The sequence below is a fragment of the Methylotuvimicrobium sp. KM1 genome, from assembly GCF_044788715.1.
GTDB lineage: Bacteria > Pseudomonadota > Gammaproteobacteria > Methylococcales > Methylomonadaceae > Methylotuvimicrobium.
Window position 1 is genome coordinate 57,672 of sequence record NZ_CP173170.1, and the last position, 230,686, is coordinate 288,357.

General features: G+C 47.9%; 196 protein-coding genes, 4 tRNA genes, 3 rRNA genes and 2 pseudogenes (1 of these 205 running past the window's edge). 154 read left to right on the forward strand and 51 right to left on the reverse strand.

Going from position 1 to position 230,686, the window contains the following annotated elements:
* Positions 1–228, reverse strand: the 5' end (the start) of a protein-coding gene (locus ACINK7_RS00275; protein ID WP_404358990.1) for a Crp/Fnr family transcriptional regulator. The gene continues 438 nt to the left of window position 1, outside the view; only the first 228 of its 666 coding nucleotides appear in the window; its start codon is at positions 226–228; its stop codon lies off the left edge, out of view.
* A 654-nt stretch (positions 229–882) separates the two neighbouring features.
* Between ACINK7_RS00275 and ACINK7_RS00280 the strand changes: the two genes are divergently transcribed.
* The 3 genes from ACINK7_RS00280 to ACINK7_RS00290 are packed head-to-tail and all read left to right on the forward strand — an operon-like array spanning position 883 to position 5,430.
* Complete coding sequence (locus ACINK7_RS00280; RefSeq protein ID WP_404358992.1) at positions 883–1,611, forward strand: hypothetical protein; 729 nt, start codon at positions 883–885, stop codon at positions 1,609–1,611.
* Positions 1,611–3,749: an adenylate/guanylate cyclase domain-containing protein gene (locus ACINK7_RS00285; RefSeq protein ID WP_404358994.1), complete on the forward strand. Its 2,139-nt coding sequence runs from the start codon at positions 1,611–1,613 to the stop codon at positions 3,747–3,749. Before ACINK7_RS00280 ends, ACINK7_RS00285 begins: the two co-directional genes overlap by 1 nt.
* A gap of 46 nt (positions 3,750–3,795) precedes the next feature.
* Entirely contained in the window at positions 3,796–5,430 is a 1,635-nt protein-coding gene (locus ACINK7_RS00290) for a protein kinase (protein WP_404358996.1), read from the forward strand.
* Positions 5,431–5,435: 5 nt separating this feature from the next.
* Here the strand turns inward: ACINK7_RS00290 and ACINK7_RS00295 are convergent, their stop codons facing one another.
* Positions 5,436–5,918, reverse strand: coding sequence for a hypothetical protein (locus ACINK7_RS00295; RefSeq protein ID WP_404358998.1), 483 nt, complete (start codon positions 5,916–5,918; stop codon positions 5,436–5,438).
* A gap of 587 nt (positions 5,919–6,505) precedes the next feature.
* Between ACINK7_RS00295 and ACINK7_RS00300 the strand changes: the two genes are divergently transcribed.
* The 3 genes from ACINK7_RS00300 to ACINK7_RS00310 are packed head-to-tail and all read left to right on the forward strand — an operon-like array spanning position 6,506 to position 14,179.
* On the forward strand, positions 6,506–11,626 hold the full coding sequence (locus ACINK7_RS00300; protein ID WP_404359000.1) for an AAA family ATPase: 5,121 nt from the start codon (positions 6,506–6,508) through the stop codon (positions 11,624–11,626).
* Complete coding sequence (locus tag ACINK7_RS00305; protein ID WP_404359002.1) at positions 11,619–12,023, forward strand: response regulator; 405 nt, start codon at positions 11,619–11,621, stop codon at positions 12,021–12,023. The genes ACINK7_RS00300 and ACINK7_RS00305 overlap by 8 nt, the downstream gene beginning before the upstream one ends.
* Positions 12,020–14,179, forward strand: a complete 2,160-nt coding sequence (locus ACINK7_RS00310; RefSeq protein WP_404359004.1) for an EAL domain-containing protein — start codon at positions 12,020–12,022, stop codon at positions 14,177–14,179. Before ACINK7_RS00305 ends, ACINK7_RS00310 begins: the two co-directional genes overlap by 4 nt.
* Positions 14,180–14,213: 34 nt before the next feature.
* Here ACINK7_RS00310 and ACINK7_RS00315 read toward each other — a convergent pair whose 3' ends face one another.
* The gene (locus tag ACINK7_RS00315; protein ID WP_404359006.1) at positions 14,214–14,804 is read right to left on the reverse strand and encodes a lysostaphin resistance A-like protein; all 591 of its coding nucleotides are present in this window, start codon (positions 14,802–14,804) and stop codon (positions 14,214–14,216) included.
* 86 nt (positions 14,805–14,890) lie between these two features.
* Here ACINK7_RS00315 and ACINK7_RS00320 point away from each other — a divergent pair, with 86 nt between their 5' ends.
* The 50 genes from ACINK7_RS00320 (at position 14,891) to tatC (ending at position 66,061) form a co-directional block, all read left to right on the forward strand.
* Complete coding sequence (locus ACINK7_RS00320; RefSeq protein ID WP_404359008.1) at positions 14,891–15,148, forward strand: YcgL domain-containing protein; 258 nt, start codon at positions 14,891–14,893, stop codon at positions 15,146–15,148.
* 535 nt (positions 15,149–15,683) lie between these two features.
* Positions 15,684–16,061, forward strand: coding sequence for a MarR family EPS-associated transcriptional regulator (locus ACINK7_RS00325; protein WP_404359010.1), 378 nt, complete (start codon positions 15,684–15,686; stop codon positions 16,059–16,061).
* Between the two features lie 35 nt (positions 16,062–16,096).
* Entirely contained in the window at positions 16,097–16,558 is a 462-nt protein-coding gene (locus ACINK7_RS00330) for a hypothetical protein (protein WP_404359012.1), read from the forward strand.
* Positions 16,559–16,978: 420 nt separating this feature from the next.
* A complete protein-coding gene (locus tag ACINK7_RS00335) occupies positions 16,979–17,398 on the forward strand; it encodes a nucleotidyltransferase domain-containing protein (protein WP_404359014.1) in 420 nt (139 codons plus the stop codon).
* Complete coding sequence (locus ACINK7_RS00340) at positions 17,391–17,816, forward strand: DUF86 domain-containing protein (RefSeq protein ID WP_404359016.1); 426 nt, start codon at positions 17,391–17,393, stop codon at positions 17,814–17,816. Before ACINK7_RS00335 ends, ACINK7_RS00340 begins: the two co-directional genes overlap by 8 nt.
* Before the next feature lie 969 nt (positions 17,817–18,785).
* The gene (locus ACINK7_RS00345) at positions 18,786–19,712 is read left to right on the forward strand and encodes a hypothetical protein (RefSeq protein ID WP_404359018.1); all 927 of its coding nucleotides are present in this window, start codon (positions 18,786–18,788) and stop codon (positions 19,710–19,712) included.
* Positions 19,713–20,131: 419 nt separating this feature from the next.
* Positions 20,132–20,440: a hypothetical protein gene (locus ACINK7_RS00350; RefSeq protein ID WP_404359020.1), complete on the forward strand. Its 309-nt coding sequence runs from the start codon at positions 20,132–20,134 to the stop codon at positions 20,438–20,440.
* An 82-nt stretch (positions 20,441–20,522) separates the two neighbouring features.
* Positions 20,523–21,122 carry a hypothetical protein gene (locus ACINK7_RS00355; protein ID WP_404359022.1) on the forward strand — a complete coding sequence of 200 codons (600 nt, stop codon included), beginning with the start codon at positions 20,523–20,525 and terminating at the stop codon, positions 21,120–21,122.
* 220 nt (positions 21,123–21,342) lie between these two features.
* Entirely contained in the window at positions 21,343–21,591 is a 249-nt protein-coding gene (locus ACINK7_RS00360; RefSeq protein ID WP_404359024.1) for a hypothetical protein, read from the forward strand.
* Positions 21,592–21,618: 27 nt separating this feature from the next.
* A complete protein-coding gene (rfbF, locus tag ACINK7_RS00365; protein ID WP_404359026.1) occupies positions 21,619–22,398 on the forward strand; it encodes a glucose-1-phosphate cytidylyltransferase in 780 nt (259 codons plus the stop codon).
* On the forward strand, positions 22,388–23,452 hold the full coding sequence (gene rfbG, locus ACINK7_RS00370; RefSeq protein WP_404359028.1) for a CDP-glucose 4,6-dehydratase: 1,065 nt from the start codon (positions 22,388–22,390) through the stop codon (positions 23,450–23,452). Before rfbF ends, rfbG begins: the two co-directional genes overlap by 11 nt.
* A gap of 2 nt (positions 23,453–23,454) precedes the next feature.
* On the forward strand, positions 23,455–24,015 hold the full coding sequence (gene rfbC / locus ACINK7_RS00375; protein WP_404359030.1) for a dTDP-4-dehydrorhamnose 3,5-epimerase: 561 nt from the start codon (positions 23,455–23,457) through the stop codon (positions 24,013–24,015).
* The gene (locus ACINK7_RS00380; RefSeq protein WP_404359031.1) at positions 24,012–25,238 is read left to right on the forward strand and encodes a methyltransferase domain-containing protein; all 1,227 of its coding nucleotides are present in this window, start codon (positions 24,012–24,014) and stop codon (positions 25,236–25,238) included. Before rfbC ends, ACINK7_RS00380 begins: the two co-directional genes overlap by 4 nt.
* Entirely contained in the window at positions 25,235–26,338 is a 1,104-nt protein-coding gene (locus tag ACINK7_RS00385) for a DegT/DnrJ/EryC1/StrS family aminotransferase (protein ID WP_404359033.1), read from the forward strand. Before ACINK7_RS00380 ends, ACINK7_RS00385 begins: the two co-directional genes overlap by 4 nt.
* Positions 26,338–27,015, forward strand: a complete 678-nt coding sequence (locus tag ACINK7_RS00390) for an acetyltransferase (RefSeq protein ID WP_404359035.1) — start codon at positions 26,338–26,340, stop codon at positions 27,013–27,015. The genes ACINK7_RS00385 and ACINK7_RS00390 overlap by 1 nt, the downstream gene beginning before the upstream one ends.
* Entirely contained in the window at positions 27,008–27,763 is a 756-nt protein-coding gene (locus tag ACINK7_RS00395; RefSeq protein ID WP_404359037.1) for a cephalosporin hydroxylase family protein, read from the forward strand. The genes ACINK7_RS00390 and ACINK7_RS00395 overlap by 8 nt, the downstream gene beginning before the upstream one ends.
* A gap of 10 nt (positions 27,764–27,773) precedes the next feature.
* Positions 27,774–29,276: an oligosaccharide flippase family protein gene (locus tag ACINK7_RS00400; protein ID WP_404359039.1), complete on the forward strand. Its 1,503-nt coding sequence runs from the start codon at positions 27,774–27,776 to the stop codon at positions 29,274–29,276.
* Between the two features lies 1 nt (position 29,277).
* Complete coding sequence (locus ACINK7_RS00405; protein ID WP_404359041.1) at positions 29,278–30,426, forward strand: glycosyltransferase family A protein; 1,149 nt, start codon at positions 29,278–29,280, stop codon at positions 30,424–30,426.
* A gap of 5 nt (positions 30,427–30,431) precedes the next feature.
* The gene (locus ACINK7_RS00410; protein WP_404359042.1) at positions 30,432–31,559 is read left to right on the forward strand and encodes a glycosyltransferase family 4 protein; all 1,128 of its coding nucleotides are present in this window, start codon (positions 30,432–30,434) and stop codon (positions 31,557–31,559) included.
* A 37-nt stretch (positions 31,560–31,596) separates the two neighbouring features.
* Positions 31,597–32,607 carry a glycosyltransferase gene (locus tag ACINK7_RS00415; protein WP_404359044.1) on the forward strand — a complete coding sequence of 337 codons (1,011 nt, stop codon included), beginning with the start codon at positions 31,597–31,599 and terminating at the stop codon, positions 32,605–32,607.
* Between the two features lie 194 nt (positions 32,608–32,801).
* Positions 32,802–34,285, forward strand: a protein-coding gene (locus ACINK7_RS00420; RefSeq protein ID WP_404361446.1) for an IS3 family transposase whose coding sequence is annotated in 2 segments (ribosomal slippage) — positions 32,802–33,231 and positions 33,231–34,285 — 1,485 coding nt in all. Because the reading frame shifts where the segments join, the coding sequence is not laid out codon by codon here.
* Between the two features lie 76 nt (positions 34,286–34,361).
* Entirely contained in the window at positions 34,362–34,700 is a 339-nt protein-coding gene (locus ACINK7_RS00425; protein WP_404359045.1) for a hypothetical protein, read from the forward strand.
* Between the two features lie 53 nt (positions 34,701–34,753).
* On the forward strand, positions 34,754–35,665 hold the full coding sequence (locus tag ACINK7_RS00430) for a glycosyltransferase (RefSeq protein ID WP_404359046.1): 912 nt from the start codon (positions 34,754–34,756) through the stop codon (positions 35,663–35,665).
* A 10-nt stretch (positions 35,666–35,675) separates the two neighbouring features.
* On the forward strand, positions 35,676–38,105 hold the full coding sequence (locus ACINK7_RS00435; RefSeq protein WP_404359047.1) for a hypothetical protein: 2,430 nt from the start codon (positions 35,676–35,678) through the stop codon (positions 38,103–38,105).
* Entirely contained in the window at positions 38,102–39,550 is a 1,449-nt protein-coding gene (locus tag ACINK7_RS00440; protein WP_404359048.1) for a hypothetical protein, read from the forward strand. Before ACINK7_RS00435 ends, ACINK7_RS00440 begins: the two co-directional genes overlap by 4 nt.
* A gap of 22 nt (positions 39,551–39,572) precedes the next feature.
* Entirely contained in the window at positions 39,573–40,817 is a 1,245-nt protein-coding gene (locus ACINK7_RS00445) for a glycosyltransferase family 4 protein (RefSeq protein ID WP_404359050.1), read from the forward strand.
* On the forward strand, positions 40,817–41,674 hold the full coding sequence (locus tag ACINK7_RS00450; RefSeq protein WP_404359052.1) for a dTDP-4-dehydrorhamnose reductase family protein: 858 nt from the start codon (positions 40,817–40,819) through the stop codon (positions 41,672–41,674). The genes ACINK7_RS00445 and ACINK7_RS00450 overlap by 1 nt, the downstream gene beginning before the upstream one ends.
* A 32-nt stretch (positions 41,675–41,706) precedes the next feature.
* Complete coding sequence (locus ACINK7_RS00455; protein ID WP_404359054.1) at positions 41,707–42,696, forward strand: polysaccharide biosynthesis protein; 990 nt, start codon at positions 41,707–41,709, stop codon at positions 42,694–42,696.
* Positions 42,689–43,819: a non-hydrolyzing UDP-N-acetylglucosamine 2-epimerase gene (wecB, locus tag ACINK7_RS00460; RefSeq protein ID WP_404359055.1), complete on the forward strand. Its 1,131-nt coding sequence runs from the start codon at positions 42,689–42,691 to the stop codon at positions 43,817–43,819. The genes ACINK7_RS00455 and wecB overlap by 8 nt, the downstream gene beginning before the upstream one ends.
* A gap of 13 nt (positions 43,820–43,832) precedes the next feature.
* A complete protein-coding gene (locus ACINK7_RS00465; protein ID WP_404359057.1) occupies positions 43,833–44,792 on the forward strand; it encodes an NAD-dependent epimerase/dehydratase family protein in 960 nt (319 codons plus the stop codon).
* Between the two features lie 91 nt (positions 44,793–44,883).
* Positions 44,884–45,906: a glycosyltransferase family 4 protein gene (locus tag ACINK7_RS00470; protein ID WP_404359059.1), complete on the forward strand. Its 1,023-nt coding sequence runs from the start codon at positions 44,884–44,886 to the stop codon at positions 45,904–45,906.
* A gap of 66 nt (positions 45,907–45,972) precedes the next feature.
* Positions 45,973–47,532 (forward strand): ATP-binding protein, encoded by a 1,560-nt coding sequence (locus ACINK7_RS00475; RefSeq protein ID WP_404359061.1) that lies wholly within the window; start codon positions 45,973–45,975, stop codon positions 47,530–47,532.
* Positions 47,529–49,082 (forward strand): ATP-binding protein, encoded by a 1,554-nt coding sequence (locus ACINK7_RS00480; protein WP_404359063.1) that lies wholly within the window; start codon positions 47,529–47,531, stop codon positions 49,080–49,082. The genes ACINK7_RS00475 and ACINK7_RS00480 overlap by 4 nt, the downstream gene beginning before the upstream one ends.
* Positions 49,079–50,635, forward strand: a complete 1,557-nt coding sequence (locus ACINK7_RS00485) for an ATP-binding protein (protein WP_404359065.1) — start codon at positions 49,079–49,081, stop codon at positions 50,633–50,635. Before ACINK7_RS00480 ends, ACINK7_RS00485 begins: the two co-directional genes overlap by 4 nt.
* A complete protein-coding gene (locus tag ACINK7_RS00490; protein ID WP_404359067.1) occupies positions 50,632–52,188 on the forward strand; it encodes an ATP-binding protein in 1,557 nt (518 codons plus the stop codon). The genes ACINK7_RS00485 and ACINK7_RS00490 overlap by 4 nt, the downstream gene beginning before the upstream one ends.
* Positions 52,185–53,738 (forward strand): ATP-binding protein, encoded by a 1,554-nt coding sequence (locus tag ACINK7_RS00495; RefSeq protein WP_404359068.1) that lies wholly within the window; start codon positions 52,185–52,187, stop codon positions 53,736–53,738. Before ACINK7_RS00490 ends, ACINK7_RS00495 begins: the two co-directional genes overlap by 4 nt.
* 130 nt (positions 53,739–53,868) lie before the next feature.
* Entirely contained in the window at positions 53,869–55,872 is a 2,004-nt protein-coding gene (locus ACINK7_RS00500; protein ID WP_404359070.1) for a polysaccharide biosynthesis protein, read from the forward strand.
* Between the two features lie 561 nt (positions 55,873–56,433).
* On the forward strand, positions 56,434–57,339 hold the full coding sequence (locus tag ACINK7_RS00505) for a LysR family transcriptional regulator (protein WP_404359071.1): 906 nt from the start codon (positions 56,434–56,436) through the stop codon (positions 57,337–57,339).
* Positions 57,326–57,910: a class I SAM-dependent methyltransferase gene (locus ACINK7_RS00510; RefSeq protein WP_404359073.1), complete on the forward strand. Its 585-nt coding sequence runs from the start codon at positions 57,326–57,328 to the stop codon at positions 57,908–57,910. The genes ACINK7_RS00505 and ACINK7_RS00510 overlap by 14 nt, the downstream gene beginning before the upstream one ends.
* Positions 57,911–58,439: 529 nt before the next feature.
* Complete coding sequence (locus ACINK7_RS00515; protein WP_404359075.1) at positions 58,440–58,832, forward strand: rhodanese-like domain-containing protein; 393 nt, start codon at positions 58,440–58,442, stop codon at positions 58,830–58,832.
* 99 nt (positions 58,833–58,931) lie between these two features.
* Positions 58,932–60,752, forward strand: coding sequence for a translational GTPase TypA (gene typA, locus ACINK7_RS00520; RefSeq protein ID WP_404359077.1), 1,821 nt, complete (start codon positions 58,932–58,934; stop codon positions 60,750–60,752).
* Between the two features lie 290 nt (positions 60,753–61,042).
* A complete protein-coding gene (gene hisB, locus ACINK7_RS00525) occupies positions 61,043–61,636 on the forward strand; it encodes an imidazoleglycerol-phosphate dehydratase HisB (protein ID WP_404359079.1) in 594 nt (197 codons plus the stop codon).
* Between the two features lie 13 nt (positions 61,637–61,649).
* Entirely contained in the window at positions 61,650–62,300 is a 651-nt protein-coding gene (hisH, locus tag ACINK7_RS00530) for an imidazole glycerol phosphate synthase subunit HisH (RefSeq protein ID WP_404359081.1), read from the forward strand.
* Positions 62,301–62,348: 48 nt separating this feature from the next.
* Positions 62,349–63,086 (forward strand): 1-(5-phosphoribosyl)-5-[(5-phosphoribosylamino)methylideneamino]imidazole-4-carboxamide isomerase, encoded by a 738-nt coding sequence (hisA, locus tag ACINK7_RS00535; protein ID WP_404359083.1) that lies wholly within the window; start codon positions 62,349–62,351, stop codon positions 63,084–63,086.
* Between the two features lie 3 nt (positions 63,087–63,089).
* Positions 63,090–63,866, forward strand: a complete 777-nt coding sequence (gene hisF, locus ACINK7_RS00540; RefSeq protein WP_404359085.1) for an imidazole glycerol phosphate synthase subunit HisF — start codon at positions 63,090–63,092, stop codon at positions 63,864–63,866.
* On the forward strand, positions 63,863–64,252 hold the full coding sequence (gene hisI, locus ACINK7_RS00545; protein ID WP_404359087.1) for a phosphoribosyl-AMP cyclohydrolase: 390 nt from the start codon (positions 63,863–63,865) through the stop codon (positions 64,250–64,252). Before hisF ends, hisI begins: the two co-directional genes overlap by 4 nt.
* Positions 64,249–64,566 carry a phosphoribosyl-ATP diphosphatase gene (locus ACINK7_RS00550; protein ID WP_404359089.1) on the forward strand — a complete coding sequence of 106 codons (318 nt, stop codon included), beginning with the start codon at positions 64,249–64,251 and terminating at the stop codon, positions 64,564–64,566. The genes hisI and ACINK7_RS00550 overlap by 4 nt, the downstream gene beginning before the upstream one ends.
* A gap of 179 nt (positions 64,567–64,745) precedes the next feature.
* On the forward strand, positions 64,746–64,958 hold the full coding sequence (gene tatA, locus ACINK7_RS00555; RefSeq protein WP_341327038.1) for a twin-arginine translocase TatA/TatE family subunit: 213 nt from the start codon (positions 64,746–64,748) through the stop codon (positions 64,956–64,958).
* A gap of 3 nt (positions 64,959–64,961) precedes the next feature.
* Positions 64,962–65,267 carry a Sec-independent protein translocase protein TatB gene (gene tatB / locus ACINK7_RS00560; RefSeq protein ID WP_125217533.1) on the forward strand — a complete coding sequence of 102 codons (306 nt, stop codon included), beginning with the start codon at positions 64,962–64,964 and terminating at the stop codon, positions 65,265–65,267.
* 5 nt (positions 65,268–65,272) lie between these two features.
* The gene (tatC, locus tag ACINK7_RS00565; protein WP_404359092.1) at positions 65,273–66,061 is read left to right on the forward strand and encodes a twin-arginine translocase subunit TatC; all 789 of its coding nucleotides are present in this window, start codon (positions 65,273–65,275) and stop codon (positions 66,059–66,061) included.
* 208 nt (positions 66,062–66,269) lie between these two features.
* Here tatC and ACINK7_RS00570 read toward each other — a convergent pair whose 3' ends face one another.
* Positions 66,270–66,887, reverse strand: coding sequence for a GDSL-type esterase/lipase family protein (locus ACINK7_RS00570; RefSeq protein ID WP_404359094.1), 618 nt, complete (start codon positions 66,885–66,887; stop codon positions 66,270–66,272).
* 12 nt (positions 66,888–66,899) lie between these two features.
* Between ACINK7_RS00570 and ACINK7_RS00575 the strand changes: the two genes are divergently transcribed.
* Positions 66,900–67,637, forward strand: coding sequence for a pteridine reductase (locus ACINK7_RS00575; RefSeq protein ID WP_404359096.1), 738 nt, complete (start codon positions 66,900–66,902; stop codon positions 67,635–67,637).
* Positions 67,638–67,668: 31 nt separating this feature from the next.
* Here the strand turns inward: ACINK7_RS00575 and ACINK7_RS00580 are convergent, their stop codons facing one another.
* The 3 genes from ACINK7_RS00580 to folB all read right to left on the reverse strand — a co-directional run bounded on the left by ACINK7_RS00580 (position 67,669) and on the right by folB (position 69,873).
* Complete coding sequence (locus ACINK7_RS00580) at positions 67,669–68,502, reverse strand: hypothetical protein (RefSeq protein WP_404359098.1); 834 nt, start codon at positions 68,500–68,502, stop codon at positions 67,669–67,671.
* A 501-nt stretch (positions 68,503–69,003) separates the two neighbouring features.
* Positions 69,004–69,516 carry a 2-amino-4-hydroxy-6-hydroxymethyldihydropteridine diphosphokinase gene (gene folK, locus ACINK7_RS00585; RefSeq protein ID WP_404359100.1) on the reverse strand — a complete coding sequence of 171 codons (513 nt, stop codon included), beginning with the start codon at positions 69,514–69,516 and terminating at the stop codon, positions 69,004–69,006.
* Between the two features lie 3 nt (positions 69,517–69,519).
* On the reverse strand, positions 69,520–69,873 hold the full coding sequence (folB, locus tag ACINK7_RS00590) for a dihydroneopterin aldolase (protein ID WP_014146608.1): 354 nt from the start codon (positions 69,871–69,873) through the stop codon (positions 69,520–69,522).
* Positions 69,874–70,009: 136 nt separating this feature from the next.
* Here folB and plsY point away from each other — a divergent pair, with 136 nt between their 5' ends.
* Positions 70,010–70,585, forward strand: coding sequence for a glycerol-3-phosphate 1-O-acyltransferase PlsY (gene plsY / locus ACINK7_RS00595; RefSeq protein ID WP_404361501.1), 576 nt, complete (start codon positions 70,010–70,012; stop codon positions 70,583–70,585).
* Between the two features lie 298 nt (positions 70,586–70,883).
* Here the strand turns inward: plsY and tsaD are convergent, their stop codons facing one another.
* A complete protein-coding gene (gene tsaD, locus ACINK7_RS00600) occupies positions 70,884–71,894 on the reverse strand; it encodes a tRNA (adenosine(37)-N6)-threonylcarbamoyltransferase complex transferase subunit TsaD (protein WP_404359102.1) in 1,011 nt (336 codons plus the stop codon).
* A gap of 104 nt (positions 71,895–71,998) precedes the next feature.
* On the opposite strand from tsaD, the gene rpsU reads away from it, so the two are divergent.
* The 10 genes from rpsU (at position 71,999) to ACINK7_RS00650 (ending at position 81,603) form a co-directional block, all read left to right on the forward strand.
* Positions 71,999–72,232, forward strand: a complete 234-nt coding sequence (rpsU, locus tag ACINK7_RS00605; protein ID WP_014146611.1) for a 30S ribosomal protein S21 — start codon at positions 71,999–72,001, stop codon at positions 72,230–72,232.
* 22 nt (positions 72,233–72,254) lie between these two features.
* A complete protein-coding gene (locus ACINK7_RS00610) occupies positions 72,255–72,704 on the forward strand; it encodes a GatB/YqeY domain-containing protein (protein WP_404359103.1) in 450 nt (149 codons plus the stop codon).
* A 41-nt stretch (positions 72,705–72,745) separates the two neighbouring features.
* The gene (gene dnaG / locus ACINK7_RS00615) at positions 72,746–74,470 is read left to right on the forward strand and encodes a DNA primase (RefSeq protein WP_404359105.1); all 1,725 of its coding nucleotides are present in this window, start codon (positions 72,746–72,748) and stop codon (positions 74,468–74,470) included.
* A gap of 87 nt (positions 74,471–74,557) precedes the next feature.
* Positions 74,558–76,369, forward strand: coding sequence for an RNA polymerase sigma factor RpoD (gene rpoD / locus ACINK7_RS00620; RefSeq protein ID WP_404359107.1), 1,812 nt, complete (start codon positions 74,558–74,560; stop codon positions 76,367–76,369).
* An 8-nt stretch (positions 76,370–76,377) separates the two neighbouring features.
* Positions 76,378–76,454, forward strand: a tRNA-Ile gene (locus ACINK7_RS00625).
* Between the two features lie 63 nt (positions 76,455–76,517).
* Positions 76,518–77,678, forward strand: a complete 1,161-nt coding sequence (metK, locus tag ACINK7_RS00630) for a methionine adenosyltransferase (RefSeq protein ID WP_404359109.1) — start codon at positions 76,518–76,520, stop codon at positions 77,676–77,678.
* A 19-nt stretch (positions 77,679–77,697) separates the two neighbouring features.
* Complete coding sequence (gene ahcY / locus ACINK7_RS00635; RefSeq protein WP_404359111.1) at positions 77,698–78,990, forward strand: adenosylhomocysteinase; 1,293 nt, start codon at positions 77,698–77,700, stop codon at positions 78,988–78,990.
* A 57-nt stretch (positions 78,991–79,047) separates the two neighbouring features.
* Positions 79,048–79,899, forward strand: coding sequence for a methylenetetrahydrofolate reductase [NAD(P)H] (gene metF / locus ACINK7_RS00640; protein WP_404359113.1), 852 nt, complete (start codon positions 79,048–79,050; stop codon positions 79,897–79,899).
* Positions 79,900–79,990: 91 nt separating this feature from the next.
* Positions 79,991–80,731, forward strand: a complete 741-nt coding sequence (locus ACINK7_RS00645; protein WP_404359115.1) for a 16S rRNA (uracil(1498)-N(3))-methyltransferase — start codon at positions 79,991–79,993, stop codon at positions 80,729–80,731.
* Positions 80,728–81,603 carry a type II CAAX prenyl endopeptidase Rce1 family protein gene (locus ACINK7_RS00650; protein ID WP_404359117.1) on the forward strand — a complete coding sequence of 292 codons (876 nt, stop codon included), beginning with the start codon at positions 80,728–80,730 and terminating at the stop codon, positions 81,601–81,603. Before ACINK7_RS00645 ends, ACINK7_RS00650 begins: the two co-directional genes overlap by 4 nt.
* A gap of 6 nt (positions 81,604–81,609) precedes the next feature.
* Here ACINK7_RS00650 and ACINK7_RS00655 read toward each other — a convergent pair whose 3' ends face one another.
* Positions 81,610–82,092: a YajQ family cyclic di-GMP-binding protein gene (locus ACINK7_RS00655; RefSeq protein WP_404359119.1), complete on the reverse strand. Its 483-nt coding sequence runs from the start codon at positions 82,090–82,092 to the stop codon at positions 81,610–81,612.
* A gap of 50 nt (positions 82,093–82,142) precedes the next feature.
* On the reverse strand, positions 82,143–83,390 hold the full coding sequence (locus ACINK7_RS00660) for a multifunctional CCA addition/repair protein (protein ID WP_404359120.1): 1,248 nt from the start codon (positions 83,388–83,390) through the stop codon (positions 82,143–82,145).
* A gap of 92 nt (positions 83,391–83,482) precedes the next feature.
* Here ACINK7_RS00660 and ACINK7_RS00665 point away from each other — a divergent pair, with 92 nt between their 5' ends.
* From ACINK7_RS00665 to tadA, 4 genes are all read left to right on the forward strand, one after another.
* Entirely contained in the window at positions 83,483–84,274 is a 792-nt protein-coding gene (locus ACINK7_RS00665) for a sulfite exporter TauE/SafE family protein (protein ID WP_404359122.1), read from the forward strand.
* Positions 84,275–84,390: 116 nt separating this feature from the next.
* Positions 84,391–85,857: an IMP dehydrogenase gene (gene guaB, locus ACINK7_RS00670; RefSeq protein ID WP_404359123.1), complete on the forward strand. Its 1,467-nt coding sequence runs from the start codon at positions 84,391–84,393 to the stop codon at positions 85,855–85,857.
* Between the two features lie 276 nt (positions 85,858–86,133).
* Entirely contained in the window at positions 86,134–87,723 is a 1,590-nt protein-coding gene (guaA, locus tag ACINK7_RS00675; RefSeq protein ID WP_404359124.1) for a glutamine-hydrolyzing GMP synthase, read from the forward strand.
* Positions 87,714–88,178, forward strand: coding sequence for a tRNA adenosine(34) deaminase TadA (tadA, locus tag ACINK7_RS00680; protein WP_404359126.1), 465 nt, complete (start codon positions 87,714–87,716; stop codon positions 88,176–88,178). The genes guaA and tadA overlap by 10 nt, the downstream gene beginning before the upstream one ends.
* 11 nt (positions 88,179–88,189) lie before the next feature.
* Here tadA and pgi read toward each other — a convergent pair whose 3' ends face one another.
* Positions 88,190–89,833, reverse strand: a complete 1,644-nt coding sequence (pgi, locus tag ACINK7_RS00685; RefSeq protein ID WP_404359128.1) for a glucose-6-phosphate isomerase — start codon at positions 89,831–89,833, stop codon at positions 88,190–88,192.
* A gap of 531 nt (positions 89,834–90,364) precedes the next feature.
* Here pgi and ACINK7_RS00690 point away from each other — a divergent pair.
* The 16 genes from ACINK7_RS00690 (at position 90,365) to ACINK7_RS00765 (ending at position 108,216) form a co-directional block, all read left to right on the forward strand.
* Positions 90,365–90,958, forward strand: a complete 594-nt coding sequence (locus tag ACINK7_RS00690) for a hypothetical protein (RefSeq protein WP_404359129.1) — start codon at positions 90,365–90,367, stop codon at positions 90,956–90,958.
* A gap of 705 nt (positions 90,959–91,663) precedes the next feature.
* Positions 91,664–92,545: a copper oxidase gene (locus ACINK7_RS00695; protein WP_404359130.1), complete on the forward strand. Its 882-nt coding sequence runs from the start codon at positions 91,664–91,666 to the stop codon at positions 92,543–92,545.
* A 65-nt stretch (positions 92,546–92,610) separates the two neighbouring features.
* On the forward strand, positions 92,611–93,042 hold the full coding sequence (locus tag ACINK7_RS00700; RefSeq protein ID WP_404359132.1) for a YqaA family protein: 432 nt from the start codon (positions 92,611–92,613) through the stop codon (positions 93,040–93,042).
* A gap of 47 nt (positions 93,043–93,089) precedes the next feature.
* Entirely contained in the window at positions 93,090–93,875 is a 786-nt protein-coding gene (locus ACINK7_RS00705) for a hypothetical protein (protein WP_404359133.1), read from the forward strand.
* Between the two features lie 283 nt (positions 93,876–94,158).
* Complete coding sequence (locus ACINK7_RS00710) at positions 94,159–94,731, forward strand: YceI family protein (RefSeq protein ID WP_404359134.1); 573 nt, start codon at positions 94,159–94,161, stop codon at positions 94,729–94,731.
* Between the two features lie 536 nt (positions 94,732–95,267).
* Entirely contained in the window at positions 95,268–97,043 is a 1,776-nt protein-coding gene (gene msbA, locus ACINK7_RS00715) for a lipid A export permease/ATP-binding protein MsbA (RefSeq protein ID WP_404359135.1), read from the forward strand.
* Between the two features lie 498 nt (positions 97,044–97,541).
* Positions 97,542–99,076, forward strand: a 16S ribosomal RNA gene (locus ACINK7_RS00720).
* Positions 99,077–99,143: 67 nt separating this feature from the next.
* Positions 99,144–99,220, forward strand: a tRNA-Ile gene (locus ACINK7_RS00725).
* A gap of 71 nt (positions 99,221–99,291) precedes the next feature.
* Positions 99,292–99,367, forward strand: a tRNA-Ala gene (locus ACINK7_RS00730).
* Positions 99,368–99,730: 363 nt separating this feature from the next.
* Positions 99,731–102,909 (forward strand): 23S ribosomal RNA (locus ACINK7_RS00735).
* 283 nt (positions 102,910–103,192) lie between these two features.
* Positions 103,193–103,308 (forward strand): 5S ribosomal RNA (gene rrf, locus ACINK7_RS00740).
* Together the 16S, 23S and 5S rRNA genes with 2 tRNA genes alongside form the textbook arrangement of a ribosomal RNA operon.
* A gap of 222 nt (positions 103,309–103,530) precedes the next feature.
* Entirely contained in the window at positions 103,531–104,667 is a 1,137-nt protein-coding gene (locus tag ACINK7_RS00745) for an MlaE family ABC transporter permease (protein ID WP_404359136.1), read from the forward strand.
* The gene (locus ACINK7_RS00750) at positions 104,664–105,446 is read left to right on the forward strand and encodes an ABC transporter ATP-binding protein (protein WP_404359138.1); all 783 of its coding nucleotides are present in this window, start codon (positions 104,664–104,666) and stop codon (positions 105,444–105,446) included. Before ACINK7_RS00745 ends, ACINK7_RS00750 begins: the two co-directional genes overlap by 4 nt.
* Positions 105,447–105,510: 64 nt before the next feature.
* Complete coding sequence (locus ACINK7_RS00755; RefSeq protein ID WP_404359139.1) at positions 105,511–106,353, forward strand: MlaD family protein; 843 nt, start codon at positions 105,511–105,513, stop codon at positions 106,351–106,353.
* Positions 106,350–106,898 carry a hypothetical protein gene (locus ACINK7_RS00760; RefSeq protein ID WP_404359141.1) on the forward strand — a complete coding sequence of 183 codons (549 nt, stop codon included), beginning with the start codon at positions 106,350–106,352 and terminating at the stop codon, positions 106,896–106,898. The genes ACINK7_RS00755 and ACINK7_RS00760 overlap by 4 nt, the downstream gene beginning before the upstream one ends.
* A 721-nt stretch (positions 106,899–107,619) precedes the next feature.
* Positions 107,620–108,216, forward strand: coding sequence for a hypothetical protein (locus tag ACINK7_RS00765; protein WP_404359143.1), 597 nt, complete (start codon positions 107,620–107,622; stop codon positions 108,214–108,216).
* Between the two features lie 321 nt (positions 108,217–108,537).
* On the opposite strand, the gene ACINK7_RS00770 is transcribed toward ACINK7_RS00765, so the two are convergent.
* The 4 genes from ACINK7_RS00770 to ACINK7_RS00785 all read right to left on the reverse strand — a co-directional run bounded on the left by ACINK7_RS00770 (position 108,538) and on the right by ACINK7_RS00785 (position 112,883).
* Positions 108,538–110,421 carry a cytochrome c peroxidase gene (locus ACINK7_RS00770; protein WP_404359145.1) on the reverse strand — a complete coding sequence of 628 codons (1,884 nt, stop codon included), beginning with the start codon at positions 110,419–110,421 and terminating at the stop codon, positions 108,538–108,540.
* A gap of 56 nt (positions 110,422–110,477) precedes the next feature.
* Positions 110,478–111,785 carry a selenium-binding protein SBP56-related protein gene (locus ACINK7_RS00775; protein WP_404361394.1) on the reverse strand — a complete coding sequence of 436 codons (1,308 nt, stop codon included), beginning with the start codon at positions 111,783–111,785 and terminating at the stop codon, positions 110,478–110,480.
* A 174-nt stretch (positions 111,786–111,959) separates the two neighbouring features.
* Positions 111,960–112,235 (reverse strand): DUF4242 domain-containing protein, encoded by a 276-nt coding sequence (locus ACINK7_RS00780; RefSeq protein WP_404359146.1) that lies wholly within the window; start codon positions 112,233–112,235, stop codon positions 111,960–111,962.
* Between the two features lie 51 nt (positions 112,236–112,286).
* A complete protein-coding gene (locus tag ACINK7_RS00785) occupies positions 112,287–112,883 on the reverse strand; it encodes a TetR family transcriptional regulator C-terminal domain-containing protein (RefSeq protein WP_404359148.1) in 597 nt (198 codons plus the stop codon).
* Positions 112,884–113,137: 254 nt separating this feature from the next.
* Between ACINK7_RS00785 and ACINK7_RS00790 the strand changes: the two genes are divergently transcribed.
* On the forward strand, positions 113,138–113,401 hold the full coding sequence (locus ACINK7_RS00790; RefSeq protein ID WP_404359150.1) for a hypothetical protein: 264 nt from the start codon (positions 113,138–113,140) through the stop codon (positions 113,399–113,401).
* 18 nt (positions 113,402–113,419) lie between these two features.
* Here the strand turns inward: ACINK7_RS00790 and ACINK7_RS00795 are convergent, their stop codons facing one another.
* Positions 113,420–114,103 carry a YggS family pyridoxal phosphate-dependent enzyme gene (locus ACINK7_RS00795; RefSeq protein WP_404359152.1) on the reverse strand — a complete coding sequence of 228 codons (684 nt, stop codon included), beginning with the start codon at positions 114,101–114,103 and terminating at the stop codon, positions 113,420–113,422.
* 342 nt (positions 114,104–114,445) lie between these two features.
* Between ACINK7_RS00795 and ACINK7_RS00800 the strand changes: the two genes are divergently transcribed.
* Positions 114,446–115,483 (forward strand): type IV pilus twitching motility protein PilT, encoded by a 1,038-nt coding sequence (locus ACINK7_RS00800; protein WP_404359154.1) that lies wholly within the window; start codon positions 114,446–114,448, stop codon positions 115,481–115,483.
* 12 nt (positions 115,484–115,495) lie between these two features.
* The gene (locus ACINK7_RS00805; RefSeq protein ID WP_404359156.1) at positions 115,496–116,629 is read left to right on the forward strand and encodes a PilT/PilU family type 4a pilus ATPase; all 1,134 of its coding nucleotides are present in this window, start codon (positions 115,496–115,498) and stop codon (positions 116,627–116,629) included.
* 5 nt (positions 116,630–116,634) lie between these two features.
* Here ACINK7_RS00805 and djlA read toward each other — a convergent pair whose 3' ends face one another.
* Positions 116,635–117,444, reverse strand: a complete 810-nt coding sequence (djlA, locus tag ACINK7_RS00810; RefSeq protein ID WP_404359158.1) for a co-chaperone DjlA — start codon at positions 117,442–117,444, stop codon at positions 116,635–116,637.
* A gap of 74 nt (positions 117,445–117,518) precedes the next feature.
* Here djlA and ACINK7_RS00815 point away from each other — a divergent pair, with 74 nt between their 5' ends.
* Positions 117,519–118,418: a phosphoribosylaminoimidazolesuccinocarboxamide synthase gene (locus ACINK7_RS00815; RefSeq protein WP_404359160.1), complete on the forward strand. Its 900-nt coding sequence runs from the start codon at positions 117,519–117,521 to the stop codon at positions 118,416–118,418.
* A gap of 375 nt (positions 118,419–118,793) precedes the next feature.
* Here the strand turns inward: ACINK7_RS00815 and radC are convergent, their stop codons facing one another.
* Positions 118,794–119,468, reverse strand: coding sequence for a DNA repair protein RadC (radC, locus tag ACINK7_RS00820; RefSeq protein WP_404359162.1), 675 nt, complete (start codon positions 119,466–119,468; stop codon positions 118,794–118,796).
* 434 nt (positions 119,469–119,902) lie between these two features.
* On the opposite strand from radC, the gene coaBC reads away from it, so the two are divergent.
* The 4 genes from coaBC to argB are packed head-to-tail and all read left to right on the forward strand — an operon-like array spanning position 119,903 to position 125,018.
* Positions 119,903–121,120 carry a bifunctional phosphopantothenoylcysteine decarboxylase/phosphopantothenate--cysteine ligase CoaBC gene (gene coaBC / locus ACINK7_RS00825; protein ID WP_404359164.1) on the forward strand — a complete coding sequence of 406 codons (1,218 nt, stop codon included), beginning with the start codon at positions 119,903–119,905 and terminating at the stop codon, positions 121,118–121,120.
* A complete protein-coding gene (dut, locus tag ACINK7_RS00830; RefSeq protein WP_404359166.1) occupies positions 121,089–121,544 on the forward strand; it encodes a dUTP diphosphatase in 456 nt (151 codons plus the stop codon). Before coaBC ends, dut begins: the two co-directional genes overlap by 32 nt.
* Positions 121,545–121,562: 18 nt before the next feature.
* Complete coding sequence (locus ACINK7_RS00835) at positions 121,563–124,103, forward strand: phosphomannomutase/phosphoglucomutase (RefSeq protein ID WP_404359168.1); 2,541 nt, start codon at positions 121,563–121,565, stop codon at positions 124,101–124,103.
* Positions 124,104–124,121: 18 nt separating this feature from the next.
* The gene (gene argB, locus ACINK7_RS00840; RefSeq protein ID WP_404359170.1) at positions 124,122–125,018 is read left to right on the forward strand and encodes an acetylglutamate kinase; all 897 of its coding nucleotides are present in this window, start codon (positions 124,122–124,124) and stop codon (positions 125,016–125,018) included.
* On the opposite strand, the gene ACINK7_RS00845 is transcribed toward argB, so the two are convergent.
* The 4 genes from ACINK7_RS00845 to proC form a co-directional block, all read right to left on the reverse strand.
* Entirely contained in the window at positions 124,998–126,005 is a 1,008-nt protein-coding gene (locus tag ACINK7_RS00845) for a DUF4124 domain-containing protein (protein WP_404359172.1), read from the reverse strand. The genes argB and ACINK7_RS00845 overlap by 21 nt on opposite strands.
* 534 nt (positions 126,006–126,539) lie before the next feature.
* Positions 126,540–126,866 (reverse strand): DUF167 family protein, encoded by a 327-nt coding sequence (locus tag ACINK7_RS00850; RefSeq protein WP_404359174.1) that lies wholly within the window; start codon positions 126,864–126,866, stop codon positions 126,540–126,542.
* A complete protein-coding gene (locus ACINK7_RS00855) occupies positions 126,863–127,438 on the reverse strand; it encodes a YggT family protein (RefSeq protein ID WP_404361395.1) in 576 nt (191 codons plus the stop codon). The genes ACINK7_RS00850 and ACINK7_RS00855 overlap by 4 nt, the downstream gene beginning before the upstream one ends.
* Positions 127,438–128,265, reverse strand: coding sequence for a pyrroline-5-carboxylate reductase (proC, locus tag ACINK7_RS00860; protein WP_404359176.1), 828 nt, complete (start codon positions 128,263–128,265; stop codon positions 127,438–127,440). Before proC ends, ACINK7_RS00855 begins: the two co-directional genes overlap by 1 nt.
* Positions 128,266–128,445: 180 nt before the next feature.
* Between proC and ACINK7_RS00865 the strand changes: the two genes are divergently transcribed.
* The 7 genes from ACINK7_RS00865 (at position 128,446) to ACINK7_RS00895 (ending at position 137,531) form a co-directional block, all read left to right on the forward strand.
* Entirely contained in the window at positions 128,446–129,438 is a 993-nt protein-coding gene (locus ACINK7_RS00865; RefSeq protein ID WP_404359178.1) for a spore photoproduct lyase family protein, read from the forward strand.
* Positions 129,426–130,142 carry an SDR family oxidoreductase gene (locus ACINK7_RS00870; RefSeq protein ID WP_404359180.1) on the forward strand — a complete coding sequence of 239 codons (717 nt, stop codon included), beginning with the start codon at positions 129,426–129,428 and terminating at the stop codon, positions 130,140–130,142. The genes ACINK7_RS00865 and ACINK7_RS00870 overlap by 13 nt, the downstream gene beginning before the upstream one ends.
* 721 nt (positions 130,143–130,863) lie before the next feature.
* Positions 130,864–131,400, forward strand: a complete 537-nt coding sequence (locus ACINK7_RS00875) for a disulfide bond formation protein B (protein ID WP_404359182.1) — start codon at positions 130,864–130,866, stop codon at positions 131,398–131,400.
* A gap of 86 nt (positions 131,401–131,486) precedes the next feature.
* Positions 131,487–132,284 carry a class I SAM-dependent methyltransferase gene (locus ACINK7_RS00880; RefSeq protein WP_404359184.1) on the forward strand — a complete coding sequence of 266 codons (798 nt, stop codon included), beginning with the start codon at positions 131,487–131,489 and terminating at the stop codon, positions 132,282–132,284.
* 352 nt (positions 132,285–132,636) lie between these two features.
* Complete coding sequence (locus ACINK7_RS00885; protein ID WP_404359186.1) at positions 132,637–134,841, forward strand: primosomal protein N'; 2,205 nt, start codon at positions 132,637–132,639, stop codon at positions 134,839–134,841.
* 337 nt (positions 134,842–135,178) lie between these two features.
* On the forward strand, positions 135,179–136,939 hold the full coding sequence (gene argS, locus ACINK7_RS00890; RefSeq protein WP_404359187.1) for an arginine--tRNA ligase: 1,761 nt from the start codon (positions 135,179–135,181) through the stop codon (positions 136,937–136,939).
* Between the two features lies 1 nt (position 136,940).
* A complete protein-coding gene (locus ACINK7_RS00895; RefSeq protein WP_404359189.1) occupies positions 136,941–137,531 on the forward strand; it encodes an SPOR domain-containing protein in 591 nt (196 codons plus the stop codon).
* Positions 137,532–137,846: 315 nt separating this feature from the next.
* Here the strand turns inward: ACINK7_RS00895 and trpC are convergent, their stop codons facing one another.
* From trpC to trpE, 4 genes are all read right to left on the reverse strand, one after another.
* Positions 137,847–138,650 carry an indole-3-glycerol phosphate synthase TrpC gene (gene trpC / locus ACINK7_RS00900; RefSeq protein WP_404359191.1) on the reverse strand — a complete coding sequence of 268 codons (804 nt, stop codon included), beginning with the start codon at positions 138,648–138,650 and terminating at the stop codon, positions 137,847–137,849.
* Positions 138,647–139,681 (reverse strand): anthranilate phosphoribosyltransferase, encoded by a 1,035-nt coding sequence (gene trpD, locus ACINK7_RS00905; RefSeq protein WP_404359193.1) that lies wholly within the window; start codon positions 139,679–139,681, stop codon positions 138,647–138,649. The genes trpC and trpD overlap by 4 nt, the downstream gene beginning before the upstream one ends.
* Before the next feature lie 304 nt (positions 139,682–139,985).
* Entirely contained in the window at positions 139,986–140,576 is a 591-nt protein-coding gene (locus ACINK7_RS00910; RefSeq protein ID WP_404359195.1) for an anthranilate synthase component II, read from the reverse strand.
* Complete coding sequence (gene trpE, locus ACINK7_RS00915) at positions 140,573–142,060, reverse strand: anthranilate synthase component I (RefSeq protein ID WP_404359197.1); 1,488 nt, start codon at positions 142,058–142,060, stop codon at positions 140,573–140,575. Before trpE ends, ACINK7_RS00910 begins: the two co-directional genes overlap by 4 nt.
* Before the next feature lie 563 nt (positions 142,061–142,623).
* On the opposite strand from trpE, the gene ACINK7_RS00920 reads away from it, so the two are divergent.
* A complete protein-coding gene (locus tag ACINK7_RS00920) occupies positions 142,624–143,511 on the forward strand; it encodes a fumarylacetoacetate hydrolase family protein (RefSeq protein WP_404359199.1) in 888 nt (295 codons plus the stop codon).
* A gap of 348 nt (positions 143,512–143,859) precedes the next feature.
* Here the strand turns inward: ACINK7_RS00920 and ACINK7_RS00925 are convergent, their stop codons facing one another.
* Together ACINK7_RS00925 and ACINK7_RS00930 are read right to left on the reverse strand one after the other, a co-directional pair.
* On the reverse strand, positions 143,860–145,314 hold the full coding sequence (locus ACINK7_RS00925; protein ID WP_404359201.1) for an ATP-binding protein: 1,455 nt from the start codon (positions 145,312–145,314) through the stop codon (positions 143,860–143,862).
* Positions 145,314–145,973, reverse strand: a complete 660-nt coding sequence (locus ACINK7_RS00930) for a response regulator (RefSeq protein ID WP_341327105.1) — start codon at positions 145,971–145,973, stop codon at positions 145,314–145,316. Before ACINK7_RS00930 ends, ACINK7_RS00925 begins: the two co-directional genes overlap by 1 nt.
* A 616-nt stretch (positions 145,974–146,589) precedes the next feature.
* Here ACINK7_RS00930 and hemW point away from each other — a divergent pair.
* The 3 genes from hemW to ACINK7_RS00945 all read left to right on the forward strand — a co-directional run bounded on the left by hemW (position 146,590) and on the right by ACINK7_RS00945 (position 150,504).
* Positions 146,590–147,720, forward strand: a complete 1,131-nt coding sequence (gene hemW / locus ACINK7_RS00935) for a radical SAM family heme chaperone HemW (RefSeq protein WP_404359202.1) — start codon at positions 146,590–146,592, stop codon at positions 147,718–147,720.
* Positions 147,721–147,780: 60 nt separating this feature from the next.
* On the forward strand, positions 147,781–148,422 hold the full coding sequence (gene pyrE, locus ACINK7_RS00940) for an orotate phosphoribosyltransferase (RefSeq protein ID WP_404359204.1): 642 nt from the start codon (positions 147,781–147,783) through the stop codon (positions 148,420–148,422).
* Between the two features lie 144 nt (positions 148,423–148,566).
* A complete protein-coding gene (locus ACINK7_RS00945; RefSeq protein ID WP_404359206.1) occupies positions 148,567–150,504 on the forward strand; it encodes a dynamin family protein in 1,938 nt (645 codons plus the stop codon).
* Positions 150,505–150,646: 142 nt separating this feature from the next.
* Here the strand turns inward: ACINK7_RS00945 and trmB are convergent, their stop codons facing one another.
* The 4 genes from trmB to ACINK7_RS00965 all read right to left on the reverse strand — a co-directional run bounded on the left by trmB (position 150,647) and on the right by ACINK7_RS00965 (position 155,531).
* A complete protein-coding gene (gene trmB, locus ACINK7_RS00950) occupies positions 150,647–151,336 on the reverse strand; it encodes a tRNA (guanosine(46)-N7)-methyltransferase TrmB (protein WP_404359208.1) in 690 nt (229 codons plus the stop codon).
* A gap of 199 nt (positions 151,337–151,535) precedes the next feature.
* Positions 151,536–152,513, reverse strand: coding sequence for a sulfur carrier protein ThiS (gene thiS, locus ACINK7_RS00955; RefSeq protein ID WP_341327110.1), 978 nt, complete (start codon positions 152,511–152,513; stop codon positions 151,536–151,538).
* A gap of 14 nt (positions 152,514–152,527) precedes the next feature.
* On the reverse strand, positions 152,528–153,598 hold the full coding sequence (aroG, locus tag ACINK7_RS00960; RefSeq protein ID WP_404359210.1) for a 3-deoxy-7-phosphoheptulonate synthase AroG: 1,071 nt from the start codon (positions 153,596–153,598) through the stop codon (positions 152,528–152,530).
* Between the two features lie 229 nt (positions 153,599–153,827).
* Positions 153,828–155,531, reverse strand: a complete 1,704-nt coding sequence (locus ACINK7_RS00965) for an ABC transporter ATP-binding protein (protein ID WP_404361396.1) — start codon at positions 155,529–155,531, stop codon at positions 153,828–153,830.
* 600 nt (positions 155,532–156,131) lie between these two features.
* Between ACINK7_RS00965 and ACINK7_RS00970 the strand changes: the two genes are divergently transcribed.
* From ACINK7_RS00970 to ACINK7_RS00980, 3 genes are all read left to right on the forward strand, one after another.
* Complete coding sequence (locus ACINK7_RS00970; RefSeq protein ID WP_404359211.1) at positions 156,132–156,443, forward strand: DUF3301 domain-containing protein; 312 nt, start codon at positions 156,132–156,134, stop codon at positions 156,441–156,443.
* An 83-nt stretch (positions 156,444–156,526) separates the two neighbouring features.
* On the forward strand, positions 156,527–156,841 hold the full coding sequence (locus ACINK7_RS00975; RefSeq protein WP_404359213.1) for a YbjQ family protein: 315 nt from the start codon (positions 156,527–156,529) through the stop codon (positions 156,839–156,841).
* On the forward strand, positions 156,838–157,041 hold the full coding sequence (locus ACINK7_RS00980; RefSeq protein ID WP_404359215.1) for a DUF1289 domain-containing protein: 204 nt from the start codon (positions 156,838–156,840) through the stop codon (positions 157,039–157,041). Before ACINK7_RS00975 ends, ACINK7_RS00980 begins: the two co-directional genes overlap by 4 nt.
* A 310-nt stretch (positions 157,042–157,351) precedes the next feature.
* Here ACINK7_RS00980 and ACINK7_RS00985 read toward each other — a convergent pair whose 3' ends face one another.
* Positions 157,352–157,726 (reverse strand): DUF6164 family protein, encoded by a 375-nt coding sequence (locus ACINK7_RS00985; RefSeq protein WP_404359216.1) that lies wholly within the window; start codon positions 157,724–157,726, stop codon positions 157,352–157,354.
* A 516-nt stretch (positions 157,727–158,242) separates the two neighbouring features.
* Between ACINK7_RS00985 and ACINK7_RS00990 the strand changes: the two genes are divergently transcribed.
* The 9 genes from ACINK7_RS00990 (at position 158,243) to ACINK7_RS01030 (ending at position 167,423) form a co-directional block, all read left to right on the forward strand.
* Positions 158,243–158,473, forward strand: coding sequence for a hypothetical protein (locus ACINK7_RS00990; RefSeq protein ID WP_341327117.1), 231 nt, complete (start codon positions 158,243–158,245; stop codon positions 158,471–158,473).
* A gap of 613 nt (positions 158,474–159,086) precedes the next feature.
* Positions 159,087–159,257, forward strand: coding sequence for a heavy metal translocating P-type ATPase metal-binding domain-containing protein (locus tag ACINK7_RS00995; RefSeq protein ID WP_404359218.1), 171 nt, complete (start codon positions 159,087–159,089; stop codon positions 159,255–159,257).
* A gap of 43 nt (positions 159,258–159,300) precedes the next feature.
* Positions 159,301–159,591 carry a hypothetical protein gene (locus ACINK7_RS01000; RefSeq protein WP_014146685.1) on the forward strand — a complete coding sequence of 97 codons (291 nt, stop codon included), beginning with the start codon at positions 159,301–159,303 and terminating at the stop codon, positions 159,589–159,591.
* Positions 159,592–160,006: 415 nt separating this feature from the next.
* On the forward strand, positions 160,007–160,615 hold the full coding sequence (locus ACINK7_RS01005; RefSeq protein ID WP_404359220.1) for a hypothetical protein: 609 nt from the start codon (positions 160,007–160,009) through the stop codon (positions 160,613–160,615).
* 92 nt (positions 160,616–160,707) lie between these two features.
* Entirely contained in the window at positions 160,708–163,158 is a 2,451-nt protein-coding gene (locus tag ACINK7_RS01010) for a heavy metal translocating P-type ATPase (RefSeq protein ID WP_404359222.1), read from the forward strand.
* Between the two features lie 8 nt (positions 163,159–163,166).
* A complete protein-coding gene (locus ACINK7_RS01015; RefSeq protein ID WP_404359223.1) occupies positions 163,167–163,994 on the forward strand; it encodes a sulfite exporter TauE/SafE family protein in 828 nt (275 codons plus the stop codon).
* 407 nt (positions 163,995–164,401) lie between these two features.
* Positions 164,402–165,238: a lysophospholipid acyltransferase family protein gene (locus tag ACINK7_RS01020; protein WP_404359225.1), complete on the forward strand. Its 837-nt coding sequence runs from the start codon at positions 164,402–164,404 to the stop codon at positions 165,236–165,238.
* A 653-nt stretch (positions 165,239–165,891) separates the two neighbouring features.
* Positions 165,892–166,734 (forward strand): penicillin-insensitive murein endopeptidase, encoded by an 843-nt coding sequence (mepA, locus tag ACINK7_RS01025; RefSeq protein ID WP_404359227.1) that lies wholly within the window; start codon positions 165,892–165,894, stop codon positions 166,732–166,734.
* A 32-nt stretch (positions 166,735–166,766) separates the two neighbouring features.
* On the forward strand, positions 166,767–167,423 hold the full coding sequence (locus ACINK7_RS01030; RefSeq protein ID WP_404359229.1) for a thiopurine S-methyltransferase: 657 nt from the start codon (positions 166,767–166,769) through the stop codon (positions 167,421–167,423).
* On the opposite strand, the gene ACINK7_RS01035 is transcribed toward ACINK7_RS01030, so the two are convergent.
* Positions 167,418–168,572, reverse strand: coding sequence for a right-handed parallel beta-helix repeat-containing protein (locus tag ACINK7_RS01035; protein WP_404359231.1), 1,155 nt, complete (start codon positions 168,570–168,572; stop codon positions 167,418–167,420). The two genes, ACINK7_RS01030 and ACINK7_RS01035, sit on opposite strands and share 6 nt — an antisense overlap.
* A gap of 587 nt (positions 168,573–169,159) precedes the next feature.
* Here ACINK7_RS01035 and aqpZ point away from each other — a divergent pair.
* The 21 genes and pseudogenes from aqpZ (at position 169,160) to ACINK7_RS01140 (ending at position 188,639) form a co-directional block, all read left to right on the forward strand.
* Complete coding sequence (gene aqpZ, locus ACINK7_RS01040; RefSeq protein ID WP_404359233.1) at positions 169,160–169,900, forward strand: aquaporin Z; 741 nt, start codon at positions 169,160–169,162, stop codon at positions 169,898–169,900.
* 1,932 nt (positions 169,901–171,832) lie between these two features.
* On the forward strand, positions 171,833–173,371 hold the full coding sequence (locus ACINK7_RS01045) for an N-6 DNA methylase (RefSeq protein WP_404359235.1): 1,539 nt from the start codon (positions 171,833–171,835) through the stop codon (positions 173,369–173,371).
* 10 nt (positions 173,372–173,381) lie between these two features.
* Positions 173,382–173,639: a hypothetical protein gene (locus tag ACINK7_RS01050; RefSeq protein WP_404359237.1), complete on the forward strand. Its 258-nt coding sequence runs from the start codon at positions 173,382–173,384 to the stop codon at positions 173,637–173,639.
* Entirely contained in the window at positions 173,612–173,947 is a 336-nt protein-coding gene (locus tag ACINK7_RS01055) for a type II toxin-antitoxin system PemK/MazF family toxin (RefSeq protein ID WP_404359238.1), read from the forward strand. The genes ACINK7_RS01050 and ACINK7_RS01055 overlap by 28 nt, the downstream gene beginning before the upstream one ends.
* Positions 173,948–174,090: 143 nt before the next feature.
* Entirely contained in the window at positions 174,091–174,333 is a 243-nt protein-coding gene (locus ACINK7_RS01060; protein ID WP_404359240.1) for a DUF1016 N-terminal domain-containing protein, read from the forward strand.
* 10 nt (positions 174,334–174,343) lie between these two features.
* Positions 174,344–174,529, forward strand: a pseudogene (locus ACINK7_RS01065) (DUF1016 N-terminal domain-containing protein); the annotation flags it as partial.
* 39 nt (positions 174,530–174,568) lie between these two features.
* Complete coding sequence (locus tag ACINK7_RS01070; RefSeq protein WP_404359242.1) at positions 174,569–174,976, forward strand: nucleotidyltransferase substrate binding protein; 408 nt, start codon at positions 174,569–174,571, stop codon at positions 174,974–174,976.
* A complete protein-coding gene (locus ACINK7_RS01075) occupies positions 174,973–175,302 on the forward strand; it encodes a nucleotidyltransferase family protein (RefSeq protein WP_404359244.1) in 330 nt (109 codons plus the stop codon). Before ACINK7_RS01070 ends, ACINK7_RS01075 begins: the two co-directional genes overlap by 4 nt.
* Before the next feature lie 160 nt (positions 175,303–175,462).
* Positions 175,463–176,755 carry an IS4 family transposase gene (locus ACINK7_RS01080; protein ID WP_404361397.1) on the forward strand — a complete coding sequence of 431 codons (1,293 nt, stop codon included), beginning with the start codon at positions 175,463–175,465 and terminating at the stop codon, positions 176,753–176,755.
* A gap of 9 nt (positions 176,756–176,764) precedes the next feature.
* The gene (locus tag ACINK7_RS01085; RefSeq protein ID WP_404361398.1) at positions 176,765–177,871 is read left to right on the forward strand and encodes a restriction endonuclease subunit S; all 1,107 of its coding nucleotides are present in this window, start codon (positions 176,765–176,767) and stop codon (positions 177,869–177,871) included.
* A complete protein-coding gene (locus ACINK7_RS01090; RefSeq protein WP_404359246.1) occupies positions 177,868–178,164 on the forward strand; it encodes a DUF4160 domain-containing protein in 297 nt (98 codons plus the stop codon). Before ACINK7_RS01085 ends, ACINK7_RS01090 begins: the two co-directional genes overlap by 4 nt.
* Complete coding sequence (locus ACINK7_RS01095) at positions 178,164–178,406, forward strand: DUF2442 domain-containing protein (protein WP_404359248.1); 243 nt, start codon at positions 178,164–178,166, stop codon at positions 178,404–178,406. The genes ACINK7_RS01090 and ACINK7_RS01095 overlap by 1 nt, the downstream gene beginning before the upstream one ends.
* 339 nt (positions 178,407–178,745) lie before the next feature.
* Positions 178,746–178,940 (forward strand): type II toxin-antitoxin system VapB family antitoxin, encoded by a 195-nt coding sequence (locus tag ACINK7_RS01100; protein ID WP_014148628.1) that lies wholly within the window; start codon positions 178,746–178,748, stop codon positions 178,938–178,940.
* A 2-nt stretch (positions 178,941–178,942) separates the two neighbouring features.
* Positions 178,943–179,311, forward strand: a complete 369-nt coding sequence (locus tag ACINK7_RS01105; protein ID WP_404359250.1) for a type II toxin-antitoxin system VapC family toxin — start codon at positions 178,943–178,945, stop codon at positions 179,309–179,311.
* Positions 179,312–179,321: 10 nt separating this feature from the next.
* Positions 179,322–180,311 (forward strand): RhuM family protein, encoded by a 990-nt coding sequence (gene rhuM, locus ACINK7_RS01110; protein ID WP_404359252.1) that lies wholly within the window; start codon positions 179,322–179,324, stop codon positions 180,309–180,311.
* Positions 180,312–180,427: 116 nt separating this feature from the next.
* Complete coding sequence (locus ACINK7_RS01115; protein WP_404359253.1) at positions 180,428–180,640, forward strand: hypothetical protein; 213 nt, start codon at positions 180,428–180,430, stop codon at positions 180,638–180,640.
* Positions 180,637–181,068, forward strand: a complete 432-nt coding sequence (locus ACINK7_RS01120; protein ID WP_404359255.1) for a putative toxin-antitoxin system toxin component, PIN family — start codon at positions 180,637–180,639, stop codon at positions 181,066–181,068. Before ACINK7_RS01115 ends, ACINK7_RS01120 begins: the two co-directional genes overlap by 4 nt.
* Positions 181,065–184,274 carry a type I restriction endonuclease subunit R gene (locus ACINK7_RS01125; RefSeq protein ID WP_404359256.1) on the forward strand — a complete coding sequence of 1,070 codons (3,210 nt, stop codon included), beginning with the start codon at positions 181,065–181,067 and terminating at the stop codon, positions 184,272–184,274. Before ACINK7_RS01120 ends, ACINK7_RS01125 begins: the two co-directional genes overlap by 4 nt.
* A gap of 195 nt (positions 184,275–184,469) precedes the next feature.
* Positions 184,470–184,700: a hypothetical protein gene (locus tag ACINK7_RS01130; RefSeq protein WP_404359257.1), complete on the forward strand. Its 231-nt coding sequence runs from the start codon at positions 184,470–184,472 to the stop codon at positions 184,698–184,700.
* A 64-nt stretch (positions 184,701–184,764) separates the two neighbouring features.
* Positions 184,765–187,275 (forward strand): DUF2339 domain-containing protein, encoded by a 2,511-nt coding sequence (locus tag ACINK7_RS01135; RefSeq protein ID WP_404359259.1) that lies wholly within the window; start codon positions 184,765–184,767, stop codon positions 187,273–187,275.
* Positions 187,272–188,639: a hypothetical protein gene (locus ACINK7_RS01140; protein WP_404359261.1), complete on the forward strand. Its 1,368-nt coding sequence runs from the start codon at positions 187,272–187,274 to the stop codon at positions 188,637–188,639. The genes ACINK7_RS01135 and ACINK7_RS01140 overlap by 4 nt, the downstream gene beginning before the upstream one ends.
* A 107-nt stretch (positions 188,640–188,746) precedes the next feature.
* On the opposite strand, the pseudogene ACINK7_RS01145 reads toward ACINK7_RS01140, so the two are convergent.
* The 5 genes and pseudogenes from ACINK7_RS01145 to ACINK7_RS01165 form a co-directional block, all read right to left on the reverse strand.
* Positions 188,747–191,368 (reverse strand): annotated as a pseudogene (locus ACINK7_RS01145) (glycosyltransferase).
* Between the two features lie 103 nt (positions 191,369–191,471).
* Positions 191,472–191,547, reverse strand: a tRNA-Thr gene (locus tag ACINK7_RS01150).
* A gap of 396 nt (positions 191,548–191,943) precedes the next feature.
* Positions 191,944–194,862: a UvrD-helicase domain-containing protein gene (locus ACINK7_RS01155; protein WP_404359262.1), complete on the reverse strand. Its 2,919-nt coding sequence runs from the start codon at positions 194,860–194,862 to the stop codon at positions 191,944–191,946.
* A 30-nt stretch (positions 194,863–194,892) separates the two neighbouring features.
* Positions 194,893–195,135: a DUF6868 family protein gene (locus tag ACINK7_RS01160; RefSeq protein ID WP_404359264.1), complete on the reverse strand. Its 243-nt coding sequence runs from the start codon at positions 195,133–195,135 to the stop codon at positions 194,893–194,895.
* Positions 195,136–195,288: 153 nt separating this feature from the next.
* On the reverse strand, positions 195,289–195,801 hold the full coding sequence (locus ACINK7_RS01165; protein WP_404359266.1) for a hypothetical protein: 513 nt from the start codon (positions 195,799–195,801) through the stop codon (positions 195,289–195,291).
* A 677-nt stretch (positions 195,802–196,478) separates the two neighbouring features.
* Here ACINK7_RS01165 and ACINK7_RS01170 point away from each other — a divergent pair.
* Complete coding sequence (locus tag ACINK7_RS01170; protein WP_404359268.1) at positions 196,479–197,285, forward strand: alpha/beta hydrolase; 807 nt, start codon at positions 196,479–196,481, stop codon at positions 197,283–197,285.
* A gap of 176 nt (positions 197,286–197,461) precedes the next feature.
* Here the strand turns inward: ACINK7_RS01170 and ACINK7_RS01175 are convergent, their stop codons facing one another.
* Positions 197,462–198,178: a TIGR02281 family clan AA aspartic protease gene (locus tag ACINK7_RS01175; RefSeq protein WP_404359270.1), complete on the reverse strand. Its 717-nt coding sequence runs from the start codon at positions 198,176–198,178 to the stop codon at positions 197,462–197,464.
* A gap of 218 nt (positions 198,179–198,396) precedes the next feature.
* On the opposite strand from ACINK7_RS01175, the gene ACINK7_RS01180 reads away from it, so the two are divergent.
* Entirely contained in the window at positions 198,397–200,565 is a 2,169-nt protein-coding gene (locus ACINK7_RS01180) for a sodium-translocating pyrophosphatase (protein WP_404359272.1), read from the forward strand.
* 130 nt (positions 200,566–200,695) lie between these two features.
* Here ACINK7_RS01180 and ACINK7_RS01185 read toward each other — a convergent pair whose 3' ends face one another.
* From ACINK7_RS01185 to ACINK7_RS01205, 5 genes are all read right to left on the reverse strand, one after another.
* On the reverse strand, positions 200,696–200,908 hold the full coding sequence (locus tag ACINK7_RS01185; RefSeq protein WP_404359274.1) for a formate dehydrogenase subunit delta: 213 nt from the start codon (positions 200,906–200,908) through the stop codon (positions 200,696–200,698).
* Between the two features lie 160 nt (positions 200,909–201,068).
* Positions 201,069–201,926 carry a formate dehydrogenase accessory sulfurtransferase FdhD gene (fdhD, locus tag ACINK7_RS01190; protein WP_404359276.1) on the reverse strand — a complete coding sequence of 286 codons (858 nt, stop codon included), beginning with the start codon at positions 201,924–201,926 and terminating at the stop codon, positions 201,069–201,071.
* Entirely contained in the window at positions 201,919–204,774 is a 2,856-nt protein-coding gene (gene fdhF, locus ACINK7_RS01195; protein ID WP_404359278.1) for a formate dehydrogenase subunit alpha, read from the reverse strand. The genes fdhD and fdhF overlap by 8 nt, the downstream gene beginning before the upstream one ends.
* 19 nt (positions 204,775–204,793) lie before the next feature.
* A complete protein-coding gene (locus ACINK7_RS01200) occupies positions 204,794–206,347 on the reverse strand; it encodes a formate dehydrogenase beta subunit (protein ID WP_404359280.1) in 1,554 nt (517 codons plus the stop codon).
* Positions 206,344–206,820, reverse strand: a complete 477-nt coding sequence (locus ACINK7_RS01205; protein WP_404359282.1) for a formate dehydrogenase subunit gamma — start codon at positions 206,818–206,820, stop codon at positions 206,344–206,346. The genes ACINK7_RS01200 and ACINK7_RS01205 overlap by 4 nt, the downstream gene beginning before the upstream one ends.
* A gap of 313 nt (positions 206,821–207,133) precedes the next feature.
* Here ACINK7_RS01205 and ACINK7_RS01210 point away from each other — a divergent pair, with 313 nt between their 5' ends.
* The 4 genes from ACINK7_RS01210 to ACINK7_RS01225 all read left to right on the forward strand — a co-directional run bounded on the left by ACINK7_RS01210 (position 207,134) and on the right by ACINK7_RS01225 (position 212,045).
* Complete coding sequence (locus ACINK7_RS01210) at positions 207,134–208,012, forward strand: substrate-binding domain-containing protein (protein ID WP_404359284.1); 879 nt, start codon at positions 207,134–207,136, stop codon at positions 208,010–208,012.
* Positions 208,013–208,690: 678 nt separating this feature from the next.
* The gene (locus ACINK7_RS01215) at positions 208,691–209,440 is read left to right on the forward strand and encodes a hypothetical protein (RefSeq protein ID WP_404359286.1); all 750 of its coding nucleotides are present in this window, start codon (positions 208,691–208,693) and stop codon (positions 209,438–209,440) included.
* Positions 209,382–209,972, forward strand: a complete 591-nt coding sequence (locus ACINK7_RS01220) for a hypothetical protein (protein ID WP_404359288.1) — start codon at positions 209,382–209,384, stop codon at positions 209,970–209,972. The genes ACINK7_RS01215 and ACINK7_RS01220 overlap by 59 nt, the downstream gene beginning before the upstream one ends.
* Before the next feature lie 24 nt (positions 209,973–209,996).
* Positions 209,997–212,045 (forward strand): TonB-dependent receptor plug domain-containing protein, encoded by a 2,049-nt coding sequence (locus tag ACINK7_RS01225; RefSeq protein WP_404359290.1) that lies wholly within the window; start codon positions 209,997–209,999, stop codon positions 212,043–212,045.
* A 181-nt stretch (positions 212,046–212,226) separates the two neighbouring features.
* Here the strand turns inward: ACINK7_RS01225 and ACINK7_RS01230 are convergent, their stop codons facing one another.
* A complete protein-coding gene (locus tag ACINK7_RS01230; RefSeq protein ID WP_125217407.1) occupies positions 212,227–212,577 on the reverse strand; it encodes a hypothetical protein in 351 nt (116 codons plus the stop codon).
* Positions 212,578–213,201: 624 nt separating this feature from the next.
* Between ACINK7_RS01230 and ACINK7_RS01235 the strand changes: the two genes are divergently transcribed.
* A complete protein-coding gene (locus ACINK7_RS01235) occupies positions 213,202–214,095 on the forward strand; it encodes a toll/interleukin-1 receptor domain-containing protein (RefSeq protein ID WP_404359293.1) in 894 nt (297 codons plus the stop codon).
* 139 nt (positions 214,096–214,234) lie between these two features.
* A complete protein-coding gene (locus tag ACINK7_RS01240; protein ID WP_404359295.1) occupies positions 214,235–215,089 on the forward strand; it encodes a hypothetical protein in 855 nt (284 codons plus the stop codon).
* 63 nt (positions 215,090–215,152) lie between these two features.
* Here ACINK7_RS01240 and ACINK7_RS01245 read toward each other — a convergent pair whose 3' ends face one another.
* From ACINK7_RS01245 to ACINK7_RS01255, 3 genes are read right to left on the reverse strand one after another with little or no spacing between them, the layout of a single operon-like run.
* Positions 215,153–216,928, reverse strand: coding sequence for a TolC family protein (locus ACINK7_RS01245; protein WP_404359296.1), 1,776 nt, complete (start codon positions 216,926–216,928; stop codon positions 215,153–215,155).
* A gap of 26 nt (positions 216,929–216,954) precedes the next feature.
* Positions 216,955–218,286, reverse strand: coding sequence for an HlyD family secretion protein (locus ACINK7_RS01250; RefSeq protein WP_404359298.1), 1,332 nt, complete (start codon positions 218,284–218,286; stop codon positions 216,955–216,957).
* Between the two features lie 13 nt (positions 218,287–218,299).
* Complete coding sequence (locus ACINK7_RS01255; RefSeq protein ID WP_404359299.1) at positions 218,300–220,369, reverse strand: peptidase domain-containing ABC transporter; 2,070 nt, start codon at positions 220,367–220,369, stop codon at positions 218,300–218,302.
* A 671-nt stretch (positions 220,370–221,040) separates the two neighbouring features.
* Here ACINK7_RS01255 and ACINK7_RS01260 point away from each other — a divergent pair.
* The 3 genes from ACINK7_RS01260 (at position 221,041) to ACINK7_RS01270 (ending at position 226,315) form a co-directional block, all read left to right on the forward strand.
* Positions 221,041–222,825, forward strand: a complete 1,785-nt coding sequence (locus ACINK7_RS01260; RefSeq protein WP_404359301.1) for a GspE/PulE family protein — start codon at positions 221,041–221,043, stop codon at positions 222,823–222,825.
* Between the two features lie 838 nt (positions 222,826–223,663).
* A complete protein-coding gene (locus ACINK7_RS01265; protein WP_404359303.1) occupies positions 223,664–225,400 on the forward strand; it encodes a choice-of-anchor I family protein in 1,737 nt (578 codons plus the stop codon).
* Between the two features lie 297 nt (positions 225,401–225,697).
* Entirely contained in the window at positions 225,698–226,315 is a 618-nt protein-coding gene (locus tag ACINK7_RS01270) for an inorganic pyrophosphatase (RefSeq protein ID WP_404359305.1), read from the forward strand.
* Positions 226,316–227,365: 1,050 nt separating this feature from the next.
* Here the strand turns inward: ACINK7_RS01270 and ACINK7_RS01275 are convergent.
* Both ACINK7_RS01275 and pssA read right to left on the reverse strand, forming a co-directional pair.
* Entirely contained in the window at positions 227,366–228,034 is a 669-nt protein-coding gene (locus ACINK7_RS01275; RefSeq protein ID WP_404359307.1) for a TVP38/TMEM64 family protein, read from the reverse strand.
* 110 nt (positions 228,035–228,144) lie between these two features.
* Positions 228,145–228,555 carry a CDP-diacylglycerol--serine O-phosphatidyltransferase gene (gene pssA / locus ACINK7_RS01280; protein ID WP_404359308.1) on the reverse strand — a complete coding sequence of 137 codons (411 nt, stop codon included), beginning with the start codon at positions 228,553–228,555 and terminating at the stop codon, positions 228,145–228,147.
* 397 nt (positions 228,556–228,952) lie between these two features.
* Here pssA and ACINK7_RS01285 point away from each other — a divergent pair, with 397 nt between their 5' ends.
* The 3 genes from ACINK7_RS01285 to ACINK7_RS01295 all read left to right on the forward strand — a co-directional run bounded on the left by ACINK7_RS01285 (position 228,953) and on the right by ACINK7_RS01295 (position 230,653).
* On the forward strand, positions 228,953–229,591 hold the full coding sequence (locus tag ACINK7_RS01285; protein WP_404359310.1) for a DUF47 domain-containing protein: 639 nt from the start codon (positions 228,953–228,955) through the stop codon (positions 229,589–229,591).
* A gap of 511 nt (positions 229,592–230,102) precedes the next feature.
* Positions 230,103–230,372 carry a CopG family ribbon-helix-helix protein gene (locus tag ACINK7_RS01290; protein WP_404359312.1) on the forward strand — a complete coding sequence of 90 codons (270 nt, stop codon included), beginning with the start codon at positions 230,103–230,105 and terminating at the stop codon, positions 230,370–230,372.
* Entirely contained in the window at positions 230,372–230,653 is a 282-nt protein-coding gene (locus ACINK7_RS01295) for a type II toxin-antitoxin system RelE/ParE family toxin (RefSeq protein ID WP_404359313.1), read from the forward strand. The genes ACINK7_RS01290 and ACINK7_RS01295 overlap by 1 nt, the downstream gene beginning before the upstream one ends.
* Positions 230,654–230,686 lie beyond the last annotated feature (33 nt).

Sequence of the window (230,686 nt, forward strand, 5' to 3'; positions counted from 1 at the left end):
TTGTAATGTGGAAAGAATCATTTCTTTTCCGTCTTCATTGGTTACGGTAATGTTGACTTTGCCTTTTTGTATGATGTACATGGCATTCGAGCTATCGCCTTCGCATAAGATCAACGAGTTTTTCAGAAATGTCCGGGTTTGGGTCAGTTTTGTCAGAGCGGTAAGCTCTTCGTCGTTCAATTCGCTGAATAAACCGTTGTTTCTTAAAATGTCGATATCGGTGGCCATGGCGACTCTGCTTTGATTGGTTATCAAGAAATGATTTCGGCGATTTACATTGGCAAAAATCGCTTTTCCTTATATTGATTTACAAAGCTAGCATATTAAAGAATTAATTGCTTACCATATAAATGAAAGGACGTTTTAGCCCGAATCGTTTAATGCAAGTTGACGAACATTGTTCTTTTATTAATAGAGTAGTCAAAATAAGTTCTGATTAGCAAGATACTTCAGCGTACCGAAGCCAAGTGTCCGAGCAGGGGGTAGTCGTAGTCGCAAAAACTAAAATATGCTGTTACCCAAGCTTCAGCTTGGGTAACCTGTTCAGGAAGCTCTAGCTTCGCGACAATCAAGAAAGATTGAACGAGCGAGTCGGGGTTGATTGAGAATGTGCGGAGGTTGTGTCGGTCTCAGGAAGCTCTTGCCCTGAGCCCTTCGGCTGCGCTCAGGAGAGCCTTGTCGAAGGGGGAGCTTCCGGGGTGTCTTTCCCAAGCTGGAGCTTGGGAAAGAGCGTGATGTGTGTTGGCCGTTTTTAGCTTGACGCGCATGGCTTGCGAACTCCGTCCTGCTAAGGATATGCTGATCTTTGGGCTTTAGCTGAAGAAACTTGCTAATTAGGAAATAAGTTGTAACTCAACAGAGTTTTGCCGGAGGTCATTTGTTATGAAAACCATAGCCGTTGCATTTTTAGTACTAACGGGGCTTGAAGTGTCGGCCTCGGAGTGTAGTAACATCCAATATCTGAATGCCAAGAGTCAAGGCGTCGAAGTCGTAAACGATCGTTGCGCCAAGGGGAACGAAGTTGGCCTGGGGACCGTCTTTAAATTAAGCCGGGATGCAAGATTATGGATTAAATCGTTACCTAAACCCGAAACCGATGCGGATTTTCAACTCATTTGCCAAAACGGTTCGTCCGTACCACTCGAAGTCACGGTATCGAGCCTGTTTTTGCCGTGGATTACGCCGACCGATTTGAAAAATTGCACTGGTTGGGTGGACCATAAACTCAAATGCGACGGCGTTCATGGCGCCAGTAATGCATTCTTTTGCGCTATTGCGGCGATCAAGCGTTCCGAAACCGCAGGCAGCGGACAACTTGCGATGTCGACCTCGGTCAAGATGCGAAACTATTCGGACGATGAACAGCAGGCCGGCATCGACGAAATATTCGAGGCTATAGAGCCTGAAGTCGGGCTGTGCCGGAATCTTTTTCAAGTCGACGGCAAAATCACGGTAAATTGGACCGTCGATTCGGTGGGGCGCGCTGAGTCCGTTACGCTATCGTCGATAGGACCTGAGAGCGGCCGGTTTTCGGATTGCGTCGAAGCCGTTATCAAAGACTACCGTTATCCGGCAACAAGAACGGGCCAAAAGTTTACCCGCACTTTTTGATGCTTGATTTACCGATCAACCGATGGATTGTGTTGATACCGCTAATCGCGGCGGCATTTTTGACCGGCTTGCTTGTGGATCGCTTGGCGGATACCGCTATCGACGACTGGATACACGATTCCGCGTTGGTCTTTCAAGCCCGGGAAGAATGGCGGTACACTGCGGTTGTGGTTTTGGATCACGGCGTCCCGATCGATGTCGGCCGTAAACAGGCTTTACCGCTTTTTGCCAAGGCTACGGAACGGATTGTTGCCGCCGGCGGTAAGGGCGTTTTTCTCGACGCGGTCGTTTCGAAAGAAATGGAAGGCAGAATGCCTTATGCCGCTTGTATCGAACCCTCCGGCGCCGTGCAATGGTCGCAGCCTCGATGCGCTACTTCCCCTACCGGCGAATGCCGAATGAGTAATAGCGAATTAGGCAACGCGCCTCTGCAAATGCCGGCATTTGCGATCGAGCATTTCAAAATCGCCCCCTATTTTAGCGGTCAAGAAGCGCTTCCCGATTTTTTACTGTACGGCTTGGAGGCCGCTTTCGCAGTACCCGAAAACGGTTTGGTAGCAAGCGACCGCTTGGTCTCTAAAAATAACAGCCCCATCTCACGATGGTTGGATTTGAGCCCGGATCATGCCGTCGTTGCACTGGCTCGATTTATCCTTCCGCAAAATACCGGCGACGATTATTTGCACGGACCCGATGATGAGCTATGCGACGATCGTCGTCCATGCCGCCGAATACGGTTGAGCAAGCCGCAGTTCGCCATATCCGAAGAAGGCAATAGGCCGATGATACCGGTCAGCCGCTTGGCGTCTTGCGATAGCGAAATTGCAGAGCAGACTGCCGCGTTATTGAGGGATAAAGTTGCCGTGTTTCAGTTGACCGCACCCGACGAAGCTACCGACGTGTTGGTAACGCCGATGACGACGGGGTTGTTCGGCCCTCATTTGCCGACTCACGGAGCGCAGTTTTTGGCCGATGCGGTCGAGACGCTATTGAATCGAGATCACCCGAGAGCGCCCACGTTACCGGTAAAAGTGGCATTGTTTTTGACGGCGGCCTTGATCGGCGTCCTATCGGGCGCTTATTTGAAACAGAGCTATGTTTGGCTCATCGGCGGCTTGTTTATTGCTGCTGTCGGGTCTTTGTGCTATTTGAACGACTTAGTTCAACTTTGGCCGGTAACGACAAGTATGATCGTTTTTATCGCCAGTGTCGGCCAAACGATAGGGATGCATTTGATCATCGGTTCGCGGGAAGGCAAACTGATTATCAATTATATGCCGAGGCAAATTCATAATTTATTGATAAGCTTGAAACCCAACGAGACCTTCCAAAACCGGCGCCGATTCGCGCTGGTATTGATGAGCGATTTGGCTGGGTATACGACCGTGACCGGCTACATAAAAGATCCGGCTGAAGTGTTGAATCTAATGAACGATTATTTGAGCGAAACCTCATTGATTCTTCAGGATAAATACAATGGCTGGCTGGAGGATTATGTCGGCGATATGGTTTGCTATTATTGGCCCTATCAATGCAATGAAGGAGAGAATGTAGCGGCATGCGCCAATGCATTGCAGGCCGCGTTGGAATTGGTCAAATTGCAAAAACGATTTTTTGCGACGCTCGAAGAGCGCTATCATCGAAAAATTGAAGCCGATGTGCTCAAACGGATTCATTCGATTATCGACGCCGGTGTCGGTTTGACTGCGGGCTCGGTGGTGATGGGCGATCTAGGGCCGAAAAAAGGCGTCAGAAAATTCGGCATATTGGGCGATCCGATGAATCTGGCCGCGCGAGTGGAAAGTCTGACCCGCTTGTTCAATACCGAGATCATCGTCACCGAAGACTTTATCGGCGCGGCCCGGCAATTGAATTATCCGGTCCGGCGCTTAGGGCGCCTGCAAGTCAAGGGCAGGAACGAACCGGCAACCTTATATGCCGTGGGCCATGCCGGCGACTCGCGTTTTTTGCCGGATGCGATTGCCGCTTGGGAAAACTGGTTGGCCGGCATCGAAACGTATGGCTCGGCGACATCGGAATGTCCCGAAGTTTACCGAAAGGACCGAAGCACAATAACGAAATGGCTGGAAAGACGCTTATTGGGCGCCGACGGCGTCTGGCATTTGGACGAAAAATGATTCCGGCGCATTCCCCGACTCATTGACATCAAACACATACCGAACCATGGATCGAGATCCTAAAGAATCAGCCGTCAACCGAACTAAAGAGTCGGATGAAACCATCATTCAACAAAAGCCGCGCCGAACAGAGGGCAATTCGGATTTATATTCGGCTCGAACGCAGCACGAACTCTTTGGAGCAACCGGCGGAATCGGTAAAACAACGACCGGTTTTGATGAAGGAAGTCCTTATGCCGACGGCTCAGTGACTCCGGGTTCTGGCTCGGTATTGAAAAATCGCTATGACCTTTTGGAGAAAATCGGAACGGGGGGCATGGGCAGCGTTTATAAAGCCTTGGACCGGCGCGATATCGAAGCCGGCAATTCGGCCTTTATTGCGGTCAAGGTGCTGAATGACGAGTTCAGGGCCAATCCCGAATTATTGAAGGCCATGCATAGCGAAGCCAGAAAAACCCAATCGCTGGCGCATCCGAATATTTTGACCGTTTACGATTTCGACAGGGACGGTCCGATCGTATTCATGACGATGGAATACCTGGAAGGCGTTACGCTGGACAAAATCGTCAAAAACCATCCGGCAGGGCTCGAACAGTCCGAAGCATTGGCCATTATTAGGCAAATTTGCGGCGCGTTGAGCCATGCGCATGCAAAAGGGATTATCCATTCGGATTTTAAGCCCTCTAACGTATTCATCGATATCCATAATCGAGTCAAGATATTGGATTTCGGCATCGCGCGGCTTCAGAATTTTTCTCGGGTGGCAAGTTTCGATGCCGGCGTGCTCGGCGGCATGACGCCGGCTTACGCAACGCTGGAGATGCTGCAAGGCGGAACGCCGGATCCTCGGGACGATATTTATGCGTTGGCTTGCGTGGCTTATGAATTGTTTGCCGGCTTTCATCCGTTCAACCGGCAGCGTGCCGATGATTGTTTGCAGAAAAAACTCCAACCCAAACCGATTCGATCGCTCAACAGCCGGCAATGGCATGCATTGAAAAAAGCGCTGCAGCTCAAGCGCGAAGACCGTACCGATAGTATTGAAATATTGCTAAAAGGTTTGGTGTCCCGGAACAAGCCTTATAAGACCATTTATTATGCCTTGCCGGTGGTGATATTGCTGGGTGCGGCGGTAATGATTCAACCTTTTTGGAAGCGGGATTCGCTTGAAAAACCGGAAAACGATTCGCCAACTGAACGGCCGATCGATACAACCGCTGCGCAACGTGACGCGGAGAAGTCGGTCGCCGATGAAGAAACTTCCGAAGTTTCAACACCGTTAAACGGCAAAATCGACCAAAATTCCTTACCCGAGCATATCTTTACTGTTTCGATCAACAAAACCGACTTTAAAATCGGAGAAAGCTTGGTGGTCGATTTTCAGGTCGAGCAAGCACTGTATGTCTACATCGCCGTAATCGATGCGGCGGGTGCCGTGGGTTGGGTATATCCTAATCCTTATCAGGAAGATAATTATAGCCTTCCCGGCAAGCGCTACCGGATTCCGCCGGAAGAGGGCGATTTTACAATCGATATTGGAGAGCCGAAAGGCACCGACCAAGTGATCGCCATAGCAAGCCCGGATGCTTTGCCGATTGACCTCATCGATGTTTTTAATCCGGAAAAACTCAAAGAAAACTACCGGGTCGTCATCAAAATACTGGAATTTACCATTCGCTGAATGTATTAATCGTCATCGTCTTCCCGGTTTGCCAGCGCGACCATTATTTCCCGATATTCATCGGCTTTAGGGCGGTACAGGAACACGGCCAAAACCGACAACGCGGTAAAAATATAAAGAGTGTTGTAATCATCTCCCAACAGGAATATCACCAAGCCCATCAAAGCGACAGTTTCGGCGAGTCCCATCGATACGATCACGGTAAGCAAATAGCGCTGTTTGGCCGGCTTTGGCCCGGGCATGGTTTGGTTTAGGCGCAATTGAATATGGCGGAGCAGATTGGTCACCGGAAAACCGATAATGGCCAATACATAGAAGAGGGTGCGAATCAGGACGCGTTGATCTTCCGGGAGATGAATTCGCCATGGTTCGCCGGCTACATGGCAAAAAATCAAATAGGCCGCTACGGTTGTAAGGGTCAGACCGGCGACGGTCCAATGAAGTTTGAGATCGTTGTTACTGTGTTGTAAAGAATGGTGACTCGACATGAGACTTCCTGTAAGTTTTTGATAACCATGTAGATTACGAGAAAATTCCGGTTAAGCGTATATACCTTTCGCGCTTCAAATTTCGGCAGTGCCTAAGAAGGCGCCGGGGTGCTCGGTAAAGGCTTTGCCAGCATGGAGCTGGCTAGAGCCTACATGGACGTATTCACGGCGTCCTTTGACGGGCACCCCGGCGCCGAATCTTGATCTCCGATGAGTATAGCTATCTGTTTTTGGCTTGAGAGCTCTATGATACCAAAGTCGATAAAACCCTGACATTGCTCTGGAAAATGCTATAGTCGTTGTGCCTTAGGTATTTCTTCTAACCCGCAATGACTCTCCTACTCCCTTTTGATTGAAAAACCGTCTAAGAATAAAAGGCATGGGATGTGTCTATCGAGGACCGCCGTTCACCCAGCACCTAAATTATCCTAGATAGCTAATCATAGCCAATGAACTATGGAATTTAGGTGCTGGGTGAACCCATCCATGGGGGCTTGACGGCAGCTCCCTGCTGCCGACATCCTCGCTAGCCACACCCCATACCTTCATAAAGTTAGCTAATTTTTGAGTATAAAGAAAGTAATGGCATGACCCAATTTTTAGATCATCGGATCCTCGAAAAGCTTGGCGAAAGCATGCATGCAAATGTTTTTAAAGCGCAGCATGTTCGTACTTCGGAATTAGTCGTTTTAAAGGATATCAAGCTTCGTTTTTGCGTGAAGGGTATTGGCGATTATGTTCGGCAACAAATCGACTTGCTCAGCCAGCTGGCCATACCGCATAGCATCATTCCGGAAATCCTCAGCAGGGAAAACGGCCGTCTGGTATTGCGGCAGCCTTATCTCGATGCCAAGCCGTTATCCGAATGCTTGCCGTTCGGTTCGGAACCCGACATCGAGCGTGTGCTAACGATCGCCGTCGCATTGGCCGAACGGCTCGAAGAGATCCATAAAGCCGGGCATATTCATAAAAGTATCAAGCCGACCAATATCTTGATACGGCCGGATAATGTATCCGTCCAGATAATCGACGATATTCGTATCCTCGATATCAATCAGGTCAGTCATTTCATATACGATCCGCATTTCCGCACACAAACCCTGCCTTATCTTTCGCCGGAACAGACCGGGCGCATCAAATACACGGTGAATTATGCAACCGATTTGTATTCTTTGGGTATGGTGCTTTATGCCTGTCTAACCGGTAAGGCGCCGTTTTCATTTAACGATCCGATCGCAATCGTTCATTCGCATCTTGCCGAAACGCCGGAACCCTTACATCAAATCGACCCGCTAATTCCGACGGCTTTGAGCAATATTATTGCATTGCTTTTGGAAAAAGCACCCGAAAAGCGCTATCAAACCGCATCCGGCCTGGCAAATGATCTGCGCATTTGTTTGACGCAATGGCAGATGGAAAAACGTATCGACGATTTCGTATTAAAGCAGCGCGATTTCAGCAACCGGATTACGATTCCATCGGTGATGGTCGGGCGAGACAGAGAAAAGCAGCAAATGTTGAGTGAGTTCAACAAAGTCTGCTCGGGCGTCTTTCGCGCCGCGTTGATTTCCGGTTGGTCGGGCATCGGTAAAACCCGGCTGATTCAGGAACTGCAATTGCCCATTGTCGCGCATTCCGGCTATTTCGCGTCGGGTAAGTTCGATCAGTTTAAGAAACACATTCCCTACAGCACCTTGATACAAGGGTTCACGAGCTTGATCAAAACCTTTTTGTCCGAAGACAAGAATAGGGTCGACTACTGGCGTAAGCGCATCGGCGAGCAATTGGGTGACAACGGCCGCTTGATGATCGATTTGATTCCGGAATTGGAACTGATTATCGGGCCTCAGCCGAACGTTTCCGATTTGCCGCCGGTCGAAGCGCGCAACCGTTTCAACGATACCATCGGACGTTTTATCGCTGCCTTGGCCAGCGCTGAAAATCCGTTGACCTTGTTCATCGACGATTTGCAATGGTGCGACGCCGCAACCTTCGATGTCCTGGAAAGTCTATTCGACAATTCGGCGGAATATCCTTGGCTGTTTTGGGTGGGCGCGTACCGGCATAACGAAGTCGATGCCGGTCATCGATTGAATCGCTTGATCGAACGCATCAAGCGTGATAAACGGCCGTTGTTGGAGATTCGTTTGAATACCTTAGGCTTACATGAAGTCAATTTGATGACGGCCTATATTCTCAATACCTATCCTGTTCGGACCGAAGCATTGGCCGAGATCATATTTCAGACCTCGGCGGGCAATCCGTTGTTCGTCAATGAAAGTTTGCGCTGGCTGCACAGTTACCGGCATTTGCATTTGGGCGATGACGGCATTTGGACTTGGGATGACGAACATTTACGGCATACCGAGATTCCCGATACGGCATTGGATTTGTTTAAGGACAAAATTACGAAGCTGACTCGTCAGACGCTCGACATGTTGATGATTGGCGCCTGTCTGGGTGCGCGCTTTCAAGCCGAAGATTTGGCGCGCGCCGCCGGTATCGAAATGTCGGTGTTATATCAATTACTGTCGGAAGCCTTTGTCGATAACATTTTATTGCGTGAAAAAAATCAACTCTATTTTTTTCACGACCAAGTTCAAGCGGCGGTCGAGAGTTTCATGGATGAAACCAAAAAGCGCGAGGTTCACGAGCGTATCGCACAAGCCTATATTGAAGCGATTCCAGAAAACGCCGACCTCGAAACGCAGTCTAACTTATTCGCGATCGTCGAACATTTGGAAGGCGGTCGCCCGCAAAACCCCAGCGAGGAGCGGCTTAAACAAGAGGCGGTGTTTAATTATCATGCCGGAATTGCCGCGATGAAGGCATTGGCGATGGATAACGCCAATTTTTTCTTTGCGCAGGCCAAAGCCTTGTATCCCAACCCGGACTGGGACAGCGATTATGAATTTTTATTCGATTTACATAAATATTTGGCACGAACCGAAATGGCGCTCGGCAATCAGCCGGCTTCGGAAGCGATACTCAATACCTTGATTGCTAAGGCTAAAGTCGATCTGGACCGGGTCGACTGCTTGTACGAGCAGACCACGGGCTTGTCGTCGATGGGCAAGTTCAAAGAGGCGATTGAATTGGGTAATCGCGGTTTGAGCTATTTTGAGCGCGCGATTCCGGAAGAGGACAATGAGGCCTTGCAGCGTGCAGGAAGCATTCTGGAACAAATTCATCAAGCGCATGACGATGTCTGGCAACAAATTCTCGATATCACGCCCAGCGGCGATCGCGCGACGCGGATCGAAACCGGTATCTATAGCGAATTGATACCGGATTATTACTTGGCCGGCATGGTGCCGCAATTGTATCTTTCCGCGATTCAGTCGACGCAAAACTGTTTGGCCGGCGGTGTCGATGAAACGGTGATTTACGGTTTTTCGATGGTCGGATTGTATTTGCAGCGTCAGGATAAATACGACATGTCGTTTCGATACGAAGATCTCGGCCTCGCGTTATCGGAGCGCTACCCAGATACCTTCGGCGCGACCAAGGGAATCAACGGCATATTATGGACCAATATGCATAATCGAAGGTCATCCGAGCATATCATTCAGCAATGTCAGCAAAATATTCACCGCGGCAAAAATTGCGGCGATTTATACAACGCCGGTTTGTCCTACGGGCCTTATCTTTGGCATTTGATCCATCGCGGTAACGATTTGTATCAGGTGATTAGTGTGGCCGAAGAGTGCCGGCGCTTTTCGAAAAAATTTAATCTGTCGTTATCGCTCGGGCTTGCCGAAAGCGTATTGGCCGGTTGGGTCGATGAAATGAATGCCGGCCGAAATAAGCTAACCGAGGCGAAAATCGATGCCAAGTTAAAACGTTGGGAGCAAGACAAGCATGTCGTGTCGATCGGCGGATATTACACTTTAAAAGGAATTAGCAGCCATTATCTCGGCGATTATCGGCTGGCAGCCGTTTTTCTGGCGAAGGCCGAGCCGTATTTACGGGGCCTAAGCGACAATATTTTAAACCGGCTCTGGTATGTATTTCGTTACGTCAATGGTTTGAGGCTAAATCAAACATTGGACGATCAGGAACGAAATTATCTCTTGCGCTGCCTGGAGCGGGTCGAGGTTTGGTCCTCGTTGGGGCCGATTCTCAAGCCCTATTTGCTGTTCATGATGATGGAACGGGCTTGTCATGCCGGCGACTTCAGTCAGGCACGACGCTATGGCTTGGATGCTATCGATTCGGCTAAGTCGCGGCAATTTCTATTTTTGGAGGCATTTTTACACGAACGGCTGGGACAGATACTGCTCGATAGACAACACGATCATGCTTCGTATCATTTGAATCGGGCCGTTAAAATTTATCGTCAATGCGGCGCCGAAATCAAAACGGCGCAATTGGCGAAGCAATATTCGTTTACGGTTACCGAAAGGCGTAAACAGACCGAGCAATCGTTGGCGCAATTGCTCGATGTCGACTATTTGGTTCGAGCGACTCGAACGATCACGCAACAACTCGATTTCAAACCCTTACTGGTGACGATCATGGAATCGGTGATGGCGCGCTTGGGTGCGAAAACCGGTTATTTGCTGATTGCCGAGAATCGGCAACTAAAAATATTGGCGAAAGGCGTCAAGCATGACCGGGTCGATGTCGAGGTTCGAGACGGCAGCGAATTGTCGGTCGATACCCTTAGCCTTGCGATCGTCAATTATGTTTATCGAACCGCCGAACTGGTGGTCTTGAACAATGCTGCGGCCGAAGGCGATTTTAAAACCGATGATACGGTACAGAAAAGGCAACTGAAATCGGTATTATGTTTGCCGTTGCAAATGCAACAACAAGTCCTGGGTGTTTTGTATCTGGAAAACAGTTTAATCAAATCGGTGTTTTCTCTCGAAGATATCGAAATGACCCGGCTATTGACCGCACAAGCGGCGATTGCGCTGCAAAACACCTTGTTGATCGAAGAAATGAAACAAAGCCAGCTGCAAATCAATTTGCTCAATAAAGAGCTCGAACAACGGGTTGCCGCGCGGACCTCGGCATTGAATAAAGCCAATGAAGAGCTGAAAAGTTTTGCTTATGTCGTATCACATGATTTAAAAGCGCCTTTACGCGCGATCAATCAATTATCCGGCTGGATTGCCGAAGATTACCGAGAGGTTTTCGATGATGACGGCAAGGAGCAAATGGCCTTATTGCAAAGCCGGGCAAAACGTATGCATGAGATGATCGACGGTATATTGCAGTATTCGCGGGTTGGGCGCATTAAAGAACCTGACGAAAAAGTCGACATCAATGTGTTATTAATAGAAATGATTAAGCATATCGCACCGCCGCCGCATATCGAAATCAAAGTGCAAGCCGGCTTACCGACGATCGTAGGAGAAAAGCTTAAAATATTTCAGGTTTTTCAAAATTTACTGGATAATGCAATCAAATATAACGATAAAAGCCATGGGGTTATTGAAATAAGTTGCCGCGAACACGAGTCCAGCTGGGAATTCAGCGTCAAAGATAACGGTCCGGGCATCCCAAGACACTATCAGGAGAAAATCTTCCAACTGTTTCAAACGCTCGCACCAAAGGATCAATCCGATAGCACCGGTATCGGATTAAGCCTAATCGAAAAAATAGTCGACAACTGGGGCGGCCGTATCCGGATCGAGTCTGAACCGGGCTGCGGTTGCAATTTTTTGTTTACAATACCGAAAACCGCACAACATGAATAACATACAACCCATTCTCTTGGTCGAGGATGATCAGGTCGATGTGATGACCGTTCAGCGGAGTTTCAAAAAACTTGGCGTCCTCAATGAATTGCTGGTCGTGCATGACGGCGAACAAGCGCTCGAATATTTACGCAATCCAGAGCAAGGCTTGCCGGCCATCATTTTGCTCGATATCAACATGCCTAAGATGAACGGTCACGAATGCCTGAAACATCTCAAAGAGCATCCGGTATTCAGAAATATTCCGGTCATGATGCTGACCTCATCGAAAGAAAGGCATGATGTCGACCGTTGTTTCGACTTAGGAATTTCCGGGTATATTCTCAAGCCGGTCGATTACGAACAGTTTTTAGACGCAATCCAGGTGCTTAAGCCTTATTGGACGCAGCGTTCATGACCAGGAAAAAGCCGGTGAGCTTGCTGTTGGTCGAAGACGATTTGGCTGATCAGATGAGTTTCAAGCGCTTTGTCAAACAAGAACAATTACCTTACGACTATACGATTGCAGGATCGGTGGCTGAAGCGGTTGATCTGTTGAAAAAACAGACCTTCGAGATCGTGTTGGCCGACCATGCGCTCGGCGACGGAACCGCATTCGATATCGTCGATTATATTCCGATGGCAACCCCGATTATTTTTGTGACCGGAAGCGGCAATGAGGCTGTCGCCGTGAAAGCACTGAAACTCGGTGCCGCCGATTATTTGACCAAGGATATCAACGGCGAATATCTGCATCTCATTCCGATTACAATCGACAATGTTTTAAAAGCGAAAGCGGTCGAAGCGGAACTGGAATCCTATCGCCGGAATCTTGAAAAATTGGTTGAAGAACGTACCGCCGAACTGCGTTTGGAAATCGATTACCGCAAGCAGGCCGAGGAAAGGTTGACGCAGGAAAAAGAGCGAGCCCAAGTTACGCTCAAATCGATCGGCGATGCGGTAATCGTTACCGACAATACCGGCGGGATCGAATTCATCAATCCCGCCGCCGAAAAACTGACCGAATGGCGGCATGCCGAAGCGCTCGGCCGTCCTATCGACGAAGTTTTCCATATTATCGACGAAAAAACCCGAAAGCCATTGCCGAATCCGGTCGCGCAATGTTTATCCGAGGGCGAGGCGAAAATTCTGGTAAGCGGCACGGTTTTAATCGATCGATTGGGCCGCGAATATGCGATACAGGATTCGGCGGCTCCGATTCGCGGGGAAGGTAACGAAATTCAAGGCGTGGTCTTGGTATTCAGCGATGTTAGTCACGCCCGCCGTTTATCGAGAGAGCTAGCCTATCAAGCGTCGCACGATCCCTTGACGGGCTTGGTCAATCGCCGCGAATTCGAATCGCGGTTGAACCGCGTATTGCGGACTCGTAAAGTATGCGAAGATCAATTCGCGTTTTGCTATCTCGATCTCGATCAATTCAAAGTGATTAACGATACTTGCGGACATACCGCAGGTGATGAACTGCTCAAGCAAGTTACTTCATTATTGCAGCGTAAGGTACGTAAACGGGATACGTTGGCGCGCTTGGGCGGCGACGAATTCGGGGTGCTGATGGAACATTGCGCGATCGAGCAAGCCGAACGGCTGGCCGACGAACTGCGCGAAATCATTGCCGATTATCGATTCAACTGGAACAACCAAAGCTTTCATATCGGTGTCAGCATCGGCTTAATGGCGATTACCGACGAATTTAATTGCTTGAACGATTTGTTAATGGTCGCCGATGCATCTTGTTATGCCGCGAAAGATGCCGGACGTAACCGGGTTTTTGTCTATCAAAAAAACGATGAGGAAATTCGCCGGTTGTCCGGGCAAATGCAATGGGTCGCCAAACTCAACGACGCGCTCGATAATCAACGCTTTCAATTATACCGTCAGCCCATCTACAGTACAGCTATGCAAGGTGGCGAACACTATGAAATTTTGGTCAGGATTTTGAGTGCGGACGGAGAAGTCATTCTGCCCGGCGCATTTATTCCGGCCGCCGAGCGCTACGGCCTGATGAGTCGAATCGACGAATACATCATCGAAAATACGCTGCTTTGGTTTGCCGAACATTCAGGCGCGCTGGCCGATCTGTCGATGTGCTCGATCAATTTATCAGGGCAAACGCTCGGTTCCGATTCAGCTCAGCTCTGTATCCAGGCGGCATTAAAAAAATTCAATTTACCGGCGGAGCGCTTTTGTTTTGAAGTGACCGAAACCGCCGCGATTGCCAATTTGAACCAAGCGACTCGATTCATGGGGGCGTTGAAGACGCTCGGATGCCGTTTTGCGTTAGACGATTTCGGCAGCGGACTATCATCATTCGCCTATCTGAAAAATCTACCGGTGGATTTTCTAAAAATCGATGGAATGTTCGTCAAGGATATTTGTTGCGACCCGGTCGATTTAGCGATGGTCAAATCGATCAATGAAATCGGGCATTTGCTGGGTAAGCAAACGATTGCCGAATTCGTCGAAACCGAAGCGATCTATCAACATTTATTGGAATTAGGCGTCGACTATGCGCAAGGTTTTTGGTTGGGTCGTCCCGAGCCGCTGGGCGAATGAACGGTCTAATGGAAAATTCATGAAAAAAGCATAACTATTCGCCACCGCGCCGAAACGACTTCATAATCATCAAAAAAGCCAGAAAATCATAAAGCCCATGAATGATCATCGGCGTCATTAAATTTCTTTCGCCGCCGAAGTCCATCGACAAGCCTAAATAAATACCGATTAAGGTCGCCAATAGCGCATAAAGCGGTGTCACGGCATGGACCAACCCAAAAATGATGTTACTGCCGATAAGTCCCGCAGCCATACCCCAAGACGCTTCGATCCACGGTTGAATCAATCCTCTAAATAATAATTCCTCTGAAAATCCCGCGATCGCGGCGAGAAAAAAAATATCGGTCCAATGGCACGTTTTAAGCCCGGAACCCAGGGTGTCGACCAATAAGCTGCGAATTTTACGAATCGACGGTATATTGATTTGCTCAAGCGCGAAAAAAAATATAAATAACGGCACCGTGCCGACAATACCGTAAAAAAGCGCTTGTTCGGAAAAATAAAGATCGGCAAAAGGATTAATATCGGCAAACCAGCCCAACAAAGCGGCGACTAGAATCAGCGAGCCTTCGAAATTGCATGCGGTGGTAAAAAAACGGGAAGAATCGAATGAGGATTTGGCCATGAGGGAATCGTTAATTAATCGGCATAGGGATTCTAAACAAAAACAGCTAAAATACTCAATCAGTTGTCGTTTAAAAGAACCCGATTATGCAGTGTTTCATTTATAAAAGCCTAAAAAAAGACGAATTGTATTTATATCTTGATAAAAAAGACGATTTTACCGAAGTGCCGGATACTTTGTTCAAATCAATGAGTCCGATGCAATACGTGATGGAGCTGGAGTTGACAGCGGACCGTAAATTGGCGCGCGAAGATTCGGAGACGGTGATAGAAAGTCTTAAGGCCAAAGGCTTTTTCGTGCAAATGCCGCCGACTTTGCTTCCCGGATCGGAAAAGATCCAGTGATTCATTTGTTGAGTATTTAACATCTTAGCCTTCTCGTCGGTCTGTGCAGCAATTTTTTATTTTCCTTACAAACAATCGGTGTTATAGTTTGTTCAATAGTTGAACAGAGTTACCGCGCTTGCTGATCGTGACACAGTAGGGCGGTAGCGTGCCTGAAGCTGTGAATTCGAAATCCAAATCTATCGCTACTATCAATACTTTTTCTCTAGCAAACAGCATGTCAGCAGGATAGGGATTGTAATCCCGTGTTGAACGTGTAAGCCGTAAATACATCATCCTAAAAAGAGCAGTTGAAAGCCTCAAACTACCGTTCGCCCTGAGCCCCTTCGGCTGCGCTCAGGAGAGCCCTGTCGAAGGGTGAACGGTAGTTTGAGGCTTCACCAATCCGGTGTAAGTGTTGTAGACCCTTCATGCTTCGACTTGGCTCAGCACGAACGGCCTACAACACTTACCAACTGCTCTTTTTAGGATCATAGTTTTGGCATTAAGTCGGTGCCTATTTACACAACCTCCAAGTCCTTCCGAATAAAAACCCATGGTTAACGACGTTAAAACGTCAACTCAGTTGCAAGATGAAACGCATTTACGCGTGCTTCGTCTGTTAGAAAATAATGCGCATATGAATCAGCGGGAATTGGCGGAAAATCTTGGCGTAAGTTTGGGTAAAGTTAATTATTGCCTTAAAGCGCTGTTGGGCCGCGGACTGATAAAAATGCACAACTTCCGCAATAGCCAAAATCGATTGGCTTATGTGTATTTACTGACGCCAAGCGGCATCGCGGAAAAAACATTATTGACCAAGCGCTTTCTTGATATCAAGTTGGCCGAATACGAAATGTTAAAGCAAGAAATTGAGGCTTTGACAAAGGAAGTTGACGGTGCGGTAATGCAAGGAGGTCAGGATGAGCAATAACAGGATGCAAACAAAAATCCGGATGAGGGGCGCCTATGCTAGCCCAAGAAGATATTGAACAAATTGAAAAACTGGTTGAGAACATCATCGCTCGTCAACCGGAGAAACTCAACGCCAATGTGCGTTATGAGTTGGATCTGCGGGAACGTACGGTACGCGTCGAAGAAGAATTAAAGCATCAACGAGACCTGATGATACAAGGTTTCGACGCGATGGAAAAACGCTTCGAACAAGTCGAAAAACGATTTGAGCAAGTCGAAAGGCGGTTTGAGCAAATCGATAAACGTTTCGAACAGGTCGAAAAGCGTTTCGAGCAAATCGACAAACGTTTCGAGCAGGTCGACAAGCGCTTTGAGCAAGTTGACAAACGATTTGAGGAGATGCGCAAGGATATGAACACAGGTTTTATAGAAATGAATCGAAGATTGGATCGTTTCATGTATTGGACGCTTGGCTTAGTTGTTTCAGCCACGATGGTGATTATCAATTTAAATTGACTTGATTGGCCAATTGCAACCAAATTGAACGCCTTGGAGAAAGCACCGGAAATGAGACAAAAATAACGTTATTTGCAGGATGCTACTTATGCAAAAAGAATATGAAACAATACAAGAAGCCTTGGCGAGCGTAAAAAGCATTCGATTAGCCATAGTTTACGGCTTATGGGGGAACAGACCGTCAGCGGTGACAGCGATTTAGATATTGCCGTGGCTATGCACAAGGTTCTCTTCGCGCGTCCGAAAAAATAGCTGAAATGTACTTGTTGGTCAGAACGGTTTTTTTGAGGAGCTGACGCGTTTAAACAATAAAATAAATGATTTGAACCTGTCTCCAAGCGAATGACGAACCCAAAATTATGTACATATTCGGTTAACCCCTAAAAAATATAACAAACCAATAAGCGTATTAAAAACATTATGGATTTTAATGGCTTAAAATCCCAAATAATTCAGTTGGCAAAATCAAATGACAACATAGAATTGCTTTGGCTATACGGATCGTATGCAAAGGGCAGTGCGCATGAAAACAGCGATATCGACTTGGCGGTTGCGTTTAAAATCTGGGAAGACGACGTGATTGAGCGGCGATTAAGGCCGGAGTTGCTTGCTTTGGATTGGCGTAACACATTAGATTTACCCGACGGAAAATTAAGTGTGTTAGACATCAATATTGCACCCATTCCGCTAGCTATGTCTGTGCTAATAAACGGCGAATTGTGGCTTTGTAAAAATGAGTATCGCCAGGCTCAAGAGTTGCAACGCATTATGTCGAAATGGGAGATAGATTACCTGTATCACTATCAACATCAACAGGCCATGAGAATCAGTAATGGATGACGCCTATGTTTTCTCGATGCGAGAGCATCTTGCCGAGTTGAAAAGCGAGTTGCAAGGATTAACAGACATTATCAATCAACGAGAATTAAGTCGTTACGAGTATCGAGCAGCTGAACGCACCTTGCAGGTGCTTATAGAAGCCTGTATCGGTATTGCCAAGCATTGGAATTACGTTTTTTACAAAACCGCACCTGCCGATGCTTACGCCGCGTTCGAAAAACTATCTCAGCAAGGTGTTGAGGCAGTGAATGATGTAGAATGGCGCAAAATCATTGGCATGCGAAATGCTCTAGTACATCATTATCTCAATATAGATCCTGACATTATTAGGGCTGTAATCAAAAAAACGGTTTATAAAAATTTGCTTGAGTTTGCCAATAAGGGATTAACGGCATTGCAAGAGCCTATCAATCGCTGATCAAATCCTTGGGGTTGGGTTCTGATCTAGGGTGTCGAAATTTACCGATTTTTATGTCAGAAAAATGACTGTTTTATGGATTTTGAGAAAATAATTGGCGCTTTATAACCTTATGATCATCAACAATTTCCAAGATATCATGAGCGTCGTAGGGTGCGCATCGCGCACCTTTCCACGGTGCCGAACCGACAAGAGCCCGATCCAGGTGCGTGATGCGCACCCTACATCTGGTGCTTAATAGCCTATGAACACCAACAATTTCAAAAATATTTCAGTTTAAAAAGCGGGAACACAGCAATTAGCTAAAAATGGCTTTTTTCGACAGCCTAGTCCTGACCCATTTCCGCTAACGGCGACCCATTAAACACCGGTATGGAATAATTTCTGAAATAAGCAAACTCAAAGGCAAGCTGGAAGGGAAAGCCATAATACAGCATCGCTTGTTGATCAAAAGATTCGAACCGTTAACCGTATTGCCATTAAGTTAAGAAAAAGCCCGCTCTCCTGATGGTGAGGGTTAAGGCAAAAAAGCTTTATACGACCCCCATAGGCGCCAACTTAAGGAAAAACGCGTCATTCCGCCAGGGATGGCAATGCTTAGCTTCACAATCATGTCGCCTGGATATCGGCAATCCATGTCGATATGACGAATAAAGCCACAAATGCACTATTGACATAGGCACTAAGTTGGCGCCTATGCCTCCTCATCCTAACCTTCTCCCGGAAAGAGAAGGAATTGTCCTTCCTAAACTTAATGGCAGTGACCATTAACCGAGGTAGCGCAAAATCGCCTGATAACGGCTATGCTCGATCAATTTAATCTTTGGGACGAACGCTAAACCTGATGAACCGACGCTATCGGTCGTCTATGATGAGCGCAAATGAGATACAGCAAGAAAGTATTCTTTTAGTGTATACGGATTGGTGTTGGTGGTTTCGCAATGAAAAGGTTTTTTCATAATTAGGCTTATGCATGATCAAAACTTTAAAAACCTGATTCTGGATTACCCCGTGCAAGCCTTGCAGTTTTTTGCCGCGGAGGAAGCACACGACGATTTGCTGCAAGCGCGTATTATCCCGTTTCGTCAAGAACAGCTTAAAGAACGGCTCGGCGACCGCTTTCACGAATTAGATACGCCGTTACTCGTCGAATGGCCGGATGGCCGTCGCGAAGTGATTTTGTTTCTGCTGGAGGAAGAAACCGAAGCCCGGCGCTTTTCCATTCATCGCCTAGCACATTATTGTCTGGACTTATCCGAATTGGCACAAACCGAACGGGTGGTTCCGGTCGTCATTTTTCTGGATCGGGGGCATCATCCGTACGAATTGCATTTAGGCGGCGATCGGCATGCCTACCTCAGTTTTCAATACATCAGTTGCGAACTGAAAAATCGGTTGGCCGACCATTACCGGCAAAGCGATAACATCGTCGCCCGCCTCAACTTACCCAATATGCGTTATGCCAAAGAACAAAAGCTGGATATCTACCATGATGCACAATTGGGTCTAGTGCAACTGGAGCACGACCCGAAAAAGCAACTAAAATATATTGACTTTGTCGATTATTATACGGACCTGACAGAAGATGAAATCGAAACCTATCGTAAAGACTATTTATCCGAAGCGGAGGCACGTATGGGATTAGCGCAGATATTAAGAGAAGAAGGCAGAGAAGAAGGCAGAGAAGAAGGTAGAAAAGAAGGAGAAATCAAAGGGGAAATCAAAGGAGAAATCAAAGGAGAGGCTCAAATGCTCCTGAAACAAATTCAACTGAAATTCGGCGGGCATCCCGTTTGGGTAGAAGAAAAAATCAATCAGGCCGATAAAACCCAGTTGGATCAATGGGTAGAGCGTATCTTGTTTGTCGATACTTTGGAGCAATTGTTCAGGGCTTAGTGCGAACGGAAAAGCCCTTAACTTAAAGGGCATTGAGATGTAGGAGGGTTCAGAGCGCAAACCCATCATAATTCGATAGCAAGAGCTGATAATCAATGATCCTGTCTCCTTCGAATTGATGGTAAACAGTTTGAATAAATACAGAAGCGTTTAGAGGGTTTTGTGTTCTGGTCGCTGGGTTTAATTGTGTCGGCAGGGTTTTTTATAGTCAATTATTTAAAATGACCGGTTCATTAATGAACCTGACCCCTTTTCATCCGGATGACACAAAATTACCGAAGCCCAATTTAATTGCAAGGTGATACAACATGCTAGCCCAAGAAGACATCATATTTATCAAAAATCACCTAGCCGAGTGGTTGGCTGAACAATAGCTTGGCAAATCGCCGGTCGTTTACGAAATAGAGCTGCGTGAGCGCATGGTGCGTGTCGAAGAGGCGCTAAAAAATCAGGGTGAAGAACTCAAAGCACAGCGAGAATTAATCTATGCACTAATGAAGCAAATGGATAAACGCTTCGAACAAGTCGATAAGCAGCTGACACAAAACAGGGAAGAGTCAAACAAACGCTTCGAACAAGTGGATAAACGTTTCGAGCAAATGGATAAACGCTTCGAGCAGGTAGACAAAAAATTTGACGAAATGGGCAGGCGTTTGGATCGATTTATGTTTTGGTCGTTAGGTTTGACCGTTTCGGCTGCGTTTTTTATAGTGAACTATTTGAAATAACCAAAAAAATATTTAATGAACCTGACCCCTTTTTCGCTTTTCCATTCATCGCCTGGCGCATTATTGTCTGGACTTATCCGAATTGGCAAAAACCGAACGGGTGGTTCCGGTCGTCATTTTTCTAGATCGGGGGCATCATCCGTACGAATTGCATTTAGGCGGCGATCGGCACACCTACCTCAGTTTTCAATACATCAGTTGCGAACTGAAAAATCGGTCGGCCGACGATTACCGGCAAAGCGATAACATAGTCGCCCGCCTCAACTTACCCAATATGCGTTATGCCAAAGAACAAAAGCTGGATATCTACCATGATGCACAATTGGGTCTAGTGCAACTGGAGCCCGACCCGAAAAAGCAACTAAAATATATCGACTTTGTCGATTATTATACAGACCTGACAGAAGATGAAATCGAAACCTATCGTAAAGACTATTTATCCGAAGCGGAGGCACGTATGGGATTAGCGCAGATATTAAGAGAAGAAGGCAGACAAGAAGGAGAAATCAAAGGAGAAATCAAAGGAGAGGCTCAAATGCTTCTGAAACAAATTCAACTGAAATTCGGCGGCCATCCAGTTTGGGTAGAAGAACAAATTAACCTGGCAGACAAAGCCCAGTTGGATCAATGGGTAGAGCGTATCTTGTTTGTCGATACTTTGGAGCAATTGTTCAAAGTGTAGGATGCAATGCCATTAAGTTCAGCCGTTTGTGGTGAGTCCTTCGGCTAAGCTCAGGAGAGCCCTGTCGAACCATGGACGGATTAACTTATCGATTGGGGCTTTTTCATTCACCCTTCGACAAGCCCAGGGATAACCGAAAAGCCCTTAAGTTAAAGGGATTGTTGAGGTGTAGGGGGCAGACAAAAACCCATCATAATTTGACGGTAAGAGCTGATAATTAATGAGCCTGACCCCTTTTCCCCGGGCATTCAGCGTGCAGGGCGTCATGAAACGTATCAAGGCCAAAGGTATAGAGATCATGATCTATGAGCCTGTGCTTAAAGAAGACAGTTTCTTTAATTCACGCGTATGTCGTGATCTAAATGAATTCAAGAACAAGGCGGATATGATTGTAGCCAACAGAATGACGCCTGAAATTCAGGATGCCGCTGGCAAGGTATATACACGTGACTTGTTTGGTTTGGATTAAATTAATATCAAAGGTGAGGTGAAGTCAGTGAAAGCTGTAATTCTCGCAGGTGGTTTAGGGACGCGTATTTCTGAAGAGACGCACCTTAAACCAAAACCGATGATCGAAATTGGTGGCAAGCCTATTTTATGGCACATCATGAAACTTTATTCTGCACACGGGATAAACGATTTCATCATTTGTTGCGGTTACAAGGGATACATCATTAAAGAATATTTTGCTAACTATTTTCTTCATATGTCAGATGTGACATTTGATATGAAAAACAATGAGATGCTGGTGCACGAACGTAAGGCTGAGCCGTGGCGGGTAACGCTTGTTGATACTGGTGAAGAAACCCTAACCGGTGGTCGTTTGAAGCGTGTTGCAAAATATATAGATACTGAAGAAGCCTTCTGTTTTACGTATGGTGATGGTGTTGCAAACGTTGACGTTACTCAACAAATTAATTTCCACAAGCAGCATGGAAAATTAGCCACAGTAACGGCAGTGCAGCCTCCAGGTCGTTATGGCGCATTAGATATCATGAACAATTCAGTCGCTGGTTTTGCAGAAAAGCCTAAAGGTGATGGTGCTTGGATCAATGGTGGATTTTTTGTACTTTCTCCGCAATGCTTAAATTATATTGATAGCGACCAATCAAGCTGGGAGGGTGCACCTTTGACCCAATTGGCGAAAGATAAGCAATTAATGGCATTTGAGCATGCTGGGTTTTGGCAACCTATGGATACACTACGAGAAAAGAATATGTTGGAAGATCTCTGGCAAACCGGTAAGGCCCCCTGGAAGGTGTGGGATGAACGCTGAGTTTTGGCGCGGCAAGACGGTATTTATCACCGGTCATACCGGTTTCAAAGGGGGCTGGCTTGCGCTCTGGCTTCATCAACTGGGCGCAAGAGTGCATGGTTATGCACTTGCGCCGAATACAACCCCCAGTTTATTTGCAGAAGCCAGAGTGGCTGAAGTTCTCGCAAGCCACACGATTGCTGATATTCGAGATGCACAGGGGCTGCATGCTGCGTTATCGGCTGCGCAGCCTGAAATCGTCCTGCATCTGGCAGCGCAGCCCTTGGTCAGATACTCTTATCAAAAACCGGTAGAGACTTTTTCGACCAATGTGATGGGCACGGTGAATCTTTTTGAAGCCGTGCGTAAGGTCGATTCGGTCAAGGCGGTCGTCAACGTGACGACTGACAAATGTTACGAAAATCGTGAATGGGTTTGGCCTTACCGCGAAGAAGAGGCTATGGGTGGCCATGACCCTTATTCAAGTAGCAAAGCCTGTTCCGAAATCGTCAGCGCTGCATACCGCCGGTCATTTCTTGCAGAGCAGGGTGTGGCTGTCGCCAGTGCGAGGGCGGGCAATGTCATCGGCGGTGGTGATTGGTCGGTTGATCGGCTGGTGCCGGATTTCCTCAAGGCGATGGACGCAAAACAACCATTGCTGATCCGCTCACCCAATGCCATCCGGCCCTGGCAGCATGTGCTGGAACCCTTGTCTGGTTATATCACGCTGGCGGAAAACCTCTACCGCCAGCCCGGCGAGTACGCGGAAGCATGGAATTTTGGACCGTCGGATGATGATGCGCGGACTGTGCAATGGATTGTCGAGCAGCTGGTGGCTGCAACACCGGGTGCATCGTGGCAAGTAGATGGCAAGCCGCAATTGCACGAGGCCAGTTACTTGAAGTTGGATAGCAGCAAAGCCCGAACCAGATTGGATTGGAAACCGCGTTGGAACCTCAAGTCTGCACTCGACAAGACTATCGAATGGCATGCTGCCTGGCGCGACGGGCAGGATATGGGGCAAGTGACCTTGGCCCAGATTCAAGCCTATCAAGATACGGCGCAAGCGGTTTAGTCATGGCGCAACTTGAATTTATGCAAACGCCCATCGCTGAACTTACCGTTGTGCAACGCAATCCGATCGAAGATGCCCGTGGCTTTTTCAGCCGGTTTTACTGCGCCAATGCATTTGCTGCGCTCGGTTTTGGAAAGCAGATTCAGCAAATCAATCATACCTACACAGTATTGGCTGGTGCTGTGCGCGGCATGCACTTCCAATATCCGCCTTATGCCGAGGTCAAACTGGTCAGTTGTTTGCGCGGTGAAATATTCGATGTGGCTGTGGATTTAAGGCGTGATTCGCCGACTTTTTTGCAATGGCATGCCGAAATCCTCAGTGCCTCAAACCGTCGCAGCATGCTGATCCCGGAAGGGTTCGCCCATGGATTTCAGACCTTGGCAGCCGATTGCGAGCTGATTTATCTCCATACAGCTCCCTATGTGAAAGCGGCGGAAGGCGCCCTCAACGCCACTGATAAAAGACTGAACATCAAATGGCCACTCGCGATCACCGAAATTTCGGACCGCGACCGTTCTCACCCCATGATATCCGCAGACTTCAAAGGATTAGCAGTATGAAATGCCGTCACTGCCAAAGTGAATTAACTACCACATTCGTCGATCTTGGCAGTGCGCCGCCATCCAATGCCTATTTGACCGCTGTGCAGCTGAAAGCGCCGGAAAAATGGTTCCCGCTCAAAGTCATGGTTTGTGAACATTGCTGGCTGGTCCAAACCGAAGATTATGCCGGTGCAGAAGAGCTGTTTGATGCGGAGTATGCCTATTTCAGTTCGTTCTCGACCTCTTGGCTCAAGCATGCGGAAGCCTATATTCATGAGATGGTGACCAAGTTTCAGCTGGGGAGTAGCTCGCACGTGGTTGAAGTCGCTTCTAATGATGGTTATTTGCTGCAGTATGTCAAAGCCGCGGGCATTCCCTGCTTAGGTATTGAGCCGACGAAAAGTACAGCTCAGGCAGCGCGTAAAAAGGGTATAGAAGTCGTTGAAAATTTTTTTGGAGTAGCACTTGCCGACCAGTTGGTTGCCGCTGGCAAGCAGGCTGATCTGACTGCGGCCAACAACGTGTTGGCACACGTGCCCGATATTAACGATTTCGTATCTGGTTTTGCGCGCTTGCTCAAACCGCAGGGCGTTGCCACCTTCGAATTCCCGCATCTCATGCAGTTGGTGCAAAACGCCCAGTTCGACACTATCTACCACGAGCACTTTTCCTATCTTTCCTTGACGGCGGTTTGTACGATATTCGAAGCCAACGGTTTGCAGGTGTTCGATGTACAGGAAATACCAACGCATGGCGGCAGCTTACGCGTATTTGCACAGCGCAAGGATGCCGGCAAGCATGCCGTTGGTCCGAAGGTAACTGCGCTGCTGGCACGTGAGCAAAGCGTCGGCATCACGCAGCGGGCCTACTATGAGGGCTTTCAAACCCGCACCGATAAAATCAAGAACGACCTGCTCGATTTTCTCATACAGGCCAGGAGAGCTGGCAAAACCATCATGGCCTATGGCGCAGCGGCAAAGGGCAACACCCTGCTCAACTATGCGGGCGTAAGACCGGACCTTCTGCCGCAAGTTGTTGATCGCAATCCGGCCAAGCAGAACAAGTATTTACCTGGCACACGCATTCCGATTGTCAGTGAAGATGCCATCAAAGTAGCACGCCCTGACTACATTCTGATATTGCCCTGGAATCTGCGTGAGGAAGTGCAAGCGCAATTGAGTTGCGCGCGTGAGTGGGGCGCTAAGTTTGTGACTGCAGTGCCAAAGCTGGAGATAGTATGAAGTCAATAATTCACTACACAAAGCCCTCCATTACCGAGTTGGAAGTGGCTTATGCTACCGACGCAGCTCGCAACGGATGGGGTGAGAAGTGCTATGAATACATTCATAAGTTTGAAGAAAAATTCAAGGAGTTCACCGGCGCAAAATATGCGATAGCAACCTCCAGTTGTACCGGTGCCTTGCACATGGGATTGGCTGCAATCGGGGTAGGCCCCGGTGATGAAGTTATCCTGGCCGACACCAACTGGATCGCATCGGCTGCCCCCATCACCTATCTGGGAGCCACGCCGGTATTCGTTGATGTGTTACCGGACTCCTGGTGTGTCGATCCGGATGCCGTTGAAAAAGCTATTACGCCGCGAACCAAAGCAATCATTGCCGTACACATTTATGGCAATTTATGCGATCTGGACAAATTACTGGCACTCGGCGAAAAGTATGGCCTACCAGTGATTGAGGACGCGGCAGAAGCCATCGGCTCTTACTGGCATGGCAACAAACATGCCGGTTCTATGGGAAAGTTCGGAGTTTTCTCCTTTCACGGTACAAAAACACTCACAACGGGTGAGGGTGGCATGTTCATTACATCTGATCCCGAACTCTATGAACAGGTACTCACCTTGTCGAATCATGGGCGCGCACGCGGGCAAACCAAACAGTTCTGGCCGGATGCAATTGGGTATAAATACAAGATGTCGAACATTCAAGCTGCCATCGGCTGTGGCCAAATGGAAAGAATAGGAGATTTGATCGCCAGAAAGCGCCAGATTTTTGCCTACTATCAGGCTGGATTGGCTGATTTGAGTGGTGTAAGTATGAATCCGGAGCCACTCAATACACAGAATGGATACTGGATGCCGTCCGTAGTATTCGGTAAGGAAACTGGGATAACTAGGGAAAAGCTGCAAGTTGCGTTCAAGAATGAAAACATTGATGCGCGCGTGTTTTTCTATCCACTATCCAGCTTGCCTATGTTTATAGAAAAGTCAACGAATACAAATGCCTGGGATATTCCTAATCGCGCTATAAACTTGCCTAGCTATCATGATATAACAATTCAAGAACTTGATAGAGTGATTGAAGTAGTAAAAAAAAGTTAATGAAAACAGACAAAGAAAAATTTTTAATTTGGGGTGCTAAAGGACATGCAAAAGTTCTTGATGAAATTATTCGCTTAAATGGCGATGAAGTAGTTGCTTTAGTAGATAAAAACTCTTCACTGGTATCCCCCATCAGTAACTTGGTAGTATTAGATGGATATGAAGGATATTTTGATTGGGTAAATAAAATCAAAAATTCAGGCAAGGGTTTTAAAATGTCAGCAGTCTCTGCAATTGGTGGCAGCAGAGGTCAGGACAGAATCGATTTTCTAAAAATGTTTCAACTTGATGGGTTTAAAACTCCAAGTTTAATTCACCCTAAATCGCATGTATCTGATACTTCAATAATTGGTGAAAACACGCATATTTGTGCTTTTGCTTTTGTTGGAGCCGATGCATCAGTTGGTAATGCCTGTATTGTTAATACAAAAGCTAGCGTAGACCATGAATCAATATTGGGTGATGGGACACATTTAGCGCCCAATGCAACTTTGTGTGGTTGTGTAATGGTTGGTAAAAATGTATTTATTGGTGCAGGTGCCACCGTGCTGCCCAATTTAACTATTGGTGATAATTCAACGATTGGAGCCGGTTCTTTGGTAACTAAAGATGTCCCAGCAAATGTTTTAGTCTATGGCAACCCTGCCAAAATTATTAGGAAATTAGAAAATGCTTGAACCAAAATTTTGTCAACAGATGGCATCTGATAAATCTTTACAAAAAGATGCAATGAATTTATTTACCCGTGCTTGTAAGTATCGGTATTCATATAACTTTTCTTGGATGGGGCGTCCAATTATTCAATTTCCACAAGACATGGTGGCGATGCTGGAGTTGATCTGGGAGGTCAAGCCAGATCTCATCATTGAAACGGGCATTGCACATGGTGGCTCACTGGTTATGAATGCATCTTACCTAGCCATGCTTGATTATTGTGAGGCAATTGAGAAGGGTGAACTGATTGACCCAACAAAGCCAAAGCGCCGTGTCTTAGGTATTGATATTGATATTAGAGAGCATAATCGGGTAGCTATTGAGGCGCACCCAATGTCAAACCGAATCGACATGATTCAAGGCTCGGCGATAGCAAAAGATGTGATTGATCAAGTGCATGAGTATGCAAAAAACTATCAACGTATATTAGTGAGCTTAGATTCTAACCACACTCATGATCATGTGCTTGCTGAGTTAGAAGCCTACGCGCCCTTAACTTCAAAAGGTAGTTATTGCGTTGTATTTGATACTGTAATTGAAGATATGCCTGATGCAATGTTCCCCGACCGTCCATGGGGTATCGGCAATAACCCTAAAACCGCAGTTTGGGAATATATAAAGTCGCATTCAGAGTTTGAGACTGATAAATCAATTCAAGATAAACTACTTATTACTGTTGCGCCTGATGGTTATCTCAAACGAATAAAGTAGCTTTAACTAGATGTCTATAAAAAAAAATGCTTTTATTAATTATGCTGGCCAAGGATGGATTGCTCTAGTTGGCATTGTTTTTGTCCCAATTTACTTAAAGCATTTAGGTATTGCTAATTATGGCTTAATTGGCATTTATACAGTTTTACAAACATGGGTAAGTTTGCTTGACTTAGGTATTACGCCAACAATTACAAGAGAAATGGCAAAACTTCAGTCAGGTGAACATAGCCCTCAGTCAATAAGAAATTTAATATTCACTTTTGAAACTCTGATTTACACCATCTCCATCTGTGTTTTATTAATCCTCTTGCTTAGTTCAGGTTTGATTTCAGATTTGTGGATTAACTCTGAAGATGCATCAAATTTACCTTTAGTTGAGGCGATACAGGTTGCATCATTTGTTGTGGCTTCAAGATTTTGTGAGGGGATATATCGAGGTGGGTTGATTGGGCTTGAAAAGCATTATGCTCTAAATAAGGTTCAAGTTTTTTTTTCAACTTTAAAATTTAGCGGAGCTGCAATTCTTGTTTCGTTTCATCCATCAATCGTACTTTTTTTTGCGTGGCAGGCTCTAGTTTCAATATGTAATGTTATTTATCTACGCAAGATTTTTTTTAGATATATTCCAAAAGGTCATGCTGTTCCAGTAATTGATTTTTCTGCAATAAGTAAAGTAAAAAACTTTGCTGGTGGAATGACAATAACGAATCTGATAGCTCTAGTTTTTACTCAATCAGATAAATTTATCGTTTCTTTTTATTGCAGCTTGGAAAGTTTTGGCACATACATGTTGGCATTTACAATAACGGGAATATTGCCGATGCTTATTTATCCAATTGTGGCAACCATTAGTCCAAAACTTAATGTTGCTACTTCACTTAAAAATGAATCAAATGAGTTGTTTTTGTTTAATACTGGAAATCAGATTGCTACACTGATTGCAACACCAATTTTTGCTGTATGTTTCTTTTTTGGCTATCAGGTTATTTTTAGTTGGACAAATGATGCTTCCGTTGCATCAATTAGCGGTAATCTTTTGAGCATGCTTGTAATTGGAATTTACTGTAATACATTAATGTTAATTCCCTTCTCTTTGCAGCAAGCTCATGGATGGACAACGCTTTCAATTACAAGCAATCTGATTGGTTTATTGATATTAATCCCTACTGCGTATGCAGCTGTAAATGTTTATGGAGCAACTGGCGTTGCATTTGCATGGGCATTATCAAATTTAGTAATCTTTTTTATCGCAACAATAAAAATGCACCAAAAGTTATTATGTGGTGAGCTAAAACCATTCATTAAAGTAATAATCCTTAAACCAGTACTAATTAGTTCTCTGGTAGCGATACCGATCAATTTTTATTTTTTAAATCTTGGGCAAAACAGATTGCTCACATTTTTTGGACTTCTATTCTATATTTTTATTTCAGCTTTACTAATATTGGCCACACTTCCAATAAAAAATGAAATGCTTAAGTTAATTAAAAGCAAAAATATAGGAAAATGAAATGAACCAGCCCCCGAAATTTACGATTCTTCTTCCTGCTAAAGGAAGACCAGCCCTTGTTAGAGATGCGTTAAAAAGCCTTACAAACCAAAATTTTGATAACTTTGAAATAATAGTTTCAAATAATGGGGCAGATGAAAATGTTAAGCAGGCAATTTTAGACTTGCTTGAAGATAAAAGGGTTATATATATAGAGCAAAAAAAAGTGCTCTCTATGCCTGAGCATTGGGAACAACTCTCTTTACTTGCAAATGGCGAGTATTTGATGGTTTTGACAGATAGATCGGTATTAAAACAAAATGCCCTAAAGACCCTTGACGATATTCATTCTAATGAGAATGAATCAAACAAAATAATAAGCTGGCCCTGGGATTTATACTATTCTGACTCTAGCATGTTGATGGACCACAAGAATGTAAAGTGCGAGAGTGTTATTTTAAATTCAGAAGTATTGATGGTCGAGTCAATGTCGCTTAATTGCGCTTATCCAATGGCACTCCCTAGAGGTTTAAACTCTTCTGTATCAATGGAGATAGTTAGAAAAATTAGACAAAAAGCAGGTGCAGCGTTTTTGCCAATCAATCCAGACTTTTCTTTTGCTTATAATTGTTTGTTTGAGCAAAAAAAAATTACACATTTGACATGTTCCTTGATGATATCTCAGGGGTTAGCAGTTAGTAATGGAGGCAATGCGTACTTGACTGACTCCTCTGTTTATGTCGCCACGCTCGATTTAAATAGGCCGATAAAGTATTCACCAATTAAATCGCTTTTTGTTGAAAATGTAATTGCTGAAGACTTTTTTTCAGCATGCCATCTTTATGAGCGGCTGGATTTAATTAACCGATTTGATATGAAGTTTTTATATCAAAAATGTCTAAATGAATTGCAAGAAAAGAAATTTGCCAGACTATTACCAAAGGAACATATACTTTCATTAGAAGAGTCAATTAATCAGGCAATCAGTGAAGATAATGCGCAAGTCCAGTTGTTTTTTAATGAAATAAAACAAAAATTTTCAGGTTTTCTATTTTTAAGAGGGCTTATCAAAAGATTAGTTAACACAAAATTAAAGTTTATTAAGCCCTACTTGTTAAGATTAAGAGGTGCAAGAAAAGTAATTTCGATACTTGATGCAGCTGGACATTGATCATTATGAAATTAGTTTTTATTGACTACTACGATGAAAATAGTAGTGTTCATAAAGATCCAATAACGATCCCACAGTCTCTCAAATTAATTGGACATGAAGTTGAGCTGATAACTCGCTGCGAAACTAATTTAAATTTAATTTTCGGTTTTAAACTAAAAAAACTCACTGACTGGCTGAACGAAGATCTTCTATTTAGCAAGCCCGATGTTGTTATTGCGATTTCTAGATTTGATCCAAAACTAACAAATGCTCTAAAAATTATTAAAGATAAGAATATTCCTTTAATAATCAAGGGCGATACAGATGGCACTATTGGATACCCACTAATTCCAAATTATCTTAGAACCAAACCCATTTTAAAAAACCCATTAAATATTCTTAGGCATGTCAAATGGCGTTATCGATATTCATATGCAGTTCAAAAAAAGATTGATCAAATTAAGCTTGCTGATTTTGTTGTTTGTGAGAGCCCAAAAGCATTAATTAACCTTAGAAAATTTTTTGATTACTGGAAGCTTAATAAAGCGAGAGCAGTGTTTATACCAAACCCTGTATCTGATGTATGTATTTCAACAAAGCTTACAAAAAAAGCTCCGAAAATTGTAGCCATAGGTAGGTGGGACGATGTTGAGTGTAAAGGTTCAGACTTGCTCGCTGAAGTTATTGCGATTACGCATGAAAATTTAGCTGATTATGAGTTTGTGGTTATTGGGAATTGCCCAGAGGGTACAAAAAGCTTGCTCTTTAAGTCATCCCCAAGCAACTTATCTATTACTGGATCTTTAAGTTTTGAAGATACACAAAAAATTTTATCAACCGCTCAAATTTTGATAGTTCCATCAAGGTTAGAAAGTTTTTCTTTAGTTACAGCTGAGGCTCTGTGTTTGGGTGTAAGCGTTGTGGTAACTCCCGTTGAGTCTCTACAATATCTTGCCGGTAATGGCAGGTTTGGTTCAGTCGCATTAAATTTTAGATCAAAATCATTAGCAAAAGCGTTGATAAGTGAAGTTGCAAAGTATAAAGAAAATCTTAGAGATCCTGAGGTAATAAGTTCATATTGGAGAGATAGATTGAGTATTTCTAAAATTGCGCCGCATTGGGATGAGCTGTTTAATAAAATTCGCCAATAATCTCAATAAAGTAATATTTAGTTTCTCCAGGAATAAAATGCCCTTAATAATCCATGCCGTTAATATCCATCAGGGAGGCGGGCGTAATTTATTACGCTCTTTGATTGATGCAATTGATTGTCCGGCCCTGTTAATTCTCGATAGTCGGTTTGAGTTTTTTGTACCGCAAAAAAAAGACATTGATATCGTTCGATTCAAACCAACGATACTCTCTAGATTAAAAGCAGAATTCTATTTAAGAAAATTTGCGAACCCCAATGACATTGTTTTGTGTTTTGGTAATTTACCCCCTCTCTTTAAAATTTCCGGCACTATTTTTGTTTATTTACAGAATAGATATCTTTGTAGCAAGTGTGGGCTTGATGGCCTCCCGCTCAGAGTGCGGTTAAGAATTATTGTTGAAAGACTATGGCTAAGATTTTTTATGCGCGACGCTAAAATCCTAGTGCAAACAAACACAATGCAAAGGCAACTTAAATCATATTTAGGCCAAGAGGCATTAGTAATGCCATTTTTACCTGAGGTTGTTCAATCCGAATCAATAAGATTCTCAGAGGATAAGTCTGATTATTTATACGTTGCATCTGGGGAGGTGCACAAAAACCACAGGGCTCTTATAAGGGCCTGGGTCATGCTCTCTGAGCATGGGCTTAGACCGTCTTTGCGCTTAACTTTGGATCGCACGAAAGAAGCGTCTTTAGTAAAGTTTATTGATGAACAGTCACGTGCCCATCATTTGAAGATTACAACAGAGTCTGTGACATCTGAGCAAGTGAGTCATTTATATGCGAACTCCAGTGCACTGATATATCCATCATTATTTGAATCATTTGGCCTCCCCTTGCTAGAGGCACGAAGTTTTGGTTTGCCAATTATTGCAAGTGAGCGTGACTATGTCAGAGATGTGGTTAATCCTGATGTAACCTTTGATCCAGATTCTGAATTGTCGATAGCAAGAGCTGTGATGAGGCACATGGGCATTGAAAATCCAGAAGTGCCTCCCGATACCCCTGAGACCTTTTTGAATAAATTCATAGGGCCTCTTTGACAATGGTTTGCGTTGGTATGATTTCAAGGAATTTATTTCCAATAGCTTTTGTAATCAACACCTTTTCCATGACTGGGGTGTTAATTCTGCTCGGATTGTCTGCCTCCTGTGCCAATATGACCTGAGACACCGACCCCTCGGAAATTAGAGTATAAAGGTAGGCCAGAATCATGAGCAAATCAAAAGCAGAGACCATGGAATCACCACAATTAACTGCGCCGGAGGTCGCGTTGGAAGACGCCCGTAGGGCGGCTGGAAACGCGACCTCCGGCGCGCGGCCCGATCCGGAGGTGGTTGCCACCGCCCAGCGCCGACAATTTACCAGCAGCGACAAGCGCCGCATCCTGGATGCCGCTGATTGCTGTACTCAGCCGGGTGAGATTGGCGCCCTATTACGCAAAGAAGGGATTTACTCATCCCAATTAGCCACTTGGCGCAAACAGCGTGCTGCCGATCAGCGTGCCGCGCTGGCGCCGCAAAAGCGCGGGCGCAAGACCGATCCGGCTCAGGCCGAGGACCGTCGTGTGCGCCAACTTACCCAGGATAATGAGCGCCTGCGTCGTAGACTCGCTCAGGCCAATGCCATTATTGATGTCCAAAAAAAACTTTGCGTCTTGTTCGGACTGCCGACGGACGAGACGCCGAGCGAGTCCAGCTGATGCAAGCCCTTAACCAGTTGGCCCCGGAGGTCGGCCTGGCTCCGGCTTGTGCAGCCCTGAATTTGAACCGCAGTTCGGTCTATCGCGAGGATGCCCGTCGGCGCCACCTGGCGCCTGTGTCGGTAACGCGGGTGCCCCGTCCGTCCGCCCCGCTGGCTTTCTCGACTAATGAGCGGCAGCAACTCCTGGAGGTGCTTAACAGCGAACGCTTCGCCGACTGCTCACCGTATTTTGTTTATGCTACTCTGCTGGACGAGGGGCGCTACATCGGCTCGGTGCGCACCTTGTATCGTGCTCTGGAAGCGGACGGCCAGTCAGCGGAGCGTAGGCGCCAACGGACGCACCCGATCTACACCAAGCCGGAACTCTTGGCCACCTCGCCTAACCAGGTCTGGAGCTGGGATATCACGAAACTCAAAGGCCCGGCTAAATGGACCTGTTTCCACTTGTATGTGATCCTGGATATTTTTAGCCGCTATGTCGTTGGCTGGATGGTCGCCCCGCGGGAAACCGCCGAACTGGCCGAGCAACTGATCGCCGAGACGGTGGCCAAGCACAACATCCCGCCGAATACACTGACGCTGCATGCCGATCGCGGTTCCAGCATGCGCAGCAAGCCCGTGGCTGCCTTACTGGTCGATCTGGATGTCGCCAAGACCCATAGCCGGCCTTATGTCTCGGATGACAATCCCTATTCCGAGGCCCAGTTCAAAACCCTGAAATATCGGCCTGATTTCCCCGTCCGCTTCGGATGCCTTGAGGATGCCCGCAGCCATTGCCAACGCTTCTTCCCGTGGTACAACCAGTCCCATTGCCACTCGGGCATCGGTTACATGACCCCGGCCACCGTCCATTTCGACCAAGCGGCTACGGTATACCAAGCACGCGCAAAAACCCTGGAGATTGCCTTCCTCGCCAATCCAAAGCGATTCAAAGGAAAGTGCCCTTTGCCACCCAGCTTGCCTAACGCCGTTTGGATTAATCCGCCTATAAACACAAAGGAGAACCTCGACCCATAAATACACAACAATTAGACACTAAATAAATCAACTTGGTGTCTCAAAGTCATTGACACATTCCGCTGGCAGAAGCGAGATGGCTACCGAAGTAGGTATTGTTCAGGCTGCCACGGTTGCGCTGTTTTATGCCTTCTCCGCGAATGCACGTAGCTTGATACTTAACCAGCATACTCCTGTAGCTGCTGTAGATATTTTACATTTTCGGGTGTTATTGCTTCTGCCGTTATCTATTGCGGCATATTTCCTCAGTTCGGTAGCGATGGAAGTTGAGTTGACTATTGTTGTGGCATTGATTTTACGGCAACCGCGAAACCAATGCAGATCGACACGCCGCCGCTTGCCTGAGGCAAAGACCGCACCCCTTGTAAAAACCAACACCAAGGTGGCGACCGCCATGATGAAACAGAGCCTTTGAAGCACCTCGGTTTCGCGCAATTGCGAAGATTCCCACTGAAAACCGTTGGATTTGTGATCCAAAAAACTCTCTTCGATGATGAAGCGCCGCCCATATTCATAGAGCGTATCGCCATTGCTGGGCAGGTCGCTGACGATGATCCATGGTTCTTTCGCCCCTTTTTCCCAGTCGACCACCAAGTGCGCTGTGATATGCGCACCGGTCACCCCGACATGGTGGTAATAACAAACTTTACATGCTGGGGCATCGATTCTGCCTTTTTTTGCTGCACCTGCTATCGAAAGAAAGCCTCTCAAGAAACAGCTTTTTTACCCTTACTATCAATCACTTGCGGAGATGCAAAAAAGGCAGAAATTGATGGCAAACAGCGACTGTTTCCTGGTAACGCCATGCGAACGAAGGGCGCTTACTTTGCTCAGTATAAAGAGAAGATAAATGTCAAGTATGACTTTGTTTATGTTGCGTCTGGAGAAGCACAAAAAAATCATAAGACCCTCATTCAAGCATGGATCAAGCTCGCAAGAATGAGGATGTTTCCATCGTTAGCATTGACGCTAGACGAGCAACGTTTTGCGTCACTATGTAAATGGATCAAAGAGCAAATTCGCGTATTTAATCTACAAGTGTTGATAATAGGAGGGTGTAATCAATCTGATATGATGATGGTTTCTCGTGATGCTAGTGCAATGATTTATCCATCCTTGTATGAGTCTCTTGGTTTGCCTTTAATTGAGGCTGCATTTGCAGGTTTGCCTGTATTGGCTGGAAGACTGGATTATGTGAATGATGTGATTCAGCCTTCAGAAGAATACGATCCGGACTCATCAAAATCTATCGCGGAGGCTGTTGTAAGATGTACTTTTACACAAGCCAAACTGAAAATTAAGTTGGTGGGTGTTAATGAGTTTCTAAAAAAGACGATGATGGTTGGGGATGAGCAAGTAATCGAAAATAATATAGTCTAGGGAGAGAGAGTTGATTAAAATAACTGCTTATATGATTTTCCCAATGGCGGTCATGGCGAATACATTCGCGATGACCGTATTGTTGATCGCATTGGGTGTGAGCGGACAATCGGGACTGGCAGCCGACATCGGCATGGTGCATGGCGCAACCCTTGCATTGTTTTTCGCTTTCTCGGCCAACGCGCGCAGTCTCATCTTGAGCGAATCATCGCCGGTGCAAGCTGGTTCGATGATGCTAGCCCGCCTAGTATTGCTGCTGCCTCTCGCGGCCGTCTCCTATTTTCTCAGCATTAGCGCGGGTGTCGAGGCAGGGCTTGCTGTGGTTCTGATCTTGCGCCGCTGCGCGGAATGGCTGGGAGAGGTGCATCTCAGCGAGCTGGAGCGGCTCGACCGGCGGCGAGAAGCCGGTCTGTATCTTGCGATCCAGGTCGTACTGCTTGTCATGGCTTTCGGCTGGCTGTTGCTAGACACGTCTCATCCTTACTTGGGGTTGTGGTTGTGGGCAGCATTGCCTCTCCTGGCCTGTTTTGGTGCTATCTTGAATGCCTTGTCCCTAAACTCGAGATCCTTGAAAGGATTTACTTTCAACCTGATTCCGCATTTTGGGTCTTCGGCAATTATCGGGATCTCCGTTTATGTCTTCAGGCTCCTCGTGCTTTTCGTGACCGGAAAGGAAACCGCAGGCGACCTGTTCACGGCTTTCGCGATCGGGGGCGTGACCGGATCAGTATTCGCAAATGCGCTTGGCGCAAGTATCACTCTCCATGAGCAGCGAAGCGGCAAGCGCCATTTCCCTTATTTGCTGCGCTTGGCGTTGAACGTTTCTCTTGCGGTTGGGGCATGCATATTCATTGCTGCTGCCGTTGACTTGCCCATGCTCGCACTCACCGGGAAGTCGTTCTTCTTCTGGCAGGCTGTCGGGCTATCCATGATAGGCGGCGTGGTCATGGTTTATGCCCAGCGAATACGGTTCAGGCTGTTGCAGCAGGACGAGGAGCATGACGTCTTCGGGCCCGATGTCATCATGAATATCCTGCTGCTGGCCGCAGTGCCATTTGCTTATTATCTGCTCGGTAGGGAGTTGATGGCAGGGCTTTATCTTCTAAGCGCCGTGCTGGCCTATGTGTTTTATTCCAGTTCCCAAAAGGAGGAAACTCTGAATCAGCTTTTTGAACCCGCTAAAGATAAAATCAGGATCATCATGGCGGTCTCATTGCTGATTCCGATTTTTTTCCAGGCAAGCCATGGACTGTTCCGCGACCCTTCCTTTGCGTTCGATTCGGGGGGCAGGCTGGTCAATCTCCCCATTCCGCTTTCCGTCTTCGCTTGCTATGCGGGAATAGTGGTGTTGGGTGAATACAGGCGGGCAATCAAAGCCTACATGACGATATTTCTGACCTGCATCTTCATGGTGATGGCGACGGTCGTTTCGTCTATAGACAACATCGAAAGTGAAGAATCGAAGTTGATTTTGCTGCTGCAATACATCCTGCCAATGTTCGCCCTGGCATTGGGGCAAGCGTACGACACAGGCAGGAGTGATGAGGGGGGAAAGCTTCTGGGAAAGGTGTTTCTCAGCGTCCTGGCCATTATCGTTCCGCTGCATCTCCTCTCCAGCTGGTATCAGGGTTTTTCCTATTTGGCACCGTCTGTAGGCTTGTTCAGCATATACCAGCATCTGCAATACGTACCCGTCATATTTGTCAGCGCCTATCTGGTCGCGCTTTACGCTTTATGGAATGTATTGAATTGGCGGCGTGTTCTGCTTGTGTTAGTGCCGGTAATGGCGATATATGTTGCTGCATCGGTCTCAATGCTTGCCATCGGGTTTTTGCTGATTGGTTTTCTGCTGTTAGGAATATGGCATTGGAGAGGCAATCAGGCAAAGCTTCCGGCTCTTGTTTTGCTGCTTGTGGCAGCTCTGTCCATTGGATACCTTTTTTTCGCGAAGGATGCGGTTGTTTTCAAGTTCGGTTTTTTGAGTGCACCTTCATCTGACTATGGTGTGGACAAAGCGGTAGTGGCGGTGGATACAGTGCCACCGAATTTGAAAGAACGGATTGACTACTGGAGCTACTATTGGGACCAGATTGTTGAAAGCCCCAGGTTGATTTTGATTGGTCATAGCGAAGCACCAGATCGATCCAGGTATCCGAGTGCGCACAATTTCTACCTGGATCTAATTTACAATTTTGGCTTCCTGGCTCTACTACCGCTGATAACATTACTGGCACTGACGTGCGCTCGAATATATCAAAACTGGCAGAATTTACCACTCGGATTGGTGGGGCTGTGTTTGGTGGTGCTGTTCCTGTTGCTTGTGGACAACTCCCTAAAAGTAGGCCTCAGACAGCCCTACCCGGGGATTTTTACTTACTTCCTTTGGGGCGTGTTGTTAAACCGCCTGACGGTATTCAAGTTTGAAAGGAATGCTGCATGAGACCTAATCTTGAAGAAGTGCTCAGTAAAGGCGCCATAAAGGCACTGCTGGTCCTTTTTTGGGGATTGGTCCTGGGCCTTTCAGTGCTGGCTTATGTCAAATATCCTGGGCAAGGCTTCACTTATATCCTTTTTACTATTGTTTCCAACCTCCTGCTTTATTTTGGATTCAGGAAGAACGCAATTTTCTTCGATACATTCCTGGGCATATTTTTCTGGCTGGGATTCTGGCTCAAGCTAACCATTCGGGTTGCGTTTTCAAGCGGGGTATTCCACGAGTCAGTAGGATTCTTTGATGGTTCTGGTGCTGCCTTTGATCGAGCTTTGCTGGTTGCAAGTTGCGGCCTCTCGGGCTTTCTTCTTGCCAGCTATCTCAAAGGAAAACTGTTTTTCGTGTATCCCGCTAAAATAGAAGGTATTGTTCACAAGGGGCTTTTCTGTCTCTATTCAAATAATCGAAAATTCATCTGGATGGTTTTTGTATTCTTTACCGTTGCAGTAGCGATAACGAATGTACATTTGGGAATCTACCAGCGGGGTTGCATTACTCGCACGATATTACCCTTTGGACTTAACGGCGTTTATAAATGGCTGTTGCAGTTTGGGCTTGCTTCTATTTCTACCTTGATACTGAGGTACGAACTCGAAATAAGGAAGCAGACTTTTCTACCTGCCATGCTCCTGGGATTCCTGGAAACTCTGGTTTCAAATGTATCCCTGCTGAGCAGGGGTATGATCTTGAATGGAGGCGCGCTCATGTATGGTGTGCTGGCATCGCTGAAACAGTATACAATAAAATTCAATATGCTTTTTTTTCTTCTTTCTGGCCTTATCTTTTCTGTATTTTTTATAGGATCGGTTTTTTCAGTGAATTACTTACGATCCACGGCCTTTGAGGATTATTTAGCTGAGGATGAACACGTTATAGTGGCGCATAGCATGACCAAGCCGTTGTTTATTGATCGATGGGTTGGCATGGAAGGGGTGATGGCCGTCTCTAGTTATCCCGATCTTAGTTGGGATTTATGGAAGGCTGCATTACAAGAAACTTACAATGAAAATGAGACCAGTTTTTATGACAATAATTTGATTACGTCTCCTTATGCAAAAACCGATAAAACCAAGCATCATTTTATTTCTCTGCCCGGCATTGTCGCCTTCTTTTTTTATCCAGGATCGTTTTTGTTTCTGTTTGCCAGCATGTTCGCATTAGGTTCTGTTGCGGCCCTGGTTGAGGCTTTCGTGTTCCGCGTAGGCGGGAAAAATATGATTCTGTGCGCCTTAATTGCGCAGGTGGTCGCATTCAGGTTTGCTAGTTTCGGATATGTGCCCAAGCAATCCTATCTGCTGTTTGGAGCCATTCTGCTTAACGTATTGATTTTTTACGCAGCGGATAAATTCCTGGCGCGCTTTTATAGAAAATCTATGTCTATTCGGACTGATTGAAGGTCAACAAGTATCTTTTACGATGAAAATACTTATTGTCAGTCAGTATTTCTGGCCGGAATCTTTTATTATCAATGATCTTATTCTACATTTGCATCGGCTAGGCCACGAAGTTACCGTGTTAACAGGTAAACCGAATTATCCCGATGGCATCTTATTTGAAGGATATTCGGAAAAAGGAATTCAGCAGGAATCCTATCAAGGGAAAATCGATGTGTTTCGGGCGCCATTACGACCGAGGGACTCAGCCGGCTCGCGAGAATTATTTTTGAATTATTTTTCTTTTGTATTCGCGGGATTGAGATATTTTCCAAGTTTCATAAAGGATCGAAAAGTAGATGCGATCTTGGTATTTATGCCGTCGCCTATTACCGCCGTGATCCCTGCGATACCACTTAAATGGGCAAAAAAAGCCCATCTTGCGGTATGGATTCAGGACTTATGGCCCGAGAGCCTTGCGGCGACTGGCCATTTACGTCATCCGCTATTGCTAAAACTCGTCGGTTGGCTAGTGAAAGGAATTTATCATTTCACTGACAGCTTGTTGATTCAATCTCGGGCGTTTCGCGACCCAGTCGGTCGGCTGGCGAAGAGTGACAAGATCGTTTATTATCCCAATTCGGTCGATTTGCAACCGGTGTTGAACGATAAAGAAGCTGGACTGCCCGATGAACTCGTGCAATTGCTGGGATCAAACTTCTGCTTGGTATTTGCTGGTAATATTGGCAAGGCCCAGTCGATTGAGACTATTGTCGAAGCCGCAAAACGCTTGCAAGACCATGAGCACATCAAGATTGTTCTGGTTGGCAGCGGTAGCATGCTGGAATGGGTGAAAAACCAAAAGCAAACATTCGATCTGAATAATCTGGTGTTGACCGGCCGCTATCCTATGCAGTCTATGCCAACGATATATAAATATGCGGCCGCGTTATTGGTGACTTTGAAGGATGAAGAGATTTTTTCTTACACCATTCCGAGTAAAATTCAGGCTTATCTATCGACCAAAAGGCCTATTATCGCGGCGCTGAACGGGGAAGGCACCAGAATTATTGAAGAATCCGGAGCCGGCTTGACTGGCAGTGCGGAAGACGCTGAAAAATTGGCGGCCAATATTCTGGCGATGTATGCGATGTCTCAAGCTCGACGCGATGAGATGGGGGCGAACGGATACGACTATTATCGCGAGCATTTTGAGATGCGCAGTCAAGCCGAGCGTCTAATCGAAATTCTGGCCGAAAGAATTAACAAAAATAGAGAGGAAAGCTAGTGCGGGTACTAGTGTTAGGCGCGACCGGTATGCTGGGACATGCGGTGTTGAAATTTTTTGTCGGCCAAGGCCAACACGAAACTTTCGGAACTATCCGTAGCGATTCCATGCGACGTTTTTTCGACTCTGCTACCCAACGCCAATTGATTTCGGGTGTCGATCTCTTGAACCAAGATGTTTTAATTGACACCTTTTCGCAAATTCAGCCGGAAGTGGTCATCAATGCGGTAGGATTAATTAAACAGCTCGATAGCGCAAAAAATCCACTCGTGGTATTACCGGTTAATTCGCTATTGCCCCACAGACTGTCTAAAATATGTAAGATTGCTGGCGTGAGGCTTGTTCACGTCAGCACCGATTGCGTCTTTTCGGGGCAGAAAGGCAATTATACCGAGGCCGATGCCTCGGATGCCGAAGACCTTTACGGCAAGTCTAAGCACATGGGCGAATTGCACGACGACGGCCACGCCATCACCTTGCGGACATCGATCATCGGCCATGAATTGAATTCCAATCATGCCTTGGTGGATTGGTTTTTGTCTCAACAAGATAGTGTTAAAGGCTACCGAAAAGCGATTTTTTCCGGGCTGCCTACTGTAGAATTGGCTCACGTAATCCATGATTGGGTCTTGCCCAATCCCGCATTATGCGGCTTGTATCATCTATCGGCCAAACCGATCTCGAAGTTCGACCTGTTAAAGTTGATAGCAATGAAATATCACAAAACCATTGACATTCAGCCCGATGACAGGCTAATCATCGACCGCTCCCTGAATTCGGAGCGCTTTACCGCCGCAACGGGGTATGTTGCGCCCGACTGGCCTAACTTAGTCGAACTCATGCATAAAACGCGCTGAGACTGTTTGAAATGTTTAATGATAAAACCTTAATGATCACCGGTGGCACCGGTTCTTTCGGCCATGCCGTGCTCAAGCGCTTTCTTTCCACCGATGTCGGCGAAATCAGGATTTTCAGTCGCGACGAGAAAAAACAGGAAGAAATGCGGATCGCCTTGAACCATCCCAAGCTGAAGTTTTACATTGGCGATGTTCGCGAATACGACAGCATCCATCAGGCCATGAAAGGCGTGGATTACGTTTTTCATGCCGCGGCACTGAAGCAAGTGCCATCTTGCGAATTTTATCCCCTGGAAGCGGTACGCACCAATGTCCTGGGTTCGGAAAACGTTATGGAAGCCGCCATCGCCCGCGGCGTTTCAAGGGTTGTCATGCTCAGCACCGATAAGGCGGTCTATCCCATCAACGCCATGGGCTTGTCCAAGGCCATGATGGAAAAATTCGTAGTGGCCAAGGCCCGCATGCAGAACGAAGGTGAGACCGTGCTGTGCTCAACCCGCTACGGCAACGTCATGGCCTCACGCGGTTCGGTGATTCCGCTCTTCGTTTCCCAATTGAAGGAAGGTACACCTTTAACGATTACCGATCCCAACATGACGCGCTTTTTGATGTCGTTGGAAGATTCGGTGGATTTGGTATTGTATGCCTTCGAACATGGCAAGCAAGGCGACATTTTTGTTCAGAAAGCGCCGGCCTCTACCGTGGCTGATTTGGCGCAAGCGCTCAAAGAAGTGTTCGAGAAAGGCAACCCTATTCGGATAATCGGTACCCGGCATGGCGAAAAACTGTACGAATCACTGGTTTCTCGCGAGGAGATGGCGAAAGCGGAGGATATGGGCGGTTATTATCGAATTCCGGCGGATAACCGCGACCTCAATTATGCGCAATATTTCAGCGAAGGCGAGGAAAAAATCTCGCATCTCAACGATTACACATCGCATAATACCCAGCGTTTGAACGTCGAAGAGATCAAGGCGCTACTGCTGAAATTGGATTACATTCAGGAAGAGTTGAATGCTTAAAGTCATGACCATCGTCGGTACCCGGCCCGAATTAATCAAAATGAGCCGGGTGATAGCCGAATTTGACCTGCATACCCAACATGTCTTGGTCCATACCGGCCAAAATTACGATTACGAGCTCAATCAAGTATTTTTTGACGATTTAGGCATACGCAAGCCGGATTTTTTCCTGGAGGCAGTTGGCGACAACGCCGCACAGACTATCGCTCGTGTAATCGAGAAATCCGATGTAGTCATGGAACAAGTAAAACCGGACGCGGTACTGCTCTATGGCGATACTAATTCTTGTCTCGCGGTGATTTCCGCCAAACGCCGTAAAATTCCGGTATTTCACATGGAAGCCGGCAATCGCTGTTTCGATCAACGCGTGCCTGAAGAACTGAACCGAAAAGTCCTGGATCATTTGAGCGACATGAATCTGGTCCTGACCGAGCATGCGCGTCGTTATTTGATCGCCGAAGGCATTCGTCCTGAAACCATCATCAAAACCGGCTCGCACATGCACGAAGTACTCGAACACTACATGCCGCAAGTAGAGCAATCCGACGTTCTTCGGCGCATGGGATTGGAGTCTGGCAAGTACTTTTTGGTCAGCGTGCATCGCGAGGAAAATGTCGATACGCCTGAAAACCTGCTGGATATGGTCGAAACCTTCAATGCTCTGGCAGATGCCTACGATCTACCTGTGATCGTCTCGACACATCCCCGCACACGAAAGCGTTTGGATGCTTTGCAACTCGGCACGCTTAATCCTCAAATTCAATTCCTAAAACCGTTCGGTTTTTGTGACTATATCAAATTGCAGATGGAAGCTTATTGCGTGGTCTCGGATAGCGGCACGATCACCGAGGAAGCTTCATTGTTGAATTTGCCCGCGATCACTATCCGCAACGCTCATGAACGTCCCGAGGGCATGGATGTCGGCACACTGATCATGAGCGGGCTCAAAAAACACCGAGTGCTGGATGCCGTGCGGGTCATCGTTTCGCAACATGACAGACAACGGCCAGTCATGCATCCCATAGCGGACTATCAAGCGGGTCCGGTTTCCAAACAAGTTCTTAGAATCGTTCTCAGCTATGTTGATTATGTCAATCGTACCGTTTGGTCGAGAAACGTATAATAGAAAGTAACCCATGAAAAAAATATTAGTGACCGGAGCGAGCGGCTTTATAGGCAAAATACTGTGCGATAAACTATTGCAACAAGGTTTATATGTTCGGACACTGATCAGGCGGAACATAAACGGTGAACAAGACAATGTAAATTTGGATTTAACTAGTGATTCCTTTCCTAAAGAAATTTGCACGAGCATTGACATAGTTTTTCATTTAGCGGGTAAGGCGCATGCCCTTACGGAAGTGGCTCAAGATATTGATGATTATAGGCGTGTAAATACTGAAGGTACGCGTAAGTTACTTGAGGCCGCACAACAGGCCGGTGTGCAGAAGTTCATCTATTTCAGCAGCGTCAAGGCGGTTGGTTATTGTGAGAGCCGGCCAATGGATGAGAATGTGCAAATGCCTGCCGATACGCCCTATGGTCAATCTAAATACGAAGCCGAGCAATTGGTGTTGCATGGCGGTTATGTCCCGCATCCGGTGGTGATCCGGCCCAGTATGGTGTACGGCAATACCGAAAAAGGAAATTTGCCGCGCATGATCGATGCGATTCGAAAAGGCGTTTTTCCGCCATTGCCGGAAGTACACAACAAGCGCTCGATGGTGCATGTCGAGGATGTGGTGCAAGCCGCTTTATTGGCTGCCGAAAAACCGGAAGCCGCCAGGCAGGTTTATATCGTGACGGATGGGCATTCTTATTCGACACGTCAGATTTATGATTGGATTCGGGAAGCCTTGGGAAAACCTTCGTCATCGCTGACAATGCCGTTGGCATGGTTACGGACTATGGCTAAAGTCGGCGATGGCATCGGCATGTTACGCGGCCGGCGGTTTATGTTCGATTCCGATGCGCTGGAAAAGTTGATCGGTTCGGCCTGGTATTCATCGGCAAAAATAGAGCGCGAATTGGGGTTTAAGCCGGTTCATAATTTGAATAGCTCGTTGCCCGAGATTGTTAGGTATCTTGAAAGGTGAAATTCAATTATTTTGTAGGGTGCACATCTCGCACCCTACGCATCTAGGTATGATAAATCAGAATGAATGTCGGCTCGGGGCTTAAGACGGTATGGTAATTACATTAGCTCTGTGCGCGTTCGTTTTTGCGTTAAGTTATTGGTTGACGGGGTGGTTCAGGCGTTATGCCTTGACTAAAAGTCTATTGGATGTGCCGAATGCCCGCAGTTCTCATGTCGTGCCGACTCCAAGAGGTGGTGGATTGCCGATTGTATTGGCGTTTTTGTCGGCGGTCGGCGCTCTGTCGTTTTTCGATATCATTAAGCTGGATAATATTTACGTTGCTGCTTTGATTTTCCCCGGCGTATTGGTTGCGGGCATCGGTTTTTGGGACGATCACCGGTCGATACCTGCGAAATGGCGGTTTTTGGTGCATTTGATTGCGGTGGCGGGTGCGTTATTGATCTTGCCAGAATTGCCCGCGTTTCGTATTTTTTCAATCGTTGTTTCCGGCGGGCTTCTTTTGTTTTGCCTATATGCCGTCATGCTCGTTTGGCTGTTGAATCTGTATAACTTCATGGACGGAATCGACGGTATCGCCGGTGTAGAAGCAATGACGACGGCGGTTTCGGCGGCTTTGCTTTTATTGATACAAGACCAGCATGATTGGGCCTTGCTGATGCTGTTGTTGGCTGTGTCGGCGGGCGGTTTCTTGGTTTGGAATTGGCCGCCGGCAAAAATTTTCATGGGCGATGCTTGCAGCGGTTTTTTGGGTTTCGTTTTAGGTCTGCTTGCTGTGCTGACATCGTCGTCTGGCGCGATGAATCTATGGAGTTGGTGGATTCTGCTGGCGGTGTTCATTGTCGATGCGACGGTCACGCTGCTTAGACGTATTATGCGAGGTGAAGCATGGCATCAGGCGCATCGCAGTCATGCCTATCAGATATTATCGAGGCACTTGAATTCGCATAAAAAAGTCACGCAAGGCGTGTTAACGGTCAACGTGTTTTGGCTGCTGCCTTGGGCTTATGTGTCGGTGATGTACCAAACTTGGGCGCCGTTGATTTGTTTCGTCGCGATGGCGCCTTTGTGTGTTGCTGTTCTCAAGCTTGGCGCCGGAACGACAAATGATTGATAAATGATGATGTCGCATGGCGTTTCTTTTATCCGGGCTGCATTCGATTGAATAGTGCTTAACAATATGATGCGCAAAAAACTGCCGATCGGCATACAAACCTTCCGCGAAATTCGCGAGGACGATTGTTACTATGTCGACAAGACCACTTTTGCGTTGAAGTTGGCTACGGAAGGTAAATATTATTTTCTGTCGCGGCCGAGGCGCTTCGGCAAATCCTTGTTTCTCGACACGCTGGCAGAATTGTTCGCGGGCAACGAAGCGTTGTTTCAAGGGCTTTATTGCCATGATAAATGGGATTGGGCTAAGCAGTATCCGGTGATTCGGATTAGTTTCGGCGGAGGGGTGCTTCACACTCGGGAGGCATTGGATAAACGTATTCAGGACATACTACGCATCAACCGTGAAAGATTGGCTGTGGACGGTCCGCAGGATTTGGATATTCCGGGATTGTTCGGCGAACTATTGCGCCGGGCGCACCAGAAATACGGCCATCGCGTCGTTGTGTTGATCGACGAATACGACAAACCGATACTCGACAATATCACCCATCCGGAAGTCGCTCGGCAGATGAGAGATGGTTTACGCAATTTATATTCGGTGATCAAGGACTCCGATACCTTTATCCGCTTTGCGTTTTTGACCGGCGTGTCTAAATTCAGTAAGGTTAGTCTGTTTTCGGGCTTGAATAATCTCCAGGATATCACCGTCGACAAACGCTATTCGGCAGTATGCGGTTATACCGAAGCCGATCTCGACACAGTGTTCGCGCCGGAATTGCAAGGCCTTAAGCGGGGCAAAATCAGGGATTGGTACAACGGTTACAATTGGCTGGGCGAGGCGGTTTATAATCCTTTCGATCTATTGCTTCTGTTCGATACGCGCGAATTCAAACCTTACTGGTTCGAGACCGGCGCACCGACGTTTTTGGTGGATCTGCTGATGCAACGGTGTTTTTTCACGCCGGATTTTGAAAAACTGACTGCGACCGAGACCTTGTTGTCGACTTTCGATGTCGATCATATCGCCAGTGAGGCTTTATTGTTTCAAACCGGTTATTTGACGATTGCCTCGACGCGGAATTTACCCGGGATGACGCAAGTGACCTTGGGGTATCCGAATCTGGAAGTCAAGGCAAGCTTGAACGGCGTCCTGCTGCAAGCTTTAACCAACGATCCGGCGCGTTACGGCAGACAAGCCGGTCAGCTGTATGATTTATTGCTGGTTAACGATTTCGAAGGTCTGCAAAACCTATTTACGGCCTTTTATGCCGGTATCCCGCATGACTGGTACCGCAACAACCCGATCGCGCAATACGAAGGTTATTACGCCAGCGTGTTTTACAGCTACTTCGCCGCATTGGGCTTGAATGTCACGCTTGAAGATTCGACCAATCATGGCCGTATCGACATGACGGTGCATTTTAACGGACAAATCTATTTGTTCGAATTCAAGGTCGTAGAACTGGTGCCGGAAGGCAAGGCTTTGAAGCAATTGAAGGATAAGAACTACGCCGAGAAATATAAAGCCGAAGGTGTGCCGATCCACTTGATCGGCGTCGAATTCAGTAAGGAAAGCCGTTCGGTGGTCGGATTCGACATCGAAACGCTAGGTGGCAGTGCATGAGCAAAAAACTGCCGATCGGCATACAAACCTTTCGCGAGATACGCGAAGACGATTGTTACTATGTCGACAAGACCGCTTTTGCGTTAAAGCTTGCGGTCGAGGGCAAATATTATTTTCTGTCGCGGCCGAGGCGCTTCGGCAAATCCTTGTTTCTCGACACGCTGGCCGAATTGTTCGCGGGCAACGAAGTGTTGTTTCAAGGACTTTATTGTCATGATAAATGGGATTGGACTAAGCAGTATCCGGTGATTCGGATTAGTTTTGCTGAGGGGGTGCTACAGAGCCGAGCCGATTTGGATGAAAAAATCGGAGAAATCCTGGATTTCAATCGAAAACAATTGGATATTGACCCTCAACAGCCGAGTATTTCCGGTAATTTTTCGGAAATGATCAGGCTGGTACATCAAAAATACGGCCAACGCGCGGTCGTCTTGATCGACGAATACGACAAGCCGATACTCGACAATATCACCAATCCGGACATCGCCCGGCAGATGCGCGACGGCTTGCGCAATTTATACTCGGTAATCAAAGGGCAAGATGCGTATATTCGCTTTGCGTTGTTGACCGGCGTATCCAAATTCAGCAAGGTCAGTTTGTTTTCGGGCTTGAATAATCTCCAGGATATCACCGTCGATAAACGCTATTCGGCGGTATGCGGTTATACCGAAGCCGATCTCGACACAGTGTTCGCGCCGGAATTGCAAGGCCTTAAGCGGGGCAAAATCAGGGATTGGTACAACGGTTACAATTGGCTGGGCGAGGCGGTTTATAATCCTTTCGATCTATTGCTTCTGTTCGATACGCGCGAATTTAAACCCTATTGGTTCGAGACGGGTACGCCGACGTTTTTGGTGGATCTGCTGATGCAACGGGGTTTTTTCACGCCGGATTTTGAAAAACTGACTGCGACCGAGACCTTGTTGTCGACTTTCGATGTCGATCATATCGCCAGTGAGGCTTTATTGTTTCAAACCGGTTATTTGACGATTGCCTCGACGCGGAATTTACCCGGGATGACGCAAGTGACCTTGGGGTATCCGAATCTGGAAGTCAAGGCAAGCTTGAACGGCGTCCTGCTGCAAGCTTTAACCAACGATCCGGCGCGTTACGGCAGACAAGCCGGTCAGCTGTATGATTTATTGCTGGTTAACGATTTCGAAGGTCTGCAAAACCTATTTACGGCCTTTTATGCCGGTATCCCGCATGACTGGTACCGCAACAACCCGATCGCGCAATACGAAGGTTATTACGCCAGCGTGTTTTACAGCTACTTCGCCGCATTGGGCTTGAATGTCACGCTTGAAGATTCGACCAATCATGGCCGTATCGACATGACGGTGCATTTTAACGGACAAATCTATTTGTTCGAATTCAAGGTCGTAGAACTGGTGCCGGAAGGCAAGGCTTTGAAGCAATTGAAGGATAAGAACTACGCCGAGAAATATAAAGCCGAAGGTGTGCCGATTCACTTGATCGGCGTCGAATTCAGTAAGGAAAGCCGTTCGGTAGTCGGATTCGACATCGAAACGCTAGGTGGCGGTGCATGAGCAAAAAACTGCCGATCGGCATACAAACCTTCCGCGAGATACGCGAGGATGATTGTTACTATGTCGACAAGACCGCTTTTGCGTTAAAGCTTGCGGTCGAGGGCAAATATTATTTTCTGTCGCGGCCGAGACGTTTCGGCAAATCCTTATTTCTCGATACATTGGCCGAATTATTTGCGGGCAACGAAGCGTTGTTTCAAGGACTTTATTGCCATGATAAATGGGATTGGACTAAGTCGTATCCGGTGATTCGGATTAGTTTCGGCGGCGGGTTGCTGAAAAGTGAAACTGCCCTAGAGGATAAACTGGAAGAGATTTTTCGCATGAATGCCGAGCGTTTGGGCGTGAGCAGCGAGTACGCTTTTTCGGATCGGCGTTTTTTTGCGCAATTAATACAACGAGCCAGCGAAAAATACGATCAGCGTGTCGTCATTTTGATTGATGAATACGATAAACCGATACTCGACAATATCACCAATCCGGACATTGCCCGGCAGATGCGCGATGGATTACGGAATTTATACTCGGTGATCAAGGATTCCGATGCTTTCATCCGCTTTGCATTTTTGACCGGCGTGTCGAAGTTTAGCAAGGTCAGTCTATTTTCTGGCTTGAATAATCTTGAGGATATCACCGTAAATGCTTCTTATTCGGCGCTTTGCGGTTATAGCGAAACCGATGTCGATACGGTGTTCGCACCGGAATTGGAGGGTTTGGATCGGGGCAAAATCAAGGATTGGTACAATGGTTACAACTGGATGGGCGAGCCGGTTTACAATCCGTTCGATCTGTTGCTGTTGTTCCGCGAGCGTCAATTTAAACCGTTTTGGTTCGAGACCGGCACACCGACGTTTTTGGTGGATCTGCTGATGCAACGGGGTTTTTTCACGCCGGATTTTGAAAAACTGACTGCGACCGAAACCTTACTGTCGACTTTCGATGTCGATCATATCGCCAGCGAGGCTTTATTGTTCCAAACCGGTTATTTGACAATCGTATCGACGCGGAATTTACCCGGCATGACGCAAGTGACCTTGGGGTATCCGAATCTGGAAGTCAAGGCAAGCTTGAACGGCGTCCTGCTGCAAGCTTTAACCAACGATCCGGCGCGTTACGGCAGACAAGCCGGTCAATTGTACGATTTATTGCTGGTTAACGATTTCGAAGGTCTGCAAAACTTATTTACGGCCTTTTATGCCGGTATCCCGCATGACTGGTACCGCAACAACCCGATCGCGCAATACGAAGGCTACTACGCGAGCGTATTCTACAGCTACTTCGCGGCGTTGGGTTTGACGGTAACGCTGGAAGACGCGACCAATCATGGCCGTATCGACATGACGGTGCATTTTAACGGAAAAATCTATTTGTTCGAATTCAAGGTCGTGGAACTGGTGCCGGAAGGCAAGGCTTTGAAGCAATTGAAGGATAAGAACTACGCCGAGAAATATAAAGCCGAAGGCGTGCCGATTCACTTGATCGGTATCGAATTCAGTAAGGAAAGCCGTTCGGTGGTGGGATTCGACATCGAAACGCTAGGTGGCAGTGCATGAGCAAAAAACTGCCGATCGGCATACAAACCTTTCGCGAGATACGCGAAGACGATTGTTACTATGTCGACAAGACCGCTTTTGCGTTGAAGTTGGCTACGGAAGGTAAATATTATTTTCTGTCGCGGCCGAGACGCTTCGGCAAGTCGTTGTTTCTCGACACGCTGGCAGAATTGTTCGCGGGCAACGAAGCGTTGTTTCAAGGACTTTATTGCCATGATAAATGGGATTGGACTAAGCAGTATCCTGTGATTCGGATTAGTTTCGGCGGAGGGGTGCTTCACACTCGGGAGGCATTGGATAAGCGTATTCAGGACATACTACGCATCAACCGTGAAAGATTGGCCGTGGATGGCCCACAGAACTTGGATATTCCGGGATTGTTCGGCGAACTATTGCGCCGGGCGCATCAGAAATACGGCCATCGCGTCGTTGTGTTGATCGACGAATACGACAAACCGATACTCGACAACATCACCAATCCGGACATTGCTCGGCAGATGCGTGATGGGTTACGGAATTTATATTCAGTGATCAAGGATTCCGATGCCTTTATCCGCTTTGCGTTTTTGACCTGCGTGTCCAAGTTTAGCAAGGTCAGTTTATTTTCGGGCTTGAACAATCTTGAGGATATTACTGTCAATGCCGTATATTCGGCTATTTGCGGTTATAGCGAAACTGATGTTGAAACGGTGTTCGCTCCTGAAGTTGAGGGTTTGGACCGCAATAAAATCAGGGATTGGTACAACGGATATAGCTGGCTGGGTGAGCCGGTCTACAATCCGTTTGATCTGTTACTGTTGTTCCGTGAGCGACAATTCAAGCCGTTTTGGTTCGAGACTGGGACGCCGACGTTTTTAATCGATATTCTTACCGAACGACATGCCTGGTTACCCGAGTTGGGGCGATTGGAGTCCGATGCCGAATTGTTATCGACCTTCGATATCGACGACATGCCGACCGAGGCGTTGATGTTTCAAGCCGGATATTTAACGATCGACCGCGAGGAAAATTTAGGCGACGCCTATTTTTATCGTCTGAGGTTCCCGAACCGGGAGGTTTATCAAAGCCTTTACGGTCGCCTGTTGAGAACCTGGACGCCGGATGCGCAGGCCGAAGTCCGCAATCGCAAATCGCTGTATCGGCTATTGCAGAGTAACGATTTCGAAGGCCTTCAAAACTTATTCACGGCCTTTTATGCCGGCATTCCGCACGATTGGTACCGCAACAACCCGATCGCGCAATACGAAGGTTATTACGCCAGCGTGTTTTACAGCTACTTCGCCGCATTGGGCTTGAATGTCACGCTTGAAGATTCGACCAATCATGGCCGTATCGACATGACGGTGCATTTTAACGGACAAATCTATTTGTTCGAATTCAAGGTCGTAGAACTGGTGCCGGAAGGCAAGGCTTTGAAGCAATTGAAGGATAAGAACTACGCCGAGAAATATAAAGCCGAAGGTGTGCCGATCCACTTGATCGGCGTCGAATTCAGTAAGGAAAGCCGTTCGGTGGTCGGATTCGACATCGAAACGCTAGGTGGCAGTGCATGAGCAAAAAACTGCCGATCGGCATACAAACCTTTCGCGAGATACGCGAAGACGATTGTTACTATGTCGACAAGACCGCTTTTGCGTTAAAGCTTGCGGTCGAGGGCAAATATTATTTTCTGTCGCGGCCGAGGCGCTTCGGCAAATCCTTGTTTCTCGACACGCTGGCCGAATTGTTCGCGGGCAACGAAGTGTTGTTTCAAGGACTTTATTGTCATGATAAATGGGATTGGACTAAGCAGTATCCGGTGATTCGGATTAGTTTTGCTGAGGGGGTGCTACAGAGCCGAGCCGATTTGGATGAAAAAATCGGAGAAATCCTGGATTTCAATCGAAAACAATTGGATATTGACCCTCAACAGCCGAGTATTTCCGGTAATTTTTCGGAAATGATCAGGCTGGTACATCAAAAATACGGCCAACGCGCGGTCGTCTTGATCGACGAATACGACAAGCCGATACTCGACAATATCACCAATCCGGACATCGCCCGGCAGATGCGCGACGGCTTGCGCAATTTATACTCGGTAATCAAAGGGCAAGATGCGTATATTCGCTTTGCGTTGTTGACCGGCGTATCCAAATTCAGCAAGGTCAGTTTGTTTTCGGGCTTGAATAATCTCCAGGATATCACCGTCGATAAACGCTATTCGGCGGTATGCGGTTATACCGAAGCCGATCTCGACACAGTGTTCGCGCCGGAATTGCAAGGCCTTGAACGGGGCAAAATCAGGGATTGGTACAACGGTTACAATTGGCTGGGCGAGGCGGTTTATAATCCTTTCGATCTATTGCTTCTGTTCGATACGCGCGAATTTAAACCCTATTGGTTCGAGACGGGTACGCCGACGTTTTTAATCGACGTTCTGACCGAACGCCTCGCCTGGTTGCCCGAGTTGGGACGGCTGGAATCCGATGCCGAATTGCTGTCGACCTTTGATATCGACGACATGCCGACCGAGGCATTGATGTTTCAAGCCGGATATTTAACGATTGACCGCGAAGAAAACTTAGGCGACGCCTATTTTTATCGTCTGAGGTTTCCGAACCGGGAGGTTTATCAAAGTCTTTACGGACGCCTGTTGAGAACCTGGACACCGGATGCGCAGGCCGAAGTCCGCAATCGCAAATCGCTGTATCGGCTATTGCAGAGTAACGATTTCGAAGGCCTTCAAAACTTATTCACGGCCTTTTATGCCGGCATTCCGCACGATTGGTACCGCAACAACCCCATCGCGCAATACGAAGGTTATTACGCCAGCGTGTTTTACAGCTACTTCGCGGCATTGGGCTTGAACGTCACGCTTGAAGATTCGACCAATCATGGCCGTATCGACATGACCTTGCATTTTAACGGGCAAATCTATTTGTTCGAATTCAAGGTCGTGGAACTGGTGCCGGAAGGCAAGGCTTTGAAGCAATTGAAGGATAAGAACTACGCCGAGAAATATAAAGCCGAAGGCGTGCCGATTCACTTGATCGGCGTCGAATTCAGTAAGGAAAGCCGTTCGGTAGTCGGATTCGACATCGAAATGCTAGGTGGCGGCGGATGAGCAAAAAACTTCCGGTCGGCATAAAAGTCTTTCGATTGGAAATTCTTCATGTTACCGAGTTCGATTCGGATCAGGCGCGACCTGCACGTTTAGCAATTCGGTGAGTTTCACTTTGGAAGGGTTAAAGAACATGGAAAATTTAGCGGACTGGTTTTTAAGATTATCGCGGCCTAAAAAAGCGGCGATAACGATGAGTGCGGACGTGTTTTTTGCGATCTTCGCGCTGTGGCTGGCGTTTTCTTTGCGGTTTGGCGAGTTTTATGTTCCGGAAGACCGCGTTTGGATCTTGTTTGTGTTGGCTCCTTGTATCGTCATTCCGATTTTTATCAGAATGGGCTTGTACCGGGCAATTATTCGTTATATCGGCGTCAGAGCGTTAGCGACGATCGTGCAAGCGGTTACTTTGTACGCGTTGATATTTGCCGCATTGGTGTTCCAATTGAGAGCCGGTTTAGTGCCGAGAACGGTACCGCCGCTAAATTGGTTGATCATGTTGTTCTTTGCCGGCGGGAGCCGGTTTATGGCGCGATGGTGGTTTGGCGAGCAATATGCGCGCATGGCAAGGAGTGCAGATCCGGAATTGTGTCGCCGCAACAATGTCATCATTTATGGTGCAGGAAGTGCCGGTGTGCAGTTGTCTTCGGCATTGGTGCATGGTCATGATTTTCGGCCGATTGCATTTATCGACGACAATGCCTTGTTGCATGGCCAAAAAGTTAACGGCGTTAAGATACATCCGTTTACCGCGTTAAGTTATTTAATCGATAAATTTGCCGTTACCGATATTCTGTTGGCGATGCCGTCGGTGGCCAGAAGCCGGCGAAGTGAGATCATTCGCCTTTTGGAGCCTTATCCTGTCCATGTCCGATCAATGCCGGGAATGTCCGATATCGCGCAAGGGAAGGTGACGTTCGATGAATTGCAAGAAGTGGATATCGCCGATTTGCTGGGTCGGGATGCCGTGGTTCCGGATCAAACTTTATTGACCGCCAATACGACCGGTAAAAAAGTAATGGTTACCGGTGCCGGAGGTTCGATTGGCTCGGAGTTATGCCGGCAAATTATTCAATTACAGCCTAAGGTATTGATTTTATATGAGCAATGCGAGTTTGCACTCTATGAGATCGAGAGGGAGTTAAATCTTTATTTGGAAAAATCGAATGCTGCCGATGCGCAAATCATTGCCGTTCTCGGATCGGTGGTTAACGGCAGTCGAGTCGAAAAAATTTGCCGGGCATTCGGCGTGCAAACGATCTATCATGCCGCCGCTTATAAGCATGTGCCGATGGTTGAGAAAAACCCGGGCGAAGCGGTTCGGAATAATATATTCGGCACTTTACACACTGCCCGCGCCGCTATCAACGCGAATGTAGAGACTTTCGTATTGATTTCGACCGATAAGGCGGTACGGCCAACTAATACGATGGGAGCGACCAAGCGCTTTGCCGAGCTGATTTTACAAGCCTTAAGCATTGAAAATCAAAAGCTACGGGCAACGCGGTTTACGATGGTGCGTTTCGGCAATGTGTTGGGCTCGTCGGGCTCTGTCGTGCCGTTATTCCGTGAACAAATTGCCAAGGGCGGGCCGGTGACTGTGACCGATCCGAAAATCATTCGCTATTTTATGACGATACCTGAAGCCGCTCAATTGGTGATACAGGCCGGTGCAATGGGACAAGGCGGTGATGTTTTTGTTTTGGACATGGGCGAACCGGTCAAGATTTTGGATTTGGCGAAACGCATGATCAAGCTCAGCGGTTTAACGGTCAAGGATGATGTGCGATCTGACGGTGATATCGAGATTGTTTATACCGGTTTACGCTCAGGAGAAAAGCTCTATGAAGAGTTATTGATCGGCGACAATGTTTCCGTAACCGAGCATCCGCGTATCATGCGGGCCGAAGAAGAGGTTATTGCTTGGAATGAGCTTGAAAAGCTGTTGTCGGCAATGGAACAGGCTGCCATAGTCGACGATTATCGGCAAGTCCGAATGATTTTGAAACAAGCGGTATCGGGCTTTTCCCCTCAATGCGATGTCGACGATTGGCTATTCAACTGCTCGACGAATAGTTCTGCAGCGAATAATAAATATACATCGCCGAATTATTTGGAAAAAGTAGTAGAGCATAACTAAAGAGACAAAAAAAACCTCCCAATGCTTGGAAGCAGAGGGAGGTGAAAAATCAAGCAGAGTTTTGAGGAGGAACTGCTTGTTGGTACTACACCAGGAGGGTTAGAACATGGTAAACGAATCTGCATAGGAATTTTCTATCGAGTTGATTTTATTCCGTCTAGCTGCAGTTGAATTAAATAAATAATGGATCGCCGATGAATTAGTATCGTTGACTATTCTCAAGTCAATAACATTTTGCTGCGGCCTTGGGAAATACTATACAGAGTTTATTTCGGCAGACAATAGGCCGAATTGTTAATAAATTGTTTCTTGATTAGAAACAAAAGGGCGTGCAAACTAGCCTTCTTTTTCTTGAGGCTAATACATCGAGTCGTTTGTCTTGAAGGTGGAGTCCTGAAGTTCGGGCTATGGCGCAATCACAAGCGGGGAATATTAAGTAAAAACGAAATAAATGACAAGCGATAGTTGCGTATTGTAGTGGCGGATCGATTCTAAAACGGAATTATCGTGAGCAACGGGTTAAGCTGTTGACTCGAGCAATTGAAACTCAAAGAGAGATGAATGGACAAATTAACCAGTATGAATGTTTTCGTTCGGGTGGCTAAGGCCGGCAGTTTTGCCGGCGGCGCGCGCGATTTGGATATTTCGAGAGCCATGGCGACTAAGCATATCATGCAATTGGAAGAACATTTAGGCACTCGGCTGTTTAATAGAACCACGCGAAGTCTGAGTTTGACAGAAATGGGCGCATCGTATCTGGAGCGTTGCCAGCAGGTATTGGATGATATCGAAGAAATGGAAGCTACGGTAACGCAACTGCAGACCGAGCCTCGAGGAACGCTGAAAATCAGTGCGCCGCAAGTCATCGGCGCCACCCAAATCGCGCCGGCGATATCGGAGTTTCTCAAGTTGTATCCCGATTTGGAGGTGACTATCATTTTGCAAGGCAATATGGGTGACCTGATTGATGAGGGTATTGATCTTGCGATAAATTTGGGTGGTGTCGAAGATTCCAGTATGATTGCGCGCAAACTCGCTAGTTCGCCTTTAGTGGTTTGCGGAGCTCCCGGTTATTTCCAACAATATGGCATTCCTAAAACGCCCGAGGACTTGACCGATCATAGCTGTTTGGTCAATTGGTCGATTCCGCCGAGGGATCAATGGCGGTTCAAGGGGCCTTATGGTGATTTGATGATCAAGGTGAAAGGGCGCATCGTCGCTAACGTGGCCGATCCGATTCGAGTCGGTGCGATAGAGGGCCTAGGAATGGTGATGTTGCCTAGATATATTGTCGGGAGGGATATCGAAAAAGGTAAGTTAATGCCGGTATTGGAAGACTATGAATTGGCGCCCCTGGAGATACACGCCGTTTATCCGCATCGAAAATATCTGTCTACCAAAGTCAGAAAGTTTTTGGATTTTTTACAGGAATGGTTGCCCAAGCGAGTCGGTATTGACGGAATCTAACGCAGCAATTTCGGCAAAATGGGATGCCGTTTACCGGCAAGTCGAGATTTCGGATTACAGCCCTGCGGAGGTATTATCGGAAAATGCTTTTTTGTTGCCGCAAAATGGCGCGGCTTTGGATTTAGCTTGTGGATTAGGCGCAAATGCTCGATTGCTTGCTGCGGCAGGCTTGGCTGTTTTTGCCTGGGATATATCGACCGTAGCGGTAGAAAAATTGCAGCATGATGCCGACAATCAAGGCTTGGCTATTCAGGCGAAGCAATGCACTATAGATAAAAAATCTTTCTCCGGCTATCGTTTCGATGTCATTGTAATCAGTCGATTTCTTGACCGGAGTCTGTGTGATGCGATAATAGACGCGTTGAATCCCGGCGGTTTGTTATTTTATCAGACATATACCCGCGAGAAAGTCGTTGAAAGAGGGCCGAACAATCCCGATTTTTTATTGGCTGAAGGCGAATTATTGGAATTATTTGCCGAATTAAAGCCGATTTATTATCGGGAATACGGATCGATTGGCGACATAGAGTTAGGCCTCAGAAATGAAGCTCAATTCATTGGTAGAAAGTGATAATCTTATTCAAATTCTAACGGGTTTAAGAGCGAGAAATTGAATTCGTCACGATCTGTTTGAACAGCATCTCCCGAATACCACCCGTTAAATTTGGCTATGTTCGCGTTATAGTTGATGCCTGTTTGGCTCAAAGTCAGCAGAAATCAAAGGATATAGCTCTAAATAACTTGCTTTTTCAATATTGAGTTGATTGTTGAAAGGAGGGTACGGTTGCTCGATTGGCAGGTGTCGGCGGCAGGGCAGATTTTTGCTCCTCGGCAATTGCTCCTGCATTGCCCTAATACACGCCATCCATGGCGTAATGCAAAATCTGCATTCATGCCATCCTTGGCAATCAGTCGCCGCCGTCATGCCTACATGGAGGTATTTACGGCATCCTGTCAAGCGAGTGATCGTGCCCTCTTCCACGCTCAGTGTATCGGAAAGCAATCATTGACTATTTCCTAAATGGTTTATTTAGTAGGAAAGAGAACCGTTTCAACTGCTAACGCGAACATAGCCTTAAATTTAGCCGATCGATCTCATTATGGTAGAAAATTTAGAACCGAAACAAGCATGGCAATTATTGCAAACCGATCCGAGCGCCGTATTGGTTGATGTCAGGACTAAAATGGAACATAGCCACGTCGGCCATCCGCTCGGCGCGGTGCATATTCCGTGGAAAGAATATCCGGATTGGCAAGTCAATGCCTCGTTTGTTAAGCAGGTAGCCGAAGCGGTTCCCGATAAAAATGCGCCGGTGTTGTTGCTGTGCCGAAGCGGGCAACGATCGTTGGATGCGGCAGCTGCCTTGGCGGCGGCTGGGTTTTCTCGCCCTATCAATATATCGGAAGGCTTCGAAGGGCCTCTTGACGACGACAAACATCGCGGCAACCGGGGCGGTTGGCGCTTTTATGATTTACCCTGGGAACAAAGCTAGCTAACTATTCAATCCTGCCTTTCTCAATGTCCGGTTTCTGACTCCTCAATCAGGAGTTCAGGTTGCCGCATAATTCATTAATCTTCAGAGTTTATTTAAGTGATCGAAAATTTAAGAAATATCGCAATCATTGCGCACGTAGACCACGGCAAAACTACCTTGGTCGATAAGTTGTTACAACAATCCGGAACATTCAAGAGCCATGAAAAGGTTTCCGAGCGGATCATGGATTCGAATGACATTGAAAAAGAACGGGGCATTACGATTCTGGCCAAAAATACCGCGTTGGATTGGAACGGTTATCATATCAACATCGTCGATACTCCAGGTCATGCCGATTTCGGTGGAGAAGTGGAGCGTGTATTGTCGATGGTCGATTCGGTGTTGTTGCTAGTCGACGCCGTCGACGGACCGATGCCGCAAACTCGTTTCGTGACGCAAAAAGCGTTTGCATTGGGTTTAAAACCGATTGTCGTGATTAATAAAATCGATCGCCCCGGCGCTCGTCCGGATTGGGTGGTCGATCAAACCTTCGATCTGTTCGACCGTCTTGGCGCGACCGACGAGCAATTGGATTTTCCGATCGTCTATGCGTCGGCGCTAAACGGTTATGCCAGTTTGGATACCGATGCGACCGACGGCGATATGACGCCATTGTTCGAAACGATTGTCGAAAAAGTCAGTCCGCCGGATGTGGACTTGGACGGGCCGTTCCAAATGCAGGTCAGTAGCCTGGATTACAATTCTTATGTCGGCGTGATCGGGATAGGACGTATTCAGCGAGGCAAGGTGAAAACCAATATGCCGTTGACCTTGATCAATCGCGAAGGGGCGATCCGCAAAGGCCGTATCTTACAAATCTTCGGATTCCATGGCTTGGAGCGCGTCGAAGTACCGGAAGCACAAGCCGGGGACATCATTGCGTTTACCGGCATCGATAAGCTGGAAATTTCCGAAACCTTATGTCATCCCGATACGGTCGAGGCCTTACCGGCCTTGTCGGTCGACGAACCGACCGTGACCATGACTTTCCAAGTCAATACCTCGCCGTTTGCCGGTCGGGAAGGTAAGTTTCTCACCTCGAGACAAATTCACGATCGCTTGCAAAAAGAATTGCAGCATAATGTCGCATTAAGAGTCGAGAGTACCGACGATCCGGATAAGTTCAAGGTGTCCGGGCGCGGCGAACTGCATCTTTCGGTATTGATCGAAAACATGCGCCGCGAAGGCTTCGAATTGGGTGTGTCGCGGCCGGAAGTCATTATCAAAGAAATCGACGGCGAAAAATGCGAGCCTTTCGAATTCGTGACGATCGAAGTCGAGGAAGCGCATCAAGGAACCATCATGGAAAAACTCGGCGAGCGCAAAGGCGATTTGTTGAATATGGTGCCGGACGGCAAAGGCCGTATTCGGCTGGAGTATATGATCCCGTCACGCGGTTTGATCGGATTCCAAACCGAGTTCATGACGTCGACCTCCGGTTCGGGGTTGCTGTATCATGTTTTCGATCATTACGGACCCATTAAGAAGGGCGAATTGGGCGCGCGTAAACGCGGCGTATTGGTCTCTATGGCTCAAGGTAAAGCATTGGCCTATGCCTTGTTTGCGTTACAGGAGCGCGGCGAGTTGTTTTTGGTGCATGCCGATGAAGTTTACGAAGGCATGCTAGTCGGCATTCATTCGCGAAGCAACGATTTAGTAGTGAATCCGACTAAAGCGAAGCAGTTGACTAACATCAGAGCGGCGGGAACCGACGAGAATCTGATTTTAACGCCGATTCAGAAAATGTCGCTGGAGCAAGCCTTGGAGTTTATCGATGAAGACGAGCTGGTTGAAGTGACGCCGGTATCGATTCGCTTGCGTAAGAAATTGCTGCAGGAGCATGAGCGCAAAAAGGCATCGAGAACCGCGGCGGCCTAAGAAACATAAAAAAAGCCTCGAATCGACTAGCGATTCGAGGCATTTATCGCCGAGTGGTTGGCTTATGCGATCGTCCTTAAGACATCCTGTCGAAATCTATCCCTAACTCCTATGTTTTGGCGACGGCTTATTGTGCCGCAAAATGACTAAAAAAGAAGTCAGTCAAAGCTGAAATTTATGTACGCTTAGGCTTACAAAATAAGACTAGCCTTAATTTAGCAGCGAATCGCTGCATAATTGATTTTTTTCATAGTAGAATAAGCCCGCTAATTACTAACAACGCAGTCTTTATGACCTCACGAAGCGCGCGAATCGAGCGCAACACACTCGAAACACAAATAACAGTCGCAATTAATCTGGATGGTACCGGACGCGCGGTTTTTTCGACCGGCGTGCCTTTTCTCGAACACATGATGGATCAAATTGCGCGGCATGGTTTGATCGATCTCGATGTTAACGCTAAAGGCGATCTGCATATCGACGATCATCATACCGTCGAAGATATCGGTATTACACTCGGTCAAGCTTTTGCCCAAGCGGTCGGCGATAAAAAAGGCCTGTATCGCTACGGTCATGCTTATGTGCCGCTCGATGAAGCCTTATCTCGCGTCGTGATCGACTTTTCAGGTCGTCCGGGATTGGTGTACGATGTTAAATTTCCTAGAGGTGCAATCGGCCGCTTCGATGTCGATTTATTTCGCGAGTTTTTTCAAGGCTTTGTCAACCATGCCGGCGTTACCTTGCACATCGATAACCTTAAAGGCTCCAATGCGCATCATATTGCCGAAACCATATTTAAAGCGATGGGCCGCGCATTACGCATGGCAGTCGCGCAAGACCCTCGAATGGCCGGAATGATGCCGTCAACCAAAGGAACTTTGTAACCCTATCTTCATTATGTCATCAGTCGCAGTTATCGATTATGGAATGGGCAATTTGCATTCCATTGCTAAAGCTTTGCAACATGCGGACCCGCATACCGAAGTCAGGGTCGTATCCGATATCGAATCCGTTTTGCGGGCCGATCGCGTCGTTTTCCCCGGCGTTGGAGCGATCGGTGATTGTATGCAGGCGCTTAATGCTTCAGGTCTTGCTTCGGCGATCAAGACCGTCGCACAAGAAAAACCGATGCTCGGTATTTGTCTGGGTATGCAGGCTTTATTGACCGATAGCGAGGAAAGCGATGCAACAATGTGTTTGAATATCATTCCAGGCCAAGTGCGGCGCTTTTCGGATAACCTTCAGGATAAAAACGGCGAACGGCTGAAAATTCCCCACATGGGTTGGAATCGAGTTAAGCAACAACCGCATCCGCTTTGGGAAAATATCGAGCAGGACAGCCGATTTTATTTTGTGCATAGTTATTATGCCGTTCCCGAGGATGTATCAGTCGTATCCGGTACTTCGGATTATCCGAAGCCATTTGCCTGTGCATTGGCAAAGGCAAATATTTTTGCCGTGCAATTTCACCCTGAAAAAAGTCAATCAGCCGGCTTACAGCTATTGAAAAACTTTTTGCAGTGGGATGGACAATTTAACGTTAATTGATAGGGCGTCCGGTTAATCCGGCATTAAAATCTTGAGGATGTTGATCTTATGTTGTTGATACCTGCAATCGATTTGAAAGAAGGAAAATGTGTCCGTTTGCGGCAGGGCAATATGGACGATGATACGGTGTTTTCAGACGATCCGGTGAGCGTTGCCGGGAAATGGGTCGAAGCCGGTGCGAAGCGCATTCACTTGGTGGATTTGGACGGTGCGTTTGCCGGTAAACCGAAAAATGCTGCGATTATCCGGAGTATTGTCGAAGCCTATCCGGATATACCGGTACAGATCGGCGGCGGTATTCGCGACGAGGATACGATTCAGGCGTATCTCGAAGCCGGCGTGCAATATGTCATCATCGGAACTAAAGCGGTCAGCGAGCCGCACTTTATCAAAGATGTTGCAATCGAGTTTCCGGGGCATATCATCGTCGGGCTCGATGCTAAGAACGGTAAAGTGGCCATCGACGGTTGGTCTAAACTTTCCCATCATGATGTGATCGATTTGGCGCAGAAATTTGAGGCAGACGGTGTCGAAGCGATCATTTATACCGATATTTCACGCGATGGCATGATGAGCGGCGTCAATGTCGAGGCGACCGCCGAATTGGCTCGCTCGATCCGAATTCCGGTGATCGCGTCGGGCGGTATAACCAATTTGGACGATATCAAGGCGCTCGGCAAGCATGTCGGCGATGGTATTGTCGGTGCGATAACAGGGCGTGCAATCTATGAAGGAACATTGGATTTTGCCGAAGCTGCTAAGTTGGCAGAGTCTTTCGGCGATTGATTTATGAGTCTGGCTAAACGCATCATTCCTTGTTTAGATGTCGATAACGGGCGTGTCGTCAAGGGTGTAAAATTCGTCGATATCCGCGATGCCGGCGATCCGGTCGAAATCGCCAGGCGCTATGACCGAGAAGGTGCGGACGAACTGACTTTTCTTGATATTACTGCGACGCATCATGATCGCGATACGATCGTGCATGTGGTCGAACAAGTGGCCGGCGAGGTTTTTATTCCGTTGACGGTCGGCGGCGGTATCAGAACGCTCGACGATATCCGGCGCATGCTGAATGCCGGCGCCGATAAAGTCGGTATCAATAGTGCGGCGGTAAGCAATCCCGAATTTGTGCGCGAAGCGGCTTCGCGATTCGGTTCGCAATGTATCGTCGTTGCGATCGACGCTAAAAAAGTTAGTGAAGCGGGGCAAACCAATCGTTGGGAAATATTTACTCATGGCGGCCGCAAGCCGACCGGTATCGATGCGGTCGAGTGGGCAAAAAAAATGACCGATTACGGTGCCGGCGAAATATTATTGACCAGTATGGATAGGGACGGAACGCGCGAAGGTTTTGATTTGGCTTTGACTCGCGCGGTCAGCGAGGCTGTGGCCGTGCCGGTGATTGCTTCGGGCGGGGTCGGCAATTTGGATCACTTGGCTGACGGCATTATAGAAGGCAAGGCCGATGCGGTCTTGGCCGCGAGTATTTTTCATTTTGCCGAATATACCGTGCAGCAGGCCAAGGAACACATGGCCGGAAAAGGTATCGAGGTGCGTTTGTCATGAGCGAAAGATGGCTAGATGAAATTCGTTGGACTAGTGACGGCTTAGTTCCTGTCATTGCGCAGCAAGCCGATAGCGGCAAGGTGATGATGTTTGCCTGGATGAACCGCGAATCGCTGTCGTTGACGGTCAGCGAAGGCTATGCGGTGTATTGGTCGCGTTCCCGTAACCGACTATGGCGTAAAGGCGAGGAATCGGGTCATCGGCAAAAAGTGCTCGGCGTCTATCTAGATTGCGATGAAGATGTTATTTTGCTGAAAATTGAACAGCAGGGCGGCATCGCTTGTCATACCGGCCGTGAAAGTTGTTTTTATCGAACTTTGAAAGACGATCAATGGCAGGCAGTCGAACCGGTTTTGAAAGACCCTCAAACGATCTATAAAAAATGAATCAAGTATTGCAAGAGCTGGCTACAATTCTGGAGCAACGTAAAGAGGAGTCGGCCGACAAGTCTTACGTCGCAAGCCTATATGCGAAAGGTTTGGATAGTATTTTAAAGAAGATCGGTGAAGAAGCGACCGAGACGGTCATGGCCGCGAAGGATGGCGATAAAGAAAAAATCGTTTACGAAACGGCCGATCTTTGGTTTCACAGCATGGTGATGTTGGCGCATCAAGGACTGGGGCCAAACGATGTGTTGCGCGAATTGCAACGTCGTTTCGGACTGTCCGGACTCGAGGAAAAAGCGAGCCGGGGGAAATAGAGAAGGGTCAATAGTGAATAGTCAATGGATGGCAGAAGCCGTGTTTATTTCCGGGTTCATTGTGTCCTTCGTTTAAGCTGATGCTGCTGAATAGCTCGATGTATAAACACAAAAGCAAAAGTACGAACTCAATTTACGATTTTCCATTCGCTATTCACTAAAACAACCGGAGTTAAAAAATGGGCATGAGTGTCACGCAATTGTTGATTATTTTGGTGATCGTGATTGTTTTGTTCGGTACCAAGCGCTTGCGCAATATCGGTTCGGATTTGGGCGGTGCGATCAAAAGTTTTCGTTCGGCGGTAAAAGACGGCGAGGTAGATAAGCAACTGGCCGAGGACGATACCGAAAAGTCAAAAGAAAAAGCGCCGTCGGAGCAGGACAAAGTTTAAATTATGTTCGATGTCGGTTTTTGGGAATTGATTCTGATCGGCTTGGTCAGCTTATTGGTCATTGGGCCGGAGAGGTTGCCGAAAGCCGCTCGAATTGCCGGATTTTGGGTAGGAAAATTACGGAATACCGTTGCCTCGGTGAAAGCGGAAATCAAGCAGGAATTACAAGCCGAGGAAATTCGTCAAGTGCTGAAAGAGCAATCGGCGTTCGATGAAATACAAGCAACTTTGGATGAAACCAAGGAAGCGGCACACTCGATTCAATCCGGCATTGAATCGGCTTCGGAAGACCAAAGCAAACCTAAATAAATCCTATGAGCCGCGATAATTTCGAAGAAACGCAAGAGCAGCCGTTTATTTCCCATTTGATCGAATTGCGAAATCGTCTGTTAAAGGTGGTTTTGTCGGTTTTAGTCGTGTTTCTCGGTTTAGCTTCTTATGCTAATGAAATCTATAGTTATTTGGCGGGGCCGTTATTAGCGCACTTGCCGGAAAACAGCACGATGATCGCGATCGATGTTGCATCTCCGTTTTTTACACCCTTCAAGTTAGCCTTGGTGCTGTCGGTTTTTATCGCGGTACCGATCATTCTTTATCAATTTTGGGCTTTTGTCGCGCCGGGTCTCTATAGAAACGAGCGACGCATGATTTTGCCGCTCTTGATTGCAAGTACGTTTCTGTTCTATCTGGGCGTTGTGTTTGCGTATTTCGTTGTGTTTCCTTTGATCTTCGGCTTCCTGACCGCAGCCGCGCCGACCGGCGTCGCGGTAATGACCGATATCGCAAAATATCTGGACTTTGTGCTGACCTTGTTTTTTGCCTTCGGCTTGGCATTCGAGGTGCCGATTTTTACGATCGTATTGGTCTGGACCGGCCTGATTACCCCGAAAGCCTTGGCTGAAAAACGCCCTTATGTGATTGTCGGCGCTTTTATCATCGGAATGTTTTTGACGCCCCCGGATGCAATATCTCAGACTTTGTTGGCTATTCCGATGTGGCTTTTGTTCGAACTCGGTTTGTTGTTTTCCCGATTATTTGTGCGTAAGCCCGCCGAGGCGTTATCGGGTCAATTGCAGAGTTTTAACGATAGCGACAAAGATTGATATTTTTCTAAATTTTACTGTGAAAGTTCGACGATTTGCATTCCTTATTTAATTTTTCGATAGATAATTCGAGTGCGTAGCCCGTATGCAGCGTAAGCGGAATACAGGGATTGCGTGGTCTCGAACGTCCCGGATTGCGCTTGCGCTCCATCCGGGCTACACGGTTAAACTTTTATTTGCCGGGGCGATGACGGTTTCTTCATGATCGTTAGACTGGCGCCAACGCGCCTGTTTTGATCAATAAATCTCGGATTTTTTCAGCGAGCTTTCTGTAGCCGGCAGGATTCAGATGAACCGGATCCGATTTGAATTCGGTACTGCCGAGTAGTTCAGGCAGCGTATTCAGATCTGCCGGAATGGCATGTTGTTCGGCTACGGTGCGATAAAATTCCGCACTATCCAACAAAAATAACGCGGGCTTAGGGACGCCCACCATAATCACGCCGATATTGCGTTGCTGCGCTTCTGCGATCATCGAGTTGAGATGGTCGATGGTTTCCTGGGCGGGGATTTTCCGTAGCATGTCGTTACCGCCGTGAATCAAGATCAACAAGTCCGGGCGATATTCGTCGAGTAAGGCCGGCAGGCGTTGCGCGCCCGATTGACTCGTTTCTCCCGGGAGACCTTCGTTGATGACTTCGCGGCCTATCAATTCGGATAATACGCGAGGATAGTCGTCACCGTCAGAGGCGCCGGAGCCATAAGTCAAGCTATCGCCGAACGCGAGAATGACGGCATTTTCGGGTAGTTCGGGAAGCGTGGGTGGCGATTCGCTACAAGCGTTGATTAATAAGTAAAATCCGATGAGTAGTACGGTTTTATTCATAAGCGAGAAGGGGTGTCCGTGCGCAAAAATGTATTGATTACCGGTGGCGCCAAGCGAATTGGTGCGGTCTGTGCGAAGTTATTGCATGAAAGCGGATTTAATATTTTGTTGCATTATAGATCATCGGAGCGTAGTGCTCTGCAGTTGAGCGATCTGTTGAACGACATTCGGCCCGATTCGGCGCAGATAGTTAAGGCGGATTTGGCGGTAAAGGCTGAATTGTTATTGTTGGCCAATTATGCGAAAACGGCCTGGGGCGGTATCGATGCCTTGGTCAATAATGCGTCTTCGTTTTATCCGACCGGAATCGGCCAAGTTTCCGAGCATGACTGGGATGAGTTGATCGGTAGTAATCTCAAAGCGCCGTTTTTTTTAACGCAAGCCTTAGTCGAGGAGCTTTCGGCAAGGCGAGGCTGTGTCGTGAATATTACCGATATTCATGCGGAACGGGGGCTCAAAGGCTATCCGGTTTACAGTATAGCCAAGGCCGGTTTAGTGGCAATGACCCGGGTTATGGCCAAGGAGCTAGGCCCCGATATCAGGGTCAACGCAGTGTCGCCCGGCGCAATTTTATGGCCGGAGCAGGATATGTCGGAAGCGGTTAAGCAAGAGATTCTCGAACGGATTGCGCTGAAACGCAATGGCGCGCCCGAGGATATTGCTCGCGCGGTACGGTTTTTAATCAAGGACGCAGATTACATTACCGGCCAAGTCATTGCGGTCGATGGGGGGAGAACATTATTTTGCTAACCCTTCAGCGAATGCATTTGGGGAATCGTCTTTAGTTGCCGTAGTTTCTTAGGGTTTTGAGGGTTTGGTAAGCGTATTTTGCATCTTTTCCTAAATAACGGTGCAGCAAAGCCAGCAGCCCGTAAATCAGCCAAACTTGTCTTGCAAAGGAAAGAGTATTGCCCCAAGTCGATTTAGGCGCCAGTTGTCGGTAGGCTTCGATGGCTTCTAGTATCATAGGTCGATCATGGGCCAGGTATCGATGTAAGCTATGGATATAAAGCAAAGTATCGCGCATCATGCATTGAGCCGGAGTCAGTACACAGCCCGGATCTTCCTCGAAATCTAAAAATCCGAAGAATTGACCATCGTAAGCCATGTCTCTGAAAGCAGGGCGGCCGTGCCAGAGTCCTTGACTGTGAAGCAAGGCCAATTGTTCGGAGGCCTTTTTGACGATTGTGCGTTTTTGTTCCCGCGAAACTTCGGGGTCTCTAATCCAGCCTGTCAATGGGCGGCCGATATCATTAAGCATGAACCAGTCCTTGCCTTCGGCAACGATTTGAGGAACGCTGACGCCTAAAGCCGCAAGCTTTCTCAAGCGGTTAGCCTCGGCTTTCAATGCCTCGGGCCCTCCGGTAGCGACGGTGGGTTTTAGTAAGGGATTGCGGCTCAGTATCGCGACAACTGCTCCGAGCCAATGCCAAATTCTACGGTGAGCAATCTGGCTCTGTTTAATCCAAAAAGCTTGTTGTTGATGATAAATCTTGAATGTCCTTGCGCCTGCGTGTTCTTGCAGTTGTTGCTTCGCCAATCGATGTAAATCCGCGTTAAACGACTCAAGAGATTTATCGAGTCCGCGGTTTGTGTGAGAAATGTTTGAGGTCATCGAAAATTATAATGATTTATTTTAGTTAAGGATTTCGTGACAAATAAATTCCTGGGACTATGAGCTTTGTCAGCAATTCTCGGTTTGAGAAATTTCTCCGTGTTCAGGGTATGCCTGTCGAGGATCGCCGTAAACCCATCCATGAGGGCTTGGCGGCGGCTCCCTGCCGACGACATCCTCGCCAAGCACACTCCGCACCCTTTTTTATTCTCAAATTGGGAATAGCTGGAGCTTTGTTGAGGGGGCTTGACAGGGCGCCGTAATACATCTGTGTAGGCTTGACGGCGTCGACTGATTGCCAAGGAGCAAAAATCTGCCCTGCCGCCGACACCTGTTAATCGAGCAACCGAACCAGCTTACCTTGCATTAAAAATAGGGAAGTTATTTATGACCGAATCCTAAGTATGAAAAATGCTGAGCGATTCGATTTTTTATCGACCAGATTTGAATGTAAGTTAAGAATGCCAGTGTAGCTTAAATTTAAATTTTAGAATGACGAAGTTAAAAAACAGATCGTTGCTTAAGAGGCCAATCGGGTCGTATACGCGTTTGCTTGACATTGCTTTTGTCTAGATTTTGCCATAATTCTTTGTAACTTAATCGGCTAATCGGATGTTTGCTGTCCGGAGCAATTTCTGCGAGCGGCTCAAGGACGAAGGCGTATTGTTCGATTTCCTTGCGAGGTATTTGTAATCGGCCATCTTCGATAATTAGGTCGTCGTATAACAGTAAATCAAGATCTAGTGTTCGCGCGGAAAATTTTTTACTGTCGCGAACCCTGCCATGCTCTAGTTCGATTTGTTTGAGTATTTTGGCGACGCACTTGACATTGAGCTCGGTATCGAATCCCACGACAAGATTATAAAAATTATCGCCGTTGAAGCCGACCGCTTCCGATTCGTAAAGACTGGAAATGATCAGTTGGCCGAAATGATGGTCGAGCGCGCGCAAGCTAGAGGGGATGTTGTCATCCCGGTCGATATTGCTGCCTATGCTTATGTAGCATCGGGCCATGATTTATTTTTCACCTCGTTCGATGATAATGCCGACATCGCTGGCTCCGCGAATGGCGCCTTTTTTGTTTAATACGATTTTTACCCATGGTACATGAAATTCGCTTTGTATCAGTTTAGCAATTTCTTCGATTAATTTTTCGACTAGAAAAAATTCGCTCGCTTCGACAAACGAGATAATGCGTTTGGAAACGGACTTATAGTCGAGGGCATGCTTGATATCGTCGGTCTCGGCTGCTTTGCTAATATCGAAGGCCATTTGGATATCTAGTACTACGGTTTGTTTTTGGGTTCTTTCCCAGTCATAGATGCCAATGATCGTTTCGATTTCCAAACCACCTAAAAAAATGATGTCCATTGAATTTTCCGTTTATTATGTCGTTGAGTTATTATCGATATAAGAATGATATAAGGTAAATTTATAGTAATTGGCCGTAAATATCATCAAATTTATTGAATATTGGGGAAAATACAGTTCTATGTTGATAGGTGAAATAATGCTTGAAGGGTTGTTTGTGCTGTTCGCGTATTTGGCGGGTTCGGTTTCGAGTGCGATTATTGTTTGTCGAATGATGGGTTTACCTGATCCTCGTGAGCAGGGGTCCGGAAATCCCGGGGCGACGAATGTGATGAGAATCGGCGGAAAAAAAGCGGCCGGCATCACGTTGTTAGGCGATATGCTGAAGGGCTTATTGCCTGTGTATTTGGCAAAAATACTGGGCGTGCCTGTCGATGCGTTGGCCTTGATCGGTTTGGCGGCATTTCTTGGGCATTTGTATCCGGTTTTTTTTGGATTCAAAGGCGGTAAAGGGGTCGCGACATCGGTTGGTGTATTACTGGGTTTTTCATGGGCATTAGGCTTCGCTGTTATCGCAACTTGGCTATTAATTTATAAAATTTCCAAGATTTCGTCTTTATCGGCTTTGATTGCATCGAGCTTATCGTCCGCTTATGCATGGTATCTTGTCGGGAGTCCAGGTCTGGTCGGGTCTTGTGTGTTGATGACCGTATTATTATTGTGGCGTCATAAAAGTAACATACAGAGGCTATTGGCCGGCGAGGAGAGCTAAACCAATTGGGGTTCGTTCGGTTGCTTATAATTTTTAGTTAGCAGTTATACCTTTCGTACTTCAAATTTCGGCAGCGCCTGAGGAGGCGCCTGGGTGTCCGATAAAGGCTTTGCCAGCATGGAGCTGGCATAGAGCCTACATGGACGTATTCACGGCGTCCTTTAGCGGACATCCAGGCGCCGAATTTTGATCTACGATGGGTATAGCAGTTAGCAGTTAGAGGTTCGGGTGTGTTTGACGAGGGTTTCGTCGCCTCCTTAAGCAATGCCGAAATTTGAAGTGCGAAAACTATAGCAAGTTAAACCGGCGGCAGTTCTTCAATCGGCCAGCGTGCGCGCGCAAATATAACGCTTCCTTGGTGTTGGTCGGCCATCAAGCGTTGGCAACCGGCATAGGCAATCATTGCACCGTTATCTGTACAAAATTCAGGTCGTGGAAAATAAATTAGGGCTTGTTCTTTGTCGGTCATTTCCGTCAAAGATTGGCGAATGGCCGAATTAGCGCTGACGCCGCCGGCCACGACCAGTTTATCCAGCCGGGTTTGTTGTAGTGCGCGCTTGCATTTGATGCTCAATGTTTCAGCAACGGCGGTCTGAAATGCGAAGGCGATGTCGGCTTTGTCTTGATCGGATTGCGCTGTGTCGTGCAATGCATTCATTGTGTAAGTTTTTAGGCCGCTGAAACTGAAATCGAGCCCGGGTCGGTCGGTCATAGGCCTTGGGAATTTAAAGCGTGGCGTACCGCGTTTGGCTAGTTCGGATAGTTTGGGGCCTCCGGGATAACCCAGGCCGAGCATTTTGGCGGTTTTGTCGAAGGCTTCGCCGGCAGCGTCGTCGAGCGATTCTCCCAATAAGCGATATCGGCCAATACCTGTAACTTCGACCAGCATCGTATGACCTCCCGAAATCAATAGGGCTAGAAATGGAAATGACGGCGGATTGTTTTCCAGCATTGGCGCGAGTAAGTGCCCTTCCATGTGATGAACTGCGATCGCCGGTTTGCGCCAAGCCCAAGCTAAGCTGTTTGCGGTAGCCGCGCCGACTAGCAAGGCGCCCATTAATCCAGGCCCTGCAGTATAAGCAATACCGCCGATATCTCGGCTCGTTAGCCCGGCTTCGTTCATGCATTGTTTGATCAGCGGGACGAGTTTGCGAATATGGTCGCGGGAGGCCAGTTCGGGAACGACGCCGCCGTATTCGCTGTGCATGTCGATTTGACTGTAGAGCAAATGGTTGATGAGACCTTTTTCGGAATGATAAATAGCGACTCCGGTTTCATCGCAGGAAGTTTCTAAGCCTAAAACGTACATGGTTTTTGAAAAAATGCTAAGAGGGCGTATAATAATGAGTTCATTTTTATATAGGGACTATCGTCCCTCGATTTTTAAATATTAACACAGTTGGATCATTAATAATGCCGTCAGTAAAAGTAAAAGAAAACGAACCATTCGATATTGCTATTCGCCGTTTTAAGCGTGCTTGCGAGAAAGCCGGTGTCCTGTCCGAAGTCAGACGTCGTGAATTCTATGAAAAACCCACTGCCGAACGTAAAAGAAAAGGTGCGGCGGCGATCAAGCGTCATTTAAAAAAATTGGCTCGCGAGCGTTATGCGTTGAAAAATCTGCGCCGCGGTCGTCCGCAATTATAATTCGACCGGAATTGATATTGGTATGGAATTACTAAAAGACCGTATCAAGGAAGATATGAAAGCCGCCATGAAGGGCGGCGATAAAGCGAGACTCGCCGTGATACGTTTAATCATGGCGGCCATCAAACAGCGCGAGGTCGATGAGCGTATCGAACTCGATAATGATCAGATCATTGCCGTGCTCGATAAAATGGTCAAGCAGCGCAGGGAGTCGATTAGGCAGTATTCAGGGGCAAACCGCATGGATTTGGTCGAGGTCGAAGAAGCCGAGATTTTGGTGATTCAGGACTATCTGCCGCAGGCACTAACCGAGCAGGAAATCGATGAAATGGTTGCCGAAGCGGTTGAGCAATCCGGTGCCGAATCGGTTAAGGATATGGGTAAAGTGATGGGGTTGTTGAGGAATAAAATGCAAGGCCGCGCCGATATGTCGATCGTTAGTGCAAAAATTAAAGCCGTTTTAGCAGGGTGATAGTCCGATTCGTCTATTAAAGTTTGAGTTCCGGGTAATCTATGTCCGGTAGAATTCCTCGAGACTTTATTAATGATCTCCTACTGCGAGTTGACATCGTTGATTTAATCGACTCGCACGTTCCTTTAAAAAAAACGGGTAGCAACTTTGTAGCGCGCTGTCCGTTTCACACAGAAAAAACGCCTAGTTTTTCGGTTAATCGTAAAAAACAGTTCTTTTATTGTTTTGGTTGCGGAGCCAGCGGCAATGCCATCAGTTTCTTAATGGATTTTAGCCATTTGGATTTTGTCGAGGCGGTCGAAGATCTGGCTGCATTTGTCGGTGTTTCGGTGCCGCGCGAGTCAATTGTAGCGCCGGCAGGAAGCTCCCGGAGCGATGTCGGGCCGCTCTACGAATTGATGGATCAAGTAGCCGCATTTTATGCTGAACAATTAGCGAGCGGAGACGGCAAGAAGGCGATCGATTATTTAAAGCGTCGTGGTGTCAGCGGTGCAATCGCTAAGGCGTATCAATTGGGTTATGCGCCTGAAGGCTGGAATACATTGGCTTCCCGTTTCAATTTTGAGGCGCTTACTAAAGCCGGGTTGCTTGTTAGCAAGGAGGGTGGGGGCGGATATGATCGCTTCCGCGGTAGAGTCATGTTTCCTATCCGCGATAAACGTGGGCGCGTCGTAGGTTTCGGCGCGAGGGTATTGGATGATTCTTTGCCGAAATACTTGAATTCACCGGAAACGCCCATATTTTCTAAAGGTAATGAAGTTTACGGGCTTTATGAATTACTGCAAAGCCATTCAAGGCCGGAACGGATTCTGGTGGTCGAGGGCTATATGGATGTGGTGGCCTTGGCTCAGTTCGGTATCGGCTATGCCGTTGCGACTTTAGGTACGTCGACGTCCAAGACGCATATGGAATTATTGTTCCGATTTAGTTCGGAATTGGTGTTTTGTTTCGATGGCGACAAGGCCGGAAAAGAAGCGGCTTGGCGTGCGATGGAGGCGACTTTTCCCTGTTTGAAAGATGGTCGACAGGTAAAAATCATGCTGCTGCCCGAAGGACAGGATCCCGATTCATTAATTAGAGTGGAAGGTGTTGCTGCATTTGAGCGTGGCATTGCTTCGGCGGCAACGCTATCTGAATATTTTTTCGGCCGTGTTCAAGACGAATTGTCGCTGGAGTCGATGGAGGGCCGCGCGCAATTGATTAGCCGTTCGAAAAAGTATTTAGAGCAATTGCCGGTTGGCGTATTCAGGGAGATGATGTATCAAAGACTTCAGGATTTATCGGGTTTCAATAAACTGGACGTTTTAGAAAATACGGCTACACTGACAAGGGTGCATAAGGCTGCTGTCCATAGGGATAAAAAGCGCTTGTCGCCTGCAAGGGTGGCCGTTTCTTTGCTGTTGCAAAATCCGGAATTAGTCGAGATTGTCGAGCAAAAAGAGCTCGATTGGAATAGTTTGAACTTTCCCGGCAAGGAATTGTTTAAAGAGGCTGTCGATCTGATTTCGAGCGAACATCCGAAAAATCTTTCCATGCTTTTAGAGTTGTTTCGCGGACGAAACAGCGAGAAAGTCGTTAAGCAACTGGTTTTTTTAGATGTGATGGTTCCCGAGGACGGGATTCGTGCCGAATTTTCAGACGCTTTGGAGCGATTGAATGCGCAAGCGAGAGAAAGTCGTATTGAGCAGTTATTAGAAAAAGAGTCGGCGGAAGGCTTAAGTCGAGAGGAGCGAGAAATATTAGGGAGATTACTGGTAAGCCGATAAAAGGGAATTCTTATTAACATAAAAAAGAATATGTTGTATAATTTCCTGTTCAGCGTAATTGTGCTGATCGTATTCTGTGAGTGAGTGATGAATCAAGAACAACAGCAGTCCCAACTTAAACAATTGATAGCCAAAGGTAAAGTACAAGGTTACTTGACGTATGCCGAGGTTAACGATCATTTGCCCAGCGATATTGCCGATCCGGAACAGATAGAAGATATCATCGGTATGATCAACGACATGGGTATTCAAGTTTATGAGGATGCCCCCGATGAAGATTCACTCATTACCGACGGTGCTGCGGTTACCGGTGATGAGGATGATGATGACGAAGTAGCAGCATTAGCCTCCGTTGATAGCGAGTTCGGCAGAACTACCGATCCGGTTCGCATGTATATGAGGGAAATGGGATCGGTTGAATTACTGAACCGAGAAGACGAATTAAAAATCGCCAAACGCATAGAAGAAGGGCAGCAACAGGTTGTCAGAGCGATTTCGCGTTCCTGTAAAGTCGTTGATGAATTCATTAGTGACTTCGATTCTATATCGGACGAAGAGGGCGGTATTCGTTTGACGGACTTAGTTTCCGGCTTCGTCGATCTTAGTGAACCGGAGGCGGTTTTCAGTAGTCAAGCGGCTAATGACGACTCGGTCGATGAGGACGCCGACGAAGATGAAGTCAAAGGACTTGACTATAATGATGTCAAGGAAAAAGTCGAAGTGCTGCGTAAGCTGCATAAATCGGCGGCGGCGGCAATCAAGAAACATGGTTACGGCGATCCTAAGGTCAATGAAAAGCTAGATGAGCTTGCGGAAAGTTTTATCGAGTTTAAATGGGCTCCGCAATATTTTAAAAGGTTGACGGCTACCGTTTCAGAGGCGGTCGCCCTGATCCGTGAAAAGGAAAGGTTAATAGCGGACCTGTGTGTCAATGAAGCCAAAATGACACGCAAAGAATTTATTATTGCAATGACCGGTCATGAGGCCGATTACGAATGGTTGGTTCAATATCTGCGATCGACGGGAATTGATAATCAGGTCATCGCGGAAAATGAACAGGAAGTCAAGAAGGCGCAATCGGTATTAGCCGATATTTCCAGTACTTATGGCTTGTCAGTTAGCGACATCAAGGATATTAATCGTCGTATGTCGATTGGCGAAGCAAAAGTCAGGCGAGCTAAGAAAGAGATGATCGAGGCGAACTTAAGACTGGTCATTTCGATTGCAAAAAAATATACCAATCGCGGCTTGCAGTTCCTGGATTTGATTCAGGAAGGCAATATCGGCTTAATGAAGGCGGTCGATAAATTCGAGTACCGCCGCGGTTATAAGTTTTCGACTTATGCGACCTGGTGGATCAGACAGGCGATCACGCGTTCGATTGCCGATCAGGCCAGAACGATTAGAATTCCGGTACATATGATCGAAACGATCAATAAATTAAACCGGATTTCAAGACAGATTCTGCAAGAATTAGGCCGCGAAGCGACCCCTGAAGAACTGGCCGAGCGTATGGAAATGCCTGAAGATAAAGTTCGTAAAGTATTGAAAATTGCGAAAGAACCGATTTCTATGGAAACACCGATCGGCGATGATGAAGATTCTCATTTGGGAGATTTCATAGAAGATGCTAAAGTATTGTCCCCCATTGAATCGGCGACGATTGCAGGCCTTAGAGAGTCGACCCAAAGTGTGTTGGCCGGTTTGACAGCTAGAGAAGCAAAAGTCTTGAGGATGCGATTTGGGATTAATATGAACACCGATCACACTTTGGAAGAGGTTGGTAAACAGTTTGATGTGACTCGCGAAAGGATACGGCAAATAGAAGCAAAAGCGTTAAGAAAATTGAGACATCCGTCGAGATCCGAACAATTGCGCTGCTTCTTGGATGGCGAATAAAAGTTTAAGGGCCCTTAGCTCAGTTGGTTAGAGCGTCCGACTCATAATCGGCAGGTCGTAGGTTCAAGTCCTACAGGGCCCACCATCATTTGAAAGGCTGCTGATGCAGCCTTTTGTGTATTAGACATTAGAGAGTAAAGGCGGTGTCGTGAGCAATAATTTTATTTTTACATCAGAATCGGTTTCGGAAGGTCATCCAGATAAAGTCGCGGATCAAATTTCCGATGCGGTATTGGATGCACTCCTAGAGCAAGATCCTCGCTCGCGGGTGGCCTGCGAAACAATGGTTAAAACCGGTATGGTTATTTTAGCCGGCGAAATCACAACCGATGCATGGGTGGATACCGAAGCACTGGTCAGAAAAGTCGTCTGCGAGATCGGTTACGATCATGGCGATATCGGTTTCGACGGACAAAGTTGCGCGGTCTTGAACGCAATCGGCAAGCAGTCGTCCGATATCGCGATGGGCGTCAACGAGTCCGATAATCATGAACAAGGTGCGGGCGACCAAGGCTTGATGTTCGGTTATGCGACTAATGAAACTGACGTGTTAATGCCGGCTCCGATCACTTATTCACATTTATTGGTCAAACGCCAAGCGGAAGTTCGCAAAAATAAAACCCTGCCATGGCTTAGACCGGATGCGAAAAGCCAAATTACTTTCCGCTATGAGAACAATAAGCCGGTCGCGATCGACGCAGTCGTATTGTCGACCCAACATTCTCCGGAAATCGGTGCCAAGCAGATTCATGAAGCCGTCATGGACGAGATTATTTTGCATGTTCTGCCTAAGGAATGGTTGCATAAAGACACCAAATATTTCATCAATCCGACTGGTAATTTCGTGATCGGCGGTCCGGTCGGCGATTGCGGTTTAACCGGCCGTAAAATCATCGTCGATACCTACGGCGGGATGGCAAGACACGGCGGAGGCGCATTTTCCGGCAAGGATCCGTCGAAAGTGGATAGATCTGCAGCTTACATGGCGCGCTATGTCGCAAAAAATATTGTTGCGGCAGGCCTTGCCGAGCGTTGCGAAATCCAAGTTTCCTATGCGATCGGTGTTGCCGAACCGACTTCGATCAGCGTCGAGACTTTCGGGACCGGAAAAATCGGTGAAGAAAGGTTGGTACAAATTATTCGGGAACATTTCGACTTAAGACCGAAAGGCTTGATTGCTGCATTGGACTTATTGAAGCCGATTTATCAAGCGACTGCTGCGTACGGCCATTTCGGTAGAACCGAAGCGTCCTTCAGTTGGGAAAAAACCGATAAAGCCGATGCATTGAGAGATGCGGCCGGACTCTAATTAAATTTAGGAGATAACAATGACTCAACCGGACTACAAAGTCGCAGATATTAATTTAGCCGAGTGGGGCCGTAAGGAAATCAATATTGCCGAAACCGAAATGCCGGGCTTGATGGCTTTGCGCAAGGAATTCGGCAGTGAACAACCACTGAAAGGCGCACGGATCGCAGGCTGTTTGCATATGACGATTCAGACGGCAGTTCTGATCGAGACTTTGATCGCACTGGGCGCTGAAGTTCGCTGGTCGTCCTGCAACATTTTTTCGACACAGGATCATGCGGCCGCGGCGATTGCCGCTAAGGGTATTCCGGTTTTCGCTTGGAAAGGCGAAACTGAGGAAGAGGCTGAGTGGTGTATCGCGCAAACGATCGAAGGCCCGAACGGCTGGCGTCCGAATATGATCTTGGATGACGGGGGCGATTTGACGTTGATGATGCATCAGCAATATCCTGAGTTCATGGCCGATGTCAAGGGTCTTTCCGAGGAAACGACCACAGGCGTGTTGCGGCTAACCGAAATGGTTGCCAAAGGCAAGCTGATGGTCCCGGCCTTCAATGTCAATGATTCGGTCACCAAGTCGAAATTCGATAATCTTTACGGCTGCCGCGAATCCTTGGTTGACGGTATCAAGCGGGCAACCGATGTCATGATTGCCGGTAAAATTGCAGTCGTCTGCGGTTATGGCGACGTCGGCAAGGGCTGTGCGCAATCGTTACGTGGCTTGGGTGCGACGGTTTGGATTACCGAAATCGATCCGATTTGCGCCTTACAGGCGGCGATGGAAGGCTATCGTGTCGTTACATTGGAAGAAGCCGCGCCGGTCGCCAATATTTTTGTGACGGCGACCGGTAATTTCAATGTCATTGCGCATGATCATATGGCGGCGATGAGAGATCAAGCTATTGTCTGCAATATCGGGCATTTCGATTCCGAGATCGAAATTTCTTCGTTACGACAATACCAATGGGAAAATATCAAGCCGCAAGTCGATCATGTCATCTTCCCGGACGGCAAGCGTTTAATCGTATTAGCCGAAGGGCGGTTAGTTAATTTAGGCTGTGCGACAGGTCATCCGAGCTTTGTCATGTCTAACTCATTCTGCAATCAGGTTCTGGCGCAAATGGAGCTATGGAACAATGCGGAAAAATACGAGAATAAAGTTTATGTATTGCCTAAAAAATTGGATGAAAAAGTCGCCGCATTGCATCTAAACCAATTGGGTGTGAAATTGACCCGGTTGACTGAGAAGCAGGCCGAGTATATCAATGTGTCGGTGGATGGACCGTTTAAGCCCGAACATTACCGTTACTGATCGATGTAGACACAGACAAGCCATTGGCTTGTCTAGTGTTTCCAATAATCTGAAATCATGCAAACACAACAAAAATATCCCAAGCTGTTCAGTTTCGAATTTTATCCGCCGAAGACCGAAGCCGGCGAGGAAAGTTTGCAGGCGGTACATGAAAAGTTGAGCCGGTTGAATCCCGATTTTTTTTCGGTGACTTTCGGCGCCGGCGGATCGACACGGGATAAGACCTTCGATACGGTCGTCAAAATTCAAGAACGCGGCGTTGCTGCAGCGCCTCATTTATCATGCGTGGCATCGACGCACGAAAATATCAGAGAGATTCTGCACGGTTATCGCTCGAACGGGATAAAAAAAATCGTCGCGTTGAGAGGCGATTTGCCATCCGGAATGATGTCGGCCGGGCAATTTCGTTATGCCAATGAATTGGTCGAATTTATTCGTAGCGAAACCGGCGATTATTTTCAGATTCATGTCGCAGCCTACCCCGAGACCCATCCTCAGGCGCGTAGTGCTGCCGAGGATTTAAAGAATTTCAAACGCAAAGTCGATGCCGGTGCGAATGCCGCGATTACGCAGTATTTTTATAACGCAGAGTCTTATTTTTATTTTGTCGATGCCTGTGAAAAAATGGGGATCGATATTCCGATTGTTCCCGGAATCATGCCGATTACGAATTATTCGCAATTATTCCGTTTTTCCGATATGTGCGGCGCGGACATTCCTCGCTGGCTGAGGAAAAAACTGGAAGGCTTTGGTGACGATAGGGAGCAAATCATCGCGTTCGGTTGCGATGTCGTAACGCGTTTATGTCAGCAATTGTTGGATAATGGCGCCCCGGGATTGCATTTTTATACGATGAATCAATCCGCGCCAACGTTAGCGATTTGGAATAATTTGAATTTATCGGATTAATCGAAAAGGATCTGTGGTTTATCGAGAAAAGGGCGAAAGCCCTTTTTTTGTGACCGCACGAAGTTTAACTCACAGGTCATGGGTATTTGAGATGAGAGTTTCCCGTTTGTATGTGCAAGAAGGTCTTGGCAAAAGTCGAACCGTAGAGCTTGACGACGATGCGGCTCATTATGTCAGAACGGTTTTACGACTAAAGAAAGATTCGAGCTTGATCGTTTTCGATGGCACGGGCGGCGAATATACGGCAGTTGTTGCAGAAGCGAGTAAAAAAAGAGTTGCTCTGGATCTGGGGCAATGGCGCGACCGGACGGTTGAGTCTAATTTGATGATTAATCTGGGCCTTGCGATATCGCGAGGCGATAAGATGGATTGGGGCGTACAGAAAGCCGTAGAATTAGGGGTTAACAGGATCACTCCGTTGGTGACCGAGCGTTGTGTCGTGCAATTGAAAGGTGAAAAGCAACAGCAACGGTTGATACATTGGCAAAAAATTGTGCAACATGCGGCCGAACAATGTGGTAGAACCCTTTTACCCGCGCTGAGTCCGATTTATGATTTGACCGATTGGGTCGATAAACAAGCAGGTTTGAGAATTTTCTTGGACCCTTATGCCGAAACGAGTTTGTCACAGCTTAAGCCGTTAAATGATCAAGTTACCTTGCTATCCGGCCCGGAAGGCGGTTTTGCCGATCATGAGCGGGATATGGCCAAAGCGGCGGGTTTTATAGGGGTTCGTCTAGGGGCCAGAGTCTTGCGTACCGAAACGGCTGCCTTGGCCTCAATCGCCTCTCTACAGATGCTATGGGGTGACTTCAGTAGCACGCAATCATGAAATATCTTGTTTATATTTTAATGCCATTGGCGGTCTTGTTGGCGGCGGCGTCGCTGGGTTGCGTGGTAGGCTATTTAATATGGCTGGGTTTCGGCGATCAGCTTCCTCTGCATAAAATCATCAGCAAGGTCGGTAAGTTATTCTTGGTGTTGAGCATTTTTCCGGTCATGGCGGTGCTTCATCTCAAGGTGCGGGATTTGGGCTTTGCCGATAAGGCTACGATGTTGCGGCAGTTCGGTTACGGGTTAGGCTTAGGTGTTTTGACGTTGCTACCGGTTTTTATCGTGCTCTATCTCGCGGGCGTTCATGTCATCGATGAGACGCGATCCTGGTCTTTTGCTTGGGTTTTACAAAAATTCGTCACTGGGTTTTTATTGGCTTTATTGATATCGCTGGCCGAAGAGCCGATTTTTAGAGGTATTCTATTCGCTGGCCTTAAACAAAGAATGCCGGTGATCGGAGTGGTGCTGATCAGTTCTTTTTATTACGGCATACTACATTTTCTCGATAGTCATAGCCGTTTTGCGAATGAAGAGGTTACCTTTTTTAGCGGATTCATTTTGTTGAAAGAGGCGCTGCTAAATGTTTTGAATCCCGATATTTTGCCCGCCTTTTTGGCGTTGCTCATGGTCGGAGTTTTTCTGGGAGTCGTTAGGTCGAGGGTGCCGAACAGCTTGGCTTTATGTATTGGCTGTCACACCGCTTGGGTTTGGCAGATAAAGTTTAATAAGTCCTTATTCAACGTTGATCCTCAATCGACTAATCTTTATTTGGTGAGTAGTTATGACGGTGTGGTCGGCCCGTTGGTGACAGTTTGGATGTTCTTAGTGCTATTCTGCTATATCGGTTATCGATATTTAAAATTACGCTGATTCGGTTTAATCGCGAAAATTATTGAATTGCAGAGGTATTTCAAAATTTTCCGCCTTGAGCATTTGAATGACTTGTTGTAAGTCGTCTCTTTTATTACCGGTGACCCTCACTTTTTCGCCTTGTATAGCAGCTTGTACTTTAAGTTTTTTATCTTTGACCAACTTGACGATTTTTTTGGCAAGTAGCGATTCAATGCCTTGTTTGAGTTCTATGATCTGTTGAGCCGTTCTGCCGGTAGTTTTGGGTTCGTTGATTTCCATGCAACTGATGTCGATGCCGCGTTTGGTCAGTTTCATTTGCAAGATGTCGAGCATCTGCTGCAATTGAAATTCCGAGCCGGCGCTCATCGTGACTGTGTCGTCCTTGAGTTCGTATGTCGCGCCGGAGCCTTTAAAATCGAAGCGTGTGGTAACCTCCCTATTAGCCTGGTCGACGGCGTTATGCGCTTCGTGCGAGTCGTATTCGGAAACTATGTCAAAAGATGGCATGGTGTAATTTATCGTTTAAAAGGGCAATATAAGGCGAATGTCTTTTTAATTCAAGACAGGTTTGCATTGGTGTTTTTTTGTTGTTTCAGATTTTCAGTAATCGCATGTATCCTTAACCTGCGAATTGCCGCACCAATTTGCGCACCTTCCAGGCCGGATTTGAGTACGCCGGAAATATCGATGCCTGCCGCTGCTTTAGCGGCTTCTAAAATGTAATCGGCCTGCGGATAGGCGGTGTTTTCTGTACCGCCCCTACCTCTCGCATCCGCCTCGCAAGCTAATAAGAAATCTTTTAGGGTTGAGGTATTTTTAAATGCCCCTAGGTCTAACAACAGGTCGGTTAAGGTAGCAGGCCGCAGTTCGAAAGCTCTATGCGCAAGTGTGTGGTAGCGCATGACCCGTTTAGCAAGCATTCTATAATGATTTGGTACTCGTATTCGGTCGGCTAATTGCTCAAGTATAGGTAGGCCGGATTTTTCATGACCGTAGTGATGGGGAAGTCGTTCTTTCGGAGATATTGCCTTGCCGAGATCATGTACTAAGACGGCAAAACGTATTTCGGGTTTCTCGGATAGGCGAACCGCTTGTTCGAGACTTAACATCGTATGAATACCGGTGTCGATTTCAGGGTGGTGTTGTCGCGGTTGTGGAATGCCGAATAGGGCGTCTATTTCCGGGAATATTTTGGCTAATGCTCCACATTCTCTGAGGGCATAAAAAAATGCCGATGGCGTTCTTTCGATGAGCGCTTTATATAGCTCGGCCCAGACGCGTTCGGGAACGAGATAGTCGATTTCACCGCTGCGTACCATTTGTTGCATGAGTCTTAAGGTTTCATCGGCAATATGAAAGCCTAAATGCGCATAACGAGCAGCAAAGCGTGCAACGCGCAACACCCGGACCGGGTCTTCGCTGAAAGCTGGGGAGACATGGCGTAAAATGCGATTCTCTAGATCGGCAATACCGTTATACGGGTCGATGACTTTGCCTTCCGAGTTCATCGCGATGGCATTAATAGTCAAGTCGCGGCGTAGAAGGTCTTGCTCCAGGCTGACGTCTGGTGCGCTGTGAATACTGAATCCTTTGTAACCTGGGCCGGTCTTGCGTTCGGTGCGTGCCAGCGCGTATTCCTCCCTGCTCTCGGGGTGTAAAAATACCGGAAAATCTTTGCCTACAGGTTTAAATCCTTTTTTCAGCATCGATTCGGGTGTTTCCCCGAGCACGACCCAATCTCTTTCCGTCACAGGGAGGTTGAGCAGCTGGTCGCGTACTGCGCCGCCGACTAAATAGGTTTTCATGATTATGATTTGTCTTCGTCTTTCTATGATGGCGTTAGTATAACGCTTGATTAGAGTCTTAAAAAAATACGCTGTTAACAAAAGGGGGGCAAGTGGTAGAAATTTTTATATTAAGCATGATTGCCGGCACGGTAAGCGGATTATTAGCAGGATTATTCGGCATCGGCGGTGGATTGATATTGGTGCCGATACTTGTTTTTTTGTTTAAGGCGCAGGATTTTTCAGCCGATTTTATCATGCATATGGCTGTAGCCACGTCCTTGTCGACTATCGTATTGACTTCAATTTCGGCGACTCTTGCACATCACAGGTTGAAGTCTGTGATATGGCATAAGGTTTACAACTTGGTTCCGGGCATCGTAATAGGGTCGGTTTTAGGCGCAGTCATTGCCGACACTATTTCGGCGGACTCACTGCGTATTATCTTTGCTATTTTTCTGTTGTATATAGGGTTTCATATGGCATTTCAAATCAAGCCGGAAGCGGGCGCGATGCGGCAATCGCGATTATTGGATGCAGCGGTGGCCATTGTCATCGGAACCCTTTCTTCATTGTTAGGTATCGGGGGCGGGACGATGACGGTGCCTTACTTGGTGCGCGGGCAATATCCAGTTCGCAATGCGGTGGGTATTGCCAGTGCTTGCGGATTGCCGATTGCGTTTGGCGGGACGCTCAGTTATATGTTGTTAGGCTATGGAAAAACCGGCTTGCCCGCAGGCAGTTGGGGTTATGTTTATTTGCCTGCGTTTGCCGGCATTGTATTATTGAGTATGATCACGGCACCGATAGGTGCAAAACTGGCCCATAAGCTTCCCGCGCAAACCATGAAGAGTTATTTTTCATTATTAATCTTTATCATGGCGGCAAAGTTACTTTCGGAATAATTGGGTTGTTAGCGCGATTGTCTAGCGGTTTGGAAACTATATCGATTAAGCTGATTCTAATGTTAAATATTTCATAGTATAATTTTCGGTTATTTTTCTGACTGTAAGGAGTGAGTATGCGAGTTATTCAGGAAGCTCTCACGTTTGATGATGTATTACTAGTTCCGGCCCATTCGGCGGTGTTGCCTCGCGATGTGGATTTGAAAACCCGTTTGACGCGCGACATTACGCTTAATATTCCTTTGATTTCCGCGGCGATGGATACGGTAACTGAATCGAGGCTCGCCATCGCAATTGCACAGGAAGGGGGGGTCGGTATTATTCATAAAAACATGACTGCGGAGCAACAAGCGCGGGAAGTGTTACGAGTCAAAAAATATGAAAGTGGGGTGATCAAGGATCCGATTACGGTATCGCCTAATATTAGTATTCGTGAAGTATTGGCGCTGACACGAGCAAAAAACATTTCCGGCGTGCCGGTTGTCGATGGCGATAATTTAGTCGGTATTGTGACGAGTCGCGATTTACGCTTCGAAACCCGTTTCGATGAGCCGGTTTCGAAAGTGATGACGCCAAAAGAACGCTTGATTACGGTTAATGAAAATGCCGACCACAAGGAAGCTATCGAACTGCTGCACAAATATCGTATCGAGAAAGTATTAGTAGTCAATGATTCATTTCATTTGAAAGGGATGATCACGGTTAAGGATATACAAAAAGCGAAAGACTATCCGCAAGCATGTAAGGATGAGCAAGAACGTCTTCGCGTAGGCGCTGCGGTCGGGACCGGTCAAGGTACCGAAGAGCGCGTTGAGGCATTGGTGAAGGCAGGCGTCGATGTGATTATTGTCGATACGGCTCACGGGCATTCGCAAGGCGTATTGGATCGGGTCAGTTGGGTTAAGCGAAATTATCCGGAAGTACAGGTGATCGGTGGAAATATCGCCACGGCAGCAGCTGCGAAAGCCTTGGTTGAGGCAGGAGTCGATGCGGTTAAAGTGGGTATCGGCCCGGGCTCGATTTGTACGACTCGTATCGTTGCCGGTGTGGGTGTGCCTCAAATAACTGCAGTCAGTAATGTTGCCGATGCGCTTAAAGGTACCGGCGTTCCGCTGATAGCCGATGGTGGCGTTCGGTATTCGGGCGATGTCGCCAAAGCATTGGCGGCGGGGGCTCATGCGGTGATGTTAGGTGGCTTGTTCGCCGGAACTGAAGAAGCGCCGGGCGAAGTCGAGCTTTTTCAAGGACGCTCTTATAAATCGTATCGAGGCATGGGGTCGTTGGGCGCGATGTCGCAGTCGCAAGGTTCCAGCGATCGATATTTCCAAGAGGAAACCGATAAAGTCGAAAAATTGGTGCCTGAAGGTATTGAAGGCAGAGTGCCTTACAAAGGTAGCCTGTATGCGATCATCCATCAGTTGTTAGGCGGTATTAGAGCGAGCATGGGCTATACCGGTAGCCGTACGATCGATGATATGCATCAGCGGTCCGAATTTGTTCGGGTTACCAACGCCGGTATGCGTGAAAGTCATGTCCATGACGTTACGATCACCAAGGAAGCGCCTAACTATCATATGGAATAATGATTAATCAATCCGGTAAGGATTTCGTGAAAAATAACTTCCTGGTGCTATAAGTTTTGTAGCGGGTTCGGTAACTGACTTGACAGGGCGCCGTGAATGCATCCGTGTAGGCTTGACGGCGGCTTTCCCTGCCGCCGACACCTGTCGTCAATCGAGCAACCGAACCTGCTTACCTTGCACTAAAAATAGAGAAGTTATTTATGGTCGAATCCTAAACTCATCAGGGGCTCGTTGGAGCCCTTTTAAATTTAGTCGTTACAATATTCGAGTGTCAACGTGAGCCAACAAGCATCGACCAACATTCATCTGTATAAAATCCTGATTTTGGATTTCGGATCCCAATACACCCAGTTAATCGCCCGGCGGATACGAGAAATTGGTGTTTATTGCGAAATATTTTCTTGTGATTGCGGGGTCGACGACATTATTCGATTTGCACCGAATGGCATTGTTTTGTCGGGTGGCCCGGAAACGGTCACTAGCGATGATACGCCGCGTGCGCCGCAACGGGTTTTTGAATTGGGTGTTCCGGTATTGGGTATTTGCTACGGCATGCAAACCATGACTGAGCAATTAGGCGGAAGAGTCGAGTCATCCAGTCACCGAGAGTTCGGTTATGCGCAAATTCGCGCGCATGCGCATTCTAAGTTATTGAAAGATATTGAGGATCATACATCCCCGGAAGGCTTCGGCTTGCTGGATGTTTGGATGAGCCATGGCGATAGAGTCGTTGAATTGCCGGAAGGTTTTATTCGTATTGCCAGTTCCGATGGCGCGCCCATTGCCGGTATCGCGCATGAAGATAAGTTGTTTTATGGTTTGCAATTTCATCCGGAAGTCACGCATACCCGGCAGGGTGCAAGAATACTGTCGCGTTTTGTAATCGATATTTGCGGTTGCGAGGCGCTGTGGACGTCCGATAATATCATCGAGGACAGCGTCCAAGCGGTTCGTCGTAAAGTCGGTTCCGATCGAGTGATTTTAGGGCTTTCGGGCGGCGTGGATTCGTCGGTTGTGGCGGCCTTGTTGCACGAGGCAATCGGCGATCAATTGACTTGCGTGTTCGTCGATACCGGCTTATTGCGCTTGCACGAGGGCGATCAGGTCATGGCTACATTTGCCGAGCACATGGGCGTCCGGGTGATCAGGGTCGATGCCGAGCAACGTTATCTAGAGGCTTTGCAAGGCGTGGCGGATCCGGAGCAGAAACGAAAAATTATAGGTAACTTGTTCGTCGAGATCTTCGATGAGGAAGCCGCAAAACTGGCCGATGCGAAATGGTTGGCGCAAGGCACGATTTATCCGGATGTGATCGAGTCGGCCGGGGCGAAAAGCGGTAAGGCTCATTTAATCAAGTCTCACCATAACGTCGGTGGGTTGCCGGAAAATATGACGCTTAAGTTGCTGGAGCCCTTGCGTGAATTATTCAAGGATGAGGTTAGAAAGCTTGGTTTGGAGCTTGGCTTGCCTTACGAAATGGTATTTCGTCATCCCTTTCCAGGGCCGGGCTTGGGTGTGCGGATTTTAGGTGAAGTCAAAAAAGACTATGCTGATTTGTTGCGACAAGCCGATGCGATATTTATCGAAGAATTATATCGGCATCAACTGTATGAAAAGGTCAGTCAGGCGTTTGCGGTGTTCTTGCCGGTTAAGTCGGTCGGTGTGATGGGCGATGGGCGGCGTTACGATTATGTGATTGCCTTGCGCGCGGTTGAAACCATCGATTTCATGACAGCACGTTGGGCGCATTTACCCTACGATTTTTTGGATTTGGTTTCGCGTCGGATTATTAACGAAGTCTCGGGTATTTCTCGGGTGACTTACGATATTTCCGGTAAGCCGCCGGCTACGATTGAGTGGGAATAACCGATATTCACAACGACGAAGCGTGGATGCGGCATGCCTTTAGATTGGCGCAACGTGCCGAGGCCATGGGTGAGGTGCCGGTTGGCGCGGTTATCGTCAAAGATGGCGTATGCATTGCCGAAGGGTGGAATCGGCCGATTGCGAGTCACGATCCTTCGGCGCACGCGGAAATGCTTGCGATTCGTGAAGCAGGCAAGGTATTGAAAAACTATCGTCTGATCGGTACGACGCTCTACGTTACGCTTGAACCTTGTGTGATGTGTATGGGGGCTATCGTTCATGCCAGAATCGAACGCCTGGTGTTTGCCGCCGAAGATCCTAAGCGTGGCGCAGTATGCAGTGCAATAAATCTATCCGAATCGCCATTTTTAAATCATCGAGTCGCATGGCGATGCGGTGTGTTAAAAGAAGAATGTTCCGAAATGCTTAAAGACTTCTTTCGGGCGCGTCGTTAGTTTAGCCCTGATTAATCTTCTGCTTTACGTAATTTTTTATAGGTATTAATCAGGCCATTCGTGGAGCAGTCATGACTGCTTATGGTTTCGTCATTTAGCAGTTCGGGTAAAATGACTTTGGCTAGCACCTTACCCAGTTCAACGCCCATTTGATCGAAAGAGTTGATATTCCAAATAGCGCCTTGCACGAAGATTTTATGCTCGTAGAACGCGATTAAAGAGCCTAATGTTTTAGGTGTAAGCTTATCGAAAAGAAAAGAATTAGACGGTTTGTTACCCACAAAGACTTTAGATGCGACTAATATGGCGTTATTTCTGTCTTGTTCGGGTAGTTCAGCAATGACTTCTTCGGCACTTCTGCCATGCATCAAAGCTTCCGGTTGGGCAAGAAAGTTTGAAATTAAAATATCATGATGTTTCGGTAGGTGATAATGTGAGTTAGCCGGAGCCAGGAAATCACAGGGTATCAGTTTAGTGCCTTGATGGATCAATTGGTAAAACGCATGCTGTCCATTCGTTCCCGGCTGGCCCCAGATGATCGGTCCGGTACTATAATCGACCGATTGGCCCTCTCTGTCGATGCTCTTACCGTTACTTTCCATGTCGCTTTGTTGTAGGAATTCGCAAAAATAACGCAGTGATTGGTCGTAGGGCAATATCGCATGAGATTCTGCGCCATAAAAATTATTATACCAAATGCCTAGTAAACCCATGATGACCGGAATATTGCGTTCGAATGACGTATGTCGAAAATGTAAATCGGCTTCATGGGCGCCTTGCAACAATTGTTCGAAATTATCCATCCCTACTTGTAACGCAATGGACAAGCCAATTGCTGACCATAATGAATAACGTCCGCCAACCCAGTCCCAAAACTCGAACATATTTTCCGGATTAATCCCGAAGTCAATGACATTTTCAGGGTGTGTAGAAATCGCGACAAAATGCTTACCGATGGCTTTTACGTCATTGATTTGCTCGAGCAACCAGTTTCTAGCGGAGTGCGCATTAGTCATGGTTTCCTGAGTGTTGAACATTTTTGATGCAACGATAAACAGAGTCGTTTCGGCGTTGAGCGATTTGAGTGTTTCGACGAGATCAGTTTGATCGACGTTTGAAACAAAATGAACATTTAATTTATCGGAAGCATAAGGGGTTAGCGCAGTAGCAACCATCTTCGGGCCAAGGTTCGAGCCGCCTATGCCGATATTGACGATGTCCTTAACGGGTTTCCCAGTGTGCCCTAGCCATTGCTCGTTTCTTACCTTATCCGTGAAGACGCGCATTTTAGTTAGAACCTGATTGATGTTCGGCATGACATCGACGCCGTCAACCATGACCGGTTGGTTGCTTCTATTGCGTAATGCGGTATGCAAAACAGCTCTTTGTTCGGTATGGTTGATTTTTTCGCCGGTAAACATGGCTTCGATTTTTGAACTAAGTGCCGAATCAGTTGCCAAATCGACCAACAATGCACGTGTGTCTTCTGTGATTAAGTTTTTCGAGTAGTCGAATAGAATGTCGTTGAAATGAAGTGAGAATTGTTCAAAACGACGAGGATTTAGATTAAATGCTTCTCTTAGGTCGAAGTCTTTAAGGGCGGCGCAATGACTAGCTAAGGATTTCCAGGTGGGGGTCCGGGTCAAAGATGGCATGTGATTAGTTTCCTGTATGGGTCGGTCAGGTTTGCAAAAGTCTACGAAAACACGGCTAGTTGCTGATACATATTAAGTAAGCATTATATTACCATGTGCCTTTTTGGGGCAATTTAGCCCGCGCCTAAATTCAAAGGACATTGTTTTTTGATGGATAAGGTGGTGTAGTTGCAAGGAAATCTTGTTGTATCATTACATATATCTATGCGAAATAACGACTAAGAAGTAAAAAGGTACGAGTTATGTTTGGCGAGATGTCGACAGCAGGTTAAAGCCGCCAAGCCCCTATGAATGGGTTTACGGCGCTCTTCGATGGGCATGCTTCCACCTGACTAAGGTTATTGACTAAGACGGGAGTAGCTTTATTTGTATTGGGTGATATGTTAGAGTTCATAAGTGCATCAGTGATAATAAAAAAATTAATGTAGTTTTTTGCTTATTCGAAACTTTGGTTTATCGCTGGTTTTAATCTTTAAAAGAGCAACAAGCAATTATAAAAATTATAATTAACCGACAAAACTGGAAGGTATTATGAACAGAAAGAACATCGTAAGAAATAGTCTCCTAGCGCTTATGGGCTTGGTTTTTTCCGCTTCAGTTTGGGCTCATGGCGGTGCGGCTGGTACCGATACCGATCAATGTAAGTTTGAACTGGAGCCTGGGCACTGGGTTCATTACACGGCTTATCAACCCTCTGCTTTCCCAGCCGAAGAGTTTTGTGCAAATATTCCTAACACTAACACTTTGACTCAATTAGTTTTCGATTATCAAGATCCACGATACAGAAAGATGTCGGTTGAGTTTGAGGTGACAAAAGAGCCTGAAGGTACTCGTGTATTTCACATGCCTGCGAAAAAACATAAATCCGGGACAGTCACGTTAACTTTAGATAATGGCGTTCCAGAGGTCGGAAATTATCTAATTCATATCACACTGGTTCCGGATGAAGGTGAACGGATGGATGTTCACATGGGCTTTATTGCAGGTAAAGGGCAACAGACTAGTACAGGTTTGATGGCGCTATATGCCTTTTTTGTATTCGCGGGTCTTTATATCCTCTACCTGTCGCATGCCGGATTTAAGAAAAAAGTCGACGAGTTGTTAGGAAAAATCAAAGAAGTCTGAGCTTTATATACCTTTCGCACCTCAAATTTCGGCAGTACCTAATAAGGAGGTGCCGGGGTGTTCGGTCCCCGCCTAACGCTAGGTGAGGGACCGGCATAGAGCCTACAAAGACGTATTCACCCAGAACCTAAATTCCATAGCCCTTTGGCTATATAATTAATTGTCTTGGATAAATATTTAGGTGCTGGGCCTTTGACGGGCACCCCGGTACTGAATTTTGATCTACGATAGGTATATAGTATGGCGGCAAATACGATCGAAAGTCGCCAATTTTATCTTCTGGCATACCAGGCTTAGTATATACATAGAAATGGACTATGCCTGCTTATGGCAGAGGTGCAGTATTTCCTAAGTTCTGATTTCAAAAACTATTTCACATGCTATTTGCCCGGTTACGGAAATGAGAAGGGCGTTTTCCCGACCTAAAAAACCGCAGTTTTGAATGAGTGGAATAACTTAAACGAACGAGCTAAGTATTTGGTCGTAGATAACTACCCTATTTTTAAAATAGAGTAGGTTGGTTCAGTTGTTTGATTGACAGTTGTCGGCGACTGGTATCCTATCCTGTCTAAGGCGTAACGGGGCCGATACAAAGCTCATAGCTCTAGGATGATGTTATTTATCACGAAATCCTAAACGCGCAGCTCATTAAGAATGTCGACGAAAGTTGTTAAAGAAGACGAATTTTAAAGTTAAGGTGAAAATATGAGGTTTGGATTTTTCTCAATTGTTGCTACAAGTTTTATGTTGGCATCAACGGTACTTCAAGCGAAGGAGTATGAAGAGCACAACAATATGATGGATCACGGTGGCGGCCATCTAATGGACATGGGCGGCGGAATGGTAATGGGGCAAAATACGGATACCTTGCCCGGTGGTTGCGATAAGATTGTTGCAACTAAAGAAATTACAGTTCGCGCAGGGCATCAATATGCCGAAAAATTTCCGGGGCGAATGTTTGCATTCGATACCCAGGAGTTTCAGTTCGAACCCTGCACCAAATTGACGGTTAATTTCATTAACGATGACAATGTTCGACATCAATGGATGATGCATGGTCTACCCAAATATTTGTATCCGAAAGGCATGTTTCATTTGGAAGTAACCGGTCCCGGAAAAATATCGGGTACATTAATTTTACCGCCTGGAGATAAGACCTATTTAGTACATTGCGATATCGCCCAGCATATGGAGAAAGGGATGAAGGCGCAATTGAAGGTAGGTAAAGGAGCCGGTGATTTGCCAAGTATCCCGGGCGTGACCCCCTATGTGATTCAGGATAGTTACGAAGTTTCTCCAATTCTTGATAATCCGATCCAGTCCCAAGACGCTTCAGGGGCAACATCGAGTAACACGGCTTCACAAGAGAGTAGCTCGTGGTTTTCCGGGGTTATGGTAATCGGTTTGGCGATTGGTTTATTGATTTCACCTTTATTAGCGAAGAAATTTAAAGGGATGAGTTTTTCCGAAGGTGTCTCTTATGTATTTGAATTAATCGGAAATGTATTAGGTTTTATATACAGACTTTTTTCCAAAGTGCTACAGTCCGTTTTTTCAGGAAAAAATAAAGTATTGCCTGAGAAATAAATGTAAAAAATGGGTCAAGCCCCTGTAACCTTTGGGTTTCAGGGGCTTTTTTGTGGGTTAAGTAAATGCCGGAAGATTTTCTAGGTTTGGCGGGTTTATTTTTTAGTGCCTTTATATCGTCGACGATTGCTCCAGGCGGTTCTGAAGCCGTGCTGGCTCTGATGGTGTCGGAACATCAGGACCAAGTGATACTATTAGTCGGAATTGCGACTATCGGCAATACTTTAGGTGCTTTGACTACTTGGTTTTTAGGATATATAGCGGCAAAGAAATATCCTATCGATTCATTGTTAGACACTAAAAAACAAAAAGCGATAATGTGGGTTAGAAAATGGGGGCGATGGGCGCTTTTATTTTCATGGTTACCGGTTATCGGAGATGGTTTTTGTTTTGCCGGAGGGTGGTTAAAATTATCTTTGTATTCATCTATAGTATTCATTTTTATTGGAAAATTAGTTCGATATGCGGCGATTTCCTGGGTATTCGCGGGAAATTAACGAGGATTGCTGCTTTTGTTTAAATATGTGTTCAAAGAGGAAGTTTGATGTTAAGACATTTTCCGGAGCCGGGTATTGCTTACGAGCATAGACCTCGCGACTATTTTATTGCAGGATTTACATTTTTTTGTGTGGCTGTTTGTTTGGTCGTTGATGCTAACGCTACCTTGGAAAAACAAAATGCATTGGGGGTGTGCGGATGGGTTTTTCTCATAGGTTTGTTGTTGGGCGAGTCTAGTGAAGTAAGGATGCAAGTTATTATTGCCGTAGCATTTGCGACAGTCGGCGAGCATTTTGCGTCCCCTTATATGGGAGGATATACCTATCGTTTTGAAAATGTGCCGGCCTATGTTCCCCCAGGTCATGGTATGGTTTACTTGACTGCCGTTGCATTGGCGCGTTCCGGATTCTTTATGCGGTATGCGCGAATGATTGCGCTATTCGTCGTCGTAGTTTGTGGGCTTTGGTCGATTTGGGGCATCAGTGGCCTGGCTGCGCAGGGCGACTCTGTAGGGGCACTGTTGTTTTGTATATTTTTAGGCTATTTATTCAAAGGACGTTCTCCGCTGGTGTATCTGGCTGCATTTTTTATTACAACTTGGTTAGAGTTAATTGGGACGGCTTCCGGAACTTGGACTTGGGCTTCTATTGATCCTGTATTGAGTCTTCCGCAAGGAAACCCGCCGAGCGGAGTGGCTGCTTGGTATTGTTTGGTCGATGCGGTTGCAATGGGTGGGGCTGCGCCGGTTATGAAAGGGTTAACAAATGTATCTACTTGGTTGCCTATTATAGGGCGAAGCCGAGTCGCCGCTTATCAATCGGCGGATGAATAGATAGAGTATAGGTGAGCAAAAATTCTTTATCGTGAATGTTGTTATACCGTTGATCAAATTTAGGCACCAAAATTTGGTTGGTAATGTGCAAACAAAAAGTTTTTTCATGTCACTAGACCCAGTCTTAAAAAATGTTGTGCCTAGGGTTTAAAAATTGAGTTATAAGAGTTAAAAATCATGCCAATTTTTACTGAGCTTCTACAAATAAGTTTGGGTTGAATTATTGGCGCATGAAATCGTCGCGTGTTTTTTGCATTGTTTGGGTTTTAAACCGAGGTTGAAAATGAAAAAATTAGCATTAATTGTGTTGGTATTGTTTGCGCCAACGGCGTTTGCCGATTGGGTCTTAAATCAAAAATTATCGTCATTAAGTTTTCTCACTACCAAAAATGCAAGCGTTACCGAGAAACATACGTTCAATAAAATGTCTGGATCGTTAAGCGATAAAGGTGTGGCGAGACTAGTTATTCAGTTAAATAGTGTCGAAACCGGTGTGCTGATCAGAAATGAACGCATGAAGGAGTTTTTATTTCAAATTGAACGTTTTCCGGAAGCGTTAGTTGAGCTGAAATTTGATAAGACTAAGTTGGATTCGTTAAAGGCCGGACAAATGATGGACCTGCCCGTAACCGCGAATCTTAAATTGCACGGTGTTGAGCGTTCAATGGATGCTAATTTAAGAATTATTAAGTTAACTAATTCTCAAGTCTCGGTGACAACTGTCGAGCCGATTATCATGAATACCGAATGGTTCGGTTTGCAGGCGGGAGTTGAAAAGTTACGCGAAATCGTTAATTTGCAGAGCATTACCGGAGCGGTGCCCGTCACGTTGAGTCTTGTTTACAATTTACAATAAAAAATTTTTCAATAGATTTGTTTGCACGGCTCTCTTCTTGGTTATTGAGGTTTAAGCGTCTGATGTTTATCGGGAAAGTGTTTATAATTCCGTCATGCAAAATCTGCAATCACTTATCCATGGTATTCAGGTTGCCGCAAGTTTGTATGAATGAATTCGTCTAACACCTAAATTACCTATACTCATCGTGGATCAAAATTCGGCCCCGGGGCGCGCGTCAAAGGACGCCATAAATATGTCCATATAGGCTCTATGCCAGCCCCATGCTGGCAAAGCCTTTGCCGAGAAACCCGGTGCTTCCTTAGTCGCTGCCGAAATTTGAAGTGCGAAAGGTATAGACAGATCTCATACCTTTTATTCTTAGACGGGTTTTCGATCAAAAGGGAGTAAGTTGGGAAGTTGTCAATTTTTGAGCGAAAGGGCGACAAAAACTAAATCTTGAGCCTGCTTTCAGATAAATAAAAGAGAACAGGGCTAAATATAAATTAATCAGTTAATCGGCCGGTTCGTTTCGTTACGAATTAGACTGTGGGATCATGAAAATTTTTAAGTCAAAAAAAAAGAACAAAACAAAGACCGGTTATCTAGTTTATAAAAGATTACTGAGTTATGTTCGCCCCTATAGAAGCTGGTTTTTTTTCAGCATAATCGGTTTCTTGATATATGCGGCGACACAACCTTTATTTGCGGCAATCTTAAAACACATCATCGATTCGTTACAGAGCGGCTCGAGAGAAGATGTCGGTTTAATGCCCTTGCTCTTTATCGGCTTGATATTATTAAGAGGAACCGGATCTTATCTTGGTAATTATTTCATTGCCAAAGTGTCTACAAGTATCGTTCATGCATTGAGGTGTGAAATATTTAATCATTATACGAGGTTGCCTACGAATTATTTCGATTCAAACAACAGCGGTTACATGATGTCTAGGATCACGCATAATGTTGGAGAGGTGACGCAGGCAACGACAGACTCGGTACAAATCGTAATTAAGGAAGGATTGACTGCGCTTGGCCTAGTGCTGTATTTGTTTTATATGAACTGGTTGCTGACATTAGCATTTTTGTCAGTCACGCCATTTATAGTGTGGTTGGTCAAGTATGTGAGTAAAAGATTACGCTTATTGAGTAAAGATATTCAAAATTCGATAGGTAATTTGACGCACATAACGTCTGAGCTGGTCAGTGGGCATCGAATTGTGAGGAGTTATGGAGGCGAAGAATATGAAAAAAATAGATTTAAGATTAGTAGCCAATTTCATCGTCGACAATCATTAAAACTTGCGGCAACATCTGCGTTACATGGGCCATTGCTGCAACTAATTATTTCTATTGCCTTGGCTGGTTTAATGTATTTGTCTTTGACTCTAATGCAAGAGGCTACTGCGGGTGAATTTGTTGCGTTTTTAACAGCCGCTTTTCTTTTGCCGCGCCCCATTAGGCAATTGAGCGATGCTAATTCAAAAATACAAAAAGGAGTGGTGGCGGCCGAGTCCTTGTTTGCCATATTAGATGAGCCAGTCGAGAATGATTCTGGTGAATATGAGCCAAAGCATTGTAGCGGAAAAATTGAATTTAAAAACGTACGATTTAAATACCAGGGAGCGGAGAGCGAGGCATTAAAAGGAATTAGTTTTACGGTTGAGCCAGGACAGACTGTAGCTTTAGTTGGTGCTTCGGGAGGAGGCAAGAGCACGCTGATTAATTTATTGCCAAGATTTTACGAATATTCATCGGGTCAAATCCTTCTTGATGGTGTAGACATAACTGCTTATAAGTTGGAAAACTTAAGGCGACAAATTGCAGTAGTAACCCAACAAGTCACATTGTTTAACGATACGGTAGCGAATAATATTGCTTATGGCGCTTTGCAAGGGGTGTCTTTGGAAAGCGTGGAGCAAGCGGCAAAAGATGCCTATGCGATGAAATTCATCCAAAAAATGCCGAAGAGTTTGCAAACCGAAATCGGAGAAAATGGCGTCAAGTTATCTGGAGGACAAAAACAGCGATTAGCATTAGCGAGAGCTTTATTGAAAAATGCGCCGGTTTTGATCCTAGATGAAGCCACTTCTGCTCTCGATACCGAATCAGAACGGTATATTCAAAAGGCATTGCAGAACATTCTTATAAATAGGTCCACAATAGTGGTGGCCCACCGTTTGTCTACTATAGAGAATGCCGATGTAATTCTTGTAATGGATAATGGTCAAATAGTAGAACAGGGCAGCCACAAGGAATTGCTTGCAAAGAATGGGCTCTATGCCAGGCTATACGACATGCAGTTCAATGGCGAGACCAATTTGGCCGGATAAAGTGTGCCTTTCGCGCTTCAAATTTCGGTAGACCCCGAGGAGGAGGCGAGGTGTCCGTCAAAGGACGGCGTGAATACGTTCCTGTAGGCTCTATGCCAGCTCTATGTTGGCCAAAGGCCTTGTCAGACACCTCGGGCCGAATTTTGATCTACGATGGTTATAAATTGACATAAGGAAAATAAATTCTTGACGAGTTGAGAAGGTGCTGTATAATGCTCGTCTTTCCCGCCGCGAAGCAGCGGAATGACGGGGAAAGAGATTGAAAATAAAGTTTGACATTGAGTTTAGCCTCTGTATAATAGGCGGGCTCAACGGGAGAGAAAGTTCTTCCAGCTCTTTAACAAGCAGATCAAAATAATTTGTGTGGGTGCTTGTGGCGAATAGCTTAGCGGTTAAAGCTATTCGACGCAAGAACAACACGTTAATTCAAGCAGTTTACGTTTAATTCTTAGTCGAGCCAAGATTGGTGACTGATCTTATTTAGTCACAAACCATATTAAACTGAAGAGTTTGATCATGGCTCAGATTGAACGCTGGCGGTATGCTTAACACATGCAAGTCGAACGGTAACGGTCCTTCGGGAGCCGACGAGTGGCGGACGGGTGAGTAACGCGTAGGAATCTGCCTGGTAGTGGGGGACAACTCGGAGAAATCCGAGCTAATACCGCATACGCCCTACGGGGGAAAGCGGGGGATCTTCGGACCTCGCGCTATCAGATGAGCCTGCGTTGGATTAGCTAGTTGGTAGGGTAAAGGCCTACCAAGGCGACGATCCATAGCTGGTCTGAGAGGACGATCAGCCACACTGGGACTGAGACACGGCCCAGACTCCTACGGGAGGCAGCAGTGGGGAATATTGGACAATGGGCGCAAGCCTGATCCAGCAATACCGCGTGTGTGAAGAAGGCCTGAGGGTTGTAAAGCACTTTCAATAGGGAGGAAAAAGCGTTGGTTAATAGCTGATGCCTTGACATTACCTATAGAAGAAGCACCGGCTAACTCCGTGCCAGCAGCCGCGGTAATACGGAGGGTGCGAGCGTTAATCGGAATTACTGGGCGTAAAGCGTGCGTAGGCGGCTGTTTAAGTCAGATGTGAAAGCCCCGGGCTTAACCTGGGAACGGCATTTGATACTGGGCAGCTAGAGTTTAGGAGAGGAGAGTGGAATTTCCGGTGTAGCGGTGAAATGCGTAGAGATCGGAAGGAACACCAGTGGCGAAGGCGGCTCTCTGGCCTAAAACTGACGCTGAGGTACGAAAGCGTGGGTAGCAAACAGGATTAGATACCCTGGTAGTCCACGCCGTAAACGATGTCAACTAGCCGTTGGGTCTTTATTAAGACTTAGTGGTGCAGCTAACGCATTAAGTTGACCGCCTGGGGAGTACGGCCGCAAGGTTAAAACTCAAATGAATTGACGGGGGCCCGCACAAGCGGTGGAGCATGTGGTTTAATTCGATGCAACGCGAAGAACCTTACCTACCCTTGACATCCAGAGAATCTGTGAGAGATCGTAGAGTGCCTTCGGGAACTCTGAGACAGGTGCTGCATGGCTGTCGTCAGCTCGTGTCGTGAGATGTTGGGTTAAGTCCCGTAACGAGCGCAACCCTTATCCTTAGTTGCCAGCACGTCATGGTGGGAACTCTAGGGAGACTGCCGGTGATAAACCGGAGGAAGGTGGGGACGACGTCAAGTCATCATGGCCCTTATGGGTAGGGCTACACACGTGCTACAATGGCCGGTACAGAGGGCAGCGAACTTGCGAAAGTCAGCAAATCCCAGAAAGCCGGTCCTAGTCCGGATTGCAGTCTGCAACTCGACTGCATGAAGTCGGAATCGCTAGTAATCGCGAATCAGAATGTCGCGGTGAATACGTTCCCGGGCCTTGTACACACCGCCCGTCACACCATGGGAGTGGGTTGCAAAAGAAGTAGGTAGTTTAACCTTCGGGAGGGCGCTTACCACTTTGTGATTCATGACTGGGGTGAAGTCGTAACAAGGTAGCCCTAGGGGAACCTGGGGCTGGATCACCTCCTTACAAAGACAGCAAGCGTTCGTCATAAGTACCCACAACAAATTATTTTGATCGAAGACGTCACGAGCCTGGGCCTGTAGCTCAGTTGGTTAGAGCGCACCCCTGATAAGGGTGAGGTCGGAGGTTCAAATCCTCCCAGGCCCACCAACGCGGCGCAAGCCTAGAAGCGGAAGGACCACCCGTCAAGCTAGCAGTGTTTAGTTTGCACGAACCCCAAAGGGGCCATAGCTCAGCTGGGAGAGCGCCTGCCTTGCACGCAGGAGGTCGGGAGTTCGATCCTCCCTGGCTCCACCAATGCTATACAGTTTGAACGGCGTAAGCTTAAACAGACTGTATAGCATTGGTGACGGAAACAACGTCAGTAATAGCTCTTTAACAACTTGGAAATCTGTACACTGTAACTTCAGCGTTTAAAGCAATTTAAACCGAGAAGGTACACGAAAAACAAATTCACCGACACAGCCGGTAGAGTCAAGCTTAACAACGTTAGCGCCGCAAGGCGAAGGCGGAAGGAAAGCGAAAGCAAACCGGACGTGAAGTGAATGAGTTCTCAAGCAGAAAGCGAAAATGTCAGCTGACAGATAACGCCAGCGTTCTGAACCGAATTTAGCATACCGAAAGGTAGTGCGAGAGCGGTCAGACTGATTGGGGTTATATGGTCAAGTGAATAAGCGCATACGGTGGATGCCTAGGCGATAAGAGGCGACGAAGGACGTAGTAGCATGCGATAAGCCGCGGGGAGTTTGCAAACTAACTTTGATCCGCGGATTTCCGAATGGGGCAACCCAATCAGGACAACCTGATTATCCTTAAGTGAATACATAGCTTAAGGAGGCGAACCCGGGGAACTGAAACATCTAAGTACCCGGAGGAAAAGAAATCAACCGAGATTCCCTTAGTAGCGGCGAGCGAACGGGGACCAGCCCTTAAGTCCAGCCCCAGTTAGTGGAATGCCCTGGAAAGAGCAGCCATAGACGGTGATAGCCCAGTACACGAAAACTGGAGCTGGATGAAAACGAGTAGGACGGGGCACGTGAAACCTTGTCTGAACATGGGGGGACCATCCTCCAAGGCTAAATACTCCTTATCGACCGATAGTGAACCAGTACCGTGAGGGAAAGGCGAAAAGAACCGAGGAGATCGGAGTGAAATAGAACCTGAAACCGTATGCGTACAAGCAGTAGGAGTCCCGCCCCTAAATTACTTTAGGAAAAACAAATGCATTACTTTTATGTCTTACAAGCAATTGAAGATAAAGAAAAGTTTTACTTTGGCTGCACGAGTAACCTGAAAGAGCGAATTAACTCGCATAATGCAGGTAAAAATATAGCAACTAAAAGCAATCAGTGGCGAGTGGTTTATTACGAAGCGTTTTTAACATTAAGTGGAGCGAGGCAGCGAGAATATCGTATCAAGCATCACGGCAGTGCAAAGCGTAAATTAATGGACCGAATCAAACCCACCTTAGAGTAATTTAGGGGCGGGATGACTGCGTACCTTTTGTATAATGGGTCAGCGACTTAATCTCAGTGGCAAGCTTAACCGACTAGGGGAGGCGTAGCGAAAGCGAGTCTGAATAGGGCGTCATAGTCGCTGGGATTAGACCCGAAACCGGGCGATCTATCCATGACCAGGTTGAAGGTTGGGTAATACCAACTGGAGGACCGAACCGGGATCCGTTGAAAAGGATTCGGATGAGTTGTGGATCGGAGTGAAAGGCTAATCAAGCCCGGAGATAGCTGGTTCTCCTCGAAAGCTATTTAGGTAGCGCCTCGTGTATCACTGTTGGGGGTAGAGCACTGTTTCGGCTAGGGGGTCATCTCGACTTACCAACCCGATGCAAACTCCGAATACCAACAAGTGCGAGCACGGGAGACACACGGCGGGTGATAAGGTCCGTCGTGAAAAGGGAAACAGCCCAGACCGTCAGCTAAGGTCCCCAAATCTATGCTCAGTGGGAAACGATGTGAGAAGGCCCAGACAGCCAGGAGGTTGGCTTAGAAGCAGCCATCCTTTAAAGAAAGCGTAATAGCTCACTGGTCGAGTCGGCTTGCGCGGAAGATTCACCGGGGCTAAGCATAGTACCGAAGCTACGGATCCTACGTAAGTAGGGTGGTAGAGGAGCGTTCTGTACGCCTGCGAAGGTCGATTGAGAAGTCGGCTGGAGGTATCAGAAGTGCGAATGCTGACATGAGTAACGATAATGGGGGTGAAAAACCCCCACGCCGAAAACCCAAGGTTTCCTGCGCAACGCTAATCGACGCAGGGTTAGTCGGCACCTAAGGCGAGGCCGAAAGGCGTAGTCGATGGAAAACAGGTTAATATTCCTGTACCGGAGGTAACTGCGATGGGGTGACGGAGAAGGCTAGGTCAGCTGTCTGTTGGAATAGGCAGTTTAAGCGAGTAGGGAGTGGAATTAGGCAAATCCGGTTCCATAATTCTGAGACGTGATGACGAGTATCCCTTAGGGGAGACGAAGTGATTGATGCCCTGCTTCCAAGAAAAACCTCTAAGCTTCAGGTTACCTGCGGCCGTACCCTAAACCGACACAGGTGGGTGGGATGAGAATTCTAAGGCGCTTGAGAGAACTCGGGTGAAGGAACTAGGCAAAATGGTACCGTAACTTCGGGAGAAGGTACGCCCTTGTTAGGTGAAGTCCCTTGCGGATGGAGCTGAAGAGGGTAGCATTAAACTGGTGGCTGCGACTGTTTAGCAAAAACATAGCACTCTGCAAACTCGAAAGAGGACGTATAGGGTGTGACGCCTGCCCGGTGCCGGAAGGTTAATTGATGGGGTTATCTCACGAGAAGCTCTTGATCGAAGCCCCGGTAAACGGCGGCCGTAACTATAACGGTCCTAAGGTAGCGAAATTCCTTGTCGGGTAAGTTCCGACCTGCACGAATGGCGTAACGATGGCCACACTGTCTCCACCCGAGACTCAGTGAAATTGAAATCGCTGTGAAGATGCAGTGTACCCGCGGCTAGACGGAAAGACCCCGTGAACCTTTACTATAGCTTGACACTGGACTTTGAACCTATTTGTGTAGGATAGGTGGGAGGCTGTGAAGCATCAACGCCAGTTGGTGTGGAGCCGACCTTGAAATACCACCCTGGTATGTTTGAAGTTCTAACCTAGGTCCCTTATCGGGATTGGGGACAGTGTCTGGTGGGTAGTTTGACTGGGGCGGTCTCCTCCCAAAGAGTAACGGAGGAGCACGAAGGTGTGCTCAGCATGGTCGGAAATCATGCGATGAGTGTAAAGGCAAAAGCACGCTTGACTGCGAGACGGACAAGTCGAGCAGGTACGAAAGTAGGTCTTAGTGATCCGGTGGTTCTGAATGGAAGGGCCATCGCTCAACGGATAAAAGGTACTCCGGGGATAACAGGCTGATACCGCCCAAGAGTTCATATCGACGGCGGTGTTTGGCACCTCGATGTCGGCTCATCACATCCTAGGGCTGAAGCAGGTCCTAAGGGTATGGCTGTTCGCCATTTAAAGTGGTACGCGAGCTGGGTTCAGAACGTCGTGAGACAGTTCGGTCCCTATCTGCCGTGGGCGTTTGAGATTTGAGGGAAGCTGCTCCTAGTACGAGAGGACCGGAGTGGACGAACCTCTGGTGTTCCGGTTGTCATGCCAATGGCATTGCCGGGTAGCTATGTTCGGACGGGATAACCGCTGAAAGCATCTAAGCGGGAAGCCTCTCCCAAGATGAGATCTCACTGGGACCGTGAGTCCCCTGAAGGGCCCTGAGAGACGATCAGGTTGATAGGTCAGGTGTGGAAGGCCAGTAATGGTTGAAGCTAACTGATACTAATTGCCCGTGAGGCTTGACCATATAACACCCAATCGGTTTGCACCGACGGTGTTAAGGCCGACAATCGCTAAAGCGAGAGAACGAAAAACGTGTACAGATTTCCAAAAAAACAGGTGAAAAAAGAAAGGTTCAAGGTGAAAGGCGCAAGGCCAAAGGCTAAGCGACAGAAACCAACAACCCGATAAAACTGAAAACACCTGAATTAAAGAGTTTTGAGTAGGCTCAACAGCAAAGCCGAATTAGGGTTAAAGAAAAAATCCTCTAACCTGGCCGCTGAAACCTTGAACCTGCTGTAACCGGTTTGCCTGGTGACCATAGCGAGCGTGTCCCACCCGATCCCATCCCGAACTCGGAAGTGAAACCGCTTAGCGCCGATGATAGTGTGGCACTTTGCCATGTGAAAGTAGGGAATTGCCAGGCGCTTATCCCAAAAGCCCGTGTTGATCACTCAACACGGGCTTTTTTTTGCCCTAAGGTTTTGCAAAAGGATGGCATCCATTAGGTACGCGTAGCGTACCCTCACAGTTAGGTTTGTAATTGGATGGGCTAGTCAATAAAGCTAATTGATTCATGGACGAAAACCAAATTGCTATAGAATGGTCGAATAGTTGTATTTACTTATAACAATGGAAAAATACATTGATGGCCTCGTTAAAAAATAAGCTTATCGCTAAACCGGTGTTGCAAATTGAGCAGAAAAATAGCTTACCCTCAATTAATCTCAAAGGTTCATGGAACTTATTAGCAATCAACGAAAGTCCAGCTATTACTCGAGAGCTTAAAGGACTGCAATTTAATTCGGATTGTATATGGCGCCTTGATGAGGTCGATGCGCTCGATAGTGCGGGAGCTTGGCTAATATGGCAAGCCTGGAGGGGAGAGTTTCCAAATCAAGTGCAAATGAGGCCGGAGCATAAGCGCTTATTCGATCGCTGGAAAACCTTTAGCTATGCACGGCCGGAAGAAGCACAGAAAAGTTTAGTACAAATTTTCAAGGACGGAAATAAAGTCATTTTGGCTTTCTATAGGCATGTATTTAGTGGAATTATTTTGCTTGGCCAATTATTGCTCGACACAGCATATCTATTCAGATCACCGAACAAAATACCTTGGCCGGAAATATCAATGACTATATATAGTTCCGGTGTAAAGGCGCTTGGCATCACAGCGTTAGTTGGCTTTTTGATTGGTATTGTTCTCAGTTATTTGTCCGCACTACAGCTGCAAGCCTTCGGTGCGGAAATCTACATTATCAATATTTTGGGGATGAGTATAATTCGAGAGTTGGGGCCTTTGTTAGCGGCTATTTTAGTAGCAGGCCGATCAGGATCTGCGTTAACCGCCCAAATAGGAATCATGCGCGTTGCAGAAGAGTTAGATGCATTGTCCTCGATGGGAATTTCGCATTCGCTACGAATCATTTTTCCAATAGTAGTCGCGTTAACCGTAACGTTACCGTTATTGACGGTATGGACTAATGCGGCCGCTCTTTTAGGTGGTATTGTGTCGGCTTGGCACACGCTCGATATAAGTATGCAACAGTTTGTGCAGAGACTACCTGATTCCGTACCTTTGGTTAATGTATTTATTGGAGTGGGCAAGGCCTCGGTATTCGGCATGTTAATAGGAATGATAGCCTGTCACTATGGATTTCATATTAAACCCAATTCGGAAAGTTTAGGGAATGAAACGACCAATTCCGTTGTCGCTTCAATTACTGTGGTGATCATGGTGGATGCGATATTTGCAATTTTATTTATGGGAACGGGAATGCCATGAATGATGTCAATGCAATCCACATGGAAAACATTTGGACCCAATTTGGTGACAACGTAATTCACGAAAATATCAGTTTCAGTTTGTCAAAAACGGAAATTCTCGGCTTGGTCGGGGCATCTGGAAGCGGAAAAACGACATTGATGCGTGAAATGATCGGATTGCAGGCTCCGACCAAAGGACGTGTTACGGTAATGGGGCAGACCTTAGATTATGAGTCCGGAAATATGTCAGGTCTGATGTTAAGTCAGTGTGGTGTATTGTTTCAAAAAGGCGCTTTATTTAGTTCGTTAAATGTTTTCGATAATATTGCGTTTCCGTTGCGGGAAATTGGTGTCAAGGATTTCGAATGGATAACTCATTTGGTTGCTTTAAAATTAGCGATGGTTGGCTTATCTGCGAAGGACGAGGTGCTCATGCCAGCGGAGCTTTCTGGAGGTATGGTTAAAAGAGTGGCTCTTGCCAGGGCCTTGATTTTAGAGCCGACGTTATTATTTCTTGATGAGCCGACATCCGGTCTTGATCCCATTGCGAGTCAAGGATTTGTGGATCTATTGTGCGAGCTTCATCATGACTTGGGTTTTACGGTTGTTATGGTCACCCATGATTTAAACGTTTTGAATGATTTGTGTACCAAAGTTGCTGTGTTAGCGGAAAAAAAATTAATTGCATACGGTCCGTTAGAAGTCGCGCTAAAGTGTAGCCATACTTTTGCGAGACAATTTTTTCATAATAAGTACGCTGAGAAAGTTTTTATGAATAGAGAGCATTGTTTTGGGTAGAGATACGCACGCTTTAGCTACCGGTCTTTTTTTACTAACACTGATAATAGGACTAGTCGGCATAGTGTATTGGATCGGTAGCTTTGAAAAGGCACGTGATCTTTATGTTATCTCGACTAGAGACTCAGTAACCGGTTTAAATCCCGAATCTACCGTGTATTACCGGGGCATTGCGGTCGGCAAGGTTTTGACGGTGGATTTTGATCCGAGTGATCCATTGACGATTTTGGTCGAAATTGAAGTGGATAACAATATACGATTTACTCGGGGGATTTTTGCGACATTACGTCTAAAAGGGGTGACAGGGCTAACGCAAATCGATTTACAAGATTCGGGAGACAGCGATGAATGGTTGTTACCTGGCGACAGGCCGGAGCAAAGAATTCCGTTGCGGCCATCGTTGACGGATCGTTTATTGAGTTCAGGCGAAGAAATATTAATGAAAGCCGAACAATTGATGATACGTCTAGACCGTGTGTTGAGCGATGAAAATGAAGAGCATGGACGTGAAATTTTACGTAATTTAAATGTCGTCACCGCAAAAATGCCAAAACTTGAGGATCAACTGGGTAAGGTATTGGAAAGAATGCCGAATTTAATAGATAGTACGGAGACTACGCTCGGTCAAATCGGTGATTTGACGATTGATTTAAAAGCGGCGGCGAATAGTGTAAAAGTGCTTGGTGACCGAGGGGATGCGTTGATCGCATCGGGAGCGAATGTTGGGGATGTGCTGACAGGGACAACATTACCAAAAGTGCATCAAACAATGAATGAATTACAGTCCACAATGAATCAATTAAAACGAGTTGCCAATATGCTCGAAGCTAATCCTCAAGCATTAATATTAGGCCCGGTTAAAACCGAGCCTGCTCCGGGCGAACCGGGATATGAGGAGCCGCAATGAAAGTATCACTGATTAGTTTGTGTTTAATTATGCTGATGCTGATAAGTGGCTGTAGCTATAAAACTAGACCCGATGGAGCGGCTTTGCACGACCTTGGGCCTATTGTTCAGCGAAATGCTGAGCAGGCCCCATTACATGTCGAAGTAACAGCTCCAGAGTGGTTAAGGGATACGAGAATTCACTACAGGCAGCTTTATTTAACCCCCACCATTGTAAAATTTTATAACCTAGACCGATGGATCGCGCAACCGGCCGCTTTATTGGCCAAGCACTTCGCAGCAATTCCAGTAAGCGAGCCATTAACTATAAAAGTGCGTTTATTGGATTTTGAACAACGTTTCGACACTCCACAGCAAGCGCGTTCGGTCGTTGCTTTTGAAGTTGAAGTGTATAAGGCGAACGAAAATGCACCCATAGCTCGAAAAGCGTTTCAATTTGAACAGGTCAATATATCGGCTAATGCATTGGGGGCGGTCAATAGCTTTGCCGACTTGACTGAGGTAGCCGTGAGTGAAATGAGCGCTTGGTTTAATTCTTTGCGTTAATCCATCCTTGGTGCCAAACCTTCCGGCATCTGCACAGGTAAAGTCGAAATAGGAAGTGCGTTAGTCGATGTCAAAGCGTTTCTTTGTGGATAATCAGTCATTTCACCTAATCTTAGTCAAATAACACAGTTATTTAATTCATGAATGAGTGTCAATTACTCCCTTTATACTCAAAAACTAGCTAACTTTATGAAGGTATGGGGTGTGGCTAGCGAGGATGTCGGCAGCAGGGCAGATTTTTGCTCCATGCAAAATCTGCATTCACGCCATCCCTGGCGCTCGATTGCTGCCGTCAAGCCCCCATGGATGGGTTTACCCAGCACCTAAATTCCATAGTCCATTGGCTATGGTTAACTATCTGGGATAATTTAGGTGCTGGGTGAACGGCGGTCCTCGATAGACGCACCCCATGCCTTTTATTCTTAGACGGTTTTCGATCAAAAGGGAGTAGTTGCTGAACGCGACTGATCACGCGATTTCATTCATGTTCAGGGGGCTTGTCTGAAACCCAAACTAATTATACGGTGCAAAATAGAGGCCAAGGTTAGCGGCCAATTGTCGCGCGGCAAAATGCCACATTTTCCTGGTCGCCTTTAGTGGATACACTTTACTTCGACTCTTGTATGCACTCTTCACGAGACTAGAGTTGAATCCTTCCTCTTTAATGCGGCCTCCCGGCCGCATCTTTTTTTCGACATCCCAGTTTTAAAAAAGGTAAGTTATGTCAATTTTCAAAAACCCCGATTTTTTCGATTTCAAACCGCTAGACCTCGAACATAAAGTGTTTTTGCCGACGCGGGAGCTTTACAGTAGTCTGAGCCTGCAAGTAAGCGAGCTGTATCGACAAATTAAAACGGTCTTGCTCGATTGGCACGCTGAAGTGGCCGTTACCGCGAAGCAAATTTATGCGCATCCGGTCGAGACGGGCTCGCAATGGTATGCTCAAGCTGTTGATTACGGTGCGCAGATGTATGCTCAGGTTAACGAGGTTTATTTTCCGAAAGTCGAGTCTATGTATGAACAGACAGTAGTCGATGCGACACAATTGGGTCTGCAAGCCGGCGAATTTTGGCAAGCGTTTTACGATCACCCTCAAGCAACGGTCGCGGCATTGATCGAACCGGTGACAAATTATACGAATCAAGCAGTTGACGTTGCGGAAGTCTATTTTGTGAGCGTTTATTCAGCGATTGTGGACTTGTTCGATTTAATGCTTGAGCAACCGACTGAAACCCTGGAAGCCATATATCAAAATGCGTTAGCGGGACTGTTGGACATTTATTTTCAAATGATTTCATCGTTATTGGCGATACTGTGAAAGTATGCGAACCGAAGCGGGTGCGGTTGCTCGATCGACAGGCGTCGGCGGCAGGAGCCGCCGTCGAGCCTACATGGACGTATTCACCCAGCACCTAAATTCCATAGCCCATTGGCTATGTTTAATATTATGGCTAATTTAGGTGCTGGATGAATTCCATAGCTCATTGGCTATGGTTAACTATCTTGGATAATTTAGGTGCTGGGTTCACGGCGTCCTGTCGGGCGAGTGACCGCACCCAGCCCCGGCCCCCGCACTTTCATTTGCCGGGGCGATGGCTAGGCCTTCATGAACGTTACTGTAAAAGTATCGCCTATGCGATCAGTTTTCTTGATGGTCGCCGACTGGAGCCGCAAATGCATCGGCAACCAATTCATCGATATTGTCACCGGTCAAAGACTCCAGAAAAGCAGTCAAATCGTCTATTTCAGCATTGTTTAAATTCAAAGGATTGATTAGCGGGTCTAAGTTGTCATTGCTAATGCCGCCCTGGTTATAGAACTCGACGACTTCCTTTAGTGTCGAAATCGAACCGTTGTGCATGTATGGTGCGGTCAGCGCAACATTACGCAATGATGGGGTTTTATAACGCCAACGGTCGTTTGGGTTTTGCGTAACTTCATAGCGACCGAGATCATTGCTTTTGGTTTCCGAAACCGAATCGATCAATTGCGAATCGATATCGACAAAGACGCCGGGAGCGAGCTGGACACGTTGTGTCTTAACCGTACTATGCATTGCTTCGCGATAGCCGATACCGGTGTTATGAAACGCATTATCGGTAAAGATCGCATAATCCTTGTCGACGATGTGGCAAGCCGAACATTGAGCCTTACCGCTAAAAAGTTTGAATCCGCGTTGAGCGGATGCGCTCAATGCCTGTTTTTCATTTCCGTAATACCATCGGTCGAACGCTGAGTTGCCGGAGTTCAGCGTGCGTTCGTAACTTGCGATCGCCATGCCGATTGTTTCGATTGTCGGCCCTTTGCCGAAAGCCTTGTTGAAAAGAGCCTTGTATTCGCTATCGTTATGCAATTTCTCGATTACGCTGCCGATCGAAGGATTGGCCATTTCATTGTGCGCCAATAATGGCCCCCAAACTTGATGTTCGAGGCTGGTTTCGCGGCCGTCGTGAAACAGTTTTGTGTAATAGGCGACATTGTAAAGTGTTGGGCTGTTGCGCTTGACGGTCCGGCCTTCGATTCCGACCGCGGTTTTCATCTCATTGCTGGTAAAGCCTTGCTCAGGAATATGGCACATTGCACACGAAAAAGTATTGTTCAGCGACAGCCGGCGATCGTAGAAAAGTTTCCGCCCCAATTGTACTTTTTCAGGTGTGATCGGGTTGTTTGCCGGAACCGGTACGGGCGGCAGGCCTTTTGGCGGATGGTAGACCGTTTTCATCAAATCGGCAGCTTGACCGGTCCGGTCGGCCAGTGCGATGCTATCCGTCCTGTAATCGTCGCTTTCGTAATTCGATTTATCGTCGCCGGGTCGAAAGCGTTTGGAGACTTGTTTCGACTTTTTACCAGTGGCGACGGCTACCGGTTGCAGTAAGGTCATCACATCGTTGATCAAAGTGTCGGTATGCAAGAACGAAACGCTGTAGATGTTGCGGATTTTTTTGTTTCGGTCGATCAAATAGACGCGCAAAATATGCGAAAAAGTGCCGGTGAAACGTCCGTTTTCGTCGTAGACTTTCTGGATGCTTTGCCGATAATTATCGAGAATCGGCCGCAACTCGGCTTCCGAAGCCGTCGTTAGGAAGCGCCACTCGATGTTTTCATCCTGCAGGTGATCGCCATACTGTTTCATTTTCTCGGGCGTGTCTTGTTCGGGGTTGAAGCTTAACGTCAACAAACGCAGTTGTCGGCTCAATTCGGGGGACTTTTTAAGCCGGTTTTTGATTTTATGAAACACCCCGGTTGCTAAAGGGCAGCCGTTGACGTCGCTGCACGTCGAATAAATAAAACTGAGTAGCACGATCTTATCGCCCATCAGTTGATGCAAGTTAACAGCTTGGCCTTGTTCGTCGAGAACTTTACCGTCTGCGGCTTTTCCGAGCGCCGGTAACAGATAGCTGCCGACGGCCGGGAGTTCGTATTGCAGCGCGCCGTAACCGGGCGCAAGCGTTTCGTTGTCGGCCTTGACCGAAAAGACCGCTACGCTCGACAGCAAAATGACGATGGTAAACAAATGTTTCATGGCGTCGCTCCGGCGAATCGATGGGAACAGAGAGCGGCCGAAGCCGCTCATTGAGGTTATTGATATTTCGTAAGCAGGTTGGGCTGCTGGCTGTTGCTGCTATAAAGAGAATATGCACCGAACCGCATTTGATGCGCGCGGCCTAACTTTTCTTTGATGAAATCGATCGAGAACTGTTCTTTAAGTTGTTTTCCATTCCAATGATAAAGCTTGAAGAACTGCTCGTTATCGTCACCCTTTTTATCCCAGTTGGCCAATAGAGAAGTCGTATAATAAAGACGTTTACCGTCCCAACTTGACGACACCATATTGACTTGGGAGCCGATTTTTTGTTCGTAAACTTGTTTCGGGTTGAATGGATCGCTAATGTCGAAACCTCGAGTCTTCCCGTCCATAAAGGTATTGACCCATAATGTTTTGTCGTCGCTCGAAATAGAGATATCGACCGGCAAAGGTATTTTAGAAGGATCGCCAATATCGGCTACAGCTTTCGCTTGCCATTCGCCTGCTTGGTCTTCATAAATCAACCAGATCTTCGATGTTAGTGCTGTGCTGGTAAAGCAGTAGTTATTATTGGCTCCCCATGCGCAACGAAGTTCCAACGGCGCGCCGGGAACGTCGAAGACTTTCTTCGGTTTGCGCGCATGCAGGTCCCATTGCACGACGGTATTGCCGAAGCGTTTCATCGCCTCGGGATCATTCAGCATTTTACCGAAATCCATCATGTAATTAGACCAACCGGTGAAAGACGACGTTAGCATCAAGTTGCGCCTTGGCAGTACGCGGACATCGTAACCGTAACCATCGGCGTAGTTTCCGGTTTTGATAGCACCGCGTAAGTCGCTGTCGGTTGGGTGCCAGTGCGTGGCGATATATTCCCCTTCGTTGGTGTATTCGACTAGAGCGGTTCTGCCGCCATGATCTTTGTTATTAGAGAGTCCGGTGATCAGCATGCGACCGGGCAAGGCGTAGGTCGTATGCGGGCCGACTACGCCACCGCTTTTCGCGACGAAATCGCTGATGACCTTCGTCAATTTGGGCTTAGCCGGGTCGCTATGAACGTCGAAAATAAAAACCTTATTGGTATCGAGGCCGCCAGCCCACAAATATTGCCGATCATCGGTAAAGCCGGAATGATGCGCCTCATTCCGTCCGCCGACCGACAGCGAGTTGACGACTTTTCCATAGTTCTTGGACTTAGGATTGACATCGACTGTGACAAGCTTATCCTGCTCATCTCCGACACCTTCCATGCCGAGCGTCCAGATATAAACAAAGTCCTCCTGTCCGACAATCTTGGCCATATAGGGGGACATACAGGTTTCGTCAGCTAGTGCAGGATGTATGCTAAGGCTGCTGATCATGATTGTAGAAGCGGCAAACAAGGCGGATTGAGTTAGTTTGCCAAGAAGGTTACGGTTCTTGCTTTGTGATTTCATGGTATGCACTCTCTTGTAATTATCTGAGTAATAGTGAGTTTTCGTGAGTCGGACTGATGACCTCCTTTGGCTGATAGTGTTTCTGGGGTGATAAAGTGCTTATGTTTCGGCAGTGGTCGGATCAATAATCGTCTTGATTTGGCTGATACGATTAGCAGGGAATGATCCTTGTTGAGCGTGTTCCCGAATAGCCGTTTCGTCCGGTGCGATATAAACACAATAGACTTTATCATCGGTTACATAGCTCTCAATCCATTGAATTTTAGGTCCCATATTCTGAAGAATGGAGCATGACTTTTGAGCGATACCATGAAGGTCTTCGCTTGTCAATGATCCGGCATTGGGGATTTCTCGTTCGATAATGAATTTTGGCATGTTTTTCTCCAATTAAAAAATGACTGGTCGTCTCAAATGAGATTGAAAAAATTAGGCTTTGAAATAGCCCTCCAACAAGCTCCGGCAACATTGTTTTAAGGGTTCCGAGGATTGTTCGATTTTCATTCGAAGTAACGCGCCTTGCCAAGTGTTTAGTAATAAATCGGCCATTTCCTCTGCCGTCAGATCGGATCGAACGGTTCCTTGTTGTTGTGCTTGTGCAAGTGCAGAGCGCATAATGTTGCGATAACGAGTTACCGCGGATTGCAATGCCTTTTGGCATATTTCGCTGGTGTCGCCGATTTCACCCATGAGGTTGCCGAGCAGGCAGCCGCCTTTGAAGTTTTGTTTTTCGGTTTCGGCAATCAAATCGCGGTAATAGCGTTTTAACGCAGATAGGGCGTCGCCATTCGAATGTTCCAAATATGAGTCAAGCTGTTTAATAAATGGTTCAATGTAGTGCTGAATGACCTCCGCGCCGAAATTTTCTTTACTGCCGAAATAGTTGTAAAAAGACCCTTTTGGTATTTTTACGGCATCCAAAATTTCTTTAAGTCCGGTACCATGATAACCCTGCTCCATCAATAGCTTGACGCCTTGATTGAGTAGATTATCTCGGTTGATTTGTTTTTGCGATATTTCGATCATGGGAAAATAATACGACCGGTTGTCTTAACTGTCAATAATAAAAATCAATCATTAATTTTGGGATTTATCAGAGGTCTTGCTAATATTTTGCCGGGTACAGGCGAAGGACAGAAAATATACCTTTCGCGCAGCCCAATTTTCGGTTTTTTAACCCCTCTCCCATTTTGGTAGAGGGTGCATGATGGCGAAATTTGAAGCGCGAAAGGCATGCTTCGTCATGAATATTTCAATTCAAAACAATAGGAAAATTGTAAATGAGCGAACAGGAGTCAAATGGAGGGTCTGGCAACATAGAGCAGGAAGGAAAGAGTATGCATCCATTAATCAAGTTGGGCATACTCTCGGTCGGCTCTAAGGTTGGAGCGGAGATCATTCTCAAGCTTGCTAAGCACCCTGTGTTGTTGATGGCGATGGGTATCGGTAGCGGGCTATATATTAACAAGCACCGCAAAGATATTCTCGAAGCCGCACAGCAGCTAAAAGATCAGGGATTGGCGATCGTTAAGAAAAAAGATTGATGCCTCAGTGGTGTCGGATTAAGTGTATTGCCGGGTTCCGAACAAGGATGTGCCGACTCTGACCATTGTGGATCCTTCGGCAATCGCCGCGCTTAAGTCGTCACTCATCCCGAATGAAAACGTATCGAGATTAGGATGCTTGAGTTCGGAAACCGCTTCATAGAGCAATCGGTAGGGCTCTCGTTGCAAAGAAAAGTCACTTTGCGGTGCAGGTACCGCCATAACCCCTCTTAGGCGGAGACTCGGAAGGGCTTTAACTGCGTCGACCAATTCCGGAAGATCATTCAGAGCAATGCCTGATTTGCTGCTTTCATGGCTGATGTTGACTTGCAAACAAATATTCAATGCCGGTAAATGGACGGGGCGTTGTTCACTGAGCCGCTGGGCAATTTTGAACCGGTCTACGCTATGAACCCAGGCAAAATGGCGGGCGATGAGCTTGGTCTTATTGGATTGAATCGGGCCGATGAAATGCCAGGTGATATTGTAAGCCCCGAGCTCTTGTTGCTTGGCCCGCGCTTCTTGAGCATAGCTTTCCGCGAAATGGCGTTGGCCGGAAAGATAGGCGAGGATAATGTCCGAAGAAGGTTTAGTTTTACTGACGGCAAGTAAGCGAACGCTTCCCGGTAAGCGTTCGAAGTCGATCTCGGCTTGTCTGATTTGGGTTCGAACGGATGCGATTTGTTGAGCAATTGCGAACATAAGCACAATTTAGATGATAAAAAACCGCTATTAAACAGCAGCCCTTTCAAAAAGCAAAGACTTAGGCTAAGGTTATTTAGGATTTCGCGAAAAATAACTTCCTGGAGTTATGAGCTTTGCCGAGGGTTCGGTAACTCGCCTGGCAGGACGCCGTGAATGCAGATTTTGCATTACGCCATGGATGGCGTGTATTAGGGCAATGCAGGAGCAATTGCCGAGGAGCAAACATCTGCCTGCCGCCGACACCTGTCAATCGAGCAACCGATCCCTCTTTAAAAATAGGGAAGTTGTTTATAACCAAATCCTTAGTATTTCTATTTTTATTAGCCGCTTGAGAATCGTATGGATATTGCTGAATTATTGACTTTTTCCGTTAAAAATAATGCATCGGATTTACATTTATCGGCCGGTTTGCCGCCGATGATTCGGGTGGACGGCGATATCCGGCGTATCAATATTCCTGCCTTAGAGCATAAAGAAGTTCATGCCTTGATTTACGACATCATGAACGATAAACAGCGCCGCGATTATGAAGAATTTCTTGAAACCGACTTTTCTTTTGCATTGCCGGGTGTTGCAAGGTTTCGTGTCAATGCATTCAATCAGGATCGAGGTGCGGGGGCGGTTTTTAGAACGATTCCTTCGAAGGTGTTGAGTTTAGAAGATCTTAATGCGCCAAAGTTTTTTGAAGAAGTTACGCGCAAACCGAGAGGTTTAATTCTGGTAACAGGACCTACCGGATCGGGAAAGTCAACGACGCTGGCGGCGATGGTCAACCATATCAACACCAATGATTATGCACATATTTTAACCGTTGAAGACCCGATCGAGTTCGTCCATGAAAGCCAAAAATGCTTGATCAACCAACGAGAAGTCCATCGCGATACATTAGGTTTCAACGAGGCCTTGCGATCCGCGTTGCGGGAAGACCCCGATGTGATTCTAGTGGGCGAAATGCGCGACTTGGAAACGATACGATTGGCGCTGACCGCGGCCGAAACCGGTCACTTGGTTTTCGGCACGTTGCACACCACGTCGGCCGCGAAAACGATCGACCGTATTATCGATGTGTTTCCGGCGGCTGAAAAAGACATGATCCGCTCGATGTTGTCGGAATCGTTGCAAGCGGTCATCTCGCAAACCTTACTGAAAAAAGTCGGTGGAGGACGTATCGCGGCCCATGAAATCATGGTCGGGACTGCAGCCATTAGAAACTTGATTCGCGAAGCAAAAGTCGCGCAAATGTATTCGGCGATTCAAACCGGGCGCAAGGAAGGCATGCAGACCTTGGATCAAAATTTGAAAGAATTGGTTGAAAAAGGCTTAGTGGCTTCAAAAGTCGCCATGTTGAAAGCGGTTAACAAAGATATGTTCAGGTAGAGAGGGGGCGATATGGATGAATTTAAGCGACTACTTGAGTTAATGGTTCAGCAAAAGGCCTCCGATTTATTCATCACAGCGGGGCGCCCGCCCACGATAAAAGTCGACGGTAAGTTGATCGAAGTATCCAAAACGATGCTAAACAACGATCAATCTCGAGCCATTGTCATGAGTGTGATGACGCAACGGCAAAAAGACGAATTCGATAATACCAAAGAGTGTCAGTTTGCGATTGCTTTTCCTAAGCTCGGTAGATTCCGGGTGAGTGCGTTTACCCAGCGAGATGCTGCGGGAATGGTGTTGAGGCGCATCGAGACTCATATTCCCGATGCCGAAGATCTTCATTTGCCGCCGGTTTTAAAAGATTTGGTCATGAATAAGCGAGGACTGGTGTTGTTCGTCGGCGGGACGGGAACCGGTAAGTCGACTTCATTGGCGTCGTTGATCAAATACCGAAACCAAAATAGCAGCGGACATATTATTACCATTGAAGATCCGCTCGAGTTTTTGCATCCGCATTTGGGTTGCATTGTCACGCAGCGCGAAGTCGGCATGGATACCGAATCCTATGAAGTCGCACTTAAGAATACCTTGCGCCAAGCGCCTGATGTTATCCTGATCGGTGAGGTTAGAACCCGTGAAACGATGCAAAATGCGATTACGTTCGCCGAAACCGGGCATTTGTGTATAACGACCTTGCATGCGAACAATGCCAATCAGGCATTGGATCGGATTTTGCATTTTTTCCCGGACGAAATGCATAATCAATTATTTATGGATTTGTCGCTGAATTTGCGAGGCATTGTCGCGCAGCAGTTGATTGCCCGTGCCGATGGCAAAGGGCGCTATCCCGCAGTTGAAATTTTGTTGAACACACCCTTGGTTTCCGATTTGATTCGTAAAGGCGAAGTTCACAAACTGAAGGAGTTAATGAAGAATTCGCGGGAACATGGTATGCAGACATTCGATCAAGCGCTTTACGATCTCTATACAGCCGGAAAAATTAGTTATGAAGATGCCTTAAACTCTGCGGACTCAAGAAATGAAGTGCGCTTGATGATTAAACTGGGTGCCGAAGACTTAGGGACTTTAGTCAATGAAAATATGCATCTAAAAGAAGACGAAGATGAGCATACTCGTTTCTAATTCAATCATTTTTTGCGTGCTTCGCTAATCGTTTCATAAGCCTTGGTTATTTGTTGCGTTTTTTCCTTGGCCAAGATCATCATTTCTTCGGGCAGGCCTTTCGCAACCAGTTTATCGGGGTGATGCCGGCTGATGAGGCGGCGATAAGCTTTTTTAATATCGCTATCGCTAGCATTGGGGCGGACGCCGAGGACCTCGTAGGCGGTAGCTAAATTATCCTCTTTTTTAGTCGTTTGATATTGCTGTCGATGTTGACTGCCATAGAGCCGGTATTGCGCCAGAATTTGTAATTTGATGCGCTCGTAATCAAACCGCGAAAGACCGAGTATTCCGCAGATCTTAATCAACAGTTTATCCTTGACCTCGCTCAAATGGCCGTCGGCCATCGCGGCTTGAAGTTGAATTTCTAAAAACATGCGAATCAAATCGCCTCGCCGGCGGCACTCGTGACGAAATTGACGAAGCGCGTCATCAAGAGGAAAGTCTTTGTTTTTGCCTTGTTGAAAGAGTTTAATCGCGGTTGAGCGTAAGTCGGCCGATAAGCCCATTTCGTCCATTACACGTTTAGCCAGATCGATTTCCGCCTGAGAAACGCGTCCGTCCGCTTTGGCGATGTGGCCCATTACCGAAAATGTCGCGGTAAAAAAAGCGGTTTGTATGCGGTGCTTATCGCCGGGGCTCAATCGCTCGTCGAAATCGAATGTCTCCAAGCCGGAATCGAAGTGATGGCCGACCGATGCCCCTAGTATAGCCCCAAGCGGACCGCCCAAAAGAAATCCGAAGGCGCCGCCCAAGAATTTTCCCAACCAACTCATTGCCAGTCATCCCGTTATTCAAAAATAAATGCTATTGTATGCGATTTGATATTAACTTCTTATAACGAGGCATTATGAACGCTCCGGCTGTTCTTTACGAATCATCTTTGTCGCAATTGACGTTGCGAGCTCGCGGAAAAGTCCGTGATATTTACGACATAGACGATGAACATATGTTGATCGTCACGACCGATCGCCTATCGGCTTTCGATGTGATATTACCGGATCCGATTCCGCAAAAAGGGCGTGTTTTGACATCTGTTTCGAGTTTTTGGTTTAGTAAATTGAAACACATTTTGCCTAATCATTTAGCCGGCGTTTCTTTGGCCGAAGTGCTTACCGATCCGCAAGAACTCACGCAGCTAGAAGGAAGGGCGGTCGTGGTCAGAAAATTGAAACCGCTACCGGTCGAAGCGATTGTACGCGGATATATCATTGGTTCGGGTTGGAAAGATTATCAGCAAACCGGTCATATTTGCGGCATTCGTCTTCCCGAAGGTTTACAGCAGGCACAGCAATTGCCTGAGCCGATCTATACACCGTCCAGCAAAGCGGCTGTCGGCGATCATGATGAAAATATAACGTTTGCGAAAACGGTTGATTTGATGGGGCAAGAACTCGCCGAAAAAGTGCGTGAGGCCAGTTTGGCCCTCTATCAAGAAGCGGCGAATTATGCCAAGGAAAGAGGCATTATTATTGCCGATACCAAATTCGAATTCGGCACCGATGACGCCGGCGTCTTATATTTGATCGATGAAGCGCTAACACCCGATTCGTCTCGCTTTTGGCCCGCCGATCAATACCAAGTCGGCATGAGCCCACCCAGTTTCGATAAGCAGTATGTGCGCGATTATTTAGAAACTTTGGACTGGAATAAAAAGCCGCCGGCGCCCTCATTGCCCGAGGAAGTGATTCGTAGGACGACCGAAAAATACCTGGAGGCGGAGGCTAAATTAATCGGTTCAAGAAATTAGTACGCTGCCTTCCGCTCAATTCTGCGAGAATCATTGTAGTAACGCTCGTGAAGGCTTGGCATAACCCCGGCAAATGAAAGTTCTGGTGGTGGAGGGTGCGGTCACTCGCCCGGCAGGACGCCGTGAACCCAGCACCTAAATTAGCCATAATATTAAACATACCAATGGGCTATGGAATTTAGGTGCTGGGTGAATACGTCCATGTAGGCTCGACGGCGGCTATCTGAACGCCAGGGATGGCGTGAATGCAGATTTTGCAGGAGCAAAAATCTGCCCTGCCGCCGACGCCTGTCGATCGAGCAACCGCACCCTCTCCGGAACCGGCATTGTGTTGCATATCGAAAAATTAGATAAAGAACCTAAATCTACGAACTTTCACAGTAAACCATGCTCGGCAAACGAGTAGGGTAAGCCGTCGCCGATGATAAAATGATCGAGAACCCGAATGTCGAATAAAGCCAAGGCTTGCTTGAGTTTGTCGGTTATGTGGCGGTCGGCTTGACTGGGTTCACTGATTCCGGAGGGATGATTGTGTGCGAAGATAACGGCGGCGGCGTTGTGTTGTAAAGCGGCTTTGGCTACCTCTCTCGGATATACCGAGGCGCTGTCTATCGTGCCGCGGAACAATTCTTCGAGCTTTAAAACACGATGTTGGTTATCGAGAAACAAGCAAGCGAATACTTCATAACTGTACCCTCTTAATTGCGCGCTGAGATAAGCTCGGGTAATGTCGGGGCTGGTCAAGGCATCGCCGCGTTGTAGAATTTCACAAAAATGCCTTCTAGCCATTTCTAAAACGGCTTGCATCTGCGCGTATTTAGCGGGGCCCAAGCCGACACTTTGACAAAAGCGTTGCAGGTCGGCATCGAGCAGCGCTTTTAAAGAACCGAAGTCGTTCAGTAAGTCTCTGGCTAAATCGACAGCCGATTTTCCAGGCGTCCCGGTGCGCAGAAATATTGCGAGCAATTCCGCGTCGGTAAGCGCGTTTGAGCCTTTTTGTAATAATTTTTCCCGGGGTCGCTCATCCGCCGGCCAATCTTTGATTGCCATTGATTACCCAAGTTAGGTCAAAAATATCAAGCGTAGAAGAAATTTACTATACTTGCCATAATTATACTTCGCGCGGTCACATTTGCGTTCTTCTGACGCGCTATTTTGTCCGGTAGCTGTGTTGCGAAAACAGTTACATAGCTTGCTATGCGCCTGTTTTCGCGCCTTGCTACCGAACAAAATAGCATTGCCATAAAAGCCGCAAATGTGACCGCGCGAAGTATATCCAATTTAATTTTTTAACGGTACAGCTATTAATATTAAGAACATGCGTAAAATAACTTCTACAAGCATTAAGCATTGTGGTGGTTCGGTGACTCGCTTGAAAGGATGCCGTGAATACGTCCGTGTAGGCTTGATGGCGGTTATTCCTGTCGCCGACCCCCGTCAATCGAGCTATGGCCTACCTTTCCAACAGTTGTCGAAGTTATTTCATGCTCGTTCCTAAGCGGATATTAATGGCGGTTTGCGGCGGAATCGCGGCCTATAAGTCTGCAGAACTCATCCGTCTCTTGAGAAAACAAGGGTGCGAAGTCAGAGTAGTGATGACCCGGTCGGCGGTGGCCTTTATTACGCCGTTGACTTTGCAAGCCCTATCCGGAAATCCTGTGCATATTGATTTGCTGGACTGTGATCAAGAGCACGCGATGGGACACATCAGCTTGGCGCGCTGGGCCGATTGCATCGTGATTGCTCCGGCGACCGCAAATATGATCGCTAAATTGAGTCATGGTTTGGCCGACGATTTAGTCTCTACGTTGGTGTTGGCCGCCGAGTGTCCTCTTCATTTGGCGCCGGCAATGAATCGTGCCATGTGGCATAAAGCCGTTACTCAGGAAAATATTGAGCGCTTAGTCAGCCAGGGAGCGCAAATCATCGGTCCGGAAGTCGGCAGTCAAGCTTGCGGCGAAACGGGTCTCGGACGTATGTCCGAGCCGGACGCGATCATGCAGTGTTTAATGATAAATACTGCGCAAGGGGTTTTACAGAGTAAAAAGATTTTGATTACAGCCGGCCCTACACGGGAACCTCTCGACCCGGTTCGCTATATTACCAATCGCAGTTCCGGAAAAATGGCTTATGCGCTTGCCCAAGCAGCCTTGGCAATGGGGGCTGAAGTCACTCTGGTGAGTGGGCCGGTCGCATTATCAGTACCCGATGGTGCTTGCTTGATAAGGGTTGAAACCGCCGCGCAAATGCATGAAGCGGTCATGGCGTGTGTTCAATCAACCGATATTTTTATCGCGGCGGCGGCAGTCGCCGATTATAGTCCGGTTAGTGTTAATGAAAAGAAAATAAAAAAACAAAATGACGAGGTCGTCATTTTATTACGTAAAACTCGTGATATTTTAGCCGATGTTTCGAAGTTGACGCATAACAGGCCCTATACGGTTGGTTTTGCCGCCGAAACGCACGATTTGGAGCGATATGCTCAAGACAAGTTAATTCGAAAGAATTTGGATATGGTTGCGGCCAACTGGGTTGGTAAAGATAAGGGCGGATTTGAAAGCGATCTGAATGCCCTGTCGGTCTATTGGCAGGGTGGCGGCGTAGATTTGGCCATGACCGATAAAAATCAACTCGCGCGGCAGTTAATGAGCTTAATCGCAGAGAAAATGAATGAAAAAAATACAATTAAAAATTCTGGATGAACGATTGGGTAAGGATATTCCTCTGCCTGAATACGCCACCACCGGTTCGGCCGGTTTGGATTTGAGGGCCTGTTTGAGCGAATCGGTCGAATTGAAGCCCGGTGACAGCATCTTGATCCCCACGGGCATTGCGATTCATATTGCTGATAATACTATGGCGGCAGTCATCCTGCCTCGCTCGGGATTAGGACATAAACATGGAATCGTTTTGGGTAATCTCTTGGGATTGATCGATTCGGATTATCAGGGACAGATTTTCGTGTCCTGTTGGAATCGTGGGCAGACCGCATTTACCGTTAATGCCGGCGAAAGAATCGCACAAATGATTTTCGTGCCTGTCGTACAGGCCCAATTCGAGTTGGTCGACGCGTTTGATGAAAGTGCTCGAGGCGAAGGCGGTTTCGGACATACCGGGCGACATTAAATTGATAGGGGACGTTTGATGGAGCGTATATTCTTACCGCTGTCGATTATTGCGGTATTTTTGGTGCTATTGACTGGAGCAGGCATTTATTGGGCTAATAACTCCAGCATCAAGGAAGCTAAGCATGATTCAGCGATGGCCCTGGCCGCAGGCACTGCTTTAGGTATTTCAAAACAAATCGAGCAATTGGCTGGCTCAATTGACAAAATGGCTCGAGATCTGACTGTAATAGAGGCAGTGGAAAACAGAGACAGGGACCGGATTAGATCGTTAGAAGCGCAATTGGAAAAATATTTGCCGGGAGCATTAAAGATCAGATTATTGCTGCCTGGCATAAACGATCTGGATACCGAGCATATTCCGCACATGGGCTTTGCCGATTTGGACATGGTTAAGGAAACCTTTAGCGGGAAACCTCAGCCGTTGATTCAAGGGGAGGGCGCTAACCGGCATCTTGCGATAACAGCCAGAGTTGAAAAAGGCGGCCGTGTGGCAGGTGTTATATTGGCTAGTTTGAGTTATGACTTTATTAATAACAGCATTAAGCCGAGCTCTATCAGCAATCAATTGATTCAACTGAGGCAGGGTGACTTCGAGTTGGCAGCGGTTGGAAACCGAGCGCTTATCGGCGATGCTGCTAGCGTGCAAGTGCCTGTTGCTCACACGGCATGGCAAGTTCATGTTTGGTATCAGATAGAGGGGAGCTCTTCGGATATAGGGGTGATTGCGGCAATTATGTCAATAGCGGTGCTGTTGGTTTGTCTTGCGTTTTTTGTCGGTTATCGAAAAAGTGCCAATATTTTAAGCCACGACCAAAGTATTGTTTTAAAAGCCGTCAAAGATCTAATGACCGGAAATGCGTATGGTAATTATCCGGTCAATTTGAGTGAAATGAGTGTCATTATTTCCACGTTGGTTCAATTCAAACGAGTATTGGATCATCAAGGGGACGATGTCGTCGCGCTTAATGATGAAAGCGAAGCTGATTTTGACGGATTTTTTGAAGAATCCGATTTTGCGATTGAAGAAATTGTTGAAAACGCCAAAGCAGACGAAGCCGAAACCAGTCCGGTCTCAATGCCGGATGTCGATTGGGATATGCCGTTACCAGAAGCGAAACCAACTCAGGTTCCCGAGCAAACAAAATCATCTCCTTTATCAAACGAAACGGCACCGTTGCTCGGGGGGAGCGGTGAAGTATTTAGAGCCTATGATATACGAGGCGTGGTCGGCAAAACACTGACAACCGAACTGGCTTATGATATTGGTCGCGCATTTGGTACGGAAGTGAGAAAGGCGGATTGTAAAATTGTCGTGGTCGGACGTGATGGGCGCCATTCCAGCCCTGAATTGGCGGATGCCGTGATCAATGGCATTGTGTCGACCGGACGGGATATACTCGATTTGGGCATGGTGCCGACACCTATCCTGTATTTCGTTACGCAACATACCGAAGGGCGGACCGGGTTGATGATTACCGGGAGTCATAACCCGGCAGAATACAACGGCATGAAAATGGTGATTAAAGGTGAAACCTTGGCTGGACAGCGTGTTGCGATGCTTAAAAACATCATCGATAAACAGCACTATGCCGTTGAGGTGGGCGGGACAGTCGATCAGAACAGCATGTTTGTAAATGAATACATCGGTATTGTCGCCGAAGATGTACATTTGGTTAGGCCGATGAAAATCGTATTGGATTGCGGAAACGGTGTGGCCGGTGATATTGCACCGATACTTTTTAAGACGCTGGGTTGCGAAGTCGTCGAATTGTTTTGCGATGTCGATGGTAGTTTTCCCAATCACCATCCGGACCCGAGCGTCCCGGAAAATTTGGAAGACTTAATTGCTGCGGTACAACATTATGAGGCGGACATCGGCATCGCTTTCGACGGTGATGGCGACCGTCTTGGGGTGGTCGATTCAAACGGCAAAATTATATGGCCGGACCGGCTGATGATGCTGTTTGCCAAGGATGTCTTGGCAAGAAAGCCCGGTGCGCAGATTGTTTACGATGTCAAATGCTCTAGGCATTTGGCCGAGCAGATCGCCAAATACGGCGGCCGCGCCTTAATGTGGAAAACCGGTCACTCTTATATGAAGGCAAAAGTTAAAGAAACCGGGGCTAAATTAGCTGGAGAGATGAGCGGGCATATCTTTTTTAATGATCGATGGTATGGGTTTGATGACGCGTTGTATTCAGCGGCGCGTCTAATTGAGATTTTGTCATCGGATGCCAGAACTAGTGCCGAAATTTTTGCCGAGTTTCCGGAAAGCCTCAATACACCGGAATTGCTTGTCTCAATGAAAGAGGGCGAAAATTTTGATTTTATTGAAAAGTTATTTGCCAAAGCCGATTTCAAAGATGGAAAAATTACCAACATCGATGGATTACGGGTCGATTTTTCCGATGGTTGGGGGCTAGTTAGAGCCTCGAATACCACACCGTCATTAGTGGTCCGCTTCGAAGCCGATAGCGAGCAAGCGATGCGCCGAATTCAAGAAGAGTTCAGGACATTGATGACGAATATCGAGCCAAAGCTAGTTTTACCTTTTTAATCTACGGATAAAGAATATATGAAAAATAAAGCCGCGCATCAGATTGCGCATGTACTGATCGAAGCCTTACCCTATATTCGCCGTTTTAAAGATAAAACGGTCGTCGTCAAATACGGCGGCAATGCGATGATCGATGAATCGCTAAAAAACAGTTTTGCTCAAGATATCGTCATGATGAAGCTGGTCGGCTTAAACCCCATCGTCGTGCATGGCGGCGGCCCTCAAATAGGGGACCTACTGAAGCGACTCGGAAAAACCACGGAGTTTATTGACGGCATGCGCGTGACCGACAGCGAAACGATGGATGTTGTTGAAATGGTATTGGGCGGTTTGGTGAACAAAGAGATCGTTAATCTGATAAACCGGCATGGCGGCAAAGCGGTTGGCTTGACCGGTAAGGACGGCGACTTTATTCGCGCCAATAAAATCAAAATGAAAAAAAATGCGATCGAAGTGCAAGAGCCTGAAATTATAGATTTAGGTCATGTCGGAGAGGTCAGTAGTATCGATCCGGCAGTACTGTCGATGTTGAATCACAGTGATTTTATTCCAGTGATTGCTCCGATCGGCGTCGGCGACGATGGGCATTCCTATAATATCAATGCCGATTTGGTCGCCGGTAAGGTTGCAGAAGTCTTGAAAGCCGAAAAATTGATTTTGTTGACCAATACCGCAGGCATTCTCGATAAACAACAAAATTTGTTGACCGGCCTTTCGTTAAAGGATGTTGACGACTTGATTGCGGACGGTACGATTTTCGGCGGTATGATACCGAAAACCCGCTGTGCAACCGATGCGCTGAAAGGGGGGGTGTCGAGCGTTCATATCATCGACGGGCGCGTCGAGCATGCAGTATTGTTGGAGTTGTTTACCGACCAAGGCGTAGGTACCTTATTATTCAGCCGACCGAGATAAGGCGTCGTTAATATAAGGCCTAAACGCGGACCGGATATCGCTGACCCGTTGACTCGCGCATAATTCGCGGCCTAGTGAAGAGTCCCTACAGCGAATATCGAGAAAAAGTTGATAGTCGACATCGCTAATCGCGATTTTCGATAACGATAAGCTCAAATCGGAATCTTTAGACGGCGAGCGGGTCATGATCAGCTTGTCGGTGTCGATATCCGGGCCGGTCGTTGAATGAAAAGTGACGAAAGCTCGAGCAATTTCCCACGCCTGGTTACATTGATGATCGTTCTCGCAATAAAACAGGCCTAGTTCGTTGGCTTCCTTAATACTGGGAATCTTATGTTGTTTCGGTTGCGTATCGGTTCTTGATTGAGTCAAAAATAAATAGCGCTCGACGTCGGCATCGTCTTCTTTTTTTACTTGGTTCAGCGTTTCTATTTGTCGACTGATCGCTATTTCGGTTTGTTGAATTTGCTCTTGCGTCGAGCGGATATCTTTCAATAACGACTCGGGGACGCGTTGAGCGTTTCTTTCGAATGCGGCAGCCTTTCTTTGCTGCCCGGACAGCTGGCTCTTGAGCCGGTTTAAGTTGCCTTCCGTTGCTTTGATTTGGGCTTCCATGGTACGAGTCTTATTTTTGATCGACAACAATAAATCGTCTATGTTGCGGAAAGTGCTAAGTAAGACCTTATCGTAGTTTTGTTGTTTTTGAATAATTTTTTCCTGTGCCTCACGAAGTTCGTTAAGTCTTTGCTCCAATTCCAGTTCTTCTTTAGTTTTGGCTTTTTCAATGACATCGATTACTCGGCCGCGTTGGTTTAAGGCTTCGCGGCGGTGTTTGGCATGTTCCGGAGGGACTTGGTCGGAAAAATAAGTATTGCCTTGGTCGTCAACCCAGCGATACATTTTTTTTGCATGGATCTCGGGTGCATGACAAAGAAGCAGCGTAACTGCGGCAATGCTAAGGTATTTTCGTAGTAAGGCAATCGGCATAGGCGGCTACAGCAACAGCTGATCAAAAAGAAAATAAGACGATGTTTATAATAATATGCCTGGATGGCATGGTTTTGTTCTATGCAAGGCGCAAAAAGTGCATTAAGAGAAGCTACGTAAGCATTTTGAGCGCGGTTGATAGGCAAAAAGATTAGACATACATTATTATATTTTTTCACCGGAAATCGACTAAGTATATAACGTAAGCGAATTGGATGCAGCGATGAGTCGATGTTAACAGCAATTCCCAGTTTGAGAAATTTCTCCGTGTTCAGGGTGCGGGGTATGCCTGTCGAGGAACGCCGTAAACCCATCCATGGGGGCTTGGCGGCGGCTAAGCGCCAAGGATGGCGTGTATTAGGGCACCAACAGTAGGCGCTTTGGCGATGCAGGGCAGAAAAATGCTCCTGCATTTTCTGCATTCGTTACATCCTTGTAACTCAGCAATTGCCGAGGAGCAAAAATCTTCCCCTGCCGCCGACATCCTCGCCAAACACACCCTTTTTTATTCTCAAATTGGGAATTGCTGCGTTGTTAACGATTCTTGGCGTCTCTTTCGGAAGGCTTTCCAATGAGTTCTAACGATTTCGACAGTGCCGGAAATTTTTTCGGTGCGGTTATCGAAATTCGCTTATCGCGCCCGGTTTCGCCGGATAACAGTTTGCATGCCGATTTATTAACTCCGAACTCTTTGGCGAGAAACCTGATTAAGTAGGCATTGGCTTTGCCGTCAACCGGCGGCGCCTTGATTCTCAGCTTCAGGCGCTCGCCATGTAGTCCCGACCATTCGTCCCGGCTGGATTTAGGCTGAATATGCAAGCTTAGGATTAACTGGTCATGTTGCCAACAAAACCAGCTCAACCAATCAGGCCGGCTAATTGATGCAAAGGCGGCAAAATGACCATTTTAGCCAACTGCAATAACACCAGCGCAGCCAGCGGCGATAAATCGACACCGCCGATATCGGGGATGAATTTACGGCAAGTATCGAGCAGCGGCTCGGTCAAACTATGTAATATCGACGAGGCAGCATCGAAAGCGCCGGGATTGACCCAACTTAGAATCGCCCGGGCAAATATCGCAAAAATGAAGATATTGAACAGCAACGAAACCAGTTGCGTAAACGATAAAACAATCAATGCGCCAACGCTGATCATGATACCTTTCAAAATCAAGATCGAAAAATCGGCCAGCATCTGCAAAGCCATAACCAAAACCAGCGACGACGTATCGATTTGACCTATCGGCGGAATGAAGCGGCGCATGAGTCGAAGCGGCGGATGCGTAATTTTGATCAAAAACTGCGAGATTGGATTATAGTATTCGGCATCACACCACTGCAGCAGGAAGCGCAGCATGACGGCAAGGATATATAACGAAAATACCGTATCGATCAAAAAAATGACCGGATTGGACATATAGTTCGAATCCATCATTGTTCTCCCAATTGTTTGGACATCTCGATCGAGCGGTCATGCGCGGCTTGAATGGCCTTGGCGACCAACTCTCGGAAGCCTCCTTGTTCGAAAGCTTTGATTGCTTGTTCGGTGGTGCCGCCCGGCGAAGAGACCCGTTTGCGCAATTGTTCGGGGGACTCGTTTGATTCGAGCGCGATTTTTGCGGCGCCGAGCGCGGTTTGTTGAATCAGCAAGCGGGCCGTATGTTCCGGCATGCCCATTGACAATGCAGCTTGTTCCATCGCTTCCATCAGTAAAAAGTAATAGGCCGGGCCGCTGCCGGATACCGCTGTAACCGCATCGAGTTCCGATTCTTTATCGACCCACAACGCAACGCCGACAGAGCGTAGAATATTTTCAGCCAAGTCGCGCTGTTCGTCGTCGACATTCGCATTGGCGTGTAAACCGGTTGCGCCGGTCAACACCAAGGACGGGGTATTTGGCATGCAGCGCACGACAGCGACTTCGGCGCCCAGCCAGCGGCTCAGGCTCTCTTGAGTGATGCCGGCGGCGATCGAAACGACCAACGGGCGCTTTTTCCGTATGATAGCCGCGCAATTCTCCGCGACTTCACGTAGTACCTGTGGCTTGATTGCCAGCACGACGACGTCGACTTCTTCGATGACGGCTTCATTGGCAACGGAAATATTAATATTTAAATTGTTTGCTAGGGTTTTAAGGACGTCTTGATTGACATCCGAGACCCATATTTGAGAAGGCGAGTGACCGCTGGCAATCAAGCCCGTGATAAGACTGGAGGCCATATTGCCGCCCCCGATAAATCCGATTTTTTTCGTTTTCATAATGTTGAGATAGGGTTTAAAAGGTTACGTTATTTTAACCTGATATGGGGATTGTGTCAGAAATCGCAAGGTCTTGGTAGCGCTTGTTCATATCTTACGGAGCTCAGTTCTTTCATAGATTTAAAGTGGGCATGTATCGAAGCGCTGACATGATTTTATGGTTTACGTTAAACTGCCGAAATGATACAAACCATTTATATCGAAGAAGCGATTCGTAAACACCCGCGAGTCGAACAAATATGCGCACGGTTTCCAAAAGCGCAAATAATCGGCTGCGCTCGATTCGGCGAAGTATTCAACCCGAAGGCGCAAAACTTCCGTTTGCAAAAACAGCAACCGGCACTGATTCTAGCTGAAAAGTATCAACGGTTTGTATTGGAAGCTCCTGCCGGCTACGGCATAGGTGTCGGAAAAAATTATTATTTTTCGCACATGCTCAACTGCCTGTACGATTGCCGCTATTGTTTTTTACAGGGCATGTATCAGTCGGCTCACTATATTTTGTTTGTCAATTACGAGGATTTCCAGAGTGAAATTAAGCAAATTTGCGACGAAAATTCGGATGAACCACTCTATTTTTTTTCGGGTTACGATTGCGACAGCCTGGCGTTGGAACCGGTCACCGGTTTTGTCGAAGAGTTTCTACCGGTCTTTGCCGGACTGGACAATGCCTGGTTAGAGTTGAGAACAAAAAGTACACAGGTTAGGAGTCTATTAGACCGAGAACCTTTAGCGCGTTGTATCGTCGCCTTCAGTTTATCGCCGGAAGCGATTGCGGCCAAGGTTGAGGCAGGCGCTCCGTCCGTGGCAAAACGGGTCGATGCGATGGACAAACTACAAGCAAAAGGTTGGCCGTTGGGCTTACGTTTCGATCCGTTGATCTATAACGACGATTTCCGGCGACATTACCGGCAATTGTTCGAACAGGTTTTCAAGCGCATCGATCCGGAGAGCTTGCATTCGGTTAGCTTGGGCGTCTTTCGATTGCCGGAGAGCAATTACAAAAAAATGCATAAACTGTATCCGGAAGAAAAACTTTTTGCGGGACCCTTGGTTAATCAGCAGGGCATGGTGTCTTATCGTCAGGATTTAGAACAGGAAATGATGGACTTTTGTAGCGAGCAGTTATTGAACTACATATCCGAGGATAAATTTTTTCCATGCCGTTTGTAAAAAGAACGGTTCTGGTGACCGGCGCCAGTTCCGGAATCGGACGAGCGGTGGCTAGAAAATTATTGAGCGAAGGTCATCATGTGCTTGGCGTATCGCGCGATGCCGATCGTTTTCAAACGTCGATGCCGAATTTTACGGCGGTGCAAATGGATTTGAGTCACTTGACGGGCTTGGCAGATCAAGCGACCCAGTTGAGCAAGGATTATCCTGAAATCGATGCTGCGGTTTTTTGTGCCGGTGCGGGTCGCTTCGGTTCGTTGGAAGAGTTTTCGTTTGCCGCGATTGAAGCATTGATGACGGTCAATTTTACCGGGCAGGCGTTTTTGACGCGCGCACTGTTGCCGGGATTGAAAAAACAAGCGCGGGGCGATTTGATTTTCATCGGCTCGGAAGCGGCGCTCAAGGGGAGCCGCAAAGGCGCGGTATACTGCGCGAGTAAATTCGCGGTGCGCGGATTTACTCAGGCATTGCGCGAGGAATGTTCGAAAAGCCGTGTTAGGATTGCGCTGATTAATCCAGGCATGGTCAATACGCCGTTTTTCGAGACCTTGTCCTTCGAGCCCGGCGGCGAGGCCGGACAAGTTATCGAGCCTGAAGATGTTGCCGATGCGGTGATTTATATTCTGCATTCGAATGCTAACATCGTCGTCGATGAAATTAACTTAAGCCCGCTGAATAAAGTGGTTAAATTCAAAAAATCGTGAATGATTCGTTATTCTAATAAAAAGCATTTTGACCACGAAGCACACGAAAATTACGAAAATATTTAATTAATTATGCTTCCCAAGCTATTCACACAAAGGGTAGTTCAGCATATTTTAGTAACCATTTGATTTATTTAATAATTTTTGTGGGATAATTGTCGAATGTTTAGGTTTATCCATTCGCCGATCCTCCGACCGTAAAAAACACCGCGCCTCAGTGCGAGATTAAAAATCATTCCGATTCCAAGATCATCGGTTCCATCGGTATAATCCTATATTCGGTAGTTCAACCATGAAGCACATGAAGCTCAGTAAGACTTTCAAGGGCTTGCCTAAATATTTTGAATACCCTTTCAGGTAAGCAAAAATGATTTGCCTAGGCAAAATAAGCTATTGAATTAACTTCATGATCTTCATAGGGAAATGCTTTTTTCTAGGATAATCCATTTTCGTAAATAACGTTCATGAAGGCCTGGCCATCGCTTCGGCAAATGAAAGTGCGGGCGCGTGTGGTTAAGGGTGCGGTCACTCGCCCGACAGGACGCCGTAAATACGACCATGTAGGCTCGACGGCGGCTGTCCCTGCCGCCGACGCCTGCCGGTCGAGCAACCGCACCCTCTTAAGGAATCGGTATTGTTTTGCATATCGAAAAATTAGATAAAGAGTCCAAATCTACGGACTTTCACAGTAATTAATAACAATAAACAAGGCATCAAGACTATGATTCATGACTTATTCTTGCAAGCCGCATCGCGGCCGCGCATTTGGTTTTTTCTCGGCGCCGCCGGCTGTGCGTTTTTATTGGCGATGGGCGCGTATTTTCAGTTCGTCGATGGTCTCGAGCCTTGTCCGCTGTGTATCTCTCAACGAATCGCGATTGCGGCGACCGGCGTTGTGTTCTTGATTGCGGCGATACATAATCCGACTGGAATCGGCAGCAAAGTTTATGCAGTCATCGGTGCTATTGTGGCATTGGCGGGCGCATCGATTTCGATGCGTCATATCTGGATACAAAATTTGCCGCCCGACCAAGTGCCTGAATGCGGGCCTGGCTTGGAGTATGTCTTCGAAAATTTTCCATTGACCGATACGATCAAAATGATGCTTAGCGGAACCGGAGAATGCGCCGAAATCGATTGGAGTCTGTTCGGCATCAGCATGCCGGGCTGGACGTTGGTTGCCTTTTTGATGCTGGCGGCCTGGAGTCTCGTGCAGTTTTGGCAGTGGCGGATAATTTCAGTGAGCAGTGAGCAGTGAGCGGAAAATGGTAAACGAATGGGCTTCGATTATGTGATTTTGCGGGCCGATAAGCCTGAGGCGTTGATTTAGATGGGGATAGTGTAATGAAAAAAATGATTGTATTACTCAGCTTGGTTTTTTGCGTCGCTTCGGCGACCGCCGAAACGTCGGCGATGAGGCAAGCAATCGACGGTGCGCATCGTTCGGCCGAAAACAAAGCCCGTGATGCTTACCGTCATCCCGAACAGACCTTGTCGTTTTTTGATGTCGACGAATCGATGACGGTTGTCGAAATCTGGCCGGGCTCAGGTTGGTATACCGAAATTTTGGCGCCTTATCTAAAAAATAAAGGCAAGCTCTATGCTGCGCATTTTTCAAAAGACGCAAAAGTTCCCTATTTTCAAACGACCTTACAGGCTTTTGTCGAAAAAATGCGGCAACAACCCGAGGTTTACGGCAAGGTTGAATTGACCGTCTTGCAACCGCCCGAAGCTGTCGAGATAGCGCCTGAAGGTTCGGTCGATCGCGTGCTGACCTTCCGGAACGTGCATAACTGGATCAAGGCCGGTCAAGCCGACGCGGTATTCGCTGCGATGTACAAAGCGCTGAAACCGGGGGGTGTTCTCGGTGTCGTGGAACATAGGAGCCTGCCGGGCGCCGCGATCGAAACACAAGTGCAATCGGGCTATGTCGACGAGAGCCATGTTATCGAATTGGCCGAAAAAGCCGGATTCAAACTGCTGGACCGCTCCGAAATCAATGCCAATCCAAAAGACGCTAAGGATCATCCGGCCGGCGTCTGGACTTTGCCGCCTACACTTCGTTTGAACGAGAAGGACAGAGCCAAGTATTTAACAATCGGCGAAAGCGACCGTATGACGTTGAAGTTTGTCAAGCCGTGAAATTAAAGGTTTTCAATGTTTATACACAATCCCGAAAATTAATCAACCGAGCTCTCGGCGGTATTGCGAATGCCATGCTTTATTAGCAAGCCATTGATATTTTAAGAATTAACAAGCCGATTAATGATTGGTCAAATCTAAAAAATCGAATAAAAACCGTTATTCAGGACAATTATTAACGGGATATGCACAGAGATATCCACTGATTATGTGGATATCTTTAATAAATTCTTAAATCATATTTGTTCTCATCCCCCTATCATTCCCAGGCTCTGCGTGGGAACGATAATTGCCGAAAGACTGAATAGTTACCTTAAATCACATGGCAATAACAAACGAAATGGTTCGGTGAGTGCGAAACCATTTGTACATCCTCAAAGTTGCGATTCCGGTACCGGTTTATCGTTTGTTCGATTATTTGCCGCCGCTGGATCTCGATCCGAAAACCCTAAAACCGGGTATTAGACTAACAGTACCGTTCGGCAGAGGCCAAAAAACCGCTTTCTTGATTGGACTCGATTCAAACAGCGAAGTCCTTAGCGCTAAGCTCAAGCGGATTGAGGCCGTCTTAGATGAGCGGCCTTTGTTGTCGGATCGTGACTTGAGTCTGTTGCATTGGGCCGCGCGTTATTATCATCATCCGTTGGGCGAGGTATTTAGTGCCGCTTTTCCCGTTGCTCTCAGGCAAGGTAAGCCGGCTACGATTAAAGCAGAAAAATTTTATGTATTGACCGAAAAAGGCCGCTTATTAAATCCTGAGCAACTCAGGCGCGCACCGAAACAAAAACAGTTGTTATACCAATTGCAAACGGAGCGAGACGCGGTACCGGCATCGCGCTTGAATGCGATTCTCGAAAATTGGCGACCGGCAGCCAAAGCGCTGCAAGACAAGCAGTTACTCAGGTTAGAAGGGTCCGCCGCCAACGCCAAGACTCATTTGACATTAAATTCGCAGCTGCACCCGAATCCATTGCAGCAGGAAGCCATCGAACAAGTCGTTTGTGCTTTGAGCCGCTTCGAAGTCTTTTTATTGGAAGGCGTGACCGGCAGCGGCAAGACCGAAGTCTATATGCAGGTGATCCGCTCGGTACTCGAACTTGGGCTGCAAGTGTTGGTTTTGTTGCCCGAAATTACGCTGACTCCGCAGTTAGAGCAGCGCTTCCGGCAGCGTTTTTCCGTGCCGATTACGATTTCGCACTCCAAGTTGACCGATACACAGCGTCAACAAGCCTGGCTCGGTATGCAGCGCGGCGATTATGCGATCATGCTCGGTACGCGCTCGGCATTATTCACGCCTCTGGCAAGACCGGGGTTGATCATTCTCGATGAGGAACATGATGCGTCATTCAAACAACAGGAGGGATTCCGGTTTTCGGCGCGCGATGTCGCCGTAGTGCGCGGCAAACTGCTTAATGTTCCTGTATTGTTAGGTACGGCGACGCCGTCGTTGGAAAGCGTTTATAATGTCGAGCAAGGCCGCTATCGTTTATTACATTTGACCGAAAGGGCAGGGAATGCCGCTCCGCCTAAAATGTTGCTTTTGGATATTCGCAATAAACGCATGCAGGAAGGTTTGTCCGAGCCGTTGATCGCCGAAATGCACAAGACGCTGGCTAAAAATGAGCAGGTATTATTGTTCCTTAATCGGCGAGGGTTTGCCCCAACTTTGATCTGTCACGGTTGCGGTTGGGTGGCGCGTTGCCGGCGCTGCGAAGCGAATATGGTCGTGCATTACGACGAAGCTCTGTTGCGCTGCCACCATTGCGGTAGCGAACAGCGCTTGTTGCCGCAATGTCCCGAGTGTAAAACCGGTCAATTGACACCGCTTGGCCTCGGTACCGAGCGGGTCGAAAAAGCCCTAGCGCAGCTTTTTCCGGGACGAAGCGTCATTCGCCTGGATCGTGATACCACTCAACGTAAAGGAGTGTTGGAAGACGCTCTCGATCGTATTAACCGGGGAGAGGTCGATATCGTTCTCGGTACACAGATGCTGGCGAAAGGTCATCATTTTCCGAATGTAACTCTGGTCGTGATGCTCGATGTCGACAGCGGTCTGTTCAGTATCGATTTTCATGCCTCGGAAAAACTGGCGCAAATGATTGTCCAGGTATCGGGTCGCGCTGGACGCGCGGAAAAACCCGGGCGGGTGATATTGCAGACCCGAAAACCCGACCATCCGTTGTTGACCACATTGATCAAGGAAGGTTATGGCTGCTTCGCCCGTTCCGCACTAGCCGAGCGCCAATTAGCCGAGTTGCCGCCCTACAGCTTTCAAGCGTTGTTGCGTGTCGAAGCCACAGATTCCGCTGTGCCGCTGCAATTTTTTGAGCAACTGATGCAAGCCGTCGAACCGAATCGAACGGTACGGATGTTGGGGCCGGTGCCGGCGCCAATGTCCCGACGCGCCGGCCGGTATCGCTATCAGTTGCTTCTACAAAGCCCGACTAGGCCCGAATTGCATCGATTCCTGGATAAACTGATGCCGCTTATAGCGGGACTTAAATTAACCCGAAAAGTGCGTTGGTCGCTCGATGTCGATCCGGTGGATTTGTATTAACATCGTGGGCATGTCCAAATACGGTGAAAACGACCAAACCGGGAATTGCTGCAACATAAATCTGCATTGTATAAGCGGTTAACTTTCATGGATAATATACTTCGCGCGGTCACATTTGCGGTTTTTTAACGCGCTCTTTTATCCGATAGCGGCGTTACCTACATGGATGTAGGTAAGGGGCGTTAGCAGGAGCGGAAGCTTTGCGAAAACAGTTACATAGCTTGCTATGCGCCTGTTTTCGCGCCTTGCTCTCGAATAAAATAGCATTGTCATAAAAGCCGCAAACATAACCCCGCGAAGTATATCCAGTTGTTTTTCACCTAAATTCGCGGAAGTCATGAAACAAAAATTAGAGGCCCTAATCCTGCAAGCCATTGATGTCTTGAAAAAAGACGGAATCCTGGATGGGGGCGTAAGCCCTAAATTTACGATAGAACATGCCCGTGATGCACAGCATGGCGATTTTGCGACCAACATTGCAATGATGCTGGCAAAGCCCGCCAAGTCTAACCCCAGAGCGTTGGCCGAAAAAATCGTTGCGGCATTACCGGTCGATAGCGCCGTCGCTCGGGTTGAAATCGCTGGCCCCGGTTTCATTAATTTTTTCATTGACCCGAATGCGCAATATCAAATCATCCAAAAAATTCATGACGATGGCTCGCAATTCGGCTTAAGCCGCGCCGGTGCCGGACAAAGGGTTCAAGTCGAATTCGTTTCGGCCAATCCGACCGGGCCCTTGCATGTCGGTCACGGACGCGGGGCGGCCTATGGTTCGGTGGTTGCCGATCTATTGGAAGCGGCCGGTTTTGAAGTACACCGCGAATATTATGTCAACGATGCCGGCCGTCAGATGGATATTTTAGCGACCAGTATCTGGTTGCGTTATCTCGAAGAATGCGGCGAAATTATACCGTTTCCGGTCAATGGTTACCGCGGCGAATATATTCGCGAAATCGCGGCCGAGATTCATAAAGCCTCAGGCAACGAATATAGAAGACCGGCCGAATTGCTGATCGAGAATATTCCGGTCGACGAACCGCAAGGCGGAGACAAGGAAACGCATATCGATGCGTTGATCGAAAGAGCCAAGACCCTGTTGGGTTCAGGACTTTATCAGGACATCTTTCAAGTCGGCCTGAAAACGATCTTGCAGGATATTAAGGACGACCTCTCCGAGTTCGGCGTGAGTTATCAAGAATGGTTTTCCGAGCGCATGCTGATGGAAAGCGGTGCGGTCGACGAAGCGTTAAACCGTTTACAACAAGCCGGTTACCTTTACGAAAAAGACGGGGCAACCTGGTTTGCATCAAGCCGCTTAGGCGATGAAAAAGACCGCGTCGTCGTGCGTGAAAACGGTCAAGGCACCTATTTTGCCTCCGATATCGCCTATCATATGAACAAATTGCACCGGGGTTACGACCGCATTATCAACATTTGGGGGGCCGATCATCACGGTTACATCCCGCGGGTCAAGGCCGCGATGCAGGCGCTTGGCGCCGACGAATCGAAATTGACGGTATTGTTGGTGCAATTCGCGGTGCTGTATCGTGGTGAAGAAAAAGTGCAAATGTCGACTCGTTCCGGCGAATTTGTGACCTTACGACAGTTGCGTAACGAAGTCGGTAAGGATGCCGCGCGTTTTTTCTATGTCATGCGCCGTTCGGAGCAACACATGGATTTCGACTTGAAGCTTGCGACATCGCGAACCAACGAAAACCCGGTCTATTATGTGCAATACGCCTATGCTCGGATATGCAGTGTGTTTCGCCAGCTTGACGAAAAAAACTGGGCGCGCGACTTGCTAGACGGCATGAAGCATTTGGCGCTGCTGAAAGAGGAGCACGAGCTAAATTTAATCGGCACCTTGGCGCGTTATCCCGAAGTACTTGAGCGCTCTGCCTTAAACTACGAGCCGCACCAGTTGATTCATTATCTGCGCGACTTGGCGACCGATTTTCATACTTATTACAATGCCCATCAGTTTCTGGTCGAGGACTCGGCATTGAGGAATGCGCGGCTAAACTTGATCTCCGCCGCAAAACAAGTCATGGCCAATGGCTTGGAGTTGTTGAAGATCAATGCGCCTGAAGTGATGTAATATGGCAAGAGACTATAAACACAGGGGACAACACCGAACCCAGCCGAAACCGAAAGCCAGTGTCCCCGCAACCTGGTGGAATTGGCTGGTGCTTGTTCTCGTGATCGTGGTATTTCCGGTGTTATTACTAAAATGGTGCGGGCCTACGCCGGAAAATAAGATCCCGACTAAGCAAACGCTTCCTAAACAAGTCGCCGATCAAGTCAAAACACCAACAAAGACGAAATCGCCAAAGCCGGAAGCGATCGACGAGCCTCGCTTCGATTTTTATACGATATTACCGGAAAAAGAAGTCGTCGTGCCCGATTACGAGATCAAAACCCGGGTGCGCGAAGAGCGCGTCGGCAAGGCTAAGGCGACTCAATATCTGCTGCAGGCAGGCTCGTTCAGAGAGTTCGTCGATGCCGACCGCCTACGAGCTAAGTTGGCGCTAATGGGTATCGAATCCCGCGTCGAGAAAGCCCAAGTCGGCGATGTGATTTGGAACCGCGTAAAAATGGGGCCGTACGAACAGATGTCGAGCGTCACGACCATTAAGAACCGGCTTAAGGAAAACGGCATCGATGTGATGGTGACCGAAATCAGTCATTGATTTGTGTGGAAGTAAATCGTGGATGGGCGACAGGATTTCGCTTCCTAGCGATTGCCAAGGATGGCGTGTATTAGGGCACCAACAGTAGGCGCTTTAGGCGATGCAGGGCAGAAAAATGCTCCTGCATTTTCTGCATTCATTACATCCATGTAAATCAGCAATTGCCGAGTAGCAAAAATCTTCCCTGCCGCCGACGCCTGCCGGGCGAGCAACCGCACCCTCTCCGGAACCGGCATTGTGTTGAATATCAAAAAATTAGATAATGAGTCTAAATCTACGAACTTTCACAGTAAAAAGGGAGATAAAACAGCAAATCTACGGCAATTCAAACAATTCGCGCATTTTCTGTCCCGGGCTTGGCGCGCGCATGAAGGCTTCGCCGACTAGGAAGGCATAGATGCCGTGGTCGGTCATCAGCTTGACGTCTTTCGTTGTATGAATGCCGCTTTCGGTGATGATGATGCGGTCTTGCGGTATTTGTTCTTTCAGGTCCAGCGTCGTTTGCAGCGAGGTTTCGAAGGTCCTCAAGTTACGGTTGTTGATGCCGATCAGCGGCGTGTCGAGCGTTAGCGCGCGTTGCAGTTCGTCCGCATCGTGGACCTCGACTAGAACATCCATGCCTAGTTTTTTCGCGGTGTTAGCGAGTTCATGCATTTGCTCGTCTTCGAGCGCGGCGACGATCAGCAAAATGCAATCGGCGCCTAAGGCACGCGCTTCGAAGACCTGGTAAGGGTCGATCATGAAATCCTTGCGCAAGACCGGCAGCGGACAGCGTTCCCTAACCATTTGCAGATAGACTTCGCTGCCTTGGAAATATTCCTTATCGGTCAGGACCGACAGGCAGGCGGCTCCGTTCATCGCATAATCCTGGCCGATCGCGACCGGATCGAAGTTTTCGCGAATCACGCCCTTGCTCGGCGAGGCTTTTTTGACTTCAGCGATGATCGCGGGTTTCTTTGCAGCAACCTTGCTTTGTAGCGCGGCGGCGAATCCGCGCGGGCTTTCGACGCCGCCTGCGATTTCACTCAGCATATCGACCGTCGTGTTCAGCTTGCGGCGTGCGATTTCGTCGGCTTTGGTTTCTAGGATTTTTTTTAGAATATCGGGAGTATCAGTCATGATGATTCGCTTGAAGTGAGCGCGTTGGAAAATTCGATGAATGTATTCAATTTCGCTTTTGCCATGCCGCTTTCAATGGCTATTTGAGCTTTATGCACACCGGAATGTAAGTTGTCGGTCAGGCCGGCCGCATAAATTGCCGCACCGGCATTGAGCGCGACGATGTCTCGGGCAGGTCCCGGTTGATTGTCGAGTGCCGAGTAAATCATTGCTAGACTGTCTGCGGCACTATCGACCGCGAGTTCTTCCAGATTGCCTCGTTTGAGACCGAATTGAACCGGCGTGATTGTGTAGCAATTGATGTTGCCGTTTTTCAGTTCCGCCACCGAGGTCGATGAGGCAATGCTGATTTCATCGAGTCCGTCTTCTGCACTGACCACGATGACATGGTGGCTGCCGAGTTTTTTCAGCACTTCGGTCATCGGCCGAACCCATTCTTTTGCATAGACGCCGATCAATTGATTCGGTGTCTTAGCCGGATTGGATAATGGACCCAATAAGTTGAATAGTGTCCGAACGCCCATTTCTTGGCGAGGACCGACCGAATATTTCATCGCGCCGTGATGTTTCGGTGCGAACAAAAAACCGACGCCGACTTCATTGACGCAGCGGATGACTTGTTCGTGGCTTAAGTCCAGGTTGACACCGGCCGCTTCCAGCACGTCAGCACTGCCGGTGCGGCTGGAAACCGAACGATTGCCGTGTTTGGCGACTTTGCCTCCGGCTGCCGCAACGACGAAAGCGCTGGCCGTCGAAATATTGAATGTGTTTGCACCGTCGCCCCCCGTTCCGCAGGTGTCCACGACATTCTCGCCGCTGATTTCAATGGTGTCGGCTAATTCGCGCATCACTTCGACAGCAGCGACGATTTCCTCGATGGTTTCTCCTTTGCAGCGTAACGCAATCAAGAATGCGGCGATTTGTGCATCGGTCGCACCGCCGGTCATGATAATGCGCATCACATCGCGCATTTGCTCGTGATTGAGATTATGCTTGGTTAGGAGAGCTTGTAGAGCTTGTTTGAGATCCATAGTGTTTGGCTAATATTCTCGTCGGTAGTTGGAAATCGGATCAATGAATCGCGTATTTTACGAATTTTATACCCATCGGAGATCAAAATTCGGCACCGGGGTGCCCGTCAAAGGACCCAGCCCCTAAATTAGTAAGACTATTAACCATGACCGATGGGCTATGGAATTTAGGGGCTGGGTGAATACATCCATGTAGGCTCTATGCCAGCTCCATGCTGGCAAAGCCTTTGCCGAACACCCCGGTGCCTCCTAAGGCACTGCCGAAATTTGAAGTGCGAAAGGTATACCGTAGGATGGGCTTCGTTCATCTTGCCAAAAAGTTTCGCAGCAGATCGTGGCCGTGTTCAGTCAAGATCGATTCCGGATGAAACTGTACGCCTTCAATATCAAATATTTTATGGCGGACGCCCATGATTTCTTCGATATTGCCGGTTTCGTCCTGAGTCCAGGCCGTAATTTCAAGGCACTCCGGAAGCGTGGCTTGATCGATGACCAATGAATGATAACGTGTTGCGGTAAACGGATTGTTCAGTCCTTTGAATACTCCAATATCGTTGTGATAAACCGGTGATGTTTTACCATGCATAATGCTTTTGGCATGGATGATGTTGCCTCCGAAAGCATGTCCAATACTTTGATGGCCGAGACACACGCCTAGAATCGGAAAACGGCCCGCGAATTTCAATATCGCTTCGACCGAAATTCCGGCCTCGTTAGGTGTGCAAGGCCCCGGAGAAATGACGACTTTATCGGGCGCCAGGCGTTCGATGTCTGTCACGGTGACTTCGTCGTTGCGTACGACCGTTACATCGGCGCCGAGTTCGCCGAAATATTGCACCAGGTTATAAGTGAACGAATCGTAATTATCGATCATAACCAGTTTGACGGCGCTCATGATTGTTCTCCTTCCAAGCCTGCCTCGGCCATGCTGACGGCTCGGAATACGGCTCGGCCTTTGTTCATCGTCTCTTCCCATTCGTTAATCGGCACCGAATCGTAAACGATGCCGGCGCCTGCTTGAATGTGCAGGGTTTTATCCTTGATCACAGCGGTGCGGATCGCGATCGCGGTATCGAGATTGCCCGACCACGCGATATAACCGACCGCGCCCGAATAGACGCCGCGCTTGACTGGTTCCAGTTCATCGATGATTTCCATCGCGCGGATTTTCGGCGCGCCGCTAACCGTGCCGGCCGGAAATGTCGCAGCCAAGACATCGAATGCGTTTTTGCCTTCTTGCAACTCTCCGGTGACGTTAGAGACGATATGCATGACATGCGAATAACGTTCGACGATCATTTTGTCGGTAAGTTGCACGGTGCCGGTACGCGAGACGCGGCCAGCGTCGTTGCGGCCGAGATCGATCAACATCAAATGTTCGGCTAGTTCTTTCGGGTCGGCAAGCAGCTCCTGTTCCAGGTCAAGATCTTGCTCGTGCGTCGCGCCGCGCGGGCGGGTTCCGGCGATCGGACGAACAGTGACCGTGCCGTCTTCGAGGCGTACCAGGATCTCGGGCGACGAACCGACGATATGAAAATTCTCGAGATTTAGAAAATACATATACGGCGAAGGATTCAGACAACGTAACGCGCGGTATAAATTAAGCGGCGAGGCACTATACGGGATCGACAAGCGTTGCGACAGTACAACTTGCATGATATCGCCGTCGACGATGTATTCTTTCGCTTTCAACACGGCTTGTTCGAAACCTTGTTGCGTGAAGCCGGAAACGAAATGCGATTCCTCGACTTGTTTCGGCGTTTTGTGAGTTTCGGAACGCGCTTTTTGTTCTCGTAGCCGGACTGCCAAATCCTCCAGGCGATTTACGGCGTCTTGGTAAGCATTGTCTTGCTCGGGGTCGGCATGAGTCAAGAGCAGCAGTTTTCCGGATAAGTTATCGAAGACCAGTATTTCTTCGGAAACCATCAGCAATATGTCGGGCGTGCCAAGCGGGTCCGGTTTGTTCGTCGATTTGAGTCGAGGTTCGATATAGCCAATGGTTTCATAGCCGAAATAACCGACTAGTCCGCCGTTGAAGCGTGGCGATCCTTCGATATCGGGGACTTTGTAACGATCTTTGAATGCTTCGATCCAGACCAGTGGGTTTTCATGAATCAATATTTCAATGGCTTCGCCGTCTCGTTCAACCCGGATTTCATTGCCGATAACTTTAACGACAGTTCGACAAGGCAAGCCGATAATCGAATAGCGGCCCCACTGCTCGCCGCCGTGTACGGATTCGAATAAATACGAATAGGGACCGTCGGCCAGTTTTAGATAAGCGCTGAGCGGCGTGTCCAAATCTGCGAGAATTTCCCGGCTGATCGGGATTCGGTTGTAGCCTTGCCGGGCATGCTGTTTAAATTGTTCGGGTGTCATTGTGGTTGTCAGCAAAAGTTGATGACGCACGGACGGGTCTTAAAACGAAACCGTCCTTTCGCCGGTCGGCACATTATATATAAGAATAGGCGGCGCTTCTAAGGTAAAAGTAACGGTTTAGAAAATGCCGGGTTGAATAATGGCGTCAGGCTCATTCGTGGATCTTTGAACCTAGAAGCCGACATCCTTGCTAGCCACACCCATACCTTCATAAAGTTAGCCATTTTTTGAGTATACCTATCGGAGATCAAAATTCGGCACCGGGGTGCCCGTCAAAGGACGCCGTGAACCCAGCACCTAAATTATGCAAGATAGTTACCATAGCCAAAAGGCTATGGAATTTAGGTGCTGGGTGAATACGTCCATGTAGGCTCTATGCCAGCTCCATGCTGGCAAAGCCTTTTCCGAGCACCCCGGCGCCTCCTAAGACACTGCCGAAATTTGAAGTGCGAAAGGTATATAAAGGGAGTAGGTTGAATAGCCTAAAACCAATGAGACGTGTTTTCCTTATACCGGATCATTTAAAATTAATGTCTCATTACAATGGCAGGACGAAGCAAACGATGAAATTAATTACTTTTACGCATAATCGGCAAACACGAATTGGTGCTGTCGTTGACGATGAAGTCGTCGATGGTTTCGGGGGCAGTGCGCTTCCGGCCTCGATGATCGAATTTCTGAGTGCTGGAACGTCGGCATTGGAGGCGTTGCAAAAACTCATTGATTCAGGTTCGCATCGCCTGCCATTTACAGAGGTAAAAGTGCACGCACCGGTGCCGAGACCAGGTAAATATTTGGCGATTAGTCTCAATTATGCCGAACACATTGAGGAAACCGGAAAGGAAAAACCCGAATACCCGACATTTTTCAATAAGCAAACAACTTGTGTAATCGGTAGCGGTGAAACGATTCATCGGCCTAAGGTATCGGAAAAACTGGATTATGAGGGCGAGTTGGCATTTGTAATCGGCAAGCGTTGCCGTCATGTGCCCCAGGAACAAGCGCATCAAGTCATCGCTGGTTTCACGATCGCCAACGATGTGTCGGTTAGGGATTGGCAGGCTCGTTCGCCGACGATGACGCTGGGTAAATCATTCGATACACATGGCCCGCTCGGGCCATGGCTAGTCACGCCGGATGAAATCATCGATCCGCATAATTTGACGATCAAGACCTGGGTTAATGATGAATTACGTCAAAACTCCAATACTCGGCACATGATTTTTAATTGCTATCAAATGATTGCTTATTTGAGTCAAGTAATGACGCTCGAGCCTGGCGATGTCATTGCAACCGGCACGCCGTCGGGCGTCGGCGTTAAAATGAAACCGCGCGGTTATTTGAAGCCTGGGCAAACGGTTCGCATTGAAATCGAAGGTATTGGCGAGTTATGCAATACGGTTGTCGAAGAGCCTAAGGATTTCGTGAAAAATAACTTCCTGGAGTTATGAGCTTTGTCGAGGGTTTAGTCGCTCGCTTGGCAGGCCCAGCCCTAAGTTCCTTAGTCCATTGGCTATCGCTAACTATTTTGAGTATACCCATCGTAGATCAAAATTCGGCGCCTGGATGTCCGCTAAAGGACGCCGTGAATACGTCCATGTAGGCTCTATGCCAGCTCCATGCTGGCAAAGCCTTTATCGGACACCCAGGCGCCTCCTCAGGCGCTGCCGAAATTTGAAGTACGAAAGGTGTAATTAAGGTGCTAGGCCTTTAACGGGCACCCCGGTACCGAATTTTGATCTGCGATGGGTATATTTATGACCAAACCTTAATGCTATCGAATGCCGATAAGCGATGCCTTATTTTTTTAGTTGGTGCCAAGTATAAGGCGGTTTGTTAAAAAAATCCGGATTGATGTTTGGGGCAATCGGGTAATCGGTTTGTGGGGCAGGAAAGAGTAACGCGATACTCAGGCCGCCAAAGCGGGATTGAGTCATCTGTAATTCGGCATGATGCAAGACCGCGATTCTTTTTACCATTGATAAGCCGAGACCGCTGCCCTGGGTATGGTTGGCGGTTTCGACGCAACGGTAAAAACGTTGATACGCATTTTCGAGCTGTTCGGCCGGAATGCCCGGCCCCGAGTCTTCGACACATAAACAAGGGCGGTTTGCTTTAGCGGTTAGGCTGATCAATATTTTGCCGCCTCTTGGGGTGTATTTGATTGCGTTATCGACAATATTTCTTATTAAGATCGTGATGAGTAACGAATTAACCATGACCAAACCGTCTGTGTCGTTATCAAAGCCCATGGTAATTTGTTTTTTATGAGCCTCCGGCTCCATTTCGGCAATGATTTGAATAATTTCATTGCTCAATTTGATTGGTTGTTTTGTCAAATAACTGGGATCCGATTCGATGCGCGAGAAAGTCAATAACTGTTGAACAAGACCGGTCATGCGTTTCACTGCTTGTTCAATACGGCTTAATGCTTGTTGTCGGACGCCGTCATCGGTTGTTTTTATCGCGACTTGGGCTTGAGTTAGCAAGCCTGCGAGAGGGGTTTTAAGTTCATGCGAAGCATCCGCAGTAAAGCGCCGTTCGTTTTCAAAGGCTTTCTCAAGCTGGATGAATAAAGTGTTCAAGGCCTCGACTACCGGTATGATTTCAGTTGGAAGCCAACGCGTCGATAATGGCTTCAAGTAATTAGCCTCACGCTTCGCTAGTTGCCGTGCCAGGCGATTGACCGGTTTGAGCGAGCGACCGACAATGATCCAAATGACCAGTCCGAATAAAGGCAAGCTGATCAATAACGGTTTGATCAAATGATTGGCGATTTCGTCTTTCAATTCCTGACGGATATCGTCACGTTGACCGACATGAACGATATATTCGTCTTCATCATTGGAAACGCTGAAAACATGCCAGGTATGTCCCGCTACCTCGGTTTTGGTGTAGCCGTTTGTCGAATGCGACATCGGCTGCTTGGGCGCGGTTTTCGACCTTAAAATCAAGCCCTCGGTTTTATCGATCAACTGAAACGATATTTTTTTACGTAATTGCGTGAGTTGCTGGTCGGGTAGCGGCGTTTTTTCAGGGCTGTCTAAGTCCCACAATTCATTCAGAGAGCCTTTATAGAGCAATTGTCCGACGAACGAATATAAAGCTTGAGCCGATTGTTCGAGTTCCGCATTGAATAGTTTTACGACTTCATCGCGTGTGACTTTATAACTAATATATGCCGTAACGGCCCAGATGACTATCGTTGCCGAAAGCAATGCAAACAGCAGCACGCCTTTAAGTGAGTAACGCATTAATTCTCATCGAGGATGTAGCCGACGCCTCTGACCGTGCGGATGTAATCCGAGCCTAGCTTTTTGCGCAAATGGTGGATATGCACTTCGACAGTATTGCTTTCTATTTCAGAGCCCCAGGAATATAAGGCTTCCTCGATGCGTGCCTTGGAAACGACCTTGCCGATATTATTCATTAAAAAATTTAAAATGCCGAATTCCTTTTGCGATAAATTAACCGGGGTGTTATGGACAGTGACGGTATGCGCTGCGGGATCCAGCACGATTCCTTTGTGTTCGATTTGAGAGACGCTTCGCCCCGCCTGTCTTCTGGCTAGTGCTCGTAGGCGGGCGCAGACTTCCGATAAATCGAATGGTTTAACAACAAAGTCGTCGGCGCCGCTATCGAGTAAAGTAACTCGATCGTCGATGCCGTCCCGCGCCGTTAAGATCAAGACCGGAGTTTCATCTTTTCGTTTTCTGATCTCGGAAAGCAGGTTTAAGCCGTCCATACCCGGCAGATTAAGATCCATTACAATCAGTTCATAACTGTTGGATTTCAGTGCTTCATCAGCTTGCGCGCCGTTCCTAAGCCAATCGACGGCATAGCCTTCCATCGTTAGGCCGGCTTGTATGCCGTCGCCCAGAATTTCATCGTCTTCGACCAATAATAGTCGCATAGTGTTACCAATAATGATACGTTGATGTTCAACAATTCGTTTAAAAATCAATCCCTTGCTAGAGTTTATTTGTTATATATCTATGTGCTCTGTTCCCCAAACTTGATCGCCGCATTGGCCCACCTGCTGCATCGATGCAAGCGCTCCGTTTTCGTGGGGGTATGACGGGCTTGTGTCTGACTGGAAGTGGAAAACAGAGGAACACATTTTGGAAGTTTTGATGGATAATCGAATTCGTTGTAATTATACCCATCATCGTAGATCAAAATTCGGCGCCGGGGTGACCGTCAAAGTATGGCGTGAATGTCGATTTTGCAGGAGCAAAAAATGACCGAACACCGCGGCGCCTCTTTAGGCACTACCGATATTGAAGTGCGAAAGGTATAAGACGTCAACGACCCAAGTGCTTTCCCTATCCCATAACATACTCTTTAAATCTATCAGCATCAATTCCGAAAGCAGCTTCGTCAAACTGCCATATTTATTGCTTAATTATCGCTGCTGAAACTGTGAATGTTAAACAAGACTAATTTCTCGTCAGGCAAAAGGGAAAGCGAGCGTTTACAATAGTTTCGGTGTTAAAATATCTCATCTTCCATATTGTGCAAAAAAAATCTTGCCGTCGATAAGTTTATATATCCACATACCTTGGTGCATCAAAAAATGCCCCTATTGCGATTTCAATTCTCATGCGGTCAAGGCTGAGTTACCCGAAAAACGCTATATCGATGCCTTGTTGCAAGATTTGAGTCTCGATTTGACGCGTTTTATTGTTCGACAGCCCATTGAGACGATATTCATTGGCGGTGGAACGCCCAGTTTGTTTTCACCCGAAGCGATCGATCGATTGCTTTGCGGTATTAGGCGTCAAGCGCGATTAGCCGAAAATGCCGAAATTACGCTCGAAGCCAATCCGGGTACCTTTGAAAGTGGTAAATTCGCTGAATTTCGAGCTATCGGGATTAATCGATTATCGATCGGGGTGCAAAGTTTTAATGATGCACAATTAAAAAAATTGGGGCGGGTTCATTCGGCGGCGGAGGCGATTCAAGCGGCGGAAATTGCGCAACGCGTCGGCTTTTCCAATTTCAATCTAGACTTAATGTTCGGTTTGCCGGAAGTTTTTGGATATAGCGGTTTGTCCGATATTCGTACCGCCATAGATATCAATCCGACTCATATCTCCTTTTATCAGTTGACGTTGGAGCCGAATACTTATTTTCATAAGTTTCCGCCGCAACTGCCGGGAGAGGAAAGTATCTTTGCCGGGCAAATGCAATGCCAAGCACTGTTGGAAAGCGCGGGCTATTGGCAGTACGAAATTTCCGCTTACAGTAAGCTGGGCGCTCAGTGCCGACATAACCGCAATTATTGGCAATTCGGCGATTATCTAGGGATCGGCGCAGGTGCGCACGGTAAAATGAGTTTGGCGTTGCCTTTCGAGGTTTATCGTAGCGTTAAACCTAAAAGTCCCGAGTTGTATATGCAAACCCTTGGCGAGGAAAAGCCCGTTTTGTGCGAAGCCGATAATCTTCCTATTGAATTCGCGATGAATCATTTCCGACTTAAGGAGGGTTTTACCGAAGTACACTATCGAGCCGCTACGGGATTGAGTCTCGACAGCCTGCAACCGGGGCTTGAGCAATGTATCGCACAAGGCTTGGTCGATTTTACGGATGGTCATTACCGTTGCTCCGAGCACGGTTGGAATTTTCTCGATACCATCCTTGAAAAATTCATTCGCTGAATGATTATCCTTTAGGATAATTTATAACTTATCTTTCAAACTATTACATAAAGAAACGCGATGCTTGATTACCAAAAAGAGTTTATTCAGTATGCCCTGGACTGCGGCGTGCTCAAATTCGGTGAATTTCAATTAAAATCGGGGCGTATGAGTCCTTATTTTTTCAATACCGGATTGTTCGATACCGGTGCGAAATTGGGCAAATTGGGCGAGTTTTACGCGCGGGCCTTGCTGGAGTCCCAGCTAAATATCGATATGTTGTTCGGCCCGGCATATAAAGGCATTCCGCTGGTTAGCGCGACTTCGATTGCTTATGCTCGACTAACCGGAAGAGATATGCCGTTTGCATTCAATCGCAAGGAAGCCAAGGATCACGGTGAGGGCGGATTGATCGTCGGTACGCCTTTGTCCGGGAATGTTCTGATTTTGGATGACGTCATTACGGCCGGGACGTCGGTGCGCGAGTCGGTCGCCATTATTAACGGAGAGGAGGCTTCTCCAGCGGGTGTGCTCATCGCGTTGGATCGGCAGGAAAAAGGCCCGGATGGGCAATCCGCGACACAGGAAGTCAGGCAAACGTATAATATGCCGGTCCAAAGTATCGTTTCACTCGAACAGATTATTGAATATTTGAAGACTGTTCAGGATCTAGGCTATCCAGTTGATACAATTATCGAATACCGAAAACAATACGGTATTTAAAAATAATCGTGCGTGACTAACAGATTCAACGATATGGTCTACACTTACCCGCATTACATCGTTATACTTCGTCCGCTTCGGTCGTGTGAAAGACTCAAGCGACCTTATTATCTTGCAGACTAATGACCGAAAAAAAGGCCAGCCATGAGGAACCCGGAATTTAAAGAACAGCTGCATGAATACTCGCAGTGGCGCAGTCAGTTGATACAAGCGATTGAAATGTATCAAGAATGGCGTATTCGTTACGGGATGAACGATGTTCATAGCACCGGGACAATTTTGAATATCCTTAATGGTTTGGAATCGGACCGCGTAACGCTGGCTTTTGTCGCGGAGTTTTCGCGCGGCAAAACGGAGCTGATCAATGCTTTATTTTTTGCCGAAACCGGTGTCCGCTTGTTGCCTTCAACACCTGGCCGGACAACGATGTCGCCTACCGAAGTATTTTATGACGAAGAGGGAGGCAGTTATATTCGTCTGCTGAATATAGAAAGTCGCTTAGAAGATATTTCGCTGGCCGAATATAAAAACAATCCCGCTCGTTGGACACAAATCGATCTAAATTTCGATTCTCCGACGCAAATGCAAGAAGCATTTAGAGAGTTAATAGCCACCAAGACCGTGCCAAGGGATGTAGCGGATAAATTGGGATTATGGAACGAGCGTGAAGCTGCCGAGCAAGGGGTTGTTAATCCTGAGACCGTGGAAATTCCATGCTGGCGCCATGCATTAATCAGTTTTCCGCATCCGTTATTGAAGGAAGGGCTTTGTATTCTCGACACGCCGGGCTTAAATGCATTAGGTACCGAGCCTGAGCTGACGTTGAACATGCTTCCAAGCGCTCAGGCAATCATATTCGTCCTAGCTGCCGATACCGGAGTGACTAAAAGCGACTTGGAAATGTGGCGTAATCATGTCTGTAGTGCTAGGGGCGGGAGAAAGCATGGACTGGCTGTCGTCATGAACAAAATCGATTCGATGTGGGACGATCTAGCCGGTGAGACGGGTTATGACGCAGCCATAGAATCGCAAATTAGTACATCGGCCGGAATTTTAAATATCGACGAATCATCAATCTTTCCGGTATCGGCTAAGCAGGCGCTGCTGGCGAAGGTAAAATCCGATAATGTGTTGCTCGAAAAAAGTCGGTTATATTCCTTGGAAAAATATTTGTCCGAAGACATCCTAAAGCAACGGCGGCAAATATTACTCAATACGATTAAAAAAGATATCGGTTTTTTGGTGGGCGAATCGTCTAATCTTACCGACGGTAAGCTGGCCAATGCGGCCAAGCAATTAGAGGAGTTCAAGAAGCTGGACTTTGAAAATCATGAAATGACCGAAAAGTTGATGGCCGAAACCCGCGACAGGCAACAGCATTACATGGTCAATGTCGAAAATTTTCAAGCCAGCCGTAAGGTTTTTAGTGTACAGGCAAAAATCCTGATTGACTCGTTTGCCAAGGAAAAAGTCGACGAGATCATCCGGCAGACTCGGGAAGATATGACCAAGAGTTTAACGACATACGGCATGAAGCAACAAATCCGTAAGTTGTTCGACGATCTACGGGATTTATTGCAGGATGCAGTCGATACGACTAATGAAACGCGCCGTTTGGTTAAAGCGATTCATAAAAAGTTTCAGGACGAATACGGGTTCAAAGAAATCGAGCCGCAGCTTTTCTCGATTAAGCAATACCAGTTCGAATTAGAGCAGATCTTTGAAGAAGGCGAAGCATTCCGGACCAGCGCAAAAACCACATTGACCGAACAAAGCATTGTAATTAACAAGCTTTATAGTACGTTAATCAGTAAAGCGCGAAATATTATGAAACATGCCCAAAAAGACGCCGCCGCCTGGAGTAACAGTGTGTTGACACCGTTGATGCACCAAATCAAGGATCATAAAAAACAGATTGAAGGGCGTTTGCAAATGCTGAGAAAGATTAATGAATCCAAAGGTAGCGTTGCCGAAAATATAGCGATTCTAGAACAAGAGCTAGAACCGTTAAAAAGACAGCGCAGCGAATTGGCAACGATCATCAAGGCGATGCAATTGGATATGTCTGGTGATAGTGAATAGTGAGCAGTAAACAGTGAGCTTCGGTTGTGAGCTGTGTTGTATGATTTCCCGGATATGCCTACACAATGCTCAAAGCGTTCTTTTCTTGGTGTTGTCGAATGAGAGAGTTGCCTTTCGCGCCTATTTTTCTTTACCCCGATCCCTAGATTTTTCTAAAAATCAAATCCCAAACGCCGTGGCCGAGGCGTAGGCCACGGTTTTCGAATTTAGTTAAGGGCCGATAGGAGGGGCGCTCGCTATATCCTCCGCCTACATCGGTATTTTTAAGATCCGACGCATTCGATAACACTGCCAGCATATGCTTAGCATAGTTTTCCCAGTCCGTTGCGCAATGAAAATAACCTCCCCGTGTCAACTTTGCCGTGACCAAATCGACGAATGCCGGTTTGACGATACGCCGTTTATGGTGACGCTTTTTCGGCCAAGGGTCGGGAAAAAACAAATGAACACCCGCTAGGCTTTGATTGGGGATGCTGCGTGCCAGAATCTCGACTGCATCATGGCAAAAAATTCGCACATTGCGCAGTTCGCGCGCTTCCAGTTGCATAATCAAATGGCCGACGCCCGGTCTATGCACCTCAATACCGATGTAATCGCAATCGGGGTTCGCCTCGGCCATGTCAGCTAGGCTATCGCCGTTTCCGAAACCGATTTCGACGATAATCGGCGCTTCCCGTCCGAAAATTTCGCTGAAGCGGCATTCGATACCGGGCTCTAAGCCGTACTTATCCCAGAAATCGGCGAGAGCTTGCTGCTGGCCTACGGTGATGCGGCCTTGACGCCGCGAAAAGCTTCGGATTTTGCCGACGTTGGATAAATCAGGGGAGTTCATGTTGACGGAGTGTGGCGTTTATAATGAAAAACACAGCCAAGCGAAGCCTTTTCGGTAGTTTAACCATGAAGCACAAGAGTATTTCAAGCGATTATATAAACATTCTCGCTAACCTCTTGGGTGAGCGAAAGTTCTACAAACGCATAACAAGTTATTGAGTTAACTTCTTATACTTCATGATGAAAGTCTTTTTCTAGGTTTAAAGAAACAAACCGTCGATCGGCGACGAAGCCGAAGCGAAACGTTTTCTTGGCATGCGTCCGGCTAAAAATGCCAGGCGTCCGGCTTCGATCGCTTTTCTCATTGCTTCAGCCATCATAATTGGATGTTGGGCGGCGGCGATCGCGGTATTCATCAGCACGCCATCGCAGCCGAGTTCCATCGCGATAGCGGCATCGGAAGCCGTGCCGACGCCGGCGTCGACCAGAATCGGTACGTTGGCGTTCTCGACGATGGTCAAAATGTTGTACGGATTACGAATGCCCAACCCCGAACCGATCGGTGCAGCCAATGGCATTACCGCAACACAGCCGATATCCTCCAGCCTTTTCGCGGCGATTGGGTCATCATTGGTATAAACCATCACATCAAAGCCGTCCTTGACCAATAATTCCGCCGCGACATAGGTTTCGGCGACATCAGGGAATAAGGTTTTTTGGTCGGCCAAGACTTCCAGTTTGACCAGCTTATGACCGCCTAATAACTCCCTGGCCAAACGGCAGGTCCGTACGGCATCGTCGGCGGTGAAGCAACCGGCGGTATTCGGCAAGATCGTATATTTATCGGGCGAAATCACATCGAGCAGGTTGGGCTCGCCCGGGTTTTGGCCGATATTGGTCCGTCGGATCGCGACCGTGACGATTTCCGCGCCGCTAGCTTCGATAGCTAGGCGGGTTTCTTCCAAGTCTTTATACTTACCGGTACCGACCAATAAGCGCGAATGAAATCGGGTGCCGGCTACGGTAAAGGTATCGTCTTGGCCGCCGCCGATGGCATGAACGATTTCCAGACGATCATTGTCCTGTAGCGTTTGCTGTTCGTAGCGGTCGAACGGCAGGATTTCTTTATTCAACTCAACCGCGATGCGCTTACCGCTTAGCCCCATATCGGCCACAATCCGTGCGACCGTCGTTGCTTCCGGATATTCGCGGGGTTCGCCATTTAGCAATATATTCACGTTTACGCTCCGTATCAATTTTCAGTCTTTCTGCGCGCAACGACTGCCGCAGCGAGATCTTTCAACAACTGTGTCGAGTCTTCCCAGCCCAGGCAGGCATCGGTAATACTTTGTCCAAAAGTCAATGGTTTGCCGGGAATTACGTCCTGGCGTCCGGCTTTTAAGTGGCTTTCGATCATGACGCCGATGATGCGTTTGTCGCCGCCGGCAATTTGCCCGCCGACATCCTCGCCGACGATCAACTGGCGTTGATATTGTTTCAAACTATTCGCATGGCTGAAATCGATCATAATGCGCGGTCTTAGCCCTGAGTTTTCCAGTCCTTCCGCGACTTTTTCAACGTTTACTGCATCGTAGTTGGGCTGGCCATTGCCGCCGCGCAAAATAATGTGAGCATCTTCATTGCCGCGCGTCGAAAATATTGCCGAACGGCCTTCCTTCGTTAATGAGAGAAAGTGATGGGGACTCATTGCAGCGCCGATCGCATCGATCGCGATTTTGATCGAACCATCGGTCGCGTTTTTGAAACCGACCGCACAAGACAGACCGGAAGCCAATTCGCGATGAACCTGACTCTCGGTAGTTCTTGCGCCGATGGCCCCCCACGAAATCAAGTCGGAAACATACTGCGGTGTGATCAAGTCGAGATATTCGGTTGCGGCCGGCATGCCCAGCGTGTTCAGGTCCAACAATAAGCGCCGGGCAATATGCAGGCCTTTGTTGATATCAAAGCTGGAATCCAGATCGGGGTCGTTGATCAAACCTTTCCAGCCGACCGTAGTTCTGGGCTTTTCGAAATATACCCGCATCACGATCAGTAGATCTTTGTTCAATTCGTCTTTGATTGCCTTGAGCCTTTTTCCATACTCGATCGCAGCTTCCGGATTATGAATCGAACACGGGCCGATTACGACTAACAAGCGGTCGTCATCTCCGGTTAATATGTCATGAATTTCGGCGCGCGTTTGCAGCACCGTGTTTGCCGCGAGTTCATTCATCGGCAGTTCTTCGTGTACCGCAACAGGCGCAATGACTTCTTTCGTTTCACTGATTCTTAAGTCATCGGTGTTATATTTGCTTAACATAATAGTTATCCAGCTTGAAAGTGCGCGGAGAGTTAAAAGCCGCTCATTTTAACTTTTTTCACGACCGTTTTGTTAGTTTTTGCTTAACTATAGTTTGTAAAGCGATCAATCACGAACGAGGCGAAAGCTTAATTGACGAAAGACAAGGTCGATTTATACTATTCCGCTAACCGCTAACCGCTAACCGCTAACCGCTAACCGCTAACCGCTAACCGCTAACCGCTAACCGCTAACCGCTAACCGCTTCTTCCGGCAAAAAACCACCTGCCTGCATTGACCAAAGCCGATGATAAAATCCTTTTCGACCCAGTAATTCATTATGGCTGCCGTCCTCGATGATGCGACCGTTGTCGAAGACCAAAATGCGGTCCAGATGGGCGATCGTCGATAATCGATGCGCAACAGCGATGACGGTCTTACGACCCATGGCTCGGTCGAGATTTTCTTGAATGGTTTTTTCAGTGACCGAATCTAAACTGGATGTGGCTTCGTCAAGTATTAGAATCGGCGCATCCTTCAGCATGACGCGAGCAATGGCGATGCGTTGACGCTGTCCGCCGGACAGCTTGACGCCGCGTTCCCCTACCAGGGCATCGTAACCTTCTTTCATGTCTTTGATAAACTCGTCTGCGTGCGCGAGTTGAGCAGCGCCGGTTATTTCCGCATCCTCCGCATTCAGTTTCCCGTAACCGATATTTTCTTTGAGGCTGCGGTGAAACAAGCTCGGATCCTGAGGAATCAGACTGACTTGTTCATGCAAGGAATCTTGAGTTACACCGGCAATATCGACATTATCGATTAGAATTGCTCCGTCTTGAGGCTCGTAATTGCGCAGCATTAGCGCGACAAAGGTCGATTTTCCGGACCCGGAAAAGCCAACTAGACCTACCCGTTCCCCCGGTTCGATGATGACGTTCAAGTCTTCGAAAACCGGTTGTGAAGAATCGTAACCGAAACGAACATGACGGAACTCGACTCTGCCATGTGTCACGTTTAGAGGTGTAGATTCAGGTTTGTCGACAATTTCGTGAGGACGAACGATGGTATCGATACCGTTTGCAACGTTGCCGACATATTCGAAAAACTCTAAAAATCGTCGGGTTAGATTACGAGCATCGCTGATAATCAATAACGCCAAGGCAATGCTCATTGTAAAATCGCCGACACTGATTATGCCGCCATCCCAAAGTGTGAGCGCATAGTAGACCGTCCCGATCTTGAGTGCGGCGGCGGCAATGAATTGAAACCAGCGGACCCGTTCCATATACCAAAATGTCCTGCGTCCGGCCCGAACTTCGGTTTCCAAATATTCGTTCAAATAACGGCGCTCGTAATTGAGCCGGGCAAACAACTTTGCGTTAAGCATGTTGCTGACCGCGTCGACGATTTTGCCGTTGACCAGACTGCGAGTCGCTGCGTAATTTTTTGCGTAATACTGACAACGAGTGGCAAGCCAATAAGAAATGACAATATAGGCAAATACCCAGCTTGCAACGAATTGCCCTAGTCCTTGATTAACTTCAAGCAATAAAAAAATCGAAACGATAAAGGTTACCGTAATTGGCCAAAATTCGCATAAAACCGACCACGTCGTATGATTCACACTGATAGCGGTTTCGCTAATGCGATGCGCTAGTGCTCCGGCAAAGTGATGGCCGAAGTAGCTAACCGAGTGATACTGCAAATAAGCAAAAAGTTTTTGTGTGGTTCTTTGCCGCAAACGAGGTCCGACAATAATCAGCAATGCACCGCTGGTTCGACTGAAGATGATTTCGGCCAAAGCCAAGCCTGCCAATAATAGCAATGGTTGTCGCAGTGTTTTCAGTACCGGGCCGGTGTCCCCGCTCAATGAAGCCACGCCATCCATAATAGCCTTGACTGCATAAGGAACCAGAATATTACATGCCGCCTGTCCAGTCTCGAGAATTAACATTAACATCAATAAAACCGGGAAACTGCCAATACAGTACAGGATAAATTTGATCGTGCCGGTAGGGAGGTCCGGAGCTTCTCGTGCGCGTTGGAAAGAAGAAGGTTTAGGCATGAGTACTGTTATCTACTTTGCTCGTCATCTCTTTGCTAGACATACTCCGTACCTTCATAAAATTAGTCAATTTTTGACTATAAATTTAGGGAGTATACCCATCGTAGATTAAAATTCGGCGCCGGGGTGACCGTCAAAGTACGCCGTGAACCCAGCACCTAAATTATCTAAGAAAATTAATCGTAGCCAATGGGCTATGGAATTTAGGTGCGGGGTGAATACGTCCATGTAGGCGCTATGCCAGCTCCATGCTGGCATAGCCTTTGCCGATACCCCTGCGCCTCCTTAAGCATCGCCGAAATTTGAAGCGCGAAAGGTATAGCATGTTCGAAATTGCTCACTACCCGTTAAAATAAAATTTAAAAACATGGCCTCGCGAAGTATACCTTGTTTGCTAAGCCGATAAAATTCGGATAGATTGCAGATTGTTAGGTCGTATTAGAGGAATCAATCGATCTTTACACTAATACTCAATTTTAGGGTCGACCAATGCAAGTTGAAGTGCTTCTGATTTTTTTATTGATTGTAGCTCTTTTCTGTTGGTCGGATGCTTTGTCTATTAGAGAATATGCTTATCTGGCCGTAAGAAAACACTGTGCGGATATGGATGTGCAAATGTTGGACGATTGTGTCGCATTGAGCCGAATGACGTTTAAAAGAGATGAGTTCGGTAGGTTAAGGCTGATGCGTTCTTTCGAATTCGAATTCTCGGCATCGGGTGATGATCGTTATATCGGGGTGATAACGATGACCGGTCGGCGAATTGAATCGATTCAGATGCCGCCTTACCGGATGATATAAAATTTACGGCGGCGTGCTAATCGAGTTTTATGCTCGTTTGTAAGGGGCGGGCCTAGGCTTTTATTTAAAAAGGAAAATTAACAATGATTTTTGTAACAACACCGGATGTGCCGGGACGAGAGATTACTGAAAACTTGGGCGTGGTAGTGGGAAATATTGTGCAATCCAAGCATGTTGGCCGGGATTTTATGGCAGCTTTAAAAGGCTTGGTTGGCGGCGAAATTAAAGGCTACACTGAAATGTTAGCCGACGCCAGAGATCTTGCGATTGAAAGAATGGTAACCGAAGCGCAGCGTCGCGGTGCGGATGCTGTCGTTAATATACGATTTACGACCAGTGCGATCATGGCGAATGCGTCCGAAATCATGGCTTACGGAACTGCGGTAAAACTCAAATGATTCAGCGTCAACGTGTCGAATCTCCTTGTGTCGGTAATTGCTGTCTCGATGACGCCGATGTTTGCTTAGGTTGCTATCGCACACTCGAAGAAATCAAATCTTGGGGGGTGGTCGATGATGAAGCGCGTATCAATATTCTTAACAATGTTTCGCAAAGGGCCAAGCAAAAAGTGTATTCCGATCGGGTAAGTTGTAGTTGACCCAGATGCGGAAAATAGGCGTCGAGTTAAAAATAGTCGTTTTTGCAAAGCTTGTCGCGGTTTTTGGCAGTTGATGATTGAGTGGCCTTTTATGCGCAACGCCATGGAATACGTCTAATGGAAGGATGCTGGGCAGAATCACGTCGAAGAATTTATCATTTGAACCTTATTAAAACCGTGTTATTTAACACAGTTTTAATAAGGTATCTTGCCATCATAGCTTCCGCCAGGTACCTGCGAAATCCTGTGCAGAGATGACAAAGCTTAGCTTTTCAGATTCATGTTTCGAGTCGGATGCCCAAATGACCGCTTAAGGCACTGTAAAGCCGAATTCGAATATCAGCTTTATGGATGCATAAAGTACCAATCCGATAGCGGCAAGATATACCAGCAAGCGTATAGAATTATGCTTAAGATTGCCTAAAAGTGTTGGCGCTTTGCCTTCTTTTTTAAGTTGTTCGTACAGTGCTCGTTGGGTCAGCGCCCGCTGCTTTTGATATTGATGCAGCAGGATTTGTGCTTGTTGGAGTTGGGTTTGATCATTAAGCCATAAAGCCGGCATCGAAATTCCCCAGTTACCTGCCGACGTTTCATAAAAGTCGATCGAATGTTCGCTTAGAAGTTCGCGTACTTCCTCGGCCTCGTCTTCCGGTACTCCTCTGAGTGAAAATAGTAAATGCGGCATAGTTTATGGAAAAAATAATGGGTTTATTTGTATTGTATGCGATAACTGTGCGCTCTTTCATTGCTATCAACCTAACTATTATAATTCAATGGCTTAGTTCATGGACTCTACATTTTATTAGGCTCTGCATTCGGTAAAAGTTGAAAGCTCCTATCGCTACCGGAAACAATTAAAAATTCAAAGTGAATTTTAGGCTACGCTGCTCGTAACTAATGTCGGCGCAGAGTGCTTCTGTATCCGCAATACAAAAACTGTCTTGCCTCGATCGACACATCCCATACCTTTTATTCTTGAACGTTTTTTAATCAAAAGGGAGTAGGGCGGAAATGAAACAGTCTGTTTCTAAAAATAGGCCAAATGACACAATAAAACAGTGTTATTTAACCTATTTTTTTATCAACTCCTTTATGATCCTTTTCCTTATTCTGTAAAATCATATAGTTATAAGTTGGCATTTATTCTGCATATGTTCATGGTACTGAGTTAATTGCCTAATTGTCTACAGAGGTGAAAAAAATGAGTCAAGATTTAACGCGTGTGGAAACTGAAGTCAATGTTGATAACAATGGCGCTCTGTTAGTGGGTGCGGGTTTAGCTGTAGCATCCATGATAGTGTTGCCGGCTTTGGCAATGCGGTTAGGCTTGGGTGCAAGCTTAACCGGTGCATTAAGAATCGCGTTAATGAAAGCATCAAATCGTGCCGCGAGCGGCGCTTATCGATCATCGACAAAAACGGCCGCTTCGTAATTATTCCCTTTGCTAGTCAAGCTTCGGCGCCGGAAGCCCGTTAAAAAACGCTCCGGCGCCGAAGTTTGTTTTATGACTGTAACTATCAGTTCCCCGGCAATTATCGTTCCCACGCTCTGCGCTCGCCGTTATACACAAGTATCGGTAAACTTGCTAAACAGAGTTCGTCGTATACCTAGAAACGGTGCTGTTTGATAAATCTGCGGATATTGAACATCAGTGGCTTCGAAATCGCGACGAAGGCGTCGCTCCCACAAGGGGGCGGATGCTCTGTGGGAGCGATCCCCTGATCGCGATTTCGAAGTCGGGAACCTTGGGCGACAAAAAATGGTATCGAAGCCTCATTAGCTAAGATTGCAAAACAGTAATTTTTGACTTATGTATAACGATGAGCGCTCTGCGTGGGAACGATAGGGGGGTATTAATAATTACTTATGATTAGTTCCCTGCCTTTTTCGGGCCGTTCTATACTTTTCTTATCAAGCAACTACCTTTGTTAAATTAAATTGTTATTAATTCTCATGAACTTGCTTTAGCCCTTACAGTAAGCGCTTGTTATGTAAAATTTATTTTGCTAATATCGGCCGTTAGGAAATGAAATCAAGAATTCAGAATGAACGATACCAAAAAAGCTTGTGATTTATGTGGTTTAACGGTGGAGACGCCGGGGTTCACGTTGAAAACCAATGAAGGTGATAAAGATTTTTGTTGTGAAGGGTGCAAAGGAATCTATCAAATGCTGCACGAGGATCAAATTCTACCTGAATCCGAAAAGTCCGAGTAAGCCAACTTCTATCATCAATTTAAATAATTAAGGAAAAGATTAAATGAAACATGTGCACGGCAAAACCGCACAACAGGGGATGAATTCCATGTCTAAAGAAATTGTTAAAGGTTCGATGGCCTCCGCCACGGTTCAAGGCGGAAGCAAATTGCTCGGTAAAGCGGCCAAGCATCCGTTATTGGTTTTTGGCTTAGGTGTAGCCGCCGGTTACGTGATCTATAAATACCGTAAGGAAATTATTTCGGGAACCACGAAAGTGGTCGATGCCGGAAAAGATTTTGTTTTGCAACAAAAAGAAAATTTAGAAGATATCGTTGCAGAAACAAAAGAATAATAGCGTATATATACCTTTCGTACTTCAAATTTTGGCAGTGCCCGAGGAGGTGCCGGGGGTCCGCAAAGGCTTTGCCAGCATAGAGCCTACATGGACGTATTCACCCAGCACCTAAATTCCATAGCCTTTTGGCTATGGTAACTATCTTGCATAATTTAGGTGCTGGGTTCACGGCGTACTTTGACGGTCACCCTGGCGCCGAATTTTAATCTACGATGGGTATACTTCGGCCATATTTTGTTATGGCAAGATTATTTTATTCGACGCTGATAAAGATATAAGCGATAGTGACTGCATTAATCGATAAAAGGGTCGAATAGATCCGCGAATTTGTTTATGCGGAGTATTTAACGGGTGTTCTGTACTGATTTGTCGGAACGCCCGTTTTTGTTTCTACTAAGGCAATGTTTGAATTATGGCTATCCAAAGAAATTTTGTGTTGCGTTATCGGGAGAGCGGGCACGTCAGGTTTCAAATTCCCTCGGAAGCCTGCGATTCCGCAGCGGCTAAAGCGTTGACCGAAAAATTGCTTGAACTCGAAGGAGTTTATCGGGTCGTGCTATATCGGCGGCAACAAAAATTATCGATACGTTTTCAAGAAACGATTTGCGAGTTCGAATCACTCGTCAAGCAGTTGTATCAAATCCTGGCGGATAGTGAGAAAGCGGGGATTTTTAATCCGAAGCCGATGGCCGAATCGAGACTCTGGAAGGGGCGAGCGATTCGTAATAAAGCCAAGCCGGGACCCCTCAGTTGGTTTAAGCAAAAATACACCGATGCCAAAGATACAGTGCATGCGGCTAAAGTCGTCGGAAAAATCGGTTTAAAAAAACCCAAGGCATTTTTAAACGATCCTGAAAAAGCCGTTATCGACTTTTTGAACGATATTTTAGTGCTGTTTTTAATCAAGTTACATTGGCAGCACATTACCCAGCAATGGATCGTGAAGCCATTCAAATATCGTTATGAATGGATGGCGATCTTCTATATGTTTTATTTATTGATACGGTCACGTAAAAAATAAATTCTTTATTTCTATGCCGCCTTGTGCGGCATATTTTTTAAATCGCAGCGATTGTTGTTATTCACTGGCTTGATATTACTGTCTAAATCGATATGGATTCCCAAAGCGTGACTTTTAAAAACTTCCGGCTTGTTCATCAATTATCCCGGCGCATTCGGATCGAATCTCCAATACTAAAAAAAGACCAAGAACGGGGTTACATTTTTGAAATCCTTCTAAAAAAGCGATCGGAAATCAAAGCAGTACGTTCAGTTTTTTCGCTGGGTTCGGTTGTGATCGAATTCGACCCGGCCAGTCTACCGAAAAAGAATTTACTGATTTTGATTGATGCGGTGCTGGGCAACATCGCCCATAAACAAAGCATCGACCATCAAGCAAGAAAGAAAGACTTTGACGGTCCCCTGCAAGAAGTCGATCTTGCCGTCGAAGGCATGACTTGCGCGTCGTGCGCTTTGCTAATCGAAATGGTTCTGAAACGCGATCCGGCGATCAAGCAAGCCAGCGTCAATTTCGGTACCGAAACTTTAACCGTCCATGGGCAGCTCGATAAGGATGAAGTCGGTGTAAGAGTGGCGTCGCTTGGTTACAAAACCTATGCGATGGATACCTTGTCGCAACGCAAAATTCTGATTGAAAAAGAACAGCAACGTATTTTGACGGCACGAAGCCGTTTCGTTTGGTCGGGAATATTGAGCCTGCCCGTTGTTGCGGTCGGCATGAGCATGCCGTCGTCGCGCTGGCTGCATTGGCTGCAATTCGGTTTGACGACACCGGTCGTATTTTGGTCCGGCTGGCAGTTTTTCAGCAAGGCTTTTCGTTTGGCGAAACACCGAGCCGCCAACATGGATTCATTGATAGCATTGGGCGTCGGTTCCGCCTACGGTTATAGTTTGCCGGCGTTGTTTCGAAACAGAGGTCACATTTATTTCGAAGCGGCCGCCGCGATCATTACCTTTGTCTTGTTGGGGCGCTATCTCGAAGAAAATGCAAAGGGCAAGGCCGGAGAGGCGATCCGAAAATTAGTCGATTTGCAGCCGCAAACCGCGACGTTGTTGTGCGACGGCGAAGAAATCACGATCGATGTCGACGATATCGCAATCGACGATATTTTATTGGTGCGTCCGGGTGAAAAAATACCGACCGACGGCCAAGTGATTCATGGCGTTTCGACGGTCGACGAAGCGATGGTGACAGGCGAAAGTTTACCGGTCGTCAAGGAAGTCGGTCAAAAAGTGATAGGAGGCTGCGTCAACGGCAGCGGTGTATTGAAGATACGTGCGACTGCGGTCGGTATGGACACCGTGCTGGCCGGTATCGTACACATGGTCGATCAGGCTCAGGCCGCCAAATTGCCGATTCAGAAACAGGTCGATAGAATCTCGGCGGTGTTCGTGCCCTCGGTCATGGTTTTTTCAGGCTTGACGATGGGCGGGTGGTTGCTGGTTGGTGCGCCGTTCGCGCATGCCTTCGGTAATGCGATTACCGTGTTATTGATTGCTTGCCCTTGTGCATTAGGCTTGGCGACTCCGGCGGCAATCATGGTGGGTACCGGCCGTGCGGCGCGCGAAGGTGTTTATATCCGCAACGGCGAAAGTTTGGAACTGGCGGCCAAGCTCGATGCGATCGTGTTCGATAAGACCGGCACGATTACCGAAGGTAAACCGAAAGTCAGCGAGTGGCTCAATATTTCCGGAATAGACGATGAGGAAGTCCTGATATTGGCTGCGTCGGCAGAAAACAATTCGGAGCATTTTCTCGGTAAAGCGATCGTAGACTATGCCAAAGAACGTTCGATGATCCTGCAGGAATGCAGTCATTTCAAGAGCGAAACCGGACGAGGCATATTAGCCGAAGTCGGGGGGGAAAATTTATTATTGGGCAATAGAGGGTGGTTGGTTGACCAAGGTGTTTCGATCGATGCTTTATCGAAAACGGCCGGTGAATATGCCGGGCAAGGTAAGACGCCCGTGTTTATGGCGATAAACGGAAAGGAGTCGGCGGTTTTCGGTATTGCCGATAAGCCGCGGTCACAAGCGGGCAAAGCGATCGCACGATTGAATAAAATGGGTGTACATACACTGATGGTGACCGGCGATACCGAAAAAACGGCTAATTATATAGCCGCAAAAGTTGGTATCGAAACGGTTGTCGCGAACGCCAAGCCCGAAGACAAGCTTGCGATTATTCACGATTTTCAACAGCAAGGCCGCCATGTCGGCATGATCGGTGACGGTATCAATGATGCACCGGCACTGGCGGCGGCCGATGTCGGTTTTGCGATAGGCAGCGGCACCGATATCGCGATCGAGTCGGCCGATATGACGCTAGTCAGTGGCGATATTACCAAAGTAACCGATGCAATCGAACTTAGTACCGATACGATTCGCATTATCAAGGAAAATTTGTTTTGGGCGTTCGGTTATAACACGGTCGCGATTCCGGTCGCGGCCTTGGGTAAGCTTAATCCGATGATCGCCTCGGCGGCGATGGCGCTGAGTTCGGTGTCCGTGATCGTCAATTCGTTGCGCTTGGGTAAAAAATAGGATTTCAAATGGATCATTCGACAATGGATCACGGCATGCATCATATTGCTGCAGCCGGCGGTTTCGACTACAGTCTGGCGTTTATGGCCGGATTGTTGGGCAGCGGACATTGTTTGGGAATGTGCGGCGCATTGGTTTCCGGTTACTTCATGAAATCAGGACCGTCCAGAAGCTATCTCCCATATTTCGCCTATCAACTCGCGCGCATTTTCGTTTATACGATGGTCGGCTTCGCCGCCGCCTCGCTCGGAGTCGTGTTGGTTTCGAGCGGCCTGTTCGGCAAATTGCAAAGTCTGCTGCAAATGGTGATCGGCGCAGTCGTGATCCTTTTGGCTTTGGGTATTCTCGGATGGATACCGTTTCAAGGCTCGATTCGATTGATTCCGATGAATGTGTTACGCAAGGGCTATGCATCTGCCAGCACCAAAGGTCCGGTCGTCGGCGCACTGATTGCCGGGTTGTTGAACGGCTTGATGCCGTGCCCATTGACGTTTGCAATGGCCGTTAAGGCTACATCCGCGACAACCATTGCCGAGGGCGGATTGTTGATGCTGACTTTCGGTGCCGGAACGCTGCCGATGATGCTGTTCATCAGTGTCGCGTTCGGTAAGATGAGTGCGCATTTCAGAGGCTTGATGTTGAAAACGGCGGCCTTGATCATGATCGTAATGGGTTCGAATACGATCTATATGGGGCTGTCTTTCTATGTTGAGGAGCATCATCATCACCGCGATTTCTTGCATGATTTGAAAGATAGAATTGATGAATTGATTGTGTTTTTAACCGAATTCGTCGACTATCTCGGCGCCATGGTTAATAATGTGCCGGGGGCATAAGACCGCTTCTATAAAATACAGCACTCATCGTCTAAGCCGGGAAAGCCAGGTGACAATTAATAGTGTCGGGGTCACATTGACTAAGATGGTATCTAAGATTTATACATATCGCTTTGAGGTACATTGTTGGCCATCCTGCGCGATGACAAAAGCACGCAAATGTTGGAGTGCCGGAGGGTACGCTGTGCGTGCCATGGTAACCCCACCAAACTTAACACAAGCCTTTATGGTTTGATCAGGGTAGTTAACGGCATGAAGGTACGCACAGCGTACCCTAAAATTTCTGTATAACAACGAGCGCTGGAGCGTGGGAACGATAGGGAGGTGTGAATAATTACCTTGCAATTTGTCTAAGCCGAAGACACTTCGCTCCCGAATTTTCGGACACAATAATAACCCGTTTGATAATGATTCAAAGCGTCAGCCGAACATTAAACCGAATAACGAAAATCCATCAGCCTCAAATAAAGCGGCTGAATTATTATTGGCGTTTGTTTGGTACCGGGGTCAGTTTTTTTACCTTCGGCGCTGGCGGATTCTTATTATGGGTGTTAGTCTTTCCGGTGTTGTCGATCATTCCAGGAACTCACGAGAGTAGGATCCGCCGAGGTCAACAAGTCGTTCATTACAGTTTTTACGCATTCATCGGCCTGATGCATCGAATCGGAGTGATGACCTACGAGATCGAAGGGCTGGAAAAACTCAATAGGCCCGGACAATTGATCGTCGCTAATCATCCGACATTGGTCGACATCGTCTTTCTGATCAGCCGAATCAGTCAGGCTAGCTGCATTGTCAAGGCCAGTTTGTGGCGCAATCCGTTCATGAGGGGGCCGATCCTCAATGCCGGCTATATCAGCAACGGCGACCCTGAAATCATGATAGACGAATGCGTGCAAAGATTGCAATCGGGCGGCACGATGATCATCTTTCCGGAAGGCACCCGCTCAGTGCCCGGCAAACCCTACCGGTTTCAACGCGGCGCGGCCAGCATCGCGCTGCAAGCGCAAGCGATCGTGACGCCTGTGACGATGTCCTGTTATCCCAGTACGCTGACCAAGGCCGAAAAATGGTATCAAATCCCGCACCGGCGCTTTCATCTTGCAATGCACGTCGGCGAGGATATCCCGATGCAAGAATTCACTTCGCTACAGCCCCGGTCCATTGCCGTGCGCCGCTTCAATAGCTATTTGCAGGATTACTTTACACGGCAACGAGTGCTCTCCGAGCAAGATGGAAAATAACGAATAAAAAACATTTTTCCACGAAACAGATAAAAAACACGAAAAGCAATCGGTCTGTTGTAGAGTTTAGCTAATCGCTGTATACGTGCCAGCTTAAACCATAACGTTCATGAAGGCCTGGCCATCGCCCCGGCAAATGAAAGTTCTCTGGTGGCGGAGGGTGCGGTCACTCGCCCGACAGGTCGCCGTGAACCCAGCACCTAAATTATCCAAGATAGTTAACTATAGCCAATGGGCTATGGAATTTAGGTGCTGGGTGAATACATCCCTGCAGGCTCGACGGCGGCTCCCTGCCGCCGACGCCTGCCGGTCGAGCAACCGCACCCTCTCCGGAACCGGAATTGCCAGAACGGAGATTTGTATATCGAAAAATTAGATAATGAGTCTAAATCTACGAACTTTCACAGTAATCGATAACAATTACAGCCTCATGGCTTCCATGCTCCTCTGGCACGGGGGCGCTTCAAGGATCGCTTCTACCTAGCTGAAGCTAATGTGGGAGCGATGCCTACATCGCGACTTTCGAAGCCACTAATGCTGAATAGTCAAAGATTTAACCTAATGGCAGCAAACTCTAGGATGGATAATTGTTTACCGTCGGGTAATGATAAACGCAGCTCTATCTTAAACATCAGTCATCCAAATTCGCTCCCATGAAAAAACTATTAATCATCATCTCTTTATGGATTATTGCGACGCTTGCCGCAGCAAATCCTGCATTACAGAAATGGGCCAAAGTGACCGAACCTGCGCCGGCCCGCGATATTGCGCAAAGCATTGGCGACTATACGGCCGGGTGTATTCGTGGAGCGGTATCGTTGCCGTTCAGGGGCGAGGGTTATCAAGTGATGCGTTTGTCGCGCAAACGCTATTACGGCCATCCCGATTTGATTCAATTCATCGAAAACATGGGCCGAGAAGCGATGGCGCAAGGCTGGGGAACTCTATTGATCGGTGATTTGGGACAGCCTCGCGGCGGCCCGACTTTGACCGGACACCGCAGCCATCAAACCGGTCTCGATGTCGATATCTGGTATTTAATATCGCAAAAGGCTACCTTGCGATCATTGACGATGGAAGAACGGGAAAAATGGAGCGCTCCGTCAGTGGTAAGGACTGCCATCGACCGCATCGATGATGCCCAGTGGACGCAGCGCCATGATCGTATACTCGAAACGGCGGCGCGCATGCCGGAAGTCGAACGGATTTTCGTCAATGCCGCGATCAAACGTCATCTGTGCGAAAATTCGGCCGAACACAATTGGCTCGGAAAAATTCGCCCATGGTGGGGGCATCACGATCATTTCCATGTGCGCTTGAAATGTCCGGAAAGCAACCCCGATTGCCGAAGCCAAGAGCCTATCCCTAAAGGCGACGGCTGCGATGCATCGCTCGACTGGTGGTTTACCGCCGAAGCGAAAACGCCCGCAGCACCGATCGCCCCGGCCAAAGCACCGGAACTGCCCGCCTTATGCGAAACTGTATTGAATGATTGAAACCAATGAACGGCTAAATAGAACGAGAAATTATGCATCAAGAATTCTGGCTGGAACGCTGGCAACAAAATCAGATCGGTTTTCATAGTGAAAGCATCAATCCGCATTTGGAACAATATTGGCCGGCATTGCATATCGAAGCGGGAAGCCGGGTCTTCGTGCCGTTGTGCGGAAAGAGTAACGATATGCTGTGGCTGCTCGCGCAAAACTATCGGGTAATCGGCGTCGAACTCAGTCCCTTGGCGGTTAACGCGTTTTTCACCGAGAACAATGTACCGGCAACCGCAAGATGTAAAGACAATTTCGAAGTGTGGGAAAACGATGATCTATGCATTTATTGCGGCGATTTTTTTCACCTGAGAGAGGACGTTTTAACGGGTGTTGATGCCGTTTATGATCGAGCCTCGCTCGTTGCGTTGCCGCCGGAGATGCGCGCGGATTATGCGGGGCATATGAAACGCTTGCTTAAAATCGGCACGAAAATATTATTGGTGGCATTCGATTATCCACAGCAAGAAATGGACGGGCCGCCGTTCAGCGTGCAATGCCAAGAAGTAGAAACGCTGTATCGGGATTGGTGCCGGATCGATTTGCTGCACACCGAGGATATATTGTCTAAAGAGCCTCGTTTTCGGGAAAGAGGCTTAAGTCGTTTGCAAGAACAAGTCTATGTCTTGACGGTTTTATAATCCACCGTCAAATGCGTAAGCGCCGATATCGATCGGGTCTCGTTGCCGACGCGCTTCTCGGTTTAGCGGATGGCGATATTGAAACTCCGGACGAAGCGAAACGCCGATAGAAGGCATGCCCGGAGCGGAGCCTCTTCCTATCGCCGGGGAGCTGGGCAAAAGACGATAATCGAAAGCGTTACGATCGACAAAACCGCCGTCTTCAGTCGTCAGGTTGTAGCGTTGCCGCCCGGATCCTTGCAACGGAATAACGTTACCGACTAGTAAATTATTAATCGAGACCACTTCGACGTTTGCGTGATTGTGAATGAACACGCCGCGGCTGCGATCATTGACGAAAGTGTTGTTCACCGCATAGAGATTTTGATTCGAATTGTTCCGGCTGTATTCTCCGGCATAGGAAATGGCCGTCCAATTATCAGAGCGGGGGCTTTGTCGCAACACATTGCCGATAATGAAAGCATCGCCGCCGTTCGGTAGGTCGATCAAATAACTCGACGCGCCGTGCTCGTCGGTAATGCGGTTGTAAAGCAGATAATTTTCCCGTGCCCGCGATTTAACGTTATGACCGGTTACGGCATCATGGATGTAACAATTACGCAGTGCAAAGTGTCGAATAGCGCCGATATAAATATTGTGCCCCAGCTTGCCGTGGCGGTGGTAATCGACCGTATTATCATTGAATTCGGAGCCTTCGATCACAATATCGCTACGCGGATTCGAGCCGGTCAAAATCCCCATTTGGTTATTATGAAAATGCGCATTGCGAACCGTCAAATGCGTGCCTTCAAAGCGTATGCCTGCCCCATTCAAACTCGCCACAGCCGCGCCGGAAAATTCGATATTCTCGACAATGACATTATTACCCTTGATGACCCAAATGGCTTTGCCTTCGGCTGAATTTCCGTTCGCCTGGAGATGCGCTCGTCCGCCGGCGCCTCTCAATGTCAGTCGATGCTGCCGCCAAACCGCGACATCACCCGAATAGATGCCGGCATCAATTACCACTGTGTCGCCGTTCTTGGCGATTCTTGCCGCATCACTGGGTTGCTTCAAGATTCGCTCGGAGCCGACCGACAGCGTGACGCTCACGCTTATGGCTGGGCAGCAGAGCAGCAAGGCAAAGATGGTCGGAATGAATATTTTCATGATGTTTTCAATTCGGTAAATGACGGCGCGTCCACTGTGATTGAAATTTAATCTAGGAACCTAAGGAACGAGCATGAAATAACTTCGACAAATGCTGAAAGGAGGGGGCGGTGGCTCGATTGACAGGCGTCGGCGGCAGGGATAGCCGCCGTCGAGCCTACATGGATGTATTCACCCAGCACCTAAATCCAGCACCTAAATTCCATAGCCCATTGGCTATGGTTAACTATCTTGGATAATTTAGGTGCTGGGTTCACGGCGTCCTGACAAGCGAGTCGCCGAACCATCATAATGCCTAAAACTTGTAAAAGTAAATCTGTGCATATTCCTAAAAAAGATAGCAAACCCACGAACGTACGAAATAGGTCTGTCGATTTATCCGAAGAAGAGTTGAGCATAGGAGCATCATCAATGATATTACTCGGGTATGTTTCAATACAATTTGCTATCTCCATAACATAAACTTTGCTATATTTCTTCCAACTAGTTCACAGAGGAGAGCATTCCGCGCCCAGTATCTTAATGTAGCATTTGGACTTATAACAATACCAACAATAAGCTTTTAAGCAGTCCGTGGAGATTTAATCATGACACTATCAAAAAAATTAGGCGCCGAATTCATCGGCACATTTTGGCTGGTTCTCGGCGGTTGCGGAAGCGCCGTACTTGCCGCAGCCTTTCCCGAAGTAGGCATCGGTCTTACCGGCGTTTCCTTTGCTTTCGGTTTAACAGTATTGACCATGGCCTATGCCATCGGTCATATATCAGGCTGCCACCTTAATCCGGCCGTTTCGATCGGCCTGTGGTCCGGCGGACGCTTCTCGGCTGGCGAACTCGGGCCTTATATCGCCGCGCAAGTGTTAGGCGGAATTACCGGAGCGGTCGTGCTTTATATTATCGCGACAGGTAAAGCGGGATTCGATGTAAGCGGCGGATTTGCATCTAACGGGTATGGAGAGCATTCGCCCGGCGGTTATAGTTTGACGTCTGCATTGACTACAGAAGTAGTCATGACTTTCATGTTTTTGATCATCATTCTCGGTGCAACCGATAAACGGGCGCCGGCCGGTTTTGCTCCGATAGCCATCGGGCTGGGTCTCACGCTCATCCATCTAATCAGCATTCCGGTTACGAATACCTCGGTCAACCCGGCTCGCAGCACAGCCGTCGCAATTTTTGTTGGCGATTGGGCGGTCGCGCAACTATGGTTGTTCTGGGTTGCCCCTATCGTTGGCGCCGGTCTTGCGGGATTGGTCTACCGCTGGCTCGGGAGCGAAAAAACCGCCGAATTTGAAGATAAGTCGTGGGTTGAATTGCCGGAAGCTTGAGAATCAATACATAAAACAAAAAGGTTCCGTAAAGGACATGGAGTGCCAAGGATGGTAGAGTTTCTATCACATGCCGATGCCGGCAACGCTGTTCCATCCTTCTAACAGGCGATCTATTGTCAGTCATCAAGGCGACATTTCCGCCGTTTCGTAAATACTCGAAATGGGCGAAAAAAGCGAAAAAAGGCTCAGGTTAAATTTAAATTATTAATTCATTTTGCAAAAGCCAGCATTAACAACATCAAAAGGTCGGCTATACGGCGATAAGCGCGTTAAAAAATAGATTGGCTGCCACCAAAATCTGAAGATCCAATTTTTTGGTTTGTTGGCAATTGTTTCTGTGGGAGTCGGCAAGCGGAACTGGCAGGGGCGCCCATAAGACAGGACCTGTTATTTGTTATGCCGAGCGCTAGAAGACTCGCAATGAAAGCTTGGTGGACGCCTAGAAAAATTTGGAAAAAGGGAAGGATCAAATGCAAAGCCTGACCTGACTCTATCCTTTACTTAGGACCGGTTTTCCTCATAAGCGCCAACTTAAGGCGCAATACATTGATTCATAGTTGAAAAATAAGAATGTAGCCACAAAATGATGGATTTCCGTTTCGCTACTACCCAAGCTATACCTTTCGCACTTCAAATTTCGGCAGTGCCTTAGGAGGCACCGGGGTGTCCGGCAAAGGCTTTGCCAGCATGGAGCTGGCATAGAGCCTACATGGATGTATTCACGGCGTCCTTTGACGGGCACCCCGGTGCCGAATTTTGACCTCCGATGGGTATACTGCTCTGCACAGACCTTCCTCCATGGCCGATTTTGCGTAGGATGGGTAGAGGCGGAAGCCGAAACCCATCGTTTTTCAACCAGACGCAGTTGCTATCGCAGGACGGGGTTTATAAACCCTTCCGTAACGTTTTTTACCGTTTGCGGGTGCCCATGATGGGTTTCCGCTTCGCTCCTACCCATCCTACTGCTTAATCAATCACTTAGATGCTTAAGTTGGCGCTTATGCCGGTTTTCCTCAGTAGTTCATGCCCCAGAAAAACTCGACCCTCAGAAACAATCTATCGTCTTGTTATCAGAATGCTGTTGCGCCGAAGTGAAAAATAGTCAATTTTTTGCCTTTCTGTTGGTGGTATTTTGCTTTTTTCGGCATATAAAAAGTCTTTTATAGGAGGCTGTTTTTTGTTTTATGTGGTGCATAATTGATGCAGCATGGGTGCGTAGTAGATTCTTGAAGGGTCAGATAATAATGGTAAGACAAAGCATATCCGTAACAGAGCCGAACGATGAGTGGTTGAAGGCTCAAATCGCTAATGCAGAATACCGTTGTAAAAGCGAAGTGATTAATGACCTAATTCGGCGGGCGCGGCGACAACAGCTTGAAATTGATCTGAACTGATTCAGGCTGAACAGAGCGGTTTTTCCGATGAGAAACTAGAAGATTTATTAAATAACTTTAAGGAAGAAGCGCGTCGAGAAGGGCTCTTATAAACGCTCTAAAAAAGCCCGCAAAAAAGGGGGGGCAGGTTCTGAGGTATCCCTGCGAAATAGCCAAATAAAACGATTTGCTATGGCTGAAAATTTATAGATATATTGATTTTTTTCATCGTTCCTACGCTCTGCGTTTATCGTTATACATAAGTCCGGTACACTTGCTGAACAGAGCTTATCGAATAACTGGGAGCGTTGATGTTTGATAAGTCTGTGGATATTGATCGCCAGTGGCTTTCCTTCGCCTAGCGTTAGGTAAGGGACGACGAAGGCGGCGATGAACGCTCTGTGGGAGCGATCCCCTGATCGCGATTTCGAAGTCGAGATTGTTAAGTAACAATAAATGGTATCGAGCGTTTTGTGGGGGTACCTTAGGGTCAGGTTGAATTATTAATTCAACCTGACCCCTTTTTTTCCTTTTTTTGAATGATGGAAGGAATGACATGGCAAAAGCCAAAAAAGAACAAAAACCAGAAGCCCTGGAAAAACAACTCTGGAAAGCGGCGGACAAACTTCGGAAAAACATCGATGCCGCCGAATACAAACACGTCGTTCTCGGACTGATCTTTCTCAAATACATTTCGGATTCTTTCGAAGAGCATTTTGCCAAGCTACAAGCCGGCGAAGGCGAATATGTCGGCGCCGATCCCGAAGACAAGGACGAATACAAAGCCGAGAACGTGTTCTTCGTTCCACCCGAAGCGCGTTGGTCATTCTTGCTGGCCCAAGCTAAACAGCCGGAAATCGGCAAGTTCATCGACGCCGCGATGGATGCCATCGAAAAGGAAAATCCATCATTGAAAGGCGTTTTGCCGAAAGTCTACGCACGGCAAAACCTCGATCCTACCAATTTAGGCGGATTGATTGATCTGGTCGGCAATATCGCGCTGGGCGATGCCAAAGCCCGTAGCGCCGATGTCTTGGGGCATGTGTTCGAGTATTTCCTCGGCGAATTCGCGCTCGCCGAAGGCAAACAGGGCGGCCAGTTTTACACGCCGCGCAGTATCGTTGAATTATTGGTCAAAATGCTCGAACCGTATAAAGGCCGGGTACTCGATCCCTGTTGCGGCTCGGGCGGCATGTTCGTGCAATCGGAAAAGTTTGTCGAAGAACATCAGGGCAAGATCAACGACATTTCGATTTACGGGCAGGAAAGCAACCAAACCACTTGGCGGCTGGCCAAGATGAATTTAGCCATTCGCGGCATTGATAGCTCGCAAGTCAAATGGAACAACGAAGGCTCGTTCTTAAACGATGCTCATAAAGACCTGAAAGCCGATTTCATCATCGCCAATCCACCGTTTAATGACAGCGATTGGAGCGGCGATTTGCTGCGTAACGATGGGCGCTGGCAATTCGGTACGCCGCCTGCCGGTAACGCCAATTTCGCCTGGCTCCAGCATTTTGTTTATCACCTATCGCCGACCGGCAAAGCCGGGATCGTTCTGGCCAAAGGCGCGCTAACCAGTAAAACCAGCGGCGAAGGCGAGATAAGAAAAGCGCTGATTGAACAAGGCAACCTGATCGACTGCATCGTCAACCTGCCCGCCAAGCTGTTTTTGAACACGCAAATACCGGCGGCGCTGTGGTTTATGAACCGGGCGAGAAACAACGGCCACCCGCGTAAATCCGAAATTTTGTTCATCGATGCCCGCAACCTGGGGCACCTAATCAACCGCCGTACCCGCGAGCTTTCGCATGAGGACATTCAGAAAATTGCTGATACCTACCATGCGTGGCGCACTGGTGAAGGTGAGTATGAAGACATCAAGGGTTTTTGCGCTTCCACGCCGATTGAGCGCGTCAAGGAATTGGATTATGTTTTAACTCCTGGGCGCTATGTCGGCCTGCCGGATGAAGCCGACGATTTCGATTTCAAAGAACGCTTTACCGCTTTGAAAGCCGAGTTTGAAGGGCAGTTATTGGAAGAAGCGGCTCTCAATCAAGCCATTGCCGAGAATTTGGCGAAAATTATTATTTGAGGTTTAACCGATGACCATGCAAACACAAAATCCTAATGCCGCACATAGTTTGTATGTGCTTTATGAAACTTTGTCGGATGAGGCGCAACAATTATTTTTACAAGAATTATCAACTAAACAAAGGCATAAGGTAGAATCTGTCTTGAAGAAAAGTTCATGCGATCCAGATATGTTCGAATCCGCATTGTTATCGGAATCGGCTCTGGCGGAGGATTGGTTAAGACCGGAAGAGGATGAAGCATGGGCGCATTTGCAGTCGGACAAGTAGTTATTTTACCGTTTCCTTTCTCTGATTTGAGCCATCAAAAGTATCGGCCTGCTTTATTGTTGGCCGAGGCCGGCAAGGACGATTGGATTGCCTGTCAGATTACCAGTAATCGCTATGCCGATCCCTTGGCAATCGAAATCAATGCCGACGATTTCAGCAAAGGCAGTTTACAGCGACTTAGTTATGCCAGACCCGGCAAAATATTTACCGCTCATCGGAGTTTGTTTTCGAGGGTAGTCGGGCAATTGAGCGATAACAAGGTGCAACATGTTCGTTTGGCAGTCATAACGCTGTTAAATGGCGATTGAGGATTAGACAAGGGTGTCAGCATGAGTGAGTGGCTAGAAAAAGGTGTGGATACGAGTAAAAGCCGGTATGCGTTCTCACAAAGTACTGAAAATCTGGCGAGGCTGAAAATAAGACTCAACCCGTAACTGTTAATATCGACGGTTTGTACCAAGATATCAGGCAACTCATCGAAACGACCCAGTCCCATGTTGCTTCCCAAGTCAATCAAGCCTTGGCGCTAACCTATTGGCAGATTAGCAAAACCATTAAAACGGAAATTTTGCACGATGACCGCTCCGAGTATGGCCAAGCCACGCTTAAACAATTGTCGCAACGCTTACAACAGGAATACGGGGCAGGCTTTAGCTATTCCGGCCTAATCCTTATGACCAAGCTTTACACCTAATCTATCGGACTACGAAAAAGTTGCGACGCTGTCGCAACAATTGAGCTGGTCACATTTTGTCGAACTCATCAAAATCGAAAACGAACTCAAGCGCGGTTTTTACACTCGGTTGTGCAGTGAAGCGCGTTGGTCGGTGCGCATCCTGCGAGAACTGTGTGCTTTAAGGCCGGTATGCATTCCCAACGCTGGAGCGTAGAAACGAGCACACAAAACCAAAAATATTCAGGATTAAACCATGAACAACGAAATCCGTTGGCAGCAACGCTTTCAAAATTTTGAACGAGCCTTCAAACAGTTTGCCGAAATTGCCGACGCCGATTTAAACGCTTTATCCAATTTAGAAAAAGAAGGTTTTATTCAGCGTTTTGAATACACGATTGAACTGGCTTGGAAAACGCTGAAAGATTATCTTTTGGAAAATGGGTTTGACGTCAATAGCCCTAAAGACGTCTTTCGGCAGGCGTTTCAAAATGAAACAATTGATGACGGTGAAATTTGGATGGATGCCTTGAAAAAGAGAAATTTAACCAGCCATACATACAATGAAGTGATTTTGAATGACACGTTGAATTTTTTACAACAAGACTTTTACCCGGTGATTGAAAAACTGTATCGCCATTTAAAAACTGAGCTAAACGGATGAAATACGGTTTAACAGACGCGCAATGGCAGGAAATTACCGCCTTTATTGAGCAATACCCCGAAGTTGAACAAGCGATTTTATTTGGTTCACGGGCCATGGGCACCTTTAAAGAAGCCTCTGATGTGGATATTGCCATTAAAGGTGAAAAGGTCACTGCTTCGTTAGCCCAGCGGATTAAATTTGATATAGAAGAAGACACTTATTTGCCGTTCTTTTTTGATATGGTGGCTTATCCATCCATTAGCAATGACGCACTGAAACAGCATATTGATGATAAGGGCGTGGTGATTTTTAGGCGTGGGGAGAGTGAGTGGCAATGCTGTTGACTTAAGAAAAATAAAGACATAATACCTTGATTTTATTATAATAAGCACATGAAATCACTACAGAGAGACTCATTTATGACCAGCACCGCAAACATGGCACAAACATCGCTTTGAAAATTCATGCCAACTTTCGTCTTATCTTGAACAATTTCGCCGTTTAATTTCACACACGTTAGCCGATGATCAAAAGCAATCGGCTGAGCACTTTACCCGCACACGCAAACTCTCCTTACCCAACCTAATTACCTTGGTGTTATCACTGGTTACCAGTGATAAATCCGCTGGCGTGGACATTCACTCCGGTGAATTCTTCAAACAAGCGCGGCGAAGCGGTTGTTGGCCTGAGGCTGAAGCCGTGCATCGGAGTGCAGTGACGAAAGCCCGAAGTCGATTACCGTGGTCCGTCTTTACTGATCTATTAGCCGATAGTGTGCAGTTAGCTTATTCGCTTTGGCCGGAGTCGCCGGAATATACGTGGCATGGCATGACGGCGGTGGCTTTTGACGGTTCCAAATATCACTTGCCGGCCTCGCCCGAACTTCGCAAAGCCTTCGATCCCAACAGCGGCTTGACCGTTCCCGGCAAAGGCCACTATCCGCAATGTCTGGTCTCGACCGCATTCGATGTCTTTCGACGGTTACCGATCGCTCGCGCGATCAGTCCCTTAGCGGAAGGCAACGAGCGCGAGGATGTGAAAGAGCTGCTACCGCAGCTCCCCGATCGTCCTTTGGTCTTATTGTTTGACCGCGGTTATCCCAGCTATGACTTGCTTTACTACTTACGAGATACCTCGCCGGATTCGGCTTTCGTGTTCCGCTGTCCGGCCCAATCGACCTTTAAAGCGGTCGAGAACTTTGTCCAATCCGGGCGTTCAGAGGCCGTCATCTGGTTGGATACGGCCTCGCGGATTCGCCGGAAACGACCGGGCCCCAAAAGCATCAAGCTACGCGTGGTCCGTTTGGAAAGCCCGGACGGCACGCTGTCGGTCTTATTAACCAATCTTACCGGCAGCCGTCAGTATCCCGCCGAATCACTGGTTGAACTGTATTTCCGTCGCTGGCGAATTGAAGAACAATATCGTGATGAAAAATTGCACCTCGATATCGAAATGTTCCACAGTCACAGTGAAAACGGCATCAGACAAGAACTGTTGGCCGTCCTGGTCATGTGCGTGATCAGTCGCACCTTGATTGCCCTGCTTACCGACCCGAATCCCGATCGCTTATCCACGCCCCAGTTTAAAAATGCCGTGCGGGCATTGGCGAGTGAGGTCGTGGTGTTTACCGCAGCTTATCCGGAGATCGCACGCAACGTGTTTCAGGAGCTTTTGGTGGAAATCACGCGCGTTCAGTATTACCATCCGAAGAAGCCCAGGAAGTCCTATCCTCGTGTATCCCGTAAACCTATCAATAAATGGCAGCAGGATAAATCAAAACGGATCGCTGATGCTTAAGTCAACAGCATTGAGAGTGAGTGGCGAGAGTGTAAATTAGGTGAACAGATAAATCTAAAACGTGGATATGATCTCCCAAATCGTTTGCGCCAAGATGGAGATATACCTATCTTTTCATCTTCCGGGGTTACTGGATTTCATAATGAAAAAATGTGTGATGCTCCAGGTGTAATAACAGGTCGATACGGCACCATCGGACAGATATTTTTTTCTAAAAAACCATACTGGCCTTTGAATACAACTTTATATGTCCAAGATTTCAAAGGAAATGATGAATTATTCGTTTACTATTTTTTAAAACGATTAGATTGGGAGAAATATAGCGATAAAAGTGCTGTTCCCGGTGTGAATAGAAATGATGTTCACCAAGAAGAAATTGAACTCCCACCGCTCTCCGAACAAAAAGCCATTGCCGCCGTTCTGTCCAGCCTCGACGACAAAATCGACCTGCTGCACCGCCAGAACAAGACCCTCGAAGCCATGGCTGAAACACTGTTCCGGCAGCGGTTTATTGACAAGGAAATTGATGGAACGATTTCACAACTAATATCAATTCAGAATGGGTTTGCTTTTAAAAGTAAAGATTTTAGAGAAAATGGTACAAAAGGTATTTTGAAAATAAAGAATATTTCCGGTGGCATCATTGATATTCAAAATACAGATTTTATTGATGATCCATTGTCTGAATCTATCTCAGATAGATTTTTGGTTAAAACAGGTGATATTCTTATCGGTATGACCGGCGCGGAGATTGGAAAGCTAGGTATTGTTCCTAAAAATAACAAAGTATTATGGTTAAACCAACGTGTGGGTCTGTTGAAAGAAAAATACAAAGGATCTAATTATTTGGCTTACATTCAGCTCAAGTCTGATTTTGGGCAAGACTTTATCGAGAATGCGGCTACTGGAAGCGCGCAACCTAATATCAGTAGTTCAGAAATAGAGAATTGTGGATTTCCTGCTATTACTGAAAAGCAGATAAAAGAATACTCTGAAGAAATTTGTCCTTTTTATGAAAAATTGATAATTAACTTAGGCCAAATCCGCACCCTCGAAAAACTCCGCGATACCTTATTACCCAAGCTGATGAGCGGTGAAGTACGGATAGCACTATGAATGCTATCAGACAAGCCCTATCTAACCTGGAGCAAACCATGCCTGAAATATGCCGTTTCTATGGAATTATTATTCGGATGTACTTGATTGATAGTGAGCATCCGCCACGACATATTCACATCAAATATGGAGATTATGAAGCTGTGATGGAATTAATTAACCTCAATATCATTGAAGGACATATTCCCAAAAAATGTCGTCAACTCGTTCGGGAATGGGCGGAAATACATCAAGACGAATTGATTGAAATGTGGGATAGTCAAAACTTTCATAAGGTAGAACCTTTGGAGTAATGATGAAATTAGTTAACTTTACGCATCTGCACGATTATTGGTTTGTTTTGGATTTTGAAAACGGCGAACAAAAACGGGTTGATTTGACTGGTTTAATTGCCAGCCATGTCAGTCAAGAGGAGATTAAGACGGCACATATTGACTCTGAATGGGGTTGTTTAGAGTTTAACAATGCAATGGTTGATATAGAGCCTAAAACTCTGTATGGCTACGCTAAACAAAATGAAGCTGAAGCGGCATAAACGAAAATACCCTCCTCCCCAGACGGATAAGGAACTAGCATGAAATAACTTCGACAACTGTCAGAAGGGGGTTCGGTGGCTCGATTGACAGGTGTCGGCGGCTGGGCAGATTTTTGCTCCTGCAAAATCTGCATTCACGCCATCCCTGGCGTTCAGATAGCCGCCGTCAAGCCTACATGGACGTATTCACGGCGTCCTGTCAAGCGAGTTACCGAACCGCCCAAAGCCTACAACTTGTATAAGTTATTTTGTGCATATTCCTAAGCGGCGAAGTGCGGGTGAAAGTTGTCTAACTGCACAAAAAAGCGCATCATTCGATGACATTTTATGGAGGCCATTATGCGCACGACGGTTGTATTAGATGATGAATTACTCGAAAAAGCTCAAGCCTTAACCAACCTAAAAGAGAAATCCAGCCTCATCAAAGAAGCCTTGAAGGCCCTGATTGAACGCGAGAGCGCCAAGCGCCTAGCCAGCTTAGGCGGCATTGCCCCCGATTTGCAGCCCATTCCTCGCCGGCAAACCGAGTTGTAAAAATGCCGGTGTTGGTGGATACCTCGGTCTGGATCGACCACTTTCGGAAAAAAGAACCCGCGTTGGTCGGTTTATTGGAAAACGGTCAAGTTTTAGGTCATCCGTTTGTCCGGGGTGAACTCGCGTTAGGTAATTTACCGCAACGGCATATCCTTTTGGGACTACTGGATAACTTGCCGCAAGCCCCGGTTGCTTTCGATGCGGAAATCAACCGGTTTATTGAAGCGAATGCCTTGTTTGGTTTGGGCATCGGTTTTGTCGATGTGCATTTGTTAGCCTCTGCAAAATTGGCGCTTAACGCCACCTTATGGACACGCGATAAACGCTTACTGGCCGTTGCTACGCGACTCGCTATGAGCTATCAACCCTGAGCATCACCGCATGACTTTAACAAACGCGCCCCAACAAATCGCCATCTACCAAAACGAAGACGGCAGTATTCGCATTGATGTCCATTTGGAACAAGAGACCGTTTGGCTTAACCAAGCACAGATGGTTGAATTATTTGGCCGTGATCAGTCGGTTATCTCGCGGCATATTGCCAACGCATTCAAAGATGAGGAGGTTTCTGAAAAAAGCAATATGCAAAAAATGCATATTGCAAATTCTGACAAACCTGTGGCCTATTACGATCTGGATGTGATTATTTCGGTAGGTTATCGTATCAAGTCCAAACGAGGCGTGCAGTTTCGGCGCTGGGCCACTCAGATTTTGAAGCAATACCTACTACAAGGCTACGCCCTGAACGAACAAAAACTGCGTGCCAGCCAGGAAAAACTTGCCGATTTGCAACGCGCCATCGCGTTATCGTCGCGCTTGGTGCATAACAAGTCACTGTCGGCCAACGAATCGCAAGGCATTCTGACGATTTTGGAACAATACAGCCACGCCTTGACGGTGCTGGATGATTACGACCATCAACGCTTGGTCATCGCAGGTACGCAAAAAGCCACGCAGACGCCGATTCGCTATGCCGAAGCCATCGCTCAAATCCGGCTATGGCGACAACAGGAAGGGCTGGGTCAATTGTTCGGTAACGAAAAGGACGACTCGTTCAAAAGTTCTCTGTCCACGATTTATCAAACCTTCGGCGGTGAAGAATTGTACCCGAGCATCGAGGAAAAAGCGGCGAATCTGTTGTATTTCATCGTCAAAAACCATTCTTTCAGCGACGGCAATAAACGCATCGCGGCGGCGATTTTTGCCTGGTTTTTACAGCGACACGATTATCTGTACAACCAAGACGGCGAAAAACGCATTGCCGATAACGCCTTGGTTGCCTTTACTTTGCTGATCGCCGAAAGCAAACCGGAAGAAAAAGATACCATCGTCAAAGTCATTATCAATTTAATCAATGGTAAAAATGGATGACCCAACTGACCGAATCCGCGATTGAAGACTTGGCGACACATCCTCCTCAAGTTTATGAGCAGTGAAGTCAGGGTAAACTACAATTCTTAACTACCCATGCCTTTTGAGGAAAACTAATGTATGCCTACAAAGAAATAATCACGCTAGAGGACTTGCAGCATATCACCTTAAAACGCCCATTAGCGTTAAAAAAAGGGCAAAAAATCGAAGTATTGATTTTGGCAGATGATGAAAATGACGAACTGGACGCCATCCGCGACCATGTCACCGCGCAAAATATCAGTGAAACCGATATAAGCGACGCGATTCATTGGGCGCGGGAAAAATGAGAGTTGTTTTTGATACCAACACGATTATTTCAGCCTTGTTATTTCGCGGCAAGCTGTCGGTTTTGGTCCAACATTGGCGACAAGAAAATATAACGCCGTTAATTTGTGAGGAAACCCGTACCCGTGCCGAATTTTTACGGGTTCTAGCCTATCCAAAATTCAAGTTAAATGCCGAGCAAATAGACATATTGGTTTCTCATTACTTGCCTTATGCCGAAACAGTGACGATTTCAGAAGCCAATGAAAACCATTTGCCAAAATGCCGGGATAATAAAGACCAAATATTTTTGGCGTTGGCTTTTAATGGTCAAGCTGATTTTTTAGTCACCGGCGATGAGGATTTGTTGGTATTGAGAACACAGACACCGTTTGAAATCATCACATCGGCGGATTATTTAACGCTTCATGTTCACAAATACACGCAATGACCAAACTGACCGAATCCGCCATTGAAGCGTTTGCTATCGAGCTATTTGAACAACTTGGCTACAGCACTATTTACGCCCCCGACATTGCCCCCGATGGCGACAACCCGGAACGTGGCCATTATGACGAAGTGCTCCTGAAAGACCGCTTGCAATCTGCCGTGCGGCGTATCAATCCGTCCGTTCCACCGCACGCGCTGCAAGAAGCGTTGAAAGACGTGGAGCGCATCCATTCGCCGGAATTGCTGGCCAATAATGAAGCCTTTCACCGACTGCTGACCGAAGGTGTGAAAGTCAGTTACAGCCAAGATGGGCAGGATCGCGGTGATCTGGTTTGGCTGATTGATTTTGAAAATCCCGAAAACAACGAATTTATAGTGGCCAATCAGTTCACGGTGATTGAGAACAACCAGAACAAACGCCCAGATCTGGTGCTGTTCGTCAATGGGCTGCCTCTGGTGGTGATCGAGCTCAAAAACGCCACCGATGAAAATGCCACGATCAAATCCGCCTATAAACAACTTGAAACCTACAAGCACACCATTCCCAGCCTGTTTACCACCAACGCCATTCTGGTGATTTCCGATGGGCTGGAAGCCAAAGCCGGGTCTTTATCGGCGGGTTTTAGCCGGTTTATGGCGTGGAAGTCGGTGGATGGCAAAACCGAAGCCTCGCATTTGGTCAGCCAGCTTGAAACCCTGATTAACGGCATGTTGAACAAAGCCACGTTGCTGGATTTGATCCGGCATTTCATCGTGTTCGAGAAAGCCAAGAAAGAAGACCCTCAAACCGGTATTATCAGCATCAGCACGGTTAAGAAACTGGCCGCCTATCATCAGTATTACGCCGTGAACGCGGCGATTGCCTCGACATTGCGGGCGGCAGGTTTTGAATCGTCAAGGGCGTTGAGCGAACCGCCGGCGGGTTACGGTTTGCCGGATGTCAGGCAACAACCCAAAGGCGATCAAAAGGCCGGCGTGGTCTGGCATACGCAAGGCTCCGGTAAATCGCTTTCCATGGTGTTTTATACTGGCAAGATTGTCCTAGCCTTGGATAATCCGACTGTGTTGGTGATCACCGACCGCAACGACCTCGATGATCAATTGTTCGACACCTTTGCCGCTTCCTCCCAACTGTTACGGCAAGACCCTAAGCAAGTCGAAGACCGGCAACAACTCAAAGACCTGTTACGGGTCGGTTCCGGCGGTGTCATTTTTTCCACGATCCAAAAATTCCAGCCGGAAGAGGGCAATGTTTACGAACAACTCTCCGACCGCCGCAATATTGTGGTCATTGCCGATGAAGCGCACCGCACTCAATATGGCTTCAAAGCCAAAACGGTCGATGAAAAAGACGCGGACGGTAATGTTATCGGCAAAAAAGTCGTGTACGGTTTTGCCAAATATCTACGCGATGCTTTGCCCAATGCCACTTATCTCGGCTTTACCGGCACGCCGATTGAAAAAACCGATGTCAACACACCCGCTGTATTCGGTAATTACGTGGATATTTACGATATTGCCCAAGCCGTTGAAGATGGCGCCACGGTGCGAATTTTTTATGAGAGCCGCTTGGCCAAGGTGGGTTTGAGTGCCGAAGGCAAAAAACTGATTGGCGAACTCGATAAGGAACTGGATCAAGAAGATCTGACCGACACCCAAAAAGCTAAAGCCAAATGGACGCAAGTCGAAGCCCTGATCGGCAGCCATGAGCGGGTTAAGAATATCGCTAAAGATATCGTCACCCATTTTGAAGCCCGGCAGGAGGTCTTTGACGGCAAAGGCATGATTGTCGCGATGTCCCGCCGCATTGCCGCCAATCTGTATGAGGAAATCATCAAACTCAAACCGGAATGGCATTCGGATGATCCCAACAAAGGCGTGATTAAAGTCGTCATGACGGCTTCCTCGTCGGACGGGCCGAAACTGGCAAAACACCACACGACCAAACAGCAACGTAAGGCCTTGGCCGAACGGATGAAAGATAACGATGATGAATTGAAACTCGTTATCGTCCGTGATATGTGGTTGACCGGCTTCTATGCGCCCTCGTTGCATACGCTCTATATCGACAAACCGATGAAAGGCCATAATCTGATGCAAGCGATTGCACGGGTTAACCGGGTGTATCTCGACAAACCGGGCGGCTTGATCGTCGATTATTTGGGAATCGCGTCAGATTTGAAAGAAGCCTTGTCCTTCTATTCCGATGCCGGAGGCAAGGGCGACCCGACCTTGGCGCAAGAACAAGCCGTGCATCTGATGCTGGAAAAGCTCGAAGTCGTCTCCGCCATGTATCACGGTTTCGCTTACGAGGATTATTTCGCGGCGGATACCAGCCAGAAGCTGTCGATTATTCTGGCCGCCGAAGAGCACATTCTGGGGCTGAAAGACGGCAAAAAGCGGTATATCAATGAAGTGACGGCGCTTTCGCAAGCCTTTGCCATTGCCATTCCACATGAACAGGCGATGGAAGCCAAGGATGAAGTGGCTTTTTTCCAAGCGGTCAAAGCACGGCTGGCCAAGTTTGACGGGACCGGCTCCGGCAAAACCGATGAGGAAATTGAAACCACGATCCGGCAAGTCATCGACAAGGCACTGATTTCCGAACAGGTCATCGATGTCTTCGATGCGGCAGGCATCAAAAAACCCGATATTTCCATCCTGTCCGAAGAATTCCTCCTCGAACTCAAAGGCATGGAACATAAAAACGTCGCGTTGGAAGTTTTGAAAAAACTGCTCAATGACGAGTTGAAAACGCGGGCGAAAAAGAACCTGGTGCAAAGCAAATCCTTGATGGAGATGCTGGAAACGGCCATCAAAAAATACCAGAACAAAATCCTGACCGCCGCCGAAGTCATGGATGAGTTGATTAAAATCAGCAAGGCAATCGTCGCGTCTGATAGCGAAGCCGAACACCTGGGCTTAAGCGATTTTGAATATGCGTTTTATACAGCCGTGGCAAGCAATGACAGTGCCAAAGAATTGATGCAACATGACAAGCTCAGAGAATTAGCCGTTGTGTTGACGCAAAAAGTGAAAGAAAACGCTTCGATTGATTGGACGATCAAAGAAAGTGTTCGCGCTAAATTAAAAGTCATCGTCAAAAGGCTACTCAGACAATACGGCTATCCGCCGGATATGCAGCACTTAGCGACCGAAACCGTACTGAAACAGGCTGAGATGATTGCGAATGAGTTAGTGACGTGACTAATTATCGGAAAAAGGGGGCCGGAAAAAGGGGTCGAAAAAGGGGTCAGGTTGAATTATTAATATAACCTCCTTTTTTGTTCCTTTTTTATGCAACAAAAACAAGGCCGGGAACCCCGTTTTCTGGTCGATGAAGCTCTTAAATCGAATTCACATTTTGTTGTATCCCGCCTGTATCTCTTGGAATATTAAATATTGCCGTTTAAAACCAAAGATTTTGAATTGCTCGATTGCTTCGACCAGTTTTTTCGTCAGCTCGATTTAGAAATCATTGGACTTAATGCAACCGTCATCGATATAGCCACCGAGTTGCAAGTTAATCATTCCGGTGCTTTGCGCACACTCGACGCTATAAAGCTGGCTTGCGCTGAAACATTCGGCGCGGATCGGTTTTTGACGGGCGATAAAAAAGCTGTCGGCTATTAGGAACGTTAACGGCTATGCTTTAGCGATTAACCCATTTCAATGTCGGTTTGTCGGGAGTGTTGCCGTGAACGATTTTTTCGGTTTTATCATACTGGTTTTGTTACTGGTGCCGGGAGCTATGCTGCTCATGCTTGCGGTGCTGATGACGCGGCAAAATCGTTACCGGGATGAAATCGGCCGGTCGCTGGATCAATTGGCCGGCAAGCTGAACAAACAGAACAATAAACTTGAGGCGTTGCTGGAGCGTTTTGCCGAACCGGTCGAGCCTGCGCCGCAAGCCGGTGATGTCGAAGCGGCTGCGGTGCCGGAGCCCGAGTATTTTAATTCGGCGCATACCAAGACCTCTCAGGCAATTGAGGAACCGGAGGCGAAAATAATCTCCAAGCCGGTTCCGGAAGCGGCTTCAATAGATCCTTGGCGGGGTAGCGTTCGGCAACCTACAGAACCCAGCCGCTTCGAACTGGCCGCGAAGCAAATCCTCCAGGAAATCTGGAATTGGATCGTCGTCGGCGAAGGGCATCGGCCGCAGGGTGTGTCGGTCGAGTATGCAGTTGCCAGTAATTGGCTGCTGCGCATCGGCATTGTCATTCTGGTGACCGGCATCGGCTTTTTTCTGAAATATTCTATCGATAACGAATTGCTCGGCGAACATGCGCGCGTCGGCCTGGCGGTGTTGGCCGGTGTCGGGATGATCGTCGGGGGCGTGCGTCTGGCCTTCGGTAAGTATCATTTGTTCAGCCAAGGTCTACTCGGCGGCGGAATCGCGGTACTGTATTTCAGCGTGTTCGCCGCGTTCAGTTTTTACCGATTGGTGGCGATGTATCCGGCATTCGCGCTGATGATCTTGGTGACCGCTTCCGCCGCGACGTTGGCCGTTCGTTTGAACTCGGTGCTGGTAGCGATTTTCGCGATCGTCGGCGGTTATTGTACGCCGATTCTACTGTCGACCGGTGAGGTCAATTTTGTCGGTTTGTTTAGTTACATGCTGTTGCTGGGTATCGGTCTGCTTGCGATCAACGCTTATAAGCAGTGGCATTTACTGAATTTTTTGTGCTTTTTCTTTAATTATTTGTTGTTCTTCAGTGCATTGAGTCAATACGAGACGGCTTATTTTAAGCAAGTCATGCCGTTTCTGATCGCATTTTTCGTTTTGTTTTCGACGATGGTTTTTTTGTTCTGCCTGGTCCGCCGGGTCAAGTCGACGCTATTGGATGTGTTGGCCTTGATCGTCAATGTCGCGATTTTTTTCCTGACCGCGCGTTATTTCATTCTCGATGCCTACGGCGATCTCGAAGTGGCCTGGGTTACGATTGCGCTGGCGGCCTTTTATGTCGGTCATGTCTATTACTGCCTGGCGCGCGATGTGCGAGATCGGGAGCTGATGCTCGGCTTTATTGGACTTGCGGCGTTTTTTGTCACGATTACCTTGCCGCTGCTGCTCTCCGATCAATGGATTACCGTCAGTTGGTCGGTGCAAGCCCTGATTATGCTGTGGATGGCGGGCAAGATGCGTAGCGCGTTTTTACGACAGGTCGCATTTTTACTGTATCTCATCATGTTGGGACGTTTTTGTTTCATCGATTTGCCCGGTCAATACGGCGCTACTATCGGACGTGAGCAAGTCTTCGGCGATTTCTTGCTCGGCTTACTAGAGAGGTTAATCAGCTTCGGCATTCCGATCGGTTCGCTGGCTTTGGCCTTCAAGTTGATTGAAAAACCAGGGGCGGAATCGGCGCTGACTTGCCACGAAGAAAATGATGTGCCGCTGTGGTTAAAGGATAACCGGTCGATGCAAGCCTTCATGATAATGGCTGTCGCTATGCTCTTTATCGTGCTGCAATTAGAGTTGTACCGAAGTTTCGACTATTTATATCCGCCGCTGCAATTGCCGGTTCTGACGCTGGTGTGGTTGGCGTTGGGTTTGTTGTTGCTGCTGAGGTATTTATCTGAACCCGGCTCATGGTTGCTGAATGGTTTGAAACTATGCTTGGTCGTGGTTTTGACCAAACTGCTGCTGTTCGATTTGCCGTCGTGGGGATTGGCTCCGGATTATATGGCCAGCGGCGATAAGGTATGGACTATGCGTTACGGCGGGCCTTATTCGTTTCAATCCGCGTTGATGCGGCTGTTGGATTTTGCCGCAATCATCGGTTTTTTCGTGTTTGCATTCCGGCGGCTGTCGGCGAACGGAGAGACCGGGGACATTCGCCGATGGTCGGCCGGTGCCGCGCTGGTGCTGCTGTTCGTGTTTCTGAGTCTGGAAACTAATTCGGCGCTGTATCAATACGTTCCCGGCTTGCGCTCCGGGGGCGTGTCGATTCTCTGGTCGCTGTTTGCACTGACGCTGGTCTTTGCCGGCATCAAACGCCGGGTTTCGGTGTTCAGGCTGATTGGCTTGGCCTTGTTCGCACTGGTGTCTTGGAAGGTCTTTTTCATCGATCTGGCCCGGCTGGAGCAGATTTACCGGATTGTTGCCTTCATCGTATTGGGCCTGTTGGCCTTGGGCGGCGCGTTTGCCTATATGCGCTATCAGCAAGCTTTCACTGCGAATACTTCGGACGAGAAAACGACATGATCGCTAAAATTTTATTATTCGCCGGTTTATTGAGTCCGGTTGTATGGGCCGGCGATTTCATGGGATACCGGTTCAACCGGTCCGTTGTTTGGCAGGATGACGGTGGGCAAAGCCTGCTCGGCGTGACTTTGGACGATTCGATCTATAACGCCGCCGGCGACGATTATCGAGACCTTCGCATCAAGGATCGAAACGGCGTCGAAATACCTTATTTAATGCAAAAAATCGCCGGCAGCAAGAGAGTTGTTAGCCGGCATGCCATCGACAGTGTAATCGAGTCCTTCAACAAAATCGGCGAAGAGGGTATTGTCGTTACGGCTAAATTGGACAAGGGCGCAGTTAACGCCGACGGTTTGACGATCGTGACCCAGCAGCGGGATTTCGAATACGGGCTACAAATTCACGGCTCCGCCGACGGCCTCGAGTGGCACCTGTTGGTCGAGAATGCGCCGATCTACGATTATTCGCGTTATATCGCGGTCGATCAGCGGGACGTCGAATTACCGGCCAATCAGTATCGGCATTTTAAAATTACCGTGGACAAGGCGGCTCAAACTCATCTTGCCAATCTGACGGAACTGACTCGATTGCTGGAAGACGGGGAAGAGCTGCAACGGTCTGAACGGCGCGGTCTGCATTACGAAGCGTTGCGAATCGAGCGCATCGACTTTTGGCATAAACAGTCTGAAACCGTACCGGAAGAAGCAAAATCGTTCGATTATGCGGTCGAGGATTTTGCGGTCAGCCAAGACGACGAGCTTAAAACGACAGTGATCGACATCAAAACGCAGCGCCAACCGTTGACCGGTTTTGTGGTCAAAACCGGTACGCTCAATTTCAGCCGTAACGCGGAAGTGCAAATTCTGCTGCAACACGGCATCGAATCCCGCTGGCAAACGATCGGCAGCGCCACACTGGAAGCGTTGAATTTTCAGGATATCAGCCACGAGCAAAGCCGAATCGGTTTTTCCGAACAGCGCCGGCCGAATTACCGCATCGTGATTTATAACCAAGACAGTCCGCCGCTGGATATTATCGGTGTCAACGGTGTCGGAAACGGTTATCGATTGCTGTTTCTTAGCGAGCCCGGTAACCGCTATCGACTCTATTATGGGAATGACAAGGCCGAATCAGCTCGTTACGATACTGCGCCGATTCTGGAGTTGTTGCGCCGAGGTTATCCGAGTATTGCCGCCGAACTGGACGCTGAAGTCGCCTCTGAAGCGATTGATCTGCCGCCGGATATGAGCGAATTATTGAACAGCCGATGGTTTCTAGTCGGGGCGATAGGCATCATGTTGGTGGTACTAGCCTGGAGCTTGTATCGCGTCGGAAAACGGGTCGGCGAGTTGCCGAAGTCATAAGCGGGTGCGCTATTCGCTGCGTCTTACAATCCGTTCGGAATTCCGGCAATCCGTGCCGGAATCCCGTGTAGTAGCGGAGCGCGTTCGGTCGAAACCGTGGGTTATCCTTATAACAGTTCCTTATCTTGAGAGCTCTCGATGGCTTGTATTGCCGGTCCGGGATAATAATTGGGCGCGATACTGAATAGCAAGGTCAAAAGTGTCGCTATATAGGGTACCGTTTGCACCGAGAGTACGGCAACCCAGAGCCGGCCGCTCAAATTGTCGAAATGATCGATTGATAACATCGAATAAATCGCCAAGCCGAGCAAGCTCAGCAACAAGAATTCTTGCCAGATCGTAGCGAGGCCCGCGATGAAGGGTCCTTGTTTTTCGAGTTTCGGCGTGCGCATGAACGGTTTGCCGGAGGTGAATAAGCCCTGAAGCGTGCCTTTAGCGACGGTATGCGTCAGGGATAAGCCGGACAATGCGGCTCCGAGCGATTGTAGAGTTGAACAGTTAACGCGTGCCTTGTACAACCATAACGTACGGAAAATTTTAAAGCAGAATAAGCCGATGGTCGGCAACAGCAATGCATTGACCGGTAATTCGCTTCGTAGTGGGTCGGCGACCAGCAATGTCGTCATGATCAAGCTGGCAATCGTCAAAAGCATCGCCAACGCATCGGAAAACCAAGGCAGCCAACCTGCGATGAAATAATAGCGTTGCGCGGTGGTCAGCGAGGATTGTTTTCCGGGTAGAAATTGCCGCCAATGATGCTTGATGATTTGCATCGCTCCGTACACCCAACGGAATCGCTGCGTCATGTAACCCGAAAAGGTATCCGGCATGAGTCCAAGGCCGAAGGATTCTTTGCAGTAGACCGAATCGTAACCGGCTTCGTACAGGCGCAAACCCAGCTCGCTGTCCTCGCAAATACACCATTCTCCCCAGCGGCCTACTTGGAGCAACGCGGATTTGCGGATCATCGTCATGGTGCCGTGCTGAATGATCGCGTTGTACTCGTTACGTTGTACCATGCCGATATTGAAAAAACCGGCATATTCCCAATAACACATCGATTTGAATGTACTGAGACCGTGATCACGATAATCTTGTGGCGACTGCACGAAACCGACTTTGTCGTCCGCGAAATAAGGCACCATCGATTTCAACCAATTGGGCGAAATGATGTAATCGCTATCGATCACGGCGACAATCTCGGCATCGGGTGCGGTGTGTTCTAGTCCGAAGTTGATCGCGCCTGCCTTGAAGCCGGGCCAGTTTTCCAGGTGGAAAAATCTGAATACGTCGCCAAGCCGTTCGCAATCTTTTTGTACCGGTTCCCAAACGGCCGGGTCTTTGGTGTTGTTGTCGAGCACCAATACCTCAAGATTCGGATAATCGACGCGTGCCAATGCCTCAAGCGTTTCACGTACCATTTCCGGCGGTTCGTTATGAATCGGCAGGTGCACCGACACTTTAGGAAATGTGAAGCCGGCCGGCGTTTGTAGCGGTTTAAACGTGCGCTTTCCTTTGCGGTGCTACAAGACCTCGGCGATTTCCATACTTTCGGTCAGTAGTATGACGACGGCCATTGCTTGCATTAGCAACAGCAGTGTCCAGAATACCAACGAGATGCCGGTTTGGTATTGTTGGGCCGCTACCGCCGCGGACCATAGAATGACCGACGCGGCCATGTTTGCAACGATGCCGAAGAAAATCTTGCCCGGCAATTTCAATCTTCGGTGGCGGCTGAATAGAAACAAAGCCATCAAGAAGATGCTTAAAACAGCGGCGGCGGTTGCCCAGACTTGCCAGTCCGGCATCGGCGTGACATCGCCTTTCATCGGAAATTTTAATTCTCGATCGGCGTTGAATATTCCCCAATAAGCCCCGGCCGAACCTTCGAGTTCCACTTTCCAGGGCTGGTCGAAGGCTTCGATGACGTAGTAGGTGATTTTTTGCTCGGTCGCGCGGTTGAGAAATTGTCTTAAGAACTGGGCTTGATTCGCCAGCGATGCGGTGGCGTTTTTAAAAGGTTGTCCGTCGGAAGGCCAGCCGACTTCGGTTATGATAATGGGTTTATCAGGAAATGCTTCGCGCATCGCATTGAAGCGGTAGAACACGTAATCGACAGCTGCATCGATCGACAAACCTTCCCAGTACGGCAATATATGCAGAGCGATGAAATCGACTTCTTCGGCCAATTCGGGATGAGCCAACCACATGTCCCAGGTTTCCGAGGTGCTGACCGGGCGCCAAGTGCGTGCTTTCACTTCGCGGATATAAGCGATCAATTGATCGGGTGCGATATCTTTACGCAACAACACCTCATTACCGACCAACAAGCGTACGATCGTAGGCGAGTTTTGATTGCTGAGCTTGATCAAGCTTTCAATTTCGCGCCGGTTCTTGTCGAGATCGGTGTCGATCCATGCGCCCATCGTTACGTTCAGGTCGTATTTATCCGCCAATTCGGGAACGAATTCCAACCCATCCAGAGCGCTATAGGTTCTTACCGCATGTACTTTGCCGGCAAGCAGCTTTAGATCGTTCTCGATTTGATCTTGGGTAGGAGGGCTGCTGTTCCCGGGGTCGAAATCCCTCCGCATCGGGCTGTAAGTCACCCCTTTCATGACATTATCCCAAGATTGCATTTTGAGTGGATAATTCAGATAGTTCCAGATGCTTAAATTGACCCAAACCAACAAAGGTAAAATCAATAAAGTGAGGATTTTGGTTTTCATTCAGTGATAAGCTCCGGGATAAGCAAGAATTGGAAAGTATTGGCTGGATACATCGGAATAAAAAAAGGGCCCGGTCAAAGTAGACCAAACCCTTTTGTTTATTTGGAGCCAATGGCGGGATTCGAACCCGCGACCTACTGATTACGAATCAGTTGCTCTACCAACTGAGCTACATCGGCGATTTCGCGGCGGATTTTAATCAATTTCATGATCTTCTGAAAAGAAACTGAAGTTATTTAAAAATTATCCGGATACATCGATTAAGCATTTGCTTGGAATGCAAACAGATCTTTGTTACTACCGAATAAAGTCTCCGGCATTTTTTCAGTCATCGACTGCAGCTAAGACCTTATCGAGAACCCATTGTTCAGATTTGAAATACTTAGTTTTATTTGATCGAAAAGACGTCAAATAATCAAAAAGGGCAGAGTTTGTTTGGTGAGGAGTCGGCCTCGACAGACATACCTTTCCACGGTGCTGAATCGACGAAAGATCCCGACCCAGGTGCGCGATGCGCACCCTACTTCTTATTCTTCATGATCTTCATGGTGAAATGCTTTTCCTAGGATTATTCACTAAGAAGCGAGTGTTTTAGCGCCCTTCAGGTCGATAAATTGCTCGGTATGATTGCAGGAAAATTCAGCATTCTTCCGGAAATGCGAGCAACCCCAGAACTGTCCGTAAGGGCCTTTTCTCAAGCTGAGTTTGCCGCCGCATTTAGGGCAAACCGGCTCGATATGACCGCAGAGCCGGTTTTCGCAGATCCGGAATTGGCCCTGTTGGCGTAAACCGCCGCCGCATTCAGGACAGGGCGATTCGATGTGCGTGCATAGCGGATACTGATTGCATCCGAAAAAACGGCCATGCCGGCTATCTTTCTGCACCAGGTAGCCGGTCTCGCATTCGCTGCAGGGAATATCGGCCATCTTCTCCTGAAAACCTTCGCCGATAAATTCGTCAACGCGAACTTCATAACGCTGATCGACCAGTTCGCGGATAAAATCGGACGCCTTATCGGTATTGCTGACCAGATAGACATGATGCCGGGCACGGGTCAGCGCGACATAAAACAAACGCCTTTCCTCGGCATGGTCGAACGTTTCGGCATTCGGTAGTAATAACTCCACTAACGGATGGGTCTTTTTTTCTGACGGAAAACCGTTTTTGCCTTTTTCCAACCCAAGTACGATCACATAATCGGCTTCCTTGCCTTTTGATGCGTGTACCGTCATGAATTGAATGGCAAGTTTGGGATACTGCCTCTTAAAGCTCGACAAATCCGGTTTTCTAAAATTGAACCGGGCTAAGATCAACACGCTGGCATGCGCCGCGGTCTTGGCATTAATTGCCGATAATGTCGCATTCAGGCCGACCGGATCGAGCCGGGCTCGGATGAGCGAGACGGCCGCTTGTTCGATGACGGTATGGCTTTCGATTCGCTTGGCGATTTGCGTTGGGTTTTGCATGACAAAACGGGACGCCACCGCACCGATTTGATTATTGAAACGAAAGGTTTGATCCAGAATGCTCAAGGCAGTATCGCCGAAATGTTCCTCGAATTCCTGGGTGATCGTGACATCGCTGCCGGTAAAACGGTAAATCGATTGCCAATCGTCGCCGACGCAAAACAGGCTGTGGTTCGGGTTATGATTTAGCAAAGCCTTGATCAGTCGGGCGCGACTGGCCGATATGTCTTGGAATTCATCGACCAGAATATGCGTGTACGGCGACCGGAAGCGTCCGGCTTCGACATAGTCGATTGCACGACCGATCATATCTTCGAAGTCAATCGTATCGGTGTCGCGCAAATATTGTTGATAGGCTTCGTAAATGGGCTCAAACAAAAAAGCCGCCGCGTGCATGCGTTCATGATCTTCATGTTGCTTAGTCAGCGTGACCAGGCTTTTGATATTCAAATAGGCGGCTTTAAACAGCGCCAGCATCTGAGCCAACAATTGACCCAGTTGCGAAATATGGCCGAATTGATGCAATTGCTGAAGTAACTCATTGTTGGGCAGCGGATCGAGAACCACACCCGCCTGCTTCAGTTGCTGTTCCAGCGATTGCGTCAAAATGCCTTGTTGCTTCTGGTAACTGTAGGTTTCGATCAGCGTGGTCCGATGTTTTCGATGCAAGGCCCGTTTCCACGCCATTGCTTCCAAATAGCTTTGCCGGTCGATAAACGGCGGCGTTTGCTGATGTTCGTCGATAGCGAAATGTTCGATATAGATACCGTAATCGGATAGGTAAAAATCAGGTTGATAAACGCGATAATCCGGTCCCGAGGTATTGACCTGGTAATTAGCCTCATAGCGGTAGGCGATACGCTGCCGGTACAGAAAATTGGCGATTTCGCATTCTTCGTAGCTTTTGACCAATTCGCCCTGCAGCGTGCGGATGTCGTTTTCGAGAATGTAACGGTTATATTCGCCGAGACTTCTGAACTTGAAGGCGCTTCGATAGGGATGGCTGAAGTGCAAGAAATAAGTCACCAATCGAGACTGGTACTGATCGTCTTGCAGTAATCGTTGGATTTGTTCGTCGACAAACCGGGTGCGAAGATGTTCGTCCTCGGCCATTTTGTCGATGGTCGGCGCAACGCCTTCAACCTGGGCGATGATATGTTTGCCCAGGCTGTGAAAGGTTTTTACGGTCAGCGTATCGATGCGAAGTTTGGCTTGTATTCGCTGTTCCATTTCCTCGGCCGCTTTGCGGGCAAAGGCCAACATCAGGATTTGTTCCGGCTTTGCTAGTCCTGCGTTGATTAAATATCCGGCACGCCCGATCATTGTACTGGTTTTGCCGGTGCCTGCGCCGGCCAAGACTAGATTGTGCTGTTCGTCGATCACGCAGGCGCGGCGCTGATTGGCTGTTAACGGATTGCTCTCCACTCCGTCAAAAAAGGGCTTGAAGGTCTCGATTTGGCGTTCGACATAGGTTTCATTCAAACGCTCGATCGCATCATATCCATGGTTTAACAAAGGCCGTATGAATGGCAAGGCTTGTGCCGCATCAGGCGGCAAAAAACGTTGTATATTTTTGCGCTGAATACCTTTGACCAAGTCCCGATAAGTCTTTAGCCATTGCCGGACGGCAATTCGACGCACATAGCGATCTCCGGAAAACCATGAGCGCGCCTGTTGATAAGCGCTTTCTATTTCCGGAACCAGGCGTTGATAAAAATCGTGGAGATATTGGCGGTTGGCTTGCTGCAATTCGGTTTGCAAGCTTTTCGATCGTTTTTTAGCGATGCCGCCCATGCGCACGGTCTCGCTGTTCTCCAGATGAAATGCCAGTACATCCCAGAAGTAGCCTGTTTCCAAGACGATGCCGCTGCCGATCGCCAGATGAGCAATTCGGATATGTGTTTCGTCTTTATGCAAGATTATGCCATCTTCGGCTAAAGACAACTGGTCATGATTGGCATGCGAGGCGAATACTGAGGCCAAGCGGCTGATTCGGTAGAGGAATGATGTTTTCAACGAAGTATTCAAGGACAATCCTTTGCCTGTGTCTTCGTGCTCTTATGCGACGATATGCAAGGCAATATAAGGCACGAGATTAAACAGAATGATGCCGATTTTGTAAAGCGCCATGCCTGCGTAATGTATGGCGTCGAATTGTTCCACCGGCAAACGAAACCAGTGCCCGTGTAATCGATACATCCATTCGTGAGCTGAGATAAATAGCAGTCCCCATAAAAGCAGCACGCTGAAATTGATTATGGAACACCATAAAAGGATTTCACGTATCAGTTCAATGTTCATGGGCGAGTCTCCTATGATGGTTAAGGGGAAATAATAACAACTCGATGACTCTTTTTGCCGACATTCTTGCCAATCACCAAGCTATTTTTAGACTTTTTTCGAACTCAGCAATAATCGATCAAAGTATGGATATGTTCGAATCTTGAGATGAAATTAGAGTTCCATAACTAGCAACGGTATACCGTAACTGGCAAGAAAGTAGGCAATTGCCGAAATAACGCTTGGCGTTGCGTTGTACAAAAAGACTTGCCGGAAAATATAACTGATAACTGAAATATACCAAATGACTAAAAACACGCCGATCCCGATTGATATTTCTTCTTGATATTCAACATGTTTCATTACCATAAAAACATCCAGCACTTCAGCGGCAATCGCCAAGGTGATGATAAAGTTTTCGCAGACAAAGATGGCTGTGAAGACTTGTTTAAAATATTGCCATTTCTTCATTATCAGCAAAAAAACGGTAATAAATGAAAAAGCCATAATGGTCCTCATCAAAACTTCCAAAGTACCGCTGACAGGATCGGAAATAAGCCCCTCGACGATCATGCCTGAAACAAGATAGAACCCCAAATTCTTCGCTACGAACGATGGTCCGGGAATTAAATTTATAGGATTATTTCGGAACAAACAAAGCCAAAGATAATTGAGTAATAAGTTCATCGAGAGTTTATTGAGGTTAAAAAAAATAGGGCAGGCCAACTAAAAATAACCGATTTTTTTGTTTTTGACTTTCTGCTTTTGCTATTTGGTTAATTAAAGAAAGATCAAAAAGGCTCATTTTCCCACGGATTACAGTAAATGTAAGCATTCAATCCCCCTCTTTTTCATAGAGGGGGATTGAATGCTTAGGATTTGGGCATAAATAACGTCCCTATTTTTGGAGGGTTCGGTAACTCGATTGGCAGGTGTCGGTGGCAGGGCAGATTTTTGCTCCTGCAAAATCTGCATTCACGCCATCCATGGCGTTTGCAGATTTTTGCTCCTCGGCAACTGCTCCTGCGTTGCTCTACCTCCTGCATCTCCTAAAGCGCCTACTGTTGATGCCCTAATACACGCCATCCTTGGCAATCAGGCCCCGCCTTCAAGCCACGGATGTATTCACCCAGTACCTAAATAAGCCATGGTAGTGAATCATTGCCAATGACCTATAGAATTTAGGTGTTGGGTTCATGGCGTCTCGCCAGGCGAGTTACCGGACCCTCGACAAAGGTCATAACTCCAGGAAGTTATTTTTCGCGAAATCCTTACTTCCTTTCAGAAAACCGAAAATGTGGCCGCGTGAAGGATATGATAAGTTATGAGCGCCAAAGGGTATTTTTTAACGATGCGACTTGATTATGGTCATTAAACGAATGCTTTCGATACTGTTACCTTATTTGTTGTTTCTTCTAGCTTTATTTATATGGCAACGAAACCTGATTTATTTTCCCGGGAAGCAGACATTAGGGAGGCAGCAAGAGTTGGCTGAACGGTTGAATCTGGAACTTTGGCCGGCAAAAGAAAATTATCTTGGATTGATGTCTAAATCGAACATGAGAGGCGGTAAAGGAACGGTTATCGTTTTTCACGGTAATGCGGGAAGCGCGATCAATCGGGTTTATTACTTCAATGCATTGGCGAGGCTGGGGTACCGGGTTATTGTTGCCGAATATCCGGGGTATGGCGCAAGATTAGGCGCGCCATCGGAATCGGTATTGATAAGCGACGGCATCGCCATCGTAACACAAGCACGGGACGATTTCGGCGATCCCATTTTTCTTTGGGGTGAGTCGCTGGGCAGCGGTGTTGTCGGGGGAATCGTGCATTCCAGACAAGTCCCGATTAAAGGCATTGTACTGATGACGCCTTTCGATAGCATGGCTAACGTTGCGCAACACCATTACTGGTTTTTCCTGGCCAAATGGCTGATTCGCGACCGGTTCGACAATCTCAAGTACTTGAACGGCTACAGCGGCAATACGGCCATGGTGATTGCTGAAGACGACCAAATCATTCCTAATCGCTATAGCTTGAATTTATATGAATCGCTTCAATACCATAAACGGCTGTGGTCGTTTAAAAATGCCGATCACAACAGTTTGCCGCTGGCTCCGGAACTGCCGTGGTGGCAGGAAGTGATGCACTTTATCGACGAACAAAATTAATCCTAAATTCGGCAGTACAACCATGAAGTACATGAAGTTCATAAAGTATTTCAGGAGATTACCTAAACATTCTCGCTAACCTTTTGGGTGAACGAAAGATCTATACAAACTCATAAGAAGTTATTGAATTAACTTCCTATTCTTCATGATCTTCATGGTGAAATGCTTTTTCTAGGTTAATAGGGGTTTAAAATAATTTGATTGCGCGCATCGTCGAACGTCATTTGGAATCGCCCTAAAAAGCTCATACCCAGCAAGCCGCTCGATTGTAATTTATCGTCTGCAATGAAACTCACATCCACGTTATCGGCTTGAGCTTTGCCGATAACGACCGATTTAAGCTTGCCTTGCATAATTTCGACTCTGCCATTCGCGGTTTCGCTGTACCCGGGTTGTAAGTTTCTGTCGGTAAAACCTAATGCGGATTGAAGCGAGGCGGGTAACACTAGAGTGGTTGCGCCGGTATCGATCAGCATATTGGCTTTCAGTTTAGTGCCGTAAGGTCCTGATAATTCGGCCTTTACCAAATGATGCGAATCGCTGCGGGTGGTTTTTATGGCATAACTGGCGTCGGTCTTAGGCTTTTCAACAACTGCAGGAGGCGGCGTGTTGTCATAGCGCTTGATGCTGGTGATAATGATTTTTTCTATATCTCCTTGCTTGTTGGATAATTGAACAAAGTTATAATCACTTAGCAGTCGTTTTAATTGTTGATCCGGTGTGCCGCTAAGACGAAGGGGAGGGCCGTCTTGGACTAAGTGTAAATTCTTTATTGTTATGCCCTGTGCATGAATGAGTTGTTCGAGTTGAGTTTTAAGGCTATCGGCTTGTGAAATGCCGATCGTTAACATCAACGCTAACAGGGTGGCAATGATCGAGTTTTTTCCGGACATAGAGTGCCGCCAGTAAGGTGCTTAAAAAAATTTGAGCCTAAAAGCCGCGTCCGGGTTTCACAAATAACCAATTTTAACAAGACAAGTGTTGACAGGCGCGGCAAAACAACGTTGGATTGTAAGGGTTCGTCTCAAAAAAATCATTAAGTCGCTTTTTATGCCCTATCAAAAAGCGTCGATGTCATAAACCATTAATAACTAAAACAAGGCAAACATCGATGAATACAGGACAGTTAATTACTTATTTCACCCCGGTTTTCGGGTTATTAGCGCTATTTTTTATCATTAAACGTTCGGCATGGGTTAACAAACAGGATGCCGGTAATGAACGAATGACACGGATCGCAGGCTTCATCGAAGATGGCGCCATGGCCTTTCTCAAGGCGGAATACCGGGTTTTATCTATTTTTGTCGTTCTAGTCGCTATTTTGTTGGGTTGGATGGGCTCTTTGTCTGACGATTCATCTTGGATGATTGCATTATCATTCATATTAGGCGCGTTTTGTTCCGGATTTGCCGGTTTTTTAGGCATGCGTATTGCCACCAAAGCTAATGTCAGAACGACGCAAGCGGCCAGAACGAATATCGGTAGCGCATTGCGGGTGGCCTTTGCCGGTGGTTCGGTGATGGGCATGTGCGTTGTCGGCCTCGGCGTGTTGGGGCTCAGTTTGTTGCTAATCGTGTTTTCTTCGTTGGGATGGGAAATGGGCCGCATCGTCACGGTGATTACCGGCTTTTCGTTCGGTGCGTCTTCGATTGCTTTGTTTGCCAGGGTCGGCGGCGGCATATACACCAAAGCGGCCGATGTCGGCGCGGACTTGGTCGGAAAGGTCGAGGCCGGCATTCCCGAGGATCATCCGCTGAATCCTGCGACGATCGCCGATAATGTCGGCGATAATGTCGGCGATGTTGCCGGAATGGGTGCCGATCTTTTCGAATCCTATGTCGGCTCGATTATCGGCACCATGGTGCTGGGCGCGGTATTGATCGGAACAGCCGGATTCGAGGCAGATAACGAATTCGGCGGATTAAACGCCGTGTTGTTGCCTTTGGTGCTAGCAGCTGTGGGTATCGTGACATCGATTATTGGGACATGGTTCGTGCGCATCAAAGAGGGCGGCAATCCGCAAAAAGCATTGAATCGCGGCGAACTGGTCTCGGCAGTATTCATGCTTTTGGCAACCTATGGAATCACTCAATGGATGTTGCCGGAATCCTGGCAAACCGGCTCGGGTGTTTACACGTCGTTGGGCGTGTTCATTGCTATTATTATCGGCTTGGTTTCAGGGCTGGCGATAGGCGCGATTACCGAATTTTATACCGGAACCGGAACCCGCCCGGTAAGAGGCATCGTCGAGCAATCGCTTACCGGGTCCGCGACCAATATTATTGCCGGAGTCGGAGTAGGCATGCAGTCGACTGCAGTGCCGATTATTATTATTGCCACCGCTATTATCGGTGCTTATGAATTCGCCGGTCTATACGGCATTGCCATAGCGGCGGTGGGAATGTTGTCCAATACCGGTATTCAATTGGCGGTCGATGCTTATGGGCCCATCTCCGATAATGCCGGCGGTATCGCCGAAATGGCGGCCTTACCGAAAGACGTGAGAGAGCGGACCGATAAGCTTGACGCCGTCGGTAATACCACCGCTGCAATCGGGAAGGGATTTGCGATCGGTTCGGCCGCACTGACCGCGCTGGCATTGTTTGCCGCCTTCATGACCACCGCCAACATTTCCAGTATCGATATTTCCAAGCCGTATGTGATGGGCGGTTTATTTTTGGGCGGCATGCTGCCGTTTCTATTTTCATCGCTGGCGATGGCGGCTGTCGGAAGAGCGGCGATGGATATGATCCAAGAAGTGAGACGACAGTTTGCCTCTATCCCTGAGTTGAAGGCGGCGCTCGAAGTCATGCGTCACAACGAAGGGAAGGAACTGGATCAATGGAGCGAGGCCGATCAGTTGGTTTTCAATAATGCGGACGGCAAAGCGGAATACAGTCAATGCGTCGCGATTTCAACACGGGCCTCGCTCAGGGAAATGGTGTTTCCCGGATTGCTGGCCGTCATTTCGCCGGTTGTCGTGGGATTCGGCGGCGGTGCTGAAATGTTGGGCGGCTTACTGGCCGGCGTAACGGTAAGCGGGGTGTTGATGGCGATTTTTCAATCCAATGCCGGCGGCGCTTGGGACAATGCCAAGAAAATGATCGAAGCCGGTGTGGAGATTCAGGGACGTACCTATCATAAAGGTTCGGAACCCCATAAAGCGGCGGTAGTCGGCGACACGGTCGGCGACCCGTTCAAGGATACTTCGGGACCTTCGCTGAATATCTTGTTGAAATTGATGTCGGTAGTGGCATTGGTGATCGCGCCGATGTTGTGATGAGTCTAAGACGATTTTGGGCCAAAAATATATCGTTCTACGTGTCCTGCTGATGCCATAAAAGACCGTTCGACCTACAACAGGTTTTAGGCGAACGGTCTATTACTAGGCTCAAGCGCTCTTTTTAGAGTTAGGCTTCTAATTTCATAACGGCCTGCTTGACCGGCTCGGCCAGACCGTCCCCGTCTTTGCGGCAATAATCGATGATTTCGCGGCGCATCCGGGGTTCCCAGGCGCGTAGTAGATGATTTTTGATGCTCTCGACGGCGGCCTCCTTATCAGGGTCCGCATTGAAGAATTCGCCGATCGCATTGGCCATTTTGATGAGTTTTTCTATCTGCATTATTGTCTGCCTCTGTACGCGACAAAATTTTCTTAAAGGATATGATTCATAGGAATTATCGGCTTCCAATTACAACCAAGTTGGAGTAAAAAAGCTTTAGCACTCTTTTCCAACGTCCGATTTTTTTCGTGCTTTCCTTGACTCCGCTAGAGAGTTGATTTCAAACCAAATTGGCTTCACGGTGTATCAGCCGATGCGAATGGCTATAGACGACGTGCCTGTCTTCTCGGGCGAAGCCGATCAGCGTTAGTCCCGTTTCCTCGGCTAACCGTATCGCAAGTCCGGTCGGCGCGGAAATCGCGGCCAACAAACCAATGCCGGCCACGGCGGTTTTTTGGACCATTTCGTAACTGGCCCGGCTCGTAACGATCACAAAACCGTCGGCCGGATTTCTTCCTGTCCTCAATAATGCCCCAATCAGTTTATCCAAGGCATTGTGCCGCCCGACATCCTCACGTATGGTTTGAATGCCCCGGCCAGGCAAGACCCACGCGGCCGCATGCACCGCGCCGGTCAATCGGTTGAGTTGTTGATGCTGCTTCAAATCATCCAATGCCGATAACAATTCGGTAGACGTTACCGAAGCACCGCCCGATACCGGTGCGGGGTGACGGACGGCTTGTTGCAAGGTGCTCGCCCCGCACAAGCCGCAACCGGTCCGCCCGGTCAAGTTGCGGCCTTTATCGGCCATACCTTGGCTGCACTGTTCGGGTATTTTAACGCGTACTTCGATGCCGTCCTTGCGGTTGTAAACCCGTGTGCTCAAAATCTCGGCAGGGTGACCGACAATACCTTCGGTGATGCTGAAGCCGAGCGCGAATTCTTCCAAATTAGTCGGCGTCGCCAGCATTACGACATGCGGCACGCCGTTATAGACCAGCGACACCGGGACTTCTTCGGCGATGTAATCCTGCTGAATGGTTGCACGCCCGTCCTCCCAGCGCTCGACCGGGCTTTGCCGATAACTCGGCCAGCCCAGTTCCCACGCAGATGATTCGGGCGTCGCAAGATCAAGCATGATGTGTGCCTTGCTCCAACAGATCCAATTGTTGCTTCGAAAAGTCGTTGTACTGTTTTTGCCACTCCGAAGGCTGCGTGACTTTCGATACTTGCACTGCGGTGACTTTGTATTCCGGACAATTGGTCGCCCAGTCGGAATTGTCGGTCGTGATCACGTTCGCGCCAGATTCCGGGAAATGGAAAGTCGTATAGACGACGCCCGGCTGCACGCGTTCACTGATCAATGCGCGCAATACCGTCTCGCCGGAACGGCTCTTGATGCCGACCCAATCGCCGTCGACGATGCCGCGATCCTCCGCGTCGTGCGGATGAATTTCCAGCCTATCCTCGGCGTGCCACGCGACGTTTTCGGTACGGCGTGTTTGCGCGCCGACATTGTATTGCGACAGGATGCGGCCGGTGGTCAGGATCAATGGGAACATCCGCGTCGTGCGTTCCTCGGTCGCGACATATTCGGTCAGCATGAACAGTCCTTTGCCGTTCGGGCGCATGAACTCATGTGCATGCATCGTAGGAGTACCCACAGGATTTTCTTCGTTACACGGCCATTGGATACTGCCGAGGCGATCGATTTTTTCGTAGCTGACGCCTGCGAATGTCGGCGTCAGACGCGCAATCTCGTCCATGATCTCGGACGGATGGCTGTAATTCATCGAATAGCCCATCGCATTTGCGAGCAATTGCGTGACTTCCCAGTCTTCGTATCCGGCCAATGGCTTCATGACCTTGCGTACCGGCGAGATGCGGCGTTCTGCATTCGTGAACGTGCCGTTTTTCTCGAGGAACGACGACCCGGGCAGGAACACATGCGCGAACTTGGCCGTTTCGTTCAGGAACAGATCCTGCACGATCACGCATTCCATCGATCTCAAGGCATGATGCACATGCTGAATGTCGGGATCCGATTGCGCGATATCCTCGCCTTCGACGTAGAGCCCCATGAAAGTCCCGTCGGATGCGGCGTCGAACATGTTTGGAATGCGCAAACCCGGCTCGGATTCGAGAATCACGTTCCAGTCTTTCTCGAACAGTTGGCGCGTTTCGTTATCGGAAACATGGCGGTAGCCCGGAAATTCGTGCGGGAACGAGCCCATGTCGCAGGAGCCTTGCACGTTGTTTTGTCCGCGTAATGGATTGACGCCGACGCCTTCGCGTCCGAGATTGCCGGTTGCCATCGCCAGATTCGCGATGCCGATCACAGTCGTCGAGCCTTGGCTGTGCTCAGTCACACCCAAGCCGTAGTAAATCGCACCATTGCCGGCGGAGGCATAAAGACGCGCCGCGGAGCGGATATCGGCCGCAGGAACGCCGGTGATCGTTTCGGTTTGCTCGGGTGCATGACGCAGATCAGCGATGAAAGTTTTCCATTTTGCGAACGCGGCGGTATCGCAGCGCTCTTCAATGAAGGCTTCGTCGATCAGGTTTTCGGTCACGACGACATGGCCGAGCGCATTGATCAGCGCGACGTTAGTGCCCGGGCGCAGCTTCAGATGGTAATCGGCTTTGACATGCGGCGAGTTCTTGACCAGATCAATTTCGCGGGGATCGACGACTATCAATTTCGCGCCTTGACGCAGCCGTTTTTTCATCAACGAACCGAACACCGGATGGCCGTCGGTCGGATTCGCGCCGATGACCATGATCACGTCGGACTTCATCACCGAGTCGAAGTTCTGCGTACCGGACGATTCGCCGAAGGTCTGCTTGAGTCCATAGCCGGTCGGCGAATGACAGACGCGCGCGCAGGTGTCGACGTTGTTGTTGCCGAAGCCTGCGCGAACCAGTTTTTGCACCAGATAAGTCTCTTCGTTCGTGCAGCGCGACGACGTGATGCCGCCGATCGAGCCTTTGCCGTATTTGGCTTGAATGCGCTTCAACTCGGAAGCGGCATAGTTGATCGCCTCTTCCCAGCTGACTTCTTGCCACGGGTCGCTGATGCTTTTGCGGATCATCGGAGTCGTGATGCGATCCTTGTGTGTCGCGTAACCGAACGCGAAACGACCTTTTACGCAGGAATGACCGTGATTGGCCTTGCCGTCCTTGTGAGGCACCATGCGAATCAATTGATCACCTTTCATTTCGGCGCGGAAAGAACAGCCGACGCCGCAATACGCGCAGGTCGTCACGGTGGCATGCTCGGGCGTGCCCTGTTCGATGACTGATTTTTCCATCAAGGTCGCAGTCGGGCAGGCTTGCACGCAAGCGCCGCACGAAACGCACTCGGAATCCATGAATGCCTCGTTTTGACCGGGAGAGACTTTGGAATCGAAGCCGCGTCCGTCTATCGTCAAGGCGAAAGTGCCTTGCGTTTCTTCGCAGGCTCTGACGCAACGCGAGCACACGATGCATTTGGACGGATCGAAACTGAAATAAGGATTGCTTTCATCCTTGACCGCTTGCAAGTGATTCTTTCCTTGCGGGTTGTAGCGTACTTCACGCAAGCCGACCGCGCCGGCCATATCCTGCAGTTCGCAGTCGCCGTTCGCCGAACAGGTCAAGCAATCAAGCGGATGGTCGGAAATATAGAGCTCCATGACGCCTCGGCGTACGTCGGCCAGACGCGGGTTCTGCGTAACGACCTTCATGCCTTCGGCGACCGGCGTCGTGCAAGAGGCCGGCATGCCGCGCGCGCCCTCGATCTGCACGACACACAAGCGGCACGAACCGAACGGTTCGATGCTGTCGGTCGCGCACAGTTTCGGAATGTCGATGCCGATGCCGGCTGCAGCGCGCATTACCGAAGTGCCGGCCGGTGCGGTCACCTGAAATCCGTCGATTTCCAGTGTGATCAGTGTGTCTGCCTCCTTAGCGGGGGTTCCAAAGTCTTGTTCTTTATTCAGGGACATATCAGTACCTCCGGTGGGGTCAAGCCGCGCTGGCCTGTTCGGTTATCCCGAAGTCTTCGGGAAAATGATTCAATGCGCTCAGCACGGGATAGGGCGTCATGCCGCCGAGCGCGCACAATGAACCGTTCAGCAGGGTGTCGCACAGATCGCGTAATAACGGAATGTTTTTATGGAGATCGCGACCGGCGATGATGTCTTTGATGACCTCTTCGCCGCGCGTCGAGCCGATCCGGCACGGCGTGCATTTGCCGCAGGATTCGATCGCGCAAAACTCCATGCTGTAACGTGCCATTTCGGCCATGTCGACGGTGTCGTCGAAAACGACAATGCCGCCGTGGCCGACGACGGCCCAAATCGCCGCAAAGGCTTCATAATCGAGCGGCGTATCGAATTGCGATTCGGGCAGATACGCGCCCAGTGGGCCTCCGACTTGCACCGCCTTGATCGGACGTCCCGATGCCGAACCGCCGCCGTAATCATAGAGCAGTTCGCGCAGGGTCAAGCCGAACGCGAGTTCGACGAGGCCCGGATATTTAATGTTGCCGGCCAATTGAATCGGCAGCGTGCCGCGCGAACGGCCCATGCCGAAATCGCGGTAATACTCGCCGCCCTTGTCGAGAATGATAGGCACCGAGGCCAGTGAAATCACGTTGTTGACGATCGTCGGTTGGCCGAATAAACCGCTAATCGCCGGTAACGGCGGCTTGAATCGGACCAGTCCGCGCTTGCCTTCGAGACTTTCCATCAATGAAGTCTCTTCGCCGCAAACATAGGCGCCGGCGCCCAGACGAACTTCGAGATCGAATTGCTTGCCGCTGCCTTGAATGTTGTCGCCGAGATAACCGGCTTGATAGGCCTTTTCAATCGCGGTATTCAACGCCCTATGCGCATGCGGATATTCGACGCGCAGATAGATGTAACCTTGTGTCGCACCGACCGCGACTCCGGCGATCGTCATGCCTTCGATCAATACGAACGGGTCGTCTTCCATGACCATGCGGTCGGAAAACGTGCCGGAATCGCCTTCGTCGGCATTACAGATGATGTATTTTTGCTCGCTCGGCGTGTTGAGTACGGTGTTCCATTTGATGCCGGTCGGAAACGCCGCGCCGCCTCGGCCGCGTAGACCCGACTCGGTCACCTGTTTGACGATGTCGGCGCCGCTCATCGCCAGCGCGTTTTTCAGGCCGCGATAGCCGTCATTGGCCAGATAATCGTCGATACTTACCGGGTCGGTGAGGCCGATGCGGGCGAAAGTTAGTCGTTGCTGTTTTTTGAAATAAGGGATTTCGGCGATCGGGCCGACATTAAGCGTATGTGCGCCGCCATTCAAGAAATCAGCGTCGAACAGGCCGGGGATGTCTTTTAATTGAACCGGGCCATAACCGATACGACCTTCGGGGGTTTCGACCTCAACCAAGGGTTCCAGCCAGAACATGCCACGAGATCCATTGCGGACCAGCTTGATGTCCAGTCCACGTTGCCGCGCTTCTGTTTCGATTGCAGCAGCGATCTTACCGGCGCCTAGCGCCAATGCACCGGAATCGTTTGGGACATATACGATCACTGTCATGAGAGGGTCTCCATTTCGTTGATGATGCTGTCAAACGATTCATTCGATACGCGTCCGTAGACATCGTTGCCGATCTGCATGCCCGGCGAGCATGAGCACAATCCCAAGCAGTACGCTGGCTCCAGCGAAAATCTGCCATCCGTTGTCGTTTCATGATAGTCGATGCCTAGTTTGGCCTTGACATGTTCTTCGAGTTTCTTAGAACCCATCGCCTGACAGGATTCGGCGCGACACAAATGAATCGTCTGTTTGCCCGGCGGTGTTTCGCGGAAATAATGGTAAAAACTGATCACGCCATGAACTTCGGCGCGGGATAGACGCAATTCGGAAGCGATGACTGGAATACTGTCTGCGGGGATATATCCCAAAGCGTTTTGAATATCGTGCAAAATCGGCAGTAGCGCGCCGGGCTTATCTTTAAGTGCGCTGGTGATTTCCTTGACGATGCTGAGCATGGAAACGGTTTCGGTCATGGGGCCTCACTTTCCGGTTCGAAAGCCGTTGAGTGGCGCTTCGAAATTGAAGTTGGTAGGTTTCAGAGAATATCATGTAATTTTTATTTATCAAAAAACACATAAAAATACATATTTATGCATAAATTGTACGCTTATCAATTATAGGCCTAAAAGCATTATCGTAAAAATCACATTTTTTTGACGTTAAATCAGATTTTCTGATGCAACTCGGTCCAGTCCTGCCAGTTCATACCCTCATTGCGTAACATCGTTAAGCTCGCTATATTGTTGAACCCTTTAGTTTTCCAGCGAGGCTTTCCCTTTGTCCGATATGATGACCGTGCACGAGGTCGCCGATTATTTGCGCGTCAAAGAGCGCAAAATTTACGACCTGATTAACCAAAAACAGATTCCATGTACGCGCGTGACCGGTAAATGGCTGTTCCCGCGGTATCTGATCGATATGTGGTTGATGCAAAATAGCGAATCGGTCTCGCAAGATGCATTGTTGAGAAGCGCGCCCGAGATCGTCGTCGGCAGTCACGACCCGCTACTGGAATGGGCGCTCAGGGAAAGCGGACGACCGATGGCAATGCAAACGACGGGCAGCATGGAAGGCTTGAGCCGCTTTGCGGCCGGCGAAGCGTTGATCTGCGGCATGCATGTGCTCGACACCGTTAGCGGCGAATTCAACACGCAGGCAATCAAGAATGCATTGCCGGATCACGGTGTCGTAGCGATCGAATGGGCTTGGCGGCAACAAGGACTGATCGTCGCGCCGGGCAATCCGCTAGGGTTGCATTCGCTCAAAGACATTACCGATAAAAAAGCGCTGCTGATCGACCGGCAAAGTGGTGCCGGCAGCCGGATTTTGCTCGATCATTTGTTCGAACAGGCGGGAGTCGACAAGATGCTCATCAAGACTACTGATAAGCCTGCGCGTACCGAAATCGACGTCGGCCTGACGATCTCGAGCGGCAAGGCCGATGTTGGCATCGCGGTCGCGTCGGTCGCCCGGCAATTGCGGCTTGATTTCATTCCGTTGACAAAAGAACGTTTCGATCTAGTGATGCGCCGCTTCGACTATTTCGAGCCGCCGATCCAAAATTTGTTGGAACTGATTCGTTCTCCCGCCTTCATCGAAAAAGCCGAAGAGTTGAGCGGTTACGATTTGTCCGGTGCCGGAAAGGTGGTATTGAATCTCAGGTAAATCCTTGCCCCCGATTCTGCTAATCGGACCTGGGAGGTTCAACCTATGCTCCATCCCCTAATCTGAATCACCCTCATCCTTTCTCGAGCAATCGTTCAAGAAAAATTCTGATTAGCAAGTTTCTTCAGCTAAAGCCCAAAGATCCGCATAACCCTTAGCAAGACGGGGTTCGTAAAGCCATGCGCTACAAGCGAAAAACGGCCTCCCACATCACGCTCTTTTCCAAGCTCCAGCTTGGGAAAAACACCCCGGAAGCTCCCCCTTCGACAAGGCTCTCCTGAGCGCAGCCGAAGGGCTCAGGGCAAGAGCTTCCTGAGACCGACACAACCTCCGCTCACTCTCAATCAATCCCGCGACTTGCTCGTTCAATTTTTCTTGATTGTCGCGAAGCTAGAGCTTCCTGAACAGGTTACCCAAGCTGGAGCTTGGGTAACAGCAGATTTTAGTTTTTGCGACTACGACTGGCCCCTGCTTGGACACTTGGTTTCGGCAAGCTGAAGCATCTTGCTAATTAGGAGAAAAATTTGCGCCAAGCTTTCTCGTCCTCGCTCACATTTAGTCACCCTTCGGATTCCTACCCTCAAAATCTGTAAGATTTTTAAGCCCATATTTGTGTGTTAATATGCGTTTTTTACATATATGTCCGTTTTTTACCTTGCTATCGTATAAAAAATACAAATGCACAAAATCGACTTACTGATCGGCATCGACGATACCGATAATCTCGACAGTCGGGGAACCGGGTTTCGGGTGCGCGAATTGGGTAGGTTGCTGACCGAAAATCGAATCGCGCGGGTGTTCGGCATCACGCGTCATCAATTGTTCGTCAGCCCGTTGATTCCTTATACGTCGCATAACAGTTCCGCATGCATGGCGGTTGCCGTCGAATCCAGCGGCTTGGGTGACCTGACAGAATTTTGCCGCGATTACTTGCTGCGCGAATGCGCGGAAGGTTCCGATGCCGGCTTGTGTATTGCACCGGCCGGCGAAGTTGGCGCCGACGTACGAGATTTCGGCCGATGGGCGAAATCCGAAGTGTTCACGCAACAAGACAGCCGTTCGTTGGCGGAGCGTTCCGGCTTTTATCTGGAAGGCTTGACCGGCGATCAGGGCGGCGTGATCGGCGCGTTGGCGGCTGTCGGCTTGCGCGCCGAAGGCAACGACGGGCGTTACATCGGTTTGCGCGGCATGCGCGAATTGGAGCCGGGTGATTATCTTTTGAGCCGGTTGCAGGAATTGACCGATATCGATCGAGTGCAAACCGTCGAAGGTCTGGCAATCAGCGATCCCGATACGATTGTGTCGATGACCGAATGGGCCCGTCCGGTTTTGCTGGGCGGAAAAGCTGTTTTATTGGTGGAGAAAGCGAATGACGATACAAACGATCGGTGGCGGGTTGTCCCTAAATCCGTCATTAAAACCTATTGAATTGAACGCCCGGGCCGGCTTGAAAACGATGGCCTGGCTGCTGGCAGCCGGCGTTTTGGCCGTCGTGCTGCATGAATTGTTTCGCTGGCCGCTCAGAATGCCGGGCCGTCACGGCCTGGAATGGATGGCGATTTTGATTTTCGCCAGGACCGGTTCGACCTATCGTTGGGCCGGGACGGTTACGGCATTCGGCGCGGCATCGGCTTCTTTACTACCGCTTGCAGGCGCTATCGAACCGTTGGCCGCCGCCTCTTATTGGATAACCGGCGTCATCGTCGATCTGCTGTATCGGGCCGACAAGCAGTGGCGGCGCTATGCGTTTTACCTGGCGCTGATTGCGGCTGCCGCGCATTCGGTGCGTCCCGTGCTGAACTGGATCGAACTGTTCTATCTGGGCGTCGAGCATCATTCCTTGACCAGCGGTTTGTGGTATCCGGTATCGACTCACTTCGGCTTCGGTTTTATCGGCGGCTTGGCCGGCGCGGTGCTGGCCGGATTCTCGCAGCGTCGCCACCGCTTTTTTTATCGCTAATTCCAGTCGGCGAGGCTCTTAATCATGGCTCGATCCGTAACACACGAACACTCCGCTAAAATCCGCCTGGCAGGCTGTTCTCTGGCTTTGTTTCTACCGTTGGCATCGGCTTCGGACATAGCCGACGATGAAGTTTACCATTTAGGCGAAATCGTCGTGCGCGGCGAAGACCCGGGCGTCGAAGCGATCGCGACGGTCTACGAACTGAATGCGTTGGATATCGAGCGCAAAGCGGCTAGAACGCTCGACGAAGCGATCGAACTGTTGCCCGGCGTCAATATTCGTACCGGCGCCGACGGCACGCCGCGCATCGATGTCAGAGGTTTCAGAACCCGGCAAGTCAAGCTGCTGATCAACGGCGTACCGTTCAATTCGACGTTCGACGGTCAATTCGATCCGACTATGATCCCGACTGAATCGATCGCCAAAATCAAACTGACTTCCGGCGCTAGTTCGGAGCTCTACGGCGAAGGCGCCGAGGCCGCCGTGATCAACATCATCACGAAAAAAGGCGCCGCAGGTTTTCATGCACAAGCGGCCGGTGAGGTCGGTGATCGCGGCCATCAACGCATCTGGGGTAGCGCGTCCGGCGGCATCGATAACGCCGATTTCAGAGTCAGTCTAAGCCATCAGGACCGCGACGGTTTCCCGTTGTCTCGCGATTTCGTCGGCACGCCGGAGGAAAGCGGCGGCCTTAGAAACAACAGCGACCGGCGCCGTACCAACGTCTACGCCAACGCCGGCTACCGTCCCAACGACGATTGGAGTCTCGGACTTTCGTTCAATCACGCCCAAGGCCAGCACGGCATTCCGTCGAGCGTGATCAACGCCGACGTATTCGCGAACCGCCCACGTTACGAACGGGTCAATGACGAAGCGATTTATGCGTCCCAATTCTCGGTAGCCTATGATCCCGAAGGGCCTTGGTCGTCGAAAAATTGGGCTTATCTAAATATTGTCGACGAGCAGGGCAACCGATACGACGACGCGACGCTGTCGTCGATGAGCAATGATCGCGTCAACGGTACGTTTGATCTAAACAGCTCGACCCGAATCGCCGGCGGCCATACGCAAACCAGCTACGATCATGGCTGGGGTGGGCAACTGACGATCATGGGCGATGCGCGCGAGGAAAGTTGGGAGCAGCAAGGCGTCATTCGCGATGTCAGTCTGTCTGCCGGCGGAGGGGGGGGCGGTGGCGGAGGTGGTGGTGCTTCGCAACGCTTCGGACTGCGCGACGTCGATGAAAACCGAAGCATCGGCGTCGTCTCGACGGCCGCCGAACTGACCTTTTCACCGATCGATAATCTCGGCATAGCATTGGGCTACGGACATCACTGGCTATTTCGGGACGATAACAGCAGCGCGGACGACAGCTCCTTCATTGCCGGTGCGCATTACGACCTGCCGACCGATACGCGTTTGCGCGCGTCGGCGTCGCGCAAAATCAGAGTGCCGTCGATACGCCAACTATACGACGGCGACGGCGGCGACCCGAATCTACGCTTCGAGACATCTTATAATTATGAGGCAGGCATCATGCAACAATTGCCGGGAAGGACTCAAATCGGCGTGACCGGCTTTTTGAACGATGTTGAGAATTTTATCGAACGCGATAATGACGGTTTCTTCCGTAATTTTGCCAAATACGAATTCCAGGGCGTAGAAATCATCGGCGAATCCCGTTTTATCGACGACTTGCTGCTGCGCACCAGTTACACTTATCTCCACAGCCGGGACCGGTCCGACAGCGAAGGCCGCGACGAGTTACAATACCGTCCGAAGCACAAACTGGCGTTCGAGACCGATTATCAGTTCGGTTATGGATTTTCCGGTTATTTGAACGTGATGCATGTCGCCGACGAATATTACTATTCGCGCAATTTACCGCTGCAAAAAGCGCGGCTCGAGGCGTACACTTTATTGAACATGAAACTGAACTATAGTTTTTTCAATAATCAGGCCGCTATTTATGTCGGTGCCGACAACATTCTCGATGCGGACTATCAGGAATCGTATGCGCTACCGCAAGCCGGGCGCTTCGTCTATACCGGCGCGCGGTTGAGTTTTTGACGATCTTCAAGGTATGCAGCATTATTGCTGCATACCTTTTGTTACTACGACAGGCTAATGGGTGACTCCAATCCCTCGCAGGCTGGCGGTTACTGATCGCCAAATGTGGCAAGCAGCCGTCCTAACCGTTAATTTTTGTTCGTGAAGGGGGCTCGAGTCATGCGCCATCTAGACGCCTTGTTTACTGCGTCGATCTGCGTTTTAATTTCCGCATGTAAAAAAAGCCGATTATCGCCCCCCAGACTACTATGAATGCATCGTGGATGATCATCTCTAAACCGAGGCTGTCGATATGGCGAAAGTAATCCATGATGTCGTCGGACACCAGCAATGTCAGCACTAAATACAACGCGGCCTTCAATTTTAGGCGGTGTTTATACCAGACCCAAATCCCCAAAAAAACAAAACCGGCAACCCATCGGACCATGTTATGAACAAACATTTCGATAGTCCAGTCATCGATATGGAAGGCGGTATCCATAAAATATAAAATAATGAGTCCGATAATAACAGTCGGGAGAAGCGTTTTCATAACGTCGGGGGGGAGGCAGGTCTTTGATTTATGATTGTTAATGATTTCACTCACGATAGAATAATGCAATCAAAATTATTGCCTATTTCTTTCAGGGTCTAGCCATGTTGATCTTATCTTTTATAATATTTGTAAGAGTATTTATCATAAACCAGAGACCTTGTATTTCCCTTAAATCGGCGCATGCGTCTAGATTTCGCTACCATCCTTTTTCAGGAGGGTTAGTTTCGTGAAGCTGAAATTCATTGGTATGATGTTTTCGGTGTCGATAAACGGAAATTAAAAATTAAGCGTTATATCAGTGTTAAGTTTTGAATAATAAACGCGCAGATATAATTCGTGGTTTTGATACCTCGTCGGAGACACTAAAAATGAATGAGGTGTTGGTTGATTTCGGTGTCCTTGAAACATTATGAAAGATATTAAACACACACAGTACAAAAGGCCGCTGCCAAGTCATGAAAGATTGACCGGTTGGTGCATGCCGTCTAATAAAAAAGGCCGTCCAGATACAGTTTGGCTCATGGACTCTTTCCGTTACTTGGCGTTTAGGGTATCTGTCGACCTTTCCGTTGTGATACCAAAAGATTGTGGTAAACACTTCGATTGCTTCGTTTCGGCGCCATGAGCGGTGTGTTCATTTGTTATCGCCGCGACGATCGGCCAGGCTTCGCCGCTCGGCTTGCCGAAAGCCTCGAGCGCGTATTCGGTGCCGGCAAAGTGTTCCGTGATGTCGAGGACATCGCGCCGGGAACGGATTTTGAGGCAGTCATCGTCGAACGGCTACGCGAAGTGGATGTAATGCTGGCGGTGATCGGACCAGGTTGGCTCGATGCCGTTAATGAGGGAAGGCGGCGCCTGGACGACCCCGATGATTTCGTAAGGATGGAACTTGTTACTGCCCTGGCAGCGGGAAAACCGGTTTGGCCGGTGTTGGTCGGGGGCGCCTCCTTGCCGCTTGCGGATGCGCTGCCTGGGGACTTGCAGCTTTTGGTACGGCGCCAAGCTATCGTGCTCAGCGATACCGGTTGGAGCGACGATGTCGCGCGCCTGATCCATGCCCTGCGGCCTCTAGTGAAAGTACCGGTCGGACGGCGGCGATTTTTATTGGCACTCGGCGGTTTTGCGGCTCTGGCCGTCGTTGCAATCGTTTGGCGGACGATCGGCCGGCAACGGTCTACTATCGACTCCGAACTTGTTGGTAACTGGCAGGCTCAGGTGGTTTACGATTGGGGGGATCGCTACACGGAGTACCTCGAGTTCAATGTTGTCGGCAGAGCTATTTATGGGACGGCGAGCTTTCTTGGTGTACCGCGTATTATCGAGGAGGGCGCCATCGCCGACAACGGTAACATCTTCTTCGTGACTCGTAGCGAGACTGTAGCCGGCGACGAACGCCGACTGCTCACCCATCGCTATCGAGGAAGTCTTCAGGCCGGGCGTCTGCTGCTGGTGCTGGAGAGCCTTGGCGGTTTCGACGTATATTCTCCGGTAAAAATCGAGGCTGAACGCCAATAGGCGGCCACCGATTCACAGCAAATAGCAGAGTAAACGGAGAGTAAAAATAACGGGGCGGAGAAACTAAAACATTTGCCATGATTTCATTTATTCCGACTACGATTGTTACATTAATCGGATTGTTCCTTCTATTTTCACAATGATGCAAACTGATAAGCACTCAACACCCCGAAAAACACTGTTCATCGGCTCGATCGCGACGCTAGCGGTGATCGGTTTGGCGACCTATTTTTCCCTAGATCGGACAGTTTTCGACTCGGCGCAAGAAACCGCGCCCGAAACGATTAGTCGCTTTTCGAAACCGGATCCATCCGCCGCTTTGAAAGAATTATACGGTAGCGAATTCTCCGGCGAATCGATTAAAACCGAATCCGGGGAACTGGTCGGTTTTTGGTTCGAGCAAAGTTTCGCGATCGGAGGTCTCGATTATCATGTGATATTCGGCAAGACTCAGAAAATCGACCCGGAAACGGGCGCGCCGCTGGATAGTCATGTGCAGGGCGTCAAGGTCGGTGCGGCGACTTACCGGTTGGATTCGGATGGCTGGCGCGCAATCGGAATGCAAACAGGAATCGGTGAAATCGGTTCATGGGGTGAAGCTCCCGATATTAAACAGGCGGAAGTTTTGACTTTATCGCCGGAGCGGATCGCGTTCATGCTCGACTTCGGCTACGGCATGGGCGGTTATTTCGATGACGGTAAGGTGCTGTTCGGCTTCGACGGCACGACGTGGATCGATTTAGGTTTTGTGCAAACCGGAGGCAATAATGCGGGTGCCTGCGACGATAAGCCGCTGCCTTCCGGGATTATGATTCCTTGTTGGTCTTATACCGGCACTATTTCGGTATTAAGCGATATTCATCACGGCTATCCGGATTTATTAGTCGCGCGAACCGGCACCCAAAGCGGCGATGAGCAACACCCGGTTAAACCGGCCGAAAACGCCGTGTATCGTTTCGACGGCGATAAGTACGCGGATACGGGCCGCGAATGATCCTAAATTGGCCGGGGTATTTTCACCGGCACACGGTATACTCCGTGTGAGTCTCGAGTTCCGTCATTTCGAGATCAATCCCGCCAGGTCGACTTTGCTGTAACCGAGAAGGGTGCCGGTTGCATAGGCGAGGTCTATCAACCCGACTTGATAATCAGCAATAGCCCTGACTTCTTTCATTTGTGCATCGCCGAGTTTGGTGAGCATTTCCAATACTTCGGTCATCGTCCGCAAACCTTCTTCAAATTGCTTGAGTTCCGCGTCGTAGTTGGCCCCGGTCAGTACGACGTTTTGCCGGGCCGCGATGATACGTTGCCAATTTTGCGATACGGTGTCCAAAGCGTCGTAAATTTCCCTCCTTACGGTCAGCTCTTTTAAATCGCGCGTCGTCAGGCGTTGAAGTCTTTGTTGCACGGCACGCGATAGGCGCGATTTACGCAGTTCGTTGGTCAACGGAATTTCCAGTCTCAAACCCACCGACCAGTCGTCGTAGCGCCCGGTAAACGCATCGCCGTAGGCGCCGCCAAAGTCGTCGTAATCGCGGCCTTGCGAGCCGTAGCTGTAGTCCAGCATGAACATCGGTAGCGTTTGATTTTCCAAATAGTCGATCTTGGTCGCGTCGGCAGCGAGTTTTAATTCCAACTCCAGCAGTTCCAGGCGGCCGTCCAATGCTTTTCGGGCCAATGCTTCGCGGTCGAAATCGAAACTAACCAGCATCGGCGAGGTTTCGGGAATCATAATCGTGGAGGTATCGATGCCGTAACGCTTGTCGTTGAGAAATTGCAATAATTGGCGTTGACTAAGTTTGAGACGGGTATTTGCGACGATCAACGTTTCCATGCGTTCGGCCACGCCGATTTCGGCCCGATTGATTTCGATCGCGGCGGTCAGTCCTTCTTCAACCCGGCGTTTAACCATCGTTAGATTTTGTTGTGCGATTTCGTATTGTTGGCGCCGGATGTCCAATTCGCCCCAGGCTGCGTATAACGCCCAATAGGCCTTGTCGACCGTTGCCAATACGCGGATCGATTGCAGTCGGGTTTTGAGGTCGACGATTTGTTGTTCGTAGCGTGCGATTCGAATGCCGGCGACATTAGTCGAAATACCGGCATCGCGCAGTAGCGGCTGGCTCATCGAAAAACGCAGCGCGCTTCGGTATTGGTCGGAGGCCACGAAGCGGCTTTTGCTTTTGTTTTCGAGCGGGGTACTGAGTGTCACTGTTCCGCCGGTTCTTAGCGGAATCATGATGCCGGCCTCGACATCCCATTGTTCGGCGCTTTGCGGCATGTAGCCTAGCTTGGCGATTTCGTCATTCAACGGCGAGTTTTTGTCGACAGCCTTGAAGTTTACGACATCGCCGTCGAGAAAAGGCGTGTCTTTATTCGAATACTTGGCGCGCGCGAAAATCAGATCGTCAAACCGGGCCTCTTCTTCGCTGACGACCGTGGCGGCGATGCTCGGGTCGATCAGCGCGATTTTCAAGTCGAGATTGTTGGTCAGCGCCATAGCACGCGCATCGGCGATCGTCAGTGCATGGCTTTCTTCCACGGCTTCGGTTGTGTCTTTTTCCTCGAGCACAACGGGAGGTGCTGTCAAATCCAGCTTTTTCGGGTCGGCTCTGAATTCGGCAATCGCGGTGTCGAGTGTTTTCGGCTCGGCTCTCGACAGATCCGGCAGCGTCAAATCTTCTTCACGTTGCATACGCTCTTCGACTTTTTGCGCCATCTCCGGTTTCGGCCCGGTATCGAAATAGAAAGAACAACCCGACAATAAAGCGAATGCCCCGGAAACCGTCAAATTTCGGTGAAGGCGTGCAATCGGGAAATGAGTTTTCAACATAAATCGTCTGTTCTCGTTAAAACGCGCTATTTATCGGATTTTCTGTATGTTTGAATACGGTCCAGATCGCGATATGGATGTTCCGGCGTCAACATCGGTGGGAAGCCGTTCAACTGCCGCCATATTTCGAAGCCGATACTGACTTGCTCCAACAGAATCCAAGCTTTGACAGCGCCGCCTTGGCGTAAAAATCGCTCGGAAGGCCACAAGTGATCGCTTTCGTCGGGTACGATCATTACGCGGAATTTACCTTGGCCATTGTCGCTCGCATCGACAAAGGCGACGGTACCGCCGAACGTACCGACTGCGACTTCAGGCCAACCGACGAATTGAATCGCGGGCCATCCTTCGAACATTAATCGTGCATGATGTCCGGGCAAAATCAGAGGTGCATCGTTGCCGGAAACCCAAACTTCGACCGCGCGAGCATCGATGTCCGGTACCAGAATCAACAGCGGATCGCCTTGTTTGACGATTTGGCCTTGTGGATTTACCAATAAGCGTAAGACGGTGCCGCTTCGAGGCGCAGTAATGCGTTGCGATTTTTGTCGGGCAATACTGACATCGTTGCTAACGAGGCTGTTACGGATATCCTCGATTTCGCCGAGTATTTTGTTCTTAGAGGCAGTTGTCGAATCGATCTTGGCTTGCGCATCGGCGCGAATTTGATTGATATCGGCCTCCGCGGCATTTTGTTCAGCCTTTGCCGATTGCAGCGAGGCTTTCGCACTGTTTAGCGAGCGAATTCCGACGATTGCGTCGCGTTCGGCAACTTCGAAATCGCGCCGCGAAACCAGTCCGTCGCCCAATAGGCGTGAAAATCGTTTTTGCTGCAGTTGAGCCGTTTCGTATGACGCCTGTGCCGAAACCAAAGCCTCGGATGCCGCGGCAACCTTTTGCCGAGCCATGTCCAATTTATACTGCGCTGCGGTGACTTTCATGTCGCGCACGGTCAACAGGCTGTCGATTTGGATTTCGTAAGAGGCGAGCTCCCGCTGTTTAGCATCCAGTTTGGCGATATTGGCTTCACGTTGCCGTTTCAAGCGTTCCGGCAATAACGGGTCGATATCGCTGACTTCGACCAACAAATCGTCTTTTTTCACCTTCGAGCCTTCCTTGACATGCCAGTGCAGGATTCGCCCTGAGACTGTCGAATCGACGGTTTGTTGTCGCTCAAGCGGGGCAAATGCCGAGACATATCCTGTACCATTGACGTTTTGTTGCCAGGGCAAAAACAGTGCGAATATCGGTATCAGAATGAACAGCCAGGCGAATATCGTCACAATCTGTCCGACAAAGCGAGGGGTCTGTGAAGCGCTTAATACCGATAATAATGGATGATGATCTTGTGTCTGCATGAGGCCAATGAATCTATAAATCGATGGTTCGTTGACAAAGTTGTGCAATTGTTTTCGACCCGGTCAACAACAACAAAGTCCATGGCGCATCATCCGCGAATAATACATCGCGGGCTGGGCTGTCGGTGAAATGTTTCCAGTCGTCGAGCAGTTCATCGAGAATCAATACACGCGGATTTCCGATGATCGCGCGGGCGAGCAACAATTTTTGTGCCTGGCTGGACGATAGCGGAGAACCGGCCGAGTTGAGCACGGTATAAAGGCCTTCCGGCAATTGTTTTTGGTCGGGAAAGATTTCTAAACGATTCACTATATCTCGAACTTGGTGCACACTGATGTCGGGTCTGCCTAGGCGAACATTTTCGATGATCGTATCCTCAATGATTTCAGTGCGCCCGGCCACCGCGACCGATTGCCGGAGACTTTCCAAGCGAATTTCGCGCATATCGATATGATTGATTTCGACATGGCCGTGACTGGGTAAGCGCAGTCCTGTCAACAATTCGGCGAGCGATGATTTGCCCGTTCCTGGGCCTCCGAATAGCGCAACCTTTTCGCCGGGCATGATTTCGAAGGTCATATTTTTAAACGCTGTATAGCGATTATGATAGGTCAACGTCAAATCATAGACGCCGACATGCGCCGGTTCCGACAGTTTTAACACGTCTCCGGTTTCCCGTTCGACCGTCAGGTCGAGTAAATGTCCCAGCTTGTCGACTCCCGCCATTAAATCGTAATAACTTTCCAATTTCTTTTTTAATTGAGCAAACGAAACGAGTACGCCGGAAACGATCAATTCGGCCGCAACCAATTGCCCGAGACTGAGCTGTCCTTCCATGACTAATATCCCTCCAACGGCCAATAATGTCGTACTGGCTACGGCATATAAGGCGTAAAGACTGTATTGTTGATTCAAAAGAATACGGTAATGGCTTTTACGTGTATTTAAGTATTCATAAGCCAATTCATCGGTACGCTCTCGCGCGAGTTCCGGTCCGCCCGAAAACTTAAAAGTTTGGCCGTTGCGCGCTAAAGTTTCCAGCCAGGCGACCACTGCGTATTTGGCATAGGATTCCTCTATCGAGGTTTCAACGCCTTTGCGGCCCTGTACAAAAATAACGAAAGCAATCCATAAGACCACAAGCAAACCGAACAGTAACAGCAACGGATGATAAGCGGCCAATACCAGTAAGCCAATGATGCCCTGCAGGGCAATGGCGAAGCCGTCCAACAGCAAAAAGGCTCCGGCTTTTTGTACTGTGAGGATATCGAAAAAACGGTTAACCAATTCCTGACCGTTTTTATCGTCGTATTTCGACCATTCGACATTCGGTAGCCGGTTGCCGAGATCGGCCGCCATGCGGACAAACACGCGGCGCTGAATCAACTCGACCAAGTAAGACTGTACTATCGAAATAGCGCCGTAAAATACCAAAAAGATAAACAATAGCGTCGATAATACCGTCAACGGCTGCATCATGCCGCCCAATGCCACCGTGTTGACGAGCGACTGTACCGCGGCAGGTGTTGCGAGGCTCAACAATCCGGAAGCGATGGCCAGCACAATGACATGCCACAGGTCTTTTTTCTCGACTTTAATCATTTCAAAAAGCCGTTGCAGGGGCGGCATGTGTTCGTGACCATGTTCATCATGGGACGAAGCATCCATCGACGCCTTTAATTCTACCAAATGCCATTCGAGTAAACGGTCGCTAGGGCAATCGAGCAACTTCATGAGTTCATTGAGTTTGAGCACCCGTGCCGTGACTACGTGACCATCGATCAATGTGGCTTTGATCCGGCCCCGGCTAAAGCCGGCCAACACCAGCCAGCGCCCGTCATCAAGGGGTTTGAGTAGTTGCGTTAAATGCCCGGAGGCGATCGCGGCTTGATCGATCGTCAGCATCAGCTCATGGCTAATCAATCCAAGCTTGTTGGCCGTTAAATGAAAGTTATCCGAAACGGCACTGGACGGAACTTCATGTTGATGCAGGCCTTTATCATGTGCCGAACTGCCCATTTCCGACAGCAGGTAATCAAACAATGTCCTGAGTACGGTTTGACTGAATGCTTTTTGCGTCATTACGAAGAAAATAGAATAAGTGAGCTGAAAATGGAAAGTGTAAAGTTAAAATTTTAATAGCTTATTAAAATTTGCTTACAAATATCTTACTTAATTCATGTGTTTAAATTTGGCTATGTTTGCGTTAATAGTAGGCGTTGATTCGGCATAAGCAACCTGCGCCTATTGGACTTTGCTGGGCGGGTTATTCAACCTGCTCGAAACGTTTTCATGGGCTTCAGTCGCAGTTGAAAGGTTCGGGACGGGGTACATGCTCCGCCCCGCTCAGGCAGTCTATCACTTAACTCATAGGCGCCAACTTAAGGAAATACCGCGTCATTTCGTCAGGGATTGGCGGAATCCAGTGCCGGGGATGGCAAAGCGTAGCTTTACATCCATATAGCCTTTATATCGGCAATTCACATGCCGATATGACGAATAATGCCGAAAATGCACCATAGAATACGCGCCAAGTCAGCGCTTATAAACGCTGACCTCCCTGTTAGCCTCGAACAAAATAGTATTGCCATAAAAGTCGCAATCATGACAGAGCGAAGTATAGTAACAGCTAAAAGAATGCAATAAGACGATTTTTGCAATGCCTATGATTTGTTAGAAATCGATTGTAATGCGAACCGGACTCTAAAATTTTAGCTAAGCTGTATAGACAATCCTTGAATTAAATAAGGCTTATGCGGGTAGAATTTAATACGGAAGACAAAAAACTAGATATTGGTGGGGTTATCGATTGGCTCGATCGGGACGGTATGCTGTCGGCCAAGGATCTTGAAAAATGCCGGCAATACGCCAATGCCTCGATCAACAAGCACAAGCATCCGCTAAAAATACTGACCGAATGTGAAATCGGCGATAAGACCCGGCTCGGCAAATTGTTGACTCAGGAAGAACTGACCCAATGGCTGGCCGACAAATTAGGGATGACCTATTACTATTTCGATCCGTTACGAATCGACGTACCGAGCGTTACCGCTATCTTTAGTAAGGCTTACGCCACTCATTACAACATACTGCCGATCAAAGTCACTGATGACGAAGTCGTCATTGCAACGGCCGAACCCGATATCGGTTCTTGGCAAATCGATCTTGCCAAGATGCATAGCGGCAATATTAGCTTGGTATTCGCTAACCCCGATGAAATCAAGCGTTATACCGAAGAATTTTATAATTTCTCGCGCTCGCTCAAAGGCGCAGGAGGCCAAACCAATGGCGATAGCCGTGCCGGAGGCCAAAATTTCGAACAATTAGTCGAACTTAGCAAGCAATCCGATTTCGATGTCAATAATCAGCATATCGTCAATTTGGTCAATTGGCTTTTGCAATACGCCTTCGACCAACGCGCCAGCGATATCCACATCGAACCGCGCCGCCTCCAAGGCAACGTCCGTTTTCGCATCGACGGCATTTTGCATCACGTTTATCAGTTGCCGATGCCGATTATGAATGCGGTTTTGAGTCGACTCAAGATTTTGGGGCGAATGAATATTGCCGAAAAGCGACTGCCTCAAGACGGTCGAGTCAAAACCCAAAATGTTAACGGTAAGGAAATTGAACTCAGGTTATCGACGATGCCGACTGCGTTCGGTGAAAAACTGGTGATGCGTATTTTCGATCCCGAAGTCTTGTTGCGCGATTACCGGCAACTGGGTTTCAACAAGCAGGAATTGGCGATATGGAACCGGATGACCTCGCAAACCCACGGCATCATTTTGGTCACAGGGCCAACCGGTTCCGGAAAAACGACCACTTTGTATTCAACCCTAAAGAGGCTTGCGACACCTGAAATTAATTTGTGCACAGTTGAAGACCCGATCGAGCAAATCGAGCCGTTATTCAATCAGATGCAAGTTCAACACAATATCGGACTCGATTTTGCGAGCGGCATACGCACCTTGATGCGACAAGACCCTGATATCATCATGGTCGGCGAGATTCGCGATCTGGAAACCGCCGAAATGGCCGTGCAAGCCGCATTGACCGGTCATTTGGTAATTTCGACGCTGCACACGAACAATGCGCCGGCTGCGGTCATTCGGTTGCTCAACTTGGGTATGCCAGGCTATCTGATTCAACAGACCGTATTGGGTATCATGGCGCAGCGATTGATTCGGGTGCTATGTCGGCATTGCAAAGCGGCCGCGCCGGTCGATAGCCGGCAATGGCAAAACTTGGTCGCGCCGTTCAAAGTTGCACACCCTAAGCAAGTCTATCAGGCCGGAGGTTGTAAGGAATGCCACAATACCGGCTATGCCGGGCGCATCGGAATTTATGAGATCTTCGAAAACAGTTCCGGTATCCAGCCGCTCATTACCGAAGGATGCGATTTAACCGCATTGCAACATCAAGCGATTAAGGAAGGCATGAAGCCACTTAGGCTCAGCGGCGCCGAAAAAGTCGCGTCGGGGTTGACGACAATAGAGGAAGTGTTGCGTGTTGCGCCGGAGAGAATCGATTTTTAATAACAGGTCGAAAGCGGTTGCATAAAACTCATATCGGAAGACGATTAGAAAAAGCGGTTTTTGCCTAGACCGTCGAAAAAGGCCATTTTAGCTAATTTCTGTGTTCCCGATTTTTAAACTAAAATATTTTTGAAATTGTTTGTGATCATAGGCTATTAAGCGTAGGTGTAGGGTGCTCAAAATCTCTTGGGAATTGCTGGAGACCATAGGTTGTAAAGCGCTAGCAGGCTTTTGAGGCACATTAAAGCCTAACGTCAGCATGACTTAACATGAAGTTCGGGTTAAGCAACCCAGCCAGTATCAGGCATCGCTTCCAGAAGACGCCGTGAATACGTCCGTGTAGGCTTGAGTGCAGCATCCATGCTGCGCACACTCTTTCCAGCGATGTCTAATACTGTCTTAATCTTATGGAATATATAGTCTTTTATTCAGAGCTCAGGTTGCTTGTTGCTAAGACGGCTTAACTTAATGGCTGTAAGGTGTAGGGTGCGCATCGCGCACCTGGCTCGGGATCTCACGGCGGTTCGTCACCGTGGAGAGGTGCGCGATGCGCACCCTACGGAGCTCTCCATAAGCGTCGCGATAGCGACACAAAAACCTTCTTCGGATTTCAAATAGGCTGAAGCTTATAGTTAATCAGGAAAAATAAATATTTTAACTATTTGATTTTATATGGTTTTTAATGCGTTTGCCCTGGCTCTTGCTCGGTTTTAGTTGTTTTATACAAATTTCAAAGTCATCAAAATGTAATCTTGCTTATTTACGATTGAAAAGGTCTGGCATCGACTTATTTAACCTTATGCGTATTTCCTTTCAACCCGCCAGGCTAGGAGCAATCGTGAAAAAAACCATCCTTGCAAGTAGTTTGATCGGATTGGGTCTTGCCCTCAATGGACAAGCTGAAGCCGGTAAACCATTTAAGCTCGACTTAAGCCCTATCGGTACTTACGCAACGGGAACTTTTGACAAGTCCGCCGCTGAGATCGTCGCACACGATCCAGAATCGCAACGTCTGTTTGTCGTCAATGCCGAAAGCGGTCAGATCGATGTATTGGATATTAAAGATCCGTCTAAACCGACCTTACTATTTAATATCGATTTATCCGGTTACGGTGCTGTGATAAATAGTGTTGCCGCTCATAAAGGTTTGGTAGCTGCAGCCGTTGAAGCGGCAGTCAAGACCGATCCGGGCAAGGCCGTTTTCCTCGATATCGAAGGTAATGTTTTGGCTAGCGTACAAGTCGGTGCGTTGCCTGATGCACTAACGTTTACTCCGGACGGCAAGCGTGTATTGGTCGCCAACGAAGGCGAACCGAACGACGATTATACGATCGACCCGGAAGGTTCGGTCAGCATCATCGACTTACCCAAGCAAATCGCACAATTGACGCAAAGCCATGTTCGTACGGCGGGTTTCGAAAGTTTCAAAGAGAGCGATCTCGATGCCTCCGTTCGAATCTTCGGCCCGGATGTCAATCCTGGTGACGGCAACCGCGTCGCAAGAAATATGGAGCCCGAATGGATAACCGTTTCCAAAGATTCGAAAACCGCATGGGTGTCGTTACAAGAAAACAACGCGATCGGTACTTTAGACATCAAAACCGGCAAATTCACCGCAGTAAAAGGCTTGGGGTTCAAAGATCACATGCTGACCGGTAACGAACTCGACGTCAGCGATCGGGATGGCAAGATCAATATCACGAATTGGCCGGTTCTAGGCGTTTATATGCCCGACACAATTGCCAATTACGAATACCGGGGAAAATCGTTCATCGTAACGGCCAACGAAGGCGATGCTCGTGAGTGGGAGGGCAATCCGGGTTATGTCGAAGCCTCCAGGTTTCGGGCTTTGTCGGGCGATATCCCAGTTTGCGCCGACTCGCTGCGTTTTCTGGACTTCTTTGCCAACAATGAAATGGGTATCACCACTTTCTCTCAATTGCGCGACAATACTAATCTTGGCCGTCTGAATGTGACGACTGCAAACGGTTTACGTGCGGATGGTTCGTGTTACGAAGACATTTATGCATTCGGCGCCCGCTCGTTTTCGATCTATGCCGCAGACAGCATGAAACAAGTCTATGACAGCGGTTCGGATTTTGAACGCATCACCGCTAAAGTTTACCCCGAAAATTTCAATTCCAATCACCGCGAAAACAGTTTCGAAACTCGCAGCGACGACAAAGGGCCAGAGCCTGAAGGTGCCGTAGTCGCTAAATTGTGGGGCAGCACTTACGCATTTATCGGTTTGGAGCGTATTGGCGGCGTGATGGTTTACGATATCAGCAACCCTTATCGCCCAGCATTCGTGCAATACATCAATAACCGCGATTTTGGCTTGGAACCAGGAATACCCGAAGCCGGCGATCTGGGGGCGGAAGGCCTAACCGTAATCGAAGCATCGAAAAGCCCGATTCCGGGCGTGCCGTTGCTGGTCGTTGCGAACGAAGTCAGCGGCACGACGACGGTTTTCCGCATCAATCGGGGGCAGTTGGTCGGCTCGAAGGCGCTTAAAGGATTCCAAAAATGGGAGCGTTTGGCCGGTCCAAAGGCAATAAAAGGATTCCGTAAATAGTTAAATGGCCTCCTGTTTTAATACGTTGTAAAAATAATCAAACGATTCGTTATACTGTAACTCCATGCTGCCTCTTTTTTGTCTTCCGGCAGGGAGGCAGCTTGCCGATTTGGGCCGAGGCGATTAGCCTAAATGTTTTTTAGAGTGTTGTCGAAATAAACCATTTAAGAAAATTTATAAACAATTCCTCGACGTACTCGACAAGTTCTATTAGATTGGTACATTAATAGCAGCTGAGCATACAAAGCTCTCCCGCAGCGTAACCTTTTCGTTTTTAACTTCAGAACAAATTAGTAAATGAATACCAAACATAGAGCCCACCCTTGGCACGGTATACACCCGGGCGACGAAGCCCCGAATATCGTTACCGCTTTTATCGAAATCGTCCCGTCGGACACCGTCAAATACGAGATCGATAAGGTAAGCGGCTTTCTTAAAATCGATAGGCCGCAAAAATTTTCCAATATGATTCCCACGCTTTACGGATTCATACCGCAAACCTTTTGCGCGGAAAAGGTGGCCGAATTCGCCGAACAGAAATCGGGTAGATCGGTAACCGGAGGCGACGGTGATCCGTTGGATATTTGTGTTTTGAGTGAGCGCAACGTGTCGCATGGCGACATTCTTTTACAAGCGATACCCATCGGAGGGTTTCGTATGTTAGACGGGGGCGAAGCCGATGATAAAATTATTGCCGTCATGAAAGGAGACACGTTTTACCGGCAATGGAATGACGTGTCCGATTGTCCGGTATCCTATATTGACCGCTTGAAACATTATTTTCTGACCTATAAACATCTCCCTAACGAAGCCAGTATTTGCGAAATCACACATGTTTATGGTCGAGAGGAAGCTCACGAAGTGATCAGAAGATCATTAGCGGATTATCAAAACCATTTCGCTTGCGATTCATAAATTTTCCTGATTAGCAAGTTTCTTCAGCTAAAGCCCAAAGATCAGCATATCCCTAGCAGGACGGGGTTCGTAAGCCATGCGCGTCAAGCTAAAAACGGCCAACCCACATCACGCTTTTTCCCAAGCTCCAGCTTGGGAAAAACACCTCGGGAGCTCCAGCTTCCTGAGATTGACACAACCTCCGCTCACTCTCAATCAACCCCGATTCGCTCGCTCGTTCAATCTTTCTTGATTTTCGGGAAGCTAGAGCTTCCTGAACAGGTTACCCAAGCTGGAGCTCTCGCCGTTATACACAAGTACCGGTAAAGGTGCTGAACAGAGTTTATCGAATACCTGGGAACGGTACTGTTTGAAAAATCAGTGGATATTGAAAGTCAATGGCTTTCCATCACCTAGCGTTAGGTAAGGGCGACGAAGGCGTCGCTCCCACAAAGGGCGGATGCTCTTGTGGGAGCGATCCCCAGATCGCGATTTCGAAGCCTAGTGTGTTAAGCGACAATCAATGGTATCGAGGCCTCATTGGTTAAGATTGCAAATGGGTAATTCAAGACTTATGTATAACGATGAGAGCTGGAGCTTGGGTAGTAGTTTTGGCGAATACGACTGGCCCCTGCGCGGACACTTGGCTTCGGCAAGCGGAAGCACCTTGCTAATCAGGTAAATTTTTGCTACCTAATTTGGGCATCGGGGTGCCACGTTCGTTATTAGCGACTCGTAGAACCTTTGATGAATCCGCTTGAATTGGCCAAGGCTCCAAAGGTTTCTTACATCGAACCGAGTATCTAAATTTTGGCAAAGCGGGAGTTTGAACGTTTGAAAAGGGGCGTCTCCAATTCTGATTATCTATTGAGAAGTCCGTTCATCTAAGACGGTAAACGCATCGAGCTCGACGCAAAGCTTTTGTTTCCGGGAGATGCATGGTCCGCCACGCCCGCACTTTCATTTACCGGGGCGATGACCATACCTTCATGATCGTTAGGATCACCTCGCTAATGTCATCACACCAAGGACGATGGGCTTCATTGCATTCATCTTACTCGTGCTTGATTTTTAAGAGTTTTTGTAACTGTATTTCTTAATGATGACTGGGTACAGCGAGATCAATACCACTACGGCCAATGACAGGATGATGTCGAATCGGAATATTTCCTGTAGTGAAGTGATCTGTTCGAGCATGTTGCCGCCATTTGCATAAATGAACGAAGCCGGCGTAATGCCGGCTAGCGTGCTCGTTGCATATTTCCTGAAGGAAATTCGGGACAGGCCGGCTAAAATATTGATCAGAAAATAGGGCACGACCATGACTAACCGTAACGATAAGAAATAATAGAATCCGTTCGTCTCGATTTCGTTCTCGATCGTCTTTAATCTATCGTAATAACGTTTTTCGAATAGATCCTTGAATGTGTAACGGCTAACACCGAAACCGACCAGGCAGGCCAATAGAGTAGCGCCGATGTTGTAAAAGGTCCCCCAATAGAATCCGAAAAAGTAGCCGCCCAACACTTTCAGCGGGGCGGCCAGCGGAATCGGCGAGTTGATGAAAAGCGTGCAGGCGACAAAAAACAACAGAACCGACAAGCCATAATGTTCTTCGATGAAATCGCGCAGGTTGGCTTCATTGGCCTTGACATTATCGATCGTCACGATACCGGCCATGTAAAAAGACATCACGATGATCAAGCTTATAATGGCCAGCCATAGCTTAACGTTTTTCATAGGCGAGCCTCAAAAGATTCGCGATACTTTTAGTGTCGAAATCATCAGCAAGCCTTGTATGACAATAATGAACGGCCATGCATTCAGGCTTTCCGGAAAATTGCAGTAGATCAAAAAAAAACCGGAAACAGTACGCCATTGACCGTAATCGGTACGCCTTCGAAACCTTGCGCTTCCGAAACGTTGTATCGGGCCAATCTGAACATGCCGCAGGTGATGAAAAACAACAATAAAATCGATACCCAGGGCGTCGGTGTTTGCAAGGCGTAAAAGAGAAACATCGGCGCGACGCCGAAAGATATTAAATCGGACATTGAATCGATTTGTTTGCCGAACGAATTCTTCTGATGCATCAAGCCGGCAACTTTACCGTCCAATATGTCGAAAATCACCGCGATGAATAATAAAGTCGTACTGAGCACGAAATTTTCTTCGATTGACATGATGATCGAAACAATGCCGCAGGACAGATTCGCTACCGTGAAAACGTCCGCTAGTTTCAGATATTTGATTAGATACATGATCACACCGCTGAAATGAACCCCGATACGTGATCGTAAAAAGATATTGTGACAGGATGATGAAGCGATAAACCTAAAAAGAGCAGTTGAGAGACTCAAACTAACGTTCGGCCTAAGCCATTCGGCTATGCTCAGGAGAGCCGTGTCGAAGGGTGAACGTTAGTTTGAGGCTTCACCAAGCCGGTGTAAGTGTTGTAGACCCTTCATACTTCGACTTGGCTCAGCGCGAACGGTCTACAACACTTGCCAACTGCTCTTTTTAGGATAAATGTTTGCTCATCGCCGTCCCATCCAAGTTAAATCGAAAACATTCATCGATTTGTCATATTATCGAGCCAATATAAGACCGCCGGAATCGCAACACCGATCCGAATTTTCCAACTTTAAAATTTTCGTCATGACCAACAATAATCTCGAGCATCATCTAAACTCCCGTTCGCTGGAGACGATATTTAAAGAACATCTCGACAATTCCCTCGACTGTGCGAAGGTATTGGGCCAGCTGTTTTCGAATTTGGACGAACGCGATCTCCACATCGAACAAGCCAAAATTCTAGAGGAAAAGGGAGACAAATTGACCGAGGAAGCGTTTCGCGCGCTCGAACATTTGACCTATTCGGAGTACATTCGCATCACCGAGGAATTGATCAAACGCCTCGATGACATAGTCGATGGCCTCAACAATACCGCACGCCTGATCGATATTTGTCACCCCAAACAAATCGAAGACGCCGCGCAAGACATACTCAAGGTAATACTCTCGATGATCGAGCGACTCAGAATCGAAATCGGCGGCTATCCCAACAATGATTTGGCTAACGTTAGAGCTTGTTCCAAGGAGCTCAAAAACCATGAGTCCAGCGCCGATGCCATTTATCACGACTGGCGGAAGAAACAGCGCAGTCTTCTCGTAATGTCTTTGATCGACGAGAGCAATTGGACCGAAATTCTGGGTGTGCTGGAGGAAACGACCGATGCCGCCTATCATGCTGCGCTTTTACTCGAGCGCATTATTCGTTATCGTCAGAGAGCGTGAATTGGATTGAATCATTTGCTTGAATACGATAGTGTCATCAATGTCATTCAAATCGAAGGCTTTTCAAAACAACGAAAAAGGGCGAGGGTTAAAGTTAATAAATCAATTTGACCCTGCGGTATCCCCACAAAATAGCCGTAAATACCCCCTGTAAACTCGCAGCCGCCATCCATGGCGGCAGACGGTTTGACACTGATTTACGACCACGGTTTTACGTGACGTTGCTTATCTTGTCGGTTTGTCTAAGAGTTTGATCATGTAATTTAAGCGCTTAGCATTTGTAACTACGACAGGCTAATGGGTGCCCCATTGTTCCCCAAATTCTGTTCTCTACTCTACCCATTGTCTCCAATCTAACCCGTTATCAGCGAACGTAATTATTCTTTCTAGCGTTGTAAGTTACACTAATATGGTATGGTTTAAGCCGCGTAGAGTCGGTGACCTCTAGGTTAAATTGCTTTTCAAGCTCTTGCTTACTACAATGTATTACGTTGTTTTTTGAGGGGGTATCATGAGCGTTACTACAGTTCGATTACAGGCTGATATTGAGCATCAATTGGAAGCCATTGCGAGCAGGCTTCATCGGAGCAAAGAATGGGTGATCAACCAAGCCTTATCGGAATACATTGATAAGCAGCATATAGAGCAAGATCGCTGGCAACAAACCTTGGATGCTATGGAATCAGCTGCCCAAGGAAAAGTGGTTGATGCGAGTGAGATACACAGCTGGTTAAGTAGTTGGGGCACTGAAAAAGAGCATGATGCGCCGAGGCCGGATTAGTGAGGTTAGTTTATACCTCAGAGGCTATTGAAGATTTAAAGCGTTTGCGGGAGTTTATCGCAGTTCATAACCCAACGGCAGCCAATAGAATAGCGGGAGAGTTGACTGCCAAAATTGAGCTGTTGCCAGACTTTCCAAAGATGGGCACTCCGGTTCAAATCGCACCAGTACCTGATGACATACGTGATATGGTTTTTGGAAAATACATTGTTCGTTATTCACTGCATACAAAAAAGATCATTATTCTCAGGGTATGGCATGGACTTGAAAATGAGCGATAACAATTTAACAAGTTACTGCACAGGAAAAGATAA

Bases quoted from the DNA above. Each gene is read 5' to 3' on its own strand.
- ACINK7_RS00280 (WP_404358992.1), top strand. From the start codon at position 883: ATGAAAACCATAGCCGTTGCATTTTTAGTACTAACGGGGCTTGAAGTG.
- ACINK7_RS00285 (WP_404358994.1), top strand. From the start codon at position 1,611: ATGCTTGATTTACCGATCAACCGATGGATTGTGTTGATACCGCTAATC.
- ACINK7_RS00290 (WP_404358996.1), top strand. From the start codon at position 3,796: ATGGATCGAGATCCTAAAGAATCAGCCGTCAACCGAACTAAAGAGTCG.
- ACINK7_RS00295 (WP_404358998.1), bottom strand. From the start codon at position 5,918: ATGTCGAGTCACCATTCTTTACAACACAGTAACAACGATCTCAAACTT.
- ACINK7_RS00300 (WP_404359000.1), top strand. From the start codon at position 6,506: ATGACCCAATTTTTAGATCATCGGATCCTCGAAAAGCTTGGCGAAAGC.
- ACINK7_RS00305 (WP_404359002.1), top strand. From the start codon at position 11,619: ATGAATAACATACAACCCATTCTCTTGGTCGAGGATGATCAGGTCGAT.
- ACINK7_RS00310 (WP_404359004.1), top strand. From the start codon at position 12,020: ATGACCAGGAAAAAGCCGGTGAGCTTGCTGTTGGTCGAAGACGATTTG.
- ACINK7_RS00315 (WP_404359006.1), bottom strand. From the start codon at position 14,804: ATGGCCAAATCCTCATTCGATTCTTCCCGTTTTTTTACCACCGCATGC.
- ACINK7_RS00320 (WP_404359008.1), top strand. From the start codon at position 14,891: ATGCAGTGTTTCATTTATAAAAGCCTAAAAAAAGACGAATTGTATTTA.
- ACINK7_RS00325 (WP_404359010.1), top strand. From the start codon at position 15,684: ATGGTTAACGACGTTAAAACGTCAACTCAGTTGCAAGATGAAACGCAT.
- ACINK7_RS00330 (WP_404359012.1), top strand. From the start codon at position 16,097: ATGCTAGCCCAAGAAGATATTGAACAAATTGAAAAACTGGTTGAGAAC.
- ACINK7_RS00335 (WP_404359014.1), top strand. From the start codon at position 16,979: ATGGATTTTAATGGCTTAAAATCCCAAATAATTCAGTTGGCAAAATCA.
- ACINK7_RS00340 (WP_404359016.1), top strand. From the start codon at position 17,391: ATGGATGACGCCTATGTTTTCTCGATGCGAGAGCATCTTGCCGAGTTG.
- ACINK7_RS00345 (WP_404359018.1), top strand. From the start codon at position 18,786: ATGCATGATCAAAACTTTAAAAACCTGATTCTGGATTACCCCGTGCAA.
- ACINK7_RS00350 (WP_404359020.1), top strand. From the start codon at position 20,132: ATGGTGCGTGTCGAAGAGGCGCTAAAAAATCAGGGTGAAGAACTCAAA.
- ACINK7_RS00360 (WP_404359024.1), top strand. From the start codon at position 21,343: ATGAGCCTGACCCCTTTTCCCCGGGCATTCAGCGTGCAGGGCGTCATG.
- rfbG (WP_404359028.1), top strand. From the start codon at position 22,388: ATGAACGCTGAGTTTTGGCGCGGCAAGACGGTATTTATCACCGGTCAT.
- rfbC (WP_404359030.1), top strand. From the start codon at position 23,455: ATGGCGCAACTTGAATTTATGCAAACGCCCATCGCTGAACTTACCGTT.
- ACINK7_RS00380 (WP_404359031.1), top strand. From the start codon at position 24,012: ATGAAATGCCGTCACTGCCAAAGTGAATTAACTACCACATTCGTCGAT.
- ACINK7_RS00385 (WP_404359033.1), top strand. From the start codon at position 25,235: ATGAAGTCAATAATTCACTACACAAAGCCCTCCATTACCGAGTTGGAA.
- ACINK7_RS00390 (WP_404359035.1), top strand. From the start codon at position 26,338: ATGAAAACAGACAAAGAAAAATTTTTAATTTGGGGTGCTAAAGGACAT.
- ACINK7_RS00395 (WP_404359037.1), top strand. From the start codon at position 27,008: ATGCTTGAACCAAAATTTTGTCAACAGATGGCATCTGATAAATCTTTA.
- ACINK7_RS00400 (WP_404359039.1), top strand. From the start codon at position 27,774: ATGTCTATAAAAAAAAATGCTTTTATTAATTATGCTGGCCAAGGATGG.
- ACINK7_RS00405 (WP_404359041.1), top strand. From the start codon at position 29,278: ATGAACCAGCCCCCGAAATTTACGATTCTTCTTCCTGCTAAAGGAAGA.
- ACINK7_RS00410 (WP_404359042.1), top strand. From the start codon at position 30,432: ATGAAATTAGTTTTTATTGACTACTACGATGAAAATAGTAGTGTTCAT.
- ACINK7_RS00415 (WP_404359044.1), top strand. From the start codon at position 31,597: ATGCCCTTAATAATCCATGCCGTTAATATCCATCAGGGAGGCGGGCGT.
- ACINK7_RS00425 (WP_404359045.1), top strand. From the start codon at position 34,362: ATGGCTACCGAAGTAGGTATTGTTCAGGCTGCCACGGTTGCGCTGTTT.
- ACINK7_RS00440 (WP_404359048.1), top strand. From the start codon at position 38,102: ATGAGACCTAATCTTGAAGAAGTGCTCAGTAAAGGCGCCATAAAGGCA.
- ACINK7_RS00445 (WP_404359050.1), top strand. From the start codon at position 39,573: ATGAAAATACTTATTGTCAGTCAGTATTTCTGGCCGGAATCTTTTATT.
- ACINK7_RS00455 (WP_404359054.1), top strand. From the start codon at position 41,707: ATGATCACCGGTGGCACCGGTTCTTTCGGCCATGCCGTGCTCAAGCGC.
- wecB (WP_404359055.1), top strand. From the start codon at position 42,689: ATGCTTAAAGTCATGACCATCGTCGGTACCCGGCCCGAATTAATCAAA.
- ACINK7_RS00465 (WP_404359057.1), top strand. From the start codon at position 43,833: ATGAAAAAAATATTAGTGACCGGAGCGAGCGGCTTTATAGGCAAAATA.
- ACINK7_RS00470 (WP_404359059.1), top strand. From the start codon at position 44,884: ATGGTAATTACATTAGCTCTGTGCGCGTTCGTTTTTGCGTTAAGTTAT.
- ACINK7_RS00475 (WP_404359061.1), top strand. From the start codon at position 45,973: ATGATGCGCAAAAAACTGCCGATCGGCATACAAACCTTCCGCGAAATT.
- ACINK7_RS00480 (WP_404359063.1), top strand. From the start codon at position 47,529: ATGAGCAAAAAACTGCCGATCGGCATACAAACCTTTCGCGAGATACGC.
- ACINK7_RS00485 (WP_404359065.1), top strand. From the start codon at position 49,079: ATGAGCAAAAAACTGCCGATCGGCATACAAACCTTCCGCGAGATACGC.
- ACINK7_RS00490 (WP_404359067.1), top strand. From the start codon at position 50,632: ATGAGCAAAAAACTGCCGATCGGCATACAAACCTTTCGCGAGATACGC.
- ACINK7_RS00495 (WP_404359068.1), top strand. From the start codon at position 52,185: ATGAGCAAAAAACTGCCGATCGGCATACAAACCTTTCGCGAGATACGC.
- ACINK7_RS00500 (WP_404359070.1), top strand. From the start codon at position 53,869: ATGGAAAATTTAGCGGACTGGTTTTTAAGATTATCGCGGCCTAAAAAA.
- ACINK7_RS00505 (WP_404359071.1), top strand. From the start codon at position 56,434: ATGGACAAATTAACCAGTATGAATGTTTTCGTTCGGGTGGCTAAGGCC.
- ACINK7_RS00515 (WP_404359075.1), top strand. From the start codon at position 58,440: ATGGTAGAAAATTTAGAACCGAAACAAGCATGGCAATTATTGCAAACC.
- hisB (WP_404359079.1), top strand. From the start codon at position 61,043: ATGACCTCACGAAGCGCGCGAATCGAGCGCAACACACTCGAAACACAA.
- hisH (WP_404359081.1), top strand. From the start codon at position 61,650: ATGTCATCAGTCGCAGTTATCGATTATGGAATGGGCAATTTGCATTCC.
- hisA (WP_404359083.1), top strand. From the start codon at position 62,349: ATGTTGTTGATACCTGCAATCGATTTGAAAGAAGGAAAATGTGTCCGT.
- hisF (WP_404359085.1), top strand. From the start codon at position 63,090: ATGAGTCTGGCTAAACGCATCATTCCTTGTTTAGATGTCGATAACGGG.
- hisI (WP_404359087.1), top strand. From the start codon at position 63,863: ATGAGCGAAAGATGGCTAGATGAAATTCGTTGGACTAGTGACGGCTTA.
- ACINK7_RS00550 (WP_404359089.1), top strand. From the start codon at position 64,249: ATGAATCAAGTATTGCAAGAGCTGGCTACAATTCTGGAGCAACGTAAA.
- tatA (WP_341327038.1), top strand. From the start codon at position 64,746: ATGGGCATGAGTGTCACGCAATTGTTGATTATTTTGGTGATCGTGATT.
- tatB (WP_125217533.1), top strand. From the start codon at position 64,962: ATGTTCGATGTCGGTTTTTGGGAATTGATTCTGATCGGCTTGGTCAGC.
- tatC (WP_404359092.1), top strand. From the start codon at position 65,273: ATGAGCCGCGATAATTTCGAAGAAACGCAAGAGCAGCCGTTTATTTCC.
- ACINK7_RS00570 (WP_404359094.1), bottom strand. From the start codon at position 66,887: ATGAATAAAACCGTACTACTCATCGGATTTTACTTATTAATCAACGCT.
- ACINK7_RS00580 (WP_404359098.1), bottom strand. From the start codon at position 68,502: ATGACCTCAAACATTTCTCACACAAACCGCGGACTCGATAAATCTCTT.
- folK (WP_404359100.1), bottom strand. From the start codon at position 69,516: ATGGCCCGATGCTACATAAGCATAGGCAGCAATATCGACCGGGATGAC.
- folB (WP_014146608.1), bottom strand. From the start codon at position 69,873: ATGGACATCATTTTTTTAGGTGGTTTGGAAATCGAAACGATCATTGGC.
- tsaD (WP_404359102.1), bottom strand. From the start codon at position 71,894: ATGTACGTTTTAGGCTTAGAAACTTCCTGCGATGAAACCGGAGTCGCT.
- rpsU (WP_014146611.1), top strand. From the start codon at position 71,999: ATGCCGTCAGTAAAAGTAAAAGAAAACGAACCATTCGATATTGCTATT.
- ACINK7_RS00610 (WP_404359103.1), top strand. From the start codon at position 72,255: ATGGAATTACTAAAAGACCGTATCAAGGAAGATATGAAAGCCGCCATG.
- dnaG (WP_404359105.1), top strand. From the start codon at position 72,746: ATGTCCGGTAGAATTCCTCGAGACTTTATTAATGATCTCCTACTGCGA.
- rpoD (WP_404359107.1), top strand. From the start codon at position 74,558: ATGAATCAAGAACAACAGCAGTCCCAACTTAAACAATTGATAGCCAAA.
- ahcY (WP_404359111.1), top strand. From the start codon at position 77,698: ATGACTCAACCGGACTACAAAGTCGCAGATATTAATTTAGCCGAGTGG.
- metF (WP_404359113.1), top strand. From the start codon at position 79,048: ATGCAAACACAACAAAAATATCCCAAGCTGTTCAGTTTCGAATTTTAT.
- ACINK7_RS00645 (WP_404359115.1), top strand. From the start codon at position 79,991: ATGAGAGTTTCCCGTTTGTATGTGCAAGAAGGTCTTGGCAAAAGTCGA.
- ACINK7_RS00650 (WP_404359117.1), top strand. From the start codon at position 80,728: ATGAAATATCTTGTTTATATTTTAATGCCATTGGCGGTCTTGTTGGCG.
- ACINK7_RS00655 (WP_404359119.1), bottom strand. From the start codon at position 82,092: ATGCCATCTTTTGACATAGTTTCCGAATACGACTCGCACGAAGCGCAT.
- ACINK7_RS00660 (WP_404359120.1), bottom strand. From the start codon at position 83,390: ATGAAAACCTATTTAGTCGGCGGCGCAGTACGCGACCAGCTGCTCAAC.
- guaB (WP_404359123.1), top strand. From the start codon at position 84,391: ATGCGAGTTATTCAGGAAGCTCTCACGTTTGATGATGTATTACTAGTT.
- pgi (WP_404359128.1), bottom strand. From the start codon at position 89,833: ATGCCATCTTTGACCCGGACCCCCACCTGGAAATCCTTAGCTAGTCAT.
- ACINK7_RS00690 (WP_404359129.1), top strand. From the start codon at position 90,365: ATGAACAGAAAGAACATCGTAAGAAATAGTCTCCTAGCGCTTATGGGC.
- ACINK7_RS00695 (WP_404359130.1), top strand. From the start codon at position 91,664: ATGAGGTTTGGATTTTTCTCAATTGTTGCTACAAGTTTTATGTTGGCA.
- ACINK7_RS00700 (WP_404359132.1), top strand. From the start codon at position 92,611: ATGCCGGAAGATTTTCTAGGTTTGGCGGGTTTATTTTTTAGTGCCTTT.
- ACINK7_RS00705 (WP_404359133.1), top strand. From the start codon at position 93,090: ATGTTAAGACATTTTCCGGAGCCGGGTATTGCTTACGAGCATAGACCT.
- ACINK7_RS00710 (WP_404359134.1), top strand. From the start codon at position 94,159: ATGAAAAAATTAGCATTAATTGTGTTGGTATTGTTTGCGCCAACGGCG.
- msbA (WP_404359135.1), top strand. From the start codon at position 95,268: ATGAAAATTTTTAAGTCAAAAAAAAAGAACAAAACAAAGACCGGTTAT.
- ACINK7_RS00745 (WP_404359136.1), top strand. From the start codon at position 103,531: ATGGCCTCGTTAAAAAATAAGCTTATCGCTAAACCGGTGTTGCAAATT.
- ACINK7_RS00750 (WP_404359138.1), top strand. From the start codon at position 104,664: ATGAATGATGTCAATGCAATCCACATGGAAAACATTTGGACCCAATTT.
- ACINK7_RS00760 (WP_404359141.1), top strand. From the start codon at position 106,350: ATGAAAGTATCACTGATTAGTTTGTGTTTAATTATGCTGATGCTGATA.
- ACINK7_RS00765 (WP_404359143.1), top strand. From the start codon at position 107,620: ATGTCAATTTTCAAAAACCCCGATTTTTTCGATTTCAAACCGCTAGAC.
- ACINK7_RS00770 (WP_404359145.1), bottom strand. From the start codon at position 110,421: ATGAAACATTTGTTTACCATCGTCATTTTGCTGTCGAGCGTAGCGGTC.
- ACINK7_RS00775 (WP_404361394.1), bottom strand. From the start codon at position 111,785: ATGATCAGCAGCCTTAGCATACATCCTGCACTAGCTGACGAAACCTGT.
- ACINK7_RS00780 (WP_404359146.1), bottom strand. From the start codon at position 112,235: ATGCCAAAATTCATTATCGAACGAGAAATCCCCAATGCCGGATCATTG.
- ACINK7_RS00785 (WP_404359148.1), bottom strand. From the start codon at position 112,883: ATGATCGAAATATCGCAAAAACAAATCAACCGAGATAATCTACTCAAT.
- ACINK7_RS00790 (WP_404359150.1), top strand. From the start codon at position 113,138: ATGAGCGAACAGGAGTCAAATGGAGGGTCTGGCAACATAGAGCAGGAA.
- ACINK7_RS00795 (WP_404359152.1), bottom strand. From the start codon at position 114,103: ATGTTCGCAATTGCTCAACAAATCGCATCCGTTCGAACCCAAATCAGA.
- ACINK7_RS00800 (WP_404359154.1), top strand. From the start codon at position 114,446: ATGGATATTGCTGAATTATTGACTTTTTCCGTTAAAAATAATGCATCG.
- ACINK7_RS00805 (WP_404359156.1), top strand. From the start codon at position 115,496: ATGGATGAATTTAAGCGACTACTTGAGTTAATGGTTCAGCAAAAGGCC.
- djlA (WP_404359158.1), bottom strand. From the start codon at position 117,444: ATGAGTTGGTTGGGAAAATTCTTGGGCGGCGCCTTCGGATTTCTTTTG.
- ACINK7_RS00815 (WP_404359160.1), top strand. From the start codon at position 117,519: ATGAACGCTCCGGCTGTTCTTTACGAATCATCTTTGTCGCAATTGACG.
- radC (WP_404359162.1), bottom strand. From the start codon at position 119,468: ATGGCAATCAAAGATTGGCCGGCGGATGAGCGACCCCGGGAAAAATTA.
- coaBC (WP_404359164.1), top strand. From the start codon at position 119,903: ATGCTCGTTCCTAAGCGGATATTAATGGCGGTTTGCGGCGGAATCGCG.
- dut (WP_404359166.1), top strand. From the start codon at position 121,089: ATGAAAAAAATACAATTAAAAATTCTGGATGAACGATTGGGTAAGGAT.
- ACINK7_RS00835 (WP_404359168.1), top strand. From the start codon at position 121,563: ATGGAGCGTATATTCTTACCGCTGTCGATTATTGCGGTATTTTTGGTG.
- argB (WP_404359170.1), top strand. From the start codon at position 124,122: ATGAAAAATAAAGCCGCGCATCAGATTGCGCATGTACTGATCGAAGCC.
- ACINK7_RS00845 (WP_404359172.1), bottom strand. From the start codon at position 126,005: ATGCCGATTGCCTTACTACGAAAATACCTTAGCATTGCCGCAGTTACG.
- ACINK7_RS00855 (WP_404361395.1), bottom strand. From the start codon at position 127,438: ATGGATTCGAACTATATGTCCAATCCGGTCATTTTTTTGATCGATACG.
- proC (WP_404359176.1), bottom strand. From the start codon at position 128,265: ATGAAAACGAAAAAAATCGGATTTATCGGGGGCGGCAATATGGCCTCC.
- ACINK7_RS00865 (WP_404359178.1), top strand. From the start codon at position 128,446: ATGATACAAACCATTTATATCGAAGAAGCGATTCGTAAACACCCGCGA.
- ACINK7_RS00870 (WP_404359180.1), top strand. From the start codon at position 129,426: ATGCCGTTTGTAAAAAGAACGGTTCTGGTGACCGGCGCCAGTTCCGGA.
- ACINK7_RS00875 (WP_404359182.1), top strand. From the start codon at position 130,864: ATGATTCATGACTTATTCTTGCAAGCCGCATCGCGGCCGCGCATTTGG.
- ACINK7_RS00880 (WP_404359184.1), top strand. From the start codon at position 131,487: ATGAAAAAAATGATTGTATTACTCAGCTTGGTTTTTTGCGTCGCTTCG.
- argS (WP_404359187.1), top strand. From the start codon at position 135,179: ATGAAACAAAAATTAGAGGCCCTAATCCTGCAAGCCATTGATGTCTTG.
- ACINK7_RS00895 (WP_404359189.1), top strand. From the start codon at position 136,941: ATGGCAAGAGACTATAAACACAGGGGACAACACCGAACCCAGCCGAAA.
- trpC (WP_404359191.1), bottom strand. From the start codon at position 138,650: ATGACTGATACTCCCGATATTCTAAAAAAAATCCTAGAAACCAAAGCC.
- trpD (WP_404359193.1), bottom strand. From the start codon at position 139,681: ATGGATCTCAAACAAGCTCTACAAGCTCTCCTAACCAAGCATAATCTC.
- ACINK7_RS00910 (WP_404359195.1), bottom strand. From the start codon at position 140,576: ATGAGCGCCGTCAAACTGGTTATGATCGATAATTACGATTCGTTCACT.
- trpE (WP_404359197.1), bottom strand. From the start codon at position 142,060: ATGACACCCGAACAATTTAAACAGCATGCCCGGCAAGGCTACAACCGA.
- ACINK7_RS00920 (WP_404359199.1), top strand. From the start codon at position 142,624: ATGAAATTAATTACTTTTACGCATAATCGGCAAACACGAATTGGTGCT.
- ACINK7_RS00925 (WP_404359201.1), bottom strand. From the start codon at position 145,314: ATGCGTTACTCACTTAAAGGCGTGCTGCTGTTTGCATTGCTTTCGGCA.
- ACINK7_RS00930 (WP_341327105.1), bottom strand. From the start codon at position 145,973: ATGCGACTATTATTGGTCGAAGACGATGAAATTCTGGGCGACGGCATA.
- pyrE (WP_404359204.1), top strand. From the start codon at position 147,781: ATGCTTGATTACCAAAAAGAGTTTATTCAGTATGCCCTGGACTGCGGC.
- ACINK7_RS00945 (WP_404359206.1), top strand. From the start codon at position 148,567: ATGAGGAACCCGGAATTTAAAGAACAGCTGCATGAATACTCGCAGTGG.
- trmB (WP_404359208.1), bottom strand. From the start codon at position 151,336: ATGAACTCCCCTGATTTATCCAACGTCGGCAAAATCCGAAGCTTTTCG.
- aroG (WP_404359210.1), bottom strand. From the start codon at position 153,598: ATGTTAAGCAAATATAACACCGATGACTTAAGAATCAGTGAAACGAAA.
- ACINK7_RS00965 (WP_404361396.1), bottom strand. From the start codon at position 155,531: ATGTTAATTCTCGAGACTGGACAGGCGGCATGTAATATTCTGGTTCCT.
- ACINK7_RS00970 (WP_404359211.1), top strand. From the start codon at position 156,132: ATGCAAGTTGAAGTGCTTCTGATTTTTTTATTGATTGTAGCTCTTTTC.
- ACINK7_RS00975 (WP_404359213.1), top strand. From the start codon at position 156,527: ATGATTTTTGTAACAACACCGGATGTGCCGGGACGAGAGATTACTGAA.
- ACINK7_RS00980 (WP_404359215.1), top strand. From the start codon at position 156,838: ATGATTCAGCGTCAACGTGTCGAATCTCCTTGTGTCGGTAATTGCTGT.
- ACINK7_RS00985 (WP_404359216.1), bottom strand. From the start codon at position 157,726: ATGCCGCATTTACTATTTTCACTCAGAGGAGTACCGGAAGACGAGGCC.
- ACINK7_RS00990 (WP_341327117.1), top strand. From the start codon at position 158,243: ATGAGTCAAGATTTAACGCGTGTGGAAACTGAAGTCAATGTTGATAAC.
- ACINK7_RS00995 (WP_404359218.1), top strand. From the start codon at position 159,087: ATGAACGATACCAAAAAAGCTTGTGATTTATGTGGTTTAACGGTGGAG.
- ACINK7_RS01000 (WP_014146685.1), top strand. From the start codon at position 159,301: ATGAAACATGTGCACGGCAAAACCGCACAACAGGGGATGAATTCCATG.
- ACINK7_RS01005 (WP_404359220.1), top strand. From the start codon at position 160,007: ATGGCTATCCAAAGAAATTTTGTGTTGCGTTATCGGGAGAGCGGGCAC.
- ACINK7_RS01010 (WP_404359222.1), top strand. From the start codon at position 160,708: ATGGATTCCCAAAGCGTGACTTTTAAAAACTTCCGGCTTGTTCATCAA.
- ACINK7_RS01015 (WP_404359223.1), top strand. From the start codon at position 163,167: ATGGATCATTCGACAATGGATCACGGCATGCATCATATTGCTGCAGCC.
- ACINK7_RS01020 (WP_404359225.1), top strand. From the start codon at position 164,402: ATGATTCAAAGCGTCAGCCGAACATTAAACCGAATAACGAAAATCCAT.
- mepA (WP_404359227.1), top strand. From the start codon at position 165,892: ATGAAAAAACTATTAATCATCATCTCTTTATGGATTATTGCGACGCTT.
- ACINK7_RS01030 (WP_404359229.1), top strand. From the start codon at position 166,767: ATGCATCAAGAATTCTGGCTGGAACGCTGGCAACAAAATCAGATCGGT.
- ACINK7_RS01035 (WP_404359231.1), bottom strand. From the start codon at position 168,572: ATGAAAATATTCATTCCGACCATCTTTGCCTTGCTGCTCTGCTGCCCA.
- aqpZ (WP_404359233.1), top strand. From the start codon at position 169,160: ATGACACTATCAAAAAAATTAGGCGCCGAATTCATCGGCACATTTTGG.
- ACINK7_RS01045 (WP_404359235.1), top strand. From the start codon at position 171,833: ATGGCAAAAGCCAAAAAAGAACAAAAACCAGAAGCCCTGGAAAAACAA.
- ACINK7_RS01050 (WP_404359237.1), top strand. From the start codon at position 173,382: ATGACCATGCAAACACAAAATCCTAATGCCGCACATAGTTTGTATGTG.
- ACINK7_RS01055 (WP_404359238.1), top strand. From the start codon at position 173,612: ATGGGCGCATTTGCAGTCGGACAAGTAGTTATTTTACCGTTTCCTTTC.
- ACINK7_RS01070 (WP_404359242.1), top strand. From the start codon at position 174,569: ATGAACAACGAAATCCGTTGGCAGCAACGCTTTCAAAATTTTGAACGA.
- ACINK7_RS01075 (WP_404359244.1), top strand. From the start codon at position 174,973: ATGAAATACGGTTTAACAGACGCGCAATGGCAGGAAATTACCGCCTTT.
- ACINK7_RS01090 (WP_404359246.1), top strand. From the start codon at position 177,868: ATGAATGCTATCAGACAAGCCCTATCTAACCTGGAGCAAACCATGCCT.
- ACINK7_RS01095 (WP_404359248.1), top strand. From the start codon at position 178,164: ATGATGAAATTAGTTAACTTTACGCATCTGCACGATTATTGGTTTGTT.
- ACINK7_RS01100 (WP_014148628.1), top strand. From the start codon at position 178,746: ATGCGCACGACGGTTGTATTAGATGATGAATTACTCGAAAAAGCTCAA.
- ACINK7_RS01105 (WP_404359250.1), top strand. From the start codon at position 178,943: ATGCCGGTGTTGGTGGATACCTCGGTCTGGATCGACCACTTTCGGAAA.
- rhuM (WP_404359252.1), top strand. From the start codon at position 179,322: ATGACTTTAACAAACGCGCCCCAACAAATCGCCATCTACCAAAACGAA.
- ACINK7_RS01115 (WP_404359253.1), top strand. From the start codon at position 180,428: ATGTATGCCTACAAAGAAATAATCACGCTAGAGGACTTGCAGCATATC.
- ACINK7_RS01120 (WP_404359255.1), top strand. From the start codon at position 180,637: ATGAGAGTTGTTTTTGATACCAACACGATTATTTCAGCCTTGTTATTT.
- ACINK7_RS01125 (WP_404359256.1), top strand. From the start codon at position 181,065: ATGACCAAACTGACCGAATCCGCCATTGAAGCGTTTGCTATCGAGCTA.
- ACINK7_RS01140 (WP_404359261.1), top strand. From the start codon at position 187,272: ATGATCGCTAAAATTTTATTATTCGCCGGTTTATTGAGTCCGGTTGTA.
- ACINK7_RS01160 (WP_404359264.1), bottom strand. From the start codon at position 195,135: ATGAACATTGAACTGATACGTGAAATCCTTTTATGGTGTTCCATAATC.
- ACINK7_RS01165 (WP_404359266.1), bottom strand. From the start codon at position 195,801: ATGAACTTATTACTCAATTATCTTTGGCTTTGTTTGTTCCGAAATAAT.
- ACINK7_RS01170 (WP_404359268.1), top strand. From the start codon at position 196,479: ATGGTCATTAAACGAATGCTTTCGATACTGTTACCTTATTTGTTGTTT.
- ACINK7_RS01175 (WP_404359270.1), bottom strand. From the start codon at position 198,178: ATGTCCGGAAAAAACTCGATCATTGCCACCCTGTTAGCGTTGATGTTA.
- ACINK7_RS01180 (WP_404359272.1), top strand. From the start codon at position 198,397: ATGAATACAGGACAGTTAATTACTTATTTCACCCCGGTTTTCGGGTTA.
- ACINK7_RS01185 (WP_404359274.1), bottom strand. From the start codon at position 200,908: ATGCAGATAGAAAAACTCATCAAAATGGCCAATGCGATCGGCGAATTC.
- fdhD (WP_404359276.1), bottom strand. From the start codon at position 201,926: ATGCTTGATCTTGCGACGCCCGAATCATCTGCGTGGGAACTGGGCTGG.
- fdhF (WP_404359278.1), bottom strand. From the start codon at position 204,774: ATGTCCCTGAATAAAGAACAAGACTTTGGAACCCCCGCTAAGGAGGCA.
- ACINK7_RS01200 (WP_404359280.1), bottom strand. From the start codon at position 206,347: ATGACAGTGATCGTATATGTCCCAAACGATTCCGGTGCATTGGCGCTA.
- ACINK7_RS01205 (WP_404359282.1), bottom strand. From the start codon at position 206,820: ATGACCGAAACCGTTTCCATGCTCAGCATCGTCAAGGAAATCACCAGC.
- ACINK7_RS01210 (WP_404359284.1), top strand. From the start codon at position 207,134: ATGATGACCGTGCACGAGGTCGCCGATTATTTGCGCGTCAAAGAGCGC.
- ACINK7_RS01215 (WP_404359286.1), top strand. From the start codon at position 208,691: ATGCACAAAATCGACTTACTGATCGGCATCGACGATACCGATAATCTC.
- ACINK7_RS01220 (WP_404359288.1), top strand. From the start codon at position 209,382: ATGACGATACAAACGATCGGTGGCGGGTTGTCCCTAAATCCGTCATTA.
- ACINK7_RS01225 (WP_404359290.1), top strand. From the start codon at position 209,997: ATGGCTCGATCCGTAACACACGAACACTCCGCTAAAATCCGCCTGGCA.
- ACINK7_RS01230 (WP_125217407.1), bottom strand. From the start codon at position 212,577: ATGAAAACGCTTCTCCCGACTGTTATTATCGGACTCATTATTTTATAT.
- ACINK7_RS01235 (WP_404359293.1), top strand. From the start codon at position 213,202: ATGAGCGGTGTGTTCATTTGTTATCGCCGCGACGATCGGCCAGGCTTC.
- ACINK7_RS01240 (WP_404359295.1), top strand. From the start codon at position 214,235: ATGATGCAAACTGATAAGCACTCAACACCCCGAAAAACACTGTTCATC.
- ACINK7_RS01245 (WP_404359296.1), bottom strand. From the start codon at position 216,928: ATGTTGAAAACTCATTTCCCGATTGCACGCCTTCACCGAAATTTGACG.
- ACINK7_RS01250 (WP_404359298.1), bottom strand. From the start codon at position 218,286: ATGCAGACACAAGATCATCATCCATTATTATCGGTATTAAGCGCTTCA.
- ACINK7_RS01255 (WP_404359299.1), bottom strand. From the start codon at position 220,369: ATGACGCAAAAAGCATTCAGTCAAACCGTACTCAGGACATTGTTTGAT.
- ACINK7_RS01260 (WP_404359301.1), top strand. From the start codon at position 221,041: ATGCGGGTAGAATTTAATACGGAAGACAAAAAACTAGATATTGGTGGG.
- ACINK7_RS01270 (WP_404359305.1), top strand. From the start codon at position 225,698: ATGAATACCAAACATAGAGCCCACCCTTGGCACGGTATACACCCGGGC.
- ACINK7_RS01275 (WP_404359307.1), bottom strand. From the start codon at position 228,034: ATGAAAAACGTTAAGCTATGGCTGGCCATTATAAGCTTGATCATCGTG.
- pssA (WP_404359308.1), bottom strand. From the start codon at position 228,555: ATGTATCTAATCAAATATCTGAAACTAGCGGACGTTTTCACGGTAGCG.
- ACINK7_RS01285 (WP_404359310.1), top strand. From the start codon at position 228,953: ATGACCAACAATAATCTCGAGCATCATCTAAACTCCCGTTCGCTGGAG.
- ACINK7_RS01290 (WP_404359312.1), top strand. From the start codon at position 230,103: ATGAGCGTTACTACAGTTCGATTACAGGCTGATATTGAGCATCAATTG.